We start from the raw sequence: 228,319 nt of genomic DNA on the forward strand, positions 1-228,319 counted from the left end.
TCCGGTTTTCCTCTGTCCAGGCCGCGTTCGCCTTCAGCAACGGCACCAGGTTCGAGGCGCGGCTCACGAATTCCTGCTCCGACGGTGTTTCCACAATGTACTCCTCGGACCGGTCGTCAAAGTACTTCGAGGTTCTCAGCAAGCGAGCGCCGCGGGCTCCTCTTCCCTTGCTGAATCGTCCAGCAGCGCGAGCAGCGCGGGCGGGTCCGCGATCCGCCTGGCGCGCAGCCGGATTTCGGGAACGCGGAGATCACTTTCGGGGCCGATCTGCACCTGCCCGGTGCCGCCGAGCAGATTTCCCCGCATGGAATGCGCCAGCACGTACCAGCTCCCCGCGGGAACACCGTCCAGCACATATTCCCCCGGCCGTTCCATGATGACGTGCCGGGCGGGAACCCCCTCGAAAACGCGGCCGGAGAACAGGCCGACGAAAGCCGGGAATGCCCCGTTCCACGCCAGGCTGCCGCGGACGACACCGCAGCCGCCGCCGCACCCGCCGACGAACGGCGGTGGGTCCATCCGGCGGTACCGTGACGGCGTGACCCCTACGCTGTAACGGAATCTGGTGCTGAACGAACCGACCCCGCTGAAGCCGACCTGGTTGGTCACGTCCGCTACACTCAGCGTGGTGGAGACCAGCAGCCGTTTCGCCTGCTCGATCCGGACCGCCGACAAATAGCGGCCGGGCGATATTCCAGTGACCCGCTGGAACATCCTCGAGAAATGAAACTTGCTGTACATCGCGCAGCGGGCAAGATCGTCGACGGTCAGCGGCGTCGAGTATTCTTCCCGCATCGTTCCGATAGCCCGCTCAACGGCGGTGACAGCCGAGAGATTCATGCCTTCGAGTATCGCCAGGTGCTGTCGGCCTCTTCCAGCGTGCGCTTCATGAAAACGCATATGCGTTTCGCATGCGCCGAGGGTGAGCACGCTCGGAGACGCGGGGCGCGGCGGCGCCGTCAAGACTTGCGCCATGCCTACACTTCCCGAGTTCCGGCTGGAGTCGTATTTCTCCACGTGGGAGTTCGTCGCGCGGTACCACCTCACCGCCTCGGACGCGCAGACGGTGACGAAGGCCGAACTGCTCGCGATGGCGAGTGACGAGGACCGCGCGCGCTGGGAGAACATGGACCTGGGCTACGGCGAGACCTACGGCCTGCCCGAGCTCCGCGCCGCGATCGCGGGCACGTACGACCACCTCGAAGCCGAGGACGTCATCTGCTTCGCCGGCGCCGAGGAAGCGCTCAACCTCGCGATGCACGTCCTGCTCGACGCGAGCGACCACGCGATCGTCATCACCCCGAACTACCAGGCGGCCGAAACGATCCCGCTGTCGATCTGCGAGGTCACCGGGATCGCGCTCGACCCGGACGGCGACTGGCGCCTCGACGTCGACGCCCTCGAGGCCGCGATCCGGCCCAACACCAAGGTCATCTCGGTCAACTTCCCCAACAACCCCACCGGCACCATTCCCGGCAAGGCCACCTGGGACCGGCTGGTGCGCCTGGCCGCCGACCGCGGGATCCGGCTGTTCAGCGACGAGGTCTACCGCGGCGTCGAGCTCGACCGCGAAGCCACGCTGACGCAGGCCGCCGACCTCTCGGACACCGCGCTGTCGCTCAACGTGCTTTCCAAGGCTTACGGGCTCGGCGGCCTGCGCATCGGCTGGATCGCGTGCCGTGACCGCGCGCTGCTTCAACGCCTCGAACGCGCCAAGCACTACGCGTCGATCTGCAACTCCACGCTGAGCGAAGTGCTCGGCCTGATCGCGCTGAACGCCAAAGAGCGGCTGTTGGAACGCAACCGCGAGATCATCGCCGAGAACGTGCCGCAGTTCGACGCCTTCTTCGCGAGCTACCCGGACCTGTTCGAGTGGCAGCCCCCGAAGGGCGGCTGTGTCACTTTCCCGCGCTATCTCGGCGAAGACGGCGTCGAAGCCATGTGCGCCGGCCTCGTCGCCGAGGCCGGCGTCCTGCTGCTGCCCGCCAGCCTGTACGTCTCAGAGCTGACCCCCGTGCCCACCGACCGCTTCCGGGTCGGCGTCGGGCGCAGTGACCCGAAAGCGGCTTTGGGGGCATGGGCGGACTGGATCGAACAGCGTCAATAACAGCGTCAACAACAGCACTGAATGGCGGCGTTCTTTCGGAAGACCATCGCCAAAGCCAGCAGCATCAGCACTCCCGCGTAGATCAGGCTGGTGCCGAAGAACGGCAGCATCGCCGCCGCGCCGATGGCGACGCCGATGTTGCACAGCCGGGCGGCGCGCCCGGTCAGCAGCCGGTGCGCGGCCACGAAGGTGACCAGGAAGATCAGCAAGAACGCCGCGGAGGTCGCGGTGATGAGCCGCTCCTCGCTGCTGCCGGTCAGCACGAGCAGGCCGACCGGCACGCCGTACCCGGCGATCAGCGAAAGCAGCGCGACGTAAGGGACGTTGCGGCGCGCGGACACCTTCGTCAGCGCCGCCGGGAGCAGGCCGCTCCTGGCCGACGAATAGACCATCCGCGAGGTGCCGAGCACCCAGGCGTTCGTCGCGAGCAGCAACAGCACCACCGCGACGATGCCGCCGACCCGCGCCAGCGTCTCCCCGCTCACGATCCGCAGCAGCGTCGTGAACGCGGTGATCTGACTGCCTTCCGCGGCGCCAGGCGGGACCACCAGCACGATCGTCGCGGCCATCGTCAGGTACAGGAACCCGATCACGAACACCGCCAGCGCGATGGCCTTCCGGAACGTCCGGCGCGGGTCCACCACCTCTTCGGCCACGGGCGCGGCGTTCTCCCAGCCGATGAACCCGAAGAAGCACACGATCAGCGCCGCGCCGACGCTCGACCAGCCATGTGGCGCGAACGGCGTCAGGTTCGCGCTGTCCGCGCTCGGCATGGCGATCGCCATCACCACGACCAGGAACGTGACGAGCGCGATCAGCACGGCGCCCTGCACGAAACTGCTCGTCTTGACCCCGAACAGGTTGAACAGGACCGAGCCGACCATGATCGCGAAGCCCAGCACGACCACCTTCAGGTCACTGGGATTGGGATCCCACATGTTCAGCAGATACCGCGACGCGGCCAGCCCGAGCACGGGGTTCGCGATGAGCAGCGACAGCACCAGGAACGCCCCGACCCAGCGGCCCGCCCGCGGCGCGATGCCGGTGCTGACGAAACAGGCGATACCGCTGGCGCTCGGATACTGGGCGGACAGCCGCGCGAAGGTGAGCGCGAGCGGGTACGAGTAGAGGATCAGCAGCGCCCACGCGAGCAACGACAGCGGCCCCGCCTCGGCGGCCGCGTGCCCCGGCAGGATGAGGATGCCCACCCCCACCACCGAGGTCACGTAGTGGATGACGAGCCCGGACACGCCCATCGACCGTTCCAGGGTGGTGGTCATCAGAGAATCCTCTCGATCTCGTGCAGGAGCGTTTCGATCAGCTTGCGGTTCGCGGAGGTGCCGACCAGCCCGACGCGGAAGGTCTCACCCGCGAACGGCTCGAGGCCGCCCGCGATCATCACGCCGGCGTCCAGCAGCCGGTCGCACAGCTCGTTCGCGCGCGGGTGCCGGGCGACGACCACCAGGTTCGCCGCGTGCTCGTCGGCGGCGACCACGTCGAAACCCAGGCGCCGCAAGCCATCGCGGCATTCCGTGCGCAGCTGCGCGCGCTGGGCGACCCAGTTCTCCCTGCCGACCGTGTGAATCCGGCGGAGGCTGCTCGCCAGCACCTGGATCAGGCTGGTCGGCATGGTGACCGGGGTGGGTTCCCAGTCGTCCTCGGTCGCCGCGTGCTCCCATCTCGCGAGATCGAGGTACCAGGTGGGCGGGCGCACCGACCGCGCGTCGACCCGCTGCTTGCCCGCGTCGGACAGCGCCACCACGGCGAGACCAGGCGCGGCGCCGAGTCCCTTCTGCGACGCGGAAACGAGCGCGTCGACCCCCATCGCGCGCATGTCGATGTGCTCACCGCCGGCGGCCGCGATGGCGTCGACGAGCAGCACCGCGCCGGACGCGTGCGCGAGCTTCGCCAGCTCCTCGATCGGATGCCGGACCGCGGTCGCCGTCTCCACGTGGGTGACCACCAGGCCGTCGCAGCCGCCGAGATCGATCCGCGCCGGGTCGACGGGCTCGCCCGGCACACACTCGACGACACGCACGTCGAGCCCGTGCGCCCGCGCGATGTCGACGAGCCTGCTGCCGAAGTAGCCCGAGTTCACCACGGCCACGCGCTGGCCGGGCTCGAACAGGTTGAACATCGCGGCGTCCAGCCCGGCCGAGCCGGACCCGGGCAGCAGATACGTGCGGTCCGCGCCCAGCAGCAGCGCGAGATCTTCGTGCACGGCGGCGAAATCGGCCATCCAGGCAGGGCCGTAATGCGGCTCGATCTGCCTGCCGAGCACCGCGAGTTCGCGCGGATGCAACCGGCAGGGGCCGGGGATCATCAAATGCCGGATCCCGCCGTGGCCGCCTTCGACCGCTGCCAGCGCGTTACTCATTTCGGCCTCTCAGGTCAGGCCGCCCTCGGCATCGCGAACCTGCGGGCGGCGATTTCGCGTAGTGCGCGCCACAGCCGTTCGACGTCGGCGCGCGTGGTGTGGATGTTGCCGATCGACACCCGGATCACGTATCCGTCGTCGATGACCGTGTGGGAGATGAAGGCCTCGCCCGAAGCGTTGACCTCTTCGACGATTTCGGCGTTGAGCCAGTCGTTGACCTCCCGGTCGCCGCTGGGCTCGAAACGCAGGCACACCAGCGGATAGATCGAGTCGACCGGCACGCGCCACAGCGGCTCCTCGGCGACCGCCTCGCGCAGCCAATTCGCCAGCTGGACGCTGTGCTCCAGCCGCTCCGCCAGCCCCGCCCTGCCGAACGTCCTGATCACCCACCACAGCTTCAGCGCGCGGAAACTCCGCCCCAGCTGCGGGGTCAGGTTCATGTAGTCGACGGTGTGCTCGTCCTGCGCGGACTTCAGGTACTCCGCGACCAGGCGGAACGTGTCCGCGAGCGCGCCGCGGTGCCTGCAGTACAGCGCCGACGCCTCCATCGGGATGTAGAGCGTCTTGTGCGGGTTGACCACCAGCGAGTCCGCCAGGCTCAGGTCCTCGACCTGATCGGCGAGCGACGGCGCCAGCCGCCAGAACCCGCCGAACGCGGCGTCCACGTGCAGCCAGACGCCGTTGCGCTCGCAGACGTCGGCGATCGCCGTGACCGGGTCGGCCGCGCCGACCGAGGTGGTGCCGACCGAGGCGACCACCGCCACCGGCTTGAACCCGTTGGCCAGATCCGCCGAGATCGCCGCTTCCAGCGCGTCGGGCCGCATCCGGTACTGGTCGTCCGACGGGATCTTGACCAGATTCGCCGTGCCGAAGCCCAGCGTGATCGCGGCCTTGTCGACCGAGCTGTGCGCCTGGTCGGAGGTGTAGAGCCGCAGCACCGGGAGATCGCGCCCGGCCAGGCCCTCGACCCGCACGCTCGGCCCGAGCGCGGCGTCCCGCGCGGCCGCGAGCGCGTACAGCGTGGCCAGCGAGGCGCCGTTGACCAGCACCGAGTCGGAGTCTTCGGGATACCCGACCATTTCCGAGATCCAGCCGAGCACGACGCGTTCCAGCGCCGACGCCGCGGGACCGCTCTTCCACAGCATGGCGTTGACGTTCAGCGCCGCGGTCATCGTCTCCGCGAGGACACCGGGAAAGCTCGCGCTGTTGGAGAAATACCCGTGGAACGACGGGTGATTCCAGTGCACGAGGTACGGCAGGACCAGCTCACGGGTGTCGGTCAGCACCCGCTCGAAGTCCACGCCCTGCTCGGGCAGCTCGGACAGCAGCGAAGCCGACAGGTCACCGGTGTCACTCGGGACGGTCACCGGGACCTGCCGGATCGACTCGAAATGCTCCCGGAGCACGGCAAGGAGTTCCCTGCCGTGCTCCTCGAACTGGGCCGGGGCCCAGTCGCCGGGTTCCTCAGACATTGGCTGCCTCTGCGAAGAGTTCGGTCACGTCCGCGTCGTGGTCGACCGGGCGGTCACCCCAGTCCCAGCCACCCGACACCGAAAGCGTCGCGCCGGAGATGTACCCGGCCCGGTCGGACACCAGGAACGCCACCGCGTCGGCGATGTCGCCGGAGGTGCCCAGCCGCCCGGCCGGCACCCGCTTCGCCATCCAGCCCGCCTGCTCCGGCGGGAGATGACCGTTGTCGATCAGGCCGGGCGCGACACAGTTCACCGTGATGCCGTGCCTGGCCTCCTCGGTGGCCAACGACCGGGTCAGCACCGCGATCCCGGTCTTTGCCACCGTGTACGCCGCGAGGTTCGGCGCGCCCCGCACGTCCAGCGCCGGCGCGAGCCCGATGGTGATCACCCTGCCGAAACCACGCGAGCGCATGCCGGGCAGCGCCGCCTTGGTCGCGTAGAACGCCGAGTTCAGGTTGCTGTCGATGATCGCCTTCCAGCGCAGCGCCGAGGTCTCCGCGACCGCGCCGAGCACGAACTCACCGACGTTGTTGACCAGGATCGAGACCTCGGAGCCGAACGCCTCGGCGGTCTGGCGCACGGCGCGCTCGGCCTGCTCCGGCTCGCACAGGTCGGCCTTGACCATGACCGCGCGCGCCCCTGACGCCCGCAACCGGTCCACGAGCGCCTGCGCGCTCGCGGCGTCGCTGCGGTAGTTGACCGCGACCATCGCGCCCTCTTCGGCGAGACGCTCGCACAGCGCGCTGCCGATCCCGCGCGCGCCGCCGGTGACCAGCGCGACCTGGTCGGTGCCAGCCAGCCGTGTCTCCATCAGTGGTCGTGGTCGTCGTCGTGGTCGTGCTCGTGCGGGACCTCGTTGAGGTAGCTGATCTCGCGCGGGCCGGTGCAGTAGGTGGCCTCGAAGTCGCCGAGCAGCGGGTGCTCGCCGCCGATCAGGTCCTCGGCTTCCTCACGGCTGCGCCACGGGTACATCACCCACACCTTGGTGGGCTGCGCCTCGTGCTGGTAGAAGGTGGCGTGGCCGAGGAAGGCCGGGTGCTCGTGCGCGCGCGGGCCGACCAGGTCGTCCATCTTCTGCATCAGCTCGGGCACGCGGTCGGCGAAGTCGTCCTTGATTTCCCAGGTTTCCAGAACGTGGATCATGACTCTGTCTCCTCATGCATCGTGGTTTGGCGGAAGTGCTCGGACAGCAGGGATTTCCCTTCCGGCACGAACTTTTCGCAGACGAAGATGTGGTGGCGCCGGTTGCGCGACTGCGCGGACCAGAGCTTGGTGGCGGCGGAGCGCACGCCCGGAGGCACGCGCCCGGCGCGATCCGCTGCCTTGAACCCCCGGCGCAGCGTGGTGAGCCTGGACAGCATCTGCTCGTGTTCGATGTTCAGCGTGCCGGAGAAACCCGGTGTCATGAACGGCGGCGCCATCGACGGGCGGATGACCCGCTCGTAGGTGTCCGCGCCGAAGTCCGCCGCGTAGCGCATGGTCGCGGTGGCGGCGTCGTAGAGGATGGTGAGCTTCCGGAAGGCCGCTTCCAGCTCCTGCCAGCGAGACCTGTCCAGCGCGGTGCTCGCTTGCACCAGCAGGCCGTTCATCGCCGCCAGGTTCAGGTGGAAGAGCTGGTGCCCCAGCTTCCACCTGAGCACGGCCTGCCCGGTGTCACTCACGCCGCTGCCTCCCCGAAATCGTCGTGCGCGTGCGCCACCCATTCGGCCAGCGTGCTGTGCAGCGTGACCACGCAGCCGGCCAGTATCGCGACTTTGTCCTCATCGGACAGTGAGCTGCGCTCGAGGTCGACCAGCACGTCACGCTGGACGTCCAAACAGGACTGTGTCCAGGTCGCCAGATCCGGCCGCTGCCGCACCAGCCGGAAGTAGGCGTCGTAATGCTCCTGACCCGCGATACTGGTGAGCGCGCCGGGAATCTTCCCGTCGCTCGGCAGCGAGATCGACTGGATCAGTCCTAGGTCGACTTCGTATTCGCCCTCACCGGCCATTTCGCCGCTCCATGAAGTACCGGCGCACGGTCTCGCTCGCGTTCTTGCCGGGAATGCCGAACACGCCACCGCCGGGCCGGGTTCCCGAACCGCAGAGGAAGAAGCCGGGCACCGGGGTCTGGTAGTCGGGGTAACCGGCCACCGGGCGTCCGGCGAACAGGTCCAGCGGAGACATCGCGCCGTGGTAAAGGTTTCCGCCGGGCAGGCCGATCTCGCGCTCGATGTCCGGCGGGGCGAACAGCTTGCGGTGCGTCACCGCGGCGGTGAGCCCCGGCAGGTACGGCTCGACGTAGGCCAGCAGGTTGTCCAAGAAGGACTCCCTGATCTCGTCCCAGGTCGTGCCGGCCGGCTGGTAGGGCAGGTACTGCAGGTACATGCTCATGACGTGCTTGCCGGGCGGCGCGACGTCGGGGTCGAGGATGCTCGGGATCGAGCACTCGACGTGCGGCTGCGTCGGCGGGATACCGGCCCGCATCTCGGCGTGCACGCGGTCGAGGTGATCCATGTCCGGCAGGATCTGCAGCGTCCCGTTGAAATGCTCGCCGTACCCCTCGAAACCGCGCACCTCGGGAAGCCGGTCGAGCGCGAGGTGGACCTTGCCCGCGACGCCCGCGTGCGGGCGGTTCGCCAGCGCGGCGCGATAGCTCGGCGGCACGATGTCGGCGTCGATCATCTTGTTGAAGGTGGTCGACGGGTCGGCGGCCGAGACGACGGCCTTCGCGGAGATGTGAGTGCCGTCCTCGAGTTCGACACCGCGGCAGGCGATGGCGCGCGGGCAGCTGCCGAGCAGGATCTGCTTGACCGCCCTGCCGGTGTAGATGTCCACTCCGAACTCTTCACAGGCGGCGGACAGCGCACGCGTGATGCTCCCCATCCCGCACTTGACCTGGCCCCACGACGGGCGCGCGTCCTCGGTCGTGCCCATCTGGTGGTAGAGCATCAGATACGCGGTGCCCGGCGTGGAGGGTCCGCCGTCGACGCCGACGGTGCCGTCGGTGGCCAGCGTGACCTTGAGCGGCTCGGACTCGAACCACTCGTCGAGCACCTCACGCGCGCTGCCGAACAGCGTGCCGACCAGCAGCCGCAGGTCCTTGTCGTCGAGCTCGGACGTCGCGCGCAGAATGGACTTCAGCGCCGGGATGTCCTCGAACAGCGGCGCCCTCGACGCGCCGGTCACGTACGGCTCGGCGAAGCGGGCGACCCGGCGCATCGCGGCGCCGTATTCGAAATACGCGTCCGCGTCACGCGGGGAGAACTTGCTGATCTCCGCGTGCATTTTCGCGGGATCGGTCCGGAAGCTGAGATGACGCCCGTCCGCGAGAAGCGCGGTGACCGACGGATCGCGCTCCATGACCCGCAGGCCATGCTTGGCGAGCTTGAGATCCTCGATGATCTCCTTTCGGAACAAGGTGGTCACCAGGCTGGCGGTACTGAACCGGTGCCCGGGGAATACCTCTTCGGTGATGCAGGCGCCACCCACGAAGTCGCGCCGTTCGACCACCGCGACGCGGTAGCCCGCCTGTCCCAGATAAGCCGCGCAGACCAGGCCGTTGTGCCCGGCCCCGACCACGATCACGTCATATGTGTCACTCACGGATTCATCGTGCGACGCCGCGACGCCCGCGTCATCTCTGAGGATGCTCTGCGATGGAGCACGTCCAGAGTTGCGGCGATTCCCGTGCCTTGGACATGCTCATTCAGGAAAACTTCACCAGGAGGCCGACCGTGTCATCTCATCTGATGGACTCGGCGTTACCCGCGGTGGCAGGCACGGATGTCCGGGTGCCGCTGGCTGACGGATCGTCGGTGCCCTATGCGAATTTCGACTACGCGGCGAGCGCGCCTTGCCTGCTCGCGGTCAAGGAAGCCTTGGATTTGGCGGTTCCCTTGTACGCCAGTGTGCATCGAGGCGCGGGCCGTCTTTCTCAGTTGACTACACGTGCTTACGAAGACGCCAGGCAGACGGTACGCCGGTTCGCGGGCGCACGGCGCGACGACGCGGTGATCTTCACCCGCAACACGACCGACTCGATGAACCTGCTCGCCTCCTGCGTGCCCCTCGACACCACGGTCGTGGTCTTCGAGTCTGAGCACCACGCCAACCTGCTTTCCTGGCTGCACCGGCATTTCGTGGTGCGGCTGCCGATGCCCGCGTCCGCGGAGGAAGCCGTCTCCGCGGCAGCGAGCGCGCTCTCCCCCGGTTCGCTGCTCGTGGTGACCGCGGCTTCGAACGTGACCGGCGAGCTGTGGCCCGTCGAGGAACTGGCCGCGGCCGCGCACGCGCGTGGCGCGCGCATCGCGGTGGACGCCGCGCAGCTCGCCCCGCACCGGCCGATGAAAATGTCCACTGTGGACTACGTGGCCTTCTCTGGGCACAAGCTCTACGCGCCGTTCGGCGCGGGCGTGCTGATCGGGCGCGGCGACTGGCTCGCCGCCGCGGACCCGTACCTGCGTGGCGGTGGCGCCAGCAAGCTGGTTGGCCCGGACACGGTCGTCTGGGCGGACGATCCCCAGGAGCGGCACGAAGCCGGCAGCCCGAATGTCCTTGGCGCGCTGGCGATTTCCGCCGCCTGCTCGGCGCTGGAGGCCGCGGGCTGGCCATCCCTCGTGGCGGCGGAAGAACGACTGCTCGCCCGGTTGCGTCTCGGCCTGTCCATGGTTCCCGGCCTGCGCGAGCTTTCCTTGTGGGGCCCGGAATCGCCGAGGGTGGGCATCGTCTCGTTCGTCGTCGACGGCTGGGAGGCGCGCGCGCTCGCCCAGACCTTGTCGGACCATTACGGCGTCGGCGTCCGCGACGGCAAGATGTGCGCCCACAATCTCGTACGCCATCTGCACGGCGGCTCCGACGGTTCGATCGTCCGCGCCAGCATCGGCCTCGGCACCACCCGCGCGCACGTCGACCGCCTGGTCACCGCGCTCGCCGACCTCACGGCCGCCCGCGCCGCCGCCTGAACCGGGCGCAGGAAATAGGAAGTGACGCCGTCTCCCGCACGGACAATGAATCGGGGACGACCATAGGTATGCGATCGCTTCGATGAGGAGACTTTTATGTCGGTCAGTGCCGAAGATAGGTTGACGGCTTACTACGGGCAGTTCACTTCCGAGCGTGAGAAGGAAGTGCTGAGTGTCCCGCTCCGCTTGGTGGGGGCGTGGGCGGAGAACAGCGCCGATGGCGTGGCCGAGGTGTTCACCGAGGACGGGATCCTGATCCTGCCGGGTGACGTGTACAAGGTCGGCCGTGAAGAGATCAGGGCGTTCATGAAGGCCGCCTACGCCGGCCCGTTCAAGGGCAGCGGCGTGACCGGCCAGCCGGTGGACCTGCGGTTCGCTTCGGACACGGTCGCACTGATCCGCACCCACGGCGGCATCCTGGCGCCGGGCGAGACGGAGATCGACCCCGAGCTGGCCGTGCGCTCGACGTGGATCACCGTGAAGAAGGACGACGGTCAGTGGTACCTGGCCGGCTACCAGAACAGCCCGCGTGGCGCCGGCGCCACCCTCCGCTGGTAACCCACTGACCCCAAGGAGAAAACCCATGCCAGGCAAGGCATCCGAACTGGTCGCAGGCGCCAAGAAGTGGGCGGCCAACTACGGCGACTTCCCCAACGGCGAAGAGGGCGCGGTGCTCACCGTGCCGCTGCGCATCCGCGGCGCGTGGGAACGCAACGACGCCGAGCTGTTCGCCGAGGTCTTCGCGGACAACGGCAGCATGCTCGTCGGCGACAAGCAGCTCCAGAGCCGCGAAGAAGTGCTCGAGTACATGAAGGAAGCCTTCAAGGGCACCTACAAGGGCGCCCGGCTCGAGGAGACCCCGGTGGTCATCCGCAAGCTGTCGGACACGGTCGCCTTCGCGGTCACCAAGGGCGGCATCCTGCTCGACGGCGAGACCGAGGTCGCCCCGGAGCGTGAAGTCCGCGCGACCTGGGTGATCGTCAAGGAAGACGGCGACTGGAAGCTGCTGAACCACCAGACCAGCCCCATTTCGGGCTGAGCAACCCCGTCCCCGCCGACAAAGCCCGCTTTACTCCCCGGAGCGAAGCGGGCTTTATCGCGTGAACCAAAGCCCGCTTTATCCCCGGGATAAAGCGGGCTTTATCCCGGTCCGCGCTGGTGCGGGCATGGCCGAGCCCCCGCGCGAGGGGCGGCGCGCGGGGGCTCGGCGGTGACGCGGATCAGCCGCGCAGTGCGGCGACCGCCTTTTTCCAGTTGGCCTGATCGCGGGCTTCGCGCGGCGAGACGATCTCGGCGAACCGCACGATTCCCTGAGTGTCGATGAGGAAGGTGCCTCGGTTGGCCATACCGCCGATGTCGTTGAAGACGCCGTAGGTCTTCGCGACCTCACCGTGCGGCCAGAAGTCCGACAGCAGCGGGAAAGTGAAGCCCTGCTGCTCCGCCCAGGCCTTGAGCGCGAACGGGGTGTCGACGGAAACACCGACCACCTGGACGTTCTCGTCGCTGTAGCCGGCGAGCTCGTCGCGGACCTGGCAGATCTCGCCTTGGCAGATCTGGCTGAACGCGAACGGATAGAACACGAGGAGCACGTTCTTCTCACGCCACAACGAGCTCAGCGTGACCTGCTCCCGGTTGAGGTCGCCGAGGGTGAAGTCCGGGGCCGCCGAACCTGTTTCCACCGCCATGAGCCGATTCCCTTTCCGTCATCCCCTGATGGGGCTGGTCTGGTGGGACAGCAGCTTCAGCGAGCCGCCGTCCTTGACGATCACCCAGGTGACCCGGACCTGCCGCTCCGGCGCGGTCTCCGTCTCGCCTTCCAGCAGGATCCCGCCCTGGCTGATCACCATCGCCGTGTCATCGCTGAGGAACTTGACCGCCAACGGGTAGCCACGCACCCGCGCGCCCTTGAAGAAGCCCTCGAAGCCCGCCTTCATGTACTCGCGGATCTGCTCGCGGCTGGTGAGCTGGTCGTCCTTCATCAGGAGGCTGCCGTTTTCGGCGAAGGTCTCGGCGAAGAAGTCGGCGTCGTTGCGCTCCCAGCCTTCCTGGATGCGCATCGCGACCGTGAGCACGGCCTTCTCGTCCTCGCCGGTGAACTCGCGGTAGTACGAAGTGTCCTCTTCGATGCCCGCGGCGGCGAGGATGGCCGACGCGTCACCCCACGGCGTGGTCGTTGCAGCCATGCTGTTTTCTCCCTGGTTATGGTCGCGCGCCGATCGGTCACGACAACCATCCCGCACAGGGCTGCTCCGGAAAGTCCTCTCCTTTGCGCAAAGAGAAAAGCTCGTGAGTGTTCCCGACGGTTAGAACCGTCGGGAACACTCACGACTCTTGAAGTGGGTTCAGGCCGTGGGGCCCGCGTAGTGGAGGATTTCCCGCACTTCGATGCCCAGCCCGCCGAATTCGACCTCCGGCATCATGGCGGCGATCTCTAACGCGCGGTCCCTGCTGTCGGCCTCGATCACGTAGTAGCCCGCCAGGAACTCCTTGGCCTCCAGGTACGGGCCGTCGGTGACCGTCCGCTTGCCACCACGCTGGCTGACCACCGCGCTCGCGCCGGGGTCGGCCAGCGCCCAGGTGCCCTCCATCTCCCCGGTCGCCCTGATCTTCGCCTGGAAGGCGTCATGGCCGTTCATGACCTTCTCCTGGGTCTCCGTGTCCAAACCGGCCCAGGTGTCGGGGTTCATGTGGATGATCAGCATGAACTTCACGGGTCCACACTCCTTTAGCTCGTCACGGCGCCCTGTTCGGCGCCTCTCGCGGGTTGGTCGGAGCGGATGGGCCGTTCTCTACATCGGTCGCACATCTTTTTCCGGCACCGGGCACCATAGTGCCGTGCAGACTGTCGATGAGCTGGTCAAAGACCTCGTGCCGCGCGTGCTCGGCACGCTGATGCGCAAGTACGGGCAGTTCGACCTCTGCGAAGACGCCGTGCAGGACGCGCTGCTCGAAGCGACCGTGAGCTGGCGCGAATCGGGCCTTCCCGACAATCCGGCGGCCTGGCTGGTGACGGCCGCGTCCCGGCGCCTGATCGACCGCGTGCGCAGCGAATCGGCACGTCGCCGTCGCGAGGAGACCGTGCACGCGCTGGAAGAGCCCACCGTCAGGGACGAGCCGCTGACGGACCGGGACGACTCGCTGATCCTGCTCTTCCTGTGCTGTCACCCCAGCCTGTCCGACGAATCCCAGCTCGCGCTGACGCTGCGCGCGGTCGGCGGCCTGACGACCGCGCAGATCGCCAAGGCGTTCCTGGTGCCCGAAGCCACCATGGGCCAGCGCATCAGCCGGGCCAAGCAGCGCATCAAGACCTCGGGCGGGCGGTTCGAGATGCCACCGGAGAGCGAGCGGGCCAAGCGCCTCGACGTCGTGCTCCACGTGCTGTACCTGATCTTCAACGAGGGCTACACCAGCACGTCCGGCCCCGAACTGCACCAGGTCGAGCTGACCGGTGAGGCCATCAGGCTCACCCGCGCGCTGCGCCGGATGCTGCCGGAGGACACCGAGATCGCCGGTCTGCTCGCGCTCATGCTGCTCACCGACGCGCGCAGTGCCGTCCGTACCGGCCCCGACGGCAGCCTGACGCCGCTCGCCGAGCAGGACCGCGGCCGCTGGGACGCCGAAGCGATCGCCGAGGGCATCGCGCTCACCACCGAAGCGCTGGCCAGCGGCCCGCTGGGCCCGTACCAGCTGCAGGCCGCGATCGCGGCCGTCCACGCGGAGGCCCCGAGCACCGAGGCGACCGACTGGGCGCAGATCGTGCTCCTGTACGAGCTGCTCGAACGCCTCGCGCCCAACCCGATGGTCACCCTCAACCACGCCATCGCCGCCGCCATGGCCGACGGCCCGCAGACCGGCCTCGACCTGCTCAAACCCCTCGACGACGACCCCCGCGTCGCTAAGGGCCACCGGCTGCCCGCCGTCCGCGCCCACCTGCTCGAAATGACCGGCGACCGGCCAGCGGCCCGCGCCTCCTACGAACTCGCCGCCTCCCGAACCGAAAGCATCCCCGAGCGGAACTACCTGCTCGCCAAGGCCGAGGCCCTCCCGGAACCGGGATAAAGCCCGCTTTACTCCGCGACGGGATAAAGCGGGCTTTATGTCGGAGCGGGATAAAGCCCGCTTTATCCCGGTTCGGTGGATCAGTGACCGTTAGTATTCCGGCGTGCGCCCACCGGTACCCGGAGTTCCCCTGCTCGAGCGCGAAGACGAGCGCGGGCGGATCGAGGCAGCACTCGACTCGGCCACACGCGGCGAAGGCCGCGTGGTGGTCATCGAAGGCCGCGCTGGCATCGGCAAGACCCGGCTCGTCCAGGACACCCGCGCGCTCGCGAAGGAGCGTGGCTTCGGCCGGCTGCAGGCGGTGGGCGACGCGCTCGAAGGCGCGATGGCGTGGGGTGTCGTCCGGCAGATGGTCGAGCGGTCCGTTTCGCGCTACAGCGGCGAGATCCGCGAGAAGATACTGGCCGGGCCGTCCGGCGCGGCACTGACCGCGCTCGACACCGCGGCCGCCGACCCGTCCGAGGCCGAACTGGGCCGCACGCTGCACGCGCTGTGGTGGGTGGCGGTCGACCTGTCGTCGACGCGCCCGCTGCTGATCACGGTCGACGACGCGCACTGGGCCGATCTGTCGTCGCTGCAGTTCCTCGTCTATCTGTCACGCCGCATCGCCGACCTGCCGATCGCGCTGGTCGTGGCCACCCGGCCGCCCGCGGAGAGCACCGGCCCGCTGGCCCAGCTCAGCGTCTCGCGCCAAGCCGAGCGAATGCTGCCGCGGCCCCTGACGCCCGACGCGCTGGGCGAGCTCATCGGGCCAGCCGACGAGACGGTGGTGACCGCCGTGCACGCGGCCAGTGGCGGAAACCCTTTTCTGGCAAGGGTTCTCGTCGACGAGCTCGCCGCGCTCGGGCTACCGCTGGACGCCGCCTCGACCGCCGACCGCGTCGGCAAGCTCGGGCCGAGCACCATCTTCCGCGCCGCGATGGGACGGCTGCCCGGCGAGGCCATCCACCTGGCACGCGCCGCCGCCGTGCTCGGCACCGGATGTGACCCGTGGCTCGCCGCCGCCATCGTCGGGCTGAACCCCGGCGGCCTCTCGGTCGCAGTGGAAGCGCTGGTGGCCGCGAACGTGCTGGCCGACGACGGCGATCACCTCGTCTTCATCCATCCCGTCGTCCGCGAGGCCGTGCTCGCCGAACTCGGTCCGGTCGGCCGGTCCACCCTGCACGCCCGCGCCGCGACCAGGCTCTGGACCGCGAAGGCGGCCGCCGACCGCGTCGCCGCGCACCTCGCGCAGGCGCCGCGCGGCACCCTGCCGAACGCGGCCGACGTGCTGCGCAAGGCCGCCGCGTCCCTGCTCGCCTCGGGCGACGCCCGCACCGCCGTCGCCCACCTGACCAGGGCCGTCGACGAGCGTCCCGACGACGCGGGCCTGCGCGCCGAGCTCGGCCGGGCGCTGCTGCGCGCCGGTGACGCCACCGAGGCCAGACGTCATCTCCGGGTCGCCGCCGCCGGGCTGCCCAACGCCGAACTCGTCGCGGCCGCCGCCTCGGCGACCGCCGTCGTCGACGGCCCGGCCGCGGCGATCGCCGAGCTCAACGCCGCCATCGGCGACTGGACGATCGGCGTCCGCGACAACGGCAGGCTGCACCTGGAGGCCAGGCTCGCGGTGATCCGGTCGTTCCTGGCCGATCAGCGCCATGCCGCGTCCGAGCACCTCAATCTGTTCGCCGACCTGCGCGGCCGCACCCCCGACGAGCGCACGCTGCTCGGCCTGCTCGCCCAGATGGGCCGGTACGAGGTCCGGCCGTCGAGCGAAGTGGCGGAGACGGCGTTGCGCGCGCTGTCCAACGGCGCCTACTTCGACGACGCGACCGGCAGCACCGACGCGATGGTCGCCTGGGTGGTCGCGCTGCTCGCGCTGATCTCCTCGGACGGCGTCGACGACGCCAGGCGGGAGATCGACCGGGCCAGGTCCCGTGTGCGGGCGCACGGTTCGCCGGTCGAGTTCGCGATGGTGGCCAACGCGGCGCTGTTCCTCAACTGGCGGCTCGGGAACGTCCGGTTCATGGAGGCCGAGTCCGAGGGCACGCTGGCCGCGATCCAGCATGAGGACCCGGTGCCTCAGGTCGTCGCGTTGCGGGCGACTTCGACGCATTTCGCGGCCTACGCGGCCATGGAACGCGGCGACTTCGAGTGCATGGCCGCGGTGCTCGCCAAGTTCGACGCCGAGCACGCCGACGCACCGCGCATGATGCCGATGATGTGGCTGCACGAGCCGCGCGCGCTGCTGGCACTCGCCACCGGCGACCCGATCAAGGCCAGGACCGAGGCGTTCCAGCAGCGTGACGCGATGCTCGCGGTCGGCGTCGACCCGCCGTCCATCCCCTGGCGGCTGCCCGCCGTGCGCGCGGCAATGCTGCTCGGCGACGAGGCCGAAGCGCTCACCCTCGCGGAAGAACAGCTCGCCATCGCCCGCAAATGGGGAGCCGCGACCGAGGTCGGCGCCGCGTTGCGCCTGCTCGCGCACGCGGACGCGGCGCGAAGACTCGACTTGCTCACCGAGTCCGTCGCCGTGCTGGAGACCTCTCCCGCGCGCCTGCAGCTCGCGCGCTCGCTGGTCGACCTCGGCGAGGCACTGCGCGTCGCACGCCGCCGCACCGACGCCCGCACGCCGCTGCACCGCGGCATCGACCTGGCGACCGAATGCGGCTCCGACGTGCTGCGCACCCGTGGCGTCGAGGCGCTCGAAGCGCTGGGCGACCGTCCGCGCAAGCCGATGTTCGCTGGCCGCGAGGCCCTGACGGCCAGCGAACGCCGCGTCGCCGACCTCGCCGCGCTCGGCCGAGCGAACCGCGAGATCGCCCAGGAACTGTTCGTCACCCCCAAGACGGTCGAGAACCACCTGGGCCGGATCTACACGAAGCTCGGCATCAACGGGCGCCGTGAGCTGGCGAAAGTCCTCACCTAGGTACCCCCAGGGACGAGTTGAGGGATCGTCCCTCATGCGTTTGGGGGATCCCGGCGAACAAGCTTCACCTACCGACAGGCACACACCGGAGGTAGGAAGCCATGATCCGCAAGACCGTCCTCGCCGCAGTCACCACCACCGCCCTCGCCGGCGCCGTCTACCCGGCGACCGCCTCGGCCGACCTCGGCACGCCGCCGCCTTGCGTGAAGGTCACCGACCTGACGGCACCCACCTTCGAGGTCAGGCAGTGCGGCGTGAGCGACGTCGACCAGTTCCGCGCCGGGCTGGAGAACAACGGGAACGCGTACTGCGGCCCCACCTCGCTCTACAACGTCATGCACTACTGGTCGCACGTCCAGAAGGCGCCGATCGGCTGGGTGACCACCCGCGTCGGGAACCTGGACCCGCAGCAGCAGTCCGACTACAACGTCATCACCAACTCACTCGGCCGGATCGGCGTCGACGCCAAGTACGACGGCGGCACCAAGATGGGCAACCTGCGGACAGCCTGGAACATCGCCACCAAGCCCGCCCGCGACGCGGGCTGGTCGACCGCCGACGGCAACCTCAGCACCACCCAGACCTCCGACTTCGCAGGCGACCTGGCGAAGCGGCTCGCCCAGGGCCCGCTCCAGCTCGTCTACGGCCGCTACAAGGACGGCCCGCAGGCCGGTTCGCTGCAGCGCAACGGCGGCCACATCGTCACCGTGGTCTCGGCGAAGGGCGCGTTCAACGACACCACCGTGGTGCTCAAGCTGGCCGACCCCGGCCGCGCGGGTGACCACGGCCAGGACGGCTACCTGACCACGCAGTCCGCCTACGAGTCGCTGGAGGTCTACCTGGCACGCAAGATCATCTGGGAGTACGTCCCGGTCGCCGACGACGAGAACACTCCCGAGGACGAGAGCGCGCAGCCCGGCACCTACCGCTACGTCGAGCGCTGGGAGCTCACTGGTCCGCGTTACACCGGCACCACCCGCCAATTCGTCGAGTCGTTCAACTGGTTCGCCATGGCCAAGCCGGTCGGCTGACCCCTGCTCGAGAGCCCCGCCGCCTCTGGTGGCGGGGCTTTCGAGTTTTTCCGAGAATGATGTCCGGAGTGGTCCGGCGGTTCCGACGTCCCTGACGGAAGACCCACCACGAGCAGGGAGAAGACCATGAAATACCTCATCATGATGTTCGGCTCGCAGCAGGACTACGACATGCTCGCCGGCGGCCCGGCCAAGGGCCCTGCCTGGACTCCGGAGGACTTCGCCCGGCTGGGCGAGTTCATGGAGAAGTGGAACGGCGCGCTCGTCGAATCCGGCGAGTTCGTCGACGCCCAGGGCATGACCGCGCCCGTCCACGCCCGCCGCGTCTCCTTGCGCGACGGCGTGCCGGTCGTCACGGACGGCCCGTACGCCGAAACCCAGGAAGTGCTCGCGGGCTACACCCTCGTCGAGTGCGCGAGCTTCGACCGCGCGACCGAGATAGCCGCCCAGCTCGCCGACACCCCGCATCCGGCGGGCACGGACCTCGGCCGCGACTGGTACGTCGACGTCCGCCCGATCGCGGATTCCCGGGATCATCTGGATGACTGAGGGCCTGGAGGACCTGCGGGCGCTCGCCCCGCGGGTCCTCGGCGCCCTCGTCCGCCGTTACGGCCACTTCGACCTCGCCGAAGACGCGGTCCAAGAAGCCCTGCTGGCGGCCGCCACCCAGTGGCCCGCCCAAGGTCACCCCGAAAAGCCACTCGCCTGGCTCATCACGGTGGCCTCGCGGCGCCTGACCGATCTCTTGCGCGGCGAACAGTCCCGCCACCGCCGCGAAAACGACGCCCGCCCGCTGCAGGCAGGCCCTGTCCCTGATTCCGACGACACATTGATCCTCCTCTTGATGTGCTGTCATCCCTCACTCTCGACAGCGTCTCAGATAGCACTGACACTTCGGGCCGTCGGCGGCCTCACCACGGCCGAGATCGCCCGCGCTTTCCTTGTGCCAGAAGGAACAATGACCCGGAGGATCACCCGATCGAAGGAAAGTATCAAGGCCAGCGGAATCCCCTTCGCCCTCCCGTCGGACCACGCGGATCGCCTGGCCGCGGTGCTCCATGTCCTCTACCTGATCTTCACCGAAGGCTATGCGTCGTTGCACCGCAACGACTTGTCCCAGGAAGCGATCCGCCTCACCCGCATGCTGGTCCGCCTGCTGCCCGATGACGGTGAAGCCGCGGGCCTGCTCGCCCTGGAATTGCTGACGGACGCCCGCCGCCCGGCCCGCCTGTCCCCCGACGGCTCACTCGTCCCCATGGAATCCCAAGACCGCGCGCTGTGGGACAAGGCGCTCATCGCCGAGGGCACGGCGCTCCTCACCAAGGTCCTTCCCCGGCGGAACCCCGGCCCCTACCAAATCCAGGCCGCCATCGCCGCGCTCCACGACGAGGCCCCTTCGGCCGCCGAAACGGACTGGCCGCAAATCCTGGCCCTGTACGAAATCCTGCTGCGTCTCTCCGACAACCCTGTTGTCGCGCTGAACCACGCGGTCGCCGTCACCATGGTCCGGGGGCCCGCCGACGGCCTGAAGTTGTTGCAGACATTGGAAAACGACTCGCGCCTCACGTCGGACCACCGCCTGCACGCGACCCGAGCTCACCTGCTCGAGATGTCAGGCGACACCGCGTCCGCCCGCGCCTGCTACGAAACGGCCGCGACCCTCTCAGCCAACCTCGCGCAGCAACGCTACCTCCGCATCCGAGCCGCCCGCCTTCCCTAGCTCAAGGGTCGTGAGTGTTGCGGCCGGTTCTGGCCGACCCGTATTTGGTCACCTACGGCGGAATTCGCGGCGCTGTGCCTGGAGCGAGGGGAAGGTTTGCTGCGTTAGATGCAGCAAACCTTCCCCTCGCACACCCGATCACACCTCACAAGCCGAAATACGCCCCACTATGTACCTTTTGCCGGTCTCGCTGGCGAAACAAGGGTCGCCCTTGTCACACTGGAGGTAACAAGGGCCGCCCTTGACACCTCCAGCACAAACTCCGGCAGCCCGGCCCTCGCCGTGCATGGTACGAACGGGGCTTTTGTCACCGTGAGCGCTACAAAAGCCCCGTTCGTGCGGATCCCGACGAGCACAACCCGCGTAGATCACCAAATATGGCCGGTTCTAACCGGCCGGAACACTCACGACCCCCGCTCTCGGCAAGCCCGCCCAACCACGCGCGCGACCCGGCTTGTGTGAGGGCCTCCCTCACCCACACCGCTAAGTGAGGGCCTCCTTCACCCAGATATCCGGGTGAAGGAGGCCCTGACCAACTTGGGTTGAGTGTTGAGTGAGGGAGGCCCTCACTCAGCTGCCCTAGGGCACGCCGGATTTGGCTTTCCCCTCAATAGAACCGGCCGCGACACTCACGAGGCTTAGGGGGCGATGTTGAGCTGGGTGGCCTTGACCGCGTTGGCGACCTGGGTGCAGTCGGCGGTGGTCGTGCCCGCGACCCCGGTCTTGGCGTTGGTGGTGCACGCCGAGTTCAGCGCGATGCCGAGGTCCTTGAAGGTGGAGTTCGGGCGGAGCAGGTTCTCCACCTTCCACCACAGCGCGATCGACTTGTTCTCACCGATGCCGCGGATGGTCTGACCGTTGAAGGTGGCGCCGTCGGTGATCAGGAAGTCGGCCTTGCCGACGACACCGGCGTTGGTGTGCGGGTCACCGTTCGGGCCGGTCCAGTACGCGCCGTTGACGCGGTCGGGGCCGGGGCCCTCGCCGGAGTTCGCCGGGGTCTTCATGTCCCGCACCTGGCCGAGCGAGGAGCCGACGCCGAGCAGCCAGCGGTTCGCGCCGGTGGCGTTGGGGTCGTTGGCCTTGATCGCGATGAACTTGCCGAACACGTCGGAGAGGCCCTCGTTGAGCTGGGCGGCGTAGCCACCGTCCAGGCCCGAGGTGTGCTGGGTGACGCCGTGGGTGAGCTCGTGGCCGGTGATGTCCATTGTGGTCACACCCTCGCCGAACGCCATCTGCTCACCGTCCCAGAAGGCGTTGGCCCATGGGCACTGCGTGTGGCGGAGGCCGTCGCTTTCGGTGCTGATCTCGCACATGCGCACGGTGCCGCGCAGTGCCTTGCCTCGGCCGTCACCGAAGTCGGCGCCGATCTTGGCGGTCAGGTCGTAGCCGGTGTACTGGCTGTAGAAGTCCTGCGCCGCACCGAAGTAGTCGTAGACCTTGTTGACGTCCTGCGTCGCGACGGCCGCCTGGCCTTCCTTGCGGGTGACGCCGAACGCGAGGCCGGTGCCGCAGCGGATGTCCGCCTCGGTCGCGACGTCGAGGTCGACGATCTTGCGCTTCGCGTCGCACACCACGCGGTTGGCCGCGTGCTTGGCCTCGCCCCAGACGGTCTGCACCTGGCCCGATTCCGCGCGGACCACGACCGTCCACTTGTCCTCGGGGTCGGCGCCGCGCACGGGCACGAAGTACGCCGGGACGGCGGCCGCGTCCTGCGCCTCACCGCCGAGACTCGCGTCGTACCAATAGGTCTGCGCCGCGCCGGCGCGCAAACCCTTTGCGGTGCTGTCCCGGTTGGCGACGGCGTCGAGCGCGGCCTTGCCCGCGAGTGCCTGGGCCGCGGCGGCGTCGGCGGGGAAGGCGCCGGTGGTGCGCTGGCTGGTCTTGCCGACCGCGGCGAGCAGCGCGCCGTTGCCGTCGAGGTCCTGCACGATCTGCGCACCGTAGACGGGAACGCCGTTGATCTTCTGCTGGAGCCTGGCGACGCTGCCGCCGGGCAACGAGGTCACGTCGCTCAGCGCCAATTCGCCTACGGTGACACGGAATTGCTTCGCCAGCTTCGGCGCGTGAGAGCGGGCGGCGGCCGACGAGTCCGTCGTGGCCCCGGTGGGAGCGGCGGCCGGAGCGGCCGGCTCGATCGCGATCACGTGCCCGGCGGCGTCGGTGCTCACCTGGTCGGTCTGGGCCGTCGCCGCCGCGCCGCCGACCACGAAGGAAGACGTCGCGAATGCGGCCGTGAAAACGGCCAAAATCTTCGAAGACATTTGAGAAAACCTTCCGCGCCAGGGCCAGCCGATGTGACCCGTGCGGAAAGTGTGGGGAAACTCAGGAAAACGCCAAAGAGCCGAAAGTAGGGAGTGATCTACTTACCCGCCGTTGGGCGGTATTCGGACTAATCGAATACGCGCTGCGAGGCCGTGCCCGCGTAATGGCAAGCCCCATAACCATCGGCTCGCTCGACGATCCGCCCAGTGGCGACCCGGACGGCGGTCTCCGTGGCATCGCTGATCGCCGGGACCCCGGCAGCGGCGGCGACGGCTCCGGTCTCATCGCAGATCACCCGCAGCCGAGGCCAAGCCGAGTGCGGGAAAGCCTGCCGCAGGCACGCGCGCAGGTCCGCGATCACGAGGCGCGCCAACGGCATCAGCTCACCCGGATCACCCGTCACGAGGACGGCCGTGATCTCCGTGTCCGGCGCCGCCGCGCGTACCGCCTCCTCGATCGCGGACACCCGATGCAGCCCGAGTAACGCCACGATTCCGTCTCCGGCAAGGGAAACCGGCTCCTCGCGAAGCGCGTCGACCGCTCCAGGCGGGTCCCACGGGACGTCGAGTGATCGAGTCTGGGGGATCATGCGCGACGGGAGCCACTCGTCGCCGAGGTCGACGTCCGCGAGGCGGGCACAGGTGCTCACCACGTTGAACGGCTCGGTGAAGCCGGGCGCGGCGGCCGCCAGCTGGCTCGCGCCGTGCAGGACCGTCAACGCCGACTCGGCGACACGGACCAGCCTGCCGGAACGCGGGCTCAGCCGTTCCAGCGAGAGGCCGAGCAGGAGCGCGTTGAGCTTCGTCAGCTGCGTGAAGGGAACCCAGATCCGCTCGTCCGCGATGATCTCGGGAAGCAGGTCCATCGCGAGGCGGGCCGAGGCGTGGCGTCCGTCGGTGACGAGCGGGAGCCTGCCGACCCAGGCGCGGGCGAAGACGCCGAGCGCCTCGGCGACCGTCAGGCCGGGCTCCAGCGCGGGCGGGCGGGGAGCGTATTCGGCCAGTACCGCGAAGTAGAGAGCGCGCTTGCCTGGGAAGTTGGAGTAGACCGCGCCGCGGGTGAGTTCGGCACGCTCGGCGATCGAGTCGATCTTGGCCTCACGAAAGCCGCGCTCGGTGAACTCGTCCTTGGCGGCGGCCAGGACCTTGGCGCGGTTGCGCTCCTGCGTCTCCGCCCTCGTGAGCCGGGCCATCGTTCTCCTTGCCTTGACGTCCAGGATCAAGATACCGTCACCATTGAGATGATGAGAACATCTGCTCTGAACATTTGGAGTTCCCCGTGGTCCCCGAGATCGATCTGACCGACATGCAGGTCCTGCGTGATCCCTTCACCGCGTACGGCCGTGCCCGCGAGCAGGCGCCACTGGCGCGGGTCGGGGCGCCGGGCTTCGGGCCGATGTGGGCCGTGACCAGGTACGACGACGCCAAGCGGCTGCTGGTCGACCCGCGCTTCGAGATCAACACCGACAGCTTCATGCGCCCCGACGTGGCCGCCGAATACCTGCCCTACCTGCGGACCATGAGCGAGATGGCGCCGAGCGAGCACCTTCGCCAGCGGCGGCTCGTGGCGCCCGCGTTCACGCCGCGGCGTGCCGCCGAGTTCCGGCCGAGGATCGAGCCGATCGTCGAGAGGCTGCTCGACGAGCTCACCGACGGGGATCTGCTGACCGGGCTGGCGCGGCGGCTGCCCATGGAGGTGATCTGCGAACTCGTCGGGATCGCCGAGCCGGACCGGCCACGGTGGCGGGAGTACGGCGCGGCCGTCGCGATGGGCGCCGGGCCGAAGTTCGCCGAAGCGATCCCCGGCATCCTCGACGGGGCCAAGGAGGCGGTCGCGCGGAAACGGGCCGAACCGGGCGACGACGTGATCTCGGACCTCATCCGCGCCCAGGACGAGGACGGCGACCGCCTCAGCGACGGCGAACTCGTCACGCTCGTCTGGCATCTGGTGCTCGCCGGGCAGACGCCGACGAACCTCATCGCCAACGCGGCCGAAGTCCTGCTGACCAGCCAGGGTGACCTCGCCGCGTTCCACGAAAACCCGGCGGGAGCCGTCGACGAGCTGATCCGGCTGCACGGGCCAGGGCTGCTGACGATTCCGCGCTACGCCAGGGAAGACGTCGAGCTGCACGGCACCAAGATCGCCCAGGGCGAGCCGGTGCTGACCGTGATCGCAGCCGCCAACCGCGATCCGCGGGCGTTCACCGATCCGGACCGGCTCGACGCCGGCCGGACAGCGGGCCACCTGGGGTTCGCGCACGGGCCGCACTTCTGCCTCGGCGCGTCGCTGGCGCGGGTCGAAACCGAGGTCGCGCTCACCGCTTTGCTGCGGCGGTTCCCCGATCTCGCGATCAAGGAGGCCGAGCGCGCGCCGGACCCGGGCACCTGGCGGCTGTCGTCGCTGGTCGTCAGCCGCTGACGTCGCCGAGCGACTCCAGCAGCTTGCGCAGCGTCCCGACCAGTTCGCCGAACTCGGCTTCGGTCAGCGCCGAGAGCAGGCGCGTCTCGGTCGCGAGGTGATCAGGCAGGGCCCGGTCGATCAGCGCCAGGCCTTCGGCGGTCAGCTCGACCTGCACGCCGCGGCCGTCCGACGCGCGCTCGGCGCGGCGGACGAGGCCGCGCGCCTCCAGCTTGTCGAGGCGCTGGGTGACCGCGCCCGAGGTGACCATCGACGCCTTCATCAGCTCGGTCGGGCTCAGCGGGGCTCCGCCACGGCGGAGCGTCGCGAGCACGTCGAACGAGGCGGAGTCGAGGTCGTGCTCCTTGAAGGTCTGGCGCAGTTCGGCGTCGACCAGCTGCCAGAGCCGCTTCAGCCGCCCGATCACGGCCATCGGCGAAACGTCCACGTCAGGACGCTGCGCTGCCCACTGCTGCACGATGAAGTCGACGTGGTCTGCCATGCGGATATCTTAGCGGTGAGGCAAATCACTGGCAGATAGCTTAGCGGTGAGATAGTTTGTCTTAGTGCTAAGCAACCGGATCGCCCTCATCGCCGTCACCGCGCTGGCGCCCGCCATCTGGGGCACCACCTACCTGGTCACCACCGAATTCCTGCCGCCGGACCGGCCGCTGTTCGCGGCGCTCGTCCGGGCACTGCCCGCCGGCCTCCTGCTGGTCGCGCTCACCCGCAGGCTGCCGCGCGGGCAGTGGTGGTGGCGTTCGCTGGTGCTGGGCACGCTCAACATCGGCGTGTTCCTGGCACTGCTGTTCGTCGCCGCCTACCGGCTGCCCGGCGGGGTCGCCGCGACCGTCGGCGCCATCCAGCCGCTGATCGTGGCGGTGCTCGCGAGCGGCCTGCTCGGTGAACGGCTCACGCCGCGCACCGCGATCGCGGGCATCGCGGGGGTGGCCGGTGTCAGCCTGCTGGTGCTGCGCGCCGGCGCCAAGCTGGACGTGCTCGGCGTCGCGGCGGCGCTCGGCGGCGCGGTCGTCATGGCCACCGGGGTCGTGCTCAGCAAGCGCTGGACCTCACCCGCGCCGCTGCTCGCGACCACCGGCTGGCAGCTCGTCGCGGGCGGCCTGGTGCTGCTGCCGGTCGCGCTGCTCGTCGAAGGACCGCCGCCGAGCGGGCTGACCGCCGGGAACATCCTCGGCTACGCCTACCTCGCGATTCCCGGCGCCGCCGTGGCGTACGCGTTGTGGTTCCGCGGGATTCGCGGCCTGTCGGCCACCAGCGTCACCTTCCTCAGCCTGCTCAGCCCGCTGGTCGCGACCACGGTCGGCTGGCTGGTGCTCGGCCAGCACCTGACGACCGCCCAGCTGCTGGGCGCCGTCATCGTCCTCGCCGCGCTCGTCGCGGCCCAAATTCCTCTCAAGAAGAAGGAGAACCATGCGGATCACAGTGTTCGGAGCGGCGGGCGGCGTCGGGAGCCGAGTGGTGACCGAAGCGCGATCGCGCGGCCATGAGGTCACACCCGTCGGACGACGGCCGAGCCCGGGGATGCGCACCGGCGACGCCACGAACGTCGAGGACGTGGCCGCGCTCAGCGCGGGCCAGGACGTGCTGATCAGCGCGACCCGCCCGGCTCCCGGCAGCGGACCCGAACTCGTCGCGGCCGCCAAAGCGTTGCTGGAGGGCGCGAAGTGCCGCCTCCTGCTCGTCGGCGGGGCCGCGAGCCTGCGGGTGCCGGGCGGCGGCATCTTGTCCGACACCCCGGACTTCCCCGCCGAGATCCGCGAGATCGCGTTGGCCTGCAACGAACAGCTCGCCGCCTGCCGGTCCGCGTCCGAAGTGGACTGGACGTACCTGAGCCCGCCCGCCTCGCTGGAACCCGGTGTCCGCACCGGAAACTACCGCGTCGGCGCGGACGACCTGCTCATCGACGCGAACGGTCTTTCGTCCATCTCCATGGAGGACTTCGCGGTCGCGCTCGTCGACGAGGTCGAGCGGCCCCGCCATCGCCGGACCCGGTTCACGGTCGGCTACTGACCCGCGCGTGTCCGTTTCGTTCAAGCCGTGAGGCCACGATCCGGGTCACGATGGCCGCATGAAAATCGATCTGGACCGAGCATCCGCGTTCATGGCCGGGCACGCCCGCCTGCTGGACCGCCGCCGTTTCGACCTGGTCACCGGTCAGGGCGACGCAAGCGGCGTGCTCGCCGCGGTCAGTGCGTACCGGAACACCGACGGCGGCTTCGGCTGGGGGCTGGAGCCCGACCTGCGTTCTCCCGAAAGCCAGATCGCGGGCGCGTTGCACGCGTTCGAGGTCTTCGAGGAGACCCAGGAGCCGGCGCCCGAGCTGTGCGACTGGCTCGACACCGTGACACTGCCGGACGGCGGCCTGCCGTTCGCGCTGCCGCTCACCCAGCCCGCCGGTTCGTCGCCGTGGTGGGCGGGCGCGGACTCGACGCGGTCGTCGTTGCAGCTGACGGCCGCGGTCGCGGGCGCCGCCCATCGGGCCGGGATGAGCGAACATCCCTGGCTGCGCAAGGCGACCGAGTACTGCCTCGCCCGGATCGCCGAACGCACCGGCACGGGCTTCGCCATCGAATTCCGCTTCGTGCTGTGGTTCCTCGACGCGATCGGCGCCGAAGCCGAACTCGAGCGCATGGTCGGCTTCCTGCCGGACGACTGGGTCGTCCCGGTCGAAGGCGGCGTCGACGGCGAAGCCCAGCGTCCGCTGGACTTCTCGCCATGGCACGAAGGACCGTTGCGTGCCCTCATGCCACGCGAGGTCCTCGAAGCCGATCTCGAGCGGCTGGCCTCGTTGCAGCAGGACGACGGCGGCTGGGTCGTCGACTTCGTCTCAGCCTCCCCCGCGGCGTCACTGGAATGGCGCGGTTACGCGACCGTCGACGCGGTGAAGATCCTCCTTCCCTATCTGTGAGTGGTGGCAGGGGACGCGAATCCCCTGCCACCACAACGTTTTACGGGGTCTGCCAGAGCTTCGTCACCAAAGCCGCGGCCTTGTTGTAGATCGCGACACCGGCGTCCCGGCCCATCCGGGTCTGGCAGCCGAGCGTCGACTCCCACACCCCGGCGTCCCACAACGCCTGCGGCATGAAGTAACCGAGGTAGTCGTTGGCGTAGCCGACCGGCGTGATCGTGCGGTTGTTGTTCGACAAGGCCTTGAGCTGCAAGCCGAACTCGACGAACGGCTCACCCGGCATGCCCATGAACGCGACGTTGCCGAACCGCAGGCCCTGCACCTCGGCGTCGATCGTCGCGGTGCCGCGGTCGATCGCCGCCAGGAGCTCCTCGTACTCCTGGGCGGCGTTGCGCAGCGAGACGATCTCCTCCTCGCTCGCGCCGTTGTTGATCGCGTCCTGCACCGCCTGGGTCCGCGCGTCGAACTCCGCCTGGTACGGAGCACGGTCCGGCAGCGGGCGCGACGCGACGTTGATCTTCTCGGAGTACGCCTTGACCGGGCCGGTGACGGCCTTGCCGGGCAGCCCGTTGGACAGATCGGCGACGGTCATCCCGAGCGCCAGCCCGATCCGCTCGTTGTGCGCGAACGAATCCCGGATGACGGCTAAATTCGGCATGTTCCGCTCGTCGAAGGCGGAGCGCTGGTCGTCCCACAGCGGGTCGTCGTCCGGGTTGATGTTGCCCGCCGCGCCCTGCAGGAACAGGCAGACGTCCAACCCGGGCACGTTACGCTCGACCCACGCCGAGGCGGCGCCCGGATAGTCGGCGGAGACGTACGGGTTGACCTGCATGATCACCGGGTGGCAGGCGAAGTTGACGACCACCGTCCGCCAGGTGCCCGCCGCGTTCTCCAGCGTGAGCACACCGATCTCCGTGTCGATCGGCGCGGCGCCCGGATAGAAGGAGGCGTCGCGGTTCTTGACGAAGCTGCCGGGCTCGATCTCGCCGCGCACGTGCTTGGCGGTGACGGTCTGCCGCGACGCGTACGCGCTCGCCGCGACCTGGGCGAGCTTGTCGCGCAGGCCTTCCAGCCAGGTGAGCTTGGCCGGGTCGGTGTAGAGATGGCGGACGTCGCCGGTCTCCGGAGTGGAGTGCGCGTGCGAGCTGGCCAGCATGATGTTGGCGGCGGGCACCCCCGTCGCCGTGGTGACCTGTGCGCGGACCTCCGCGGTGAAATCCCTTGTCGGGCCGAGGATGTCGTTGTTCAGGCCGAGCGCGTCCACCGTGATGATGATGATCGTCTTGTTCGGCGTGACGTCGGTGATCGCGACCGCGCGGGCGTACAGCTCGTCGTGCACTCCCTCGAACAGCGAGTGCCTCGGCAGCCCGCCGACGTACGGAATCGTCAGCGGCGGCGTGATATCGATTTTCGCGGAACCAGCGGAATAAGCCATTTTGTTTCCCCTCAGTCGTACTTGCGCCTGTATGACGTTCACCGGCCACGCCAGGTTGCCTTGTCCGCCACAGGTTCGAATCCGGCGAACCTGGGCAGGAGAAGGCCTTCCCCGCGCGTGAGCGAAGGCAGCCGCCGCTCGAACGCGACCACTCCGCTCGACGGGATCACCCCTTCGACAGTCGCATATTCCTCCTTGACGGTTACTTCACGAGCCTGCCCGCCGGCGTCGGACAGGCAAACCAGGACAGCACTGACGTTATCGGAGGGCACCGACAATTCGAAGGCGTCGATCGGCTCGTACACCCGCGTCCCCGCGTCTTCCAGCGCGAGTCCCAGCACGATCGGGGTGAGCGCGCGGAAGTCGCCCGCGGTCGTGATCGGACTGAAATAGCCGGTATGCGTCAACGTGACCACGCAGTCGAGCACCTCCCAGCCGTACAGTCCGCGCCGCAGGCTCGAGTGGACCGTCTCCTCGATCGCGGTGTGGAACGCGCGCGGCAGCGACCCGAGCTCGACCTCCAGCCGGTACCGCACGCCGGAGCCCGGCGCGCCGGGCTCGACGCGCAGACCTACTGTCGCGTAAGGATCGTCGCGCTCACGCAGCTCGATGAACCGGACCGCGGCGCCGGTCCCCTCGAGCCGTTCGACTCGCAGCGTCCGAGTCTCCTCGAAGACCACTGGCAGGCCGAACTCCTCGGCCAGCTGGAACTGCAGCACCTCTTTCTGCACCTCGCCGTACAGCCGGACGGAGATCTGCTCATCGTCACGGCGTGCCTGGATGAACGGGTCCTGTTCGGCCAGTGACGTCAGCGCCGCGTACAACGCGCCCGGATTTTCCGCGCGTACCACGGTTTCCAGCGTCGGCGGCCGGAACTGGGGCCGTTCTCCCACCGGCTCCGCGCTGCCCAGGCTGTCACCGATCCGGACGTCTTTGAGTCCCCACAGCTTGGCGATGTCCCCGGCGACGACCCGGCTTGGCTCGCTCGCGGTGACCTTCGCGGTGCCCACGCCGAGCCCGCCGCGATACGCCGTGACGTGGTCGCGCACCGAGATCGAGCCGCCGTACAGCCGCGCGTACGCGATCTTCTCGCCCGAGGTCCCGCGTTCGATCTTGAAGACGGTCGCGCGCAGGACGTCCTCTTCGGACCCGCTCGCGGCGGGCAGCAGCGTCCGGACGCCTTCGAGCAGCTCGGGAATCCCCTCGCCGGTCATGGCCGAGCCGAAGTAGACCGGATGCACCAGCGCCCGCCCGGTCTGCGCGGCGAGTTCAGCCAGCGTCTCCGCTCGGCCCACCCGGTCCTCCACATAGGACTCCAGGAAGGCGTCGTCGTTGCCCGCGAGCACTTCGGCCGCGCGCCCGAGATCCGGCCGGACCTGGGCGTCACGCGTGCCGATCCCGCTGACCGTGGCCATCGGGATCGCGGCGGGCGTGAGCTTGCGCGCGATCGTCGCGAGCAGGCTGTCGTACGCGGCGCCCATCCGGTCGATCTTGTTGACGAACAGCAGCGTCGGGATCTTCAGCCTGGCCAGCGTGCGCATGAGCACGCGGGTCTGCGTCTGGACGCCTTCGACGGCCGAGATCACCAGCACGACGCCGTCGAGCACGCGCAGGGACCGTTCCACCTCCGCGATGAAGTCGGAGTGGCCCGGCGTGTCGATCAGGTTGACCTTGAGGTCGCCGACGGTGAAGGAGACGACCGCGGCGCGGATGGTGATGCCGCGCCTGCGTTCCAGGTCGAGCGTGTCGGTCTGGGTGCTGCCACCGTCCACACTGCCCAGTTCGCGGATGACGCCTACATGGAAGAGGAGGCGTTCGGTGAGGCTGGTCTTCCCGGCGTCAACATGCGCGAGAATCCCGATGTTCGAGGTCTTCATGGAGTGCCCTTGCGAAGGTCGCGGAATAGGAGATGGGGCATTCCGTTCCCTGGCGCATTCGACACTCCTGTCCTCGGGTGACCAACCGGCCGAGGCTAACAACGCACCTGTCGAAGGGCATCCGATTTTCCCGGCGTACCCTTTCTTCGGTGTCGATGACCACCGCTGACGACGTCGAAAAGGCCGGAGCCCTGCTCGACGGCGTCGTGCTGCGCACCCCGCTCGAACGCAACGAACGGCTTTCCGCCCGCACCGGCGGCGAGGTCTGGATCAAGCGCGAGGACCTGCAGGCCGTCCGGTCGTACAAGCTGCGCGGCGCCTACAACCTGATGGCCCAGCTGGGCGTCTCCGCAGGCGGCGTCGTGTGCGCCAGCGCGGGCAACCACGCGCAGGGCGTCGCGTACGCGTGCTCGGCGCTGCGGATCCACGGCCGGGTATACCTGCCGCGCACGACGCCGAGGCAGAAGCGCGAGCGGATCGCGGCCATCGGCGGCAGCTGGGTCGAGGTGGTCGTCGAGGGCGACGCGTACGACGACGCGCAGGCCGCGGCGCTGGAGTTCGCGGCGAAGACCGGCGCCGAGGTGGTGCCGGCTTTCGACGACCCGCGCACGGTCGCCGGTCAGGGCACGGTGGCCTGCGAGATCATCGACCAGCTCGGCCGCGTGCCGGACCGCGTCGTGGTGCCGGTCGGCGGCGGCGGGCTGCTCGCCGGGATGGCGGCCTGGCTCGGTTCGCGCCACCCGGAGGTCTCGCTGGTCGGCGTCGAGCCGTCCGGCGCGGCGAGCATGACGGCGGCGCTGGCGGCCGGTGAGCCGGTCGCGCTGACCGAGCTGGATCCGTTCGTGGACGGAGCCGCGGTCCGCCAGGTCGGGTCAGTGACGTTCCCGCTGGTCCGTGACAGCGGCGCGCGGATCGTCACCGTCGAGGCCGGCGCGGTGTGCGTCGAGATGCTGGACCTGTACCAGCGCGACGGGATCATCGCGGAGCCCGCCGGCGCGCTGGCGACCACGGCCGTGCGGGAGCTGCCGTCGGACGCGCTGACCGTGTGCGTGCTGTCCGGCGGCAACAACGACGTCAGCCGCTACAGCGAGATCCTCGAACGATCCTTGGTCCACGAAGGACTGAAGCACTACTTCCTGGTCGACTTCCCGCAGGAACCGGGGATGCTGCGGCGGTTCCTCGACTACGTGCTCGGGCCCGACGACGACATCACGCTTTTCGAGTACGTGAAGCGCAACAACCGCGAGACCGGCCCCGCGCTGGTCGGCGTCGAGATCGGCGCCAGGGCCGACCTGGACGGCCTGCTCACGCGGATGGCGGCGAGCCCGTTGCACATCGAGACGGTCGATCCGGCGAGCGCGCTCTTCCGGTTCCTTCTTTAGGCGCCGGGGCGGTTGAGGTAGATCGACGCGAGCGCGAGTACGCAGCCGAGCCCCAGGAACAAGGTCACCAGGAACGGCCCGCCGATGATCAGGTTCCAGACCGCGATCCCGGCCGCGACCAGTGCCACGGCGGCGTTGCGAACCTGCAGCGTCGAGGGTTTAGCCATGGCCTGAGCTTCTCATACGCCCATTTTCGTCGGTCCCCTCGGTTATCCTCCGGAAGTGGACATCATCGGGGAAGGACCAGGCACGGCCGAGGAGATGATCGCGGAGGCCAAGAAGGCGCTCTGGATCATGGTCGGCTTCCTGGCGATCATCTGGACCGTGCAGATCTTCAACGCGCTGAACGGTTACGACCTCACGCGCGAGTACGGCATCGAGGCGCGTGAGCCGGGCTCGCTGCCGGAGATCTTCACCGCGCCGTTCATCCACGGCAGCTGGGCGCACATCGAGGGCAACTCGGGCCCGCTGTTCATCTTCGGCTTCCTCGCCGCGTACCGCGGGGTGAAGAAGTTCATCGCGGTGACCGTGCTGATCGCCATCGCGAGCGGCCTCGGCGTCTGGTTCTTCTCGCCGTCGATGACCGTCACGGCGGGCGCGAGCGGCATGGTGTTCGGCTACTTCGGGTACATCATCGTGCGCGGCCTGTTCGACCGGCACCGCATCGACATCGTCATCGGGCTGGTGATGGCGCTGTGCTTCGCCTACCAGTTCAGCTCGCTGCTGCCGGGCGAGGCCCAGGTCAGCTGGCAGGGCCACAGCTTCGGGTTCGTCGGCGGCATCATCGGCGGCTGGCTCTTCCGCGACCGCCGCCGCAAGCCCGCGGCCCCCGAGCCGGAGACCCCGACCTTCACCGACCCCACGACCACCCTCTTCCCCAAGGACGCCTAGGTCGTGAGTGTTTTGACCGGTTAGAACCGGCCATACCACTCACGACGCTCAGCGCTCGGGTGAGTCGCCGGGGCCTTGCTGCTCGGCGAGGAACCGCTCGAACTGGTTCCCCAGCTCCTCGGCGGTCGGCATGTGCTCGACGCTCTCCGCCAGCAGGCTGTTGCGGCTGGAGGCCTCGACGAAGGTGTCGTATTGGCGTTCCAGCGCGCGCACCACGTCGGCGACCTCGTCGGACTCGGCGACCTGGCGGTTGATCTCGGCGTCCGCGGTCGCGGCGGCCTCGCGCAGCGGCTCGCCGGGCAGGTTCAGCCCGGTGGCCTTGACCAGCGAGTCGAGCACGAGCACGGCGGCGGCCGGGTACGTGGCCTGCGCCAGGTAGTGCGGCACGTGCGCGGCGAAGCCCATCGCGTCGTGACCGGCCTCGCCGAGGCGGAACTCGATCAGCGCGGCCACGCTGCCGGGCACCTGCATCCGGTTCGGCAGCGGCTGGTGGTCGCCGACCAGGTCGACCCTGGTGGCGTGCGAGGTCACGCCGAGCGGGCGGGTGTGCGGCGCGCCCATCGGGATGCCGTGGAACCCGACGGTCAGCCGGACGCCCCAGCGCTCGATCAGCGACTGGATCGCCTTGGTGAAGCGCTCCCACTCGTGATCCGGCTCCGGGCCGGTGAGCAGCAGGAACGGCACCCCGTCCTCGTCGTGCAGCAGGTGGACGACCAGCTCGGGCGCGTCGTAGCTCTCCCAGTGGTCGATCGCGTACGTCATCGGCGGACGGCGTGACCGGTAGTCGATCAGGCTGTCGACGGCGAACCGCGCGATCACCCGGTGTTCCAGCTCGCTGAGCAGGTGCTCGGCAACCAGAGCACCGGCCGAACCCGCGTCCATGAAGCCGTCGAAGTGGTGGAGGAGCACGACGCCGTCCAGGTCGGGGACGTCGGAGTCCACCTCGTACAGCTCCTCTGGATCCAGCGCCACTACGTTCTCCTGCTCTTCCTCGATCACACTCGTACTAACGGGTCAACGTCGCGAAGGCCAGAATCAATCCCGGTAGTACGACATCACCGCGGGCTGCCCCGTGTAGTTCGGGCCGGCTTCGGCGTCGGCTCCCAGGTAAGTGTAGGGCGATCGGACCTGCTTGCGGCCGCTAAGCCCGACCCGGCGCCGCCGCCCGTCATACCCGAACCCCTCCGCCCGCAGCGCCGCGACCAGCCGCCGCCCGGCCGGACTCCCGTCCGCCCGCCGGATGGACGCGAGATCGAGATCGGCGGCGAACCGGCCGTCTTCGGTGAGCCAGGACGCGACCTTCGCCAAGACCCCCAGCTTGTCGCCGACGTAATGCAGCCCGTGCACGCACGTGATCAGGTCGAACGCATACGGTGGTTCCCACTCGGTCACCGAAGCCTCGACGAACTCCACGCCGTGGTGCGGCGGCGGCGTGAAGTAGCCGACCAAGTCGACTCCGATGATCCTCACGCCCGGCAGCAACCCCGCCGCCTGCAGCAACGCGTTGCCACTGCCGCAGCAGAGATCCAGCCAAGCCGCGCTCGGCCTTCCGGCGAGAAAGTCGACCGGGTTGAAGCCGAGCTCGCGCGTGTAACTGTTGGCGCCCGCGAGGCCGCGGAGGCGGTTCATCGCGTTGTTGGCGACCACAGAGGACAGTGCGAGCTCCGCGTCGGCGAGCAGCCGTTTTTCCTTCACTCGTCCAGTTTCCCAGCCCACGCGCGCAAAGTCTCGAAGTCCGCCGCACGTAATCCGAGCCGGGGATCGACCCAGTGCAGCAACGCTTCGCCGTGCTGGCGCATGACCCAGACGCGGTCGGTTTCGGTGAGTTCGTCGTCCACCCAGGCAAAAGGCCGCCCGGCCGCAAACTCAACGATCGCGCGTGTCTTCCAGTGCAAGCCGTCCGCACCCTGCCGTTGCTCGGGCCACGCGATCACGGGCAGAGCGGGCAGTCCGAGTTCGGGCCCGATTTTCTGGTTCGCCTCGTGTGTCCACGTCGTCGCCCAAACAAGCTCGTAGGGCAGCGCGAGAAGGTCCTCGCCATGCGATGGCTTCAGCCAGACCCGTAGCGGCTTTCGGCGGCCGGGCATCGGCGCAGGCGTGACCGAAGTCCATATGCGGTAAGTGAGATATCCGTCCGGCCGCTTGCTCGGCTTGGCCTGGAACGGGTTGAGCGGTCCATCGACGTCGAGGAACAGAAGCGGGCGCATCGCGTCTCCTTCCCCGAGCCCCGGCCCAGCCTGGCACGTGTATCCCCGGCGGCAGAAACGAATTACTCCACAGTGGAGGGTTCGGTCAGCGGGACACCGGGCGGCATCCGGGCTAGCGGGGTTGACGGGTAACGGCGCTCACTCGTAGCGTGACATTCGCCGTCCGACCGTAAACGTTCACGTCCGGTTACGAAGAAGTGAAAGGACGGCATCCATGCTTCGCCGCTCACTCTTGGCGCTGGTCGCGGGGGTCGCTTTGGCGACGGCCGTGGTCACGTCGCCGATGGCAGCAGCAGCCGGGTTGAACCCGAAGGGCGACCCGAATCCGTACGGTGACCCGAACCTCGTCTCGATGTTCGACGGCAAGACGCTCGACGGCTGGACCTCGTCGAAGGACGGCCTGTGGTCGGCCAAGGACGGCGTGATCCACGGCAACGGGACCGCGCGCGGCTGGCTGTACTACAACAAGAAGCAGGTCGACACCTTCCGCTGGATCTTCACGCTCAAGCAGGTCAAGGGCGACCACAAGCCGACCGTGCTGATCTGGGGCAAGACCACCCCGGTGCTGAACGGTCTCGACTCCATCCAGTTCCAGCCGCCGAACGGCGGGCACTGGGACTACCGGACCGGGCACAACAACGGCGGCGGGAAGCTGTTCACGCAGTATCCGCACACCTCGATCGACATCAAGAAATGGGCGCAGTGCGAGCTGATCGGCAACGCGAAGACCGGCATCGCGCGGATGGCCTGCTGCCCGCTGAAGGAACCGGCGGCCACCTGTAAGGGTGTCGAAGTGCTCAAGTTCGAGGACAAGACGGCGGGCCGGGTAGGACCACTGGCCATTCAGGTCCACAACTCCGGTATCCAGGACGAATACAAGAACCTGTTCTTCGAATCACCCGTGGTGCAGAGTCCGGACAAGTTCATCACGACCTGATCCGTGAATTCGGCGCTGGATTCCACCTGGTGGAATCCAGCGCCGAATTTGTCTCGGGGACAATCGACTTCGGTATTGACCAGCAGTTCGCACACTGTGCTAACTTATTTCTCTGTTGTGCTGGTAACCGTAGTTGCGCCGTTTCCCCGAGAGGTTAACAAATGACGCCAGCGGCACGCCCACCCCACGCCTCAGCGCCACCACGCAGAACGCCCGGCGCGAGCAGCTCCCGCAAGGTCTTGCAGCTGCTGCTGGCGTTCTCCGAGCGCAGGCCCGAAGCCAGTGTCGCGGAACTCGCCGCGACCATCGGCACCCCGGTCGCGACGACTTATCGTTATGTGGCGCTACTGAAGGAACTTCAGTTACTCGAAGAAGGCAAAGCCGGGCGTTATCACGTGACCTGCCAGGTGATGCCGCTGGCCCGCGCCGCGCAACTGTCGAATGACCTCGCGCGGCTCGCCAAGCCGACGATGGAAGAAGCTGCGCGCGAACTCGGCGAAACAGTGTTGCTATTCCAGCATTTCGGGGACACGGCGGTCTGTGCCGACCGGGTCGAATGTGATCGGGCGATGCGGTTCACCTTCCAGCCGGGCCATTCCGTTCCGCTGGGGGAAGGCGCGTCCGGCAAGATGATGCTCGCGCTGCTGCCCGAGGCCGACCGGGAACGGCGGCTGCCCGCGGTGATGCAGCGGCGGGGGCACGGCATCCGTGACGAGCTCAAGCGCGCGGTGCTCAACCGGTACGCGGTCAGCTGGGGCGAGCTCGAAGAAGGCGTGTGGGCGTGCTCGGTGCCGGTGCACGTGCCGGGACATCGGCCCGCCGTGCTCACCATGGCCGGTCCGGCCGCGCGGATCAGCGACGAGGCGAAGCGCGCGGCGATCACTTCGCTGCAGGCGTACGCGAACCGGATCCAGCGGGCGGTGTCGTCCTACTCCCTGTAGCCCCCGGAATTGTCGGTGCCCCTGGTTATGGTGCTGGCATGACCTACGAATTCCAGATCGTCGTCGATTCGGCGGATCCGCACACGCTCGCCGACTGGTGGGCGGACATGCTCGGCTGGGACGTCGAGCCCAGTAAGGAGGACTTCATCAGGGAGATGATCGCGGCGGGCCACGCCACGGATGCGGACACCAAGACGCACAAGGGCGTGCTCGTCTGGCGCGAAGGGCAGGCGATCCTGCATCCGGACGGCTCGGGCAGGCGGATCCTGTTCATGCTGGTGCCGGAGGAAAAGACCGTGAAGAACCGCGTCCATCTCGATCTGCGGATCGGTGAGGACAAGCGGGAGGCCGAGCTCGAGCGCCTGACGGCACTCGGCGCGAAAGAACTGCACCGAGGCCGCCAGGGCCCGCACTGGTGGATCACGATCGCGGATCCGGAGGGCAATGAACTCTGTCTCAGCTGAGCTCGAGCCGGTCCAGCGCGCGCGGGAAGGCGTTCCCGAGCAGGTCCAGCTCCGGTTCGTCGGCGATCAGCGGTGGTGAGATCGCGAACCCCTTGGCGAGCGGGCGCACGAGCACGCCCTCCTCGCGGCAGGCACGCTGCAACTTGCCCGAAGCACCCGGATCGGCTTCGAGCACGTCGTCGGTGAGGTCGACCGCGGCCAGGAAGCCGAGCCCGGCACGGACTTCGGCGACCAGCGGGTGCGAGATCAGCCCCGACAGCACGTCGGCGAGCGGCTTCTCCAGCTCACGTCCGCGCGCGATCAGGCCTTCACGCTCATAGATGTCGAGCGTGACGTTCGCGGCCGCGCAGGCGACGGGATGCCCGGCGTACGTCGGGCCGTGCCGCAGGATCGGGGCGCCCGGCTTGCCGGTGAAGAACGGCTCGGCCACGCGTGGCGCGGCGATCAGCGCGCCCAGCGGGATCGTGCCGCCGGTGATGCCCTTGGCCACGGTGATCATGTCCGGCTGGACCGGCCAGCGGTCGATGCCGAACCAGGTGCCGAGCCGCCCGAACCCGGCGATCACGCAGTCGGCGACGAACAGCACGTCATGCCGCTTGCAGATCTCGGCGACGGCCTCGATGTACCCGGGCGGCGGCAGCTGCACACCGCCGGCGCCGATCACCGGCTCGCAGAAGAACGCGGCCACGCGTTCGGCGCCGACTCGCTGGATCTCCGCTTCCAGTGCGGCGGCGTCGTCGAACGGGACGTGCGAAACGGGCTCCTGCAAGGGTTCGAAGCCGACCCGGTTGGGGGCGAGCCCGCCGATCGCCGTGCCGAAGCCGTGCGTGCCGTGATACCCGAGCCGCCTGCCGATGAAGTGCGTCTTCTCCGGGCGGCCGGTGTGGAAGAAGTGCGCGCGGGCGACCTTCGCCGCGGTGTCGACCACGTCGCCGCCGCCGGAGGCGAGGAACACCTTCGAGCCGGGTGTCGGCGCGAGCGCGGAAACGCGCTCGGCCAGCTTCAGCGCGGGCTCGTTGGCGTAGTAACCGAAGAGGTTGTACGAGTCGAGCTTGCGCAGCTGCGCGGCGACGGCATCGGCGATCTCTTCACGGCCATGCCCGAAATTGGCATACCAGAGCGAGGCGGTCGCGTCGAAATACCGCCGGTCCTGATCGTCCCAGACGTACGAGCCCGCGCCTCTGGTGATGATCATCCGGTCGCCGTCGACCGCGCCCATGTCCGCGAACGGATGCCAGAGCGGGTTGGTCGGTTGCATCGTCACTCCTCACCTCTTTGGGGCAGGAACTCCTGGATCTCCTCGGCCGTGTAGCCGAGCTCGGCCAGCACGTCCGCGGTGTGCTGCCCGAGTGCCGGCGGCGGTGAGACCGGCCTGGCAGGCGTGCCGGACGCCTTCACCGGGAATCCCGTGCCCGTGTACGAACCCATGCGTACCACCTGATCCCGCTCAGCGGTCCACGGGTCGGCGTAGATGTCGTCGATCGTGTTGATCGGGCCCGCCGGGATGCTCGCCTCCTCGAAGCGCTTGAGCCAGTCGTCGGCGGGGCGCGTGAGCAGGACTTCGCCGAGCAGGTCGTTGAGTTCTTCGCGGTGCGCGGCGCGGGCCGCGTTCGACACGAACCGGGGATCCTCGGCTATGTCCAGGCCGAGCACCGAGCAGAACACGCGCCAGAGCTTCTCGGAGCCGACCGCGATGACGATCCAGCTGTCGGCCACCTGATACGCCTGGTACGGGACGATACTCGGGTGCGCCGAGCCCATCCGGCGCGGCCGCTTGGCGTCGTAGAAGGTGGCTCCGGCGGCGTAGACGTGCCAGGCCAGCTGGGTGTCCAAAAGCGACACATCGAGGTACTGACCCCGGCCGGTCGTGTGCCTGGCGTGCAACGCCATCAGCACCGCGATGATGCCCCAGGTGCCCGCGTTGAGGTCGGCGACGGGGAGGCCGACCTTCGCGGGCGGGCCCTCGGCCTCGCCGGTGAGGTCCATGATCCCGCCCATCGCCTGCGCGACCAGGTCGTAGCCGGGCTTGTCGCGGTACGGGCCGGTCTGGCCGAAGCCGGTGATCGACAGGTGGATCAGGCGGGGGTTCAGCTCGGCCAGCGCGGCGTAGCCGAGGCCCCAGCGCTCCAGCGTGCCCGGGCGGAAGTTCTCGACCAGCACGTCGGCGTCCGCGACGAGCCTGCGGACGGCGTCCTGGCCGCGTTCGCTCTTGAGATCGAGCACGATCCCACGTTTGTTCCTGTTGGCCGCGAGGTAGTAGACCGCGTCGTCGCCGACGAACGGCGGGCCCCACATGCGGGTGTCGTCGCCATGGCCAGGCGGCTCGACCTTGATCACGTCGGCACCCATCTCACCGAGGTACTGCGTGCAGTAAGGCCCGGCCAGGATGCGCGACAGGTCGACGACCTTGATGCCGTCCAGTGGTCTGGTCAAGTTGTCACCCTTATTGATTTCTGCTCGCGGATATAGACGAACGGCCCATTGACGGCACCCCACTGGTGATGTTGATTGTTGGGTGAGTTTGTGCAGAGTTGCGCACTCCTGGAGGAACCATGCGTCGTCTTGTCGTGTTCGTCGCCGCCCTGGGGGCCGCGACGACCGTGGTGGCCGCACCCGCGGTCGCCGCCGAAACCCCGGAAAGACCCGCGGAAGCGCCCGCCGCCGCTCCGCCGATGGGCTGGAACAGCTGGAACAAGTTCGCCTGCAACATCAACGAGCAACTGATCCGCGAGACCGCGGACGCGCTCGTCTCGTCCGGCATGAAGGACGCCGGCTACCAGTACGTCAACATCGACGACTGCTGGGCCGAGCTGAACCGCAACGCCGAAGGCAAGCTCGAAAACCACAAGACCCGCTTCCCGAGCGGGATCAAGGCGCTCGCCGACTACATCCACGGCAAGGGCCTCAAGCTCGGCATCTACACCAGCGCGGGCACACTGACCTGCGCCAAGACCATGCCGGGCGCGCTCGACCACGAGGACGTCGACGCGCAAACGTTTGCGGACTGGGGCGTCGACTACCTCAAGTACGACAACTGCAACAACCAGGGCAGGCCCGCGCTGGAGCGCTACACGAAGATGGGCGAGGCGCTGAAGAAGACCGGCCGCCCGATCGTCTACGCGCTGTGCGAGTGGGGCCAGAACAAGCCGTGGACCTGGGGCAAGGACGCCGGGGCGCAGCTGTGGCGCACCACCGGCGACATCAAGGACAACTGGGGCAGCTGGACCGGCATCCTCGACAAGCAGGTCGGCCTGGAGGCTTACTCCGGCCCCGGCGCCTGGAACGACCCCGACATGCTCGAGGTCGGCAACGGCGGCATGACCAACGACGAGTACCAGGCGCACTTCGCGCTCTGGTCGCTGATGAACGCGCCGCTGCTCGCAGGCAACGACCTGCGCTCGCAGTCCGAGGCGACGAAGAAGATCCTGCAGAACAAGGACCTCATCGCGATCAACCAGGACTGGGGTGGCAAGCAGGGCCACAAGGTCCGCGATGACGGCGACAACGAGGTCTGGGCGAAGCCGATGTCCGACGGCTCGACGGCCGTCGTGCTGTTCAACCGCGGCACCAAGTCCTCGTCGATCTCGACGCTGCCCGCGGAGATCGGCGCGGCGACGGCGTCCGGCTACCGTGTCCGTGACCTGTGGACCGGCGCCGAGACCGAGACCACGGGCACGCTGCGCGCCGCGGTGCCGAGCCACGGCGCGGCCGCGTTCCGGATCTGGCCGTCGAAGTTCCCGAGTGCCGCGCCGCGCACCACGCTTTCGGTGCAGGCGGCCGACTTCACGCCCCGCGACAAGCCGTTCACCACGTCGGTCGAACTCACCAACGACGGCTCGACGCCCGCGTTCCTGGGCAAGGTCTCGCTGACCGCGCCGACCGGCTGGAAGGTCGACGGCCGCGCCGACGAGTTCGTTCTCGTTGTCCTGCCAGGGAAATCGTGGAAGCACACCTGGACGGTCAGCCCGGTCGCCCCGGCCGGTGACAAGGTTTCGGTGACCTCGCATACCGAATACTGGACGCTCTGGGGAAAGCAGGCACTCGACACCGACGGCACGACACCACTGGTGACCGCGCCCGCGGCGGGCACGACCGCGTTGTCCCAGGCCGCGTGGATCTCGGCGGAGAACGGCTTCGGCCCGGTCGAACGCGGCAAGAGCAACGGCGAGTCCAAGGCGGGCGACGGCAAGCCGATCACCATCGGCGGCGTCGTCTACCCCAACGGCCTCGGCGTGCACGCGCCCTCGAAGGTGCGCTTCTACCTGGGCGGCGGCTGCAAGTCGTTCAGCTCGATCGTCGGCCTCGACGACGAGAAGAAGATCGGCACGGTCGCCTTCGCGGTGCTCGGCGACGGCAAGACACTCGCGTCGACCGAGGTGCTGAAGACCGGCCAGTCCCAGCCCATCGACGTCACCCTCACCGGCGTCCAGGTCCTCGACCTGGTGGTCACCGACGGCGGCGACGGCAACAACTCCGACCACGCTGACTGGGCCAACGCCTCGATCACCTGCTGACCCACCCGGCGAAAAAAATCCCAATGTGGCTTTCGTCAGCTTCGAGCTGACGAAAGCCACATTGGCGGCCGGAAAACTGACCAATGCCACATTGGGATTTTTTTCCGCGGCGGGGGTCATGGGTCGGTGCGGGCGTGGGCGGCCAGGAGCTGGGTCTCGGCGTCGCGGAGGTAGGTGTCGAGGGCTTCGGCGGCGTCGGTGAAGCGGGCGCGCTCGAGTTGCTTGAGGATGCGGGCGTGGCGGTTGAGGTAGGGCTCGAAGAAGGCCCTGGTGTTCTCCGTGAAGACGAAGACCAGGCGGGTTTCGGCGAGGACCTGGCGCATGGTCTCGGTGACGCGGTGGCTGCCCGCGAGGTCGGCGAGCGCCTGGTGGAAGTGGATGCTCGCCGTGCCGACGGCTCGCCAGTCCGAGGTGGCCGCGGCGGACTGGCCGTCCGAAAGCGCCTGAGAGACCGGGGAAAGGTCCAGCGAGGGGCGTTCGGCCGCGCGACGCAGCGCGCCGCATTCGACGATGCGGCGGACCGCGTAGAGGTCGGCGATGTCCTCGGCCGTCAGCTCGCGGACGAACACGCCGCGGTTGAGCTGGTGCACCGCGAGACGTTCGTGCGCGAGCAGCTGGAACGACTCGCGCAGCGTGTTGCGGGAGACGCCGAGCGCGGCGCTGATGGCGGGCTCGGAGAGCCGGGTGCCCGGCGGGAAGTCGCCCTCGGTGATGCGCTGGCGCAGGATGGCCGCGACCCGCTCGGCCGTGCCGCTGCGCTCGAGCAGCTCACGGTCTTCCTGCAGCCTGGCAGCATCGAGGGAGCCCACTACTTCACCCCGAGATCGAAGTCCAGGCTGTAGCGGTTGTTCGGCATCGCGCCGGCGGCCTTGGCACCGTCGATCGGGAGCAGCACGCCGTTGATGAAACGCGATTCGTCCGACGCGAGGAACACCACGGCCTTCGCGACCTCCCACGCCTCGCCGATCCGCGCGGCCGGGGTGCTCGCGACGAGCGCGTGCTGCTTGGCCTCGAACTCCTCGGGCGAGGCGAGCGTGCCGCGCAGCATGTCGGTGTCGATCGCGCCGGGGTTGACCGTGTTGGCGCGGATGCCCTGATGCGCGTGCGCGACGGCGATCGACTTGGTCAGCCCGACCAGCGCGTGCTTGGTGGCGTTGTAGACCGGGTCGCCGGGACGGCCCATCACGCCGCCGTTGGACGAGGTCGTGATGATGCTGCCCGATTTGCGCTCGATCATGCCCGGCAGCACGGCCCGCGTGCCGAGGAACGCGGCGCGCACGTTCAGCGCGAAGATGGTGTTGAACTCGTCCAAAGTGGTCTCGGCAAGAGGCTTGCCCAGGTGGATGCCGACGTTGTTGAACAACACGTCGATACGGCCCGCGCGGGTCAGCACGTCCTGGACGAAGGTGTCGACGTCGTTCTCGTCCGTCGCGTCCACAATGGAGTGTGAGTAGTTCTCGTGGTCCAGCTTCTCCGCTGGCTCGCGGATGTCGCTGGCGTACACGGTGGCACCCTCGGCGAGGAACTCCTTCACCGTGGCGAGGCCGATGCCCCGCGCACCGCCGAAGACCACCGCGACCTTGTCGGCCAACCGGCCCATGTTCATCTCCTTAACCGCGAGGTCGATTCCTCGTCGACGACATAGTCTTCCGGCAACCGGACCAGCGCGTCCGGCTCGCCGATGTAGCGCACTTCGACGCCATAGTCCGCACGCGCCGATTCGATCGACACGTACCCGTCCACGACATCGGCGAGCACCGCGAGCGGGTCTCGCTCGAACGGCGCTCCGTAACCGCCGCCACCGGGCAGCACCACCGAGACGACCGCGTCCGGCGCCAGCGCGACCCGGCTCTTGCTCGGCAGATCCTCACCGGACACGAGCCCGAACACACCCGGAGCCCCGGCTCCGCCACCGTCCACACCGGACGCGGGACGCAGCGTCCGGTCGACGTTTCCGTTGACACTCCACGAGATCTCGCCGCGCGCGGCCATCGACGTGCTTTGCCCGAGCCCGCCGCGCTGACGGCCGACACCGCCGGAGTCCTGCCGCAGCACTCGCTCCAGCTGCACCAGCGGCGCCATCGTCTCGATGACCTCGGTCGGCGTCGAGCGCAGTCCACTCGGGAATCCCGTGGTGCTCAGGCCGTCCTTGCCAGCCCGCGCGCCGATGCCGCCGGTCTGGAACACGTTGAGCATGAACTCGCCATCCGCGCCGACGCCACGCCAGATCGTCATCCACAACGCGTCCGCGCTGTGCGCCAAAGCGTTGCCAGGCAACGCTTTGTGCAGCGCACTGATGAGCAGCGACGGCAGAAAATGCCCGATAAGATGCCGGGACGCGACCGGTGCCGGGCTCACGCAGTTGAGCACGGAACCCTCGGGCGCGGTCACGTGCACCGGCCGGAACGAGCCCGCGTTGTGCGGCACCTCGGGTGAGATCGCGGCTTTCACCGCGAACGACGCGTACGCGCGGGTGTAGTTGAGCACCACGTTGATCCCGCGTTTGCTCTGCGGCGACGACCCGGCGAAGTCGAGATGGATGTCCTCGCCCGCGATGGTCACGGTCGTCTTGAGCGTGATGTCTTCGTCGTCGAACCCGTCCGTGCGCATCTCGCTGGTGTAGACGCCGTCCGGCATCTTCGCGAGCGCGTCGCGCAGCGCCCGCTCGGAGCGGTTCATGATCTCGGCCGCGACCTCGTCGATCGACTCCAGGCCGAACTCGTCGAGCAGCCGGACCAGGCTCGCCGCCCCGACCTCGTTGCCGGTGACCTGCGCGTACAGGTCCCCGATGGTCTCCTCGGGCGTGCGGACGTTGACGCGGATCAGCAGTTCCAGGTCGGCGTTGACCACCCCGGCGCGCAGGAATTTCATGATCGGCAGCCGCAGGCCCTCTTCGAAGACCTCGTTGGCCTCGGCCGAGACGAGCCTGCCACCGATGTCCGGCGCGTGGCAGCACGACGCGAACCACGCGACCAGCCGCCCGCGCAGGAACACCGGCGTGGCCACGGTGATGTCGTTGATCTGCCCCGCGGTCTGCCAGGGGTCGTTGGTGAGCAGCACGTCGCCGGGTTCGAGCGTCTCCGGCGGGTACGCGGCGACGAAGTGGTGCATCCCGGTCGCCATCGCGTTGATGTGACCGGGGGTGCCGCCGACGGACTGGCCGATCATCTCGCCGCGTGAGTCGAACACCGCGCACGCGAGGTCGAGCGACTCGCGGACCACCGCCGAAAAAGCGGTGTTGACCAGCGCGTTCTGCTGCTCGGCGAGAATCGAGTGGAGCCGGTTGCCGATCACGCCCACCAGGATCGGGTCGACGCTCATACGGTCACCACCAGGCTCGCGTCCTCGCGGACCGCGCAGGTCGCGCCGGGTGGAACGACCACTGTGGACTCACGCTCCTCCACGATCGCCGGGCCTTCGACCTCGTCGCCAGGCACCAGACGGTACCGATCGAACACCGCCGTATCGACAAATCCACCCGCTTGGGGGAAATATGCGGGCCGCGAGCCCTTACGCGCGTCTCCGCTGCCCACACCCGTCCGAAGCCGCAGTGTCACGTCCGGCGCTGGTCCACTTGAGACGACCCGCCAGTTGAGCACCTCGACCGAGACGTCCGGGCCGGTGCGCTGATAGAGGTTCCGGTACGTGGACACGAACTCGTCGATCAGCTCGCCCGGCCAGTTCGACCCGTCGCCGGTCACCGGCACGCGGATCTCGTAGCCCTGCCCGGCGTAGCGCATCTCGGCGATCCGCGAGTGCGTCACGCCGGATTCGCCGAGCAACGCCGCGCCCTCGGCTTCCATCTCGGCGAACAGCGCGTCGACCTGTTCCCAGGTCAGCTCGTGCACGCCCGCGCGTGAGGACCGCACGAAGTCGAAGGCCAGCGGCGCGGTCAAGAACCCGACCGCGCTCATCACGCCCGCCGCCGGTGGCGCGACCACCTGCGGCGCGCCGAGCGCCCGCGCGACGCCGACGCCGTGCACCGGCCCGGCGCCCCCGAAGGTGAACATCGGCAGTTTCGCCGGGTCCTTGCCCCGCTCGACGGCGTGCACGCGCGCGGCGTTGGCCATGTCCTCGTTGACGCTCGAATGGATGCCGTACGCGGCCTCTTCGACGCTGACGCCGAGCGGCTCGGCGATGCGCTTCCGGATCGCCTCGCGCGCCCCGGATGCGTCCAAAGTCATTCCCCCGCCAAGGAAATAGCCAGGGTCGAGATAGCCGAGCACGAGGTCCGCGTCGGTCACGGTCGGCTCGGTGCCGCCCCGGCCGTAGCAGACCGGGCCCGGCTCGGAACCCGCCGAATCGGGGCCGACGGTCAGCAGCCCGAGCGCGTCGATCCGGGCGATCGACCCGCCGCCGACGCCGATCTCGATCATGTCGGTGACCGGCACCTTCACCGGCAGCCCCGACCCCGGCAGCAGCCGGTACTTACGGTCCACTTCGAACTCGTGCGTGACCAGCGGCGTGCCGCCGGAGATCATGCACAGCTTCGCCGTGGTGCCGCCCATGTCGAACGCCAGCAGGTCCGTCTCCCCCGCCGCCGCGCCGAAAGCGGACGCCGCGAGCGCGCCGCCCGCCGGCCCCGACTCGAGGATGCGGATGGGATACCGGGCGGCCGTGTCGACGGTCGCGATGCCGCCGTTGGACAGCATGATGTGCGGCGACGGCCCGACACCGGCCGCGTGCAGGCGGCGTTCGAGGTCACGCAGATACCGCTCGGTCAGGTCCTGGACGTAGACGTTCGCGACCGTGGTCGACGCCCGCTCGAACTCCCGGATCTCCGGCACGACCTCGGACGACAGCGCGACCCGCAGCCCCGGCGCGACCTCGCGCAGTATCTCGGCGGCCCGCTGCTCGTGCGCGGGATTGGTGAACGCGTGCAGGAAGCAGATCGCGACGGCGTCGATCCCGCGCGCGGCGAGTTCCTTGCCCAGCCGGGAAACGTAGTCCTCGTCAAGTCCCTTGTGGACGGACCCGTCGGCGAGGATCCGCTCCGGGACGTCGAAGCGAAGATGCCGGGGAACCAGCGGCGTCGGCAGCTCGATGAGCAGGTCGTACAGCTCGTACCGATGCTCGCGCCGCATCTCCAGTACGTCCGAAAACCCTGCCGTGGCAAGCAAAGCGGTCCGCGAGCCCTTGCGCTCGATCAGCGCGTTGGTCACCAGCGTCGTGCCGTGCACGAACTGCTCGACATCGGAAGCGAGTAGCCCGGCCTTGGCGAGCGTCTCCGCGAGACCGGCTTCGACGGCACGCGCGGGCTCGTCGTGCGTGGTCAGCACCTTGCCGACGGCCACGATCCCGGTCTCGTCGAGCACGCAGAGATCGGTGAACGTGCCGCCGATGTCGACACCCACGCGCAGCTTCATCGGCGATACCACCGGGGCGAGGTGTTCAGCGGCGGCCGGAGCCGGGCGCGCACGACCAGCACGTTCGGCTCGTCGGCCTCCACCATCTCCGACAGCAGGCGCCGGAACGCCCGCCCGAAGCCGGAAACGCGCTCGGCGTGCACCCCGAACGACCTGGCCAGGCCCACGAAATCGGGGCTGTCCCAGTTGACCCCGCGCTGCGGCAGTCCTTCGCGCTCCTGGTCGAACCGCAGCATGCCGTAGCCGCCGTCGTCGACGATGATGATCGTGGCGGGCATCCGCTCCTCGGCCAGCGTCGCAAGCTCGCCACACGCGAACAGGAACCCGCCGTCCCCGCTGACGCAGATGGCCCGCCCGGTGCCCGCCGCCGCGGCGCCGAGCGAGGCCGGGAACCCGAAGCCGAGCGTTCCCCAGCCCATCGGATACGCGAACTTGCGCGGCGCGGGGATGCGGTGGAAGCCGCCCGCCCAGTACCCGGCGACGCACATGTCGGCGACGAGCACGGCGTCCCGCGGCAGCACTTCTTCCAGCGTGGCAAGGAAATCCGCGGCCTGCGGCTCCTCTTCGCGAATACGGTGGCGCACCTTCGCCGCGATCCGCTTGAGCCCGACGGTCAGCTCGGTCAGGCCGGACCGCTGCGGCACGTCGAGCGCTTCGGTGATCGCGCGCGCGTCGCCGGTGAGCATGACGTCGACCGGGTAGTTCTTGCCCGCGTCCTCGGGGTCGACGTTGATCGCGATCAGCTTCGGTGGCCGGGGCATGGCCCAGTTCTGGGTCATCAGGCCGTCGAAGTCGGTGCCGATGGCGAGCACCACGTCGGCCTCGTCCCACAGCGCGCCGACCTCGGGCGCGTGCACGGGGTTCGGCGCGAGGCACGGGTGGTCGAGCGGCAGCAGGCCGCGCGCGGCGAACGTGGTGATCACCGGCGCGGCGATCCGCTCGGCGAGCGCGCCGATGGCGGGCCCGGCACCGGAGCGCAGCGCGCCGCCGCCTGCCCAGATCAGCGGCTTCTTGGCCTTGCCGAGCAGCCGCTCCGCCTTGCCGAGGTCGGGCGTGCTCAGTGCCGCGAACACCTCGGTCGGCGGGTCGAAGTCGCGGGCCACGTTCTTGAGGAAGTCGGTCGGGATGCCCAGGTAGACCGGCCCGCTCTGCGGTTCGAGCGCCTTGCGCGCCGACTGGTGCACGGCGGAGGCGATCTCGTCCGCGCTGCTCACCGTGTACGTCGCCTTGGTCACCGGCGCGAACATCGCGGCCTGGTCCGAGGTCTCGTGCAGCACGCCGCGGGTGACGCCGGGGCGGCGCAGCGTCGACGGGATGTCGGTGGCGATGACCAGCACGGGCGAGGCGGACGCGTGCGCCTCGCCGACCGCGCCGAGCGTGTTCGCCGCGCCGGGCCCGGTGGTCACGATGGCGACGCCGAGCTTGCCGGTGGCGCGGGCGTACCCGTCGGCCGCGTAGCCGGCGGTCTGCTCGTGGCGGACGCCGATCAGCTTGATCTCGGTGTGGGCCAGCGCTTCCCAGATCGGCAGGTTGTGCACTCCGGGAAGGCCGAAAACTACTTCGACGTCGAGAGCCGTCAAGGCTTCTGCCAGGCGCCTGGCGCCGGTGATCGTCGTGGGCACGGCGGCCATGGTGCCAGATCGTTCAACGATCCGGCAATGGCTCGACGTCATTTCGATCGTCGCCGCCTCGGGCCGCGGCTTCCTAAGGTGTGAGCCATGGCCGGCTCCCCGAACCCGATCGCGCTCTCCGAACGCGGATGGCGGATCACGGCCGCGTTGTTCTGCGTCTTCCTGCTGCCCGTGCTGGTGGAGATGTATCAGCAGCGGCAGTGGATCGCCCCGCTGTTCGGGGCCGCGCTGCTCTACTCGGTCAGCTACGTGTTCGGCCTCTGGCCGGTGCGGCGCCGGTCGCTGCCGTGGCGGCTGGGTTTCCTGCTCTGGATGTTCGGGCTCTACCTGGCGATCGAGAGCGGCACGCACGGCAGCCAGTACCCCATGCTCTCGTTCGTGCTGGTCACGATCATGGGCGTGCTCCGGCCGCCCGCCGCGATACCCGGCGGGCTGGCGCTGGTGGTCGGCGTCGGCCTCTTCGTCGAGGTGCACGTGGTCGACATCGTCGTGCTGGTCGCCAGCACGGTCGCCATGCTGGGCATGTTCACGCTGGTCGTGACCAATCAGAAGCTCAGCGAGGCACGCAACGAGGTCGCCAACGCGGCGGTCGAACGCGAGCGCGCGCGGTTCGCGCGGGATCTGCACGACGTGCTCGGGCACAGCCTGACCACGATCACCGTCAAGCTCTCGCTGATGCGGCGGCTGCTCGAAGACGGTGACCCCGAAGCGGCGTTGCGCGAGGTCGCGGACCTGGAGGAGCTGAGCAGGCAGGCGCTGGCCGATATCCGGTCGACGGTCGCGTCACGGCGGCAGGTGTCGCTGGCGACCGAGCTGGCGAGCGTGCGCGAGCTGCTGCGGTCGGCCTCGATCAAGGCGACGCTGCCGTCGGCGGTCGACGACGTGCCCCCGGCGCTGCGTGAGCCGTTCGGGCATGTGCTCAGGGAAGGCATCACCAACGTGGTGCGGCACAGCGGGGCGACCCGATGCGAGGTGACGCTGACGGCGAACTCGCTGGAGATCATCGACGACGGCACCGGGAAGGCGGTGCTGATGGGGAACGGGCTGAGCGGGCTGACCGAGCGGATGGCCGCGCTCGGCGGCGCGCTCGAGGCCGGGCCGGTGCCCGGGGGCGGCTTCCGGCTCCGGGTGTTCGTGCCGGGGCCGCGATGATCAGGGTGCTGCTGGCCGACGACCAGGCCGTGCTGCGCGGAGCGCTGGCGCGGATGCTGGACATGGAGTCCGACATCGAGGTGGTCGCGCAGGTCGGCCGCGGCGACGAGGTGGTGGCCGCCGCCCGGCTGGCGATCCCGGACGTCGCGCTGCTCGACGTGCAGATGCCCGGCCTGGACGGGGTGGCCGCCGCGTCCGCGCTGACCGCGGCGCTGCCTGGGTGCAAGATCGTGCTGCTGACCACCTTCGGCCTACCCGGGTACCTGAGCCGGGGCATCGCGGCGGGCGCCGTCGGTTTCGTGGTCAAGGACGCGCCGCCGGAACGGCTGGCCGAGTCCGTGCGGCAGGTGCATTCGGGGCTGCGCGTGATCGACCCCGACCTGGACTGGCTTTAACCGTAGAGCTTCTCGGCGTACCCGGGGCCGTAGTACGCCTCCAGCTCTTCGAGCGAATCTTCTTTGCGCTCATAGGTTTTCGCGATGTGTGCCCGGCTCGGGAGGTCTTCGGGGCGCCAGGTTTCCGGCTTCCACAGCTGGGACCGGAGGAACGCCTTCGAGCAGTGATAGAAGACTTCTTCGATCTCGACGAGCAGCGCGAGCATCGGGCGGTTGCCCTTGACGATCATCTCGTCGAAGAACGGCGCGTCCTTGAGCACCTTGGCGCGGCCGTTGATGCGCAAGGTGTCGCCGCGCCCGCCGAGCAGGTAGATCAGCCCGACATGCGGGTTGGAGAGCACGTTGAGGAAGCCGTCGACGCGGCGATTGCCCGGCCGCTCGGGGACCACGATCGTGGTGTCGTCGAGCACGTGGGTGAAACCGGCCGGGTCGCCTTTGGGGGAAACGTCGCACCTGCCGTCGGCGTCCGATGTCCCGACCAGACAGAAAGCCGAGGAGGCCAGCCACTGCCGGTCGAGTTCGCCCAGCCTCGGCCTGACCTTGGTCGCGGTGCGCCACAACGGGTCGCCGACGTACTCGCGCAACTCGGCCTGCGAAGTGATCTCCGATATTTCCCCAGCGTCCGTCATATGGACAGCCTAGTTTCGCTTTTTGACCCGCCGCCAGTGTGCGTACACTCGGGCGTCCGCGCGGAAGGTGGTTCGTCTATGCCGTTGATGCCCGTGACCGACTCGATGTTCCTGCTGGTGGAGTCCAGGGAACACCCCATGCACGTCGGCGGGCTCCAGCTGTTCCAGAAACCCGAGGGCGCCGGCCCCGACTATCTGCACGAACTCCGGCGGGATCTCCTCGCGGATTCGAACATCCGCAACCTGTTTCGGCGGCGGCCCGCGCGCCCGGTCAACCCGCTCGGGCACATCGCCTGGTCGACGGACACCGACCTCGAGCTGGACTACCACTTCCGGCATTCCGCGCTGCCGCAACCTGGCCGCGTCAGGGAACTGCTGGAACTGACGTCACGCTGGCACAGCACACTGCTCGACCGGCATCGCCCGCTGTGGGAGATCCACCTTGTCGAGGGCCTGCACGATGGCCGTTTCGCGATCTACAGCAAGATCCACCACGCGATGATGGACGGCGTCTCCGCGCTCCGGCATCTGCAGGGCACCCTGTCGGACAGCCCGGATGACCGGGATTGCCCGCCGCCGTGGGGTTCGCGCAAGCCCCAGCCGACGGTCCGGCGCAACCGCCAGCTCGCGGGCTCGATCTTCGAAGGCGCGGGCAAGACGCTGGCGCAGCTGCGCGGCATGGCGCCCGCCGCGTTCAAGGTGGCCAACGAGGCGTTCCGCGAGCGGACGCTGACGTTGCCGATGCAGGCGCCGAAGACCATGTTCAACGTGCCGATCGGCGGCGCGCGGCGGTTCGCGGCGCAGTCCTGGTCGCTCGACCGGGTGCGCGGGGTCGCCACGGCGGCCGGGGTGTCCCGCAACGACGTGGTGCTCGCGATGTGCTCGGGCGCGCTGCGCGATTACCTGATCGAGCAGAGCGCGCTGCCGGACGCGCCGATGATCGCGATGGTGCCGGTCTCGTTGCGGCGCCGGAACGATCCGGGTGAGGCGTCGGGCAACCACATCGGCGCGATGCTCTGCAATCTCGCGACCGACCAGAAGGATCCGGCGGTCCGGCTCGCGACGATCCACCAGTCGATGCGCAACGGGAAACGGCTCTTCTCGGAGCTGACGCCGTTGCAGACGCTGCTGCTGTCGGCGATCAACGTGGCGCCGCTGGGGATTTCGCCGGTGCCGGGGTTCGTGAACAACACGCCGCCCGCGTTCAACCTGATCATCTCGAACGTGCCGGGGCCGCGGAAGCAGATGTACTGGAACGGGGCGAAACTCGACGGCATCTACCCGGCGTCGGCGCTGCTCGACGGGCAGGCGCTGAACATCACGCTGACGAGCAACGCGGACCGGCTCGACTTCGGGATCACCGGATGCCGCCGCAGTGTCCCGCACCTGCAACGGATCCTGACCCACCTCGACACCGCGCTGGCGGAACTCGAGGCGGCCACGGCTTAAGGACTCGTGAGTGTTCCCGACGGTTCTAACCGTCGGGAACACTCACGACCATTTCAGCTGCCGTCGGCGTTGTAGATGCCGCCCGGGGTGACGACCCAGAGCTGGCCGTCGGGGCCGGCGACCTCGTCACGGGTGCGGCCGAGGTTGGTGTAGATCTTGCCGCCCGCGCCACTGGTGTTCAGCTTGTAGGTGCCGCCCTTGAGCGCGGACATGTACAGGCTGCCCTTGTAGAACGCGATGCCGCTGGGCGTGGCCGAGGAGGTCGGCCAGGTCTTGACCGGGTTGGTCATGCCCGCCTGGTTGCAGCTGCCCTCGCACTTGGGCCAGCCGTAGTTCTTGCCCGGCTCGATCTTGTTCAGCTCGTCGACCGTGCTCTCGCCGATCTCGGAGCTGTACAGGGTGCCGCCCGCCCAGGTCAGGCCCTGGACGTTGCGGTGGCCGTAGGAGTAGACGGGGCTGTTGAAGGGGTTGCCCGGCGCGGCCTTGCCGTCGGTGGTGATGCGCAGGATCTTCCCGCCGAGCGAGTCCTTGTTCTGCGCGTTGTTGCCGTTCTTGGCGTCACCGGTGCCCGCGTAGAGGAAGCCGTCGGGGCCGAACTTGATCCGGCCGCCCTGGTGGAACTGGGCGCCACGCGGGATCCCGGTCAGGATCGGGGTCGGCGCCTTGGTCTCGCCCAGCTTGAACTTGGCGATCCGGTTGTCGGAGCCGGTGGTGAAGTAGATGAACACGGTCTTGTCGACCGCGAACTTCGGGGAGACGGCGAGGCCGAGCAGGCCTGCTTCCTTGGTCACGCTGACGCCGGGGACGTCGAGGACCTTGGTGACCTTGCCCGACTTGTCGAGCGTGCTGACGGTCTTGGCGTCCTTCTGCGTGAAGATCGCCGTGCCGTCGGGCAGGAAGTCCACCGCCCAGGCCTCGTCGAGACCCTTCGCGACCTGCTTGATCGACTGGATTGAGACATCGGCGGGCACTGCCATGGCGGTGCCCGCCATGACGAGGGCCGCTGTGGCGGACGCGATCGCGGCGGTGAGATAGCGACGCTTGGACAAGGTAACGCCTCCTTGGGGTACTTCGGACGGCGGAACCGGACGTTCGGAACATCCAGCGATGTTGGATATAAACACACCGACTAGCCGAAGGGAACCACCAGACGAAGGTGCGAAAGCGCTTACATCCGATGTTAGGGAGCACGCTACGTGATCTTCCCTGGGTAACGATACGACATAGGTAGGAAGCTTTACGAATACTCCGCCTAGTTTGGCTCAATGTCTTCCATTCGGCGCCCTGACGCTTCTAGGGTGGCCGTGCTCGGTCCGAGCTCTCCACTGATCGTCCAACGCCGGGCGACTAGAGATCCGAGGAGTCAACAATGATCGAAACCACTGAGGTTTGGACGACGCCCGACTTCGTCGAGTACGAGACCCCGATGGAGGTCACCGCGTACGCGGCCCGCATGGAGGACTGATCTCCCTGTGAACGGCGGGGCCGGGTTCACCCGGTCCCGCCCCCGCCGTCGCGCGGAAGTGTCCCACTGACCGGTCGATCGGGAGGCCGTAGATGTCCACCGAACCCTTGAGCTCTGCCGACTTCGTGACCGCGTTGCGTGACCTTTCGCATCGCTACTGGGGCACACATCCGTTCCATCACCGCATGCACGCGGGCGAGCTGAGCGAGCACGAGCTGCGCGTGTGGGCCGCGAACCGCTGGTACTACCAGTGCATGCTGCCGCAGAAGGACGCGGCGATCATCAGCAACTGCCCGCTGCCGGAGATCCGGCGCGAGTGGCTCGACCGCATCGTCTACCACGACGGCGCGCGGGCGGGCGACGGCGGGATCGAGCGGTGGCTGCGGCTGTGCACCGCGGTCGGCCTCGACCGCGAAGAGGTGATCGACCAGCGCCACGTCGTGCCGGGCGTGCGGTTCGCGGTCGACGCCTACGTGACGTTCGCGCGGACCAAGCCGTGGGTGGAGGCGATCGCGTCCGGGCTGACCGAGATGTTCGCCGGGCACCTCATGCAGCGCCGGGTCGCCGACATGCTCGCCAACTACTCGTGGATCGCACGCGAGGACCTCGCCTACTTCACGAACCGAATCGACAAGGTTTCCGGTGAAGGCAAGGGAACGCTGGACATCGTCGTGCGCCACGCGGTCACGCGCGAGCAGCAGGAGCGCTCCATCGAGGCGCTCAAGTTCAAGACCGACGTGCTGTGGTCGATGCTCGACGCCATCGAGCGCGCGGGGGCGAAACAATGACCACCATCGGCGCGGATTCGGTGCCTCGGCTTCGCCGGGGTGTCCGGCTCACCTATGACAAGGTGCGCTCGACGCACGTTCTGCTGTTCCCCGAAGGCGTGCTGGTGCCCAATCCGACGGCCGCCGCCGTGCTCGAACTCTGTGACGGCGAAGCCACTATTTCGGTCATTACCCAGCGACTGGGTAAAAAGTATTCCGGTGTCCGGGAATCCGACGTGCTCGACGTGCTCGCCAGGCTCGGAGACAGGAGGGTCGTCGAATGGACGTGATCCCGGTTGCCGCGGAGCCACCACTCGGCATGCTCGCCGAGCTGACGCACCGCTGCCCGCTGCATTGCTCGTACTGCTCGAACCCGATCGAGCTGATCGCCCGCGAAGGCGAAATGAGCACCGAGCAGTGGAAGTCCGTCATCACCCAGGCCCGCGAGCTGGGCGTGCTGCAGGTGCACATGTCCGGCGGCGAGCCGCTGGCGAGGCCCGATCTGCCCGAGCTGGTCCAGCACGCGAGCGAACTCGGGTGCTACGTCAACCTCGTGACCTCCGGGCTCGGCCTCACCGCCGAGCGGCTCGATGACCTGATCGAGCGCGGTATGGCGCATGTCCAGCTGTCCGTGCAGGCGGCGGACGCGCAGCGCTCGGACCTGCTGGCGGGCGCGAAGGCGTTCGACCGCAAGATCGTCGCGGCGGAGCTGATCAAGAAGTCCGGGCTGCCGCTTTCGGTGAATGTGGTGCTGCACCGGCAGAACCACGATCAGCTGGCCGGCATCATCAAGCTCGCCGAGCGGATGGGCGCGGACCGCCTCGAGCTGGCCAACACCCAGTACTACGGCTGGGCGCTGAAGAACCGCGACGCGCTGATGCCGACCCCGGAGCAGCTCGCCGAGGCCGAACCGCTGGTCCGCGCGGAGACCAAGCGTCTCGCGGGCACGATGCAGATCATCTACGTGGTGGCCGACTACTACGAGCCGTACCCGAAGCCGTGCATGTACGGCTGGGGCGCGCGCCAGCTGACCGTCGCGCCCAACGGAAACGTGCTGCCGTGCCCGGCGGCGACGGCGATCGAGACGCTCGAACTGTCCAATGTGCTGCACACCTCGCTGGCCGACATCTGGTACAAATCCAGCTCCTTCAACGCTTATCGCGGCGAAGACTGGATGAGCGACACCTGCCGTAGCTGTGACCGGCGAGGCCAAGACTACGGCGGTTGCCGTTGCCAGGCGTTCCTGCTCACCGGTGACGCGGCCGCGACGGACCCCGTGTGCAGCAAGTCCCCCCAGCGCGACATCGTCGATCTGATTTTGGCGGCGCCACGCACCTCACCGGCCCTCGTGATGCGGAAGCCGACGGTGACACGGTGAGGGTGCTCCTGCTCGGCACGGCGGCGGGCGGCGGTTTCCCGCAATGGAACTGCGCCTGCGCGCTCTGCAAGTCCGGCGCGACGCCGCGGACCCAGGACTGTGTCGCGGTCAGCGCGGACGGCGTCGGCTGGTACCTCATCAACGCCTCCCCGGACATCCGCGCCCAGATCCTTGCCAACCCGGCCTTGCACGCCGGGCCGGGCCCGCGCGAGATCCCGATCCGCGGCGTCCTGCTCACCGACGCGGAACTGGACCACTCACTGGGACTGCTGATGCTGCGCGAAGCGGGCGGTCTGCCCGTGTGGGCGCCACCCGCTGTCCTGCACGCGCTGCGCGACTGTTTCCCGGTGCGCGACGTGATCGACGGCTACGGCGGCTGGGAATGGCTGCCCGCCGGTTCGTCACTGGGCAGTTTGCGGGTCAGCGTGCTCCCGGTGAGCGACAAGCGCCCCAAGTACGCGCGGTCGTCCACAGTGGAGGGACCGTGGGTGGTGGCGTACCGGATCGAGGACCCGGCGACCGGCGGCGTCTTCGTCTACGCGCCCTGCCTGAAGACCTGGCCGGACGGCTTCGACGAGTTCGTCGCCGACGCGGGCCTGGTCCTGCTCGACGGCACCTTCTACTCGCCGGGCGAGATGTCCGGCGCGACCGCGTCCGGGGTGAGCGACGACGCCCAGCACGTGATGGGCCACATCCCGATCGCGGGCGAGCACGGCAGCCTGCGCCGCATCGCCGCACACCGCGAGGCCGGCTCCACGACGCATTGGGCGTACACGCACCTCAACAACACCAACCCGGTGCTGGACCCGGGCGCCCCTGAACACTCGGCCGTCCGCCTGGCCGGCGCCGAACTCCCCCTGGACGGCACCGAATACAAGCTCTGAGGCCCTATAAAAAGCCCCCACCCTCCCGGGGGCTCCCCTGCAGCCATCATATCGCGGCCAGGTGGGGAAACCGGGGCTCAAGATCAACTTCGGGTGAGTTGTCCACATCGGGCAAGCCCTGTGGATAAGTCGACTTGAGTTGCTTCTTAAGGCTTGTTAAGCGGCGAAGACGACTACCCGCCACGCGGGGACCTCGGTCGGCCGCGCGAAACCCGAGTTTGAGCCACTCAATGGCCCAAACTCGGGTTTCGCGAAGATCAACTCCGCACTCCGACCTCCGAAGCGTCTACAAAGGACGCAGGGGGCGAGCCCGATACTCGGTTGACGGCCACGGACGACCCCGCACAGACTCAGCCGTATGCCTGGGGATGGCGCGCTGACCGCGCCGCTGCGTCATCGTGACTTCCGCCTGCTGACCACGGGGCGCACGTTCGCCGAGTTCGGGAACGCCGTCGCGCCGGTCGCGCTGGCGTTCGCCGTGCTCGACCTGACCGGGTCAGCGGTGCAGCTAGGGCTGGTCGTTGGGGCTCGGTCGCTGGCCAACGTCGTGCTCGTGCTCTTCGGCGGTGTGCTCGCCGACCGGCTACCGAGGTCGGTGATCCTGCAAGGCACCGAGACGGCCGCAGCGGTCACCCAGGCCGCCATCGCGGTGAGCGTGCTCGGCGGGTTCGCCTCGGTTCCGCTGCTGATCGGGCTCAGCGTCGCGAACGGCGCGGTGAGCGCGGTCGCGCTGCCCGCGTCTTCGTCGATCCTGCCGCAGACCGTGCCGTCGGCCTTGCTGACCCAGGCCAACGCGCTGGGGCGGATGCTCGCCAACATGGGGCGGTTCGGCGGCGCCGCGGCGGGCGGGGTGCTGGCTGCCGCGCTCGGGTCGGGCTGGGCCATCGCCGCGAACGCCGTGTTGTTCCTGGTCGCCGCGGTCGCGTATCGGGGGCTGCGGCTGGCGCGGTTCGAGCGCACCGGCCCGGCCAGGCCGCTCGCCGACCTCGCCGAGGGATGGCGTGAGTTCCGGTCGCGCGCGTGGGTGTGGATCGTCGTGCTGCAGTTCATGATCGTCAACGCCGTCGCGGCCGGCGGGCTGCTGGTGCTCGGACCGGCCATCGCCGACGACACCTTCGGGCGCGCGGGCTGGGGTTTCGTGCTCGCCGCGCAGACCGCCGGGTTCGTGCTCGGCGGGCTGGTGGTCGCGCACTGGCGGCCGCGCAGGCTGCTGGCGATCGGGGTGGCGGCGGTCCTCGTCGACGCGCTGCCGCTGACGATGCTCGCGCGGGCGCCGGGCCTGATGACCATGATCGCGGCCATGGTGGTCGCGGGCGCGGCCATCGAACTGTTCGCGGTCGCCTGGGACGTGTCACTGCAGGAGAACGTGCCGCAGGACAGGCTCGCCAGGGTGTACGCCTACGACGTGCTCGGCTCGATCATCGCGATGCCGGTCGGTGAGGTGATCGCCGGTCCGCTCGCCGAGCACTTCGGCCGCGAGCGGACCCTGCTCTGGGGTGCGGTGCTGGTCGTCGTCGCGACCCTGCTCGCGTTGTGCAGCAAGCAGGTCCGCGGGCTGCGACGGCTCACGCCAGCGCCGACTCCAGTGTCCTAGCGACGGCGAGCACGACGTCGTCCGCGTGCCGGGGGCCGACGATCTGCAGGCCGACCGGCAGCCCGGCCCCGGTGACGCCGACCGGGATGCTGATCGCGGGCTGCTGGGTCATGTTGAACGGGTAGGTGAACGGGGTCCACTGCGGCCACCCGGTGAGCGCGCTGCCCGGCGGGATGTCGTGGCCCGCCTCGAAGGCCGGGATCGGCACGGTCGGCGTGACCAGCACGTCGAAGCGGCTGTGGAACTCGCCCATCAGGATGCCGAGCGCAGCGCGGATCGCGGTCGCCTCCAGGTAGTCGGCGGCGGAATGGGTCAGGCCCTTGCGCCACATGCCGAGCAGTCCCGGGTCGACGAGCACGTCCGAACCGGCGGGGAACGTCTCGAGCCATTGCGCCGCCCCCGTCGACCACAGCACCTCGAACGCGTCGAGCGGGTCGGTGAAGCCGGGATCGGATCGGGTGACGTTAAGCCCGAGCTTTTCCAGCACCGCCACGGCCTCCGCGACGATCGCGGCGACCTCGGGGTCGACGTTGACGTACCCGAGATCCGGTGAGAACGCGACGCGCAAGCCGGTCACGTCGCGCTCCGAGGCGTCGAGGTAAATGCCTTGGTACGGCGGGAGCGCGGCCGGGTCGCGGTGGTCCGGGCGCGAGAGGATGTCGAGCATCAGCGCGGTGTCGGCGACCGAGAGCGTCATCGGGCCGGCGTGCGAGAGCGGGCCGAACGGGCTCGCCGGGAAGAGCGGGATCCGCCCGTGCGTCGGCTTGAAGCCGACGATTCCGCAGAACGAGGCCGGGATCCGCACCGAGCCGCCGCCATCGGTGCCGACCGAGAGCACCCCCATGCCCGCCGCCACCGCGGCCGCGCTGCCCCCGCTCGAACCGCCGGTGGTCTTCGACGGGTCCACCGGGTTGCGGGTGATGCCGGTCAACGGGCTGTCCGTGACGGCCTTCCACGCCAGCTCCGGCGTGGTCGTCTTGCCGAGCAGCACCGCGCCGCTTTCGCGCAGGCGCGCGGTGACCGGGCTGTCGACGTCCCACGGCAGGTTCGGGTCGATGCATTTCGAACCACGCAGCGTCGGCCAGCCCTCGGTGAGGAACATGTCCTTGATCGAGGTGGGCACCCCGTCGAGCGGGCTGAGCGGACCACCTTCACGCCAGCGGGTTTCGGACGCTTTCGCCTGCCGCAGCGCCGATTCCGCGTCGACGAGGCAGTAGGCGTTGAGCTCGCCGTCCTTGGCCTTGATCGCGTCGAGCGCGTCCTGGGTGGCCTCCACAGGCGAGGACTCGCCGCTCGCGTAGGCCTTGATCAGCTCTGTCGCGGTGGTGCTCATACGGCTCCCGGTACGTAGCCCAGCTTCTTGTCGACGACGTTCAGCAGCGGTTCCCCGGCCAGCCAGCGCCGGAAGTTCTCGGCGAACACCTCGCCCAGCGTGTCCCGCCAGCCGAGGTAGTCACCGGACATGTGCGGGGACACCAGCACGTTCTCCATGGTCCACAACGGATTCTCGGGCGGCAGCGGCTCGGTCTCGAACACGTCGAGCGCGGCGCCCGCGATCCGCTCGGTCTTCAGCGCGGTGATCAGGTCGGCGGTGACCACCAGCTCGCCGCGGCCGACGTTGATGAACCGCGCCGACGGCTTCATCGCGGCGAACGCCCGCGCGTCGAACAGCCCCTTGGTCTTCTCGGTCAGCGGCGCGACCGCCACGACGTAGTCCGCCCACGGCAAATGCCGCGGCAGCTCGCCGGAGGCGTGCACGGTGCCGAAATCCGGGTCGCCGGTCCTCGCCCGGCGCCCCGCGCCCGTCACCCGCATCCCCGCCGCGCGCAGCAGGCGCGCGATGGCCCGCCCGATCGGCCCGGTGCCGACGACCAGCACGTCCTTGCCCGCGATCCGCTCGCTTTCCCTGTGTTGCCAACGGGATTCCCGCTGCAGGTCGAGCGAGCGCGCGAAGTCCTTGGCGAAGGTGAGCACCACACCCAGCACGTACTCGGCGATCGCATCGTCGAACACGCCCCGCGAGTTGGTGAGCACGACGTCGCTTTCGCGCAACGCCGGGAAGAGCACCGGGTCGACCCCGGCGCTGGCGATGTGCAGCCAGCGCACCCGGTCGGCCGCGTGCCAGGCACCCGGCACAGCGGTGGACAGGAAGTCGTAGACGAACAACGCGTCCGCGCCCCGCAAGGCCTCGGCCAGGCCCGCCTCGCCGGTATACCGCACCTCGGCGGCCGCCTCGACGTCCCGCATCCCGGGCGGCTTGAGATCACCACACAGTACGGTCAGGGTCGTCACGGGCCCCACGGTAGGAGTGGGCTCGTATGATTGTCAACAATCCTCCCGCGACCCGCGCGAGTCGTCTTGACGGGTCCGCCTAGGATTGTCGACAATCTGCGGTCGCTGGAACACGGAGGTCAGGTAGTGCCCACGATCGGCTTCATCCACCCCGGCACGCTGGCCGAGGAGGACTACCTGCTCGCCGAGCAGCTGCTCGGCGACGACGTCAAGCTGTCGCCCGAGCGGTTCTCCGGCACCGACCCGCACACCGCGCCCGACCTCTTCGCAGGCTCGTCGCCGGACGCCGTGGTCTGGGCGTGCACCCGGAGCAGTTTCGCGGGCGGCTGGGAAACCGCCCAGGACCGGCTGGCGAAACTCACCGCCTCGGTGGGTGTCCCCGTTTCGAGTACCTCCTTCGCATTCACCGACGCCGCACGCGTGCTCGGCCTGCGCCGGGTCGCGGTGGCGTCGCGGTATCCGGCCGAGGTCGCGGCGGAGTTCGCCGCGTTTCTCGGCATGGCGGGCCTGGACGTCATCGGCGCGCCCGGCGCGGGCACCACCGACGACGCCGTCGCGCTCGCGCTCGGCGCCGACCACCCGGCCGCGCAGGCCGTGCTGGTGCCCGACACCACGCTGCGCACGCTGGCCGCGGTCAACGAGATCGAGGAGCGCACCGGGAAGCCGGTGCTCACCGCGAACCAGGTGACCATCTGGGCCGGGCTCCGTCTCATCGGCGAGCGGCGGCTCGCCCGCTCGCTCGGCGCGCTGTTCCGTCAGAGAGGAGCCTGAGCCGATGGCGTTGACCAATATCGAGCCGGTCAGCCGCGAGTCGACCGCGGGCATCATCGCCCGCCAGCTGCGCGCCGCGATCATGAGCGGCGCGCTGGCGCCGGGCACCCAGCTCGGTGAGAGCGAGCTCGCCGCCCGGTTCCAGGTGTCACGCGGCCCGCTGCGCGAAGCCATGCAGCGCCTCGTTTCCGAAGGGCTGCTGCGCAGCGAACGCCACCGCGGGCTGTTCGTGATCGACCTCGAACCCAGCGACGTGCTCGACATCTACACCGCGCGCACCGCCATCGAACGCGCCGCCGTGCTTCTCATCCTGCGCGGCGACATCGCGGCGGCCGCCGACCGTCTCGACGCGACCGTGCGCGAGATGGCCAGCGCCGCGCACGACGACGACCCGGCCGCGCTGTCCACGGCGGACCTGCGGTTCCACGAGGCGCTGATCGAGGCCTCCGGCAGCAAACGCCTGGTGCGCATGGCCAGCACGCTGCTCATCGAGACCCGGATGTGCCTCACCGCGCTGCAGGACACCTACAACGACGTCGAAGAACGCGTCGGCGAGCACACCCAGATCATCGAAGCGCTGCGTGCCGGCGACGAGCGTGCCGTGCTGGCGCTGCTCGACGCCCACATGGAGGACGCCGTGCGGCGCCTGGCACCCGGCTCCAGCCTGCACCACTGAGGCACCGTCAAGCACCACCGAGGCAGCTCTGAGGAAGCACTGAGGCGCGCTAGTCAGCTCGCATGCCCAGCACCGGCTGCCCTCCTCTCCCACCGCGGAACGCGGGGTTCCACGGCCAGCGCCCGCGCTCGTCGGCGTGCACGATCTGCAGCGCGCGCAGCTCGTGCTCGTAGAACTCCCACGCCTTGAACAGATGCGCCGACGGCTGCTCCAGCTCGACGAACTCGATCAGCGGCCCGTCACGCAGCCGCACTTGCTCTCCCGGTCTCGACGGCTCCGCGTGCACGAAATGCGCGGCGACCGAGTTGAGCAGCAGGACCGACTGCGGCGCGTCCATCCCGGTGACGACCAGCTCGGGCCGCCCCAGCTCGGTGAGCCCGACGGTGTAGGCCCACGGCGGGTAGAGGCGGTCGCCGTCGATACCGACCACGACCCAGCCGTTGTCCTTGATCTGTTCGCGCAGGAACCGTTCGTGGTCCTCGCGGGCGTCCGGATGATCGCAATGGCGGCACATGATGTCTCCCTCCGATGGAGCGGCTTAGTACACTGACCACTATGCACCGGAGCACCGACAAAACTGGATCGTCGCAGTTCAGAGGCTCTGTCAGGCGGCTAGACAGGCTGATGCCGCGCAGGCGGGCAGGGGCGATCGAGCGCCTAGGGGCGTCAACGCGCGCCAGCCGGGCGAAGGGCTCGTGGGCGCTTGCGAGAGTGGCCGAGACGCTCCACCCGGCCTGTATGAAGGCAAGCCTCCGGGGCACGCGGCGACCTGGGGTCGTGAGTGTTTTGGCCGGTTAGAACCGGCGATACCACTCACGACCCCCAGGTCTTGGTCGCGGGATAAAGCCCGCTTTATCCCGGGCTCGAGGGTGAGCGGGCGGGGGTCGTGAGCGTTGCGGGCGGTTCTAACCGTCCGCAACGCTCACGACCCCAGCCACGGAGTGCCTCGCCGCGTGGACTCCCGCCGCGCGTGTGTGGGACACGGGGTATCTGAGCGTTCGACACGAGGTGCGCGAGTGCGGGTCGCGGGGTGCGCGGGTGTGGGACACGGGGTGCGCGAGGGGTGCCGCGCTTGGGGGTGTCGCGGGGCGGGGTGGGGGTCGTGAGTGTTTTGGCCGGTTAGAACCGGCCGGAACACTCACGACCCCGGCGTCTAGGTGAGGCAGTCGGCGATGGCCGAGCCCAGCTCGGAGGTCGTCGCGGTCCCGCCGAGGTCGGGCGTGAGCACGGCGCCGTCGGACAGCACCTTCTCGACCGCCGCCTCGACCGAGGCCGCGGCGGCCGTTTCGCCCAGGTGTGACAGGAGCATCGCGCCCGCGAGGATCTGGGCGACCGGGTTCGCGATGCCCTGGCCCGCGATGTCCGGGGCCGATCCGTGCACCGCCTCGAACATCGACGGGTGCGAGCCGGACGGGTTGATGTTGCCAGAGGGGGCCATCCCGAGCCCGCCGGTGACGGCGGCCGCGAGGTCGCTCAGTATGTCGCCGAACAGGTTCGACGCCACGATCACGTCGAGCCGGTCCGGCGCCTGGACCATCCTGGCGGCGAGCGCGTCGATATGGCATTGCTCCGCGACGACGTCCGGGTACTCGACGGCGATGGCCGCGAAGATCTCGTCCCAGAACGGCATCGAGTGGATCAGCCCGTTCGACTTCGTCGCCGAACACAGCCTGCCCGCGCGCGTGCGGGCCAGCTCGAACGCGTACCGGATGATCCGCTCGACACCGACGCGCGTGAACACCGACTCCTGCAGCACGAATTCGCCCGGCTCGCCAGCCCCGTGCCGCCCGCCGAGCGTCGAATACTCGCCCTCGGAGTTCTCGCGGACGATGACCATCTCCAGCTCCGGCGCCGACCGCCCGGCCAGCACCGAAGACGTCCCCGGCAGCAGCCGCACCGGGCGCAGGTTGACGTACTGCGAGAACGCGCGCCGGACCGGGATCAGCAAGCCCCACAACGAAATGTGGTCGGGGACGCCAGGGAAACCCACCGCTCCCAGCAGGATGCCGTCGAACGAGGACAACGCCGCGAGCCCGTCGTCCGGCATCATCGAGCCGGTCGACAGGTAGCGCTCGCAGCTCCAGTCGAACTCCGTCCACTCCAGACCGAACCCCGACGCCGCGCGGTCCAGCACCTTGCGGGCCTCGAGCGTCACGTCGACGCCGATGCCGTCGCCGGGGATGCTCGCGATCCGGTAAACCTTCATAGGCTCACCGCGATGTACTTGATCTCCAGGAACTCTTCGATCCCCACGGAACCGCCTTCGCGGCCGAGACCGGACGCCTTGATCCCGCCGAACGGGGCCGCCGGGTTCGACACGATGCCCTGGTTGAGCCCGATCATGCCGGCCTCGAGCCGTTCCGCGACACGCAGAGCGCGCTTCACGTCGCTCGTGTACAGGTACGAGACGAGCCCGAACTCGGTGTCGTTGGCCGCGGCGACGACCTCGTCCTCGGTGTCGAACGTCAGGATCGGCGCGACCGGGCCGAAGATCTCCTCGCGCGTCAACCTGGCGTCGACGGGGACATCGGTGAGCACGGTCGGCTGGTAGAAGTTGCCCGGTCCGTCCACTGTGGAGCCTCCGGTGCGCACGCGCGCGCCGCGGGAGACCGCGTCCTGCACCAGCTCGGTCACCTTCGAGACGGCGGCCTCGTCGATGAGCGGCCCGACCACCACGCCGTCCTCGGTGCCGCGGCCGATCGGCAGCGCGGCCATGCGCTCGGTAAGCCGCTGAGAGAACTCCTCCACCAGCCCACGCTGCACGTAGATGCGGTTGGCGGCCGTGCACGCCTCGCCGATGTTGCGCATCTTGGCCTGCATCGCGCCTTCGATGGCCGCGTCGAGGTCGGCGTCCTCGAAGACCACGAACGGCGCGTTGCCGCCGAGCTCCATCGAGGTGCGCAACACCTTGTCGGCGCACTGTTCCAGCAGCTTGCGGCCGACCGCGGTCGAGCCGGTGAACGACAGCTTGCGGGCACGCCCGTCACGGATCAGCGGCTCCATCACGCCGCCGGAGTCCGAGGTGGTGAGCACGTTGAGCACGCCTTCCGGCAACCCTGCCTCGGCCATGATCCCGGCCAGCGCCAGCATCGACAGCGGGGTCTGCGCGGCGGGCTTGATCACCATCGTGCAGCCTGCCGCAACGGCGGGCCCGATCTTGCGGGTGCCCATGGCCATCGGGAAGTTCCACGGCGTGATCAGCAGCGCGGGCCCGACCGGCTGGCGGGTGACCAGGAACCGGCCGGTCCCGTTCGGCGCGACCGCGTAGTCGCCGTGCACGCGCACGGCCTCTTCGGCGAACCAGCGGAAGAACTCGGCGGCGTAGGTGATCTCGCCGCGTGACTCGGCGAGCGGCTTGCCCATCTCCAGCGTCATGAGCAGCGCGAGTTCCTCGTTGCGCTCGGTCAGCAGCTGATACGCCCGCCGCAGGATCTCCCCGCGCTCGCGCGGCGCGACGGCCGCCCAGCTCGCCTGCGCGGCGACGGCGGCGTCCAGCGCGGCGACGCCGTCCGCCGGGGAGGCGTCCGCGACTTCGCAGAGCACGTCGCCGGTCGACGGATCGTGGACGGGCAGCGTCCTGCCGCCCGAAGCCGGAACCCATTTCCCGCCGATGAACAGGTCCTTCTCGACGGCGTTGACTACGCCGGATTCGCTGACCATCTCAGATCGCTCCTCTTTTGCCGTGGGCCACCAGCCATGCTATGGATATTGTCAACAATCGACAACCCGCAAGCGGACCTAAGGAGCCACGCTGCCATGGCCCAGCTATCCCCGCTTCTCAAGCAGGCCACGCCCGTCGTCGTCGACCACGGTGAAGGCGTGTACCTCTACGACGTCGACGGTAAACGCCACCTCGACTTCACCGCCGGGATCGGCGTGACCAGCACCGGCCACTGCCATCCCCGTGTCGTCGAAGCGGCCCGCGAGCAGGTCGGGAAGCTCATCCACGGCCAGTACACGACCGTCATGCACAAGCCGCTGCTCGAACTCACCGAGAAGCTCGGCGACGTGCTCCCGCCCGGGCTCGACTCCCTGTTCTTCTCGAACTCGGGCAGCGAGGCGGTCGAAGCCGCGCTGCGGCTGAGCAGGCAGGCGACCGGCAGGCCGAACATCATCGTGTTCCAGGGCGGATTCCACGGCCGCACGGTCGCGGCGGCGACGATGACCACCTCCGGCACCCGGTTCAGCGCGGGCTTCTCGCCGCTGATGGCCGGCGTGCACGTCGCGCCGTTCCCCTACGCCTTCCACTACGGCTGGGACGAGGAGACGGCGACGAAGTTCGCGCTCAGGGAGCTGGACTATCTCTTCGCGACGGTCAGCTCGCCCGCCGAGACCGCGGCCTTCTTCGTCGAGCCGATCCTCGGCGAGGGCGGCTACGTCCCGGCGAACACCGCCTTCCTGCGAGGACTTCGCGAGCGCGCGGACCGCCACGGGATCGTGCTGGTGCTCGACGAGGTCCAGGCCGGATTCGGCCGCACCGGCAAGTTCTGGGGTCACGACCACTTCGACGTCCGGCCCGACGTCGTGCTCATCGCGAAGGGCCTCGCGAGCGGCTTCCCACTCTCGGGCATCGCGGCTTCTCAAGAACTCATGTCCAAAGCATGGCCCGGCTCGCAGGGCGGAACCTACGGCGGCAACGCGGTTTCCTGCGCCGCCGCGATCGCCACGCTCGACGTGATCCGTGACGAGGGCCTGGTCGAGAACGCCGCCGAACGCGGCCGCCAGCTGCTCGAAGGCGCGCGCCTGATCGCGGGCAAGACGACCGGCATCGGCGATGTGCGCGGACTCGGCCTGCTGGTCGGCTCGGAATTCGTGACCGCCGACGGCGAGCCGGACACCGCGGCGGCCGCCGCCGCGCAGAAGGCGGCCGGTGAGCGCGGCTTGTTGCTGCTGACGTGCGGCGCGTACTCGAACGTGGTGCGCATGATCCCGCCGCTCATCGTCACGGCCGAGCAGATCGACGAAGCACTCAAGATTTGGGCCGACGCCGTGTGACCAAAACGTGAAACTTATTCCGAAACCCGCACTCGCCCGGCCCGGCCGCACCCGATAACGTCCGGTGTCATCCACCAGGTTGGGAGAGTGCGCATGGACGCGGACGTGATCGTGGTAGGTGCCGGACTGGCCGGATTGGTCGCGGCGACCACATTGGCCGACGCGGGCAAGCGCGTGATCGTCGTGGAACAGGAGCCCGCCGCCTCGCTCGGCGGGCAGTCGTTCTGGTCGCTCGGCGGGCTCTTCCTGGTCGACAGCCCCGAGCAGCGCAGGCTGGGCGTCAAGGACTCCTTCGACCTGGCCTGGGAGGACTGGCAGGACGCCGCCGGTTTCGACCGCGAAGAGGACAACTGGCCTCGTAAGTGGGCTCGCGCTTACGTCGAGTTCGCGGCCGGAGAGAAGCGCTCCTGGCTTTACGAAAAAGGCGTGCGGTTCTTCCCGTTCATCGGCTGGGCCGAGCGCGGATTCAACTCCGTGCCCCGCTTCCACATCACCTGGGGCACCGGCCCCGGCGTGCTGGAACCGTTCGCCGACAAGGCCAAGGCGTCGAGCAACATCGACCTGCGCTTCCGCCACCGAGTCGACGAGCTGACTGTCACCGATGGCGCGGTCGACGGCATCCGCGGCGCCGTGCTGGAGCCGAGCCAGGTCGGTCGCGGCGAGGAGAGCACGCGCGTGGTGACCGGCGAGTTCGAGCTCAAGGCGCGGGCCGTGATCGTCGCATCCGGCGGCATCGGCGCGAACCACGAGCTGATCCGCAAGAACTGGCCGGAGCGGCTCGGTTCGGCGCCGAAGAAGATGCTCACCGGCGTGCCCGCGCACGTCGACGGCCGGATGCTCGCGATCAGCGAGACGGCGGGCGCGAACCTGATCAACCGCGACCGGATGTGGCACTACGTCGAGGGCGTCGCCAACCACGACCCGATCTGGCCAGGCCATGGCATCCGCATCCTGCCCGGCCCGTCCTCGCTGTGGCTGGACGCGCTCGGCAACCGCCTGCCGACCCCGCTCTACCCCGGGTTCGACACCATGGGCACGCTCGAGCATCTGCGCAAGACCGGCCACGACCACTCGTGGTTCATCCTCACGCAGAAGATCATCGAGAAGGAGTTCGCGCTCTCCGGTTCCGAGCAGAACCCGGACTTCACCGGCAAGGACGTCAAGCTGACGCTCAAGCGCGCGCTGCCGGGCCCGACCGCGCCGGTCGCCGCGTTCATGGAGCGCGGCGAGGACTTCGTGGTCTCGCGCGACCTCGACGAGCTCATCGCCGGGATGAACCGGCTCACCGACGAGCCGCTGCTCGACCCGGCGAAGATCCGCGAGCAGGTGATCTCCCGTGACCGCCAGCTGGCCAACGAGTTCGGCAAGGACCTGCAGCTCACCGCTATCCGCGGCGCGCGGAAGTTCTTGGGCGACAAGCTGATCCGCGTGGCGCCGCCACACCGGCTGCTCGACCCGAAGGCCGGTCCGCTCATCGCCGTGCGGCTCAACGTGATCAGCCGCAAGACGCTCGGCGGGCTGGAGACGAACCTGTCCAGCCAGGTGCTGCGCGCGGACGGCGAGCCGTTGCCCGGCCTCTACGCGGTCGGCGAGGCGGCGGGCTTCGGCGGCGGTGGCGTGCACGGGTACCGCGCGCTCGAAGGCACCTTCCTCGGCGGCTGCCTGTTCTCGGGCAAGCAGGCCGGCGAAGCGCTCGCGAAGTCGCTGTGACCCCGTTCCGCTTCGCGACACAGGCCAGGACGGCGGCGGACGCCAGGCAGTGGCGTGAGAAAGCGCGCAAAGCGGAGGACCTGGGCTACTCGTCGCTCCTGGTCCCCGACCATTTGAACGACCACTGGGCGCCGCTGGTCTCGCTGACGATCGCCGCGGAGGCGACCAGCACGCTCAAGGTCGGCTCGCTGATGTTCAACAACGACTACCGGCACCCGCTGCAGCTCGCGCGGGAGATCGCGGTGCTGGAGAACGCCTCCGGGGGCCGCGTCGAGTTCGGCATCGGCGCGGGCTGGAAGGACGAGGACTTCACCCACCTCGGGCTGCCGTTCGACGCGCCGGGCGTCCGGATCGGGCGGCTGGCCGAAAGCGTCCGGATCCTCAAGCAGTTCTGGGCGGACGGCGAGGTCGACTTCGCCGGGGAGCACTACACCGTGCGTGCCGCGCCGGGGCGGCCGTACGCGAAGGTCCCGCTGATGCTCGGCGGCGGTGGCCGCCGGATGCTGACGCTCGCGGCCCGCGAGGCGGACATCGTCGGCTTCAACGCGACCGCCGCGTCCGGCACGGTCGACGCGGACATGATCCGCTCGATGACGGCCGCGGCCTATGCCGAGCGTGTCGGCTGGGTCCGTGAAGCCGCAGGTGAGCGGTTCGCGGAGCTGGAACTGCAGTGCCTCACGCCGATCTGCCAGCTGGTGCCCGACCGGGCGGAGACCATCGAGAACATCGCGAAGTACTCGGCGCTCACGCCGGACGAGATCGCGGAGTCGCCCGCGTTCCTGATCGGCTCGGCCGAGGAAATTGGCGCGGATCTGGAAGAACGAAGGGAGAAGTTCGGTTTCTCCTACTGGGTGCTGCCCGAAGCGGAGATGGAGCGGTTCGCGCCGATCGTCGAACGGCTCACAGGGCGCTGAGCAAACCGGCGGGCCGGATCCCCGAGAGGATCCGGCACCCCGGCTTACCCCCAGTAGAGGCGATGGACTGTCAGTCCAGTACCCCTGGAACGAGACACTATGGCAGTTCCCCGCCGCCGTCACGAGTGCGCGAAAGATCCACCCGATCGGCCCAATGGTCATCGCCGGGACGGGCCCCGGATCCGGGCCCGCCTTCTATACTCGGCTCATGCATGGGGGCACCGACGATGGTGACGTCGCGACCGACGCCATCCTCGCGCTGGCGGGCAAACCTCCCGAAGAACTCACCTTCGGCGAGCGGCTCAACCTGCTCTGGGCCGCCGTGAGACCCCGCCGCGACGAAGACCCGCAGGCCTGGAACAAGGTCGAGGTCGCGAAGAAGAACGGCAAATCGGCCGACGTCGACGCGCAGGGCCGCCCGCAATACACGAACACCTGGGTCGCGCAACAGCTGGCCGAGCAGTTCGGCGTCAGCATCACGCCCAGCTACCTCGGCAAGCTCCGGCACTCGGACAAGATCAACCCCGGCCTGCCGGTGCTGACCGCGCTGGCCCAGTTCTTCAACGTCGACACCAGCTTCCTGCTGCCGGTCACCACCAAGTCCGACCTGGCGAAGGTCGCCGGGGTCAAGGAGAACCTGCTCACCTGGATCACCAGCGCCCGCCCGGTCGGCGCGGGCGGCCAGGGCGGCATCGCCATCGAGCTGCGCATTCCCGGCGCCACCACGCCGGACGAGGCCCAGCGCCAGGTCGCACTCGCGCTCGCCCAGTGGCTGGAAGACCAGCGGAACGACCGGTCATGAAGCGGCGACGGTGGCTGCCACTCGGTCAACGCCGTCACGCCGAATCCGTGGCTGACCGGTTGGCCGACAGAATGGTCATCCCGCAGCCGTTCAGCCATGAGGCCTACCAAGAGGTGCTGAGCGAGGCGATCGGCATCCCGATCCGGCTGGTGCCGCTGTCGGGCGCGGTCCCGGACGCCAGCTCCGTGCTGACCGGCATGACCGTGCGGCTGTTCGGGATCTCGTACCTGTTCTATCCGGCCGACACCAGCCCGGTGCACCAGCTGCACGTGATCCACCACGAGCTGTTCCACGTGATCGACGAGCACGCCGGCATCGAGCTGGAGGACCCGATGATCAAGAGCGCGCTGGTCAGCCTGCTGCGCCCGGAGCTGCCGCACCTGTCCGGCGACCTGATCGACCGGCTGGTCGGCCGCAACTGCCCGACCGGGCACGCCGAGGACAAGCAGGAGCGCGACGCGGAGAAGTTCGCGATGACCATGGCGCGCCGGATGGGCGTGACGTCGCCGTCCGCGGGCCCCAGCTCCGATGAGCCGGAAGCCGACCAGCTCGACCGGTGGCTTTCGGACGGGCGCTCATGAGCTGGGTCTGGGTACTGGTCGTCGTGGTCGGCATGGCCGCCGCGGTGGTCTTCTGGCGGCGGCTGCTGTGGTCGCGGCGGGCCAACCCGTCGGCGATCCTCTGGCTCGCGCTCGTCTCGCTGCTGCTGGCCGTCTGCTTGCAGGTGCCGGCCGTGTACCGGGTGTTCGCGCACGAACTCGGCTTCAACCTGTTCTGGCCCTTGCAATGGGCGCTCGCGATGGCGTGCAACGTGCTGCTGCACGTGTTCTCGAACCGGGTGTCCACCGCCACCAAGCTGGAGCTGGAACGCCCGGCCCGGCGCCGGGTGACTGTGCTGGCGGCAATCAACGCGCTCGCCTTCGTGACGGCGACGGCGTTGTTCACGACCAACCCGAACGACCCGGATTTCTTCCTGGGCCCGGAAAGCAGGCTCGAGGTGCCCGGCCGCGTCGACTTCGCCGTCGGCCTCGCGTGGATCATCATCATGTGCACGATCGCGGTGTCGCTGGTCGGCCACGTGATGGGCGCGCACCGCTGGGCGAACAAGGCCAAGAACGCCGGCCGCAGCTGGCTGCGCGCCGGCATGCGGGTGTTCACGCTCGGGCTGTTCCTGTGCATGGCCTACTGCGCGCACAGCGCGCTGTACCAGGCGGCGGAGATCATCGGCTGGATCCCGGGCTGGCGGCAGGCGGCCGTGACGGATCCGCTGATCAGCGTCGGCCCGGCGCTGGTGTTCATCGGCATGGTGCTGCCCGCGGTCGGTTCGTGGAAACGGGAGCACGACAACGGGTCCGCGCTGTTGCGGCGGCTCGCGCCGGTGCAGCGGCTCCTGGCCAGGCGTTCCGGGCCGGTCAAGCCGACGCTGCGCACGACGTGGCTTCGCTTGTGGCGGCCGACCGAGCTCGTCTACCAGGCGATCATCGACCTCGAGGACACGTACCTGCGGATCAGGGGCCACCTGCCGACCGGCCCCGAACGCTTCGACGGCGAAACCCAGCGCGCGGTCGTGCTCGCCGCGGGCCTGGCCACCCTCGCGCGCGGCATCGAGCCGCCGGGCAAGGAGTTCGCCGAGGAGACCGAGCGGACCATGAACACGCTCGCCGACCTCGTCGCCGAGCACCACCCGCTGCCGGAAAGCGTGCGGCACACCAAGGTCTACCTGAACACCGACATCGACCGCTGGCTGCGTGCCGCGGCCATCATCGAGGGGTACCCCGGGATCGTGAGTGTTCCCAGCGGCTCACGACCCTTGAGCGACCAGAAAGCCGAGCATCCCGCGTAGGACCGTCGCGGGCCGCCGGACGGGGGCGCCTTCCTTGCGCAGGCCGGGGAATCGCTTGACGAGCGTGGCGAGCGCGACCTCGCCTTCGAGGCGCGCGAGCGGCGCGCCGACGCAGTAGTGGTGCCCGCCCGCGAAGCCGAGATGCTCACCCGCGTCGGGACGGTGGATGTCGAACCGGCCGGGGTTCGCGAAGACCCCGGGGTCGCGGCTGGCACCGGCCAGCCCGACGATCAGCTGCTCCCCCGGCGCCAGCACCTGGCCGGCCAGCTGGATCGGCTCGCGCGCGATGCGCTGGGTGACCTGGACCGGCGGATCGAACCGCAGCGTCTCCTCGACGACCGCGCACGCCAGTCCCGGGTCTTCGGCGAGCGCTGCCCACTGCTCAGGGTGGTCGAGGAGCGCGGCGACGGCGTTCGCGATGAGGTTGGTCGTGGTCTCGAACCCCGCGATGAGCAGCTGCAGGCACAGCGCCACGATCTCCTGCCCGGTCAGCTCCGAGTCGACGAGCTCGCTGATCAGGTCCTCGCGCGGCGCCCGCTCACGCCGCTCGACCAGATCGGCGAGCAACGCCTTCAGCTCGTCGACGGCCGCGCGGATCTCGGCGGCCTGCCGCAGCGAGCGGACGCCGTCGAGCATGCCCGCCAGCGCCTGGCCGTAGCCCGCGAACCGCGCCGCGTCGGCGTCCGGGATGCCGAGCAGCTCGGAGATGATCGCGACCGGCAGCGGTGTCGCGTACGCGCGCACCAGGTCGAAGCGGTCGCCGGCGCCGTCGAGCAGCTCACCGGCGATCTTCTCGACCACCGGGCGCCAGCGCTCGATCTTCGCCCGGCCGAAGGCGGGCGCGACCAGGCGCCGCAGCCTCGTGTGGTCGGGCGGTTCGAAGTCGACCAGGCTGTCGTCGAGCCCGGGGCTCAGCGCGGCGAGGCCGTCGCCGAGCCGGTCGGAGTTGTTGCGCACCCGCATCCGCCGGTCGCGCACGGCCACTGTGGCCAGCTCGTGCGAGCAGGTCACCCACAAACCGGTGCGGCTGCGGGAAAGCGGGCCCAGCCGCCGGATCCGCTCGTAGACGGGATACGGATCGAGCTGCCCGCGCCGCTGGGTGAGCGCGGCCAGCGGGTCGCCGAGCGTCGCGAGCGCCCACGCCCCGGCACGCTGCGCACGCAGCCGCCCGGCGAGACGGAGCGTGGTCAGCGAACTCTCCCCAGTGAAGTCCATCGCCCATTCTCTTCACAGAGCGAGCCCGAACGCTAGGTTGAGCCGATGAACGGCGCGCAGTCACTGCTCCGCACCCTCGTCGACGCGGGCGTCGAGGTGTGCTTTTCCAATCCGGGCACCTCGGAGATGCACTTCGTCGCGGCGCTGGACAGCGTGCCGGAGATGCGGGGCGTGCTGGCCCTGTTCGAGGGCGCGGTGACCGGCGCGGCGGACGGGTACGCCCGGATCGCGGGCAAACCGGCGGCGACGCTGCTGCACCTCGGCCCCGGCCTCGCCAACGGCATGGCGAACCTGCACAACGCGCGCCGCGCGCACACCCCGGTGGTCAACGTCGTCGGCGACCACGCGACGTATCACAAGCAGTACGACGCCCCGCTCGAATCGGACATCGAAGGTCTCGCCAGGACACTCAACGGCTGGTACCGCGAATCGGCGAAGACCGCGGAGGTCGGCGCGGACGCCGCGGACGCTGTCGCGGCGTCGCAGGACGCGCCCGGCCGGATCGCGACCTTGGTGCTGCCCGCGGACGTGTCGTGGGGCGAAGGCGGCGTCGCGGCCGCTCCCGTCGCGCCGCGGGCGCCGAAAACCGTTGCGGCGTCGACGATCGACGCCATCGCCGAGGTGGTGCGGTCCGGTGAGCCCGTCGCTTTCCTGATCGGCGGCAAGGGCTGTCATGAAGCGGGATTGCTTGCCGTGAGCCGGATTTCGGCGGCCACGGGCGCGAAGGCGTTCATCGAGACGTTCCCGGCACGCTTGGAGCGCGGCGCCGGGCTGCCGTCGATCGATCGACTCGGCTACCTCGCCGAGCAGGCCATGTACCAGCTCGACGGCATCAAACATTTGGTCCTCGCGGGCGCGAAGCCGCCGGTGTCCTTCTTCGCCTACCCCGGAAAGCCGAGCGAGCTCACCCCGGCCGACGCGAAGGTCCACGTGCTCGCCGCCATCGACGAAGACATCCCCGCCGCGCTCGAAGCGCTGGCCTCGGCGGTCGCCGCGGACACGGAACCCGTTCTCCAGCAAGCGAACCGCCCGGCTTTGCCGAGCGGTCCGCTCACCCCCCAGAACTGGGTCGAGGTGATCGGCGCGCTCCTCCCCGAGCACGCGATCATCGCCGACGAATCCAACACCTCCGGCCTGCTCCTGCCCGCCGCGACCGCGGGCGCGCCCCGCCACGACCACCTGACGCTGACCGGCGGCGCGATCGGCTACGGCATCCCGGTGGCCACCGGCGCGGCCGTAGCGGCGCCCGGCCGTCCGGTGATCAGCCTGCAGGCCGACGGGAGCGCGCTGTACACGATCTCCGCGTTGTGGACGCAGGCAAGGGAAAACCTCGACGTCACCACGGTCATCCTGAACAACCGCGCGTACGCGATCCTCAAGATGGAGCTGCAGCGGGTCGGCGCGGAGGGCGCGGGACCCAGGGCGCTCGAACTGCTCGACCTGTCCCGTCCGGACCTGGACTTCGTGAAGATCGCGGAAGGCATGGGTGTCCCCGCCACCCGTGCCACCACCGCAGAAGAACTGGCCGAACAGTTCGAGCGCGCGCTGCGTGAACCAGGCCCCCACCTGATCGACGCCTGGGTCCCGCCGCTGTTCTAGCCGTCTTTAGCTGTCGCCGAAGAGGGTGCAGTCGAACGTCTCACCCGAGCTGACCTCGACGCCGAGCTGCGTGACCTTGGCGTCGTCGCGGTAGGTGCCGTCCTCGTTGAAGCTGTCCTCGATCCAGATTTCGTACTGCCGGTCGCCGTAGCCCGGCACCGGCGCGATCAGTCCGCGGCGGTACTCCCAGACGCCGTCGTAGGTCTCCTTGACCTCGGCGACCGTCGACCCCACGCCGATGCCCTCGTACGTGCGGACGTTCTCGGGAACGCGGACGCGGACGACCCCGTTCGCGTGCGAAATCGCGACGCGCCACTCGTCGTCGGGCCGGTCGACGGTCGCGTAGCGGTTGCACGCGCCGTCGTCCCAGCCGTCGCCCGAAAGGTAGCCGGAACGCAAGGCCTTCGCCTCCGACTGGCCGAGCTTCACGCGGTGGTACCCCTCGGGCGTGAGCACGTCACCGGACGCCGAAGCGGGCGTCAGGCCGCCGATGAGCAGCGCGGTGCCGACGACGATTCCCATTGCGGCAAAAGACTTCTTGAACATTTTCGATCCCCAGATTCCCCAGAAGCGACCCCCTGCCGCTTTCACACTGGAGAAGACGCCAAGGCGGGCACGGGGTTGCTCGGGGTTCGATCTTTTCTCGGAATGATCGCGGTGAGCACCAGCCCGGCCACCGCGGCGGCCGCGCCGACGAGGAAGGTCGCGCGGAACCCGGCGAGCGAAGGCACGGTCAGCGCGCCGACGGTGATCGTCATATGCGCGAGCATCGTCGCCATCACCGCGCTCGACGCCGAGGTGCCGAACGCGCGCATGAGCGAGTTGACGCCGTTGGCGGAAGCGGTCTCGGAGATGGGCACCGCGCCCATGATCAACGCGGGCATCGCCGAATACGCGATCCCGACGCCCGCCCCGATGATCACGGTCGCCGCGACGATCTCGACGACGTTGTCCATCAGCACGGTCGCGAAGAGATAGCCGGCCGCGATCACGACCGCCCCGGCCATGAGCGTCAGCCGCGCGCCGAACCGCCGGGCCAGCCGGGCCGACACGGGCGAGAGCACCATCATCACCAGCCCGTTCGGCGCGAGCAGCAGCCCGGTCTGGACCATGCTCTGCCCGAGCCCGTACCCGGTCGACGACGGCGCCTGCAGCAGCTGCGGGAACGACAGCGCCGACGCGTACATCGCGAACCCGACCAGCACGGACGCGAGGTTGGTGAACAGCACCGGCCGCCGTGCGGACACCCGCAGGTCGACCAGCGGGTCCCGCGTGCGCAGCTGGTAGAGGCCCCAGCCGAGGAAGATCAGTACGGACGCGCCGCCGAGCCCCAGCGTCAGCGGGCTGGTCCAGCCCCACTCGGTCCCTTTGACGATCGGCAGCAGCAAACACAGCAACCCGGCGGAAAGCCCGACGGTCCCGAGGTAGTCGAACGGCGCGGGCGTGCGGACCGGCGATTCCGGCACGAGCTTGAGAATGAGCAGCCCGCAGAGTGCGGCCAGCGCGGCCGCGCCCCAGAACAGGACATGCCAGTCGGCGTTCTCCGCGACCACGGCCGCCACCGGCAGCCCGATCGCCCCGCCGACCCCGAGCGTCGCGCTCATCAACGCGATCGCGGCGCCGATCCGTTCGGGCGGCAGCTCGTCGCGCATGATGCTGATGCCCAGCGGGATGACGCCCATGGCGCATCCCTGCAGCCCGCGCCCGGCGATCATCAGGCCGAGTTGGCTGGTCAGCGCGGACAGGACGGACCCGGCGATCAGCAAGCCCAGGCTCACCAGCAGGATCCGCCGCTTGCCGTAGAGGTCACCCAGCCGCCCGCTGACGGGCGTCACCACGGCCGCCGCCAGCAGCGTCACGGTGACCACCCAGGACGCGTCGGTCGCCGAAGCGTTCAGCAGCCGGGGAAACGCCGGGATCAGCGGCACGACCAGCGTCTGCATGAACGACGCCACCAGCCCGCACGACGCCAGCACGACCACGATCAACCTCGGCGAAGCACCCTTCGCACCCTCGCCAGCCATAGTTAGCAATGCTACCTAATTGCCGGTCGTGAGTGTTTAGGCCGGTTAGAACCGGCCGGAACACTCACGACCCCGAGCCGGGTTAGAGCCAGGTCGCGACGCCGCCATGCCCCGAGCAGGTGCCCCGGCGGTTCTGGCTGTAGGAGTAAGTGCCGTCCTTGCATTTGGCCGTAGCGCCGGACGGACTGCTACCGGGGCGGTGGACGCAGTTCCCGTCGACGTTGCGGTAGTAGTCGGCGCCGCATTCGGCGGCGACCGTTTTCTTGGTCGTCGTCGTTTTCGGTGTGGGCACGGCCGGGACGAACGGCTGCACGGCCGTCGTGCTCGCGGCGGTGGACGTGGGCGTTGCCGCCGACGTGCTGGTGGGCAGCGCCTGCAGCGGGTAGGTCGTCGACGGAGGCGTCGTCGTGGTGAGCACGGTGCCCGGTGTCGCGACAGCGCCGCAGCCGGTCAGCACGGCGAAACCGAGCGCCACTCCAGTGGCGGCCTTCAAGAATGCGTGCCGCACGGGAACCTCCCTCATGTTCAGGTTCCCGGCAAGTCGCGTCGAGCCGATCTCCTGTTACAGAAGGAATTTCGTCATCTTTTGACGGTGGGTGGCGTTACGCTGGCGAGGTGACGATCCGGTATCCGGCCGAAATCGCGGTCACCGTCGCGGTGCTCGCCGGTTCCGTGATGGCGGTGGTCAACGATCCCGAAACACCCAGGCTCGCCGCGCTCGGCTGGGTGCTGACCGTGGCCGCGTGCGCCGCGCTGTTCGCCAGGCACCGGTTCCCCGTCGCGGTCACCGCGTTCACGCTCGCCTGCTGCGCCGTGTACTACCCGCTCACCGACCCCGACGGCATCGTCATCCTGACGTTCGCGTTCGCGCTGTACAGCTCGGCCGCCGCCGGGCGCGTCGCGGCTGCCGCCGGGCTGGCGGCCGCCTCGATGCTCGGGGTGACCGCGGGCGAGCTCACCTCGACGAGCGGTCGACATGTCGACAACTTCGCGTTCTTCCTGATGACCGGGTGGTTCATCGCCGTCGTCGCGGTCGGCGCCGTGACGCACTACCGGCGCGAGGCCGAACGGTCCAAAGAGGACGAAGCGAGGCGCAGGGCGACCGAGGAACGCCTGCGCATCGCGCGCGAGCTGCACGACGTGCTCGGGCACCACCTCGCGCTCATCAACGTCCAAGCGGGCGCGGCGTTGCACAGCAAGGACCCCGATCAGGCGCAGGACGCGCTCGGCACGATCAAGCGCACCAGCAAGGAAGCGCTCCAAGAACTCCGCGCGACGCTCGGCATGCTGCGCCAGGCCGACGCCCCGAGCGTGTCGCGGATCAGCGAACTCGCCGAGGCCGTGCGCGCGAGCGGGCTCACCGTGCGGACGGAAATCGACGTGACCACGCTGCCGCCCGAAGTCGACCTGGCCGCGTTCCGGATCGTGCAGGAGGCGCTCACCAACGTCACCCGCCACGCCGCGGCCAGCACCGTCACCATCCGGATCCGGGAGACCGGCCATGATGTGTCCGTGCAGATCGAAGACGACGGCCGCGGCGGGACGGCGAATCCCGGCAACGGGATCCGCGGCATGACCGAGCGGGCCGAGGCGCTCGGCGGTGAGCTCACGGCTTCCGCGTCGGAGACCGGGTTCCGGGTGCTGGCGAGGCTGCCTCGATGATCCGCGTGCTGCTGGTCGACGACCAGAACCTCGTGCGCGCCGGGTTCAAGTCCATATTGGACGGTGAAGCCGACATCCAGGTGGTCGCCGAGGCGGCCGACGGCAAGCAGGCGCTCGCGCAGGCACACGAGCACCAGCCGGACGTCGTGCTGATGGACATCCGGATGCCGGGCATGGACGGGCTCACCGCCACCCGCCATCTGCTCGCCGACCCCAAGCTGACCGGCACCAAGGTCGTCATCCTCACCACCTTCGACCTCGACGACGAGGTCTACGGCGCGCTGCGGGCCGGCGCGAGCGGTTTCCTCGTCAAGGACACCGAGCCGATGGAACTGATCCACGGCGTCCGCGTGGTCGCAAGGGGCGACGCGCTGCTCGCGCCGTCGATCACGCGGCGGCTGATCTCCGAGTTCGCGGGCCGCTCCGCGCGACCGGCGCCGTCGCCGCGGCTGGCCGCGCTGACCGAACGCGAGCGCGAGGTCATGACGCTGGTCGCGACCGGACTGTCCAATGACGAGATCGCCGCCGAGCTCGTGCTCAGCCCGGCCACGGCGAAGACCCATGTCAGCCGCATCATGACCAAGCTCGGCGTCCGCGATCGTGCGCAAGTGGTCGTGCTGGCCTACGAATCGGCCATGATCACCCCGAAATGGCTTTCCGCCGATTGACCGATCCCGGGCGACGGCAAGGACCTCGAGATCATGATGCGCGAGACCCAGCGGGCGAGCTGTGGCTTCGGCGGGCTGCCCGCCGACGAAATCGGTTAGCGCGCGCCCGATAGAATCGGCCGCGTAAGCAGCACAAACCCGTCCCGAAGGACCGAGCACGTGAAGATCGACAACAGTCCCGCCCGTGGCACCCGCGACCTGCTACCAGGGGTTGTCGCGCATCGGGACCACGTGCTCGCCACGATCTCCGAGGTCTACCGGCGCTACGGCTACGAGCGCATCGAGACCCCGGCGCTGGAGGCCATCACCCGGCTCACCGGCGGTGAGGGCGGCGAGAACGCCAAGCTCGTCTACCAGGTGCTCAAGCGCGGCCTGCCCGAGCAGGTCGAGGCCGAGACGCCGCTGAACGACCTGATCGACCTGGGCCTGCGGTTCGACCTCACGGTCCCGCTCACCCGGTTCTACGGCAACAACCAGGCGAACCTGCCGCTGCCGTTCCGGTCGTTCCAGGTCGGCCCGGTCTGGCGCGCCGAGCGGCCGCAGAAGGGCCGCTACCGGCAGTTCTACCAGTGCGACATCGACCTGATCGGCGAGGAGTCCGTGCTCGCCGAGGCCGAGCTGATCGAGGCCACCACCGAGGCGCTCGCCGCGGTCGGCCTCACCGACAGCACGGTCCGGCTCTCCGACCGGCGGTTCCTCTCGGCGCTCGCGCAGCACGCCGGGTTCGCCGAAGAGGACTGGATGCCGTTCTTCATCACGCTCGACAAGCTCGACAAGATCGGCTGGGACGGCGTGCGCGCCGAGCTGATCGAGAAGCGCGGGCTGCCGGAGAGCGCGGTCAAGACGGCGCTGGACGGCATCGAGCGGCTGCGTGACCTGCCCGCGTCGAAGGTGGCCGAAAGCCTCACCGACGTCGTGCCGAACCTCGACGAGCAGGTCGTCAGCGACCTGGCGACGACGGCCGCGAGCCTGGAGCGGCTCGACGGCATCGAGTGGGCGTTCGACCCGACGCTCGTGCGCGGCATGGGCTACTACACCGGCCAGATCTTCGAGGTCAGCCACCCGTCGACGACGTCGTCACTGGCGGGTGGCGGCCGCTACGACAAGCTCGTCGGCCGTTCGCTGGGCAAGGACGTGCCCGCCTGCGGTTTCTCGATCGGCTTCGAGCGGATCGTGGACCTGCTGGAGCAGAAGCTCGACCGGCCGAAGACCGCGGTGCTCTACGAAAGCGACGTCCCGGTGCCGGACGCGCTCGCGGCGGCGCGGCGGCTGCGCGCGGAGCACGGCGAGGTGTCGGCGATCAAACGCAGCGGCAAGTTCCCGGCCCAGCTGAAGCGGCTCGAGGAGTGGGGCTTCACCGCGTTCGCGCACTTGCGCGCCGACGGTGAGTCCGAGGTGCGCCAACTCCGGTAGTACGGGGAAGTCCCTAAGGGACGACCGCGGGAGTACGCGAAGTGCCCGCTGGAGTACGACGCTTCAGCGGGCACTTCTGCCGGAGTCTTTCCGGCATGGAAACCATGACTCACACCGAAGGCCGGCTGGGGCGGCTCGCCGGGTGGTCGCAACGGAATCGCTGGCTCGCCGTCGTGCTCTGGGTGCTCACCCTCGCGGCCATTACCGTCGCGTCCAACTCGGCTGGCAGCTCGTACCACAACGACACCTCCTTGCCCGGCACCGAATCCCAGCAGGTCCGCGACAAGTTCCCCGAGAACGGCGCGACCATCCAGATCGTCTTCCCCGGCACCGCTTCCGTGGACGCGATGCTCGCCGAAGTCCGCACGCTCCCGCATGTCAAAGCGGTCGCCAAACCGGTGCTGTCCGCGAACGGCAAAACCGGCTACGCGACCGTCGCGCTCGACGGCGGCACGTCCGGCGACGACGTCCGCAAGATCATCGACACGGCGACCAAAGTGGACGGTGTCGCGCTCGGCGGCGACGCCGTCAGGGCCGCGCAGAAGAGCGGCGGCGGGGCGTCGGAAGGCATCGGGCTGCTCGCCGCGCTGGTGATCCTCGTCTTCCTGTTCCGCTCGCTGCTCGCGGCCGGTCTGCCGGTGATCACCGCGGTGTTCGCGGTCGGCAGCACGCTCGGCGTGATCGTGCTGGTCAGCCACCTCGTCGACATCGCGAACTACACCGCGCCGCTGATGATGCTGGTCGGGCTGGGCGTCGGCGTCGACTACGCGCTGCTGATCTTTTCCCGCTACCGCAACGAAATCCTCGACGGCCACGATCGCGAGACGGCGGCACGGCGCGCGCTCGACACCGCGGGCCGATCGGTGCTCTTCGCGGGCTGCACGGTGATGATCGCGCTGCTGGGCCTGCTCGCGCTCGGCCTCGGCTCGCTGCGCGGGGTGGCGCTGGCGGTCGCGTTGACCGTGCTGGTCACCATGATCGCCTCGATCACGCTGCTGCCCGCCTTGCTGTCGCTGTTCGGCAAGCGCATCGAGAAGAACATCCAGCGCCGGAAAGTCAAGCACGGCAACGCTTGGCGCAAGCTGGGCGAGGCGGTGCAGCGCCGTCCGTGGGCGCCGCTCGCGGTCGGGCTCGTCGCGTTGATCGGGCTTTCCCTGCCCGCGCTGGGGATGCGGCTCGGGTTCGCCGACCCGGGCACGGACCCGGCGGAGTCGACCACGCGCCAGGCCTACGACATGCTCGCCGACGGTTTCGGCCCCGGCTTCAACGGGCCGCTGATCGTCGTCGCCGAGAACGCGGATCCCGTTGCGGTGCAGCGGAAACTGACCGCTACGCCGGGCGTCGACCACATCCGGCCGCAGGGTCCGATCGTGCTCGTCTACCCGTCCACGGCTCCGCAGGACGCGGCGACCGCCGATCTGGTCAAGAAGCTGAGGACCGAGGTTTTGCCTTCACTACAAGGGAAATTCCTCGTCGGCGGCTCAGTGGCGGCCGCCGCGGACTTCGCCTCGGCCGTGACCGACCGGTTGCCGCTGTTCATCCTGGTCGTCGTCGGGCTGTCCGCGCTGCTGCTGATGGTGGTGTTCCGGTCGATCCTGATCCCGGTCAAGGCCGCGCTGCTCAACCTGCTGAGCATCGGCGCCTCGCTGGGCGTGATCACCCTGGTGTTCTCGCCGACCGGGCCGATCGAGGCGTTCGTGCCGGTGATGATCTTCGCGATCGTCTTCGGGCTTTCGATGGACTACGAGGTGTTCCTCGTCTCGCGCATGCACGAGGAGTACAAGCGCACCGGCGACGCGCGGCACGCCGTCACCGAGGGGCTCGCGGCGACCGGCGGGGTCATCACGGCGGCCGCGGCGATCATGATCGTGGTGTTCGGCGCGTTCCTGCTGGACCCGTCGCGCATGCTCCAGCAGTTCGGCATGGGGCTCGCGGTCGCCGTCCTGCTGGACGCGCTGGTCATCCGCTGCCTGATCGTGCCCGCCGTCATGCGCCTGCTGGGCGACCGCGCGTGGTGGCTGCCCAAAAGCATGCGCAGGCTGCCTACGGTGGCCCTGGAGCCCTAAAAGCCTCGTGAGTGTTGCGGCCGGTTAGAACCGGCCGCAACACTCACGACCCCTAGTCAGCAGTTCGTCACGGTGTCACCTGGGTCGAAGCTGCAGATGTTGCCGGTCAGCACGCCGTCGATGACGTCGTTGCCGCCGATGCCGTCGGCGCCGACGATGAAGTCGGCGCTCTGGCCGCCGCGCAGGTTGTTCGCGAGCGCGTTGCCCACGATGAAGTTCCGGCCGACGCCGCCCTTGACGTTCTCCACGTCGCCGCCGAGCGTGTCGCCTTCACCTGGCTCGCCGTCGTTGCCGAAGACGCCGTCCAGGCTCAGGCTGAGGATCGTGCCGGTCGCGAGGTTGTTCCGCGCGCTGTAGTCCGCGGTGTCGACGCCGGCGCCACCGAAGAAGCCGTCCGCGCCGTCCCGCTTGATCGTGGCGATGAAGATGTCGTCACCGTCGCCGCCGGAGATGTCGTCGTCGCCGAGCCCGCCCGCGATCTGGTCGTTGCCCGCTTCCCCGAAAATGGAGTCGGCGCCGGTCCCGCCGATGAGCACATCGTCACCGTTGCCACCGAAGATCACGTCACCGCCATTGCCGCCGATGATCGTGTCGTCGCCGTTGTCGCCGGTGAGGTTCGACCGGAGCCCGCCGTTCGTGATCCGGTCGTTCCCGTCATTGCCCTTCGCGAGCGCGCTGCCGGAGCCGGCGGGAATGGTGAGCGTGTCGTCGCCGGGGCCGCCGAAGAGGCTGAAGTGGCCGGTGATCTTGTCATTGCCCGGGCCACCGCTGAGCGCGTGCTGGCCGACGGGCGAGTCGGTGAGCGTGTCATTGCCCGACCCGCCGATGACGGCGTTGACGTCGCTGATGTTGTCGCCCTCGCCGGGCGTGCCGTCGTTCGCCACCCCGTCAGGGCTGAGCGTGACCGCGGTGGTGCGAGCGGCGTAGGTGACGGTGTCCTCGAAGCTGTCCGTCCTGGCGACGATCGTGTCGCGCCCGTCCGGCCTGGCCTCGGCGACGAAGGTGTCGCGGCCGGGTCCGCTGTCGAACCGGTCGTCGCCGGTGCCGCCGCACACCGTGTCGTCACCCTCGAGCCCGAAGATCACGTCGTTGCCCGCGCCAGCGGCGATGACGTCGTTGCCCGCGGTGCCCACGATCGTGTCGTTGCCGCTGGTGCCGGTGATCGTGACCGGCAGCCCGTTACAGGTCCCGGCCGCCAGCGCGGGCACCGGAACGGCCAGCGCCGCCACGGTCGCGCAGGCGGCCAGCGCCGTCATCCATCGTCTTCGCATGCTCGTCCCCTTGTGGTTTCGGAAAGTCCTCCACCACTAGAGGCGTTCCATCGGCGTTCCATCGCTGTTCCACGCCAGACGGGATTTAGCGGGCTTTATCCCGGGAAAAGCACCCGGGATAAAGCCCGCTAAATCGCACTATTCGTAGATCTCGCCCTTTTCGGCCTTCTCGACCAGCGAAGCGGGCGGCAGGAAGTGGTCGCCGTAGCGCTCGGCCAGCTCACGCGAGCGGGCGACGAACCCGGCCAGGCCACCCTCGTACTGGTTGATGTACTGGATGACACCACCCGTCCACGCCGGGAACCCGATGCCGAAGATCGAGCCGATGTTGGCGTCGGCGACCGACGTGAGCACGCCCTCGTCGAAGCACTTCACCGTCTCCAGCGCCTCGGCGAAGAGCATGCGCTCCTTGAGGTCCTCGAACGGCACGTCCGCGCTGCCCGAGTTGAACGCCTCACGCAGGCCGGGCCAGAGGCCGGTCCGCTTGCCGGACTCGTCGTAGTCGTAGAAGCCGGCGCCGGTGGAGCGGCCCTTGCGGTCGAACTCCTCCACCATGCGGTCGATGACGCCCTCGGACGCGTGCGCGTTCCAGGTGCCGCCGGCGGCCTCGATCGCCTCGCGGGTCTCCTTGCGGATCTTGCGGGGCAGCGTCAGCGTCAGCTCGTCCATCAGCTGCAGCGGCGGCGCGGGGTAGCCCGCCTGCGCACCGGCCTGCTCGATCGACGACGGCGAGACGCCCTCGCCCAGCGCGGCCACGGCCTCGTTGAGGAAGGTGCCGATGACGCGCGAGGTGAAGAAGCCACGGCTGTCGTTGACGACGATCGGGGTCTTCTTGATCTGCAGGGTGTAGTCGAAGACCTTGGCCAGCGTGGCCGGGGAGGTCTTCTCCCCGCAGATGATCTCGACCAGCGGCATCTTGTCGACCGGCGAGAAGAAGTGGATCCCGATGAAGTCCTCGGTCCGCTGCACGCCCTCGGCGAGCGTGGTGATCGGCAGGGTCGAGGTGTTGGAGCCCAGCACCGCGTCGGGGTTGACGATGCCCTCGATCTCGGCGAAGACCTTGTGCTTGAGCTCGACGCTCTCGAACACGGCCTCGATCACGAAGTCGACGCCCGCGAAGTCGGCCGCGTCCGCGGTCGGCTTGATCTTGGCCAGCAGCGCGTCGGACTTCTCCTGCGTGGTCTTGCCGCGTGAGAGCGCCTTCTCCTCGAGCTTGACCGCGTAGCCCTTGCCCTTTTCGGCGCCTTCGAGCGTGACGTCCTTGAGCACGACGTCGATGCCGGCCTTGGCGGAGACGTACGCGATGGCCGCGCCCATCATCCCGGCGCCGACCACACCGACCTTCTTGGCCTGGAACTTCTCGAAGCCGTCCGGCCGCGAACCACCGGAGTTGATGGTCTGCAGGTCGAAGAAGAACGCCTTGGTCATGTTCTTCGAGACCTGGCCGGTCGCGAGGCTCACGAAGTAGCGGGTCTCGATCTTGATGGCGGTGTCGAAGTCGACCTGCGCGCCCTCGATCGCCGCGGCGAGGATCGCGCGCGGGGCGGGCATGTTCGCGCCCTTGATCTGCTTGCGCAGGTTCGCCGGGAACGCGGGCAGGTTCGCCGCGAAGCTCGGATTGGACGGGGTGCCGCCGGGGATCTTGTAGCCCTTGACGTCCCACGGCTGGACCGAGGCCTCGGGGTTGGCCTTGATCCACGCCTTGGCGGCGGGCACGAGTTCTTCAACGCTGCCAACGAGTTCGTCGACGAGACCGAGTTCCAGCGCCTTGCTCGCGCGGTGACGCTGGCCCTGCAGCAGCACGTTCAGCAGCGCGCTCTGGATGCCGAGCTTGCGCACGGTGCGGACCACGCCACCGCCGCCGGGCAGCAGGCCGAGGGTGACCTCGGGCAGGCCGATCTGCACGCCCTTGACGTCGGCCACGATGCGGTGGTGCGTCGCGAGCGCGAGCTCCAGGCCGCCGCCGAGCGCGGCGCCGTTGATGGCGGCGACGACCGGCTTGCCCAGCTGCTCCAGGCGGCGCATCTGGCCCTTCATCTCCGCGCCGCCCGCGGTGATCTCGGCGGCCTGCTCCGGCTGCGCCTGGATCAGGTCGTTGAGGTCGCCACCGGCGAAGAAGGTCTTCTTCGCCGAGGTCAGCACGACACCGGTGATGGAGTCCTTCTCGGCCTCGAGCCGGTCCACGACCACGCCCAGCGACTCGCGGAAGTCGGCGTTCATCGTGTTGGCGGACTGCTTGGGGTCGTCCAGGGTCAGCACGACGATGCCGTCGGCATCCTGCTCCCAGCGGATGGTCTTCGCTTCAGTCATTGTCTCTTCCTCAGACCCGCTCGATGATGGTCGCGACGCCCATGCCGCCGCCGATGCAGAGGGTGACCAGCGCGCGGCGCGCCTGGCGGCGTTCCAGCTCGTCGACCACGGTGCCGACCAGCATCGCGCCGGTGGCGCCGAGCGGGTGACCCATGGCGATCGCGCCGCCGTTGACGTTGACCTTCTCGGGGTCGAGCTTCAGGTCCTTGATCCACTTGAGCACGACGGACGCGAACGCCTCGTTGAGCTCCCACAGGTCGATGTCGTCCGGGGTGAGCCCGGCGGTGGCGAGCACCTTCTCGGTGGCCGGGGTCGGGCCGGTGAGCATGATGGTCGGTTCGGAGCCGGTGACCGCGGTGGCCACGATGCGGGCGCGCGGGGTCAGGCCGAAGTCCTTGCCGACCTGCTCGCCGCCGAGCAGCACGATGGCCGCGCCGTCGACGATGCCCGAGGAGTTGCCGCCGGTGTGCACGTGGTCGATGCGCTCGACCGAGTGGTACTTCTGCAGCGCGACGGCGTCGAAGCCGCCCATCTCGCCGATGCCCGCGAAGGCCGGCTTGAGCTTGCCGAGGCCCTCGGCGGTGGTGCCGGGGCGGCGGTGCTCGTCGTGGTCGAGGATCGTCACGCCGTTGATGTCCTTGACCGGCACCACGGACTTGGCGAAGTAGCCGCCGGACCAGGCCGCTTCGGCCTTCTCCTGCGAGCGGACGGCGAACTCGTCGACGTCGTCGCGGGTGAAGCCCTCGATCGTCGCGATCAGGTCGGCGCCGATGCCCTGCGGCACGATGTAGTTGTCGTAGTTCGTGGTCGGGTCGAGGAACAGCGCGCCGCCGTCGGAGCCCATGGGCACGCGCGACATCGACTCGACACCGCCGCCGATGACCAGGCGGTCCCAGCCGGAGCGGACCTTCTGCGCGCTCAGGTTGACGGCCTCGAGGCCGGAGGCGCAGAAGCGGTTGAGCTGCACACCGGCGACGTTCTGCGGCAGGCCCGCGACCAGCGCGGCGGTGCGGGCGATGTCACCGCCCTGCTCGCCGACCGGGGATACCACGCCGAGCACGATGTCGTCGATCACGGCCGGGTCGAGGTTCGGGTGCCGGACCTGGAGTTCGTTGATCAGGCCCGCGACCAGGTCGACGGGCTTGGTGCCGTGGAGCGCACCACCCTTGTTCTTGCCGCGAGGCGTACGGAGCGCCTCGTAGATGTACGCCTCACTGCTCACTGAAACTCCCTCGTGCACGACGTCTTCGGGTGCTAATCGCCATTAACATATGCCTACAGAACCCCATGGTGTCAATGGGTTGCGACCGAGTCAACTCGGCTACAGTATGTTCACCTATGGATCACCCACCCGCGCGCCGCCCGCGCGACCGCAAGGCCACGCTGGCCGCGGTCGCCGCGGAGTTGTTCCGCGCCCGCGGCTACCACGGCGTCGGCATCAACGACATCGCCGCGGCTGGCGGCGTCACCGGCCCGGCGCTCTACCGGCACTTCGCGGACAAGCAGGCGATCCTCGCGTACGTGGTGCTCTCCGGCATCGACGACATGGAGTCGGCCACCGCCGAGACACTGACGGACGGCAGCCCGGAGCAGATCTCGACCTTGCTCACCACACTCGCAGGCCAGGCCGTCGAGCGTCGCGAGGTCGCCGCGCTCTGGCGCTGGGAGGGCAAGCACCTGCCGCGTGAGGACCAGCGCGAGATCCGCCGCCGGTCGGCCGCGGTCCTCTCCGCCTGGACGAAGGCGCTGCTCATCCACCGTCCGGAGTTGACTCCTGACGATGCGGAGTTGCTGTGCTGGGCAGGACTGAGCGTGTTCGGGAGCGTCTCCGTGCACCACACGACCATCGCAAAGAAGCGCTTCTCCCAGCTACTGGTCGACCTCGCACACCGTGTCCTGCACGCGATGATTCCGGCCCAGTCCGTCAAGTCCACTGTTATCGAACCGCTCACCGTCGGCACCCCGGCCCGCCGCGAGCAGCTCTTGGCGGCGGCGACCGCGCTCTTCGGCGAGCGCGGCTTCCACGCGGTCAGCATGGAGGACATCGGCGCGGCCGCGGGCATCACCGGCCCGAGCGTCTACCGCCATTTCCCGTCGAAGGCCTCACTCATGGTCGCCATCGGCCACCGCGCGGCCGACCGCCTGGCCGTCGGCGCCGACCAGGCGATGCGCTGCGCGGACGAGAGCGAGGCGCTGCGCAGGCTCGCGGCGTCCTATGTGGACACCTTGCGCAACACGCCGGAGCTGTCGGTCTCCTTCTCGGGCGATCCGGTCATGCTGCCGGAGCGGGACAAAGCGGACCTGCGCCGCGTGCAAAAGGACTACGTCGCCCGCTGGACGGCCCTGCTGTCGACGATCCGTCCGGAGCTCAACGAGCGCGAGTCGAAGATCATCGTCCACGCGGCACTGACCATCGCGAACGACCTGACCCGGACGCGCCGGGTGAACACCCGCCCCAACCTGGAAGCGGAACTCGTCGCACTGATGACCGCGGTGCTCGGCCTGGCCTGAAAAGCCCGAAAGCCACTTTCGTCAGATGCGACCTGACAAAAGTGGCTTTCGGGCTTTCGCGAGCCCCTACTTGGCGCAGAGCGCGGCGTCGAGCGTGGCCTGCATGTTCGCGTGGATCTCCGGGGTCACCGGGTCGCGGTTGGCTTCGACCGTGACCGCCCGGCCGTCCGGGGCCGCCAGCGCGAGCGTCGCGAACCCGGGGATGTCACCGCCGTGGCCCCAGAAGTCCTTGCCACAGGACATGGTCAGCCGTCCCAGCCCGAGTCCGTACTCCGCTCCCTCCCAGGACGGCACCGTGCGCTTCATCTCGGCCAGCTCCGCGGGCCGCAGCAACCGACCGGCGAGCAGCGCGGTGAAGAACCGGTTGAGATCCTCTCCCGAGGTCACCAGCCCGCCGGCGGCCCAGGCGATCGTGGCGTCGAACTCGGTGAAGTCCACCAGCGAGCCCTTCGCGGGCAGGTAGCCGCGCGGATGCGGCGCGGGCAGCCGCTCATCACCACGCACCGGCAGGTACGTGTCGCGCAGGCCGAGCGGCCGGAGGATGCGAGCGGACATCTCGGCCTGGACCTTCCGGCCGGTCACCCGCTCGATCAGCATTCCGGCGAGTACGTAGTTGGTGTTGGAGTACGACCACTTCGCGCCCGGCGGGAACAGCGGCGGGTGCTTCATCGCGAGCGCCAGCAGCTCGGCGGGCTCGGCGCCGCGATGACGGACCGTCTCCAGGTCGACGTCGCGGAACTCGTCGAGGTAATCGGGCAGCCCGCTGGTGTGCTGCAGGATCTGGCGGACGGTGACCGCGCCGGTGTTCGCCTCCGGCAGGTAGCGGGTGACCGGCGCGTCCAGCGCGACCTTGCTTTCACCGACCAGTTGCAGCACCAGAACCGCGACGAACGGCTTGGTGACACTGCCCGCGCGGAAGTGGCTGTGCCACGGCATCGGCGCGCCGGTGTTCACATCACCGACGCCACTGCGCAGCGAGTAGCCGCGTGTGGTGACCTGTGCGCCGGGCGTGCCGGCGGCGACGACCGAGTCGAGCGCGCGCTGGACCGGCCGGTGCCCGGTGGCGGCCGCCGGACCGGCCATGGTCGCCGCGAGCAGCGCGACGATGCCTGCCGACGCGGCGATTCGCTTGCAGGGCAAGGACATTCGCATGAGACCCCCTCGTTGTCGATTAACCGGAAACGAGCCTAGGAGGCCAAGCGGCCGCCAACGATCCCGCGAACCCGAGTATCGGCACGGGGGTCAGCCCCACCATGTTCGCCATCGGGCGAAACCACGCGCTTCGGCGCGCGTTCGCGGTCATACTGTCGCGCGTGCCCACGACTAGCCGCCTGCACCTCGTCACGGCAGACGAGGATCACCGCGTCTCCACCCTCGAGTTGTTCTTCGACCTCGTCTTCGTCTACGCGATCACGCAGACCACCCAGCTGATGGCCGATCACCTGTCGCCGCTCGGCATCGGCCAGGGCATGGCGATGCTCACCGTGCTGTGGTGGTGCTGGAGCGGATACGTGTGGCTCGGCAACACCATCCACGTCGACCAGGGGATCGCCAGGCTCGCGCTGTTCGGCGCGATGGCCGTGTCGTTCCTGGTCTCGCTGACGATCCCGGAGGCGTTCACCGACCTGCCCGGCGGGCTGGACGCGCCACTGCTGTTCGTCGGCTGCTATCTCGCCGTGCGGCTGCTGCATCTCGTCGCGTACCTCGGCGCCGCGCGGCACGATCCGGGCCTGCGCAAGGTGCTGCTGCGGATGTTCCCCGGCGTGCTGCCGAGCGTCGCGCTCCTCACCGTCGCGACGTTCTTCAGCGGCTGGCCCCAGTTCGGGCTGTGGGCGGTCGCGATGCTGTGGGATTACGGGAACGTCTTCTTCACCAGGGCCTCGGAGTGGCGGGTGAACCAGCCTGGGCATTTCGCGGAACGGTATGGGCTGATCGTGATCATCGCGCTCGGCGAATCCATCGTGGCCATCGGCATCGGCATCTCGGCGCTGCCGATGTCGTGGCTCGTGGTCGGCGCGGCGACCGGCGGGCTCGCGCTGGCGGCCGGCATGTGGTGGACGTACTTCGACGTGGTCGCGCACGTGTCCGAGCACAAGCTGACGAAGGCGGAAGGCGCCGAGCGCGTCAAGATCGCCACGGATTCGTACACGTTCATGCACCTGCCCCTGATCGCCGGGATCGTGCTGGTCGCCCTCGGGCTTAAGAAGGCTCTGCTCTACGTCGCCGACACTGAGCACCACAGCGCCTCAGAAGCACTGCACGGTGTCCCGATCTGGGCGTTGACCGGCGGCCTGGCGCTCTACCTGTTCACTCTCTCCGCACTGCGCAGGCGCAACCTCGGCTCGTGGAACCACCAGCGCCTGATCCTCGCCGTCCTCCTGCTGGCGGCGACCCCACTCCTGGAGCACGTACCCGCCGCGGCGCTGGTCGCGATCGTCTCGGTGACGGTGTTGGCCCTTATAGCGTTCGAACGAAACCGCAGGTCAAAGGTCATGAGTGGGATCGCCGGTTAGAACCGGCCGCATCACTCACGACCCCAGAGCTGGCGAAACCGTCGAACCCCAGCTAACCTACTCGTGAGTAGGTAACGCGAGGGAGAGGCGACCCATGGCTGCCCCGAAGAAACGAGACGCGATGGGCATCGGCCTGTCCGCGCTCACCCGGCTGGCCGGGAGCAAGGCGATCGACAAGGCGGGGCTGCGCAAACCGCTGCAGGGCCTGGTCACCGCTGGCACCCGCAACGGCTTCCGGGTCGCGGGCGCGGCAGGCCGGACGTTCAAGGCGGTCCAGAAGCGCAACGCGCCGGAACGGCTGGCACCCGCCGCCGATACCGGCCTGTTCGACCTCACGCCGAGCGAGGATCAGCAGCTCATCGTCGAGACGGTCACCGAGTTCGCGGCCGAGCAGCTGCGGCCCGCGGCGGCCGACGCCGACGCGAAGCTCGAAGCGCCGGAAGGCCTGCTGAGCCGCGCCGCCGAGCTGGGCATCACGCTCGTCGGCATCCCCGAGGAGCTCGGCGGGGTCGGCGCGGAACGCTCGGTCGTCACCGGCGCGCTGGTGGCCGAGGCGCTCGCGCACGGCGACCTCGGGCTCGCGCTCGCGGTGCTCGCGCCGTCCGCGGTCAGCACGGCGCTGGTGCTGTGGGGCGACGAGCAGCAGCAGGCCGACTACCTGCCCGCGTTCGTCGGCGAGAACGTCCCCGCCGCCGCGTTCGCGCTGCAGGAGCGCACGCCGCTGTTCGACCCGTTCAAGCCGTCGGTCAAGGCCAAGCGCACGCCGAAGGGCTACCAGCTCAACGGCGTGAAGTCGCTGGTCCCGCGTGCCGCGCAGGCTGAACTTTTCGTTGTCTCCGCCGATCTCGAAGGACGCGGACCGGCGCTGTTCATCATCGAGTCGTCGACCGCGGGCGTGTCGATCGAGTCCGAGCCCGCGATGGGCTTGCGCGGCGCGGCGACCGGAAAGCTCCACCTGGACAAGGTTTCCCTGCCTGCGGGCGCGTTGCTCGGTGGCGGCAAGCCCGAGGTGTTCACGGAGGCCGTCCGCCTTTCGCGGCTCGGCTGGGCCGCGCTCGCGGCGGGCACCGCCAAGGCCGTCCTCGACTACGTGGTGCCGTACGTCAACGAGCGGCAGGCGTTCGGCGAGCCGGTCAGCCACCGTCAGGCGGTCGCGTTCTCGATCGCCGACATCGCGATCGAACTCGAAGGCCTGCGCCTGGTCACCCTGCGCGCGGCGGCCCGCGCGGAGCAGGGCAAGCCGTACGCCCGCGAGGTCGCGCTGGCCCGCAAGCTGGCCACGGACAAGGGAATGCAGATCGGGAACGCCGGCGTGCAGCTGCTCGGCGGGCACGGCTTCATCAAGGAGCACCCGGTCGAGCGCTGGTACCGCGATCTGCGTGCCATCGGTGTCATGGAAGGCGGAATTCTGCTGTGATCAACCTCGAAGCCCCCAGGAAGGCCGGCGCGCTGATCAACCAGGCGTACCAGGCCGCGGCCGAGGTCTTCCGGCCGATCTCCCGCAAGTACGACCGCGCCGAGCACACCTACCCGGCCGAGCTGGACATGTTCGCCGCGCTGCTGGACGGCCTCAACTCCTCCGGCGAGGGCGGCGCGGGCGCGGCGGGCGTCCGCCGCAACGAGAAGGAAGCCGAGAAGGGCAACCGCAACGGCGCCAACCTCAACGTCGTGCTCGGCACGATCGAGATGTGCTGGGGCGACGTCGGTCTCTTGCTGACGATGCCGCGCCAGGGCCTCGGCAACGCGGCCATCGCGTCGGTCGCGAACGAGGAGCAGCTCAAGCGCTTCTCCGGCATCTGGGCCGCGATGGCCATCACCGAGCCCGGCTGCGGCTCGGACTCGGCCGCGATCACCGCGACCGCCCGCCTCGACGGCGACGAGTACGTCCTCAACGGCGAGAAGATCTTCGTCACCTCCGGCGAGCGCGCCGACGCCGTGGTCGTCTGGGCGACGCTCGACAAGACCAAGGGCCGCGCGGCCATCAAGTCCTTCGTGGTCGAAAAGGGCACCCCCGGCTTCGAGGTCGTCCGCGTCGAGCACAAACTCGGCATCCGGGCGTCCGACACGGCCGTCCTCCGCTTCGAGAACTGCCGCGTCCCCAAGGACAATCTCCTCGGCACCCCCGAGATCGACACCAAAAAGGGCTTCGCGGGGGTCATGCAGACCTTCGACAACACCCGCCCACTGGTCGCCGCCATGGGCGTCGGCGTCGCCCGCGCGGCCTTGGAGGAGACCGCCCGCATCCTCGCCGACGCGGGCGTGGTCGTCGACTACGACAAGCCCGCCAACACCCAGCACGCGGCCGCGGCGGCCTACCTCCAGCTCGAGGCGGACTACGAGTCGGCCTACCTGCTGACGCTCGAGTCCGCGTGGATGGCCGACAACCGCAAGCCGAACTCACTCCAGGCCTCGATGGCCAAGGCGAAGGCAGGCCGCTCGGTCGTCGACATCACGCTCAAGTGTGTCGAACTGGCCGGAATCGTGGGCTACACCGAGGAATCCTTGCTGGAGAAGTGGGCGCGCGACGCGAAGATCCTGGACATCTTCGAAGGCACCCAGCAGATCCAGCAGCTGATCGTGGCTCGCCGGATCCTCGGCAAGACCTCGACCGAGCTCAAGTAGGAGCCGAAGCCCGAAAGTGACTTTCGTCAGATCGCATCTGACGAAAGTGGCTTTCGGGCTATCGCATCTGACGAGAGTCACTTTCGGGGTGTGCGACGCCCCGAAGTGACTCTCGGGCGCTGGGCCCAAGCCGGGGTAGGCTTTCGGATCCATGGTGCGCGATCCGGAGCGGTCTATGAGCCGAACAGGCCCCCAGTTCGGCCGCACAACGCCGTGGGCTGTCTTGGTCTTGGCCGTCGCGGCGGCCTACCTCATCGGCGCCAGGGTCGGCTTCCAGCTCGCCATGATCGACTTGAAGATCACCCCGCTCTGGCCGCCGACCGGCATCGCGCTCGCGGCGCTGCTGCTGTTCGGCCCGCGGGTCTGGCCGGGGATCAGCCTCGGCGCGCTGGCGGCGAACGCGATCGTCGGGGGCGAGCCCATCGTGGCGTTCCTCGGGATCACCATCGGCAACACGCTGGCGCCGCTGACCGCCTATTACCTGCTGAAACGGCTCGGGTTCCGGCGCGAGCTCGACCGGCTCAAAGACGCGCTGCTCCTGGTGTTCGCCGGTGCGCTGGGTGCGATGCTCGTCAGCGCGACCATCGGCTCGGCGGTGCTGGCCGCGTCCGGCACGGTCAGCTACTTCTGGACTGGGTGGACCGTGTGGTGGACCGGTGACGCGATGGGCGTGCTCACGGTCGCGCCGCTGCTGCTCATCGCGCCCCGCTTCCGGTGGCCGCGCGAGGTCCCGCTCGGCCGCTGGGTCGAGGCGATCGCGCTCGCCACGGGCATGATCGGCACGGCGGTCGTCGCGACGACCACGCCTGCGACCTTGCTGTTCACCGTGTTCCCGTGGCTGATCTGGGCCGCGCTCCGCTTCGAGCAGGCCGGCGCGCTGTGCGGCGCGCTCGCCGTCTGCACGATCGCGATACTGGCCGCCGCGCATGGCTGGGGGCCGTTCTCCTTGATGACACTGCCGCTGCGCATGATCACGCTGCAGGCGCTGGACGGCTCGGTCGCGCTGACCGCGCTACTGCTCGCGACCGTCACCGTGCAGCGCAACCGCGCGGAAGCCGAGGTCGCCATGGCCTGCGTCCAGCTCAACGAGATGGTCGCGCGCATCGCGCCGGCTCAGTCACTGCGCGGGGCGGTTCTCGACATCATCCAGAACATCTCGAACCGCCCGCCCCGCGATCCCTAGACCACCTGTTCGGCCAGGAACTCGTCCAGGTAGCGCCACGTCGAGTTACGCGCCTTGCGGCCGGTGAGCACGCCGAGGTGACCACCCGGCGCCGTCTCGAACCGCACCGACGGCGCGTTCTCCAGCAGCCCGACCACCCGCTCGACCGAGGGCCGCGGCGCGATCGTGTCGTTCTCGCCCGCGACGATCAGGGTCGGCACCTTCACGTCCGCCAGCGAGATGACGCGGCCGTTCAGGTCGACCGTCCCTTCGGCCAGGTCATTCGTCCTGAACAGCCGGTGGTACAGCTGGCCGAACGTCCGGCCCGGGTACGCGATCATGTTGTCCATGAAGTGGTCGACGGCCTCGATCTGCGCGAGGTAGTCCCGGTCGTCGAGATTCTTCAAGATCGCGATCGGCTTGGTGATCTCCTTGCTGATGCCGGTCGCGCGGAAGACCTTGCTGACCAAATAGGACGGTGCGCCGCCGAACGCGCGGTAGATCGGGGTGAGCAGGTGCCCGTTGGTCAGGTCCACCAGCGGGCGGAACGGCGCCATGATCGGGATCGCGGTGAAGTCGACCGGCGAGCCGATCGCGGTGATCGACTCGATCGGCAGCTCGGGCTGGTCGGCCGAGACGAGCATCGAGAAGATGCCGCCGAGCGACCACGAGACCAGGTGCACGCCCTGACCGCCCGCGTCGGCGGAGACCTTGCGGATCGCGCGCGGGAGCACCTCGTCGATCCAGTGCTCGATGCCGAGACGGCGGTCGGAGAACGCGACGTTGCCGTAGTCGACCAGGTAGGTGCTGCGGCCGTCTTCGACGAGGTGCTCGATGAGGCTGCAGCCGCGGCGCAGGTCGAAGCAGAGCGCCGGCGCGGCCAGCGGGGGCACGAGCAGGATCGGCGGGCCGGACGCGGGCGCGGCGCCGGTGGTCATCCGGTAGACCGAGCGGTTCGGGCCCTGGTCGATCAGCACCCTCGGCATCGGGCGCAGATCCGCGACGCCGCCATGCAGCACCTTCCCGACCACGTTCGACGCGGCGGCGGCCAAGCGGGCCGGTGCGGAAACCATTCATGCCTCCAAGAAGGTTCGAGGAAGCAATCTTGCCGGGTAACCGGGGCACGACTCAACCACCACTCTGACGGCCATCCCACCCAGCGGTCCACTTCGGACGGTGCGGTTAGTCCGTCCGAGTTAAGAATCGCCGTCCGCGCCGACCGAAGGCGCGCTTTCGGCGGCCCGCGCTTCATAGCCCGAACGCGCGCTGGAATGGGCCGCTGAAGCCAAAAGCTGGTCTCCACCGAGCGCACGCGCGATCCATTCACCGGCCGCCCTCGGCAGCAGCCGTGTGATTCTTCCCATCGCGTCCAATGATTTCGGGACGAAGACGTCGAAATGTGGCCTGCGTAACGCGTCGACGATCGCGTCGGCCACGTCTTCCGGCCGCAATGACTTGAAGAACTTCGCCTCGCCGAGCCCGCTCGCCAGCTCCGTGCGGACGATCGCCGGCATCACGCACGACACCTCGACGCCGCTGCCGCGCAGTTCGAGCCGGACGGCTTCGGACAAACCGACCACCGCGTGCTTCGTCGCGCAGTAGGTCGCCGCGCCGGGGAAACCGGCCTTGCCCGCCATCGACGCGACGTTCACGATGTGGCCCGACGCCCGCGGCCGCATCCGCAGCATCGCCTCGCGCGTGCCGTGGATGACCGCGTGCAGGTTGATCTCCAGCTGCCGCCGGGTCGACGCGTCGTCCTCCTCGTCTAGCGGCGACAGCGGCATGATCCCGGCGTTGTTGATCAACACGTCGATCGGCCCGAGCCGCCGCTCGACCTCGTCGAGGAACGCGGTGAACCCGCGGATGTCGGTGACGTCGAGCGACAATCCGAGCGCGTCCAGCTCCGCCGCGGTCTTCTCGACTTCGACCTGATCGAGGTCGCCGAGCGCCAGTTTCGCGCCCTGATCACGCAGCGCGGCGGCCGTTTTCGCGCCGATGCCCCGCGCGCCCCCGGTGATGACGATGACCTTGCCCCGCAAAGAACGTCGCTTGCCCATTTCGCCTCCTTATTGGCAGCATGCCAATCCGGTGCGGCTAGGGCAACCGCCGGTCGAATACCTGACCGATCCAGCCCTGGTGGTCGAACTGGAACGTCGGCGTGAAGCCCTGCCCCTCGTAGTAGCGCACGAGATCGCCGTCGCCGCCCGCCCAGCAGTCCACCCGGAGCAGGCCGACGCCGAGCCGCTCGGCCTCGGCGAGCGAATGCCGGATCAGGTGCCCGCCGACGTCGTTGCCGGTGTGCTTACGCGACGTGATCAGCAGCCGGATGTAGAGCTCCGGCTCGTCGACGGGAGTCACCATGTCCGGGCACTGCTGGGAGACGATGAGCGCCCCGGCGGGCTCACCGTCGATTTCGGCGATGAACACGCCAGGGCCCGCGACCATCTCGCGCAGCCACTCGACGCGCTTGGGGATGCCCGACCAAGGCTTGGAGCCCCATTGGCCTTCGCTGCCGCGCTCGGTCAGCCAGACAACGGCGTCGTCGAAGAACTGGATCACGGCCTGGAAGTCGTCAGGACCGCCTTTCCGAATAGTTACCATGCCTAAGTTCTACTCGACGGTGAGCACCCAGGGGCCGTTTTCCGTGACCGCGACGGTGTGTTCGACATGCGCGGCGCGACTGCCGTCCAGGGTGTGCAGCGTCCAGCCGTCCGCCGCGTGCCGGTAGCCGTCGGAGCCACCTCGGATGAACATCGGCTCGATCGCGAACGCCATGCCCGCCTTGAGTTTCAGCCCCCGGCCGGGCCGCGCCTCGTTCGGCACGCTCGGGTCCTCGTGCATCGCCCGGCCGATGCCGTGGCCGCCGTGATCGTCGAGCAGCCCGTACCCGGCAGGCCTGCCGACACCCGCGACGGCATGCCCGACGTCACCCAGCCTGTTGCCCACCACCAGCGCGTCGATCCCTGCCTGGAGTGCGCGCTCGGTGGTCGCGATGAGCTCCAGGTCGGCCGGATCCGCGGCGCCGACCACGAAGCTGATCGCGGCGTCACCGTGCCAGCCGTCGATGTACGCGCCGCCGTCGATGCTGACCAGGTCGCCGTCGCGGAGCCGGTAGTCCGACGGGATCCCGTGCACGACCGCGTCGTTGACGCTCGCGCAGATCACGGCCGGGAACGGCGTCGGCGCCGACCTGGGCTGATAGTGCAGGAACGACGGCTTGGCCCCGTTTTCCGCGATGACCTGCGCCGCGACCTCGTCCAGCTCGCGCAGGCTCACCCCGATCGCCGACGCCTCCTTGACCGCGCGCAGCGTCCGCGCGACGACCCGCCCGGCCTCGCGCATGACGTCCAGCTCACCCTGAGTCTTGATCTCAACCATGCCGATAACTATACCGGTATAGTTATCGCTCGTCGAGCAGGCCGCCCCATCGCGCAGACCTGTTCCGGCACGCACAACCCCCACCGGCCGGTGGCGTCTCCCTGGACGACCAACCACTCCACGGACCATTGGGGATTCACGGATGTCTTCAACCACAACAGGAATAGTCGCGGGCTGCCTGCTGCTCATCGGCGGCCTCACCCCGGCCGCGGCGGCGGACGAGGTGCTCACGCCCCAGGGCTGTCACCGGCTCAAGCTCGGCCATTCACCGTTGCAGGCACTGGCCACCGGCTACCTGGTGGGCCCGCCATGGGACGACGGTTTCTGCAACCGCTACGCCACGGTCGACCGTCGCCGACGTCAAAGCGACCTACGGCGACGCGTTCGAGTACCGCCGCGGCTTCACCGCGATGGCACCGGGCTACGACGACCGCGGCTACGAGATGTGGATCGAGGACCACTACGACGAGAACGGCCACTACACCGAAGACGCGAAGGTGACGCAGATCGGGATCGAGTGGATCCCGGGCTTCGACTGCTTGTCCTTCGGCGACGGCTGAACGCTCGCGAGTGGTATCGCCGGTTCTATTGAGCGGAAGGTCGAAGGTGGCGCGTCTCGCTTGCTCGGTCACGACCGGGGTGGCTGTGGTGGAAATGCGTCGTTGAACGCCTCGAAACCCACACAGTCAACCTGATTGACCAGTGGCTGAGGTCCGTTTGGGGCGAGGTGAGTGCGGTTTGCGGCGTTGAACGACGCAAACGGCACTCACCCAGGCACTAGGCCCTGGTATGACAGGCACTAGGCCCAGGTATGAGAGGCCTTCATCCACGCTCGGCGTGAGTGAGGGCCTCCCTCACCCGAACCGAGCGAGTCAGGGCCTCCCTCACCCGCATATACGGTCGAACTAGGCCCTCACCCCACGGATCCGAGCGAAGTAGGCCCTCACCCACGCCCGACCACACCCTCGGACACGGGCGAGGCAGCCGAGAAGGGGTCGTGAGTGTTTTCGCCGGTTAGAACCGGCGAAAACACTCACGACCCCCCGAGGGCTAGGCGACGCCGAGGTGGCGGGCGATGAGCATGCGCTGGACCTCGGAGGTGCCTTCGCCGATCTCGAGGATCTTGGCGTCGCGGTAGAAACGGCCGACCGGGAACTCGTTCATGAAGCCGTAGCCGCCGAAGATCTGGGTCGCGTCGCGGGAGTTGTCCATCGCGGCATTGGAGGCGACGAGCTTGGCGATCGCGGCCTCCTTCTTGAACGGCTCGCCGCGCAGCATCTTCGACGCGGCCTGGTAGTACGCGAGCCGCGCGGTGTGCGCGCGGATCTCCATGTCGGCGATCTTGAACTGGATCGCCTGGTATTCGCCGATCTTCTTGCCGAACGCCTCGCGCTCCTTGACGTACTTCAGGCACTCGTCGACACAGCCCTGCGAAAGACCGACCGACAGCGCCGCGATCGCGATGCGGCCTTCGTCCAAAATGGACAGGAACTGGGCGTAGCCGCGGCCGCGGTCGCCGACCAGGTTCTCCGCCGGGACACGGCAGTCCTCGAAGGCGAGTTCGTGCGTGTCCGAGCAGTTCCAGCCGACCTTGGAGTACTTCGGCGCGACCGTGAAACCGGGCGTGTCCGACGGCAGGATGATCGCGGAGATCTCCTTACGGCCGTTCTCCTTGACGTCGGTGACCGCGGTGACCGTGACCAGCTTGGTGATGTCGGTGCCCGAGTTCGTGATGAACGACTTGCTGCCGTTGATCACCCAGCTGTCGCCGTCGAGCTTGGCCCGCGTGCGTGTCGCGCCCGCGTCCGAACCGCCGCCGGGTTCGGTCAACCCGAACGCACCGAGCGCCTCACCCGAGGTCAGCTGCGGAAGCCAGGTCTCCTTCTGCTCCTGGGTGCCGAACCGGTAAATCGGCATCGCGCCCAGCGAAACCCCGGCTTCCAGGGTGATCGCGACCGACGAGTCGACGCGCGCGAGTTCCTCGAGCGTCAGGCACAGCGCGAAGTAGTCGCCGCCCATGCCGCCGAACTCCTCGGGGAACGGCAGGCCGAACAGGCCCATCTCCCCCATTTTCGCGACGATCTCGTAAGGGAATTCCTCGCGCTCGTAAAGCCCGCCGATCACGGGAGCTACCTCGGACCGCGCGAAATCCTCGACGGTCTTGCGCAGCGCCTCGTACTCTTCGTCCAACCGGAAGTCGATCACGCCGTCTCCTCTTGTGGGGTCACCACAGCTAGGGCCTCGTCCAGCGCGACCTGTTGGCCTGCCTGGACATGCAGTTCGGTGACCACGCCGTCGACCGGCGCGGTGATCGTGTGTTCCATCTTCATCGCCTCGACGACCATCAGCGGCGTTCCCGCGCTGACCGCGTCACCCTTGCCGACCTTGACCACCAGCACGGTGCCGGGCATCGGACTCTTGACCGGCCCGCCGCCTGCGGATTCCCCTTGCCCGGCAAGGATGTCCGCGCGCTCTTCGACCGCGACGCAGTGCCCGTCACGGGCCAGCCAAACGCTGCGGCCCTTACCGGCGACGTGCCGGTAGCGGCGGAATCCGCCAGGGTGGCGAACCTCCAGGACACCGTTGTCCCAGCGCGCCGAGATGCGCTCCGGCTCGAGATCGTCGACGGTGACGAGCGCGTTCGCGGGCGTGCCCTCGATGCGCACCGAGGCTTCGGCGTCGCCGATCCGCAGGCCGAAGTTCATCCCGCCGGCGCCGCCGAGACGCCAGCCGTCCGGGATGTCCCACGGGTCCACAATGGAACCCGACGGCTGTAAGGCCAGCAGCTTGTCCATCGCCGCCGCCACGAAGAAGTCACGCGGAACCTCCGAGGTGACCACAGTGGACAGACGGCGCTCGACGAGTTCGGTGTCCAGCCGCCCGGCCCTGACCTCCTCGTCGTTCAGGAGTCCGCGCAGGAAGGCGATGTTGGTGCCGACGCCCAGCAGCGCCGTGTCCGCCAACGCCAGATCCAGCCGGTGCAGCGCGGCCGCGCGGTCGGGGCCCCAGGCGATGACCTTGGCCAGCATCGGGTCGTAGTTCGAGCCGATGACCGTGCCCTCGGTCATCCAGGAGTCCACCCGCACACCGTCGCCGGACGGCTCGTGCACGGCGAGCACCGTGCCACCGGTCGGGATGAACCCGCGCGCGGGATCCTCGGCGTAGACACGGGCTTCCACCGCGTGTCCATTGAGGACGACGTCGGACTGCGCGACCGAAAGCACCTCACCCGCAGCGACGCGGACCTGCCACTCGACCAGGTCCAGTCCGGTCACCAGCTCGGTCACCGGGTGCTCGACCTGAAGCCGCGTGTTCATCTCCATGAAGAAGTACTCGTCGGGCGTCTTGGCCGACATGATGAACTCGACCGTGCCCGCGCCGACATAGCCGACGGACCGCGCGGCCTCGACGGCCGAAGCACCCATCTTGGCGCGGGTTTCCTCATCCAGCAGCACCGAAGGCGCCTCTTCGATGATCTTCTGGTGCCGCCGCTGGAGGCTGCACTCACGCTCACCGAGGTGGATCACGTTGCCGTGCGTGTCCGCGAGCACCTGGATCTCGATGTGCCGCGGCGTGGTGACGAACCGTTCCATCAGCAGCGTGTCGTCGCCGAACGAGCCCTTCGCCTCGCGGCGCGCGGACTCGACGGCCGCGTCCAGCTCGCCGGGAGCCGTGACCAGCCGCATGCCCTTGCCGCCGCCACCGGCGGAAGGCTTGAGCAGCAACGGGAACCCGACCTTGGCGGCCGCTTCCGCGAAGCCGCCCTCCGGGATGTCCACATCGGACGCTCCGGGCACGACAGGGACACCGGCCGACGAAACCGTCGCCTTGGCCCGGATCTTGTCTCCCATGGCGTCGATCGCGCTCACCGGCGGCCCGATGAACACGAGCCCGGCGGCCTCGCAAGCCCGCGCGAACTCCGCGTTCTCCGCCAGGAAGCCATAACCGGGGTGCACCGCCTGCGCGCCCGAGTCGACCGCCGCCTGAACGATGGCCGGAATCGAAAGGTAGCTCTTGGCTGCCTCCGCCGGTCCTATTCGGACAGCGGTGTGCGCCTCGCGCACGTGCTTGGCGTCGGCGTCCGCGTCGCTGTACACCGCGACCGAACGAATGCCCATGTCCCGCAGGGTCCGGATGACCCGAACGGCGATCTCGCCACGATTGGCGACCAGAACCGCGTCGAACACTGCCGTCACATCCTGAATACGCCGTAGTTGACCGGTTCCAGCGGCGCGTTCGCCGCAGCGCCCAGCGCGAGCCCGACCACCGTGCGGGTGTCCGCCGGGTCGATCACGCCGTCGTCCCACAGCCGCGCCGTCGAGTAGTACGGGCTGCCCTGGGCTTCGTACTGCTGGCGGATCGGGTCCTTGAAGGTCTCTTCGTCCTCAGTGGACCATTCACCGCCACGCGCCTCGATGGCGTCGCGGCGCACCGTCGACAGCACCGAAGCGGCCTGCTCGCCACCCATCACGGAAATCCGCGCGTTGGGCCACATCCACAGGAAGCGCGGCGAATACGCCCGCCCGCACATGGAGTAGTTGCCCGCGCCGAACGACCCGCCGATGATCACGGTCAGCTTCGGCACCCGCGCGCACGCGACCGCGGTGACCATCTTCGCGCCGTGCTTGGCGATGCCGCCCGCCTCGTACGCGCGCCCGACCATGAACCCGGTGATGTTCTGCAGGAACAGCAAGGGAATCGAGCGCTTGTCGCACAGCTCGATGAAGTGCGCGCCCTTCATCGCGGACTCGGCGAACAGCACGCCGTTGTTCGCGATGATGCCGACCGGGTGCCCGTGGATGTGCGCGAACCCGGTGACCAGCGTCGAGCCGTATTCCTTCTTGAATTCGGCGAACCGGCTGCCATCGACGATCCGCGCGATCACCTCGCGCACGTCGTACGGGGTACGCGGGTCGGTAGGGACCACACCGTAGAGATCGGGGTCGACGGCCGGTTCCTCGGTCGGCAGCACGTCCCACGGCCGCGGCGTGCGCGGGCCGAGCGTCGAGACGATCGAGCGGACCATCTTCAGCGCGTGCGCGTCGTTCTCGGCCAGGTGATCGGTCACGCCGGACTGCCGGGCGTGTACGTCGCCGCCGCCGAGCTCCTCGGCCGTGACGACCTCGCCGGTCGCGGCCTTCACCAGCGGCGGGCCGCCGAGGAAGATCGTGCCCTGGTTCCGCACGATGACCGCTTCGTCGCTCATCGCGGGCACGTAGGCGCCACCGGCGGTGCACGAGCCGAGCACGGCCGCCACCTGCGGGATCCCGCGCGCGGACATGGTCGCCTGGTTGTAGAAGATGCGCCCGAAGTGCTCACGGTCGGGGAAGACGTCGTCCTGCTTGGGCAGGAACGCGCCGCCGGAGTCGACCAGGTAGACGCACGGAAGATTGTTGTGCAGCGCGACTTCCTGCGCGCGCAGGTGCTTCTTGACGGTCATCGGGTAGTAGGTGCCACCCTTGACCGTGGCGTCGTTCGCGACGATCACGCACTCGCGGCCGGACACCCGGCCGATGCCGGTGATGATGCCGGCGGCGGGCGCCTCGTCGTCGTAGAGCCCGGTCGCCGCGAGCGGCGAGAGCTCCAGGAACGGCGAACCGGGGTCGAGCAGGGTGTCGACGCGGTCGCGCGGGAGCAGCTTGCCGCGCTCCACATGCCGCGCGCGCGACTTCTCGGGACCGCCGAGGCGGGCCACGGACAGCCGCTTGCGCAGGTCCTCGACCAGTTCGGCGTGAGCGGTGACGTTGCGCGAATACTCGTCGCTCCGCGGATCCGCGGAACTGGTCAGCACGGGCCTGTCCATGGCTCCTCGATGTTAGCCGTCGTTAACACCGCGATGTTAACAACCGCTAACCAAGGTGTCCAGGCGAGGTGACGGACTACCCGTCGGTAACCATGGCGAGTGCCCTGAAGTAGCCGAACTGCCCCGCTTTCGTGGGATGGAACGACTCCTCCAGTGGCGAAGCGATGCCGTGCAGATACTGAGAGCCAGCGGCGCAGACGTTGTGCCCGGTGAACGCGGCGCGTACGTCCACGAAGGTCACTCCGGCCGCCGACGCCCGCTCCGCCTCGACGGCCGCCATCGTGTCGGCGCCCGCGTTGATCGCCTTGCGCATCCCGATGCTGAAGCCGCACGAGCCGTCGTCGGCGAACAGGTGCGGGTAGCCCAGCAGGAAGACCCGGGCGTTCGGAGCCGCGGCCTTGATCTTCGCGAGCACCGCGTCGAGGCGGCCCGGGAGCGTTTCGGTGATGAACTTCCGCGCGACGTCGACGCGTTTCGCGCACGCCTGCTCGGAGTTGAGCACGCAGGTGACCATGACGTCGGAGAAACCGGCGTCGGTGCCGCCGACGGACAGCGTGACCAGGGTGGCGTCCGGGGTGATCGACCCGGCTTGGGTCAGCACGTCGGCCGTGGTCGCGCCCGAGCAGGCGAGGAAGGTGAGCTTGGTCCCGGCGTGCTCGTTCACCCAGAGCTGCGGGTACGCGTTGACGCTGCGCTTGCACTTGCCGGAAGTGCCGTACTTCCCGGCGCCGAGGCCGGACGAATACGAGTCACCGAGCGCGAAGTAGGCGTCGGCGGCGGCCGCGGGCGCCGCGAGCCCGATGATCAGCAAGAACGCCGCGATGAGGGTACGGATGGCCACAGGTCACTCCTTCGAGTCAGGGGGACCGAGGCCGCATCCCAGTTTACGGGGGTCGTGAGTGGCGTGACCGGTTAGAACCGGCCGTACCACTCACGACCCCGAGGAGCGGGCCTAGCCGGTGACGGCGGCCAGCGGCGGGTAGTAGCCCTTGGCCTGGCCCGCGACGGTCGGGTGATACGACTCGTCGACCGGGAACGTCAGGCTGTTCAGGTACGACTCGCCAGAGGCGCAGATGTTGTGCCCGGTGAACGACCCGCGCACGTCCACGAAGGTCGCGCCCGCGGCCTGCGCGCGCTGCGACAGCACGCCGGTCGCCACGTCGATACCCCCGTTGATCGCGGACCGCTTGGCGTCGCTCAGCCCGGTGCCACAGGACCCTGGCACCGCGTAGAACCGCGGATACCCGACCACGATCAGCCGCGCGTTCGGCGCTTTCGACTTGATCTTGTTGTACACAGTGGTCAGCAGGCCGGGAAGGGTGTTCGTGGCGTAGTCCTTGGCGGTGTTCACCCGGTTGACGCAGTCCTGGTCCGAGCCGAGTGTGCACTTGGTGATCACGTCGACGAACCCGGCGTCGTTGCCGCCGACCGAAACGGTGACCAGCGTGGCCGCCGAGGTGATCGAGTTCGCCTGGTTCAGCACGTCACCCGTGCGCGCGCCTGAACACGCGAGAAAAGTGAAGTTCGTGCCGGCGTGCTTGTTCGCCCATAGCTGCGGATAAGCGTTGGCGCTGCGTTTGCAGCTTCCGGAATTGCCGTAACTCCCGGCGCCCACGCCGGACGAGTAGGAATCGCCGAGCGCGAAGTAGGTGGCCGCCTTGACGGCGAGCGCCGGTGTCGCGAGACCCAGTAACGCGAGCACGGTGAGCGCGCTCAGCCAGCGGAAGCTTCTGACGACGGTGTCAGGCACAGGTCGGCTCCTTCGGGAATGGGGTGACGGGGTGCGAAAACGAATACCATCCCAAAACCGGTAAACGTGATTAAGCAACCCGTTCAGCTCAGCGCGACCTGGAGAAGTAGCGCCGAGCTGACAATTCATGAATCGGAATGATCGATGAATAGGAAAAGCCGGGCCGTCGCGGAGACGGCCCGGCTTCATCTTCGAACCAGTGTCACCCGGTGACCGAGGCCAGCGGCGGGTAGTAGCCGTTGGACTGCCCGAGCGCGGTCGGGTGGTAGGACTCGTCCACCGGCCAGGTCAGGCTGTTCAGGTAGGAGGTGCCGCCCGAGCAGATGTTGTGTCCCGTGAACGAGCCTCGCACGTCCACGAAGGTCGCGCCCGCGGCGGAAGCCCGGCCCGAGGTCACCGACGCGATGGTGTCCGCGCCCGAGTTGATCGCGGACCGCTTGGTGTCACTCAGCCCGACGCTGCACGACCCGGGCACCGTGTAGAAGCGCGGGTAGCCGAGCACGATCAGGCGTGCGTTGGGCGCCTTCGACTTGATCTTGTTGTAGACGCCGTCCAGCAACCCCGGGAGCGTGCCGGTGGCGTACGCCTTGGCGGTGTTCACCCGGTTGACGCAGTCCTGGTCGGAACCCAGGGTGCACTTGGTGATCACGTCGGTGAATCCGGCGTCGTTGCCGCCGATCGAGATGGTCACCAGCGTGGCGGCCGAGGTGATCGAGTCGGCCTGGTTGAGCGCGTCGCCGGTGCGCGCGCCCGAGCAGGCGACGAAGGTGAACGTGGTGCCGGCGTGCTTGTTCGCCCACAGCTGCGGGTAGGAGTTGGCGCTGCGCTTGCAGCCACCGGAACTGCCGTAACTCCCGGCGCCCACGCCGGAAGAGTAGGAGTCGCCGAGCGCGACGTAGTTGGTCGCCTGGATGGCGTTGGCGGGGCTCACGACACCGAGCATCGCGAGCGCTGCGACCCCCAGGGCCGCGCTCATCCGAATCAGTGAGAGTTTTCGGGCAGGGACGGCCATGGGTCACTCCTTTGTGACGTAGCAACGTGACAGATCAATACCAGGTGTCTCATCGACATGAGAAGAGGTGTTTCCCCAGGTAACCCGCTTGGCCCAAGCAGGAAGTAGTACTGCCTACTGTGTTAGCGCCCGCTAACACAGCGACTTAAGATAAGGCCATGCCGGCCAACACCACCCCACTCGTGAACGGCGAGAAGGCGAACAGGCGCGAACAGATCATGACCGCCGCGGCCGAGCTCTTCGCCCACCACGGCTTCCACGGCGTCGGCATCGACGACATCGGCGCGGCCGTCGGCATCTCCGGGCCCGCGCTGTACCGGCACTTCCGCAGCAAGGACGCCATCCTCGGCGAGATGCTCAACTCGATCAGCCAGTTCCTGCTCGACGGCGGCACCGCGCGGGTGGCGCACGACGGCGGCCCCGACGAGGTGCTCGCCGCGCTCGTGGCGTTCCACGTCGACTTCGCGCTCGCGCATCCGGCGCTGATCACCGTGCAGGAGCGCAACCTCGGCAATCTCACCGACCACGACCGCAAGCAGGTGCGCGGGCTGCAACGCCGCTACGTCGAGGTCTGGGTGCGCGCGATTTCCGAGGCCGTGCCCGGCGTCGGCGAGCGCCAGGCGCGCTCGGCGGCACACGCGGTGTTCGGGCTGATCAATTCGACCCCGTACAACCGCCATCTCGGTGACGAAGAGCTGGCTGAGCTGCTGGGCAGGCTCGCGCTGGGAGCACTGCACGCCGCGAGGTGATCACCCCTCGCTCGCACGGACTACCCCAAACCTTGGCAAGCTGGTGTTTGATGGGACACGTGCAGCCGGACAGGAGCGAGGACGAGCAGCGGCTCGTCGAAAAGGCGCAACGCGCCCTCGTCGCGATCAGCCTGGGTGAGGACGCCGAGGCACTCGACGAGGTGGCGCCGTCAGCGGCCGAGCCCGAGGCGCAGTCGGCCGAGACCAGGGCATTGATGATGCTGCTCTTCGGTGAGTGCAGCGCGATGGTGTCCACGCTGGGCGACGGTGGCAGTGCGCCGGTCAAGGTGCAGGTGTTCGACGAGGACGGCGAAGAGGTCTCGATCGACCAGGCCGACCCGCCCGTGCGTACGGCCGTGCGCACGTTGCTGGCGGAGGTGCACGGCAACACCGAGGCCGCCGAGGAGCAGGTCGAGATCGCGCTGGCCAACGCGGCGCCCGACGAGGTCGACAGCCTCGTCCTGCAGGCGCTGCGCTGGACGATCCGGCTCTCGGCCGAATGCCTGGAGCGCGACCTGCCCGTCGCCACCTGGATCGCGGACGCGGTGACGGGATAAAGCGGGCTTTATGCCGGCCCGGGATAAAGCCCGCTTTATCCCGGGCCTCAACCCAGAAGTGCCTTGACCAGCGCGGCGATCTGATCGGTCTCGATCAGGAACGAGTCGTGCCCGTAAGGCGAGGTCACCACGGCCACTTCGCCGCCGAGCCCCTCGGCGAGCGCGCGGGACTGCGCGAGCGGGTACAGCCGGTCGCTGTCGACGCCCGCGACGATCGTGCGCGCGGTGACCCGGCTCAGCGCGGCCGCGACCCCGCCGCGGTCACGGCCGACGTCATGGGCGTTCATCGACTCGGTGAGCACCACGTAGCTGCCCGCGTCGAAGCGCCGCACCAGCTTGTCGGCGTGATGGTCCAAATAGGACTCCACGGCGAATCGGCCGTCGGCTTGGCTCTGCCGCCCGAAGCGCTCGGCCAGCTCAGGTTCGCTGCGGTAGGTCACATGCGCGATCCGCCGCGCGATCCCGAGCCCGCGATGCGGCCCTTCCCGCGCGTCGTAGAAATCGCCACCGTGCCAGCCGGGGTCCGAACGGATGGCGTGCAGCTGCGGGGACGCCCAGGCGATCTGTTCGGCCGACGCCTGCGCGGTCGACGCGAGCACGAGCAGCGCGCCGACCCGCGGCGGCCAGGTCACCGCCCATTCCAGCGCCCGCATGCCGCCCATCGAGCCGCCGAGCACCGCGGCCCAGCGCTCGATCCCGAGCGTGTCGGCGAGCAGCGTCTCGGCGGTGACCAGGTCGCGTGTGGTCAGCGAGGGAAACCTGCTGCCCCAAGGCCTTCCGTCCGCGTCGGGTGAAGACGGGCCGGTCGAGCCCTGGCAGCCGCCGAGCACGTTCGGCACCACGACGAAGTACTCGCCGGTGTCCAGCGCCTTGCCGGGCCCGATCAGGCCGTCCCACCAGCCGGGCGTGACATGGCCGGGCCCGGCCGGCCCGGCCGCGTGGCTGTCGCCGGTCAAGGCGTGCTCGACCAGCACGGCGTTCGAGGCGTCGGAGTTCAGCGTGCCCCACGTCTCGTACGCGAGGGAGAAGGCGGGCAGCACGCCGCCCGCCTCCGTCCGTATCGGCCCGCCCGTGACCCATTGCCTGCGGCCAGGGTGATCCGAGGTCCGCCACGCGCCCGTGACGGGCACGGTCACAGCGCCGCCTTGGCCGCCCGGAATCCCGCCTCCAGGTCGGCCTTGAGGTCCTCGATGCCTTCCAGCCCGACGGCGAGGCGCACCAGGCCCGGCGTGACGCCGCTGGCGAGCTGCTCCTCCGGCGAAAGCTGGCTGTGCGTGGTCGAAGCCGGGTGCACGATCAGGCTGCGCACGTCGCCGATGTTGACCAGCTGGCTGTGCAGCTCGGTGCCGTCGACGAACGCGCGGCCCGCCTCGACGCCGCCACGCAGGTCGAACGAGAGCACCGCTCCCGCGCCGCCCGGCAGGTACTTCTGAGCCGCGTTGTAATACGGGCTCGACGGCAGGCTGGCGTAGTAGACCTTCTCGACTTCGTCGCGCTGCTCAAGCCATTCGGCGAGCGCCTTGGCGTTGGACACGTGCCGCTCGATGCGCAGCGACAGCGTCTCGATGCCTTGCAGGATAAGGAAACTGTTGAACGGCGCGATGGCGGCGCCGGTGTCACGCAGCAGCTGCACGCGCGCCTTGGCCGCGAACGCGCCGTGGCCGAGCGCCTCCCAGTACTTCAGGCCGTGGTAGCTGGGGTCGGGCTCGTTGAAGCCGGGGAACTTCTCCGGGTTCGCGCCGAAGTCGAAGGTGCCGCCGTCGACGAGCAGACCGGCGACCGTGGTGCCGTGCCCGCCGAGGTACTTGGTGGCGGAGTGGATCACGATGTCGGCGCCGTGCTCGATCGGGCGCAGCAGCACCGGCGTCGGGACGGTGTTGTCGACCACCAGCGGCACCCCTGCCTCGTGCGCGACGTCGGCGACCGCGCGGATGTCGAGCACGTTGCTGCCGGGGTTGGCGAGCGTCTCGCCGAAGAAGAGCTTGGTGTTCGGGCGGACCGCGGCGCGCCACTGCTCCAGGTCGTCCTGGTCGTCGATGAAGGTGACCTCGATGCCCAGTTTCGGGAGTGTGTAATGGAAAAGGTTGTACGTGCCGCCGTAGAGCGAGGGGCTGGAGACGAAGTGGTCGCCCGCGTTGGCCAGGTTGAGGATCGCCGCCGTGGTCGCCGCCGAGCCGGACGCGAACGCGAGCGCCGCGACGCCGCCTTCGAGCGCGGCCACCCGCTGCTCGAGCACGTCCTGCGTCGGGTTGTTGATGCGGGTGTAGATGTGGCCCGGCTCGGCGAGGCTGAACAGATCGGCGCCGTGCTGGCTGTCGCGGAAGACGTAGGACGTGGTCTGGTAGATCGGCGTCGCGCGGGCGCCGGTCGCCGGGTCCGGAGCGGCGCCCGCGTGGATCTGCTTCGTCTCGAATGACCAGGCGCTCATGAATACTCCTTGTGGCTCAACGGCTTTGCGCCGACGCTAACGCCGCGCACGCGGGCGGCCAATGTCTCTCACGACGTGGGAGCGCCACGTACTCTTTCGGGCGTACGAGGAACTGACGTCCGGTGCCGGACGACGCGACACGGGCCGCGCCGCGATCCTCTTCGGCATGGACTGGAGAATGCGGCCCGCCACCCGCAAGTGGTGGCTCTACGTTCACATCGTCGCGTCGGTCGCCTGGATCGGCGTCGAGGTGTGCATCCTCGCGCTGGGCGTGATGGGTGATCAGAGCGCGCACATCGTCGCGGGCAGGCTCGGCGACATCTTCTACTTCCCGGCGAGCGTGCTGACCTTCGTCAGCGGCGTCGTGCTGTCGCTGGGCACCAAGTGGGGGCTGATCAAGCACTACTGGGTGATCCTCAAGCTGGCGGCCAACATCGCGCTGCTGCTGGGCGGGAACCTCGGGGTCGTCCCGGCGTTCTCGCGGGCGTCCGAGCTCGCGGCGCGCGGTGAGCCGATCGGGAAGACGGCGATCATGCTGGTCACCGCGATGTCGGCCGGGCTGATGCTGCTGCTGTTCGCGACGCAGGTCTCGGTGTTCAAGCCCTGGAAGAAGACGCGCTGGGCGTTGACTCCTCTTAGTTCGTGAGATATCTTCGTTGCTAAGATATTTGGCAACGGAGGGGAATCATGGTTGACGTACTGGTCGTGGGGGCGGGCTACGGGGGCCTCTCGGCGACGATGTTCTTGGCACAGCACGGGGTGGACGTGCTCACGGTCGACCGGCACGCGAGCACGTCGATCCATCCGCGCGCGGCCGGGCAGAGCTGGCGCACGATGGAGCTGTTCCGCTTCGCCGGCATCGACGAAGAGGTGCTCGACGCGAGCCCGCGCGCACGGGGCGGTTTGCGGATCACCGTCGCCGCGAGCCTGGGCGGGCAGGTGTTCCACCGGCTCTATGACGACGTCGGCGCGGTCGACGTCAGCGCGGCGACCGCGATGCCGCACGGCATGGCCGGTCAGGACCTGGTCGAGCCGATCATGCTGCGGCGCGCGGAGAAGTTCGGCGCGACCGTGCGTTTCAACACCGAGCTCGTCTCGTTCACGCAGGACGAGGACGGGGTCACCGCGGTGCTGCGCTCGTCCGGCGAAGAGACCACGGTCCGGGCGCGCTACCTGATCGCGGCCGACGGTGGCCGCAGCCGGATCCGCTCGGCGCTGGGCATCGAGACCGACGGGCCCGGCTCGCTCTCCCACTGCCTCGGCGTGCTCTTCGAGGCGAACCTCGGCGACCGGGTCCGCACCGACGTCACCGATCTGTTCTACCTGCAGAACCCGCATTTCACGGCCGGGTTCTGCAGCACCGACACCCCGGACCACTACGGGTTCGCGCCGGACTACCACCCGTCGAAAGGCGAGTCGCCGGAGGACTTCACGCCGGAGCGGCTGGTCGAGATGATCCGGATCGCGACGGACGAGCCGGACCTCGAACCGGTACTCCACTGGACCGCGCCCTGGGAGATCGCGGCCCGCCTCGCGCGGCGGTTCCGGTCCGGCCGGGTGTTCCTGGTCGGCGACGCGGCGAAGGTGACCCCGCCGACCGGCGGCATGGGCGGCAACACGGCCATCGGCGACGGCCACGACCTCGCCTGGAAACTGGCGGCGGTCCTGCGCGGGGAGGCGTCCGACGCGCTGCTCGACACCTACGAGGCCGAGCGCAGGCCGTACGCGCGGATGGTCATCGACACCTCGCTGCACAACATGAAGCAGCGCATGCACCCCGACCTGGACGTCACCGGCCTGACCCCGGCGGAGGAGCCGATGGCACTCTGCCTCGGTTTCCGCTACCGCTCCACGGCCGTCCTCGCCGAGGATGACGACCCCGCCCGCACCGAGAACCCCTTCGAACCGACCGGCCGCCCGGGCTTCCGCGCCCCCAACGTGGCGCTGGGGACCGGCCAGTCCACAGTGGACGTACTCGGCCTGGGCTGGGCCCTGTTCTCGGACGGCACCTGGGCACCCGCCGCCTCGGCCGTCTCCGCCGAGACCGGCCTCCGCATCGACCACCACGTGACCCCGCCGGGCACCTTCGGCCTCACCCCCGGCGGCGCCTCCCTGGTCCGCCCCGACGGCATGGTCGCCTGGCGCTCACCCGCCACCCCCAACCCCCCAGCCGCCCTGTCCACCGCGCTCACCCAGCTCCTCGGCCGGTAAAAAAATCCCAATGTGGCTTTCGTCAGCTTTGGTCTGACGAAAGCCACATTGGCGGCCTGAAACCTGACCAATGCCACATTGGGATTTTTTTCGCTAGTCCCGGGGCTGGAGGGCGAAGCGGTTGCCCTCGCTGTCGGCGAACATGGACCACCAGCCCCAGGGTTGTTTTTCGGGCGGGGCCGGGAAGTCGACGCCTCGGGCGGTCAGCTCGGCGTAGGTCTTCTCGAGGTCGTCGGCGTAGAAGAAGAAGTTCGACGTCGGCAGCTCGTCGCGCACGGCGGGGCGGGCGTCGACGGGGTCGGCGCTGAGTATCAACGCGACCGCGCCGTCGGCCGAGGTCACCTCGATCCACCGGTTGCCCTTGTCGTCGTACGGGACGTCCGTGGTGACCGTGAACCCGATGGTCTCGGTCCAGAACCGGACCGCCCGCGCCTGGTCGGTCACCGGGACGACGATCTTGTGCACTCCGCGAATCATGCGAGCTCCCCACTATATCCACCATGGATACAACGAGCGTGGAGTGTATGCTCCGGGCATGGCCGAAAGCAACCCGCTTACCCCGGCAGGGTTCCAAGTCCTGCTCGCGCTCGCGGGCGGCAAGGCGCATGGTTACGGGATCATGGGTTTCATCAGCGAGGTCACCGGCGGGTCCGTCCAATTGGGACCGGGCACGCTCTACCGCACGCTGGCCAGGCTCGCCGCGGACGGCCTGCTCGAAGAGGTCCCCGACGCCCGCGAGGACGAGCCACACGACGCGCGCCGCCGCTACTACCGGCTCACCCCGCAAGGCCGCGAACGAGCCGCGCAGGAAGCCGCGCTGCTCAGCAGGCTGGTCGCGGCCGCCGGCCAGGCCGGGTTGCTCGACCAGACGGGCGCCGCATGAACCACGCACGCGCGCTCGGCCTCGTCCCGCACCTGTTCGTCAAGGACGTGCAAGCCGCGCTTTCCTTCTACCGCAAGGCATTCGGCGCGGTCGAGCTGTTCCGCAACGTGCTGCCCGACGGCACCGTCCTCTTCCTCGAACTCGCGATCGGTGACGCCAGGCTCCTGCTCAGCGAGGAAATCCCGCAGCTCGACGCGCTCGCGCCCGGCACGATCGGCGGCACCCCGATGCTGCTCACGCTCGAGACCACCGACCCCGACGACCTCGCCCGGCGCGCGGTGTTCGCGGGCGCGAGCATCGAGGCGCCGATCCAGGAGATGTTCTTCGGCGAGCGTTACGGCCGCATCGTCGACCCCGACGGCCACCGCTGGGCGCTCACCACGAAACGCGAGCAGTTCACCCCGGCCGACATCGACGACCGCACCCCACCGGAGGTCTGAGCCGTGATCTCCGTGCGCACGGTCGTCGACCGGGTCGGCCCGACCCTGATGCATGCCTTGCTGCTGCCCGAAAACGGCCCGACGGTCGCCGACGTGGTGATCGCCGAGCCCGGCGGCCACGCGACCACCGGCGGGCCGGGCGACCTCGTGCTCGCGGTGTCCACACAGGACGCGGCGGACGCGGTCGCGCTCGTGCGCACCTGCGGCGCGAACGGCGCCGCCGCCGTGGTGTTCAAGCCGCCGCTGGCCGGCAAGGCCGCGGTCAAGCGCGCCGCCAAGACCGCGGGCATCGCGTTGATCGAGGTCCGCGCGGCGACCTCGTGGGCCCAGCTCGTCTGGCTGCTCAGGACCGTGCTCGACGCGATCGCCGACGAGGCCGAGCTGGAAAGCCCCGGCTCCGCCGATCTCTTCCGGCTCGCCGACGCCGTCGCGTCCGTTGTGGACGCTCCGGTGACCATTGAGGACACCAACTCCCGCGTGCTCGCCTACTCGGCGCGCCAGGACCTCACCGACTCCGCGCGCGTTTCCACGATCATGGGCCGCCGCATCCCCGACGACGTGCTCGCGAAGTTCCGCTCACGCGGCGTCTTCCGCGAACTTTCCCGCGGCCGCCAGACGATCTTCGTGCCCGCACAGCGCGACGGCACGCTGCCGCGCCTGATCGTCCCGATCCGCATGGGCGGCGAGCTGCTCGGCTCGATGTGGGCGGTCGTCGCGGGCCCGGTCTCCGACGAGCGCGCCGCCGCGTTCGCCGACGCCGCACCGGTCGTCGCGCTGCATCTGCTGCGCCGCCGCGCGCACGCCGACGCCCAGCGCCGCGCCTCGGCCGAACTGCTGCGCGCGGTGCTCGAAGGCAAGGTCGGGCCCCGGCGCGTCATCGCCGACCTCGATCTCGCCGACGCGCCGCACCGCGTGGTCGTCATCGAGATACCCGGCGACCACAGCCCGGACGCCGAGGGCCGCAGGCTCGCGCTGCTGGAGCAGATCTCCCGCGGCATCGGCCGCCGCCCGGCCGCGACCGAACTCGACGGCCTGCTCTACGCGGTCGTGCCCGACGAGGACGGCTGGTCCGACGTGCTCGCCGACGCACCCGGTCGCATCGCGGCCGGAAGTGCTTGCGAGATCAGCGAATTGGCTGTTTCACGCACCCAGGCCGACGAGGCGCTCGGACTGCTGCGCGCGGGACTGGTGCCCGGCCGGTTCGTCACCTTCGACGAGGCGTGGACCGCGCTCGTCCTGCACCGCGGCGCGACCGCGGCCGGCGGCGCGCGCGTCGCCGAGCTCGGCCCGCTCGGCCTGCTGCGCGCCCACGACGACGCCAACGAAAGCGGCTACGTCGACACGCTGTACGAGTGGCTGCGGCATCCCGGCGACCCGCGCGCGGCCGCGCGCGAACTCCGGATCCACCCGAACACCTTGCGCTATCGGATGCGCCGCCTGCTGGAGCTCGTGCCGCTCGACCTGGAGGACCCGGACGTCCGGCTCGCGCTGCTCACCCAGCTCGTCACGTTACGGTGGAGTTAACCCATACGGCCGAATGGCCTATGCGTTAGCCCGCATGGATCGCGCCGAACGACCCGTTCACCGAAAACTGTCGAAAAAGGACACTTAAGTAGGTGAATTCCTCGCTTACTTTCCCCTCGCCCACTCAGGGTCATTGAGCGTAACCGAGGAGTTGCCCATGAGGTCTCATCTCGTCAAGCTGACCGCGCTGTCCGCGCTGACGCTGGCCTGCCTCGCCGTGCCGAGCACCGCGACCGGCGCGAGCACGGTCGCCGCGGCGCCCGGCCAGGAGTGCTACACGCCCGAGCACTCGGCCGCCCGGTCCAAAGACGGTGACGTCCACTCGCTCACGCCAGGCCAGGCCGCGTCGATCGAGAGCAAGATGGCGTCGAAGCTCGCCTCGAAGCGGCAGCTGAGCACCAACTCGCTGGCCGCGGTCAGCATCCCGACCTACGTGCACGTGATCCACTCGGGCAGCACCGGCAAGCTGAGCTCGTCGACGATCTCCAAGCAGATCTCGGTTCTCAACAGCGCGTACTCCAAGGCGGGCTACAGCTTCTCGCTGCAGAGCACGGACTACACCGACAAGGCCGCTTGGTACAACGGCATCACCGACGGCTCGTCCGCCGAGTCGCAGATGAAGAACGCGCTGCACAAGGGCGGCTCCAACGCGCTCAACATCTACACCGCGTCACTCGGCGACGACCTGCTCGGCTGGGCGACCTGGCCGTGGGACTACAGCGGCTCGCCCGCGATGGACGGTGTGGTCATCCTCGACACCTCGTTCCCTGGCGGCTCGGCCACCAACTACAACGAGGGTGACACCGCCACCCACGAGGTCGGCCACTGGATGGGGCTCTACCACACCTTCCAGGGCGGCTGCTCCGGTTCGGGCGACTACGTCTCCGACACCCCGGCCGAGGCGAGCCCCGCCTCCGGCTGCCCGACCGGCCGCAACACCTGCAGCTCCACCGGTGTCGACCCGATCCACAACTTCATGGACTACTCGTACGACAGCTGCATGTACGAGTTCACCACCGGCCAGAACACCCGCATGACCAGCGCCTGGAACGCCTACCGCGGCTAGCCGAGATAAAGCGGGCTTTATCCCACTCCGGGATAAAGCCCGCTTTATCCCGTTCTCAGGGCACCAGCAGGGTCTTGCCGACCGTGCCGCGTGACTCGATCGCCGCGTGCGCGTCGGCGGCCTTCTCCAGCGGGAAACGTTGCCCGATCACCGGCCGCAGCACCCCACTGGCCACAGTGGACAGCGCACTGCCGATCAGCTCGCGCAGTTCCGCCGCGCCAGGCCTCCCCATCGTCACGACCTTCACACCCCGCGCTTCCGCGTCGGACGTGTCGGTCCAGCTGCCACTGGCGAGCCCGAAGCTGACCATCCGGCCGCCCTTCCCCAGCAGCTCGAACGCCTGCCGCCCGATCGTCCCGCCGACCCCGTCGAAGACGGCGTCCACCCGGAACGTGGCGTCGTAGACCCGATCCGGCCAGTCGTCGAGCCGGTAGTCGATCGCGAAATGCGCGCCAAGGCCCCGCGCCAGCTCGACCTTCTCCGGCCCGCCCGCCAGCGCGATGACGGTCGCGCCTTCGGCCAGCGCCAGCTGGACCAGCGCGCCGCCGACCCCGCCGGCCGCGGCCTCGACCAGCACGGTGTCCCACCGCCGCAGCCCGGCCGCGCGGATCAGCATGGTCGCCGTGCGCCCGTCGGCCAGCACCGCGACGGCGTCGGCCATCGCCACCCCATCGGGTACTTCCACCAGGTTCGGAACCGGCGCGACCGCCAGCTCCGCGTACCCGCCCGAGCCGCGCAGCGACGAGACCACGCGCCTGCCGACCCACTCCGGCGGTCCCTCGCGGACCACCCCGCCGACCCCGTTGCCAGGGATCATCGGCAGCTCGACCGGGAACGGCCCGGTCCCGGCCCGCACCTGCGTCTCGACGAACGTCGTGTTGACGTACTCGACCGCGATCAGCGCCTCGCCGGGACCCGCCACCGGATCGGGTGCCTCGCCCGCGACCAGCACCCCGGGTCCGCCGAACTCCTTCAACCACACGGCTCTCATGCCTCCAGAGCCTGGTACCTCCACTTATCTGGAGGTCAACGGCTTGTCGCCGCGCGACCATGAAAGTGCGGCAATACTGTTCCGGTGGCACGATGACACCGCCGTCCGGGTGGCTCACCGTGGTCGGTAACACCCCACCCCGGATTCCGCCGCCAGGAGGCAGAAAGTGCGTATCGCCGTCCCCCGTGAGATCAAGAAGCACGAATACCGGGTCGCGCTGACCCCGGCGGGCGTGCACGAACTGGTCGGGCGCGGTCACGACGTCTTCGTGGAAACGGACGCCGGGCTGGGTTCCGCGATCACCGACGAGGAGTACATCGCCGCCGGCGCGAAGATCCTCGCGACCGCCGAGGAGACCTGGGCCGAGGGCGAGCTCGTGCTCAAGGTCAAGGAGCCGATCGCCGAGGAGTACCCGCGCCTGCGCAAGGACCAGGTGCTGTTCACCTACCTGCACATCGCCGCCGACCGCCCGCTGACCGACGCGCTGCTCGCGTCCGGCACCACCGCGATCGCCTACGAGACCGTGCAGACGCCCAACGGCGCGCTCCCGCTGCTCGCCCCGATGTCCGAAGTGGCCGGTCGCCTCGCCCCGCAGGTCGGCGCCTTCTCCCTGATGAAGCCGAGCGGCGGCCGCGGCGTGCTGCCCGGCGGCATCCCCGGCGTGCACCCGGCCCGCGTGGTCGTCATCGGCGGCGGTGTCGCGGGCATCAACGCCGCCAGGGTCGCGCTCGGCCTCGGCTCGGACGTCGAGATCCTCGACACCAACGTCGACCGCCTCCGCCAGATCGACAACGACTTCGGTCCGCGCATCCGCACGATCACGTCCAACCGGCTCAGCGTCGAAGAGGCCGTGCTCGAGGCCGACCTGGTCATCGGCGCCGTGCTGGTGCCCGGTGCGAAGGCGCCCAAGCTGGTCTCGAACGAGCTGGTCTCGCGCATGAAGGCGGGCAGCGTGCTCGTCGACATCGCGATCGACCAGGGCGGCTGCTTCGCCGACTCGCGCCCGACCACGCACGACGAGCCGACCTACACGGTGCACAACTCGGTCTTCTACTGCGTGGCGAACATGCCGGGCGCGGTGCCGAGGACGTCCACCTACGGCCTCACCAACGTCACGCTGCCCTACGCGGTGCAGCTGGCCGACCACGGCTGGAAGGCGGCGCTGTCGGCCAACGGCAGCCTCGCCAAGGGCCTCAACACCCACGACGGCAAGCTCACCAACGAGCCGGTCGCCGTCGCGCACGGCCTGCCCTACAGCTCGGTGGCATCCGCACTGGTCTGATCCGGGTAACGAAGAAGCCCCCGCCGGTCGAACCGGCGGGGGCTTCTGTCTTACGTAAGGGGCGACCCGCTCAACCAGCCTGGGGGTCACTGGGAGCGGGCCGCCACCTCCTAGCTTAGGCAACTTCTCCTGACTTCGCTGCACGGGGTCTCGAAGTTGCCCTAAATACTTGTTAACGGAGAACCCGCGCAGCTGGTTACCTGGTCGAATACGGCCGCGAAACCGGACATCCGACGGGCAATCGCCCCCGTTCGCGTCAGGTCCCGGTGAAGTGCGCGCCGAACCGATCGTGACGAAGCTCGCTTTGGCTCCCGCTCGGCGGTTCCGCACGCGCGGCGTGTCCGACTTTGACAGGATGGCGCCGGATCAACGTCGGGGAACAACAAGGAGCGGTATGCACGACGGCAGCGGCCGCATCGCGGTGCAGGACCTGACCAAGGATTTCGGGCCGGTCAGAGCGGTACAGAACCTCAGCTTCACCGTGGAACCCGGCTCGGTGACCGGCTTCCTCGGCCCGAACGGCGCCGGGAAGACCACCACGTTGCGCATGCTGCTCGGCCTGGTGACGCCCACCTCGGGCTCGGCGACCATCAACGGCCGCCCGCACGACCAGCTCGTCCACCCGGCCCGCGTGGTCGGCTCGGTGCTGGAGAACGAGGGCTTCCACCCCAAGCGGACCGCGCGCAACCACCTGCTCGTCTACGCCGCCGCGATCGGCATGCCGGACCAGCGCGCCGACGAGGTGCTCGGCCTCGTCGGGCTGAGCACCGCCGCGGACCGCAAGGCGGGCGGGTTCTCGCTCGGCATGCGGCAGCGGCTCGCGCTCGCGACGGCGCTGCTGGGCAACCCGCAGGTGCTGGTGCTCGACGAGCCCGCGAACGGCCTCGACCCCGAAGGCATCCTGTGGCTGCGGAACTTCCTGCGCTCCTACGCGCGTGAGGGCCGCACCGTGCTGGTGTCGAGCCACCTGCTGAACGAGGTCGAGCAGACGATCGACAACGTGGTCATCATCAGCCAGGGCGTGACCCGCTACTACGGCTCGCTCGAGCAGCTCCGCAAGAGCCAGCGCTCGCGTGTGCTCGTGCAGCCCGCGGACGCGCCCGCGCTCGTGAAGGCGTTGCAGGAAGGCGGTCTCACCGAGCTGGCGCCGAACCCGGACGGCCGCGTGGCCGTCTCCGGCGCGACCGTGCAGCAGATCGGTGACCTCGCCGCGAAGGCGGGCGTCGCGATCTACGGCATGCAGGAGGACCACGCGGACCTGGAGAAGCTGTTCTTCCAGCTCACCCAGCCGCAGTTCGCCGCGGCGCCGCCCGGCTATCCGCAGCAGGGCCCGCCGCAAGGGCCTCCGCCCGGCGGCTTCCCGCCGCCACCGCAGTATCAGCAGCAGTACCAACAACAACAGACCCCGCCACCTGGTTTCCAGCAGCAGGGACCGCACCAGGGCTGGGGAGGCCAGGGCTGATGGGCAACCTGATCAAAGCCGAGTTCCGCAAGACGCTCACCCTCAACACCTGGTGGGTGCTGCTGATCCCGCTGGTCATCACCGCGTTCGGGTTCTCCTGGGTGGTCGGCCGGACGGCGAACGACGTCGTGAAGTTCCTCGGCAGCGGCGATGCCGCCCTCATCGCCTCCGCCATCGGCGTGGAACCGGACGCGCTGCCGGTCGGTCTGCTGTCGATGGCGCACGGCGTCAACATCGCGCAGATCATCCCGGCGCTGTTCGGCGTGTTCGCGCTGGCCGGCGAGTACCGCAGCAAGACGATCACCACGACCTTTCTCACCGCGCCGAACCGGATTTCCGCACTCAGCGCCAAGATGATCACCTACGTGGTCTGGGGCGTCCTCTATGGACTTGTCGCGTTCGGCGTCTCGGCGTTGGGCACGCTGCTCAGCGTCGATTCCGTGCGCATGCCGAGCGGAGGGCAGTGGCTCGCGGCGCTCGGCGCGACCGTGCTGTCGTTCGTGCTGGTGACGCTGTTCGGCATCGGGCTCGGCGCGGTGCTGAACAAAGTCACACTCGCGGTCGTGCTCCTGCTCGTGTGGTTCCTGGTGCTGGAGTTCGTGATCGTGCTGGCCACGTGGAACTGGACCACTCTGCTGGGCACCATCCTGCCGAACGGCGCCGCGAACGGGATCGTCGGCGGCATCGCGTCAGAGGCCTTCAAGATCAATTCGCTCGACTTCGGGGTGGACGACGACCGGTGGGGCCAGTGGTTCCTGCAGTTGAGCGCAGGCTCGCCAGGGGTGATCTCGTGGTGGGCGTCCGCGCTCATCTTCGCGGGCTGGACCGCACTGTTCTTCGGATTCGGCTGGGCGTCGAACCAGAAGCGGGACATCACCTAGATAGCCCACGGCGGGAAAGCCGCATTTCTCCCTAAGCTGGACATGAATTGATCATGAACAGAGGGGGGACCTGTGCGCGGACGTGCCGTCTCGCTGACGCTGGCCGGACTGCTCTTCACCGGAGTGCCCGCGCTGGCGGCGCCGCCGGGCGCGGTCCTGTTGGCCGACACGAACAGAAACGGTTCGGTCGACGGGGCCGACCTGGCGGGCAAGGGCCGGTGGACGCCCCAGCGCGGGGCGATCTTCCTGCCGAACCTCGACGATGACGCGAAACGCTGCAAGGTCACCGAAGACGACCTCAAGGACTATTCGATCGAGGTCGACCTCCGCCTCGCGGCGTGCAACGACGCGCAGGACGACGTCGTCAACGGGCCGCTGGACCTGGCGGACCTCGCGCCGTTGCGGACGTTGCCGCGCAAGGCGAGCCAGGACGGCACGGTGTCGCTCGGTGCGGGTGAGGGCAGGTACGCCCGCCTCTGGATCGAGCGCGGCGGCTCGTGGACGTCGCTCGGCGAAGGCGGGACGCTCACCGCCAAGGAGCTGACCGACGGCGCCAAGCTCGCACTCGAAGGCCGCGATGTCATCCGGGACAAGAGTGCCTGGAACGGCGTGGTCACCGTGACGCTCAAGGTCTCTGGCAGCGCGGACTCGGTCCAGCTGCGGGTGGCGCCGTTGATCATGCAGAGCGATTTGAAGGCGCCGCGCACGGTGGTGACCTCGAAGCCGCCGGTCGAGACCGAGCGCGGGTATCCCGAATTCCTCGGTGACCTCAAGAAGGCAATGACGGCGGCGAAGCTGCCGGAGTCCGCGCTGACCAGGGTCACCGACTACGACGAGTGGTTCCAGGACATCTTCGAACCCACCACGGCGAGCATGCCGGGCCCCGGTGGGCAGCCTCAGGTGCTGCACGTCCTGCTGCGCAGCGCGAACCTGCGCACCTCCGATTTCTCCAGCGGTGGCGGCGGTTCCTCACTGCGCGCGGCCGGGCGACTGGTGTTCACCACGTTGCGCGGGCCGGGCGTCGGTGTCGTCCAGCAGTTCACCGGCGAGCGCGACGAGACGGTCGACGACAGTCTCAACTCGACCGGCAACTACGAGAGCCTGCCGCCCTATCGCGGCCATCCGCTGGGAAGGCCGCTCTACGGCAGCGTCGCGAGCCGCAAGCCGGATCCCTCGTTCACCAGGCTGATCGACTCGCAGTACGCGGACCCGGTCGTGATCGACACCTCGTGGCTCATCGTCGGTCACTCCGACGAGACCACGCACGTGATCCCGGCGCGCACCGCGCGCGGCTGGACGCTGATGATCGCCGACCCGCGGCTCGCCATCGAGGTCATGCGCAAGGCCACAAAGGACGGACACGGCGACGCGGTGCTGTTCGACGGCACCAGTGAGAAGAAGAAGCCGACGATCGACGAGGCGCTCGCCGATCCGGTGTTCCTGGAGCAGAACGAGACCGCGGCCCAGCACATCGACACCCAGATCGCCGTGCTGACCAGGGAAACCGGGCTCACCGAGCGCGAGCTGGTCCGGGTGCCGGTGCTGTTCGAGGAGGTCCACCTGGCCCAGATCGACGAACTCGTCGCGTCGGGCCGGATTCCCCCGCAGACGAAGGCGGGCCTGCAAAAGCGCACCGTGCCTGAGCGGGTCTTCGGCGCGCACACCGCGGGCATCCCGAACGGCATCTCGCTCGGCGGCGGCGTGTTCGGCGCACCCGATCCGCACGGCCCGCGTGTCGGCGGCGTCGACCTGTTCAAACGCGAGACCGAGCGGGCGCTCACGGGCATTCCGCTGAAGGTGTCGTGGGTCGAAGACTGGGATTTCGCTCACAAGTGGCTGGGCGAGGTCCACTGCATCACCAACGCGTTGCGCGAGCCCACCAAGGCCGATTGGTGGCGTGCGTGATCGAACTTGTCGGTGGGCACGCTTAGTCTGGCGGAGTGACAACAGCACCGACGCGTTCCCGTCAAGGGCTCCCGGATAGCGAGACAGCGCCCGCCGTCAAGAACGGCTGGATCCGCCGTCTCGCCGCCGCCTGCTGGCGCCACCCCAGGCTCGTGGTGCTCGCGCTGCTCGCGGCCATGTTCGGGGTGGGGCTGCAGGCGGCGAGCCCGCTGCTGGTCAGGACCGCGGTCGACGACGCGGTCGCGGGCCACACCGGGCAGCTCACCTGGCTCGCGGTGGCGCTGATCGGGTTGCAGGTGCTGGCCTTCGGCACCGCGTTCGTCCGCCGGTACGTCGGCGGCAGGCTGGCGCTGGACGTCCAGCACGACCTGCGGCAGCGGGTGTTCTCCGCGGTCTCGCGGCTGGACGGCGGCAAGCAGGACTCGATGAAGACCGGCCAGGTCGCGTCGCGCGCGATCACCGACCTGCAGCTGGTCACCACGGTCGTCATGCAGGTCCCGCTGTCGGCGGGCTCGGTGATCTTCGCGGTGCTGTCACTCGGCGCGATGGTCTGGATGTCGCCCGCGCTCACGCTGATCGCGCTCGTCGTCACGCCGGGGGTGGCGATCATCCTGGCCAAGAGCCGCAAGCGGCTGTTCCCGGCCACCTGGTCCGCGCAGCAGCGGGCCGCGGACGTCGCGCAGCATGTCGAGGAGACCGTCACCGGCGTGCGCGTGGTGAAGGGCTTCGGGCAGGAGGCGCGCGAGGTCGCGAAGCTGGAGCGCACGGCGAAGACGTTGTACGCGGAGCGCCTGCGCGCGGCCAGGCTGTCCGCGCTGCCGACGGCGACCACGGCGGCGCTGCCCGCCGCGGGGCAGGTCGCGGTGCTCGGCGTCGGCGGCGTGATGGCGTTGCACGGCACCGTCAGCCTGGGCACCTTCCTGGCGTTCGCGACGTACGTGTCCGCGCTGATCGGGCCCGCCAGGATGCTGTCGGCGCTGATCGTGCAGGCCCAGCTGACCAGGGCGGGCGCCGAGCGTGTCAACGAACTGATCGACGCGCAGCCCGAGGTGGTCGAGCGGCCGGACCCGGTCCCGCTGCCCGAAGGCCCGCTGGAGATCCGCCTCGACGACGTCAGTTTCGGGTACACCCGAACGGATCCGGTGCTCAACGGGCTTTCGCTGCAGGCACGCCCCGGCGAGACGCTGGCGCTGGTCGGCACCGCCGGCTCGGGCAAGTCCACGATTTCCTTGCTGCTGCCCAGGTTCTACGACGTGCACACCGGATCGGTGTCGCTCGGCGGCGTCGACATCAGGGATCTCAAGCTCTCCGAGCTGCGCCAGGCGATCGGCGTGGTCTTCGAAGAGGCGTTCCTGTTCTCGTCCTCGATCAAGGAGAACATCGCGTACGGGCGCCCGGACGCGAGTGACGAGGAGATCTTCGCGGCGGCCCGCGCGGCCGAGGCCGACGAGTTCATCCGCAGGCTTCCGAACGGCTACGAGACGCTGGTCGGCGAGCGCGGGCTGACTCTGTCCGGCGGCCAGCGGCAGCGTCTCGGCCTCGCCAGGGCCCTGATCACCGACCCGCGCGTGCTGCTGCTCGACGACGCGACCTCGGCCGTCGACACCGTCACCGAGGCCGCCATCCACGACACGCTGCGCTCGGTCACCGCCTCCCGCACCACGCTGCTGATCGCGCACCGCCGGTCCACCTTGTCACTGGCCGACCGCATCGCCGTGCTCGACGCCGGGCGCGTCGTCGACGTCGGCACCGCGGCCGAGCTGCAGGAGCGGTGCGCGTTGTTCCGCGAGCTGCTCGGCGGCGAAGGCGAAGGCGTCGAGGAGGTCCATCGCTGCGACGGCCTCGAATGCGGCCCGGCGGGCATCACCCCAAGCCTGTGGCCGGACACCGGCGAGCACGACGCGGCCGACGAACTCGCGGACGCGGCCAAGCAGCGCACCACGTCGTCGCCGGCCGGTGGCCCGCCCGGATCGGCGGCCTTGGAACTGCCACCGACCGAAGAGCTGATCGAAGGCGTGCGCCGCCTGCCGCCCGCCACCGACGTCCCGCGCCTGACCGGCGTCGACGTCACCGCGCCCGACCCCGAGTTCCGCCTGCGCGGCCTGCTGCGCCCGGTGCGCTGGCTCCTGGCGGCGGCGATCGGCCTGGTCGCGGCGGACGCTCTCGCCGCGATCGCGCTGCCCGCGCTCTATCAGCACGGCGTCGACCAGGGTGTCCGCGCCGGTCTCGAGTCGGGCATCTGGACGGCGGCCGCGATCGGCGCGGTGATCATCGTCGCCGACTGGTTCGTGATCAAGGCCCGCACCAAGCTCACCGCCCGCGTCGGCGAGACCGTGCTGTACGCGCTGCGCGTCCGCAGTTACGCGCACCTGCAGCGGCTCGGCCTCGACTACTTCGAGCGCGAGCTGTCCGGCAAGATCATGACCAGGATGACCACGGACGTCGACGCGCTGTCGACCTTCCTCCAGACCGGTCTGTCCACCGCCGTGGTCAGCGCGCTGACCCTGCTCGGCATCTCGGCGGCCCTGCTGCTCACCGACGTCTCGCTGGCGCTGTACGCGCTGGCCGTGCTCCCGATACTCGGCGTGGCGACCGTCATCTTCCGCCGCTCGGCCTCGGCCGCGTACACCGAGGCCCGCGAGCGCGTCAGTGTGGTCAACGCGGACATGCAGGAGAACGTCTCCGGCGTCCGCGTCGCCCAGGCGTACAGCCGCGAGGAGCGTTCGGCCGAGGACTTCGCCTCCCGCAGCGACGCCTACCGCAGGTCCCGCCTGCGCGCCCAGCGCTACATCGCGACCTACTTCCCTTTCGTCTCAATGCTTTCCGGAGTCGCCGAAGCCGTCGTACTGGTCGCGGGCGCCCACCGCGTCGCCGCGGGCAGCCTGTCGGCCGGCGTCCTGCTCGCGTTCCTGCTCTACCTGAAGCTCTACTTCACCCCGATCGAGGAGCTCTCCTCGGTCTTCGACGGCTACCAGCAAGCCCGCGTCGGCCTCTCCCGCATCGGCGACCTCCTCCGCACCCCCACCTCGGTCCCGCCCGCCGCCGACCCGGTCCCGGTCCCCGCCAAGCTCCACGGCGAAGTCGCGCTGGAATCCGTCAATTTCTCCTACGCCGGAACCGAAACCCTCGCTTTGGCCGACATCACCATGCACGTGTCCCCCGGCGAGACCGTGGCATTGGTAGGCGCCACCGGCGCGGGCAAGTCGACCGCAGTCAAACTGGTCGCCCGCTTCTACGACGCCACCTCGGGCACGGTCCGCATCGACGGCGTCGACATCCGCGACTACGACCTCACCGCGTTGCGCGGCCGCCTCGGCGTAGTCCCCCAAGAAGCCCACCTCTTCTCGGGCACGGTCGCCGACAACGTCCGCTACGGCAAACCCTCCGCCACAGACGCCGAAGTCGAAGCGGCCGTCCGCGCGGTAGGCGCCCTCGACGGCGTCGCCTCCCTCCCCGCGGGCTTCCACCAGCCCGTAGGCGAACGCGGCCGCTCCCTCTCAGCAGGCCAACGCCAGCTCATCGCCTTGGCCCGCGCCGAACTCGTCGACCCCGACATCCTCCTGCTCGACGAAGCCACCGCCGCCCTGGACCCCGCAACCGAGGCAGCGGTCCTCCGCGCCACCGAACACCTCACCCGCCGCCGCACCACCTTCGTGGTCGCCCACCGCCTGGCCACGGCCGCCAAAGCCGACCGCATCTTCGTCCTCGCCAACGGCCGCATAGCCGAGTCCGGCCCCCACCCCACCCTCCTGGCCGCCAACGGCCCCTACGCCCACCTCTGGTCCCTAGACACCCACGCCTAACCCCCCACCCCAAGCCCGCCCGCCAACTCCCCAAGCCCGCGCGTCATCCATCCAGGTACGCGTGCCGACTCCCCGTGCTCGCCCGCCAACTCCCAAGGCACGCGTCCCGCCTCTTCGCGCCCGCGTGTCGTCCATCTGTGCACGCGCGTCGTCCATCTGTGCACGCGCGTCGTCCGCCTGTGCACGCGCGTCGTCCGCCTGTGCACGCGCGTCGTCCATCCGCGTACGCATGCCGTCCATCCAGGTACGCGCGTCGTCCATCCGCGTACGCGTGTCGTCCATCTGTGCACGCGCGTCGTCCGTCCAGGCACGCGCACTGAGTCTTTGCTGCTCCCGCACGCGACTTTGCCTGTCGTGCACGCGACTTTGCCTGTCCGGTACGCGAGTTTGCCCCTCCCAGGCAACGAGCCACTGCCGCCGCCGGCGGGCGCATTGTCATACCGACCGGTTGGTACTACGTTGGCCGAATGATCGAGACGGCACGCAAGACCTGGCGAATCATCGAGCCATACCACGGCATGATCTACTTCGCCCCCGAAGCAACGGCCGCCTACAAGGAACTCGGCCTAGCCTCCCGCGCGGGCTACTTCGCCTCCAGGTCAGCCGCACTCGGCCCAGTCCCGCCGTCCGTCGTCGTCGCGACCTTCTACAACTTCAACCCCGCCACGGTCCACGCCTCCCTCGCCGACGCCTGGACCATCACCACCCCGGCCGCGGTACTCGAAGCCCGCCACACCGCGGCCGACCAAGTCCTCCGCCGCATCCTCGGCGACACGGTCACTTCCCCCGAAATGATCCGCGCGGCCCAGCTCATCCACGCGGCTGCCGAAACCATCACCGCCGACGTGACCGGCCGCCCCCTCTTCGCCGCGCACGCCGCCCTGCCCTGGCCATCCGAACCCCACATGATCCTCTGGCACGCCCAGACCCTGCTCCGCGAATACCGCGGCGACGCCCACATCGCGGCCCTGCTCACGGCAGGCCTCAGCGGCATCGAAGCCCTCATCACCCACGCCGCGGCCGGCGACGTCCCCGCCGAAACCCTCCGCAACTCCCGCACCTGGGCCATCGAAGACTGGCAAGCCGCGATCGCCGCCCTCCGCAAACGCGACTGGCTCACCGACGACGAAGCCCCCACCTTCACCCCCACCGGCGCCGCCCGCCGAGCCGAGATCGAGCGCGCCACCGACGAGAACAGCGTCACCCCCTACGCCCACCTCGGCGAAGAAGCCTGCGCCGAACTCCAAACCCTCGTAAAACCCTTCAGCCGGGCACTCGCCGCGGAACTCATGCCCTGGTTCCTCCCCAAGCAGGCGTAGATTTGACCGTCCCAGGCCGTGGCTATCCGACCTCAGCGGCGTGCGCGCCGGCGATAAGGCCGTCGGCCAAGGACGACATCTGTTCCTTGAAGGCACCCGTCCGAATGTGAAACGCCTCCTCGGAAGCCACAATCCGCGGCGCCAGCACCAGCGCGGCATGCACGACGTGAAGTTCCACATCGGACAGTGCGATCGTCATCCGGCGAGCCCGCGGCGCCTCGTCATACTCACGCACCGCCTGCCGCAGCCGTCCCCACAACCCACGGACAACAGCGACCTCGACACCGACCCGCACTATCGAAACCAGCGGAACATCCGTTTCCACAAGCGCCAGCGCTTCGACAGCCAACCTGACCTGTCGCCGCGTGAGTTCGACGGAATTCGGCTCCCCGCGCTCCACCGTGACCAGGTCGGTCATGTCCTGTCCGCACCTTTCCGCTATCCAGCTCGAGGACGACGTGCACTTAGCCCACTCGCCGATCGTCGAGCAACGTCAAACGGTCCGCACCGTCAAACTCGGCCAGATGCGTGATCGCGGGAATGAGCTCACCGGCGACCTTGTCAGCGCCAATGAGGTAGCCAGGACCACCGAGGAGCTCATCGTAGTTTTCGACAGCATCGTCCAACGACGCCAGGATTGGAGCCTTTCGAGCACTCACAAGAGCGATCACCCACTCATGCCGTCCGAGCGGGGCCGACCGGATCGCGGCCTCGACCTCTTCTTCGGATCGCGTCGCCAAGTCAACGGTTACGTGATCGAGCTGAGCCCAGTCGAGCTCCGTGCGCGAAGCTGCCCACTGCAGCTTCACCGGTTAACAGCTCGGGATCGTGCCGATTACCCACCACGGCGAGCCAGATCCGTGACATACGCGTCGAAGTCAGCGACCGACGGCACAAGGTCTTCCTTGGCCGCATCATCCGGTGGCAGCTTCGAAAGCTCCTTGTCCACAAAAGCATGCGTTGCCCTGGACAAGGCTCGGAGCGACTCCAGCTTGGGCGAACTGTCGATCCGACGTCCTTCCGACTCGATCACAATCGAGTCGTTCTCCTCACGGAAGTCGAGAATGAAAGATGAATCCGCTCCGACGAACTCATACGGATGGCCGGGCTTCAGCTTCCGCCGCAGCCCGTCGAGCAACTCGACCAACGCTACGAAGATCATCATGCCCTGATCGGGAGCGCGGCCTCGCGAGGAGACTGATCCCACGTTGCCGACAATCTCCATGTCACCGAGGTCAAAGCCACTCGGCGGCTCGATGTGATCGAGGTCCTCACGTCGACTGAACTCGAACCTGACCATGTCACACACTCTTTCCCACCGGGTGGAAGGTGATGACCCGGTTTCCATCATGGGAATCTACCGTCACCCTGAACCTGGCGTGCATACCGTTCACGGTTCCACGACGTTCATACACTTGGATTCTCTTGCTGGGATCGGATATCCGTTCCCCTCGGCGAACCAGATCCGTCGCCGCCCGGTGAACCTGCTCTCGCGTGGTTCCAGGTGGCATGAGATCGCCATGACCGCTGGGATGATTCCCTGAAATATGGCGTGCATCGATGTGCTGCCAACCTTCTTTGAGGTTACCGTCCTCGATGCGCGGACGTTGCCTGCAGGGCGCGAGACCGAACGGGTCGATCCAGTGCATCGGGTTGTCCACATAGGATCGCGGGTTCGGCCCCGCCGCGAGTCCCAGTGGATCGGTGCTGATGTAGCGGCCCGTCTCGGGATCATAGTGACGGAAGTAGTTGTAGCAGAGGCCGCTTTCCTCGTCGTAATACTGGCCGGGGAACCTCAGTGCGGTCGTCGGGCCTGCCGCCAGGCCGGCGACCATCTGGCCCCATAGCGTGGTGTGCGCTTCCCAGACCAGGTTGCCGGACACGTCGACCATCTCGGCCGGGCTTCCGATCAGATCGGTGATGATCGAGTAGAACCGGCGATCCGCCTCATCCTGAGTCAGTTCGATCTGAGCGAGCGGTCGCAAACCATCCGTACCCCATTCCCAGGCGGTCGTTCGACCGGCAGAGTCGATTTGTTCCGCGAGAACCCCGCCATCCCAGACGAAATCGACCCGCCCGGCGACCACGTCGTCCTCGCCGAGCAAGAGTTTGGCCATACGCCGTCCGAGCGGATCGTAGACATATTTCCATCGCGCTCCGTCAGGAGTCACCACACCGACCAACCGGTCTTCGGAATCCCAATCATAATGCCAGGTTGCGGGCTTGGCAGAGAGCCGCTTCTTGCTACGTTGAACCAATCGCCCTTGAGCGTCATGCCGAAGTAGCGTGGCACCCGCACGCTCCAGCAAATTCCCTCGATACTCACGAGGACCTTGCGCCGCGGTGTCGTGCCCCGGCCACGAACCCCCGGTGACGTTGCCCATCGCGTCATACGCGTACTGCTCAGCCCAGTCTGCTCCCCGAACCGCGGTGACCCTGCCGATCAGGTCCAGCGAATAATCCCGCCTGCCACGGTTCTGGTCGTCGACGCTTCGGACGAAACCATCCTGCCGATAGTGGTAGCGGCGGCTTTGCAAGACTTTCGCGCGGGCACCGGATTCAGGGAACTGACCACGCACCGTTGACACGGTTTGCGATACGAGCCGATGGTTACTATCCCAGCCTTGCGCGACAATCGTTCCGGTGTCAAGAAGACGCTCAGTCTCCCTGCCTGCGAGGTCGTAGCCGAACGTAAAGGTTCGCCCCGCGGTACGCAAAGCGGACGGGCGCAATTGTCCTTCGTAGACCCATTCGGCGTCGACTCCGGACGGAGTGCGCCTGTGCGTGCGCCTACCCAGCAGGTCGTAGGCCGACTCCAACCGCCTGCCATTGACCACCTCGGCACGAATCCGCCCCAGCGCGTCCCGCTCGAACTCGACCACGGCGTCGGCGTTCGACGCCCCCACCATGCGGCCGGCCCTGTCGAACACGAAGGTGGACACGCCTTCCCGTGAGCGGCGGGCGATCAGGTTACCCATGCCGTCGTAGTCGAATTCGGCCACATCACCGGCGCCGTTGACCACCTCGATCAGCTGCCCGGCCGCGTCATGGGCATAGGTCGTTCGGCGGCCGTCAAAGTCGATCTCTTCAACCCGACGACCCGTCGCGTCGTAGCGGTAGCGCCAGACCTGCCCGGCGGCATTCGTCACCGCGGTCAGGTTCAAGTTCGCGTCGTACTCGAAGTCAAGACGAGAACCGTCCGCACGTGTCTCAGCGCGCACCAGATCGAAGAAGGTGAATTCGCTGACCGTGCGGTTGCCCAGCGCATCGATGTGCTCTGTCCGATTCCCTTCACCGTCATACCGCCAATGCTCGACCTCACCGCCCGGCAGTACCCTTGAGGCGAGATTTCCCTCAACCGTCCACACGAACCTCGTTTCACCGCCGACCGCGTCGACGATCAAAGTCGGCCTGCCGAACTGGTCACGGTGGTACCGCGTGATGGCGCCATGCGCATCGGTCACAGAGCTGGTCAGTCCCAACGAGTCCGCCTCGAGCACGAGCACGTGCCCGAGCGCGTCGATGATCTCCACGACCCCACCGTGGTCGTCATACCGGTAGCGAGTGGTCGCTCCCAGGGGATCCTCTACCAAGACCAGGTTGCCACGTTCGTCATACTCCTGGCGCCAAGTCGCACCATCGGGATCGATCACAGTAACGGGGAGGCCTAAGTCTCCGTACGAAATACTCTTCGAGGATCCGTCGGGGTGAATCAACTCGACCACGCGACCATCGTCGTCATACCGGAATCGGGTGGTGCGGCCTAGTTCGTCCGTACGCGAGAGCAATCTGTCATAACGATCCCACTCGCGCAGAACAATTTCACCGTCCGGCGCGATCTCTTTGACTATCTGATTGCGCTCGTTGCAGTGAAATGTGCTCCGGTTCCCCAGCGAGTCGACGAATCCGGTAACGCGACTTCGTTGATCGTAGGTGAAGGTCCCACTCAGGAAACCACCTTCACCTTCATTGGCCACACAACGCCCTTCACCGTCATACAGATACCGGTACCACCGACCATTGCGGTCAACCCAGCGAACGATCCGCCCCGCGTCGTCATAGTCGAATTCGATCGGCAAACCAGAAGAATTCCGCACCGCGACCAGGCGATTCTTGGCATTGTACCGGTAGCCGGCCAGTGGAATCTCGGTGTCGCCATCCGATTTGAGCACGAGCTCCACGACCAACCCGGCCCGGGTTCCGACATGTATGCGGTAACCTCCGGAGTGACGGACTCCCGTAATGGTGTCACCGACGTAGTCGAACCGTATCGAATTGCCGTTTCGATCGATGATCGCGGCCATCTTGGCGACTCCGGCACCAGCGGTCGCGAAGTGCAGAGTGCGCCCGAGCTCGGGTTGCTCGATTCGATACTCGCCGTCGGATGCCCGCACAAGCGGCCAACGCTTACCCTCGGCCGCCAGCACCGGCCGTTCATCGGCGACCGGGTGCGGATAAACCAGGATCACCCCGTCGGGTGCGACATAGCAAACGCCCAATTCGTCGATCTCCAGCCGTTGATCCAGCGTGGAGGCCCAAGACGGACCGAACAACCGCCCGGCTCGATACGACGAAACGTGCGTCCGCTCCAGCACGAGCGGCAGCAATCCCGGCAGGTCCACATCAGTCTGCCCGAGCACCATCTCGCCGGTAGCGACGTCGATCGGATCGTTCTTGCAGAAGCGCCCATCGAGCGGCGTCGCGGTATCCCGCGGGTTCGCGGCCTGGTCCCGCGCCGAGCCCGGTCGAGCCGACCGATCGGGCGTGCCGAAACCATCGCCACGAGAAGCCTGCGTCCCACCGGCCGGATCATCCGTTTTGGACGAAGATGGCGTTGTGTCGGCGGTGTCGTGCGTCTTGGCCGACGAAGGCGATGTGCCGTCGGTGTCGTGCGTGCTCGACGGGCTCGTGGGCTCCTTCGGAGCGTCCACATCGGTCTTGCCTGCCTTGCGTGCGGCAGAGGGCGAAGTCGCGCCATCCGCCTTGCGCCCAAGCTTCTTCGCCAGCTTCGAGAGCTTCTCGATGATCTCGCCGAGCTTGTCGACGATCTTGCGAACCTTGGGCCCCACGTTGCTGATCGTCTTGACCAGCTTCCGAATCACCTGCGAGACCTTCGAGATGGTCGACGTGATCGCCGCCGTCGCCTGCGCTGCCACCAGCGGCGTCGCGAACCCGAGCGTGCACGCCTCCTCCAGCGCCCAGGTGATCAGCTTGCCCACCAGCTCGGCGATCAGGTCGCGGACGGTCTCGCGGACCGCCGCCACGACCTGGCCCATGACCATCACGCCGGTCGAGATGCCGTCGCACAGCGACGCCGCGCCCGCGACCGCGTCGACCTGCTCGGCGACCTCGCCACGGTAGGCGTCACCGGCCGCGCCGGACCAGCCGGCGGTCCCGCCCTTGGCCTCATTGGACAGATCACCCGCGATCGCGGTGACTTCGCGAGCCACGTTCGCCCAGGTGTCCGAAAAGGACTGGATCACCGGCGGATTCCCCGCCAGCCAATCCAGACAGTCCTTGAGCGGCTTGACGTGCTCGATCAGCCACGAGACCCCGTACTGCGCGAGTGTCCCGATCGGATCGATGGCCAGCGACAGCACCTCGAGGCCGACGCCGACCGCGCCGAGGCCGCCTTCGACCCACGAACCGTCCTTCACGCCCGAAGCCAGGTCGTTGGCCGACTCCAGGATCCCGATCCCCGTCACTCCGGTCGTCTGCGACTGCGCCTGCGCGACGAGCGGATTCCCCTCCGGCATTCAAAGCCCCCTCAGTACACCGGCCCGGCCTTCTTGATCGCGTCGGCCGTGGCGTCTTCCTGCTTCTCGTACGCGGACACGGCGTCGCGGACCTTGGCCGCGGTGCCGTTGATCGACTCGGACGCGGTCTGGAGCGCGCGCACGCCCATTTGCTCGAACGGGTCGAGCATCATGGCGAACGGCTGGCAGATGACGCCGTACGCGCTGTTGTCCATCGTGACCTGCTGGGCGGCCTCGACCGCCGTCTTCATGCGGTCGGCCAGGCCGTCGACCTTGCCCGCGTGTCCGCCGAGCTCGTCGCCGAGTACGCGGTATCCACCGTCTGGCATGTTCAATCCCTTCGCAGGAACGACTGGTCGCCGAAGTCGTCGTCATCCGGCGGCGCGGGGCGGGTCGGGCGCGGGGGCGCGGGCGGCGCCTTGGGAGCGGGTGGCTCCTCCTCCGCGGCCTCGAAGAGCTGGCGGCGCGGCGGCTCGGGCGTAGACGGCTCATCCTCGGGCGGGGCGGGCGGGAAGTTGTCGACCGCCGTGGCCACGATGTGGCGGGACGTGTCGTCTTCCCCGACCGTCTCCGCGACGATCTGGGCCATGCGTTCCGGATACTTGGACTGGGCCTTCTGGATCGCCTTCATGACGTTGGCGGCGATCTCGTCGGGCGCCATGGCGCGGACGCCTTCGGTCATCTTGATCGCGGTCGGCAACCCGTTGTGACCCACCGTCACGGCCACCGCGCCGTTCGCCACTGATTCGGTGATCGAGATCTGCTGGACCTGCGCCTGCATCGCCTCGTACCGCTGTGACTTCGCGACCGCGTCGCGCTCCCAGTCGTCGACCATGCGCTCGACGTCAGACAAGTCGGACACCACTCCCCCTCTCGGCCGGAACCTGGGACGTACCTGGTGATCCGGCGGTTCCCTTGCAGGCTGCATCATCACGCGATGTGACGTCCATCCCCCATCTGGATCGACCCAGTGACTCAGGTCTTAGTGCGCCACGCCTCACACATGCCAGTTCCGTAACACGCTCGTAGCGGAGGGGGTTAGCCTGGTAGGCGCATCAACGGACTTCAAGATCGAGACGGATAGAGGCGAGCCCAAGCCGTGTCCAGCAGCAGCCCTGCGTCACAGTTCGGCCCCAATGAGTGGCTGGTCGAGGAAATGTACGACCAGTTCCTGGCCGACCCCTCCTCAGTAGATGCCGCGTGGCATGACTTCTTCGCGGATTTCACGCCGACGCAGGCAGCGGGCACGGGGAACGGCCAGGCCGCCGCGCCCGCCGCACCAGCGGCGGAGAAGCCGGCGGCCAAGCCCGCCACCCCGGCGCCCGCCAAGGCCGCCGCCCCGGCACCCGCGCCCGCCAAGGCCGCGGCACCCGCCAAGGCACCGGCGCCCGCGCCTGCCCAGGCGCCCGCGCCCAAGGCCGAGCCGAAGCCGGCGGCCGCGAAGGCCGCCCCCGCGGCCAAGGAAGAGCCGGAGTCGAAGCAGCTCCGCGGCGCCGCCGCCGCGATCGCGAAGAACATGGACGCCTCGCTGTCCGTGCCCACCGCGACCAGCGTGCGGGCGGTCCCGGCCAAGCTGATGGCCGACAACCGCATCGTCATCAACAACCACCTCAAGCGCACCCGCGGCGGGAAGATCTCCTTCACGCACCTCATCGGGTACGCGATGGTGCGCGCGCTGCGTGACTTCCCGAACATGAACCGGCACTACCAGGTGATCGACGGCAAGCCGTTCGCCATCACGCCGGAGCACGTGAACTTCGGTCTCGCGATCGACATGAAGGGCAAGGAAGGCGCCCGCACGCTCGTCGTGGCCTCGATCAAGGCCACCGAGAACATGAGCTTCATGCAGTTCTGGCAGGCCTACGAGGACATCGTCAAGAAGGCCCGCAACAACAAGCTCACCGCGGACGACTTCTCGGGCACCACGATCTCGCTGACCAACCCCGGGGGCATCGGCACCAACCACTCCGTGCCGCGCCTGCAGGCGGGCCAGGGCGCGATCATCGGCGTCGGCGCCATGCAGTACCCGGCCGCGTTCGAGGGCACCAGCGAGAAGACGCTGGTCGACCTCGCTGTGAGCAAGATCATGACGCTCACCTCGACCTACGACCACCGCATCATCCAGGGCGCGGAGTCCGGCGAGTTCCTCAAGCGCATCCACCAGCTGCTGCTCGGCGAGGACGGCTTCTACGACGACGTCTTCACCTCGCTGCGCCTGCCGTACGAGCCGATCCGCTGGGTCGCCGACCTGCCGGACGGCCCGGTCGACAAGACCGCCCGCGTGATCGAGCTGATCGACGCGTTCCGGATGCGCGGTCACCTGATGGCCGACACCGACCCGCTGAACTACCGCCAGCGCAGCCACGCCGACCTCGACGTGCTCAGCCACGGCCTCACCCTGTGGGACCTCGACCGCGAGTTCCCGGTCGGCGGCTTCGCAGGCCAGGAGCGCATGAAGCTGCGCGACATCCTCGGCGTGCTGCGCAACTCGTACTGCCGCACGGTCGGCATCGAGTACACGCACATCCTCGACCCCGAGGAGCGGCGCTGGATCCAGAACCGCGTCGAAGTGCCGCACGAGAAGCCGGACCCCGCCGTCCAGAAGTACGTGCTGTCGAAGCTCAACGCCGCCGAGGCGTTCGAGACCTTCCTGCAGACCAAGTACGTCGGCCAGAAGCGGTTCTCGCTCGAAGGCGGCGAGACGGCGATCCCGCTGCTCGACACCATCCTCGACAAGGCCGCCGAGCACGAGCTCGACGAGGTCGTCATCGGCATGCCGCACCGCGGCCGCCTGAACGTGCTGGCCAACATCGTCGGCAAGCCGATCGCGCAGATCTTCCAGGAGTTCGAGGGCAACCTCGACCCTGGCCAGGCGCACGGCTCCGGCGACGTGAAGTACCACCTCGGCGCCGAGGGCAAGTACTTCCGGATGTTCGGCGACGGCGAGACCAAGGTGTCGCTGACCGCGAACCCGTCGCACCTCGAGACGGTCGACCCGGTGCTCGAGGGCATCGTCCGCGCCAAGCAGGACCTGCTGGACAAGGGTGGCTCCGGCTTCACCGTGCTGCCGGTCCTGATGCACGGCGACGCGGCCTTCGCGGGCCAGGGCGTCGTCGCCGAGACGCTGAACCTCGCGCTCCTGCGCGGGTACCGCACCGGCGGCACCGTGCACGTGATCGTCAACAACCAGGTCGGCTTCACCACCGCCCCGGAGCACTCCCGGTCGAGCCAGTACGCGACCGACGTGGCGAAGATGATCGGCTCGCCGATCTTCCACGTCAACGGCGACGACCCCGAGGCCGCGCATTGGGTGGCCAAGCTGGCCGTCGACTACCGCCAGGCGTTCCACAAGGACGTCGTGATCGACATGATCTGCTACCGCCGCCGCGGCCACAACGAGGGCGACGACCCCTCGATGACCCAGCCGGCGATGTACGACATCATCGACACGAAGCGCTCGGTGCGGAAGACCTACACCGAGTCGCTGATCGGCCGCGGCGACATCTCCGTCGAGGAGGCCGAGGCCGCGCTGCGTGACTTCTCCAGCCAGCTGGAGCACGTGTTCAACGAGGTCCGCGAGCTCGAGAAGCACCCGGCCAAGGCGAGCCCGTCGGTCGAGGAGGAGCAGCAGGTCCCCGCGAAGGTGCCGACGGCGATCACCAACGAGACCGTCGAGCGCATCGGCGACGCGTTCGTCAACGTGCCGGACGGCTTCACCCCGCACCCGCGCGTCAAGCCGGTCATGGAGCGCCGCCACAAGATGTCCCGCGAAGGCGGCATCGACTGGGCGTTCGGCGAGCTGCTGGCGTTCGGCTCGCTGGCGATGGAGAACCGCCTGGTGCGGCTGTCCGGCCAGGACTCGCGCCGTGGCACGTTCACCCAGCGCCACTCGGTGCTCATCGACCGCAAGACCGGCCAGGAGTACTCGCCGCTGCAGAACCTGGCCGACGGCCAGGGCCGCGTGATGATCTACGACTCGGCGCTGTCCGAGTACGCGGCGGTCGGCTTCGAGTACGGCTACTCGGTGGCCAACTCCGAGGCGCTGGTCATGTGGGAAGCGCAGTTCGGTGACTTCGTCAACGGCGCGCAGACCGTGATCGACGAGTACATCTCGTCCGGCGAGGCCAAGTGGGGCCAGCGCTCCGACGTCGTGCTGCTGCTGCCGCACGGCCACGAGGGCCAGGGCCCCGACCACACCTCCGGCCGCATCGAGCGCTTCCTCCAGCTGTGCGCGGAGGGCTCGATGACGGTGGCGGTCCCGTCGACCCCGGCGAACTACTTCCACCTCCTGCGCCGCCACGCGCTGGACGGCGTGAACCGGCCGCTGGTGGTCTTCACCCCCAAGTCGATGCTGCGCAACAAGGCCGCCACCTCGGCGGTCGACGACTTCACCGGCGCGACGAAGTTCATGTCGGTCATCGACGACGTGGAGGTCGCACCGGAGAAGGCCCGCAAGGTGCTCCTGACCTCGGGCAAGCTCTACTGGGAGCTCGTCGCCGAGCGCGCCAGGCGTGAGGCGGACGACGTCGCGATCGTGCGCATCGAGCAGTACTACCCGCTGCCCAAGAAGAAGCTGCTGGCCGCGCTCGAGCGCTACACCGGCGCGACCGAGATCGCCTGGGTCCAGGAGGAGCCGGAGAACCAGGGCGCGTGGCCGTTCTTCGGCCTCAACCTGCCCCGCAAGTTCCCGGAGGTCCTCTCGGGCCTGCAGGTCATCTCGCGCCGTCCGATGGCGGCGCCGTCGGCCGGGTCGTCGAAGGTGCACGAGGTCGAGCAGAAGGCCATCCTCGCGAAGGCCTTCGAGTAACCAGTCACCTCACAGAAAACGCCCCGGCCGGGTTTTCCCGGCCGGGGCGTTTTTTCACGCGATGGCCTAGCCCAGCGCCTCCGATGTCGCGACGGCCAGTGCCTTGACCTGCTCCCGGCATTTCTCCTGATCGGCCGAGTCGGGCCCCTTGGGCAGCGTGACGATGGCCTGAGCGCTGGCATTGCCTTGGTAGAAGCGGATAGCGCAGCGCGAAATGTAGTGCGGGTCGCTGACCCAGGCGGCCTTGGTGGCTCCAGCGAGCGCGTCGATCGCGACCGCGTTCTCCTTGGTGTTGACCTCGAACGCGCCCTTCGCCGAGGCTTCGCCGCGTCCGCTGCCCGGCACGTTCGACCTGGTCAGGTAGAGCGTGACCGAACTCGAAGCCACGCCGGTGGCCGACCAGGCACACGAGACCACGGTCGTCGTGCTCTCCGGATCGGCCGTGCCCGACGGCCGGTCCGAGCTTTCGGTCAGCTTCGGCAAGGCGGTCCGCTTCGCGATGTCCGGGCACAGCGGCAGTGCCGGATACCGGTCGGGCACCACCGCCTGCGTGGCCACGGTGTCACCTTGGGCGGGCTCGTCCACGAACAGCAGGTAACCACCGACGCCGAGCCCCGCCAGTACCACGAGCGCGCCGCTCACTGTCGCTACTTTGCCGATCCCCCAGTGCATGCGAACACTGTATGTCCGTTGAGGACGCCGGCCCAACCGAATTGGCCTAGCCCAGGACCTCGCTGGTCGCCTCGGCCAGCTTCTTGGCGTTGGCGCGGCACTTGCCCACGTCGATGGGGTTGCCGTCCGCGCTGCTGACCATCACGCTGCCGGACACGTTGCCCTGGTAGAACCGGATCGAGCACGCTCCCGGATAGTTGGGATGGCTCACGTAGGCGGCCTTGGCACCCGTCGAGAGGGTGGGAACCAGCTCGGAGTTCTCCTGCGTGTAGTGCTCGAACTCGGCCTTCGCCGACTCCTCGCCGTCACCGGAACCGTTGCGCTTGGACGTCGCCATGTAGAGGGAGAGCGACCCCGACGACTTGCCGGGCTCGCGCCACTCACAGGCGAGCGACATCAACGAGATGTCCGTGTCCGAGGTGCCCGCCGGCTTCAGCTCTTGCACGTCCAGTTTGGGCATGCCGGACATCTTGGCCTCGATCGACGTGCAGGGCGGCAGCGTCGTGTACTTGTCGGGCGGCCCGGTCTTCACGGTCGACGTCGGGCTCGCCGAGCTGCTGGACGACTTGCCGTCGATCAGGAAGAACGCGCCGACACCCAGACCGGACACCACGATCAGCGCGCCGACGATGATCAGCGCGATCGTCACGCCGCTCATCCCCTTCTTGGGCGGCGGGTAACCCGGGTAGCCGGGCTGCGGATAACCCTGCTGCGGGTAACCGGGCTGGCCCCCATAAGGGTTCTGCTGATACGGCGGTCCTGGCTGCATGCACAGCACCTTAAGTCCTTTGAGGACTCCACGTGCGCCGAACGGCCTAGTTCAATGCCTCAGTGACCGCCACGGCGAGCTTCTTGACGGCCGCCCGGCAGGTCGCCTTGTCCGGGTCACCGTTCACGTACAGCTGCGCGTAGACATTGCCTTGATAGAGCTTGATCCAGCACTGCTCGGGATAGCCCTGCTCGTCGTAGAAGGCCGCGGCCGTGGCAAGGCCGGGAATCGGCTCGACGTTCTCGCCCGGGGCCAGCGCGAAATTGGTCTTGGCCGTGCTCTCGCCCGCGCCGCTTCCCGGAACGAGCGAATTCGACAGGTAGAGGTAGACCGTGTTGGCTGGCTTGCCGTACTCGTACCAAGAGCACGAAGTGACCACTCGCGTGCTGGCCGGATCAGGCGCCTGCGCGACCGCCTCCGCGCGCGTGATCAGCGGAGGCAGCGCGGGCATCCTCGCCGCGATCGACGCGCACGTGGGCGATTCCGCGTACCGATCCGGCGGCCAAGTCGGCGGTGGTGACTCGGGGCTGGGCCGATCGCCCATGCTGTACAGGCCGAAAGCGCTCAAGCCCAGGAAGGCCACCACGGCCAGCACCGCGATGCCCACCGCGCCGATTGCCTCTCCCGCTTCCCGCCGCATGCCGTGAGTGTTGCCGACGGGGAGAACCGTCGGCAACACTCACGAGCCTTTTAGACGGTGATCGACCAGGTGTCGATCTTGCCGACGTCCACGCGGTAGACGTCCTGGACCTTCAGCGTCCACACCCCGTTGGCGGCCTTCGCGGAGGCGTTCACGTTGTACGAGGCGTTGAGGTTGTCGCTCGAGTCGTTGCTCGAGTTCTTCAGGCGGTAGGCCGTGCCGTCCGGCGCGATCAGGTCGATGACCAGGTCACCGATGTAGGTGTGCGGGATGGTCACGTCGACCTTGGTGGTCGCCGAGGCGTTGCGCGCGCAGCCGGAGACGGTGATCGCGCTGGTCACGGCCGCGCCGGCGTCCGGGATGGCGACGTCGGTGTCGTTGGTGACCTTGGCGCACGGGGTCGGCTCGGGGCCACCGCCACCGGTGCCGGTGTAGAGCAGCACGTTCGGCGAACCCGCGCCGGGGTCGGTGACCTTGCCGGGCGTGCCGCCGTTGACCAGCGCGTCACGCACGGCCTGCGGGGTCGCGGTCGGGTGGTCGGCGAGGTACAGCGCCGCCGCGCCGACGACGTGCGGGGTCGCCATCGAGGTGCCGCTGATGGTGTTGGTGCCGTTGTTCAGCCACGCCGAGGTGATGTTGCTGCCGGGCGCCCAGATGTCGAGGCAGGTGCCGATGTTGGAGAAGTTGGACCGCGCGTCGGTGTTCGTGGTCGACCCGACGGTGATCGCCTCCGGGGTGCGGGCCGGCGAGGTGTTGCAGGCGTTGCCGCCGTAGTCGTTGCCGGCGGCGAGGCCGTAGACGACACCCGAGGCGATCGAGCGCTGCACCGCGGCGTCCACAGTGGCCGATGCGCCGCCGCCGAGGCTCATGTTGGCGACCGCGGGCTTCACGGCGTTGGCGGTCACCCAGTCGATGCCGGCGATGACCTGTTCGTAGGTGCCGGAGCCGGAGCAGTTGAGCACCCGGACGCCGACGAGCTTGACGCCCTTGGCGAGGCCGTAGGTGCTGCCGCCGACCGTGCCGGACACGTGCGTGCCGTGGCCCTGGCAGTCGGTCGCGTCGTTGTCGTTGTCGATGAAGTCGCGCCCGGACACCGCACGGCCGCCGAAGTCGGGGTGGCCCAGCGTGATGCCGGTGTCGATGATGTACGCGGTCACGTTCGACGCGGTCGTCGAGTACGAGTACTTCTGGTTCAGCGGAAGGTCACGCTGGTCGACGCGGTCGAGTCCCCAGGACGGCGGGTTCAGCTGGTCGGTGCTGATGTGCACGGTCCGGTTCTGCTCGACCGAGGCCACGGCCGGGTCCGCGGCGATGCGCTTCGCCTGCTTTTCGCTCAGCTGACCGGCGAACCCGTGCAGGGCCGAGTTGTAGGTGCGGCTCACCGTGCCGCCGTGGCGCGCGGTCACGTCCTGGGCCGTGCCGCTCTTGAGCGTCACGATGTAGCTGCCCTGGACGGCGTCCGCCGCGCCCGCGTTGAGAATCGCGCCTTCTTGCGCGACGGCCGGTGCGGTCAGGCTCAGCGACGTGAGCGCGGCGACGGCGGTGGCCACACCGAAACCGGCGAGGGATCTCTTGTTTCCCAAGGATTTTCGCAAGATTCAATCCTCCTAGGCAGGGTCGACCGGGGACCGGTCGCTAGGGGTTGGCACGTTCACCTCGAACGTTGGGCTGAGAGTAGGGCCGAGTTTCCGGCGAAGGAAGATCTTGTCTTTACAGCGTTCACACAGTAGGGATTGTCATTTCCCAACAGGTCAGGGCCGTTCAGTCCCGTCCATAAGTCGACCGTTGCGCCGGACGGCCGATCAGGGACCGGGGTTTTCGCACGCATGGTGACCGGTTTGGCCTGGCAGGACCGGATTGTCACCGGCCAAGAACACCCGAACGGACCGCTACGAAAGTAGGGCGCGGAAAACGATTTCCGTGAACCGTTCACCGTGCGGAATGATTGCACGATGTTCCTCCGCCGTGAAACGACCGCCGACGCCCCGGCACTGCACGCTGTCCACAGTGCCGCGTTCAACGGGACTGTCGAACCGAACCTCGTCGACGAGCTGCGTGCCGAAGGTGATCTGCTGAACCCGCTTTCACTGGTCGCGGTGATCGACGGTGAGATCGTCGGCCACGTCGCGGGCAGCAGGGCGACTCTCAACGGGGACAAGGGAATCGCGGTCGGCGTCGGCCCGCTCGGCGTGCTGCCCTCGGCACAGCGCGAGGGCGTCGGCTCGGCGCTGATGCACGCGTTCAACGCCGCCGCCGACGCGCTGGGGTACGGCGTCGCCGTGCTGCTCGGTGACCCGAAGTACTACTCGCGCTTCGGGTACGTACTGAGTTCCGTCCACGGAATCGTCCCACCACAGGCCGAATGGGCACAGCACTTCCAGGTGCGCACGCTGGCCGGGTACAACTCGGACATGCGCGGGAACTTTCGCTACGCACCCGCGTTCGAGCGGCTCTAGGACTTCAGACCGCTTTCACGGAGGAACTCGTCGGCGATGTCGATCGCGTTCCGCTTTTCCTCGGTGTACTGGACGTTGAGCTTGACGAGCTTCTCGGTCGTCAAAGCGGCCGACGCCCGGTTCAGCGCCCGCACCTCGGCATCGGACAACGTGCCTTTCGCGACCAGCGGAACGATGTTCTGCGCCGGGAACATGTTCTTGTCATCTTGCAATGCGACGAAGCCGTTGGCCTCGATGGTCGACGAGGTGCTGAACAGGTCGACCACCTGCACGTCACCGGACTTCAGCGCGGCCACGGTCACCGGGCCGCCCGTGTCGGTCGTGCGGATCTCCTTGAACTCGCAGCCATAGAGCGACTTGATCTTTTCCTTCCAGCGGGTGCTCCACTGGCCTGGCCCGCCGAACACGAGATCCTTGCAGCGCGGGCCGAGTTCGGAGAACGTCTTGATCCCGAGTTCCGGGCGCACGACGAGCAGGTCCTTGTCCTCGGCCGGCGCCTGCTCCAGCACCTCGAACCGGGCCGGGATCTTCTGCTTCAGCTCGGCGTAGACCGCTTGCGGCGTGGTCGCCTGGGTGTTCTTGTCGAAGTACCGCAACAGGTTTCCGCTGTAGTCCGGGACCACCGAGAGCGATTTGTCTTGCAGCGCCTTGACGACGACCTCGCGGCTGCCGACCGGCGGCCGCACCTTCACGTTCTCGGCACCCGCGTTGCGCAGCGCCCCCGCGTAGATTTGGGCCAGCAGAAGGCTTTCACCGACATCGGACGCGCCGATGATGATGTCACCGGTCGCCCCGCCCTCGGCGCCGCCTTCGAACGGGTTGCCACAGGACGTCGCCAGCAAGGCGAGAGCGGCGATCAGCACGCGCGCTTTCATACGGTCACCTTCTTGCCGGTCGCGGCGGCCGCCGCGAGCCGGACTCCCTTGGGCACCAGTGCGCGTTGCACCGCCGACAGCACGAGGTCGAGCGCGACCGCGAGCAGCGTGGTCAGCACCGCGCCCCCGATCACCTGCGGGTAGTCGAACACGGCCAGGCCGTCGAGCAGGAACCGGCCGAGCCCGCCGAGCCCGACGTACGAGGCGACGGCCGCGGTCGCGACCAGCTGCAGCACGGCGTTGCGGATTCCGCCCAGCACCAGTGGAAGCGAGATCGGGACCTCGACCTGCCACAGCCGTTGCCAGCCGGTCATGCCGACGCCCTGCGCCGCGTCGACCACGCCCTTGTCGGTCGCCTGCAGGCCCGCGTAGGTGCCCGCGAGGATCGGCGGGATCGCGAGCACGACGAGCCCGATGATCGTCGCCGTCTCGCTTTCGGTGAACAGCAAGAAAAGAAACGTCACCAGGCCGAGCGTCGGCAGTGCGCGGATGGCGTTGCCGACACTGACCAGCACGACACCGCCACGTCCGGTGTGCCCGACGAACAAGCCCAGCGGCACGGCGACGGCCAGTGCGATCACCAGCGAAAGCCCGACGTAGCCAAGGTGTTGCCCGAGCCGCACCGGAATGCCTTCGGGGCCTTGCCAATGCGCGGAATCGGTGAACCAGTCCCAGATCATTCGGCCGCCACCTTCTTCGCGCGGTCCCAGGGCGCCAGCACGTTGCGCAGCAGCACCAGCAGGAGGTCGACGATCAATGCCAGCAGCATGGTCAACACGATGCCGACCACGATCGGCGAGAAGTACTCACGCTGGAACCCGTCGGTGAACAGCACGCCGAGCCCGCCGGTGCCGATCAGCGCGCCGACGCTCACCAGGCTGATGTTGCTCACGCTCGCCACCCGGACCCCGGCGGCGAGCACCGGCACGGACAACGGCAGTTCGACGCCGAAGAAGCGGCGCACCGGCTTGTAGCCGACGGCGGTCGCCGCGGCGATGATGTGCTGCGGCACCGCGCCGAGCGCGTCGAGCACCGGGTGCACCAGCAGCGCGGCGGTGTAGATGGTCAGCGCGACGATCACGTTGACGCTGTCGAGGATCTTCGACCCGATGAGACCGGGGATCACCACGAACAGCGCGAGCGAAGGGATCGTGTACAGCAGGTTCGACGCGACCAGCACCACACTGCGCGCGGCCTTGTAGCGCATGCCCAGCCAGCCGGCGGCGATCGCGATCACCAGTCCCAGCACCAAAGGCAGCAGTGCCAGGTAAATGTGCTCCAGCAGGTCGCCCAGAATCTCCGCGCGATTGTTGGCGCTGCTGAGGTACCGCCCCAGCTCGTCGAAGAACATCAGGAATCCACGCTCTGCGGGGTTCCCTCGATCACGTCCAGAACTTGTCTCGCGGTGACGACACCGATCACCTTGTGGTCGTCGTCGACCACCACACCGAGGCTGGCGGGCGACGACAGCGCCGCGTCGAGCGCGCCGCGGATCGGCGTCCCCTGCACGTAAAGCGAACCACCCGCGACGAGATCGGACTCGGCCAGCTCACCGTCCACAGTGGAGTTCGGCGGCAGCCAGCCACGCGGCTGCCCGTCAGCGTTGACCGCGATACGCCAGATCTCGGAACCGGCCACAGTGGACCCGATCTCGATCTTGGCCACGTCCTTGACTTCCACACCGTTCGCGGACAAAAAGGACAGTCCGCGGTAGCCGCGGTCCTTGCCGACGAAGGACGCCACGAAGTCGTCCACCGGGTGCCGCAGCACGTCCGACGGGGTGCCGTACTGCGCGAGCTTGCCGCCGACGCGCATCACCGCGACCTTGTCGCCGAGCCGCACGGCCTCGTCGATGTCGTGGGTGACGAACACGATCGTCTTGCCGAGCTGGGTCTGCAGCCGCAGCAGCTCGTCCTGCAGTTCCTCGCGCACGATCGGGTCGACCGCGGAGAATGGCTCGTCCATCAGCAGCACGGGCGAATCGGCCGCGAGCGCACGCGCGACGCCGACGCGCTGCTGCTGGCCGCCGGACAACTGCGCGGGGTACCGCTTGCCCATCGACGCGGGCAGCCCGACCGTCTCCAGCAGCTCGGCAGCGCGCTTGCGGGCCTTGGCCTTGTCCCAGCCGGTCAGCAGCGGCACGGTGGCGACGTTGTCGAGCACCGTGCGGTGCGGGAACAGGCCAGCGTGCTGGATGACGTAGCCGATGCCGCGGCGCAGCAGCGCCGGGTCGGAGTCACAGACGTCCTTGCCGTCGAGCAGCACCTTGCCGCCGGTCGGCTCGACCATCCGGTTGATCATCCGCAGCGAGGTGGTCTTCCCGCAGCCCGACGGCCCGACGAACACGGTGATCGTGCCGTCCTCGACCGTGAGACTGAGGTCGTCGACGGCGACCGTCCCATCGGGATACCTCTTGGTCACGCCCTGGAACTCGATTGCCACGCGTCACTCCCCATGTAGGTGGCGAAAACCGTAGCGGAGATCCCCGGGATCGGCACGGCGTTCCAAGTTCTAGGCTCTTACCGTGCCTTCACTCGAAGACCTATTGGTTGCCCATGGCAGGCCGCTCCACCAGGCGATTGTCTTGCTCCGAGAAGGCTGGCAGGAATTCGACGACTTGATCAGGGTCACCGCCGCGCCACGCCGGAGCATCGAGGAACTCCAGGCCGTGCTCGGCGACGACCTCGAACGCGACGGCAAGCTCTCGCGCATCAAGCCAGGCGCCGACTACACCGGCTACGGGCTGCCCGAGTTCACCGAGCCGGGTGGCGACGCGCTGGTCAAGCTGGAAAAGCTCATCAAGGACGTCCCACCGCCGCTCGCGGCGCTCGACCACGTCCAGGCGACCCCGGAAACCGTCCTGAAGCGCGCGCTGTGGCTGCGTTCGCGCTACGACCTCGGCAAGGCCCGGCTGCTCTGCCTGGGCGACCACGACCTGACATCGCTCGCCGTGCACCTGACGGATCCGGACGCGGATATCACCGTCGTCGACCTCGACGAGCGCGTCCTCGACTACATCGACACGGCCAGCGGCGGCCGCGTGCGCACCCTGCACGCGGATCTGCGCTTCGGCCTGCCGCCCGCGGTGAGCGGCGCGATGGACCTCGTCTTCAGCGACCCGCCGTACACCCCGGAGGGCATCGGCCTGTTCGCCGCACGCGGCGTCCAGGCGCTGCGCGAGCCCAGCGACGGCCGCCTGCTGCTGGCGTACGGCTACAGCCCGCGCCATCCCGCGCTCGGCGCGCAGGTGCAGCGTGAGCTGGCGATCCTCGGCCTGACGTTCGAGGCGATCCTCCCGGACTTCAACCGCTACTTCGGCGCACAGGCGATCGGCAGCGCGGCGGACCTCTACGTCTGCCAGCCGACCGCCAAGGCCAAGAAGGCACGCGCGGGCAAGGGAAAAGCGGCGATCTACACGCACGGGCCGCAGTCCGTCGAAGCCGGGACGACCAAGCCCGCGCTGCTGGACCGGCTGCTGGAGATCGCGGGCGAAACCGGGCTCTCGATCGAGTCACGCCGGGTCGATTGGTCGGTCTCCGGTCCCGAGGGCGACGCCGTCGCCATGGATCTCTCCGCCGACCCGGGCCCGTGGCTGCTGCGCACGCTGCTCGGGACGAACGCTCAGCGGCTCGCGCTGCTGCTCCCGAATTCGCACCCCGACCTGGGCGATGCGGCCTCTCAGGCCGCGCTGTCGTCTTTGGTCGCGGGGAAGTACACGCTGCGGCTGCTGCGCAGCACGCCTGACAACAAGCACGCGGTGGTCGTCGCGGACGCAGTGTCAGGCCAGAACGAGCTGCTCAGCCGCGCGCACGCGCGCCTCGCGAACGTGCCCCAGGACATCCCGGCCGAGCTGCACGCGTACCGGCTTATCGACCTGCCGCGCCACCGCATCGCGGCGCTACTGGCCACGTGAAAGGGCTCGTGCGCGTTGCGGGCGGTTAGAACCGCCCGCAACGCGCACGAGCCCTTGTCAGCAGGGTCTTAGCCGCAGACGCCGTCGGCCACGGCGGCCTTCGCCACGGCGTCGGCCACGGCGGGCGCGACGCGCGGGTCCAGCGCGCTGGGAACGATGCGGTCGGCCGCGAGGTCGTCCGAGGCCACGGCCACGATCGCGTCGGCGGCCGCCAGCTTCATGTTCTCGGTGATCGACCGCGCGCCCGCGTCCAGCGCGCCGCGGAAGACGCCGGGGAACGCCAGCACGTTGTTGATCTGGTTGGGGAAGTCGGAACGACCGGTCGCGACGATCGAGGCGTACCGCGCCGCCACCTCCGGGTGAACCTCCGGATCCGGGTTCGACAGCGCGAACACGATCGAGTCATCCGCCATCCCGGCGAGCAGCGACTCGTCGATCAGCGCGCCGGAAAGCCCGAGGAACACGTCCGCGCCTTCGAGCGCCTCGCGCAGGCCACCCTGCAGCCCGGCCTTGTTCGTCGTGAGCGCCAGCTGCTCCTTGATCGGGTTCAGCCCGGCGCGGCCCTGCGAGACGATGCCCTTGGAGTCCAGCACGGTCACGTCCCCGACACCGGCCGCCTGCAGGATCTTCGCGCACGCCACCCCGGCGGCGCCCGCGCCAGAGACCACCACGCGCTCGGCGGCGATGTCGCGCCCGAGCACCAGGTTCGCCCCGCGCAGCGCGGCCAGCGCCACGATCGCGGTGCCGTGCTGGTCGTCGTGCATGACCGGGCAGTCGAGCGCTTCCTTGAGCTTGTCCTCGATCTCGAAGCAGCGCGGCGCCGAGATGTCCTCGAGGTTCACCGCGCCGTACGACGGCCGGAGCCGGATGAGTGTCTCGACGATCTCGTCGACGTCCGTGGTGTCGAGCACCAGCGGGATCGAGTCGAGGCCGCCGAAGGTCTTGAACAGGACCGACTTGCCCTCCATGACCGGCAGCGAGGCGCTCGCGCCGATGTCACCGAGGCCCAGCACCGCGGTCCCGTCACTCACCACGACGACGAGCCGGTCCGCCCAGGTGTACTGCTTCGCCTTGGCGGCGTCCTGTGCGATCGCCCTGCTGACCTTGGCCACACCCGGGGTGTACGCGACGGAAAGGTCGCGCGCGTCCGAAATCGGGCGGGTGGCCGCGACCGAGAGCTTGCCGCCCTCGTGGCCACGGAAGATCTCCGCGTCGGTCACCGGGGCGGTGTCCTCGCGGATCTGGTCGTTCATCGTGATTCCTGTCATTGTCAAAACTTCTCCTGGGACTGCAGGCAGGGAAATGTGCGACGGTCTCCTGCACGGCAGCCCAGCGCGGTAGCGCCGGCCTGTCGGCTAGTGCGCCGGACCGGGCATCGGTGCCGGGGTGAGGCGATGCCCGCCGACGCGGCGGTAAGACCCATTGTGGCAGGCGCGAAACCGGATGTGACCCCGCGGTGCGGTTCATGTCACAGGAGTTAGGGGTGCAGGGGTTCTATAGCAAGACGTCTGTCCGGCTTATTTATCCCTCGATAGGGTAAGCGCCATGCAGGCGCGCGAATTGACCGTGCGGGACGCCTTCGAGTTCACCCCGCGAACCTTTCCCGACAACCGGGGCCTTTTCGTGGCCCCATTTCAGGAACCGGCGTTCCTCGAAGCGGTCGGCCATCCGCTTCGGCTGGCACAGACCAACCACAGCATTTCCCGGCGCGGCACCATCCGCGGAATCCACTTCTCCGATACCCCGCCCGGCCAGGCGAAGTACGTCTATTGCCCGCGGGGCGCGCTGCTCGACGTGGTCGTCGACCTCCGCGTCGGCTCGCCGACGTTCGGCCAGTGGGACGCGGTGCGGCTCGACACGGTCGATTTCCGCGCGGTGTACGTCGCGGAAGGCATCGGCCACGGCTTCGTCGCGCTGGAGGAGGACACCGCGATGAGCTACCTGTGCTCCGAGGGGTACCGGCCGGGCGCCGAGCACGGGATCACCCCATTGGACGAGACTCTCGGGCTTCCGTGGCCCTCGGACATCGAGCCGATCCTGTCCGAGAAGGACCGCACGGCTCCGACCCTCGCGCAGGCCCTGGACCAGGGCATCTTGCCGAACTACGAAGACTGCGTCACCCACTACAAGAGCCTGCGAGGTTAGGCGATCCGGTCCTCGGCGATCACCCGCTCGATGTTCCGTTCAGCGAGCGCGGTGATCGTCACGAACGGGTTCACCCCGGTGCTGCCGGGGATCAGCGAGCCGTCGGTGACGTAGAGGTTTTCATAGCCGCGCACGCGGCCGTACGCGTCGGTGGCCTTGCCCAGCACCAGTCCCCCGAGCGGGTGATAGGTGAACCGGTTTTCGAACGCGCGCGTGTCGCCGAACAGATCGTGCCGGTAGACCGTCAGATTCGCGCGGTTGATCCGGTCGAAAAGCGACTTCGCGACGTCGATCGAACGCTGCCCTTGCGCGCCCGACCAGTGCAGTTTCGCGGAGTCGGTCGCCGCGTCGTAGCTGAAATGGCCGCGTTCCGGGTTCTTCGTGATGGCCAAATACAGGCTCGCCCAGGTTTCGATCCCGGCGGGCACCGGCGCGATTTCCGCGAAGACCGGGTTTTCTGGATCGCTCCAGTTGTCGATCCCCAGTACTGGCATCGCCGACTGAAGCGATCCAGTCGGGTCCCAGAGGTGATTCGCCCTGCCGAGCATCACATTGCCATTCGTGCCCCAGCCGCGGCCGACTTCGTCGTTCAACCCGGGCAGCCTGCCGGTCTCCCGCGCGCGCACGAGCAATTCGGTCGAGCCGATACTGCCCGCGCCCAGGAACAGGTACCGGGTGCTGACGTGTTTCGTCCCGAGCACCGTGCCGAGTTCGTCGATCTCGCGCACCACCAGCGTGTAGAGGCCATCCGGCTGCCGGATGATCTCGCGCACCTCGTGCAGCGTCTGGATGGTGACGTTGCCGGTGCCGAGCGCGGCGGCGAGATACGTCTTGTCCAGCGTGCGCTTGCCGTGATTGTTGCCGTAGATGACCTCGGAGCCCAGCGCCGAGCGCGCGGCCGTGCCCTCTTCTTCCCGCTTGAGGTACTCGAAGTCGTAGACGCTCGGGATGAACGTGGTGCCCAGTCCCACCTTTGCCGCCGCTTTGCGCGAAACCCGCGCGTACGCGTAGGACTTGCAGGTCTCGAACCACTGGCGGTCGACGTGGTTGACGCCCAGCGCCGCGTTGGCGCGCGGGAAGTACTTGCCGTACATCTCGTCGGCGTCGACCGCGGGCAGGATCTCTTCGAAGTAGTCGCGGCGCGGTGTCACCGCCATCGCGCCGTTGACCAGCGAGCCGCCGCCGACCCCGCGTCCCAGGTAGACGGACATGTCTCCGAAGTGGACACGATCGAGCACGCCGGCGTAGCGCGGGATGTCGCGGTTCGCGATGTCGAGCCACAGGAACGAGGCGAGCGGCGCCTCGGTGCGCTCCTTGAACCACATCGACCGGCGGTCGGGCGCGAGCATGCCGCTGAAGACCTTGCCGTCGGCGGCGGGCTCGTTCCAGAGACGGCCCATCTCCAGCATCAGCGTGGACACGCCGGCTTCACCCAGCCGCAATGCGGTCGCCGCCGCGCCGTACCCGGTGCCGATCACCACGGCGGGCACGAAATCCGGCAGCGCCGCGCCCGCCCGCCTCGCCGAGATCGTGGTCAGCCCGAACGCGGCCGCCGTGCCGAGCGCGGCGGTGCCGAGGAACCGCCTGCGGGTCAGTGAGTTAACACCGTTTATCCGAGCCACCCGCAGACTGTATCCAGGGTCCCCCTTGGGGACCTTCCCTGATGTGGCGCACGTCACCGGCGGGCCAGGCTGTCGGCATGAAACTCGCCGCGCTCGCCGCCGCCACCCTGTCCGCGCTCGCGCTCGCCACCGGAACCGCCGCCGCCGACCCGTTGCCGACCTTCGACTTCTCCGATTGCCCGGCGCTGCCATCCGGGGCGAACCCGGCCGAGTGGCGCTGTGAAACCTTTATCTCCCAAGGAACTTTGTCTTTCGGGAAGGTGAACAGACTCTCGCTCGGAGAGATCCGGATGACCTTCGCCGAAGGCAAGCTCGACGGGAAGTTCGCCCAGGTCTTCAGCACACTCAAGCACGCGCCCGCACCCGTGCCCCAGCTGCCAGGGACCACGATCCAGCTGCACTACGGCGGCTACTCCGACTTCGAGTCCACTGAGGAACGCAAAGGCGAGCTGGACCTGTACGCGACGCTGCGCGGACCGCTCGTGCCGGGCGGCGCGACCGTGGGCAGCCTCGAGCACCCGATCCACTCGGTCGTCCAGCAGGTCGGGAAAACCGAAGTGCTGTCGGCGAATCCGCTCGTGGTGAAGTTCAGCGTCATCGACGAGACGATGGCGTTGCCCGCCGCACGCGGCCCGTTCCCGTGGCTGGCGAACCACGCGCTCGGCCTGCCGTCGAAGGCCGTGTTCGAGCAGACCAGCTACGTGGGATTCAAGCCTTACGCGTGACCCAGATGGTGATCGTGGCGGTGACGACGGGCTTGCCCGCGGTGTCGGTGATGGTGACGGGAACGGGAAGCTCGAAGCCCTCGTCACCGAAGTCCGGAATGGACGGAAGCTCAGCCACCGCGCGCAGGCTCGTCTCCGCCTTCGCCACGTAGTTGACGGTCATTCCCTTGGGCAGCCAGCGATGCGTCGGCGGCAGCGTGGCCTCGGCGAGCATGCCCATCGCGATCTCGGCCAGATTGCAGGCGGCGATCGCGTGATAAGTGCCGATGTGGTTGTAGACACCCCACCACTTGGGTGAAGTGACCTCACAGCGGCCTGGCTTGATCTCCTTGACCGAGGGCACGATCGTCCGGAAATAGGGCACTCGCAGGCACATCGCGGCCGAGAACAGCTGCTTGCCGCCCGGCTTGGCCGCGAGCTTGGTCCACAACGCGTAGGTCGAAGTCATCGCGCCTCCCTTGTTACTCACGAGTAGCTAAGCAGACGGGCGGCTATATTCGCAAACGTGGGTCATCGACTTTTCCTTCTCAGGCACGGCCAGACCGAGTGGTCGGCCACGGGCAGGCACACCGGCCGCACCGACATCCCGCTCACCCAGGCGGGCGAAGACCAGGCACGCGCCGTCCGGCTCACCGAAAAGCCGCCGCTCGTCTGGTCGAGCCCGCGCCGCCGCGCGCTGCGCACGGCCGAGCTCGCCGGTCTCACGGTGACCGAAACCACCGAGGACCTCGCCGAGTGGGACTACGGCGACTACGAGGGCGTCACCACCGACGAGATCCGCGAAACCGTCCCCGGCTGGACCGTGTGGACCCACCCGATCCCCGGCGGCGAGTCGGCCACCGACGTCGCCGCCCGCGCCGACGCGGTGATCGCCCGCTTCCGCGCCGCCGGCAGCGACGTGATCGCGGTCGGCCACGGCCACTTCAGCCGCGTCCTCGTGACACGCTGGATCGGGCTCCCCGCCGTGTCCGGCGTCCATTTCGCGGTGGACCCGGCCTCGATCACCATCCTCGGCGACGAGCGCGGCGTGCCCCAGATCGACCACCTCAACCTCCCGCCCAGCTAGGAGTTCTCTTTGCCCGACAACAGGATCCGCCGCATCCAAGAGTCCGATGTGGACGCGGTGGTACGGCTCTGCCACGAGCTCGCCGACTACGAGAAGGCCCCGCAGGACTGCCACCTCACGCCGGCCCAGCTCCACCAGGCCCTCTTCGCCGACGCACCCGCGCTCTTCGGCCACGTCGCCGAACTCGACGGCGAGGTCGTCGGCTGCGCGCTCTGGTTCCTCAACTTCTCGACCTGGCGCGGCGTCCACGGCATCTACCTCGAAGACCTCTACGTCAGCGAGTCCCACCGCGGCTCCGGCCTCGGCAAGGCCCTCCTCGCGGCGCTGGCCGAGGAATGCGTCGCCCGCGGCCTCGAGCGCCTCGAATGGTCGGTCCTCGACTGGAACCCCGCCACGGAGTTCTACAAAGCACTCGGCGCGACCCCGATGGACGAGTGGACCGTCTACCGCCTAGCCGACGCCCCTCTCCAAGCCCTAGCCCACCCCTGACCCACCCCGGGCCCCAAAGTCACTTCCGGGGCATCCCAAGCCCCGAAAGTGACTTTCGGGCCATGCCAAACCCCGAAAGCCACTTTCGTCAGGTCTCAAAGCCCGAAAGCCACTTTCGTCAGATGAGACCTGACGAAAGCCACTTTCGGGCTTCAGTCGTCGTCGCGGTCGCGGCGGGCGGCGCGGCCGGCGGCACCGTCGCGTTCGGCCGCCTCTTCCTCGGTCTCGCCCTCGCGCAGGCCGAGCACCCAGGCCCGCGAAGGCCGGCGGAACAGCAGCACCAGCACGGCCACGCCGAGCAGGCCGACCGGGACGCCGGGCGCGGGCTGGCCGGACGGGCCCGCGAGGTACCAGCCGACGCCGATCATGATCAGCGCGACGACCACCGACGGAGAGCGCGCCCAGGTCCGGCCGAGCAGCAGGCCGACGCCGCAGGCGACCGTGCCGGCGCCGAGCACCGCGTAGTAGCCGACCTCGGCCAGCAGGTTGTTTCCCACGCTCTCGCCGGACTTGACCAGCAGAAGCACCGCCAGCACGACCATCGCGAGGCCGGGCAGCGCGGTGATCACGCCCGCGATGCGGACCTCGCGCGGCGCCGGGGAGAACTTGTCCGTAAACGGCACGGGTGCGTCGCCTTCCCAACTGCTTACCTTGCGCACGGGGGCCTCACCTGGGCGGGTGACCGTGCGTGAGCGCAACTGATCGTAAGCCACCCGGTCGGCCGTTTTCGCGCGGCTGTTCGCGAGTCAGTATTCAGGGTGTCGTCTGATGAGCGGGCGGTCGGCCCGGGTGCACTTGTCACGACAGCGGATGTCACCGACAGATGGAGGACTGCCCGCCACAGGGTCGTTATCGCGCATCCAGTGTGACTTGAGGACTTCGTCACCATGGGCGTCGGACAGTCCCCCGCTCGTGGCCGCGTCACTTACTCTCGGGTAGTGCGCGCAGTCCTCATCGTCAATCCCCAGGCCACCTCGACCACCGCCGGTGGCCGTGACGTGCTTGCCCATGCGCTCGCGAGCCAGGTCAAGCTCGAGGTCGTGGAGACGGCTTATCGCGGCCACGGGATGGCGGTGGCCAGGTCCGCGGCTCGTGACGGCCTCGATCTGGTGGTGGCCCACGGTGGCGACGGCACGGTCAACGAGGTCGTCAACGGCCTGCTCGCCGACGCGGACGGCGACCCCGCCGAGATAGGCCACCTGCCGATGCTCGGCGTCGTGCCGGGCGGTTCGGCCAACGTGTTCGCCCGCGCGCTCGGTATCTCCCCCGACCCCGTCGAAGCCACCCACCAGCTGCTGCGCGCCATCGAGGACGACACCAGCCGCCAGGTCGGGCTCGGGCTGGCCGACGGGCACTGGTTCACCTTCAACGCGGGCATGGGCTGGGACGCCGACGTCGTCGCCCGCGTCGCGAAGAAGCGCGGCAAGCAGACCACCTCGGGGCTGTACATGCGCGCCGCCATCGCCTCCCACTTCCGGCCGCCGCTGGGCAGGCCGAAGCTGACCGTGCGCGTACCAGGTGAAGACCCGCAAGAGGTGGTCACCGCGTTCGTGTCGAACACCGATCCGTGGAGTTACCTCGGTGAGCGTCCGGTGCACCTGAACAAGGAGTGCTCGTTCGACGGCGGGCTCGGCCTGTTCGCGTTGAACGGTCTCGGTGTGCCCACCGTGTTCAAGGCCTTACGGCGTGCGCTCAGCGCCAAGGGGAACCAGAAAGGCAAGCGCGTCGTGCGTCACGATGACCTGCCGATCATCCGCATAGACGCAGCTGAACCGGTAAACTTCCAAGTAGACGGGGACCTGGTGGGCCAGCGGACCCGGGTGGAGTTCATCAGCGTGCCGAACGCCGTGACAGTCAGGGTCTGACGGTCACTCGGGACGGCCGGTCGCTGATCGTCTGCGGCAAAGTGTTACAGCCGCTCGTCGACACAAAAGCTCCGTTCACCGCATCGGCCTTCCCCTCTGAACGCAGTTTCAGGACGAAACCGCAGGTCAGAGAGGTAACTCGGCCGGGTGAGCTGACTCACCGATCTCCAGAAAACCCTTGTCGAAAGCGGTGTCTCGTGAAAGCATTCACAAGCACCCCAAAAAACGACCGCCATGACGATCTATGGCGCGGCCTCTCCCGCGCTGTTGTTAGGAGCTCAGAAACATGGACTGGCGCCACGACGCGGCCTGCCGAGACGAGGACCCCGAGCTGTTCTTCCCCGTGGGGACCAGTGGGCCCGCTCTGTCGCAGGTAGCTCAGGCGAAGACCGTGTGCCACCGCTGCACCGTCGCCTCCGACTGTCTCTCCTGGGCATTGGCCAGTGGACAGGACGCCGGCGTGTGGGGCGGGATGAGCGAAGACGAGCGACGCGCTCTCAAGCGCCGCCGTACGCACATCGGCACCCGTAGCATCGCCTGACTCGCACTCGCACCACCCAAGCCGAAGTTGGTCAATTCGGTGGAGTGACCTTGCGCTCACCCCACCTGAGCTGATACCTACCCGGCTTGAGCTTAACAAGAGGCTCACAACCGCCTGATAGCGGCCCAGTGAAGCCACCCGGGACTTGCCAAAGTCCTCCCGCGGAACCGTTCTCTAGGCCCGGCACCTCTTCTCTTCGGTGCCGGGCCTTAAACGTGCGATAAAGCGGGCTTTACTCCGTGAGCGCGCCAGCGCGATCCGGAGTAAAGCCCGCTTTATCCCGGTCTGGACCCCAAACCCCGCTCGACCAGCCTAAACGCGGCGCGACAGCGGGATCCGCAGCGCCGCCTCGGTACCCCCGGAACGCGGGCCGCGCAGCGACAGCGAGCCCCGCAGCTCCGACTCGACCAGCGTCCGGACGATCTGCAGACCTAGGCCGTCGCTTCGTTCGAGTGAAAAACCCGAGGGAAGCCCGCGGCCGTTGTCGCGGATGATCACGTCGAGCCAGCGCGCCGAGCGTTCGACGACCAAGTCGACCTTGCCGGGCCGCCCGTCCGGGAACGCGTGGCCGATCGCGTTCTGCACCAGCTCGGCCAGCACCATCACCAGCGGCGTCGCGATCTCGGCGACGACCACGCCGAACGAGCCCGTACGTGACAGACTCACCCGCGATTCGGCGGTCGCCACCTCGCCGACCATCGGCAGCACGTTGTCGAGCAGCGAATCGAGGTCGACCCGCTCGTCGACGGAGATCGACAGCGCCTCGTGCACCATCGCGATCGACGTCACCCGGCGCACCGACTCCGCCAGCGCGAGCCGCGCCTCCTCGCTGGACGTCCGGCGCGACTGCAGGCGCAGCAGCGCCGCCACCGTCTGCAAGTTGTTCTTCACCCGGTGGTGGATTTCGCGGATCGTGGCGTCCTTGGACAGCAACGCGCGGTCACGGCGCTTGACTTCGGTGACGTCACGCACGAGCACCAGCGCGCCCGCGGGCTGGCCGGACGGACGCAGTGGCAGCGCGCGGAACAGGACCACGGCGCCGCGCCGCGAGTCGGCCTCCGTGCGACTGCTCGGCTTGCCGTCGAGTGCCTCGATGATGCGGTGGGACACCTCGGTCGCGTCGAACGGGTCGCGGATCAGCGAGCGCGTCAGCGGCGCCAGCCGCGTGCCCACGAGGTCGCTCTCGTGCCCCATCCGGTGATACGCCGACAGCCCGTTCGGGCTGGCGAACACGACCGTGCCCGCCGCGTCGAGCCTGATCAGGCCGTCGCCGACGCGCGGGCTGGTGTGCGTGTCCGTCTGGTTGTCGCGGCTCGGGAACGTCCCGTCGACGATCATCTGGCACAGGTCACCGGCGCTGCCCAGGTACGCGATCTCGAGCGGCGACGGCACCCGTGGCTGCGCGAGGTTCGTCTCGCGGCTGAGCACGGCGATCACCTTGCCGCCGAACGTCACCGGCACGGCTTCGCGGCGCATCGGCAGGTCGCGGTACCAGTGCGGGTCCTCTTCGCGGCAGATCCGGCCCTCGCGCATGGCCTTGGCCAGCTGCGGGTGTTCCTCGACGGTGAACCGGGTGCCGACGACGTCCTCGGGATGCGCGGTCGGCGCGGTCGTCGGGCGCGCGTGCGAGACGCACACGAAGTCGCCGCCCCCGGCGTGCAGCTCCTCGGTGACGGACACCCAGAGCAGGAAGTCCGCGAACGAGAGGTCCGCGAGCAGCTGCCACTCGGCGACCACCGTCTGCAGGTGGTCGGCGGCCTCGCCGGACAGTCGCGTGTTCTCCGCCAGCAGCTCGGCCAGTGTGGACATACGGTTATTCGACCTCGATCTTGGCTAGAACGGCACCTTCTTGGACGTGGTCGCCCGCGCCGACGCTCAGTTCGACCACCGTGCCCGCGTACTCGGTGAGCACCGGGATCTCCATCTTCATCGACTCGAGGATCACCACCATCGCGCCCTCGGCGAGCACGTCACCCGGCTTCGCCACGACCTTGATCACGGTGCCGACCATCTCGGCGGGGATGTCCCTGAGCATCACCCGATCCAACCACCCGAAAGGCACCTGTCACACTGGTGGGGTTGACCAGAGCACCAAGGAGTGAGCATGTCGAAGCGTGCCCGCAAGCGTCGCGACCGTAAGAAGAACGGCGCGAACCACGGCAAGAAGCCCAACGCCTGAGTCCCGGCGTTGCGAAAAGGCCCCCACACCATCGCTGGTGAGGGGGCCTTTTCAAGTTCCGGCGGTTACTCGCGTTCGATGCTGATCTCGGTGCGCTCGATGGTCAGCCCGCCGCGCGATTCGACCGTCTTGCGGATCGACGCCCTGAGCCGCTCCTTGAGGTCCTCCGGCGCGTGCTCGCCGCCGCACTTGCGGTGCAGCAACTGCTTGAGCTGCTCGTCGATGCCGTACTCCTCGAGGCAGGGCGGGCACCGGTCGAGGTGCTTGCGCAGCTCCGCCTCGTGAGCGGCGGAGCACTCCTTGTCGAGCAGCAGGTAGATCTCCGCGAGCGCCTCGTCGCAGTTGACCTTGTCCTCAGGGTCGTTGGAGCCGCAGACGTCGGTCATCGCCCGGCCACCTCCTCGTGCTTGCCCGAACGGATGAAACCACGTTCGCGGGCCACGTCGGCGAGCAGCTCGCGCAGCTGCGCCCGACCGCGGTGGAGGCGGGACATCACGGTCCCGATGGGGGTGTCCATGATCTCGGCGATTTCCTTGTAGGCGAAGCCCTCGACGTCGGCGAGGTACACGGCGAGCCGGAACTCCTCCGGCAGCTTCTGCAGCGCGGCCTTGACATCGGCGTCCGGCAGGTTGTCCATGGCCTCGACCTCGGCCGAGCGGAGCCCGCTCGACGTGTGGCTCTCGGCCTTGGCGATCTGCCAGTCGGTGATCTCCTCGGTCGGCTGCTGGATCGGCTGCCGCTGACGTTTGCGGTAGCCGTTGATGTAGGTGTTCGTGAGGATGCGGTACATCCACGCCTTGAGGTTGGTGCCCTCCTTGAAGGACGCGAAAGCCGCGTACGCCTTCAAGTAGGTTTCCTGGACCAGGTCCTCGGCGTCGGCCGGGTTGCGGGTCATCCGCATGGCCGCCGAATAGAGCTGGTCGAGCAGCGGCATCGCGTCCCTTTCGAAACGCTCGGCGCGCTGCTTGTCCCCCGAATCGGGCACCGCGGGGTCCTGCGTGCTCGGCAAAACTTTCCCTTCCCAAGGCGCGTCGATGCGCGGACGCGCATGCGACTGCGTCGAGGATACGCGGTACGACTTCACGCGGCTTGGCTTAGCGAGGGTTGTCTGCACGGTCGGTTCAACATCCGTGCCCTCCGAGGCATTCCCGGCCGAAAGTAAGCTTCCGCACATGGCTGGCAAGGGCACCCCCGCGACCGCGTTGCTGACGAAGCAGAAGGTCGCACACACCCTGCACGCGTACGACCACGATCCCCGCCACGAGTCGTACGGCACGGAGGCGGCCGAGGTGCTCGGCATCGACGCGGCGAGGGTCTACAAGACACTGGTCGCCGAGGTCGACGGCAAGCTCACCGTGGGTGTCGTCCCGGTCACCGGTCAGCTCGACCTGAAGGCGCTCGCGGCGGCCGCCGGCGGCAAGAAGGCCAAAATGGCCGATCCGGCCGCGGCCCAGCGCGCGACCGGCTACGTGCTCGGCGGCATCTCGCCGCTCGGGCACCGCAGCAGGCTGGCCGTGGTGATCGACGCGTCCGCCGAGGCGCACGCCACTGTGTACTGCTCGGCGGGGCGCCGCGGCCTGGAGGTCGAACTCGCGCCCGCCGATCTCGTGCGGCTGACCAACGCCGTCGTCGCGCCCATCGCCGGGTGACTCACTCCCCGGGGTGAGCCGATCGGTCCTCCAGCGGGAGGATCGCGCGCTTCGCGTGCGGAATTCTCTTTTCCATGAAGCAAGTACCACGCTGGGCCACCTGGTGCGCGCACGCCACGTTGCTGACGACACTGCCTTCGGGGCTTTGGCGGATCGCCATGGGCCTGCAGATCCCGGTGGGGTTCACCGAAAAAGGACTCGCCGAGTTCGCGATTCCCGGCTGGGGAACGGCTTATGTGTTCGGGCTGAGCGTTTTCGCCGAAACACTCGCTTTCCTGACACTCGGACTGGTGCGGCCATGGGGCGAGGTCTGGCCGCGCTGGATCCCTTTCCTTGGGGGTAAAGGGATCCATCCGGTCACCGCGATCGTGCCTGCGGCCTCGGGCGCGATCGCGGTGACCGTGCTCACGACCTGGTCGGCGTTCCGCTGGGACCAGGCGGGGGTGACGATGGCCGAGGGCAGCTTCGAGTCCGGTGGCGGCTACGACGTGGTGATGGCGTGCTGTTACGCGCCTTTGCTGCTCTGGGGACCGCTGCTTGCCGTCGTGACGGCCCAGTACGCCTGGCGCAGGCTAGGCCAGCGGTCGCAGGACGCGCTCCAGCCACTCGGCGGCGGCGCGTGAGACGCCTTCGAGGTCGGCCTTGAGGTTGTGGTCGCCCGCGAGCACGACGAGCTCGTGGTGCGGCCGCGGCTTTGGCCTGCCGAACGGGTCGTTTTCGCCTTGCACCACCAGCACCGGCACCTCGACGCCGTCGAGCTCGTCCTGGCGGCTCTTCTCCGGCTTGCCGGGCGGGTGCTCGGGGAACGCGAGGCACAGCACGGCCACCGCCTGCCCCTCCGTAGCCGTCCGGCACGCCACGCGCGCGCCGGAGGAGCGGCCGCCGAACACCAGCGGCAGCCCGTCGAAGCGGGTGGTGATCTCGTCGACGACGGTCAGCCAGGACTCGTCCAGCTGCCGGGCCGGCGCGGGGGCGCGGCGCCCGGCGACGCGGTACGGCTGTTCCACCAGCACCACGTGGACGCCGACGGTCTGCGCCGCCCTGGTCACCGCCACCAGGTCCGGCGCCGACGGGCCACCGCCCGCGCCGTGGCCGAGCATCAGCACCGCGATGCCCTCCTCGGCGCAGTGCAGCTCGGCCCGCGCGGGGCCGAACGAGGTCTCGATCTCGATGCGGGTCATTTCGGCTGCTCGAACAGCGCGCCCTGGTCGAGCGGCTGCGGATTTTCGACCCGCTCGATGAGTTCCGGGCCGTTGTTGCGGACGCTGTTCACCCGGTTGGAGACGGGCCGCAGCTCCAGCGTGTCGACGAACGACAGCGGGGTCGGGCTGAGCAGCTCGGCGACGTCCGCGCGGTCCGGGTCGAGCCACGCGCCCCAGTTCTCGGCGGGCATCAGCAGCGGCATCCGGTGGTGCACGTCGGTGAGCTGCCCGACCGAGTCCGTGGTCAGCACCGAGAAGGTGATGAGCGGCGGGTCGTCGGTGCCCGGCTTGCGCCAGCTCTCCCAGATCCCGGCGAACGCGAGCGACGCGTCACCGGGCCCGGTCATGTAGAAGGCTTCCTTCTCCTTGCCGTCGCGCTTCCACTCGTACCAGCCGTCGGCGGGCACCAGGCAGCGCCTGCTCGACAGCGCTTTGCGGAACGCGGGCTTCTCGGTGGCCGTCTCGGCGCGGGTGTTGATCATCTTGTTGCCGACGGCCGGGTCCTTGGCCCAGAACGGCACCAGTCCCCAGCGCATCAACCGCAGCTGGCGCACGGCGGGCTCGTCTTCGAGCACCTGGCCGTCGGCGTCGCGTGGGTGGCGTTGCACCACCGTGGGGACGGTTTTTGTGGGCGCGACGTTGTAATCAGCGGACGGCCCTTCGCCGCCCGTCAGGTCCGCTGCCTCGAATTCCGCGGTCAATGTCGCCGGGTCCTTCGAGGCCGCATAGCGGCCACACATCGCCTGAACCTCCTCGTCGCACCGCCCTCTGGTGCGTCATCGTTACACGGTTCGCGCGGCGATGGCGAGCGCCGTGGGATCATCTGGGGAGGTGAACGCGGAAAGGGCGTGCTTGGTTTGGGTGGCAGTGACTGGCGCAGGCTGGACGAGAGCGACGTCCGGGTGCGTCCCGGGAAGAGCACCCGTCCGCGCAGCAAGCGCCGCCCGGAGCACGCCGACGCCTCCACCGCGCTGGTGGTCACCAAGGACCGCGGCCGCTGGACCTGCGCGCTCGACGGTGACCCCGATCGGGTGGTCACCGCGATGCGCGCGCGGGAGCTCGGGCGTACCCCGATCGTGGTCGGCGACTCGGTGGGCATCGTCGGCGACGTCAGCGGCAAGCCGGACACGCTGGCCAGGATCATCCGGGTGGACGAGCGCACGAGCGTGCTGCGGCGCACGGCCGACGACACCGACCCGTTCGAGCGGGTGGTCGTCGCGAACGCCGAGCAGCTGCTGATCGTCACCGCGCTCGCCGATCCACCGCCGCGCCCCGGTTTCATCGACCGCTGCCTGGTCGCCTGTTACGCGGGCGGGCTGGAACCGGTGCTGTGCCTGACCAAGTCCGACCTGGCCAGCCCCGACGAGCTGCTCGCCGGTTACGCGGGCCTGGACCTCCAGGTGATAGTCAGCAGGCACGACAGGCACCCTGAAGACCTCGACGAGCGTTTGAAGGACAAGGTGACGGCGCTGGTGGGGCATTCCGGCGTCGGTAAGTCCACTTTGGTCAATCGGCTGGTGCCGGACGCCTCGCTGCCCATCGGGGTGGTCAGCGCGGTCGGGAAGGGTAAACACACTTCTGTGACGGCGGTCGCGCTACCACTGCCCGGGGGCGGGTGGGTGATCGACACGCCGGGCGTACGATCTTTCGGGTTGGCGCATGTCACCGGTGACGACATCGTCAACGCGTTCGAAGAGTTCGCGGCGGCGGCTGAGGAATGCCCGTCCGGCTGCGGACACCTGGGGTCGCCCGAAGACCCGGATTGTGCTCTCGACGACGTGGTCGGCGAGAATCCGGCACGAGCGGACAGGCTGGCGTCGTTGCGACGGCTGCTGGCTTCTCGGGCTGGGATGGAAACTTGACGATGAGGGGTTTGTGAATGCGTAAGGCAGCATTGGTGGCTGGGGGCGCCGCCCTCGTTCTGGCGCTGACCGCCTGTGGCGGAAAGACCGACGGCAACGGGTCCGCGGCTCCCGCGCCCGGCGGAGAGCAGAAGGACGCCATCAGCGCCCTGTTCAGCGACCCGATCCAGCTCGCCGACGCGGCGAAGGCCGGTACCGAGAAGTCGAAGTCGGCGAAGTTCACCATGGAGACCGCTGTCGGCGGGATGACCATGAAGGGCAGCGGCCAGGCCTCGTACGAAAACGGCGACCCGAAGATGTCCATGACCATGGACATGATGGGCGCGCAGGTCGAAATGCGTGTCGTCGACAAGATCATCTACATGAAGCTGCCGGAAAGCCTGCGCGCCAAGCAGGGCATCACCACGGAGTGGACCAAGGTCTCGGTCGCCGATGCCGCCAAGACCAAGGCGTTCGGCGGGACCGACCCCAACGAGCTGCTGAAGCAGAACGACCCGTCGAAGTTCATCGAGCAGCTCAAGACCGCGGGCACGATCAAGAAGTCAGAGAAGACCACGCTCGACGGCCAGCCCGCCAACCACTACTCGGTGGACCTCGACTTCGCGAAGATGAAGGACCTCATGCCTTCCGGCATCCCGGCCGAGGCGACGGAGCAGCTCAACGGCAAGAACTTCATCCTCCCGATGGAGCTGTTCGTCAACTCCGACAACCTGCCCATCAAGATCGAGATGGACATGGGCCCGATGATGAAGGAGCTCCTGGCAGGCTCTCCGCAGGCCCAGCAGATGGGCGAGATGAAGATGATCGCGAAGTACACCGACTGGGGCGCCCCGGTCGACGTGCAGGCGCCTCCCGCTGACAAGGTCAGCGAAATGCCGAAGAAGTAGTTTCGCTCTTTCTGATGGCACCCCTCGGATTTCCCCGAGGGGCGCCATCGTGTTTTCCGGGGGTCGTGCGACGCTGTGGTGATGCGCAGAACGGCCTTGCTGGCGATGGCTTTCCTGCTGGTGGCGTGTGACAGCGAGCCGGAGCGGCCCGCGCTGTTCGGCGACGCGGCGCAGCTGACGCAGGCGGTCTCGGCTGCTCTCACGCAGGGTAAGACGGCCAAGTTCGACACCGACCTCGCGATCGGCGGCGTACGGACGACCGGGCGCGGGCAGTTGCGGTTCGACGCCGCGGGCACCGCGCTCGCGATGTCGATGGACCTGTCCGGCGAGCCGCTGGAACTGCGCCTGGTCGACAAGCTGTTGTACGTCAAGGTGCCGGGCGCCGACGCGGCCAAGCCGTGGGCGAAGCTGAGCGCGGACGGCCAGGACCCGTTCTCGCAGGCGATGGGCGCGAGCCTGGACCAGGTGGCCAAGCAGAGCGACCCGGCCCGCACGGTCTCGCAGCTGCGCCGCGCGGGCACGCTGGTGCGCGGCGAGCACGGCGACGGCGTCGACCACTACTGGTTCGACGTCGACCTCGCCCGGCTGGGCCCGGACCTGCCTGCCGGGCTCTCGCCGGAGGCGGTCAAGGAGATCCAGGGCAAGGCCGACCGGTTCCCGGTGGAGCTGTGGGTGGACGCGCAGCGGCGGCCGGTCGAGGTGTCGATGGACCTGTCGGCGCTGCTGAAGGCCGCCGGCGCGCCGGACGGCTCCCCAGCGAAGATCACCGCAAAGTACAGCGAGTGGGGTGCCCAGGCGGACGTGCAAGCTCCGCCCGCGGACCAGATCCGCCCCTTGCCAGGCTCGTGAGTGCTGCGGGCACGTGACAAGGGCCGCCCTTGCAACGCTCTGGGTGACAAGGGCCGCCCGTGTCACCCAGGCCGCGGCCTCCCGGGCCAAACCTTTGGGCGAGGGGTTCCCCCGCTGCGCCCAACGCAGCGGGGCAGCCCCTCACCCAAGCGCGAGTGGTAACGCTGCTCCGTTAGATGCAGCGGAGGTACCACTCGCGCACCCGCCCGAGCCTGGTCGCCCACATCGACCCACCTTTGGCTCCTCACTAATCGCCCGCAACGCTCACGAGCGATGTCACGTTCGGGCGGGCTGTCTCGTCTAGGTGGGGACGAAAGGGGACGCGTGATGAAGGTGCTGGTCATCGGGGCGACCGGAATGCTCGGCAGGCCCGCGGTCCACCGGCTGCTGGCCGACGGGCACGAAGTGAGCGGGTTCGCCCGCGCGGGCAGGGAGAGCGCGGTCCGCGCGACGGGCGCGTCGCCGGTCACCGGGGACCTGTTCGATGTCGAGTCGCTGGCTTCGGCACTGCGCGGGCACGAGGCCGTGCTCAACCTGGCGACCCGGATTCCTCAGGCCTCGGCGGCGGTTCGCCGCTCTGGCTGGGTCGAGAACGACCGACTCCGGCTCGACGGAACCCGGACGCTGGCCGCCGCTGTGTCCCTTGTGGACTCGGTGAAAACCGTTGTCCAGGAAGGCATTTCGTTCGTCTACGCGGACGGCGGTGACACTCCGCTCGACGAAGACGCCCCGCTGGAGCCAGTGGGTGTCACCGCCTCGTCACCGCGGGGGCACGAGAACATCGCCGCACTGGAGTCGACCGGCCGGACGGCGATCCGCCTGCGCATCGGCGTGCTCGTCGGTGACGACGCGATGACCAAGACCCAGCTCGCCGCGGCCCGCTATGGCTCGCTGCTGATCATCGGGCGCCGGGACGACTGGACCTGCGCGATCCACCCGTCCGACGCGGCGGCGGCCGCGGTCGCCGCGCTGCGCGCGCCCAGCGGGGTCTACAACGTGGGCGCCGCGCCGGTGCGCAAGCAGGTGCTGGGTGAGGCGATGGCGGCGGCCGCGGGCGTCCGGAAACCGCATGCGCTGCCCCGCTGGCTCGCCGAGCGGATCCCGATGATGGCGGTGCTGGCGCGTTCACACCGCGTCGTCTCGGACCGCCTGATGGACGCCACGGGCTGGAAACCCGAGCTCCCCACCCCCGGCCCCGCCTGGTTCGAACCCGCGCACCCGTAAGCAACCATCCCCCGCCACTCCCTGGGGGGCCGCCCCACGTCCAGCTTACCGGGCACCCCGGCCGGCCACGGCGGGAAAGGCGGGTTGTCCACAGGGAGCAGAGATTGTGGACAACCCGGGAAAGCCCAGGTCAGGGCCTAGAAAATCAGAGCAGTTCCAGCAGGAAGGGCAGCTCCTGTGCGGCGTACCAAGCAAGCTCGTGGTCCTCGGCCTCGCCCAGGATGAACTCGGCGTCGGGGTCGCCGAGGTCGGCGGCGTCGATCGCGCGGGCCGCGTCGAGTACCGCGGGCTCGGCCTCGGAGGCGTCGACGTGGATTGCCGCGATCTGGGCCAGCGAAACGGGGCCGTTCAGGCGGACGACCGCGTAGTCGAGGTCGGGGCGCAGGGTGGCGTCGTCGACGTCGGCGGAGATGACCACGCGGCGCGGCGGGAGGTCCTCGGGCTTCTCGGTGGCGCTGATCAGGCGCAGCGAGGCGCGGGCGGCGTCGAGCAGCGCCGCGTATTCGAGCTCCTCGTCGGAGCCGCTCGCGTAGGACTCGCGTAGCGCGGGCGTCAGCGCGAAGCCGGTGCCGCTGCGCGCGCGGAACTCGCCGGAGGTGTTCAGGTCGCGGAGCATGTCGATCGTCGCGGGCAGGTAGACCCTCACCAGTGCGCTCCTTTTAACTCTTCCAAGGATTCCTCGATCATCCCGGCGAGAATGTCCACATCGGACACTGCCTTGCGGTCGCCGTTCAGTCCGAAGTAGACACCGCCGTGGTACGACGTGACGCCGATGGCGAGTGCCTGGTTGCGGACGAGCGGCATGACCGGGAACATCTCGACCATTCTCGCCTGCCCCGCGTACAGCGGCACCTGCGGGCCCGGCGAGTTGGTGATCATCAGGTTGAAGATGCGGCTCGAGAACGTCCCGGCGGCCCGCGCGCCGAGCGAATGCAGGGTCGCGGGCGCGAAGCCGCCGACGGTCAGCAGCGCCCGCGCGGCGACCGAGCGGCCCGAGTTCAGGTGATCGGCCATCGCGTGGCCGATGTGCTGCAGCCGCAGCACCGGATTGGGCTCGCCGACCGGCAGGTCGACCAAATAGGCCGCCACCTGGTTGCCGACGAGGCCGGGCGTCGAGTACTCGGCGGTCTCCGCGTCCCGCACGGCGAGCGGCACCAGGGCGCGGATGGTGGTCGACGAGGTCAGCGCTGACCCGCGGGAGAGCAGCCACTCGCGCAGCGCGCCGGTGATGCACGCGAGCACGACATCGTTGACCGTGCCGCCCTGTTCGGCGCGGATCTTGCGGAAGTCCTCCAGCCGCGTCCGCACCACGGCGAACATCCGCCCGCCGGAAACACGCACGTTCAGCGGCCCGGCGGGCGCGGGGCGCACCACCGTCCGCACGGCCGACGCGACCCCGCCCAGCGCCTCCACGACCTTCTCGGCGGTCGCGGCGGCGTCGTTGGCGGCGGAGCGGACGTTCTCGACCAGCTCACCCGGCCGCTGCACGGTCTCGCTGATCGCGTCGAGCACCAGCTGCGTGCGGTTCGGCTGGCGGCGCGGGGTCCAGGTGTCGTCGAGCGGCTCGGGGTCCTGCGGGGTGGCGTCGAGGATCAGCTGCCCGAGCTCGATCGTGCCGACCCCGTCGACCACCGACTGGTGCGTCTTGGTCACCAGCGCGACCTTGTCGCCCGCCAGCCCCTCGACGAAATATGCCTCCCACAACGGCCGCTCAGGGTCGAGGCGCCGCGACATCAGCCGCGCGACCAGGTCGAACAGCTGCTCGTCCGTGCCTGGCTCGGGCAGCGCGGAGCGCCGCACGTGGTAGTTGAGGTCGAAGTCGACGTCGTCGACCCAGACCGGCCTCGCCAGATGCCCCGGCACCTCCAGCACGCGCTGCCGGTAGCGCGGCAGGTACGCCAGCCGCTGGCCGATCAGCGTGAGCAGCTGTTCGTAGTCGAAGCCGCTGCTCGGCCGTTCGAAAACCGCGACCCCGCCGACGTGCATGGGGGTCGCGTGGTCCTCCACGTACAGGAAGGAGGCGTCCAGCGCGGAAAGGCGGTCGGGCATGACGTGATCCTGACACAGTGCGACACTGCGCGGCGTGGGTGTTGAGCATGAGATATCGCCGAAAGACCGGTTCTTGACCGTGTATGGCAGAAAGCCGGTTCTCGAGGCGCTCGGCGACGCGTCGCTCGTGGTGGACAAGGTGATCCTCGCCGACACCGCGCGCGGCCAGGCGGCCGCCGAGATCCTGCAGGCCGCCAAGGCCGCGGGCGTCGCGGTCCAGCGCGCGAGCGCGCACCGCGTGAAGGTGCTCGCCGGCAACGGCAAGCAGGACCAGGGCGTGCTCGCGGACGTCGTCGCGCCCCGCATGTCGACGCTGGCCGCCGCGCTCGCCGGCAAGCGCCCGCCGTCACGCGTGCTGCTGCTCGACGGCATCACCACCCCGGCCAACGTCGGCATGATCCTGCGGACGGCCACCGCGGCGGGCCTCGACGGCGTCATCGTGCCGAGGCGCGGGGTCGCCGCGCTGGACCCGATGGTCGTCAAGGCTTCGGCGGGCGTCGCGTTCCGAGCGCCGGTGCTGCGCTGCGGAACCGCGCGGGAAGCCGCCGAGATGCTGGTCGAGGCGGGCTATGGGCTGTTCGCGCTGGGCGCGTCGGCGCGAAGCTCGGTGTTCGACATCGAGCTGCCACAGCGTGCCGCGTTCGTGCTCGGCGCCGAAACAGCCGGTGTCGGCGACGAGGTCGGCGAGCTGGTCACCGAGTGGGTGTCCATCCCCATGCCCGGCGACGTCGAGTCGCTCAACGTCTCCGCGGCGGCCGCGGTGCTTTCGTTCGAGCTGGTCAGGCGGGGAACAGCGCGCTGAGCTCGGTGAGCGTGCCCGCCACCGACGTGTGGTGCACGCCTGCCATGCCCGCGGCGACGGCGCCGTGCACGTTGCGCGCGGAGTCGTCGACGAAGACGCACTGCTCGGCGGGCAGGCTGAGCAGACCGGCCGTGAGCAGGTAGACCTCGCGCGACGGCTTCGCGACGCCCACCTCACCGGAGAACACGAGCGCGTCGAAGAACGGGTCCAGCGAGCGCTTGGCCGACGGCGACGCGCCCGGCGCGTTGGACAGCAGCGCGGTGCGGATTCCCCGTTCCCGCAACGCTTTCAGCTCCACGTAGAGCTCCTCCGCGTCCGGATCGGTGAGCACACCCGCGTAATCGACGACCAAACCGCGCATGACCCCACCCTAGTTGGCCACACGTTCGGGTGAGGTGTGCATGGATTCCGGGGCTCGCCCGCACTAACAGGGTGGAGGCGGCCGGCCGGGCCGCCGAAGAGGGGGGACCTGAAGATGACCGCCGTGTGGTTGAGACCGCTCGCGCCCTTCGAACCGACCGGCCGCGCCGCGGCCAAGCCGCCTCGCGTCCGGCACCGGTTCGAGGATCCGGACGGCCAGCTCTCGCTCGACCTGGAGCTTTCGAGCGGGCGCAGGCGCCGGACGCTGACCAGCGCGCACGAACTGCCGCCCGACAACCAGAAGCTCGGCCGGATGATCCGCATGATCCTGGAGACCTGCGACGGCAGGCGCCCGCCCGGCCAGGTGCGGCCGCTGGTCAGCCTGGCGCTGTACGAGCGCCTCGTCGACCGCAGGCGCGCGCTGGGCGCCAGCTACACGATGCGGACGATCCACACCTGCTACCCGGCGGACGGCGCGATCGAGGCCTGCGCGACCGTCGAGGCCGGGCCACGGGTGTTCGCCGCCGCCGCGCGCTTCGAACGCAACGCGGCGGGCTGGCGCTGCTGCCGCTTCGAGGTGCTCGAGACCAAGGAACGCGGCCAGCGGAAATCTGCGTAAAAGCTTGTTCCGACAGGATTTAGCGGGCTTTATCCCGGGAAAAGCACCCGGGATAAAGCCCGCTAAATCTCACGAGCCGTCAGCGGCGGGGGCCGCGCTTGCCCTTCTTGGCCTGCTCGCGCTGGGCGGCACGGCGCTCGCGGCGGGTGCCGCTCGCGTCGGAGTCGCCAGCCGAGTCGGCGTGCGACTCGACTTCACCGTCTTCGGCGGGGCCGGAGAAGGTCAGGCCGGACTGCGGGTTGCCGTTCTCGAGGCCCTTGCCACGCAGTGCCGACGGGACGGACTTGGTGTCCGTGGTCGGCGGCTGCGGCGGCGCGGGACGCGAGTGGCGGCCTTCGGGCGCGTGCCCGTTGCCGTTGGGCGAAAGGCCGGCGGGCAGCGCGGTGGCGTCCTCGGCGGCGGGCTCCGGCTCGGCGACCTCGACCTGGAGGTTGAACAGGAAGCCGACGGCCTCCTCCTTCAGTGACTCCAGCATCGCGTTGAACATGTCGTAGCCTTCGCGCTGGTACTCGATCAGCGGATCCCGCTGCGCGAGCGCGCGCATGCCGATGCCCTCCTTGAGATAGTCCATCTCGTAAAGGTGCTCACGCCACTTGCGGTCCAGCACGGACAGCATCACGCGGCGCTCCAGCTCCCGCATGGTGCCTTCGCCCGCCTTGGCCTCGATGTCGTGCTCGCGGGCCGTGTAGGCGTCGAGGATGTCGGAACGCAGCGCCTCACGCAGGCGCTCGGCGTCCAGATCCTCGTCCTCGACCAGCTCGTCCCAGGTCACCTTGACCGGGTAGAGGGCCTTCAGCGCGGTCCACAGCTTCTCGTGGTCCCAGTCCTCCGCGTAGCCGTCGGCCGTCGCGGCGGTGACGTACTCGTCGACGACACCGGTGAGCATGTGCACGACCTGCTCGGACAGGTCCTCGCCCTCCAGTACCCGCAGGCGCTCCTTGTAGATCACCTTGCGCTGGAGGTTCATGACCTCGTCGTACTTCAGGACGTTCTTGCGGATCTCGCCGTTCTGCTGCTCGACCTGCGTCTGCGCGCTCTTGATGGCCTTGGAGACCATCTTGTGCTCGATCGGCATGTCGTCCGGCAGGCGCATGGTGGTCATGACGCGCTCGACCATCGAGGCGTTGAAGCGCTTCATCAGGTCATCGCCGAGCGACAGGTAGAACCGGGACTCGCCCGGGTCACCCTGACGGCCGGACCGGCCGCGGAGCTGGTTGTCGATGCGGCGCGAGTCGTGGCGCTCGGTGCCGAGCACGTAGAGGCCACCGGCCTCCTTGACCTCGGCGGCCTCGGCCTCGGCCTGCTCCTTGACCTCCTCGAGCACCTTCGGCCACTCGGCCTCGTACTCCTCGGAGTGCTCGATCGGGTCGAGGCCGCGCTCACGCAGCACCTCGTCGGCGATGATGTCGGGGTTGCCGCCGAGCACGATGTCGGTACCACGGCCGGCCATGTTCGTGGCGACCGTGACCGCGCCCTTGCGCCCGGCGCGCGCGACGATCAGCGCTTCCCGGTCGTGGTGCTTCGCGTTCAGCACCTCGTGCGGGACGCCCATCTTGAGCAGCAGCTTCGACAGGTGCTCGGACTTCTCGACGCTCGTGGTGCCGACGAGGACCGGCTGGCCCTTCTCGTGCCGCTCGGCGATGTCCTCGGCGACCGCCTCGAACTTGGCCTGCTCGGTCTTGTAGATCAGGTCCGGCTGGTCCTGGCGGATCATCGGCTTGTTCGTCGGGATCGGCACCACACCCAGCTTGTAGGTCTGGTGGAACTCGGCGGCCTCGGTCTCGGCCGTACCGGTCATGCCGGCCAGCTTGTCGTAGAGGCGGAAGTAGTTCTGCAGCGTGATCGTGGCGAGCGTCTGGTTCTCGGCCTTGATCTCGACGCCTTCCTTGGCCTCGATCGCCTGGTGCATGCCCTCGTTGTAGCGGCGGCCCGCCAGGATGCGGCCGGTGAACTCGTCGACGATCAGGACCTCGCCGTTGCGGACGATGTAGTCCTTGTCGCGCTTGTAGAGCTCCTTGACCTTCAGCGCGTTGTTCAGGTACCCGACGAGCGGGGTGTTCGCCGCCTCGTACAGGTTGTCGATGCCGAGCTGGTCCTCGACGAACGCGACACCCTTCTCGGTGACACCGACCGTGCGCTTGCGGATGTCCACCTCGTAGTGGATCTCCGGCTTCATCAGCGGGGTCAGCCTGGCGAACTCGGTGTACCAGCGCGAGGACTGGTCGGCGGGGCCCGAGATGATCAGCGGGGTGCGCGCCTCGTCGATGAGGATCGAGTCGACCTCGTCGACGATGGCGAAGTTGTGGCCGCGCTGCACGCAGTCGGCGAGGTCCCACGCCATGTTGTCGCGCAGGTAGTCGAAGCCGAACTCGTTGTTCGTGCCGTGCGTGATGTCGGCGGCGTACTGCTGGCGGCGGACCTCGGGGCTCTGCTCGGCCAGGATCACGCCGACCTCGAGGCCGAGGAAGCGGTGGATGCGGCCCATCCACTCCGCGTCACGCTTGGCCAGGTAGTCGTTGACCGTGATGACGTGCACGCCCTTGCCGGAGATGGCGTTGAGGTACGCGGGCGCCACCTCGGTGAGGGTCTTGCCTTCACCGGTCTTCATTTCGGAGACCTGGCCGAGGTGCAGCGCCGCGCCGCCCATCAGCTGGACGTCGTAGGGCCGCTGGCCGAGCACGCGCCACGCGGCCTCGCGGACGACGGCGAAGGCGTCGGGCAGGATGTCGTCGAGATCCTCGCCCTCGGCGTAGCGCTGCTTGAACTCGTCGGTCTTGGCCCGCAGCTCGGCGTCCGTCAGGTCCTTGACGTCGTCTTCGAGGGTGTTGATGTGGTCGGCGATGTGGCGCAGCCGCTTGACCATCTTGCCCTCGCCCACGCGGAGCAGGCGATTCAGAACCATCCCGGTCGACCTCACTAGCCAGTAGATTTGCTCGGACCCGGGCCGCCCCCGGGCACTATGACCTGCGCATCCGGGTCGGGCCCGCACGCGCAGTTGACCCCCATCGTAGGGAACGTTACTGCCAACGTGCAGTCGCGTGCGCAAGTTCCATGCGAAGGGCCCGCACGCGCGTCGCGTGCGGGCCCTTCGTGGACGTTTTCGGGCGGCTTACTTGGCCAGCCGGATCACGCCGTAATCGAAGCCTCGCCTTCGGTAAACGACACTCGGGCAGCCAGCCGCGGAGTCGTTGAACAGATAGAAGTCGTGTCCGACCAGTTCCATCTCGTAGAGAGCCTGGTCGACGGTCATGGGTTCGGCCGTGTGTTCTTTTTCGCGGACGATCCGGCCGGGTTCGTGCTCGGCCACTCCGTCGTCCCAGCGCTGCTCGGGGAGGTCTACTTCCTCCGGGCTCATGGCCCCGAATCCGGCAGCGGCAGCGGCGGGCGCCTCAAGCACCGCCGTGCTCGTCATGGGTTGTGCACTGTCCATCGGGGCGGAATCGCCACCGGCAATCATCGAGGTCGCCGCGGAGACTGACTCCGGCACTCGGCGCCCGTAGTGCACCCTTCGTCGATCGTGCGACTTGCGCAGTCGGTTTTCGAGTTTTGTCACCGCCAGGTCGAGAGCGGCATAGAAATCCCCGGCACAGGCTTCCGCGCGGACCGCGGGCCCCTTGCCCTTTCCGGTGATTTCGACACGCTGGCAGTTCTTCGACTGCCTGCGGTTGGGCTCGTGGAAGAGCTCCACGTCGTAACGGATGACCTTCTTGTCATAGCGCTCTAGACGGGTCAGCTTTTCGCCGACGAGTGCCCGATAGTGCTCAGGCACCTCTACGTTACGACCCTTCACGACGATGTCCATACACGACCTCCCTCGCTGAATTGACTGCGAGCCTTTTGTGTTCACTAGGGCGCCGGTAAAGCGGGGACGTATGCCCTCAAAGGGCGGTGAGAGAACTCAGTGACGGTTCACGACGTCTCGTGCCGTACCACCGAGCGCGGACTCAGCGCACCAGCGGCGCCAGGGACATGGGCTGCTCACCTCCCTGTCTGGCCGGGATAGCTGATAGCGGAGCACGTTAGCTTCATCAAGCGCGTTACAACAGCCCCCGAGCCGGGGGATGTCATCTTGTGAGAACTCGTCACTGCGCGCAGCGAAACACTGGTGAAACGCTGGGTTACCCGGCCCGTTCGACGTATGGGATGAGTGGGATTTTCACACTGACGGCGCAACCGAAATGTGCCGCCTGTCCCGAGGGTGATCGTCTTCCAGGTTTCAGCCGCCACCGGAGTGGAGTCACCCGGCGCCGGTGTGTATCTGGCGATCATCCTCATATCCCGACAACGGCTGCCCGCCCGCTCGCGTTCCCGGCCCAGATCACTCATGTAGGTGATAAGCCGTTCACCCGGCTGCGGTGAGTGTCAACACGGCCGCAACATGCATTCCGCCTAATGCGAGCGCACGGACACAAGCGGCCGCCGTCGCACCACTCGTGATGACGTCATCCAGCAAAATCACCCCGCTACCCGGCGGCGCCTGGCCTCGTTCCCGCAGCCGCACTTTCCCCGCCAAATTGGCCGCCCGCTCCCGGCCCCCGAGGCCCACGGCATCCCGCACTCTGGGATCGAGCCGCAGCGCGGGCGCGACGGCGGCCCGCCACCCGCGCTCCCCGAGCTCCCGCGCGCACCACCGCGCCAGCCGTCCCATGTGGGCCCCGCCCCGCATCCGCGAAACGGACGCCTTGGACGGAACCGGCACCAGCCAGGCGGCCCCGTCGGAGGTCCCGGGCAGCGACGGCACCGCCCGGGCGAGCGCGGCTCCCAACGCGGGCGCCAGGTCTCGCCTGCCCCGCTCCTTGTAGGCGAGCACCAGCCGCCGGGCGACCCCGCGATAGGCGGCGAGCGCGTACACCGGCGCCAACCCGGTGGTCGGCCCGCGTGCGACTTCGGTGAGCGAATCCCACACCGCGGCACACTCGGCGCAACAAGGCTCGCCCACGACGCCGCAACCAGCGCATCGAGTGGGAACCAGCAGGTCAAAAGCTCTCGTCTTCATGCCCCAGAGTGTCCACCCGACCACCGACAGTTCTGGCCGCCGAGGCGCCGCCCCACATTTTTGGCCCACCCAAGCGCCGGGGTCGTGAGTGTTTAGGCCGGTTAGAACCGGCCATATTTGGTGATCTACGCGGGTCGTGCTCGTCGGGATCCGCACGAACGGGGCTTTTGTCGCGCTCACGGTGACAAAAGCCCCGTTCGTACCATGCACGGCGAGGACCGGGCTGCCGGAGTTTGCGCTGGAGGTGACAAGGGCGGCCCTTGTCACCTCCAGCGTGACAAGGGCCACCCTTGTCACGCCAGCGCACCAGGCAGCGCCGCGGATTCCGCCGTAGGTGACCAAATACGGGCCGGTTAGAACCGGCCGCAACACTCACGACCCCGGCCCGGCGGAAGGCGTGAACGCCACGTTCACAACCTTGAGCGTTGTGAACGCCTCGTTCACAACGTTCGCGAAGCCCAGGCGAAGCCCAGGCGACCCCCGTGGCGCGGGGTCAGCCGGGGTAGAAGGGGCGGGCGTCCTTGGCCGTGCGGGCGTGTGGCCGCCACACCTCGCCCAGTTCGCTCGCCACCCAGAGCCCGTTGGAGTCGGCCACGATCGTCGGCTTGTTCGGCGACGCGGTCACCCCGCGCACGGGCGCGGTCAGGTTGGAGCTGTTGAAGCCGTCGATCCGCCGCCCGTCCACCGGCACCTTCACCACCGGCTGCGAGGTCGAGCTGGTCACCGCGACCAGCGTGTCCTGGCTCGCCCAGTCCACGTCGGTCACGTTCGTCAGATCGGCGTTGCGCAAACTCCGGGGCGCGGTCAACCGCACTCCCTCGGGGGTTCGCACGACCGCGGCGACCATCAGCTTGTCCGCCACCACCGCGGCGACCCTGGCGCCGTCGCGGGACAGCCTGAGCGCGGTGATCTTGCCCAGGTCCACCAGGTCGGTGGCGTTGACGCCCTGCGCCTTCCACTTGCCGTCGCCGGTCAGGACCGCGCGCAGGACCGTGGTGCCGTCGACCGCCGTCCACACCTCGGCGCCGCCGGTGGCGGCCCGCCAGGTCGGTCTCGTCAGGAACTCGCCTTGCGGCGCTGAGACGACTTCCTCCTGGTGGTCGAGGCCGCCGATGCGCAGGACCATGCGGTCCCCGGAGAGCTTCTCGACCGTGGCCAGGCGCTTGCCGTCCAGGGACTGGGCGGCGCTGACCACGTCGTGGTAGGCGTTGCCCTGCAGCGGCCTGCCGTCGAACAGCGAGAAGATCCCGCCGTCGGCCGTGTACATCCCGTTGAGCTCCGGCGGGGCGCCGACCGGGTAGCTCGCCAGGTCGTTGACGCGCCAGGCGTCCTTGTCCGGCAGGATCGGCTTGCCGTCGGAGAGCACCTTGATGCGGCTGGTCGTGACGTTCTGCAGTGACAACACGATCTGCGCCACTATCAGGCGTCTCTTCTCGATCGGTGGATCGCCGAGTCCCGTCAGCGGGACCACGAGCGAGCCGTCGTCGACGCCCTTCACGTTCTGTTCGAGCCGGGCGTCCGGGCCGAGCAGGTTGATGACGGCGCCCTTGAGCGCCTCGGACGGGCCGTCGACCACGAGGTCCATCACGCGGTTGGGCAGGCCCGACTGGGGCTTCGCGAAGACATAGCGCAGGTCGGGCACGAAAACGCCGGAGTCCTGCGAGAAGAAGTTGACCGCGACCTTGAAGTAGTTGGCCGAGAAGTCGCGCTCGGTGATCACCAGGTTGTTCGACAGCGGCCCGGTGATCCGCCACTGGTTGTCGGCCTGCAGCCGCACGTGGACCGGCAGGATGTAGTCGCCGCTGGCGGGCACGGCCGGGATGAACGCGCTGTCCTGGCCGAGCGTGCCGACCATGAACCCGCGGACCAGCACGACCTTCTCGTTCGGGTCCGCGGTCTGCTCCGGCTCAGGCGCGTAGACCGTGCCGAAGGTGTCTTCGATGACTGTGAGGCCCTTGACCGGCGCCCAAGACTTACGAGTCTCTTCGTCGAGGTAGACGCTGGCTGTCGGCGAGGCGTTTCCGCTCGCTGTCAGCGCGCTGGCCTTGATGAAGTCTCGGACGACCGTAAGCGCGTCCAAGCCCTTCTCAGGCTCTTGCGGCGTCTGGACGGCCTGAGCCGGCCGCTCGCCCGAGAGCACCACGGGCTGCATCTCGGCCGGGATGTTGGCGCAGCCGCTCGCCAGCAGCATGACCGCGAGCGCGATGAGCTTGACCGCGGTCTTCACCGGCCTACCTCCTCATGGTCGGCCAGGATGGCTTCCTGCGCCGGTTGGACCTCGAGCAGCCCGACGTGGCCGTTCAGCGGCTCGACCGGGGTGAAGTCCTCCGGCGGCAACGGCAGCGGGCTGCTGGTGAACGGGGTGTCCTGGCGCAGCGGCAGGGTCAGCCGGAAGCAGGCGCCCGCGCCGGGTTCGCCCCACGCGTCGAGCTCGCCGCCGTGCAGCCGGGCGTCCTCCTGGCTGATCGCCAGGCCCAGCCCGGTGCCGCCGGTGCGGCGGTTGCGGGACGGGTCCGCGCGCCAGAAGCGGTTGAACACCAGGTCGGCCTCGCCCGCCCGCAGGCCGACGCCGTGGTCGCGCACCGCTATGGCGACCGCGTCCTCGCCCGCGACGACGCGCATCTTCACCGGGCGGCCCTCGCTGTGGTCGACCGCGTTGGCCAGCAGGTTCCGCAGGATGCGCTCGACCCGGCGCGCGTCGATCTCGACCGGCGTCTCGTCGTCGGGCAGCTCCATCTCGATGACGCTGCCCGCGTTGCTGGCGATGCCGCGCACCTGCTCGGCGGCGCGGCGCGCGATCGGGCGGATGTCGATGACCTCGGCGGCCAGCTCCTCCACGCCCGCGTCGAGACGGCTGATCTCCAGCAGGTCGCCGAGCAGCGCCTCGAACCGGTCGAGCTCGTCGACCAGCAGCTCGGTGGACCGCGCGAGACCGGCCGGGAACTGCTCGCGCGAAGCGTGCAGCACGTCGGCGGCCATCCGGACGGTGGTCAGCGGGGTGCGCAGCTCGTGCGAGACGTCCGAGGTGAACCGGCGCTGCAAGCCGCCGAAGTCCTCGAGCTGGCGGATCTGGCGCTGGATGCTCGCGGCCATCTCGTTGTAGGAGACAGCGAGTTTCGAGAGGTCGTCCTCGCCGACGACGGCGAGGCGTTGTTCCAGGTCACCGCCCGCGAACTGCTCCGCGGCGGCCGCCGCCTGGCGGACCGGCCTGACCACCTGGCGGGTGACGAGGTTGGTGATCGCGGCGAGCAGGAGCAGCAGCACGAGCCCGCCGACGAACAACGTGTTCTGCACGGTCGAGACGGTGTTCTGCTCGGCGGTGAGCGGGAAGAGGAGATACAGCTGCAACGGCGTCAGCCCGCTGGTCACGGGCGCGCCGACGATCATGTACGTGGTGCGGGTGCCGTCGTTCTCGACGGTGTGGATCTGCAGGCTGAGCTGGTTGGACTCGACGAACTGCCGCAGCCGGACCGGCACCTTGTCGTAGTTGCCCGCGAACACGGCGTCGGCCGCCGCGTTGCGCCCGCCGGTGGCGAGCACCGGCTCGAAGGTGCCCGCGGCCGAAACCGGGCCGTCCTTCGCTCCCGCCGAGCTGCTGGCCAGGCCTTTCAGCGCGTTGGACAGCCGCTCGCGCATCGTGTCGGCGGGCTCGGCGCCGATCCCGACCAGCTCGGTCGCGGCCGCCTCGGCCACCGCCTGCGTCTGCGCCACCGCGGCGTTCTGCTTGGTGGTGATCAGCCGCTCGGTGATCTGGTTCTGCAGGACCATGCCCAGCACGAAGACCACCGCTGACGACAAGGCCAGGGTGGACACGGTGACGCGGAACTGCAGCGAATGGCGCCACAACTCGCCGAACGCGACCGAACGGCGGCGGCCGAAGACCGACACCCGTCGGATCAGCTGAGCCGCCGCGGCCGCGAACGCACGGAACCGCTGTCTCATTCCCCGATTATGGCGGGCCCGCCTTGTACCCGACCCCGCGGACCGTCAAGACGACCTCGGGATGTTCCGGATCCTTCTCCACCTTGGACCGCAAGCGCTGCACGTGGACGTTGACGAGCCGGGTGTCCGCGGCGTGGCGGTAGCCCCACACCTGCTCCAGCAGCACCTCGCGGGTGAACACCTGCCTCGGCTTGCGGGCGAGCGCGACCAGCAGGTCGAACTCGAGCGGCGTCAGCGGGATCGCCTTGCCCTCGCGGGTCACCTCATGGCCGGGCACGTCGATCGCGAGATCGCCGATGGTGAGCGATTCCGCGGGCTCGGCCTCGGTCCGGCGCATCCGCGCTCGCACGCGGGCGACGAGTTCCTTGGGCTTGAACGGTTTGACGACATAGTCGTCGGCGCCGGATTCGAGGCCCAGCACGATGTCCACGGTGTCGCTCTTGGCCGTGAGCATCACGATCGGCACCCCGGACTCGGCGCGGATCGCCTTGCAGACGTCGATGCCGTTCATGCCGGGGAGCATGAGGTCGAGCAGCACCAGGTCGGGTTTCAGCTCACGCAGCGCGGGCAGCGCTCGCGAGCCGTCCGCGACGACGGCGGTGTCGAACCCCTCCCCTCGCAGCACGATCGTGAGCATCTCCGCGAGTGCCGGGTCGTCGTCGACCACCAGTACACGTGCCTTCATGAGGACATATTCGCACTGAAGTGTCTCAACGCGTGCACGACCCGGCGCTTGACCACCAGAAAGATCAAGATTCCCTGTTCGTGCTGCTCCGAACGGGTGCCTCAGGCAAGCAGAAGGCAAGACGTTTTTGTCGACATATGAAGAAACACCGTGTCGGATCATCCACGGGTGGGATGTCAGGCGGCCACTCAGGCGACGCCGGTCTGCACCCCAGTGTCCACATAGATCACTCCGTCGGACACCACGACCGGGTAGGTGCGGACGGGATCGTTCGCGGGCAGGCAGAGCGCCTTGCCGCTGCGCAGGTCGAAGGTCGCCGCGTGCAGCGGGCACTCGACGACGCAGCCCTCGACCCAGCCGTCGGCGAGCGACGCGTCCTGATGGGTGCAGGTGTCGTCGATGGCGAAGAACTCACCTTCGCTGTGGAACACGGAGATGGGGACGTGCGCGACAATACGAATCGCCTCACCGTCCGGGAGGTCGGAGACGTCGCACGCTCTGATCATCAGGGCCTCCCACAATGTTGCGCAGGACGAGACGCGTTCTGTCTTCCGCAACGATCGGCCCGCACCCCCGGCCACGTCAAGGGTGTCCCCCGGTCAGATCAGCGGAGTTTCGCAAAACGCCATACTGTTGCGCTATGCGGAACTCCGAGGGTCCCTCTCAGGTGCAATCGGTCGACCGGGCGATCAGCGTGCTCGAAATACTCGCGCGCGAGGGCGAAGCGGGCATCACCGAGATCTCGGTCGAGCTGGGCGTGCACAAGTCGACCGTCTCGCGGCTGGTGAGCGTGCTCGAGGCACGCGGGCTGGTCGAGCAGCTCGGCGAGCGCGGCAAATACGCCATCGGCTTCGGCATGGTGCGCCTCGCCGGCGCCGCCACCGGGCGGATGGACCTGGCGAAACTCGGCAGGCACAGCTGCCAGGCGCTGGCCGAGTCGCTCGGCGAGACGGTCAACATCGCGGTCGCCGACGACGGGGTCGCGATCAACATCAGCCAGGCGCGCGGCACCGCCGCGATCAGCACGCAGAACTGGACCGGCCAGCGCACGCCGCTGCACGCCACCTCCAGCGGCAAGGTGCTGCTGGCGAACATGGACGAGGCCGAACGGCGCAAGCTGCTGCGCCGCAAGCTCGAGCAGTACACGCCGCGCACCACGGTCGAGCCAGCCGAGCTGACGCTGGAGCTGGACCGGGTGCTCGAAGAGGGCTACGCCGCCTGCTTCGAGGAGCTGGAACTCGGGCTGCACGCGGTGGCCGTGCCGATACTCGGGCCGGGCGGCGAGGTGATCGCCGCGATGAGCGCGTCGGGGCCTTCGTACCGGCTGTCGAAACAGCGCGTACGGCAAATCGTGCGGCCCATGACCCAAGCGGCGGAAGAACTTTCGTCCCAGCTGGGGTACTTCAAGAGCTGACAGTCGCGAGCCCTCTTGGCCTATTGACAGCAGCGTCTCGCATAACGCACCTTGTTGCAGAAGACGGAACACCTCCGCCTGCATCTTGGTCCTTTGTGGACGACTGACCAGGAGGTTCTCGCATGGCCGTCACCCCTCGCGTCGTGCTGATCGGGGCAGGCATCGTCGGCTGCGCGCTCGCCGACGAGCTGACCGCACGGGGCTGGACCGACGTCACCGTCCTGGAGCAGGGCGACCTGTTCACCACCGGCGGTTCCAGCTCGCACGCGCCCGGCCTGGTCTTCCAGACCAACGGCTGCCGGACCATGACCGAGTTCGCGAAGTACACCGTCACGAAGTACTCGGAGCTCACCCTCGACGGCGGGTGGTGCTTCCGGCAGGTCGGCGGCCTCGAGGTCGCGACCACGCCCGAACGGCTGCACGATCTCAAGCGAAGACATGGCTGGGCGACCGCGTCCGGCGTCGAAAGCGCACTGGTCGGGCCCGAGGAATGCGCCACGCTGCACCCGCTGGTCGACCCGGCGAAGGTGCTCGGCGGGTTCCACGTCCCGTCCGACGGGCTCGCCAAGCCGCTGCGCGCCGCCGAGGCACAGGCCCAGCTCGCGATCGGGCGTGGCGCCCGCTTCCTCGCGCGGCAGAAGGTGACCGCGATCGAGCGGTCCGCGGGCCGCGTCACCGGAGTCACCACCGAGACCGGCACCTTCCGCGCGGACATCGTCGTCTCGTGCGCGGGCATGTGGGGCCCGCTGATCGGGGGGCTCGTCGACCTCACCGTCCCGCTGGTGCCGATGGCGCACCAGTACGCGCGCACCACCGCGTTGCCGCAGCTCGCGGGGCACAACACCGAGCTGGGCGAGGCGAGCAAGCCGATCCTGCGGCACCAGGACGCCGACCTCTACTTCCGCGAGCATGTCGACCGGATCGGCGTCGGCGCGTACGGGCACCGGCCGATGCCGCTCGACGCGGCCGAGATCGCCGATCCGCGCACATCAGCGGGTATGCCGTCCGAGCTGGCCTTCACCCCTGCCGACTTCGACGAGTCGTGGGCCGCCGCGGTCGACCTGCTGCCCTCGCTGGGCGACGCCAAGGTCGAGGAGGGCATCAACGGCCTGTTCTCGTTCACCCCCGACGGCATGCCGCTGCTCGGCGAGCACCCGGAGCTGGACGGCTTCTGGCTGGCCGAAGCCGTCTGGATCACGCATTCCGCCGGCGTCGCGCGCTCGATGGCCGAATGGCTCATCGACGGGCAGCCGCGCCTCGATCTGCACTCGTGCGATCTCGCGCGGTTCGAAAAGGTCCACCTGGCGCCGGATTACGTGCGTGCGCGCAGCTGCCAGAGCTTCGTCGAGGTGTACGACGTGCTGCATCCCTTGCAGCCCATGGAAGACCCGCGGCCGTTGCGGACCAGCCCGTTCTATGAGCGGCAGGCCGAACTCGGGGCGTACTTCCTCGAAGCGAACGGCTGGGAGCGCCCGCACTGGTACGAGGCGAACGCGAACCTGCCCGAGGTGGAGCGAGTCCCGGCGCGCAACGACTGGGCCGCGCGCTACTGGTCGCCGATCGCGGGCGCCGAGGCGCTGGTGGCTCGCGAACGCGTGGCCATGTTCGACATGACCGCGTTGAAACGGCTGGAGATCAGCGGTCCCGGCGCGTTGCCGTTCCTGCAGACGCTGACCACGAACCAGCTCGACAAGAAGCCGGGCGCGGTGACGTACACCCTGCTGCTCGGCGAGGACGGTGGCGTGCGCAGCGACCTGACCGTCGCGCGGCTGGGCGACCGGCGGTTCCAGGTCGGCGTGAACGGGAACCTCGATGTCGACTGGTTCTCGCGGCATCTGCCCGGCGACGGCACCGTCCAGATCCAGGAGACGACACCCGGCACCTGCTGCATCGGGCTGTGGGGACCGCGTGCGCGCGACCTCTTGCAGCCACTGTCCACAACGGACTTCTCGCACAAGGCGCTCGGGTATTTCAAGGCCTGCCAGGCTTATATCCGCGAAGTGCCGGTGACTGCGATGCGACTGTCCTATGTGGGCGAACTCGGCTGGGAGTTGTACACCACGGCCGACATGGGCCGGAAGCTGTGGGACATCCTCTGGGAGGCCGGGCAGGAGCACGGCGTCATCGCGGCGGGGCGCGACGCGTTCAACTCGATGCGGCTGGAGAAGGGCTACCGGTCGTGGGGCACCGACATGACCACCGAGCACGACCCGTACGAGGCCGGGATCGGCTTCGCCGTGCGGATGGACAAGGGCTACTTCATCGGCCGTGACGCCATCGAGGGCCGGTCCGAGGCGACCGTCTCACGCAAGCTGACCTGCCTGACCTGGGAAGACGCGTATTCGGTCGTGCTGGGCAAGGAGCCGGTGTTCGTGGACGGGCGGCCGAGCGGCTACGTCACGAGCGCGGCGTACGGATACACGATCGGCAAGAACATCGCGTACGCCTGGCTGCCCTCGTCCATCGACGGGCCGGTGGAGATCGAGTACTTCGGGACGCGCATCCCGGTGCGGGTCGCGGAAGAACCACTGTTCGACCCCAAGATGACCCGGCTGAGGAGCTGACCTTGGACACGATCGTCATCGGCCTGGGCGGGATGGGCAGCGCGGCCGCGTACCGGCTCGCGCAGCGCGGCCACAGCGTGCTCGGTATCGAGCAGTTCTCCCCCGTGCACAACCTCGGATCCAGCCACGGCGGCTCGCGGATCACGCGGCAGGCGTACTTCGAAGACCCGGCCTACGTGCCGTTGCTGCTGCACGCGCACGAGCTGTGGGAGGGCATCGAGCGGGACTCCGGGATCGACGTGTTCCACCGCTGCGGCGGGATCATGATCGGCGAGCCGGACTCGCGCACGGTCGCGGGAAGCCTGCTCAGCGCCCAGAAATGGGACCTGCCGCACGAGCTGCTCGACGCGGCCGAGATCCGCGCCCGCTTCCCGACCATGCGCCCGGCCGACGGTGACATCGGCCTGTACGAGGCGGGCGCCGGCTTCGTCGTGCCCGAGTCGAGCGTCGCCGCGCACCTGAAACTGGCCGAGCGCGCGGGCGCCGAGCTGCACTTCGAAGAGAAGGTGCTGCGCTGGTCGACGTCCTCGTCCGGCGTGCGCGTCGAGACGTCTCACGGGACGTACGAGGCCGCGCAGCTGGTGATCTGCCCGGGGGCGTGGGCGCCCGAACTGCTGGCCGAGCTGGGCATCGAGTTCACCATCGAGCGGCAGGTGCAGTACTGGTTCGCGCCGTCGGACGTGAGCGCGTTCCAGCGACATCCGATCTATATCTGGGAAGGCGACGCCGGCAGGCAGTTCTACGGCTTCCCCGCGGTCGACGGGAGCGTGAAGGTCGCGTTCTTCCGCGGCGGCCAGACCTGCACGCCCGAGACGATCGACCGCACGGTGCACGCCGAGGAGATCGCCGCGATGACCGAGTTCGTGCGGGCGCGGATGCCTTCGCTGCCAGTGGAATTCCAGCGCGCGGCAACGTGCATGTACACCAACACGGCGGACGAGCATTTCGTCATCGCGCGGCATCCGTCGCGGGACCGCGTGGTCGTCGCCTGTGGTTTTTCGGGACATGGCTTCAAGTTCGTGCCCGTGGTGGGTGAGATCCTGGCCGACCTCGTCGAAGGCGGCACCGCACACCCGATCGCCCTGTTCGACCCCGCTCGTTTGACAGGAGCAAGATGACGGCGCTCCCGCCCAGCCTGCTGGCCACGCTGCCCGGCCGTTACTACACCTCGCCGGAGATCTTCACCGAAGAGCAGGCCTCGATCTTCGAGAACATGTGGTTCTGCGCGGTCCGCGGCGCGGATCTTCCCGGGGCGGGCGACTTCCGCACCATCCAAGTAGGACGCGAAAGCATCCTGGTCAGCCGAGGACGTGACGGCGCGCTGCGCGCGTTCCTGAACGTCTGCCGCCATCGCGGCGCGCGGGTGTGCACGGAGGAGTCCGGGACGGTACGCCGTGCGTTCCAATGTCCTTACCACGCCTGGACTTACGGCCTCGACGGCAAGCTGATCGCGGCGCCGAACCTGGCCAGCACCCCGGACATCGACCGTGTCCACTATGGACTCGCCGGGGTTCACCTGCGTGAATGGCTCGGCTACGCGTGGGTGTGCCTGGCGCCGGATCCGCCCTCGTTCGAGGACGACGTGATCGGCGCGGCCACCACGCGCCTCGGCGACGCAGACGCGATCAAGCACTACGAGATCGACGAGCTGGAGGTCGGCCGCCGCATCACCTACGACGTGCGCGCCAACTGGAAACTGATCATCGAGAACTTCATGGAGTGCTACCACTGCGCGACGATCCACCCCGAGCTGACCGAGGTGCTGCCCGAGTTCGCGGGCGGCTACGCGGCGCAGTACTACGTCGGGCACGGCGCGGAGTTCGGCGCCGGGATCGACGGCTTCACGATCGACGGCTCACCCGGCTTCGGCAAGCTCGCGGGGGTGGTCCCGGAGCAGGACCGGCGCTACTACGCGATCACCGTGCGGCCGCAGGTGTTCATCAACCTGGTGCCGGACCATGTGATCTTCCACCGGATGTATCCGCTGGCGGCCGACCGGACGGTGGTCGAGTGCGACTGGCTGTATTCGAAAGACGTTGTGGCTTCAGGCAAAGACGTGTCGCGGTCGGTGGAGTTGTTCGACCGGGTGAACGTCCAGGACTTCGACGCTTGTGAACGGTGCCAGCCCGCGATGTCTTCACGGGCTTACGCGGAAGGCGGGGTCCTGATGCCTTCCGAGCACCACATCGCCGAGTTCCACGACTGGGTGCGGGACCGGGTGAAGCGGTAGTCGGTCAGGCGAGCAGGGTCGCGGCCAGTGCGGCGGGGTCCGCGCCCGCGACGTCGTGCCAGGGCGCCAGCCAGTCCCGGGCGGCCAGCTCGTCGTACACGCCCGCGCACCGCTGCTGCAAGGCGTCATCCGACTCGAAGGCGTCCTTCGGGCGGTCCGCCTCCGTGCGGGCCCGGTGTTCCGCGCGCGCGGCCGCGACCTCGGGCGAGACCCGCAGCAGCAGGTGCGCGTCGGGCACCGGCAGGCCGAAACGGTCGACCTCCAGCTCGCGCACCCAAGCGACGAACGGGCCCGAAGCGTCCTGGTGCAGGCGAGCCGCGCCGTACGCGGCGTTCGAGGCCACGTAGCGGTCGAGTAGCACCACGTCGTGGCTGGCGCGCAGGACGCGGATCTCGTCGGCGGCGCCCGAGCGGTCGAGCGCGTAGAGCATGGCCATGCCGTAGACGGAGTCGGCGAGGTCGCCGTGGCCGCGGTGGAGTGCCTCCTTGACCAGGTCGGCGTGCACGCTCTTGCCGTAGCGGGGGAAGGCGAGCGCGGCGACACTGGCGCCCGCTGCGGTCAGCGCCTCCGTCAACCCGTTCGCGAGGGTGCGCTTGCCCGCGCCGTCCAGTCCTTCGATGACTACCAATCGGCCCACGGGGCAACCCTACGAGGTGGTTGACCGGCAGGCTCGGCGGGTGCAGGGGGTCCTCGCCGAACCTGCCGGTACGGCTAGGCGGGCCGCCGCCGCGCGTAAAGGCAGTAGCCGGCGCCGACCAGGAGGGCGATGCCGCCGAAGACGCCGAACGGCGCCCAGTCGAATTCGCGCTCCGACGGGGGCGGGCCGGTCTCCCCGCGTGGCATGACCTGGAGTGCGATGCTGTCGTGGTGGGTGGGCACCGTGGTCGTGGCTCCGGCGGAAACTCCGGTCACCAGCAATCCGGTGATGATCAGCAAGGCAAGCGTGAGCGCCTTCATTTCGCGATCCCGGTGAGTGTGTGGGTCCAGGAGAAGCTGCGATTGCTCGAGTAGTACGCGTAGGTCGAGAGGTTGTAGCGGCTGTTCGTCGGCCACGGATCGCCCCAGTAGACGCGCTGCTGGACGCTGTCGTAGCCGTAGACGACGTGGATGTGGCCACCGCCCGCGGTCCAGCCGATCCGGGTCTGGATGGGCCTGCCCGCTTCGATCTGGGCCTTGATGTCGTCGTAGCCGACGCGGTCGGCGAGGTAGGTCCCCGGCGAGGAGAAGCCGAGTGAGGCGAACGCGTGCTGGGCGTCGCCGAGCGTGCCCGCCTTGTTCGCGCAGGCGTCACCTGACTCACCGTGCGCGAGCTGACAGAAGCGGGTCTGGGTGATCGTGGCGCCGTGAAAGGCGGCGATACTGTTGCCGGAGCCCGCCCAGCACCACTGGGTCTGCTCCTGGGCCTGCATGACGAGGTCGAGTGCGCGGGTGGCGGCCTGGGCGTGGACAGGCGTGACGAGCCAGAGCGTCAAGCACGCGGCTCCGATGACGCGTGCCTTCGAGTAGACCGGCACCCATGGCCTCCCGTCCGAACCCCCGCCGAACTTCGGTTCGTGACAAATCTGGTCCGCGACAATCACCCTGAGCAAGAAGGTCACCCATCCGAACGGATCGTTCCGCGTCAACCCCGGAACGCGGAACGGTCACCCTGGCGTGGCCAACACCCCTAAAGAGCGGTCGGAAATGACGGTCGGCGCTGCTACCGTGAACGTTCCGCGGTGTTCACGCCCAGCGCACACTCGTTAGTGAAGGGGCAGTTGGTGACACGAGAGGGTGACGCCCACACTGTCGTCGAGAACGGCCGACGCCCCGCAGAGCCGTTGCCGCGCGAGCTGGCCGACGCGCTGCGTTCCGGCGAGTTCCACCACGCGCTGCGGTTGGCGATCGCCCACCGCGGCCTGTCCTTGGCCCGGCTGCGCGCGCATCTCGGCCGCCGGGGTGTCCACGTTGGACAGTCGACGCTGAGTTACTGGCAGCGCGGGCTCCGTCAGCCGGAAGTACCCAAGGCGCTGCCGGCCGTGCGCGCTCTGGAGTCGGTGCTGCAGCTGCCGCCGGACGCGCTCGTCGTGCTGATCGGCCCGCGCACCTCGCGCGCCAAGGCGCACCAGCTCGCGGTTTCGTTCTCCGACCTGCGTTCCGGCGACATGGGCTCGATCGTCGACCAGCTGCTCACCGAGCTCGGCGCGTACCCGTCGTCGCGGTACAACGCCGACCTGGAACTGCTCTGGGTGCACGACACCATCACCTTCGACGCCGAGCACCGCCAGCGCAGCCTGCACACCCGGCTCGTCGCCCGCGCCCGCCGCCAGGGCCCGGACCGCTACATCACCGTCTACAACGGCGACGAGGGCTGCGACATCGAAGGCGTCGAGCTGGTGACCGCCGAGGGCTGCCGGATCGGCCGCATGCGCAGGCATCCCGGCAGCGACACGCTCGCCACCGAGCTGCTCTTCGACCGCAAGCTCGCCGAGGGCGAGATCCACGTCTTCTGCTTCGAGGTCCGCGACGACTCCGGCTCCGCCTCACCCGGCTACTACCGGATGCTGCGCGACCAATGCGCCAGCTACCTGGTGCAGCTGCGCTTCAACCGGCGCGCGCTGCCCGCCCGCTGTGTCCGGCAGGTCCGCACCCGCGACGACGCGATCCCGGTCGAGTCCGAAGAGCTGCCCTGCGTGATGGGCGGGGTGACCAGCGCGTACTTCCGCGACGCCGGACCGGGGTTGGCCGGCGTCGCGGTCGAGTGGTCGTAGCGCCACCTGTCGGCAGATGGCGCCATTAACGCCCGCGATGCTTGGCACGCGCCTTGTCGCGGGCGAGCGCGCGGCGGCGGGCGCCTTCTTCGGCTTCGCGGCGTTTGCGGGCGGCCTTGTTCTCGCCGACGCGCTCGGCGACGGACTCACGCAGCGCACGCTGCGCGGCCGTGCCGACTCCTGCTGATTCCTGCGCTTTCTTCGCCTGTTTCGCGAGCCTTTTCGCAGAAACGCGCGTGCTTTTCTTGATCTCCATCGGCACGGCGGGCGCGCGCTCGGCTTCGCGGGCCAAGGCCGTGAAACCCGGGCCAGCCGCGAAGTGCAGCAGCTCGGCGTTGGTCGGCTCGGCGCCGAAGATATGGCGGGCCGCTCGGACCAGCCCGTCCTCGCGGAACTCGTAGACGCCGATCCAGAACCGGCCGTCGTGGAACACGGTGAACTCACCGTTCATCGGTCAACCTCCAGGCATGACGAATCAGCCTGGCCGTACTGGTTTCCCGAAACGAGGGACAACGAACGCCGAAGCGCCGCCCGGACTACCTACCGGGCCGTGAGTTTCGTCCAGCCAAGAACCCCACCAGGATAGCTCGTGAGTGTTCCCGCCGGTTAGAACCGGCGGGAACACTCACGACCTGATCAGTAGCGGTAGTGCTCCGGCTTGAACGGGCCTTCGACGTCCACGTCGATGTACTCGGCCTGCTCCTTGGTGAGCTTGGTCAGCTCGCCGCCGAGCGCGTCGAGGTGGATCTTCGCGACCTTCTCGTCCAGCTTCTTCGGCAGGCGGAAGACCTCGTTGTCGTACTCCTCGTGCTTGGTGAACAGCTCGACCTGGGCGATGACCTGGTTCGAGAAGCTGTTCGACATCACGAACGACGGGTGCCCGGTCGCGTTGCCGAGGTTGAGCAGACGGCCCTCGGACAGGACGATGATCGTCTTGCCGTTCGGGAAGACCCACTCGTCGACCTGCGGCTTGATGTTGATCCGGCGGATGCCCGGGTACCGCTGCAGGCCGGCCATGTCGAGCTCGTTGTCGAAGTGGCCGATGTTGCCCAGGATGGCCTGGTGCTTCATCTGCGCCATGTGCTCGGCGAGCACCACGTCCTTGTTGCCGGTCGTGGTGATGATGATGTCGGCCTCGGGCAGCACGGACTCGAGCTTGCGGACCGCGTAGCCGTCCATCGCCGCCTGCAGCGCGCAGATCGGGTCGATCTCGGTGACGATCACGCGGGCGCCCTGGCCGCGCAGTGACTCGGCCGCGCCCTTACCGACGTCGCCGTAGCCGCAGACGACCGCGACCTTGCCGCCGATGAGCACGTCGGTGCCGCGGTTGATGCCGTCGATCAGGGAGTGGCGGATGCCGTAGCGGTTGTCGAACTTCGACTTGGTGACCGCGTCGTTGACGTTGATCGCCGGGAACAGCAGCTCACCGGCCGCCGCCAGCTGGTACAGCCGCAGCACGCCGGTGGTGGTCTCCTCGGTGACGCCGCGGACGCCCTCGCCGATCGCGGTCCACTTGCCGGGCGACGCGGCCAGCGACGCGCGCAGCAGGTCCAGGAACACGGCGAACTCTTCCGAGTCGTTCTCGTCGGTCGGCGGGACGACGCCCGCCTTCTCGAAGGTGGTGCCCTTGTGGACGAGCATGGTGGCGTCGCCACCGTCGTCGAGGATCATGTTGGGACCCTCGCCGTCCCAGGTGAGCATCCGCTCGGTGCACCACCAGTACTCCTCCAGCGACTCACCCTTCCAGGCGAACACCGGGACGCCCTTCGGCTCCTCGACGGTGCCGTGCGGGCCGACGACGACCGCGGCGGCCGCGTGGTCCTGGGTGGAGAAGATGTTGCACGACGCCCAGCGCACCTCGGCGCCCAGCGAAACCAGCGTCTCGATCAGCACCGCCGTCTGGACGGTCATGTGCAGCGAGCCGGAGATCCGCGCGCCACGCAGCGGGTAGACCTCCGCGTATTCGCGACGCAAAGCCATCAGACCGGGCATCTCGTGCTCGGCGAGGCGGATCTCCTTGCGGCCGAACTCGGCGGCCTCGAGATCGGCGACGGCGAACTCGATGCCGTTGCGGTTGTCGTGCCGCTTGGCAACGCTTTCGGGGGTCATAGCTCGTTTCCTCCAAGGGTGGATTACAACAGAACAGTACCGTTGTCCGCTCAACGATCACTGGGCTATCAGGAGGCTCTCACCTTGTCTTTCCCCGGACCCGACACCCGGGTCGTCGAACTGCGGGTGCCAGGCCTCATCGGCACGAGCGGGGAGGCGCTGCTCGACGCGGTTTCCACGGTCGACGTGGCGGGTGACGGGTTCGGCAGAGTGATCCGCCCCTCAGACCGGCTGCGGCGGCCGGCGCCGGGCCCCATGCTGCGCGCGCTCGGCCGGGCCGTGCCGCGCACGCTCGAGGGCTACCTCTGGAGCCGGATGACCTCCGGCGGCGCGTCGAAGGCCACCTGGGCGCTGCTCTTCCCGTTCTCGCTGGCGAACGTCGCGTACTGGATGCTGCCGCCGGTCCCCCAGGACAAACGCGGCGCACGGATGCTCGGCGCGCTGTGCCGGGGCCTGCTGCGGGTCGCGGCCGTGCTGCTGACCATGCTGCTGGTGAGCCAGGTGGCGGTGATCAGCCTCGACCTGCTCGCCACGCAATGCCTCGGCACCGGCTGCGTGAAGTGGGCGCCGTCGTGGCTGCGGACGTCGACCCAGCTCAGGGCGGTCGTCGGGATCGCGCCGCTGCTGGTGATGATCTACATCCTGCACCGGATCTCGTCGACGAACTGGCGCGTGCACGCCGAGGACACCGGCGGCGACGGCGCGTTCCCCGGCACGGTGCTGCGCGCCGACCCGGACACCCCCGGCCTGCTCTGCCTGCACACGGTCGTCGCGCTGGCGTGCGTCGCGCTGCTGCCGCTCGGCGGGCCGTTCCACCTTCCCGATGACGTGGCGGGCATCGTGCTGTGGCTGCTGTCGATCGCGTTGATCTTCGCGAGCCTCATCGCGTCGGCGATGGGCCGGGGCGCCGGACGGCCGGGCCGCTGGGCGCGGCGCACGCTGTACGCGTTCGGCACCGTGCTGGTGCTGGTGGCCGGGCTGCGAAGCCCGGCGTTGCGCGGCACCGGGCTGGCGGGCGCCGACGGCATGGTCGAGGGCATCGGCGCGGCGCTGGTCGTGATCTCGGTGCTGTTCGCCGTGCTGCTGTGGCCCGCGGCGAGGTACGCGAAGCCCGCGTGGCGTGAACTGCCGATGCGGCTGCGGCCGTGGGCGGGCGGCTGGGCGGCCGCGCCGGTGCTCATCCTCGCCGGGCTGCTCGGCGGCGGGTTCGGCGCCGGGATGACGTTGTCCGTGCGCAAGATCCTCGGCGCGGAGCTGCGCCTGCCGGACACGTACCTGCTGATCACCGTGCTGTGGGGCGCCGGGCTCACGGTCGGTGTGCTGCTGGCGGCGATCGGGCTGGCGATCGCGGTGCCGTTGCGCAGGCGGCGGCGCGGGATCCCGGAGATCGTCAAGCTGATGGAAATCGGGGCCAAGCAAGAGAAAGAGGCCGCCGCCGCGTGGGCACGCTCGGCTTGGGAACGACGGCATCTGCACCATCTGGCGCTGTCGGTCTCGCTGCTCATGGCGGCGGGCGCGGTCGCGTTGCTGATCGTCCGATTCGGGCTGCACGCGGTGCCCTCGTGGTTCGAACCGGTTGCGGGCATCGGCGTCTTCGCGCTCGGCGCGCTGGCCGCCGGTCTGCTGCGCGTCGTCTACACGGCTGCGAAAAGCCCGCTGCGCAGCCGTCACCTCGGCGCGCTCGCCGACCTCGTCTGCTTCTGGCCGCGCGCCGCGCATCCGACCGTTCCCCCTTGCTACGCCTTGAAAGTCATCCCCGAGCTGGCGGGCCGCGCGAAGGAACACCTCGCCGAACCGAACACGCGGGTCGTGCTGTCCGGCTACAACCTCGGCAGTCTCTTGACGATCATGACCGCCGCCCGCCTCGCGGCCGAGCTGACGCCGGAGGAGTTCGAACGCGTCGGCGTGCTGACCGTCGGCTCGCCGCTGCAATGGGGTTATCAGCGCGCGTTCCCCGGCGTCCTGCCGCACGCCTCGCTGTGCAAGCTGTACACGAAGCTCGACGGCCGCTGGCGTGCGCTGTGCCGGGGCACGGACATCTTCGGCGGTGGCGTCACGACGTGGCGGCACCAGGTCGTCGACGGCGCGCTGCTCGGCGACGGCTATCTGACCACCGGCGGGGTCGGGCCGCTCAGCTCGGTCGCCGAGCCCGAGTCGGGCGTGCTCATCATCGGCGGCGACCACTGGCTGCCCGACCCGATGCGCAACCCGACCGGCCGCCACCGCTGGTCGCCCGGCGTCCTCAAACACGCCGACTACCTGGCGGACGCCGAGTGGGACAACGCCGTCGCCAGGGCCGCCGGCCTGCGATAAAGCGGGCTTTATGCCACTCCGGGATAAAGCGGGCTTTATCCCGTTGCGGAGTAAAGCCCGCTTTATCCCGTTCTTGGCTTAGCCCTTGCGGCGGACCTTGGTGGCGGTGACCAGGCCGACGCCGCCGAGCAGGAGCGCGCCGCCGACCCAGAGCAGCCAGCCCTTGTCGAAGCCGGTGTCGGCGAGACCGCCGTTGTTGCCGCCCGAGCTGCCGCCGACCGGGGGCGCCGGCGTGCTGCTGGTGGTCTCCGGCGTCGAGGTCTTGGTCGACGTCGGCGGCTTGCTCGTGGCCGTCGTGGTCTTGGTCGGCTCGCTCGGCTTCGTGGTCGTCTTCGTCGGCTCACTCGGCTTGGTGGTCGGGGTCTTCACCGAACCGCAAAGGAACCAGTGGCTGATCGTGGCCTGCTGACCACCGCCGTTGAGCGGCGAGCGCAGCTTCTCCCACGGCGGGTTCTCGGGCAGGCCGCGCTTGCCCGGCTCGTAGGTGTTGTAGCCGTCGCCGCCCTTGACCACGATCGCGGTGACGGTGACGCCCTCACCCAGCGCCGTGATGTTCAGGTACTTGTCCTGCTGGGTGCCGCCGGTGAAGGTGATGTCCGACGGCTTGAGGTCGGTGCCGGGCAGCTTGGCCTTGGCACAGGTGGTCACGTTGCCCTCGGTGGGGACCGCGCGGTTGTCGTCCGTGTGGCAGGCGAGCGCGACACCGGCCGTGCCGAGCAGCAGGCCGGCGGTCGCGAACGTCAAAAGGGCAGCACGAACTGGACGTTGGAACGTCGATTTCATTCGGAGAGCTCCTGGATAACGCGGGGAAACCCACCCGCCATTCGGGGGAACCAGTGGCTGGGAACCTACCCGAAAGGGCGAATTAAGCCACCCTGCGCATCCAACCGAGACCTTCCGGAAACACTCCAGAGACCATTCGTGCGTAGTGACTACTCGTCTGGGGTATTTCCGGTCGGATCGGCGCCCGCGACCGGCAGCGGCGACGCGCTCGCGCCGCGCTTGCCGAGCAGCGAATGACGGCGGCTGTAGGCGAAGTAGATCACCACGCCGACGACCATCCAGACGAAGAACCGCAGCCAGGTCAGCACGCTCAGGTTCAGCATCAGCCACAGGCAGGCGAGGATCGCCAGTATCGGGATCACCGGCACACCCGGCACCTTGAACGCGCGCGGCAGGTCAGGGCGGGTCTTGCGCAGCACCAGCACACCGGCCGAGACGAGCACGAACGCGAACAGCGTGCCGACGTTGACCATCTCCTCCAGCTTGTCGGCCGGGAAGAAGGTCGCCGCGACGGCCACCATGCCGCTGACGATGATGGTCGCGGTCTTCGGCGTGCCGTGCGAGCCGGTCTTCGCGAGCTTGCGCGGCAGCAGGCCGTCACGCGACATGGCGTAGATGACCCGGACCTGGCCGAGCAGCAGCACCATGACCACGGTCGTCAGGCCGGCGAGCGCGCCGACCGAGATGATGCCGGCGGCCCAGTCGACCCCGTTCTGCGCGAACGCGGTCGCGAGCGTCTTCTTGCCGCCGTCGCCAGCGGAGGTGGCGAGGTCCTTGTACGAGACCATGCCGACCACGACCAGCGAGACGGCCACGTACAGCACGGTCACGATGGCCAGCGAGCCGAAGATGCCGCGCGGCACGGACTTCTGCGGGTTGCGGGTCTCCTCGGCCGTGGTGGCGACGATGTCGAACCCGATGAACGCGAAGAACACCAGCGACGCGCCGGCCAGCAGGCCGAAGACGCCGAACGAGCTACCCTGCCCGCCGGCGATGAGCGAGAACACCGACTGCTCGACACCGCTGTGGCTCGACCCACCGGGCTGGGCAGGCGGCACGAACGGCGTGTAGTTCTCGGCCTTGATGTAGAAGAAGCCGAGCACGATCACGAACAGCACGACCGCGACCTTGATCCCGGTGATCACCATCGAGAACCGCGACGAGAGCTTGGTGCCGATCGTCAGCAGCGTCGCGAGCAGCGCGACCAGGAACAGCGCGCCCCAGTCGAAGGCGAGTCCCCCGCCGATGTCGAAGCTGGTCTTGGTGCCCTTGCCGAGGATGTAGTCGAGCACCGTCTGCAGGTACGCCGACCAGCCCTTGGCGACGGCGGCCGCGCCGACCGCCAGCTCCAGCACCAGGTCCCAGCCGATGATCCACGCGATGAACTCGCCGAAGGTGGCGTACGAGAACGTGTACGCGCTGCCCGCGACCGGGACGGTCGAGGCGAATTCGGCGTAGCAGAGCGCGGCCAGCGCACAGGCGATCGCGGCGAACACGAACGCGAGCGAGGTCGACGGGCCCGCGAAGTCACCGGCCGTGCGCGCGGTCAGCGTGAAGATGCCCGCGCCGATCACGACGGCGACGCCGAAGACGGTGAGGTCCCACGCGCTCAGATTCCGCCTGAGCTTGGTATCCGGCTCATCGGTGTCGGCGATCGACTGCTCGATCGATTTCGTCCGCCATAGACCCGTCCCGGGCACCATTGACCTCCTGGGTGACTTGATCGTGAATCGTCACCCTAACGCGTGAGGTCCATGGTCACTACTTCGCTGACCGGTCCAGGTCAGGTTCGAGGTAGATGAGCGAAGAGACGGGCATCTTCGCGCGCACACGCGCCTCGGCGTCGTCGATCGCGGTGGCCACCTGACCGGTGTCGAGGCCCGGCACGAGCGCCAGTTTCGCGGCGATCAGCAGCTCGTCGGGACCCAGGTACTGGGTGCGGATGTGGATCACCCGCTCGACCTTGCCCGCGGCCAGCTCGTCGGTGATGGTGGCCAGCAGCTTGTCGCTGACGCCCTCGCCGATCAGCAGGCTCTTCATCTCGATGATCAGGATGATCGCGATGGCGCCCAGCAGCAGCCCGATCAGCGCGGTGCCGATGCCGTCCCAGACCGGGTTCCCGGTGATGGTCGACAGCCCGACACCGAGCAGCGCGAGCACGAGGCCGATCAGCGCGCCCGCGTCCTCCAGCAGCACGACCGGGAGTTCGGGCTCCTTGGACTGGCGGATGAACTGCCACCAGGTGACCTTGCCCTTGATCTTCTTGGACTCGGTGATCGCGGTGAAGAAGCTGTAGCCCTCGAGTCCGATGGCGATCACCAGGATGATCACCGCGACGATCGGCGAGTCCAGCTCCGACGGCTCCAGGATCTTGTGGATGCCTTCGTAAAGCGCGAAGACCGAGCCGAGTGTGAAAAGCATCAGCGCGACGACGAACGAATAGAAGTACCGCTCGCGCCCGTAGCCGAACGGGTGGATCTTGGTCGCTTCGCGCTGGGACTTCTTCTGCCCGAGCAGCAGCAGGCCCTGGTTCGACGTGTCCGCCAGCGAGTGCACCGACTCGGCGAGCATCGACGACGACCCGGTGACGAGGAAGCCCGCGAACTTGGCGACCGCGATGCCCGCGTTCGCCGCGAGCGCGGCGATGATCGCCTTGGTTCCGCCGCCTGCTGACACCTGTACCCCCTGAAGCCGGTGGAAATGTCCGGCTGCAGCCTAAAGGGACCGGTATGGCCACCGGCAGCGGGCCGACCCGTTCCGGCCAGCGGTCACCCCTCGGCCCTAATCACGTAAACGGCCACGAACTGTCGTACCTCGTGGCTAGGGTGGCCGGTCTCATGGCGAACTTCGGCGTCCTCGGACCGCTGACCGTCCAGCGCGCGACCGGCGAGTGGGTCACCCTGCGGGGTGACCGGCAGCGGTCGCTGCTGGCCGTTCTGCTGTTCCACGCGAACCAGCACGTGCCGGTGGGCAGGCTGGTGGAGGCGCTGTGGCCCGACCTTCCACCAAAGTCGTACCTCTCTAATCTGCAGACGTATGTCTCGCGGCTGCGCGAGCGCCTCGGCGACGTGACGATCGAGCACGCCGCGCACGGATACCGGCTGCTCGTCGGCTCCGAGGAGCTAGACCTGCTCGCGTTCCGAGAGACGGCCGCGGCGGGCAGGCGGGCGACCGATCCCGCCGAGCGGGCCACGTGGCTGCGGCAGGCGCTCGGGTGGTGGCGCGATCACGCGCTCGCCGAGCTGGACGTCCCGGTGCTCGACGCCGAGCTGGCCAAGCTGGCTGCCGAGCGGCTCGCCGTGTTCGGCGACTGCGTGGACGCCGAGCTCGCGATCGGACGGCACAGCGAGCTGATCGGCGAACTCACGGCGACACTCGCCGAGCATCCGCTGGCCGAGCGCACGGCCGCGCAGCTCATGCTCGCGCTGCGGCTGGCCGGGCGGCAGACCGACGCGCTGGAGGTCTACCAGCGCGTGCGCACGACACTGGTCGGCGAACTCGGCATCGAGCCCGGCGCCGAGCTGAGGCAGGCGCACGCGGCGATCCTGCAAGGCGACGGCGACTGGCCGCTCTGCCAGCTCCCGCCGGACCTGCCCGATTTCGCGGGCCGTGACGCCGAGGTCACCGAGCTGACCACGGTGCTCGGCAAGTCCCATGACACCGTGCCGGTGGTCGTGGTCAGCGGCGAGCCCGGCGTCGGCAAGAGCGCGCTCGCCGTCCGCGCCGCGCACCGGCTGCGCGACGCCTACCCCGATGGCCAGCTGTACGTCTCGCTGTCGGGCGCGCGGGACATCGCCGAAGTGCTCGCCGACCTGCTGCGCGGCATCGGGGTGACCGGCCCGGCCATCCCCGACGATCCGGCGGCGCGCGCGGCCGCGTTCCGGGGCAGGCTCACCGGGCGGCGGGTGCTGGTCGTGCTCGACGACGCCACCGAGCCGACCCAGGTGCGGGCGCTGATCCCGGGCACGCCGGGGTGCGCGGTGCTGGTCACCAGCAGGCGCAGGCTGAGCGGGCTCGCGGGCGCGCGCCGGGTCGCGCTCGGCCCGTTCGACGGCGTGGAAGCCCGAGAGCTGCTGGGACGGCTGGCAGGCAGCCGGGTGCACGACGAAAGCCCTGCCGCCGCGCGGATCGCGGACGCCTGCGGGAACCTGCCACTCGCGCTGCGGATCGCGGGCACCCGGCTGGCGCTGCGCCCGCATCTGCGGCTGAGCGCGCTGGCCGAGCGGCTGGAGGACGAGGTGCGGCGGCTGGACGAGCTGGCCGTCAGCGATCTGCAGGTGCGCGGCAGCATCGCGCTCAGCTTCGAAGCGCTGCGGCCGGTCACGCGTGCCGCGTTCTGCGCGATCGGTCAGGTCCGCGACCGGGACCTGCCCGGCTGGGCGCTCGGCATCCTCATCGACGATCCGGACGCCGACGCGGTGCTCGAAGAACTCGTCGAGGCCAGTCTGCTGGAGCCGGTCGGCGCCGACCGGACCGGCGAGCCGCGCTACCGCATGCACGACCTGATCCGGGTTTTCGCCGCCGAGCACGCGACCGGCCGGTCCTCCGCGCTGTCGATCGTCCACGCGACGATCGCGCTGGCGGACACGGCCGCGCGGCGGTTGCCCCGCAGTGTGCCGATGCCGTTGCCGGACAAGGAAATCCCGCCGCAGCCACTCGGCGCGGAGGTCGTCGCCCGGCTGACCGCCGACCCGCGCGCGTGGTTCGAAGCCGCCAGGCCGAACATCGTGCACTCGGTGCGGGCGCTGTGCGAACACGGCTGGCGCTCGGAAGCGTTGGCGTTGCTGGGAAGGCTCAGCATTCATCTGTGGCCGCACGGGTACTACGCGGACATGCGCACCGGGTACGAGGCGCTGCGCGAGTCGGCGCTGGCCGACGGTGACAAGCGGGTGCTGGCGCTCGCCGACGCGAACCTGGCGCTGCTTTCCCACGCGCGCGGACGTTACGAAGAGGCGGCAATGGAATACCGTCGCTGCGCGGCGGAATTGGCCAGGCTGGGCGATGTGGCCGCGCAGTCCTGGACGCTGATCAATCTGGCCGATTGCCTGATCGGGCTCGGCGCGCCCGCGGAATCACTGGCACTCATCGACGAGGCCACCGAGCTGGGGATCACCGATCCCTACGCGGAATTCGTCGCACTGCGCACGAAATCGAGTGCGCTCGCCCGGCTGGGGCGGCCGTACGAATCGGCCGCGCTGGACGCCGATTCCGTCGCACGGGCAAGGGAAACCGGTGAACCGCGTCAGCTCGCGCTGGCGTTGCAGGGTTTCTCGTGGTCGCTGGCGCTCGACGGGAAACTCGACCGGGCTCGCGAGCTGAGCGAAGAGTCGGTTCTCCTGCTCCGCGAAGGAGAAGGTGGTTCGGCGCTGGCCAAGTCGTTGCGCACGCTGGGCGCGATCCACGCGGGACTCGGCCAGCGACGCCAGTCCGTCGCCGCCTACGAAGAGGCACGGAACCTGGCCCGCGAACTGAACGAACGGCCACGCGAGCTTTCCTGCGCTCGCGCGATCGCCGCGAGCTGGATCGGCGAAGGCCGCACGGCCGAGGCGATTCCCTTGCTGCGCGGCTGTTTACGGGAATTCCAGGAGATGCGCAGCCTGCCGTCGGCCGCGATCACCTCGCGCATACTGGCGAAAGCCTATGAGAAAACCGGAAACGCCGCCGACGCCCGCGTCGCTCGAGACGACGCTGATCGGCTCGGACACCCCCTCGACGCGAACGCGGCGACGTTGACCGGCTTGCTGCTGAAACTGACCGACCAGGCCTAGGCCTTGGCCGCCTTGGCATAGCGGTGATTCGCGGGCAGCCAGGTGAGCACGAGCGTGACTGCCGAGACCACGATCGCGGCCCACGCCAGCCCGATCATCGCGCCGGAGCCGACATCGGTCGCCACCCGCAGCGCGACGAGCGCGTTGACCAGCGCGAACAGCGTGACGAGAATGCGCGCCCACAGCGCCGCTTTCCGCATGAGCGCACCGAAAAGCAGCAGCAGCGCGCCGACGGCGATCACCATGATCGCGCGGGCCTGCAAGGTCTTCGTGGCCTCCTCGACCGCGATCTCGAGCAGCGAACCGGCGCTCTGCTTGACCACGTCGGCGGATTCGCCGGTCACGTCGGCGACCGCCTGCGCGGCCAGGTCGAGCGCCAGGTCCCGGCCACCGGCCAGGATGATCGCGCCGTCGATGACGGCGGCGAGCCCGGCCACGATCGCGGCGATGACCGCCGCGAGCACGGTGCCGGGACGGGAAACCGGCGCCGCCGGGGCCTGGCCGGGCTGAGCTCCGTAAGCGGCCTGCTGTCCGTAAGCGGGCTGGGCATCGGGGTAGGAAGTCACTGTGGGTCTATCTCCTTGACTGTGGGCAGAACGGATGGCAACACCAAAGCCACCCATTCGGGAGATAGTGCCGAACCCCGCCACACGGAACGCACACAAAAGCAGGGGTCGTGAGTGTTCCGGCCGGTTCTAACCGGCCGGAACACTCACGACCCCTTTAGCTGCAAGTTCCCGCGGTCGCGCGGAAGACCTGGATCGGGGTGTCGCCGAGCGGCTTCAGCCGGACGGCCGGGTCGGAGGCGGGCAGCCACACCGACTGGCCGCGGCCGAGCTCGACCTGCTCGCCGTCGTCCGCGATCACCCGCAGCGCGCCCGCCGTGCAGAGCAGGATCTGCGGACCGGTGCAGTGCACCAGCAGCTCGTCGCGCTCGTCGGCGGCCCACTCGATGCGTGAGAGCTCGAACTCGGGCGCGTCCGTGTGGTAGACCGCCAGCCTGCCGTCGGGCGTGCCGTCCTGGACGGGCATCTCGCCGCAGCCGAAGTCGACGACGCGCAGCAGCTCCGGCACGTCCACGTGCTTGGGCGTGAGGCCGCAGCGCAGGATGTTGTCGGAGTTCGCGAGAATCTCGACGGCCGTGCCGTGCAGGTACAGGTGCAGGTTGCCGGCGGGCAGGTAGATCGCCTCGCCCGCACGCAGGGTCAGGCGGTTGAGCAGCAGCGCGCAGAGCACGCCCGCGTCACGCGGGTGTGCCTCGCCGAGCTCGAGGATCGTGCGGCATTCGGCCGCGAACTCGCCGTGGTCGCGCACGTGCTGGACGCAGGCCTCCAGCACCTCGGGCAGCAGCTCGTCGAGCGAAGCCTGCGGCAGCGTGATCCAGGTGGTGAAGAGCGCGCGCAGGCCGTCGGAGTCCGGCTGCTCTTCCAGCAGCACGGTGAACCGGGCGAGCCCGGGTGTCTCGATGGCCTTGAGCAGCGCGACCGTGCGGTTCGGCTCGCGGAAACCGGCGAGCGCGTGGAACTCGGTGAGCGCGCAGACCAGCTCGGGCTTGGCCGTCGGGTCCGGGTAGTTGCGGTTCGGCGCGTCACGCGGGATGCCTGCCTGCTCCTCGCGGGCGTGGCCCTCGGCGGCCTGCTCGGCCGACGGGTGCGCCTGCATGGACAGCGGCTCTTCGGCGGCGAGGATCTTGAGCAGGAACGGCAGCCTGCCGCCCCAGCGCTCGGCGCACTGCTCGCCGAGCTGACCGACCGGGTCGGCTTCGACGAGGTCGAGCAGGCTCCGTTCGATCCCGTCGGGGCCCTCGATCCGGGACGGGTCGCCAGGGTGCGCGCCCATCCACAGCTCGGCCTCCGGGTGCGGCGCCGGTACCGGACGTCCCAGCAGCTCGGGGATCGTCGTACGCGATCCCCACGCATAGGGCCGCACGGCATTGCGCAGCAGCTCCACTGTCACCTCAACTCCTCGCCGGGCACCTTCTGCCAGGCCCCATGTCCTCGAAAAGCAGTCTCAGGCCGAAACCGGCGAAAACTGCCCGGCACCGCCGATACTGCCCGCCGCCAGCCCGAGGTAAACGGCGGCCAGCTCGAACCGGAGCGCGAGCACTCCAGCCCGAATCGGTTCGTCCGCTTCGATCTCCTCCGCGGGCGCGATCCGGTCGACCCCGGGGAGCATCTCCTCGGCCTGATAACGAGCGGCCTCCGCCGCGGCTCCGGTGCGGATCGCGAGCAGCACGACCCTCGGGCGCAGGCCTGAGGGCTCGTCGTCCGGGTCCGCGAACAGGTCACGCTCACTGTTGCCCATGAGCGCGGCCCGGCGCAGCGCCGGCCTGGCCAGCGCTTGACGATAGTCCTCGACGTCGCAGACGGTCGCGGCGTGTGCGGCGAAGGCGTGTGCCGCGTGCTCACCGACAGCGACGGCGACGGGGTCCAAACCCCACAGCAGCGGCAGCCGATCGGCCACCCGCAAGGCCAGCGCCTTGGCGGGGTTCGCGAACGAATCCCGAGCTAGATAGTCCTTTTCGGCCTCGGCGTCCAGCTGGTCCGCCAGCTTCTCCACATCGCAGACGAGCAGGCCGAGCGCGTTCGCGGTGAGTAACCCCGCGGCGAGGCCACGGGGGAACGCCATCTCCGGCGGAACCGGCACACGTGGCGCGATTAACAATCCTTTACCCGCGACGGAGGCCGCGACCGGCCCGTCGGTCGGCGCGGAGAGCACCACGGTCGCGCCGAACCGGGCGGCGCGTTCCAGCGAGGCGGCGAGCTCACGGTCGCCGGGGTCGTCGGTGTGCGCGAACACCACGTCGAGCGCGCCGATCCAGCTCGGCACCACCTCGGCGATAACGACCGGCACCGGGCACTGCGGGGTGAGCAGCGCCGCGAGCATGCGGGTCAGCGAGCGGCTCACACCGGGCCGGTCGATCAGCACGAGCGCGCGCGGGCGCCCGAGGTCGAGCCGGTCGCTCAGCCCGACCTCGGCCGCCGCTTCGGCGGTCGCCCGCACCTGGGCGCCCGCCATCGCGGCGGCACGCAGGAGCCCCGCGCTGTCGGCCGCTGCCAACCGCGCGGGATCGTCGAGCAGGGAGTCGTCAAGCACCGTCGGCACTGGACGTTTCCGAAGCATCGGGAGTGGTGGCCTCGTCGAGCAGCAGCACCGGGATGCCGTCGCGGACCGGGTACACCCGCCCGCACTCGGTGCAGGTGAGCGCGTCGGCCTCGGGATCGCCCGGCGAACCGGCCCGCAGCGGGGCGTGATCCGGCGACGGGCAGGCGAGGATCTCGAGCAGCTGTGCGTCAAGCGTGACGGCCATGTTTCCTCCATACCACGTAGCGAGCATGAGTGTGCGTTCCGTGGCACTCATGAAACTCAAGTGACAGGTCGGCTGTGTTACGCACGAACGATCGCCAGTACTTCGTCGGTCAGAGCGCGCACGGCGTTAACGTCGGCGGCTTCCACGTTCAGGCGAAGCAGCGGCTCGGTGTTGGACGGGCGCAGGTTGAACCAGCCGCCGTCAGGCAGCTGCACGGTGAGACCGTCGAGCTCGTCGACCGTGACGCCGTCGCGGCCCGCGTAGGCGTCCTTGACCGCGAGCAGGCGCGCGACCTGGTCGGTCACCGTCGAGTTGATCTCACCGGAAGCGGCGTAGCGCGAGTAGTCCGCGGTGAGCGCGGACAGCGTCCCGTCCTGCTCGCCGAGCGCGGCGAGCACGTGCATCGCGGCCAGCATGCCGGTGTCGGCGCGCCAGAAGTCGCGGAAGTAGTAGTGCGCCGAGTGCTCGCCGCCGAAGATGGCGCCGGTCCTGGCCATCTCGGCCTTGATGAACGAGTGCCCGACACGGGTGCGCACCGGCTTGCCGCCGTGCTCGGCGACGATCTCGGGCACGCCCTTCGAGGTGATCAGGTTGTGGATGATCGTGCCGCCGGGGTCCTTGGCCAGCTCGCGCACGGCCACCAGCGCGGTGATCGCGCTCGGCGAGACCGGCTCGCCGCGCTCGTCGACGACGAAGCAGCGGTCGGCGTCGCCGTCGAAGGCGAGCCCCGCGTCGGCGCCGACCTCGCGGACCTTGGCCTGCAGGTCGACGATGTTCTTCGGGTCGAGCGGGTTGGCCTCGTGGTTCGGGAAGTTGCCGTCGAGCTCGAAGTACATCGGGACGATGTCCAGCGGAAGCCCCTCGAAGACCGTGGGGACGGTGTGCCCGCCCATGCCGTTGCCTGCGTCGACGACGATCTTCAGCGGGCGGCTGCCGCTCAGGTCGACCAGTTTGCGCAGGTAGGCGGCATAGTCGGCGAGCACGTCCTGGTGGGTGACGGTCCCGGGCTGGCCCTCGAACGCGGGCACGCCCTGCTCGACCGTGTCGCGGATCTCGGCGAGCCCGGTGTCCTGCCCGACCGGGGCGGCGCCCGCGCGGCAGAGCTTGATCCCGTTGTATTGCGCCGGGTTGTGGCTCGCGGTGAACATCGCGCCCGGCAGGTTGAGCGAGCCGGACGCGAAGTACAGCTGGTCGGTGCTGGCGAGGCCGATCGACACCACGTCGAGGCCCTGCGAGGTCACGCCGTCGGCGAACGCCTCGGCCAGGCCCGGCGAGGAGTCGCGCATGTCGTGACCGATCACGACGGTGGGCGACTCGGGCTTGATGAGCAGGGCGAAGGCGGCGCCGAACTCCCGGATCAGGGCGGCGTCGAGCTGCTCACCGACCACGCCCCGGATGTCGTAGGCCTTCACGATGCCGGAAAGATCTGCCACGCCGTCCACTCCCGAAGTCCGCTTGCCGTTCGCCGCCGGAAGCCTACCGGGCGGCGGTGAACGCTAGGCGCGACCGGGCAGCACCCTCAGATGACCTCGACGCCCGGACGGACCCTCGTCGTCGGGGTTGGCGGCGGGCTTGTCCGACCGGCCAGCCTCGCGCACGGCCTCGGCCAGCGCGGTCAGCTCGTCGTTGGACGGGTCGGGGTGGGCGAACTCACCCTCGTGCCGGACGACCTCCCACCCCTTGGGGACCGTGAGGCGCAGCGCGTGGGCTTCGCACAGGTCATAGGAGTGGGGTTCCGAGGCCGTGGCCAACGGGCCGACGACGGCGGTCGAGTCACTGTAGGCGTAGGTCAGCGTCGCCACAGCCGGCTCTAGACAGCCTGTCCGCGAACACTTTCGTACGCTCCGCACAGTCGTAAACGATAGCGCGTCCGAGCGACGTCTTACCGGCGACACGCGCTGTGTCGTCCCCAGCGCGTACCCTTCTTGCGTGGCAACCGCGCGTGACTACCGACTGCAGCAGCGTTTGCGCCGGGACAGGCACGGGCGCGGGCTCCGCGGCGCGCTCTACCCGGCGACCCTCCCGGCCGCCTCGAGCCGCGCCGAGAAGTTCGACGCGCTGGTGCTCGACGCGCTCGAGCCCATCGAGGCCCGCTGGCGCCACGAGCTGACGAAACTCGACGTCGCCGTCGACGACGTCCCCGAAGTCCACCGCGACGGCGACCCGGTCGCCGCCGAGGGCGTGCTCCACGACGGCGCCGTCCCGCTGTCCCGCCTGGTCCCCGCGGGCGTCGACCGCTCCGGCCTGCCGACGCGCGCGCGGATCGTGCTGTACCGGCGTCCCCTCGAAGCTCGCGCCAAGGACCCGAGCGAGCTGGCCGAGCTGGTCCACGACGTACTGGTCGAGCAGGTCGCGGGCTACCTGGGCCTGGAGCCCGACGTCATCGAAGGCGAGTAGCCGTAGCCCGAAAGCCACTTCCGTCAGGTGTGAAAGCCCGAAAGCCACTTCCGTCAGGTGTGAAAGCCCGAAAGCCACTTTCGTCAGATCGCATCTGACGAAAGTCACTTTCGGGCTTTTACGAGGTCCTCCGGCGGCTGGGGATGGCCGTGAGCAGGGCGAACAGGACCGCCGCGATCTGGGCCAGCAGCAGGAGGTTGCGCACGCCCGCCGAGTGGTCGACCACGACCTCCGAGGACTTCGCGGGCACCGAGACCGCCACCTGGTGACCCCACGCGGGGACGATCGGCACCGCCTTGCCGTTCACGGTCGCGTGCCAGCCCGCTTCGACCTCGGCCGCGAGCACGAGCAGCCGGCCTTCGGGGCCGTCGGAGACGCGGACGTGCACGTCCGGCAGCGTCGCCTGCACCGGCGCGACGCCGGGGGAAGCGCCAGGCGCGCCCTGGCCGGTCACGGCCTTCTTCGCCAGCTCGGGCGAGATCAGCGCGACCTGGCCGCCCGGCGGCAGGAGCCGCAGTACCGGCCTTCCGTCGGAGGTCGGGGCCGCGCCGCCCACCAGGTCCTTGCCGATCGAGATGAAGGCGTCGCGGTTCGCGCCGGCGGGGAGCACGACGTAGAGGACGCCGGACGCCTCGGCCGCCGCGAGTGCCTGCTTGACGTCTTCGGGTGAGCCTTGGGCGAGTGCCTGCCGCCAGGAGGCGAGCCGCTCGGGACTGCCCGGGGCCGGGGCGAGGTCGTCGTCGCCGTAGTGGGCGAGCCTGCCGCCGATCTGGCGGGCGGGCTCGCCACTGGAGACGACGAGCACCGAACGGCCGGTCGCGGCCAGCTCGGCGGCCACCGGGGCCGCGAGTTCCATGCCGCGGCCCGCGCGCAGCGGGCCTTCGCGGCCCGCGATGACCGCTCCGGTCACGAGGATGAGCAGCACGACCACACCGCACGCGGCCGCCAGCTTCGGCAGCCAGGTGACGTCGCGCTCCGGAACGATCTCGCGGCGGCAGGCGATGAGCACGATCCACAGCAGGGCGATGCCGATCACCAGCAGCGGCACACCCGCGAAACCGGGCGCGGCCGGACCGCCGCGCAACGGGGTCACCGGCACCATCCGGACGAGCGCCAGTCCCGCGCCGCCGAGCACGAGCAGCGCGAACGGACCGGCCATCCGCTTGGACGGCCGCGCGACGAGCGCGACCACGGCGGCCACCACGACCGCGAACCCGGTCGGCCAGGCGCCCGCGTCGCCGGGGTCGAGGCCGGCGAGTTCGGTCGCGGCGGTGAGCCGCCCCGGCCCGCCGAGCCCGTGCACGAGCAGTTCCGGATGCTTCAGCAGCACGGTCGGCCACGGCAGCAGCAAGGCCAGCGGCAGCACGACCACGATGCCGACGGCCGCGATCCGCCGGGCGAGCCCGGTCGGTGACGGCAGCACGACGAACGCGCCGACCAGCCCGACGACGGCCAGCGCGTGCGCGAGCGGTGAGAAGGCGCCGAGCAGCGCGACGCCGAGCGCGCTCAGCACCGAGACGTGCAGCCAGCGCGCGTCGGCGCGCACCAGCAGCCCGGTGATGCCCGCGACCACCAGCGGCGCCACGATGTGCACGACGACGACGTCGAGCCTGCCCTGCGCGACCGCGGCGGTCGCGACGGGAAGTACCGCGTAGGCAACGGAAATCGCGGCGCGGACCCAGCGGCGCACCCGAATCCGCCGGGTGGCCGCGTAGGCGGTGAGCGCCGCCAGCGGCGCGTCACCGATCAGCAGGATCGCGACGATCGCGCTCGGCCCGCCCAGCACGCCGAAAACACCGAGCGCGGGAAGCGACGCGGGCGCCGCGCTCGCGGTGCCACCCGAGACGGGGTGCCACGAAGCCAGGTACGTCGACCACACCTCGCCAAGCGAACCGACCGGCAGCAGATGCCCGCCGGAGAGGTCGAAGCCGAGCCGGCCGCTGTTGATCACCAAGCCGAGCGCGGTCAGCACCACCAGCATCACCACCGGCGGCGCGAACACGGTCGCCGCCAGCACGCGGCGCCGGTTCACCTCCACGAAGACGATTTCGGGCTCCGGCTCGGCGTCCCGGCGGAACGGCGACGGCTTCGGCCCGGCGGGCTTTTCTTCCTGCTCCGGCAACGCGACCGCGACCACCGCGGCGGGCCGCCGCAAGCCGGAGCCCCGCGAACCGGTGCCGCGCAAGGCGCCGGCGGGCAACGCGTCCGGCCCGACCGGCCGCTGCGCCTTGGCCCGCATCGCCTCGGGCGTGATCCACGCCGTCTCCTCGGAAACCTGCTCGGGCACCCGCCCCAGCGCGGCTTCGCTCGCGACCCGGCGGCGCACCAGGTCGACGACGCCGGCGCGCACGGCGTTGCGCAACCGCGTGAAGCGGCCCATCACGAGCCCGCGCGCCGAGCCGCCGCCGCGCTTGGCCCGCGCGGCGCGCAACCCCGCGCGCCCGCCGAGCAGATAACCGATCGCGGCGAACTCCGCGCGCGCCTCGGTGGTCCGGCGCAACAGCAGGAACGCGAGCGCGCGCAGACTCAGCAAGACCGGCAGGCGCACCAAGCCGAACAGGAACGAAAGCGGTGAGGTGTTCACGAGGAACGCGCGCAGGCCGTGCGCGCGGTTCGCGGCGGCCACCGTGGAACCGAGCGCGTCCGCCCGGCGCTGCCCGGTGGTCACCGCCCGCGCGTGCCGCAATCGGGCCAGTGGCACGGAAAGCACGAGCCCGCCCGCCGCGTTGGCGCGCCAGCCGAAGTCGACATCCTCGCGCAGCAACGGGAATCCGGTGTCGAACCCGCCGAGCTCGTCCCACAGCCCGCGGTCGATCAGCGAGCCCGCGCTGGGCACCGCGAGGACTTCCGTGCTTTGTTCACCCGATGCGGTGACCTGTTGCCGGTGCCCCGACGCGTCGGTGGACAGCCCGGCTTCGACGATCAGCCGGGGATCCGACCATTCGAGCGCCAGCGGGCCGAGCACCTTCGCCGACGGCGACGCCTCCGCGGCGCGCAGCAAGGTGTCCAGGCAGTCGGGCTCCGGCGCGCAATCGTCGTGCAGCAGCCAAATCCACGCGCCGGGATCACCCCAGCGCTCGACCGCGTTCGCCACGGCCTCGTTGACGGCGGCGGCGAAACCGGTTTCATTCGAAAGAGTGATGATGCCGTCGAGCACGGGCTGCGCGTCGAACCCGGCCGGATCCGCCGCCTCCGCGAGCAGCTGAGGCGTGCGGTCCGTCGAACCGGTGTCGATCGCGAGCACGTGCCTCGGCCGGATCGAACTGCGCCGCAGCGCGGAAAGCGCCAGCGGCAACCAGCTTTCCCCGTTGTGGCAGACCAGAATCGCCAAGACGGGGGCGGTGCGAAGCATCGGTGGCGCGGGGCGCAAGAGTCACTCCGGTACGGGCGGGCGGCGGGTCGACCGCCACCCTAAACGCACACGCACTCACCGACAGCCGCGACTCCCACGCTGTGAGAGCGTCAAACCGCGCGTTTCTTCAGCTTCCGCCGCTCGCGCTCGGACAACCCGCCCCAGATGCCGAAGCGCTCGTCGTGCGCCAAGGCGTATTCGAGACAGTCGTCCTTGACCTCGCAGCCCAAGCAGATCCGCTTGGCCTCACGGGTCGAGCCGCCCTTCTCGGGGAAGAACGCCTCCGGATCCGTTTGCGCGCAAAGGGCGCGCTCCTGCCACTCCTGCTCTTCGGTGGCATCGTCGAACAGCTCGGTCAGATCACCCAGAGACTGCTCCGGGAACTCTGCCCAACCCACGACGTGCCCCCATTCCCTTCCTTCGGCGTCCACCTTCACGTCCGCCTCCTCGCTTCCACGCACTCCCCAGGCTGGCGGTTGAAATCCCACCCGTGGCTCCCCCTGGAGCCGCGAATGACATCAATGTGATTACACCCGTGTAATGCGGTCAGGTCAAGCGGAGTAGCGAGTTTGGGGGACACCTGAGACGTAACGCGCAAGGGGACACGCCGTGAAACTTCACACGAGGCATACGGAAGACTGGAGGGGTGCAGAGATCAGCAGTGCGACCGAGCCCCGTGTTCCTCGGCATACTCGCCGTCACCATCGCGGCCGGAATCCTTGCCGCAGTAAGGGATCCCTTCGACGCGGAGAACGTGCGAGACCCGATCGGCACCATCGGCGTCTTCGTGCTCGTGATCGGCGGGTGGATCCTCTCGCTCACCTTGCACGAGTTCGGGCACGCGCTCGTGGCGTTCAAGGGCGGTGATTACAGCATCGCCCACAAGGGTTACCTGACGATGGACGTCCGCAAGTACACCGACCCCGTCCTTTCGATCATCCTGCCGCTGATTTTCCTTGCGATCGGCGGCATCCCGCTGCCCGGTGGCGCGGTCTGGATCAACCACGCCGCGCTGCGCAACCGGGCGACCGCGTCCTGGGTGTCGCTGGCCGGCCCGCTGAGCAACCTGGTGATCGGCGTGGTGCTGTGCCTGGTCGTCGCGTTGGTGCCGACGCTGCCGGTCGGCCTGCTGGTGGGCTTGTCGTACCTGGCGCTGCTCCAGATCGTGACCTTCGTGCTCAACATCCTGCCGGTGCCAGGGCTCGACGGGTACGGCGCGATCGAGCCCTATCTCCCGCCGAACGCGCGTGAGATGGGCGCGAAGGCGCGGCCGTGGGCGCCGCTCGTCCTCTTCGCCCTGCTTTTCGCGGTGCCGCAGGTGAACAACCTGCTCTGGAAGGCGTCCTTCGCGCTGTTCGACGGGGTCGGCGGGAGCAGCCTCGCGGCGTTGACAGGCCTGCAGACGTTCATGTTCTGGAAGTACAACTAGCGTTTGCCCGCGAACCAGGCGTCGGCTCTCTTGGCGACGCGCTTCAACCCGGAGCGCTCGCCGAGATAGTCGCCCGCCATGCCCACGACGGGCAACATGCCGATCGCACGATGATAGAAGCGGCCCCGCGGCCGCTTTTCGAGTTCTTCGACAATGCCCAACAGGGAACGTCCGAGACGCCATAAGGTTCCCAATGACGCCTTGATCGTGACCTTTCCGTGTTTTTTCTTGGACTCGTCGAGTTCCTCGGTCAGCTGCTCGGTCGAAGCGTCCTCTTCGGACACATCGTGCCCCGCGTGCTTGCCGGCCGCGACGACCGGATCGACGTCCCGGTCGAACAGCACCCAGGCGATCAGCCGGACGCGGTCGCCGACGTCGAGCACCCCGTGCTCGCCCGCGATCGCGCACAGCAGCAGTCCCTGTGCGGCCGCGCCGAGCGTGTCCTGGATCGGCAGCCGGTCCGCGAGCGCGCCGCCGAGACCCGGCACGGAGGTCACCAGCGCGGTGAACCGGCCGACGCGGTGGATCCACCAGTGCGTGCGCTCCTCGACGGTCATCGAGGCCCACGCGGCGGTGCCGGGCACCTTGACCGAGGTGAGGCCGTCGAGCAGCTTGTCGCGCAGCGACGGCTCGACGTCGTCCAGTTCGCTCTTGCCGCGCTCGCGCAGCCCGAACGGGTCCGACTCGCGCAGCGCGTCGAGCATCGGGCCGCAGCCGCGGACGAACGGCCGCAGCACCGCCACCACCTGGCGGTCCGAAATGGCCTCAGCCACGCTTGCCTCCCAGTTTCCCGCCCAGCACGAAAGCGCCGGGCAGCGCGCCCGCCGCGACGAGGACAAGGGCACGCCAATCCTGGATCAGCACGAAATCGCCGCCAGGACCGGCCAGTCCCACGAACAACGTCACGACTACCCAGACGAGCAGCGGCACAAACGACAACGACGGCTTCGCGAGCTTCGCGGCGGCGATCACCAGCAGCGGGGTGGTGACCGCGGCGACCACGGCCGAGACCGGGAACGGGATGTCCCCCAGTCTCGGCAGTATCACCCCGTCGAGGCGCAGCGGGAGGAAGAACAGCTCCAGCACGGCGAGCAGCGCCGCGTCCACGCCCAGCAGCACGAGCGGCCAGGCGCTCCGGGTGGTCACGGCGTCAGTCCCCCGAACAGGTCCGACTCGGCGCCCTCCGGCTGGCCGGACGCGAGCACGAAGTACTCGTGCGGCGGGATCGGCTGCGCGATGTCGTTGGACAGCGCGAAGCAGCCGTCGTGCACGACCGTGAGCTGGGTCTCATGCGCGCGCAGCGCGGCGCGCTTGGCGGGCAGGTACTTCTCGACGTCCAGCTCGGTGGTGATGCGCTCGTCCGAGACGGTCGGCAGCTCCCCGTCGGCGGGCACGCGGAACGGGGCGACACCGTCCTCGCGCAAGGCGGCGAGGCCCTCGGCGGTCGCCTGTTGTGAAGACACCGTATGGAAAACGCGTTGTACCGAAGGAGCGTTCTCACAAGCCGCCATGGTGATTTCATGCGCCCTGATGTGGTCGGGGTGCCCATACCCGCCGAAAGCGTCATAAGTGACGACGACCTGGGGCCGCACTTCTTCGAGGATTTCCATCAGCTGGGCGGCCTGTTCCGCGGCCGATCCGCCGGTGAACGCGCGGCGGTGCGCGGCGGAGGCGGTGCCCGCCATCCCGGAATCGCGCCAGCGGCCCAGCCCGCCCAGATAACGATGCGATCCCAGTCCCAGCTCCGCGCAGGCGCGGTCCAGCTCGCCGGACCGGTAGCCGCCCAGCTGGTCGGCGGCCCACGAGCCGAGCTGGGCCAGCTCGATGGGGACGATCTCGCCTTCTTCCCCCAGCGTGCAGGTCACGAGGGTCACCTCAGTACCCTCGGCGCAGTAGCGTGCGATGGTGCCACCGGTGGTGATGCTCTCGTCGTCGGGATGTGCGTGGACGAGGAGCAGCTTGCGCGGCGAAGCAGAGGTCACGGGTTCAGATTAATTCTCGTGCTCCGACCTTCGTCGGGCACACCTCGGTTATCCTCGCGCGGGTCATTCCTTAACGGCGGATGACTATCTGTACCCCCACGAAGGGCGTCTAGTGAGCACAGAAGCAACATCGGCGAACCCCGGCATGTCCGGAGCCGTCCTGTCCATCTCGGATCTGACGATCTCCTTCCCGACCGAGGACGGCGTCGTCGACGCGGTCAAGGGCATCGGGTTCGACGTGAAGCCGGGCGAGATCGTCGCGGTCGTCGGCGAGTCGGGTTCCGGCAAGTCGGTCACCTCGATGTCGGTGCTGGGTCTGCTGCCCAAGACCAGCCGGATCAACGGCGCGCGCAAGCTCGGTGAGCAGGACCTCTCCAATCTGAAGGAGAAGGAGATCCGGAAGGTCCGCGGCAACGAGATCGCGATGATCTTCCAGGAGCCGATGACCGCGCTGAACCCGGTCTACACGGTCGGCTGGCAGATCCGCGAGGCGCTGCGCTCGCACCAGGACATCGCGAAGGACGCCGCCGACAAGCGTGCCATCGAGCTGCTCGAGATGGTCGGCATCCCGAACCCGCCCGAGCGTTTCAAGCAGTACCCGCACCAGCTCTCCGGCGGCCTGCGCCAGCGCGTCGTGATCGCGATGGCCATCGCGTGCGACCCGAAGGTGATCATCGCCGACGAGCCGACCACGGCGCTCGACGTGACCGTGCAGGCGGAGATCCTCGGCCTGCTGCGCAAGCTGCGTGACACCCTGAACACCGCGATCGTGCTGATCACCCACGACATGGGTGTCGTCGCCGACCTCGCGGACCGCGTGGTCGTGATGTACCAGGGCGAGATCGTCGAAGAGGCGCCGGTGCGCGAGCTCTTCGCCTCGCCCAAGGAGGAGTACACCCGCAAGCTGCTCGCCGCCGTGCCGGTGCTCGGCCAGCGCCCCGAGGGCCGCAGGCTGTTCGAGTCGGTCATCACCGACGAGTCCGACGCCGCCGCGATCGCCGAGGACATCCGCCTCGAGGACAGCGAGCTCGCGGCCGTGATCGAGGAGGCCGCGCCCGCGCTGGAGATCAAGGATCTCGTGCTCGAGTTCCCCGGCCGCCGCGGCCAGGCGAAGAACCGCGCGGTGGACGGCGTCTCGCTGCACATCAACAAGGGCGAGATCCTCGGCCTGGTCGGCGAGTCCGGCTCGGGCAAGTCGACCGTCGGCCGCTGCGCGATCCGGCTGCTGAACCCGACCTCGGGCTCGGTGTCCATCGCCGGTCAGGACATCACCACGATGTCCAACAAGGAACTGCGCCCGCTGCGCCGGTTCTTCTCGATCGTCTTCCAGGACCCGGCGTCCACTTTGGACCCGAAGATGACGATCGGCGAGTCCGTCGGCGAGCCGCTCGTGCTGCACAAGGTGCTGGCGGGCAAGGAGCTCAACAAGCGCGTCGCGACGCTGCTCGACAAGGTCGAGCTGGGCGGGCACTACCTCAACCGGTACCCGCACGAGCTCTCCGGCGGCCAGCGCCAGCGTGTCGCCATCGCGCGTGCGCTCGCGCTCGACCCGCAGCTGCTGATCGCCGACGAGCCGACCTCCGCGCTCGACGTCTCGGTGCAGGCCCGTGTCCTGGACCTGTTCCTCGACCTGCAGAAGTCGCTGCAGTTCGCGTGCCTGTTCATCTCGCACGACCTGGCGGTCGTCGACCTGCTGGCCGACCGCGTCGCGGTGATGCAGCGCGGCAAGCTGATCGAGGTCGGCACCCGTGACCAGGTGCTGCACTCGCCGCAGCAGGACTACACCCGCCGTCTGCTCTCGGCGGCCCCGGTGGCCGACCCGATCCTGCAGGCCGAGCGGCGCGCGGCCTGGGAAGCGGGCAAGCTCGCCCCCGTGGCCGACTGACCCTCCGGCTCGTAAAACCCCGAAAGTGGCTTTCGTCAGATAACACCTGACGAAAGCCACTTTCGCGTAATGGGACCTGACGAAAGCCACTTTCGGGGTATGCCATGCCCCCAAAGTCACTTTCGGGGCAAAAAGTCGCTTGAACCTGGCGGGTGGGTGGCTGGGTAGTACCGGGCGTGAGCATCACTCTGGGGCGGCCGGTCGGGATCGAGGACCGGCCTAGGTCCGGCGGGCGCCGGGCGGTGTGGCTGGCGGCGGGCGTCGTCGTTTTCTGCGTTGTGCTGGTGGGGCGGGTCGGGCGGTTCGGGTTCAACCCGACCGACCAGGGGTTCGTGCTGGCGCAGAGCTGGCGGCTGCTGCACGGGGAACTGCCGCACGCCGATTTCACGTCGCCGAGGCCGCTGGGGTCGGCCGTGCTGCACCTGGTCGATTTCGCCGTGCCCGCCCCGCTTTTCGTCAGCTCGAGCTTCGTGATGATGGTCGAGCTGACGGTCGCGACCATCGCGATGGCGGCGCTGCTCACCAGGACCGGCCCGGCGGCGTGGGGGCCGTCGCGGCTGGGGCTGGTGGCCGCCGCAGCCATGGTCAACCTGCACACCTATCCGCTGATGGCCTGGCACACGGTCGACGGGGTCTTCCTGGTCGCGACCGGGTTGTGGGCCGTCGACTCCGGCAAGCGCCGCACCGGGTTCTTCCTGCTCGGGTTCGCGGTGATCGTCAAGCAGAGCTTCGCGCCGGCGCTCGTGCTCGGCCTGCTGCTGGTCGTCCTGCACCCGGCGAGACGGCAGTGGCAGCGGATCGGCGTCGACCTGCTGTTCCTCGTCGCGGCGCCGCTGAGCTACTACGTGCTCATCGGGGGCGGCTTCCCGGCGGCGAAGGAGCAGCTCACCGCCGCGACCGGCACCTGGGGTGAACGGCTGCTCGAGATCGCCGACACGACGGCGATCGTGCAGGCCGGGGTCGTGCTGGCGGTGCTCGCCGTCGTCTGGCTCGCCCGCGAGCGGCTCGGCACACCGGGCCAGTGGCTGCGGATCGCCTTGGGCGTGGCGGTCGCGGCGATCACGGTGTCGGTGGTGGTGCGCGGGCAGCTGGCGCACGCGGGCGACTGGTCGATCACGCTGCTGTGGATCTTCATGGCCGCGGCGGCTGCCGACGCGGTGATCCAGCGGCGCTTCCCCTGGCAATACCTCAGCGTGGCCGGGCTGGCCTGGATGTCGAGCCTGTCCTGGGGTTACCCGTATCCAGGCCTGGTCGCGGGCAGCATGGCGCTCGGCACGCTGGAGGTGCTCGCCCGCACGATCGACCTCAGGGCCCGCTGGGCGGAGGCGCTGGGCGGAGGCGCTGGGCCCGATCGCGGCCGTGCTGGTCGCGCTGCAGCTGGTCAACGCCCACGACGCCGCGCCGTACGCGGACCGCCCGCAGGCCAGGCTCACCCACGACCTCGGCGACATCGCGCCGTCGCTGCTCTGGGTCCGCACCAACCCGAGCGTGCACGCCTACCTCGCCCAGCTGCGCGACTGCGTCGCCCAGTACCCGGCAGCCAAGGTCGCGATCATGCCGGACAACGCGTTCGCCTATCCGGCGCTGGACCTGCGCAACCCGTTCCCGATGGACTGGGTGCTGCCGCTGGAGGTCGTCGGCGACACCGAGCAGCGCATGCTCGACACCATCGGCGAGCTCAACCGCGACGGCGACTACCTGGTGCTGTTCCAGACCGTCACCGCACTGGCGCTGGCCGCGGGTGAACCGGTGCCCGCGAGTGTGCCGCCCGAGACCCGACCTGCGTATCACACGGGATTGGAGGAACGGATACTCGACCGCCTGACCGGCCGGCGGATCACCTGCGGGAACTTCGTCGGTGTCTATTCGGCGAAGAGTTGAACCTCCTGACCCATCCGGTGAGTAGAAAGGGCACTGGGGTGGATTCTGGGGGTGACCGGGGTGACCGAGCAGGAAGATTTTTCTGCTTACTTCACGATGCGGGTCCAGCGGTTCAGACGGCTGGCGTACGCGATGTGCGGGGACTGGCATGGCGCCGAGGACCTGGTGCAGGCCATGTTCGTGCGGCTGTACCGCAACTGGCGGAAGGTGCGGCCCGCCACGGTCGACGCCTACGCCCGCAAGATCCTGCTCAACGTGTATCTCAGCGGCAAGCACCGAGCCGACCGCGAAATCGTCGTGGATCCGCCCGACCACCCGGCACCGGAAGGCCGCGACAGTGACGCGCGGCTCGACCTCGAGCGGATGCTGACCGGGCTAACGCCCCGGCAGCGCGCGATGGTCGTGCTCCGGTTCCTCGAAGACCTCCCGGTCGCCGAGGTCGCCGACCTGCTGGGCGTCGCGCACGGCACCGTCAAGAGCCAGACCGCACGCGCCGTCGAGGCGCTGCGGGTGGTACTCCCCCAGGCGAGCATGGAGTGAACGCGATGGAAGAGAACGACCTCCGCGCCGCGCTGCGGGCCTACGTGACCACGGACGAGCCGCCGATCGGACTGGCCGAGAGCACCGTGGTGCGAGCCGGGAAACGCGCCAAGCGGCGGCATGCTTTCGCGGCCATCGGCAGCGCCGTGGTGCTGATCGTGGCGATGGTGACCGGGGGTGCCATCGTGCTGCCCAAGCTGCATTCGACGGTGCCGGTGGCGGAGCATCCCATCGAGCTGGCGACGAAGGCGCCCTGCCCCGAGAACCGCGCGGACGAAACGGATGAGGAAGGCCGTGTCCGGTTGACCTGCGTGCTGAGTTTCCTGCTGCGCCAATTCTTTCCCAGCAACGTCCGGCTCGAACGGGAATGGGAAGGCCAGACCTGGCCGCCCGGCGACGATCCACTGGCGTTGAACGTCGGGAACCTCGGCTTCGGCGCGTCCTACGCGCTGCACCTGAACATCATCGACGAGCAGGGGCTGGCCTCGATCATCGTTGAGATCAGGCAAGGCAATCCGCACCGAGGGGGCCTGCCTGGATGGTGCTCCTTGGGCCAGGGCATCGATCCCGAGTGCGAAGAACGTGTGGGGCCGAGAAACGGCAATCTGGTGTTCACCAGGTCGAGGTCTGGGCAGGACGCCTTGTACCTTCGCGCGACCTTCGAGACCGACGACACCTACGTCTCCATGACCAGCGGCAACGCCAAGGAATCCAACTTCCTGCACTCCAACCTGCCACCGAGCCGAGTCATGCCGTACTTCGACCACCGGCAGATGGAGGCCATCATCACCGCCCCCGACCTCGTCTACTGAAACCGGGAACCCATGAAAGGCAAAGACGACTTCTCCGAGTTCTTCGCCGCGCGTGCGCAGCGCTACCGCAGGCTCGCCTACGCCCTGACCGGCGACTGGCCCGCCGCCGACACGCTCGTCGAGACCATGTTCGTCCGCCTGCACAGCCGGTGGCGCAAGGTCCGCCCGGCCACCGCCGACGAGCACGCCCGCAAGCTGCTGCTCGACGCCTACTTCTCGAAGCGGCACCAGGCGAAGCCGCCGGACCAGGCCGCGCCCGGCATGGACCGGGTGCTCGCCGGACTCGCGCCCCGGCAGCGGGCCATGGTCGTACTCCACTTCCTGGAGGACCTGCCCGTACCCGAGGTGGCCGCGCTCGCGGGTGTGCCCGTGCGCACGGCCGAGACCCAGATCGCGGACGCCGTCGCGGCGCTGCGTGATTCCGTTCAGCCGAGCAAGGAGTGATCCCGTTGAAGGACATCGATTTCCGGAGCGCGTTGCAGGATTACGTCGTCCACGACGAACCCCCGCTCACGCTGGCCGAGCACACCGTCGTGTCGGCTTCGAAGCACGAGCGGCGCCTGCGCACGTATGCCACCCTCGGCACCGTGACGGCGGTCGTCGCGGCGGTGACCACCGGGATAAGCCTGCTGCCCGACCGGAACGCGCCGCCCCAGCTCGACAAGGCCGCGCCGGTCTCCTGTCCGGCGAAGGTGCCGTCCGAGACCGACGCTCAGCTCAAGGCGCGCCTGGAATGCGTGCTGGGCAACGCCATCCGGGCGGAGCTGGAACCGGGTGCCCGGATCGAAACCCAGCTGTTCCACAACGGCAGCCTCGCCGCAGCACGGTCAACGGGCGATACGTTGGCGCTCGTCGGCGGGCGGGACATAGGCAGGTTCACCCTGAGTTTCAAGGTGATCGACAGCCAGGGCACCGGTTCCGCGCAAATCGAGCTGGTCCTCTATGACAAGAGCCGCGACCCCAAGGGCGCGCTCGGCGACTGCGCCCGGTACCTGCGGGAAACGAACTCCATCGCCTGCCGGGACGAACCGGGACCCCGCGATGGAGTGCTGACCCTGCGGACCGAGGGCGTGAACGGCGCCGAGGACAACAGCGCCGAGTTCAACACCCCCGACTCACGCATCACCGTCGAAGGCTTCAACTACGTGAAGATCGGTCCGCCGCAGGTCCTCGTCGAAGCTCCTACCGCGAGCCGCACCCGGCCGCTCTTCGACTGGGCCCAGCTGGCGAAGATCGCGACCGACCCGGGGTTGGCCACGTAAGGGGTCGTGAGTGTTGCGGCCGGTTCTAACCGGCCGCAACACTCACGACTAGCCGACGCGGATACGGGGATCGAGCACGCCGTAGACCAGGTCGGCCAATAGGTTCGCCACGACGACGCTGATCGCGATCACGACGAGCCAGCCCATCAGGACGTTGGGGTCGTTGTGGTCGACCGCGTCGACCAGCAGGGTGCCCATGCCGTTCCAGTTGAACACGCGCTCGGTGATGATCGCGCCGGTCAGCACCGCGCCGAAGTTCACCGAGAACAGCGTGGTGACCGGGATCAGCGCGTTGCGGAACGCGTGCCGCCAGATCACCCGTGAGGACGTGAGGCCCTTCGCGCGGGCGGTGCGGACGTAGTCGGCGTTCAGTTCGTCCAACATGGACGCTCGCTGGAACCGGCTGTACGCCGCGAAACTGATGGCCATGATCGACAGTGTCGGCAGCAGATACGCGCCGACCACCTTGACCAGGAAGTCGCCGAAACCGTCCGACTGCAGGTTTTCCGGGCTCGAAGTCTTGAGCCACGGGTTGCCGAGCCATTCGGTCAGCCCGAGGTCGCGGACCCAGCCGTTGACCTCGATGGCGTACTGCTTCAGCACGATCGCGATGCAGAAGATCGGCATCGAGAAGAGGATGAACGCGAGCGTCGTCGCGATGTAGTCGACGATCGAGTACTGGCGCACGGCCGCGATCACGCCGACCAGCACGCCGAGGACGAGCGCGAACACCGAGGCGCCGAGCACCAGGTTGATGGTCACGCCGAGCGCGCTCATCACCTTGGGGTACACGGGTTCCTGCGCCGCGCCCTGCGCGACGGAGACGCCCCAGTCGCCGGTGACGAAGTTGCCGAGCCAGCTGAAGTACCGGACGATCAGCGGCTTGTCGAGTCCCAGCCGCTCGCCGAGGCGGTTGATGGCCTCGATGTTGGCGCCGGGACGGCCACGGGCCTCGGCCAGCGGGTCGCCGGCGCCCGCCACCATGACGAAGCACAGGAAGGTGCCGACGAGCAGCACCGGGATGGAGATCGCCACCCGGCGGAGCACGTACCACAGCAGATTCATCGAACGTCTCCTCGAAAGAGCCCGACATAAATGCGGCGGTGCGTGCTCCCGCCGGTGTGAAGCGGTGTTACGCCTTCATGCGGCGCTGGCGGGGGTCGAACGCGTCCCGCAGCCCGTCACCGATGAAGTTGATCGACAGCGAGATCAGCACCAGCACGACGAACGGCCCGAAGAACAGCATGGGGTTCACCGAAAGCTGGGTGTAGTTCTCGAAGATGATCCGGCCGAGCGAGGTGTCCGGCAGCTGCACACCGAGGCCGATGAACGACAGCGCGGCCTCCGCGAGCACGGCCTGCGCGACGGCGAGCGTCGCGTTGACCGTGATGCTGCCGACCATGTTCGGCACCAGGTGCTTGAAGATGATCCGGCCGGTGCCCGCGCCCGAAGCACGCGCGGACTCCACGAACTCGCGCTGGGACAACGACATCGCCTCGGCGCGGGTGATACGGGCGACCTGCATCCAGCCGAACGCCGCGAGCACCAGTGCCACGATGTACCAGGAGCCGCCGCCGAAGACCTTGGCGAGGATCGCCGCGGCCGCGACCTGCGGCACGATCAGGAACAGGTCGGTGACCCGCGAGATCGCCGAGTCGGAGAACCCGCGCAGGTAGCCGGCCACCGCGCCGAAGATGACCCCGATCGCGGTCGACAGGATCGACACGGTCAGCGCGATCAGCAGCGAGTACTGGGTACCGCGCAGCACCTGCGAGACCATGTCCTTGCCGACCTGCGTCGTGCCCAGCGGGAACTCGCCGCTCGGCTTCGCGAAGGACGGGAAGCTCGAGTCCTCGTAGCTGTGCGGCCAGAACAGCGGCATGATGATCGCGAACAGCACGATCAGCAGCAGCAGGCCGGTGCTGAACATCGCGAGCTTGTGCCGCAGGAACTTCCGCAGCACCAGCTTGCCCTGGCTGCGCGGCTCGGGCAGTGCCTCCGGCGGCAAGGTGCCGTCGGCGGTGGTGGCCGCTTCGTTGGACGCCAGCAGTGAATTGAGGTCAGCCAACGCGAATCCTCGGGTCCAGGATGCCGTACACCAGGTCGGCGATCAGATTGGCCACCACGACGGTCGTGGCGATGACGACGAGCCAGCCCATCAGCACGTTCGGGTCGTTGCGGTCGACCGCGTCGACCAGCACCGTGCCCATGCCGTTCCAAGCGAACACGCGCTCGGTGATGATCGCGCCGGTGAGCACCTGCGCGAAGTTGACCGAGAACAGCGTGGTCACCGGGATCAGCGCGTTGCGGAAGGCGTGCTTGAAGATGACCCGCGAGCCGGGGATGCCCTTGGCGCGCGCGGTGCGCACGTAGTCGGCGTTCAGCGTCTCCAGCATCGAAGCGCGCTGGAACCGGCTGTACGCGGCGAAGCTGATCGCCATGATCGACAGCGTCGGCAGCAGGTAGGCGCCGACGTATCTCACCAGGAAATCACCGAAGCCGTCGGCTTGGAGATTCTCCGGGCTGGTCGTGCGGATCCACGGATTGCCGAGCCATTCGCTCAGCCCGAGGTCCTTGACCACGATGTTGAAGTCGATCGCGTACTGCTTCAGCACGATCGCGATGCAGAAGATCGGCATCGAGAACAGCAGGAAGGCCAGCGTGGTCGCGATGTAGTCGACGATCGAGTACTGCTTGACCGCGGCGATGACGCCGACGCTGACACCCACGATCAACGCGAGGATCTCGGCGCCGACCACCAGGCTGAACGTGACGCCGAAGGCGTTCATGATCTTCGGGAAGACGAGCTCCTGAGCCGCGCCCTGCGCGACAGAGCGGCCCCAGTCTCCCTGGACGAAGTGGATCAGCCAGTCCCAGTACCTGGCGATAATTGGCTTGTCGAGTCCGAGCTCGGCCGCGATACTGGCGATCGACTCGGGGCTGATGCCGGGTCTGCCGCGGAGTTCCGCGAGCGGGTCACCCGTGGCGGCGACCATCACGAAACACAGAAAGGTCCCGACCAGCAGGATCGGGATCGAAATCGCCAAACGGCGAAGTACGTAGATAACCAGGTTCAACGAAAGTGCTCCTCGTCCGGGCCCGCCTGGCGAAGTATGCAGCCATGCCCGGTTGTCACCGTAGTGGGGGTCGTCCCACGGTCAACAGCTACTTCCGGAGGGGCCCGGGGGCAGGCTCGTGACCTGCCCCCGGACCCGCCAGATAGCCGGTCGATCGGGATGAATCAGCGCGGAACTACTTGTTCTTCGCCCATTCGCCGACGTTCCACATCGCACCGAAGTACGACTGCATCCAGACCCGGTCGATACCGCGGAAGGCCCACATCGACGGCACCGCGAACAGCGGCAGCGACGCGTGCTGGTCGGCGATCGCCTTGTCCGCGTCCTGGTACGCCTTGGTCGCGGCCGACTCCTCGGTCGCCGAGACGGCGCGCTGCAGCGCCTCGTCGATCTTCGGGTCGCTCAGGCCCTGCCAGTTCTGCTCGCCACCCTTGTCGGCGGTGATGTAGATGGTCGAGGCCTCGGCCTTGAACGGAGCGGCCGACCACGCGAACAGCGCGACGTCGTAACCACCGTCGGAGACACGGCCCTTGAGGAACGCGGGGTCGGTCTCGTCCTTGACCTCGATACCCGCGGCCTTGGCCTGGCTCTGGATGATCTCGACGGTCTGGCTGCGGCGGGCGTTGGTGTTGTGCGTGATCGTCACCGAGAAGCGCTTGCCGTCCTTGGCGAAGATGCCGTCGGCGCCCTTGGCCCAACCGGCGGCGGTCAGGATCTGGGCGGCCTTGTCGGCGCCGAGACCCGCCTTGTCGCTGTACAGGTCGACGTAGCCGGCCTCGTTCGGGTAGAACTGCAGGCTGTTCAGCGGCTTCGCGTCGGCCTGGACCGGCTTGACGAGCTTCTCCACGATCGCGTTGCGGTCGATGGCGGCCATGAACGCCTTGCGCGCCGACTCGTCGGCGAAGATGCGCTTGTAGTTCAGGTCGAGGTGCTCGAACGACAGCTGCGAGGCCGAGCCGTAGACGACACCCTGCGAGGCGAGGCCCTTGAGGGTGTTGGCGGCGGTGGCGTCCGGCTGGGTCGACGCCGCGACGTCGATCTCACCGTTCTGCAGCGCGGCGGCCATCGCGTTGCGGTCCTTGATCGCACGCACGAGGATCTTCTTCGGGCCACCCTTGGCACCGGCCCAGGAGGGGTTCTTCTCCAGGGTGACGGTTTCCTTGGACTTGTCGACCGCGGTGATCTTGTACGGGCCCGAAGCAGGCGAGATCTCCGGCTTGAAGTCCGAAGCCCAGCCCTTGTTCCAGAACTCGGCGACCTTGGTGACGTCCGCGACGTCGGTCGGCTTGATCTTGCTGATGTCCGCGACGCCGGTCTGCTTCTCGACGATGTGGCCCGGCATCATCCACGCGGTGGTGAACAGGCCCTTGTAGTCGAGGTACGGCTTCTCGAACGTGGCCACGAAGGTGGTCTCGTCCTTGCAGGTCGCGTCCGTGATCAGGCTGTAGCCCGAGGTGGAGGCGGGGTCGAAGACGGGCTTGCCGTCGGCGCCCTTCGGCTTGCCGCTCTGGGCCAGCCAAGCGAGGTAGAAGTCCTTGCAGCCCCAGGTCGCGCCGTCCGACCACTTGATGTTCGGCTTGACCTTCCAGGTCACCACCTGCGGGTTCTGGGTGACGGTGACCGAGTCCATCACGTCCTGGTTCAGCAGGACCTTGTTGTCACCGTCGAGCACGTACGGCGTCGCCAGCGTCGTGATCAGCACGTAGCTGTTGTACGACGTGTTCGCGTCGGGCGTGTTCTGGTTGTACGCCGTGAACGAGTCATCGATGCCGACCGTGACCTGGTCGCTTTCCGGAGCGTTGGCCAACTTGTAGTTGTCGCCGCTCTCGGCCTTGCCGGTTTTCATGGTGTTGACGTCGGTGCTGTTGTTCTGGCCGTTCGCACCGCTATCGCCGCTTCCACCACCGCTGCAGGCGCTCAGAACGAGCGCGGCTGCCGCCACCATGGACCAGGCGGAGACTGCTTTTCTCCTCATGAAGTGTGCCCTCCTAGCACTGGGCCCTCGTAGGGGAACTGGGGCCCACACCGCTCCGGATAGATGGCCGGAGCCTATGACACGCCAAGCGACACTCAATTGGCGCACTGCGGGTGCACGCTAGAAAGGAAATGTACGAACAGTCACCAGTTCCGGGGCGATCGTGACCAAAGGGTGACTTGTAGTTGACCGCCAGAAATATGGCGGTTACCTGCTGGAATCGACTGACCACCCGAACGTACGGTCAGGTCACACGGACGCGCCGGAAGTATTGGTCCACCTGGCCCAACGGTTACTTGGTGCCGCGCGTCCAGTTCACCGCCGAACCGAATGGCCCGACCATCGGAGGACCAGGCGTAACACCCGAAATACCAGCGCCGATAGCTAACGTGTCAGCGAGCTGGAACAACGGGATCACAACATTTTTACGCCACAATTCGGGCTCGATCTGCGAAAGCGCGTCGTCGATCGGCTTGGTGCCCTGCAGCGCGGCGTCGATCGTCGGCTGAAGGGACGGGTCGCACAGCCCGGCGGCGTTCGCGGGCACGGCGGGCTTGCTCTTGTCCGCCTCCGCCTGACCAGGCCTGCACCCGAAAGTGGAGGCGAGCACGGTCGCCACGTCACCGTCGACCGGCTGCGGCACGACGGCGATGTCCACGCCGACGGCGCCCGCCGCGTCCGGGGTGGCCTGCTGTTGGCCATTCACCACCGGCATCGCCAGCTGGAGCGAGAAAAGCTCCCTCGGCGGCGGCGCGACGGCGTTGACCTCGATCCCGGCCGCGACGAGCTGGTCCTTGAGACTCTTGGCGATCAGCGCGTACGGATCCTGCTTGCCTGGCGAGGCGACGACCACGGAAAGAGCTTTGCCCGACTTGCGCCAGATTCCGGCTTCCTTGGCGTATCCGGCGGACTTGAGCAGTTCCTCGGCGTGCGCGGCGTCGGGTGTCGCGGGCGGGCCGGGCTGCAGCGTGGCCGCGTAGCCCGGCACCGAGGGCGCGCGCACCTGGGCGTCGGCCTGCTTGGCGGGACCGCCCGCGACGCCGGCGGAGATCAGCTTGTTGCGGTCGAGCAGCGCGGCGACGCCGGCGCGGACCTTGTCGTCGGAGAGCACGCCGACCGGCCGCAGCAGCACGTCGGCGACGAGCGGCCTGGGCAGCGTGGTCAGCTGCACGGCGGGGCCGAGCGAGCTGAGCCTGCCGACCCCGGTCGAGTCAGCCATGGTGAGGGCGAACTGGTCGTTGCCGCTGGCCAGCGCGTTCGCGAGGCCCTGCTGATCGGCGCGGCGCAGCACCAGCCTGTCGATGGCGGCGGGCTTCTCCCAGTAGCGGTCGTTGCGCTCCAGGATGATCTCGCCGCGCGCGATGTCGATGCCCTTGAGCGAGAACGGGCCGCCGTACGCGGGGAAACTGCTCGCGAGCGCGCCCTTCCAGCTGCCGGGCGCGTCCTTGAGCAGATGCGCGGGCAGCAGGTCGCCGAACAGCGTCTGCCAGCCGGGGTACGGCTTCGTGAAGGTGACTTCGACGCGCTTGCCGCCCTCGCGCGACTGGACGTCCTGGATGAGCCGGTAGCCGGCGGGCGCGATCACGCCGGGCTCGTCCCTCATCGCGTCACGGAGGAACGCGAAGTCCTCGGCGGCGATGGGGGCCCCGTCGGACCAGGACGCGTCCGGACGGATCTCGTAGGCCACCGTGAACGGCGCCTCCGAGATGACCTGGGCCGACTTCATGAGGTTCGTGTCGAGCGTGCGGGTGCCGTCGTCCTTGGTACGGAACACCGAAGGCAGCAGCAGCTGCGCGAGCGCGGTGGTGACCGTGGAGACGTCGGCGAGGTTGTGCGGGTTGTACCCGCCGACCACGTCGTCGACGCCGATGACGATCTGCGACGGGGTCTTGGTCTGCGCGACCGTCGACGGGTTCGCGGTGGACGAGACGACCGGCGGCGGAGGCGTCGACGAGCACGCGCTCAGCATCAGCGCAACGAGTCCCAGTCCCGCTGCCCTGCTCATCCGCACGCCGCTTACCTCCTGCAAATCGCGAATCGGGTTTGAGCCGCCATGCTGTCACGGCCGGGCTCCGCGTACACCCGAGATTCCCACATTGCCGGTGAACACCTGTTAAGGCATATGGGAAAGGGCTCGTGAGTGGTATGGCCGGTTAGAACCGGCTTTCCCACTCACGAGCCCTGACCTGGGGTTTTATCAGTCCTTGTCGCGGTTCTTGTTGCGGTTGCGCTCCTTGGCGCGCTGGTTGACGTCCAGCGTGACCTTGCGGATGCGGACCACATCCGGCGCGACCTCGACGCATTCGTCGACCGAGCAGAACTCCAGCGCCTCTTCGAGGCCCATCTTGCGCGGGCGGGCCAGCGTCTCCATCACGTCGGCGGAGGACTGACGCATGTTCGTCAGCTTCTTCTCCTTGGTGATGTTGATGTCGAGGTCCTCGGCGCGCGGGTTCTCGCCCACGACCATGCCTTCGTAGACCTCGGCGCCCGGCTCGACGAAGAAGGTGCCGCGGTCGGCGAGCTGGATCATCGCGTACGAGGTGATCGGGCCCGAGCGGTCGGCGACCAAGGAGCCGCTGTGGCGGGTGCGGATCTCGCCTGCCCACGGGAAGTAGCCCTCGAACACGTGGTTCGCGATGCCGGTGCCGCGGGTCTCGGTGAGGAAGTCGGTGCGGAAGCCGATCAGGCCACGCGCCGGGAGCACGTAGTCGAGCTTGATGCGGCCGGTGCCGTGCCCGCCCATGTGCTCCATGCGGCCCTTGCGCGCCGCCAGCAGCTGGGTGATGCCGCCGAGG

The 228,319-nt window shown here is 68.9% G+C and carries 211 protein-coding genes and 1 pseudogene (2 of these 212 cut by a window edge); 95 read left to right on the forward strand and 117 right to left on the reverse strand.

Annotated elements, in window-relative coordinates:
* Both BLV57_RS16300 and BLV57_RS16305 read right to left on the reverse strand, forming a co-directional pair.
* A protein-coding gene (locus BLV57_RS16300; RefSeq protein WP_218134834.1) for an acyl-CoA dehydrogenase family protein crosses the window boundary here: on the reverse strand, positions 1-97 show its beginning. It extends 1,082 nt beyond the left edge of the window; 97 of the gene's 1,179 nt are visible here — the first part of the coding sequence; it begins with the start codon at positions 95-97; the stop codon falls past the left edge of the window.
* Positions 98-135: 38 nt separating this feature from the next.
* Positions 136-975 (reverse strand): helix-turn-helix transcriptional regulator, encoded by an 840-nt coding sequence (locus tag BLV57_RS16305; RefSeq protein WP_245757345.1) that lies wholly within the window; start codon positions 973-975, stop codon positions 136-138.
* Between BLV57_RS16305 and BLV57_RS16310 the strand changes: the two genes are divergently transcribed.
* On the forward strand, positions 974-2,107 hold the full coding sequence (locus BLV57_RS16310) for an aminotransferase class I/II-fold pyridoxal phosphate-dependent enzyme (protein ID WP_091290406.1): 1,134 nt from the start codon (positions 974-976) through the stop codon (positions 2,105-2,107). The two genes, BLV57_RS16305 and BLV57_RS16310, sit on opposite strands and share 2 nt — an antisense overlap.
* 5 nt (positions 2,108-2,112) lie before the next feature.
* On the opposite strand, the gene BLV57_RS16315 is transcribed toward BLV57_RS16310, so the two are convergent.
* From BLV57_RS16315 to BLV57_RS16350, 8 genes are read right to left on the reverse strand one after another with little or no spacing between them, the layout of a single operon-like run.
* Entirely contained in the window at positions 2,113-3,387 is a 1,275-nt protein-coding gene (locus tag BLV57_RS16315) for an APC family permease (RefSeq protein ID WP_091289590.1), read from the reverse strand.
* A complete protein-coding gene (locus tag BLV57_RS16320) occupies positions 3,387-4,484 on the reverse strand; it encodes a pyridoxal-phosphate-dependent aminotransferase family protein (RefSeq protein WP_091289591.1) in 1,098 nt (365 codons plus the stop codon). Before BLV57_RS16320 ends, BLV57_RS16315 begins: the two co-directional genes overlap by 1 nt.
* Before the next feature lie 14 nt (positions 4,485-4,498).
* Positions 4,499-5,956 (reverse strand): pyridoxal phosphate-dependent decarboxylase family protein, encoded by a 1,458-nt coding sequence (locus BLV57_RS16325; protein WP_091289592.1) that lies wholly within the window; start codon positions 5,954-5,956, stop codon positions 4,499-4,501.
* Positions 5,949-6,767: an SDR family NAD(P)-dependent oxidoreductase gene (locus BLV57_RS16330; protein ID WP_091289593.1), complete on the reverse strand. Its 819-nt coding sequence runs from the start codon at positions 6,765-6,767 to the stop codon at positions 5,949-5,951. Before BLV57_RS16330 ends, BLV57_RS16325 begins: the two co-directional genes overlap by 8 nt.
* Positions 6,767-7,099: a hypothetical protein gene (locus BLV57_RS16335; RefSeq protein ID WP_218134824.1), complete on the reverse strand. Its 333-nt coding sequence runs from the start codon at positions 7,097-7,099 to the stop codon at positions 6,767-6,769. Before BLV57_RS16335 ends, BLV57_RS16330 begins: the two co-directional genes overlap by 1 nt.
* On the reverse strand, positions 7,096-7,617 hold the full coding sequence (locus BLV57_RS16340; protein ID WP_091289594.1) for a hypothetical protein: 522 nt from the start codon (positions 7,615-7,617) through the stop codon (positions 7,096-7,098). The genes BLV57_RS16335 and BLV57_RS16340 overlap by 4 nt, the downstream gene beginning before the upstream one ends.
* On the reverse strand, positions 7,614-7,946 hold the full coding sequence (locus BLV57_RS16345) for a hypothetical protein (protein WP_091289595.1): 333 nt from the start codon (positions 7,944-7,946) through the stop codon (positions 7,614-7,616). The genes BLV57_RS16340 and BLV57_RS16345 overlap by 4 nt, the downstream gene beginning before the upstream one ends.
* On the reverse strand, positions 7,936-9,540 hold the full coding sequence (locus BLV57_RS16350; RefSeq protein WP_176968643.1) for a phytoene desaturase family protein: 1,605 nt from the start codon (positions 9,538-9,540) through the stop codon (positions 7,936-7,938). Before BLV57_RS16350 ends, BLV57_RS16345 begins: the two co-directional genes overlap by 11 nt.
* A 131-nt stretch (positions 9,541-9,671) precedes the next feature.
* Here BLV57_RS16350 and BLV57_RS16355 point away from each other — a divergent pair, with 131 nt between their 5' ends.
* The 3 genes from BLV57_RS16355 to BLV57_RS16365 all read left to right on the forward strand — a co-directional run bounded on the left by BLV57_RS16355 (position 9,672) and on the right by BLV57_RS16365 (position 11,937).
* On the forward strand, positions 9,672-10,898 hold the full coding sequence (locus tag BLV57_RS16355; protein ID WP_245757346.1) for an aminotransferase class V-fold PLP-dependent enzyme: 1,227 nt from the start codon (positions 9,672-9,674) through the stop codon (positions 10,896-10,898).
* 120 nt (positions 10,899-11,018) lie between these two features.
* Positions 11,019-11,456: an SgcJ/EcaC family oxidoreductase gene (locus BLV57_RS16360; RefSeq protein ID WP_245757347.1), complete on the forward strand. Its 438-nt coding sequence runs from the start codon at positions 11,019-11,021 to the stop codon at positions 11,454-11,456.
* A 25-nt stretch (positions 11,457-11,481) separates the two neighbouring features.
* Positions 11,482-11,937 carry an SgcJ/EcaC family oxidoreductase gene (locus BLV57_RS16365; protein ID WP_091289598.1) on the forward strand — a complete coding sequence of 152 codons (456 nt, stop codon included), beginning with the start codon at positions 11,482-11,484 and terminating at the stop codon, positions 11,935-11,937.
* Between the two features lie 181 nt (positions 11,938-12,118).
* Here BLV57_RS16365 and BLV57_RS16370 read toward each other — a convergent pair whose 3' ends face one another.
* The 3 genes from BLV57_RS16370 to BLV57_RS16380 all read right to left on the reverse strand — a co-directional run bounded on the left by BLV57_RS16370 (position 12,119) and on the right by BLV57_RS16380 (position 13,600).
* The gene (locus BLV57_RS16370; RefSeq protein ID WP_091289599.1) at positions 12,119-12,583 is read right to left on the reverse strand and encodes a peroxiredoxin; all 465 of its coding nucleotides are present in this window, start codon (positions 12,581-12,583) and stop codon (positions 12,119-12,121) included.
* An 18-nt stretch (positions 12,584-12,601) separates the two neighbouring features.
* Positions 12,602-13,081 carry an SgcJ/EcaC family oxidoreductase gene (locus tag BLV57_RS16375; RefSeq protein ID WP_091289600.1) on the reverse strand — a complete coding sequence of 160 codons (480 nt, stop codon included), beginning with the start codon at positions 13,079-13,081 and terminating at the stop codon, positions 12,602-12,604.
* A 159-nt stretch (positions 13,082-13,240) separates the two neighbouring features.
* Positions 13,241-13,600 carry a YciI family protein gene (locus tag BLV57_RS16380; protein WP_245757391.1) on the reverse strand — a complete coding sequence of 120 codons (360 nt, stop codon included), beginning with the start codon at positions 13,598-13,600 and terminating at the stop codon, positions 13,241-13,243.
* A 133-nt stretch (positions 13,601-13,733) separates the two neighbouring features.
* Between BLV57_RS16380 and BLV57_RS16385 the strand changes: the two genes are divergently transcribed.
* From BLV57_RS16385 to BLV57_RS16405, 5 genes are all read left to right on the forward strand, one after another.
* Complete coding sequence (locus BLV57_RS16385; protein WP_281244417.1) at positions 13,734-14,957, forward strand: RNA polymerase sigma factor; 1,224 nt, start codon at positions 13,734-13,736, stop codon at positions 14,955-14,957.
* 103 nt (positions 14,958-15,060) lie between these two features.
* The gene (locus BLV57_RS16390) at positions 15,061-17,865 is read left to right on the forward strand and encodes a helix-turn-helix transcriptional regulator (protein WP_091289603.1); all 2,805 of its coding nucleotides are present in this window, start codon (positions 15,061-15,063) and stop codon (positions 17,863-17,865) included.
* Between the two features lie 101 nt (positions 17,866-17,966).
* Positions 17,967-18,896, forward strand: a complete 930-nt coding sequence (locus BLV57_RS16395; protein WP_091289604.1) for a hypothetical protein — start codon at positions 17,967-17,969, stop codon at positions 18,894-18,896.
* 126 nt (positions 18,897-19,022) lie between these two features.
* A complete protein-coding gene (locus BLV57_RS16400; protein WP_091289605.1) occupies positions 19,023-19,445 on the forward strand; it encodes a YciI family protein in 423 nt (140 codons plus the stop codon).
* Complete coding sequence (locus tag BLV57_RS16405) at positions 19,438-20,616, forward strand: RNA polymerase sigma factor (RefSeq protein WP_091289606.1); 1,179 nt, start codon at positions 19,438-19,440, stop codon at positions 20,614-20,616. Before BLV57_RS16400 ends, BLV57_RS16405 begins: the two co-directional genes overlap by 8 nt.
* Positions 20,617-21,254: 638 nt before the next feature.
* Here BLV57_RS16405 and BLV57_RS16410 read toward each other — a convergent pair.
* Both BLV57_RS16410 and BLV57_RS16415 read right to left on the reverse strand, forming a co-directional pair.
* Positions 21,255-22,877, reverse strand: coding sequence for a M4 family metallopeptidase (locus tag BLV57_RS16410; RefSeq protein WP_091289607.1), 1,623 nt, complete (start codon positions 22,875-22,877; stop codon positions 21,255-21,257).
* Positions 22,878-23,005: 128 nt separating this feature from the next.
* On the reverse strand, positions 23,006-24,070 hold the full coding sequence (locus BLV57_RS16415) for a TetR/AcrR family transcriptional regulator (RefSeq protein ID WP_091289608.1): 1,065 nt from the start codon (positions 24,068-24,070) through the stop codon (positions 23,006-23,008).
* Positions 24,071-24,156: 86 nt separating this feature from the next.
* On the opposite strand from BLV57_RS16415, the gene BLV57_RS16420 reads away from it, so the two are divergent.
* Positions 24,157-25,296: a cytochrome P450 gene (locus tag BLV57_RS16420; RefSeq protein ID WP_091290411.1), complete on the forward strand. Its 1,140-nt coding sequence runs from the start codon at positions 24,157-24,159 to the stop codon at positions 25,294-25,296.
* Here the strand turns inward: BLV57_RS16420 and BLV57_RS16425 are convergent.
* On the reverse strand, positions 25,286-25,777 hold the full coding sequence (locus BLV57_RS16425) for a MarR family winged helix-turn-helix transcriptional regulator (protein WP_091289609.1): 492 nt from the start codon (positions 25,775-25,777) through the stop codon (positions 25,286-25,288). The two genes, BLV57_RS16420 and BLV57_RS16425, sit on opposite strands and share 11 nt — an antisense overlap.
* Before the next feature lie 64 nt (positions 25,778-25,841).
* On the opposite strand from BLV57_RS16425, the gene BLV57_RS16430 reads away from it, so the two are divergent.
* The 3 genes from BLV57_RS16430 to BLV57_RS16440 are packed head-to-tail and all read left to right on the forward strand — an operon-like array spanning position 25,842 to position 28,204.
* A complete protein-coding gene (locus BLV57_RS16430; RefSeq protein WP_176968644.1) occupies positions 25,842-26,783 on the forward strand; it encodes an EamA family transporter in 942 nt (313 codons plus the stop codon).
* Positions 26,755-27,306, forward strand: a complete 552-nt coding sequence (locus BLV57_RS16435) for an NAD(P)-dependent oxidoreductase (RefSeq protein WP_245757348.1) — start codon at positions 26,755-26,757, stop codon at positions 27,304-27,306. Before BLV57_RS16430 ends, BLV57_RS16435 begins: the two co-directional genes overlap by 29 nt.
* 58 nt (positions 27,307-27,364) lie before the next feature.
* On the forward strand, positions 27,365-28,204 hold the full coding sequence (locus tag BLV57_RS16440; RefSeq protein ID WP_091289610.1) for a hypothetical protein: 840 nt from the start codon (positions 27,365-27,367) through the stop codon (positions 28,202-28,204).
* Between the two features lie 40 nt (positions 28,205-28,244).
* On the opposite strand, the gene BLV57_RS16445 is transcribed toward BLV57_RS16440, so the two are convergent.
* A complete protein-coding gene (locus tag BLV57_RS16445; protein ID WP_091289611.1) occupies positions 28,245-29,639 on the reverse strand; it encodes a neutral/alkaline non-lysosomal ceramidase N-terminal domain-containing protein in 1,395 nt (464 codons plus the stop codon).
* A 38-nt stretch (positions 29,640-29,677) separates the two neighbouring features.
* Positions 29,678-31,516: an elongation factor G gene (locus BLV57_RS16450; protein WP_091289612.1), complete on the reverse strand. Its 1,839-nt coding sequence runs from the start codon at positions 31,514-31,516 to the stop codon at positions 29,678-29,680.
* A gap of 155 nt (positions 31,517-31,671) precedes the next feature.
* On the opposite strand from BLV57_RS16450, the gene ilvA reads away from it, so the two are divergent.
* Positions 31,672-32,898, forward strand: coding sequence for a threonine ammonia-lyase IlvA (gene ilvA, locus BLV57_RS16455; protein WP_091290416.1), 1,227 nt, complete (start codon positions 31,672-31,674; stop codon positions 32,896-32,898).
* On the opposite strand, the gene BLV57_RS43275 is transcribed toward ilvA, so the two are convergent.
* Positions 32,895-33,065 (reverse strand): hypothetical protein, encoded by a 171-nt coding sequence (locus tag BLV57_RS43275; protein WP_176968645.1) that lies wholly within the window; start codon positions 33,063-33,065, stop codon positions 32,895-32,897. The genes ilvA and BLV57_RS43275 overlap by 4 nt on opposite strands.
* A gap of 64 nt (positions 33,066-33,129) precedes the next feature.
* On the opposite strand from BLV57_RS43275, the gene BLV57_RS16460 reads away from it, so the two are divergent.
* Positions 33,130-33,789 (forward strand): rhomboid family intramembrane serine protease, encoded by a 660-nt coding sequence (locus tag BLV57_RS16460; protein ID WP_425426007.1) that lies wholly within the window; start codon positions 33,130-33,132, stop codon positions 33,787-33,789.
* A gap of 48 nt (positions 33,790-33,837) precedes the next feature.
* Here the strand turns inward: BLV57_RS16460 and BLV57_RS16465 are convergent, their stop codons facing one another.
* The 3 genes from BLV57_RS16465 to BLV57_RS16475 form a co-directional block, all read right to left on the reverse strand.
* Positions 33,838-34,761 (reverse strand): PAC2 family protein, encoded by a 924-nt coding sequence (locus BLV57_RS16465; RefSeq protein ID WP_091289613.1) that lies wholly within the window; start codon positions 34,759-34,761, stop codon positions 33,838-33,840.
* A 63-nt stretch (positions 34,762-34,824) separates the two neighbouring features.
* Positions 34,825-35,484, reverse strand: a complete 660-nt coding sequence (locus tag BLV57_RS16470) for a class I SAM-dependent methyltransferase (RefSeq protein ID WP_245757349.1) — start codon at positions 35,482-35,484, stop codon at positions 34,825-34,827.
* Positions 35,481-35,996, reverse strand: a complete 516-nt coding sequence (locus BLV57_RS16475; protein ID WP_091289614.1) for an HAD domain-containing protein — start codon at positions 35,994-35,996, stop codon at positions 35,481-35,483. Before BLV57_RS16475 ends, BLV57_RS16470 begins: the two co-directional genes overlap by 4 nt.
* A 214-nt stretch (positions 35,997-36,210) precedes the next feature.
* Between BLV57_RS16475 and BLV57_RS16480 the strand changes: the two genes are divergently transcribed.
* The 3 genes from BLV57_RS16480 (at position 36,211) to BLV57_RS16490 (ending at position 38,338) form a co-directional block, all read left to right on the forward strand.
* The gene (locus tag BLV57_RS16480) at positions 36,211-36,933 is read left to right on the forward strand and encodes a 3-keto-alpha-glucoside-1,2-lyase-like domain-containing protein (RefSeq protein WP_091289615.1); all 723 of its coding nucleotides are present in this window, start codon (positions 36,211-36,213) and stop codon (positions 36,931-36,933) included.
* A gap of 161 nt (positions 36,934-37,094) precedes the next feature.
* Positions 37,095-37,874, forward strand: a complete 780-nt coding sequence (locus BLV57_RS16485) for an IclR family transcriptional regulator (protein ID WP_091289616.1) — start codon at positions 37,095-37,097, stop codon at positions 37,872-37,874.
* Between the two features lie 38 nt (positions 37,875-37,912).
* Positions 37,913-38,338, forward strand: a complete 426-nt coding sequence (locus tag BLV57_RS16490) for a VOC family protein (RefSeq protein WP_091289617.1) — start codon at positions 37,913-37,915, stop codon at positions 38,336-38,338.
* Here BLV57_RS16490 and BLV57_RS16495 read toward each other — a convergent pair.
* Together BLV57_RS16495 and BLV57_RS16500 are read right to left on the reverse strand one after the other, a co-directional pair.
* Positions 38,331-39,596 carry an aminotransferase family protein gene (locus tag BLV57_RS16495; protein WP_091289618.1) on the reverse strand — a complete coding sequence of 422 codons (1,266 nt, stop codon included), beginning with the start codon at positions 39,594-39,596 and terminating at the stop codon, positions 38,331-38,333. The two genes, BLV57_RS16490 and BLV57_RS16495, sit on opposite strands and share 8 nt — an antisense overlap.
* A gap of 2 nt (positions 39,597-39,598) precedes the next feature.
* Positions 39,599-40,771, reverse strand: coding sequence for a CaiB/BaiF CoA transferase family protein (locus BLV57_RS16500; protein WP_091289619.1), 1,173 nt, complete (start codon positions 40,769-40,771; stop codon positions 39,599-39,601).
* A gap of 119 nt (positions 40,772-40,890) precedes the next feature.
* Here BLV57_RS16500 and BLV57_RS16505 point away from each other — a divergent pair, with 119 nt between their 5' ends.
* Positions 40,891-42,852, forward strand: coding sequence for an NPCBM/NEW2 domain-containing protein (locus tag BLV57_RS16505; RefSeq protein WP_091289620.1), 1,962 nt, complete (start codon positions 40,891-40,893; stop codon positions 42,850-42,852).
* A 116-nt stretch (positions 42,853-42,968) separates the two neighbouring features.
* On the opposite strand, the gene BLV57_RS16510 is transcribed toward BLV57_RS16505, so the two are convergent.
* Genes BLV57_RS16510 through BLV57_RS16530 form a run of 5 tightly spaced genes read right to left on the reverse strand, consistent with a single transcriptional unit; the run spans position 42,969 to position 49,849 of the window.
* Complete coding sequence (locus BLV57_RS16510; protein WP_091289621.1) at positions 42,969-43,661, reverse strand: GntR family transcriptional regulator; 693 nt, start codon at positions 43,659-43,661, stop codon at positions 42,969-42,971.
* Positions 43,661-44,452 (reverse strand): SDR family NAD(P)-dependent oxidoreductase, encoded by a 792-nt coding sequence (locus tag BLV57_RS16515; RefSeq protein ID WP_176968646.1) that lies wholly within the window; start codon positions 44,450-44,452, stop codon positions 43,661-43,663. The genes BLV57_RS16510 and BLV57_RS16515 overlap by 1 nt, the downstream gene beginning before the upstream one ends.
* A 2-nt stretch (positions 44,453-44,454) precedes the next feature.
* Positions 44,455-46,173 (reverse strand): hydantoinase B/oxoprolinase family protein, encoded by a 1,719-nt coding sequence (locus BLV57_RS16520; RefSeq protein WP_091289623.1) that lies wholly within the window; start codon positions 46,171-46,173, stop codon positions 44,455-44,457.
* Positions 46,170-48,218 carry a hydantoinase/oxoprolinase family protein gene (locus BLV57_RS16525; protein WP_176968647.1) on the reverse strand — a complete coding sequence of 683 codons (2,049 nt, stop codon included), beginning with the start codon at positions 48,216-48,218 and terminating at the stop codon, positions 46,170-46,172. The genes BLV57_RS16520 and BLV57_RS16525 overlap by 4 nt, the downstream gene beginning before the upstream one ends.
* The gene (locus tag BLV57_RS16530; RefSeq protein ID WP_245757350.1) at positions 48,215-49,849 is read right to left on the reverse strand and encodes a thiamine pyrophosphate-binding protein; all 1,635 of its coding nucleotides are present in this window, start codon (positions 49,847-49,849) and stop codon (positions 48,215-48,217) included. The genes BLV57_RS16525 and BLV57_RS16530 overlap by 4 nt, the downstream gene beginning before the upstream one ends.
* An 87-nt stretch (positions 49,850-49,936) precedes the next feature.
* Here BLV57_RS16530 and BLV57_RS16535 point away from each other — a divergent pair, with 87 nt between their 5' ends.
* Both BLV57_RS16535 and BLV57_RS16540 read left to right on the forward strand, forming a co-directional pair.
* Positions 49,937-51,001 carry a sensor histidine kinase gene (locus tag BLV57_RS16535; protein WP_091289625.1) on the forward strand — a complete coding sequence of 355 codons (1,065 nt, stop codon included), beginning with the start codon at positions 49,937-49,939 and terminating at the stop codon, positions 50,999-51,001.
* Positions 50,998-51,384 (forward strand): annotated as a pseudogene (locus tag BLV57_RS16540) (response regulator); the annotation flags it as partial. The gene BLV57_RS16535 and the pseudogene BLV57_RS16540, both read left to right, overlap by 4 nt.
* A gap of 8 nt (positions 51,385-51,392) precedes the next feature.
* On the opposite strand, the gene BLV57_RS16545 reads toward BLV57_RS16540, so the two are convergent.
* Positions 51,393-52,025, reverse strand: a complete 633-nt coding sequence (locus BLV57_RS16545; RefSeq protein WP_091289627.1) for a pyridoxamine 5'-phosphate oxidase family protein — start codon at positions 52,023-52,025, stop codon at positions 51,393-51,395.
* 78 nt (positions 52,026-52,103) lie between these two features.
* Between BLV57_RS16545 and BLV57_RS16550 the strand changes: the two genes are divergently transcribed.
* On the forward strand, positions 52,104-53,474 hold the full coding sequence (locus BLV57_RS16550) for a WS/DGAT/MGAT family O-acyltransferase (RefSeq protein ID WP_091289628.1): 1,371 nt from the start codon (positions 52,104-52,106) through the stop codon (positions 53,472-53,474).
* Between the two features lie 53 nt (positions 53,475-53,527).
* Here BLV57_RS16550 and BLV57_RS16555 read toward each other — a convergent pair whose 3' ends face one another.
* Positions 53,528-54,523 (reverse strand): PQQ-dependent sugar dehydrogenase, encoded by a 996-nt coding sequence (locus tag BLV57_RS16555; protein WP_245757351.1) that lies wholly within the window; start codon positions 54,521-54,523, stop codon positions 53,528-53,530.
* A gap of 320 nt (positions 54,524-54,843) precedes the next feature.
* Here BLV57_RS16555 and pqqA point away from each other — a divergent pair, with 320 nt between their 5' ends.
* From pqqA to BLV57_RS16585, 6 genes are all read left to right on the forward strand, one after another.
* Positions 54,844-54,939, forward strand: coding sequence for a pyrroloquinoline quinone precursor peptide PqqA (gene pqqA / locus BLV57_RS16560; protein ID WP_091289629.1), 96 nt, complete (start codon positions 54,844-54,846; stop codon positions 54,937-54,939).
* A 92-nt stretch (positions 54,940-55,031) separates the two neighbouring features.
* The gene (pqqC, locus tag BLV57_RS16565; protein ID WP_091289630.1) at positions 55,032-55,727 is read left to right on the forward strand and encodes a pyrroloquinoline-quinone synthase PqqC; all 696 of its coding nucleotides are present in this window, start codon (positions 55,032-55,034) and stop codon (positions 55,725-55,727) included.
* Complete coding sequence (pqqD, locus tag BLV57_RS16570) at positions 55,724-55,996, forward strand: pyrroloquinoline quinone biosynthesis peptide chaperone PqqD (protein WP_091289631.1); 273 nt, start codon at positions 55,724-55,726, stop codon at positions 55,994-55,996. Before pqqC ends, pqqD begins: the two co-directional genes overlap by 4 nt.
* A complete protein-coding gene (gene pqqE, locus BLV57_RS16575; RefSeq protein ID WP_091289632.1) occupies positions 55,987-57,084 on the forward strand; it encodes a pyrroloquinoline quinone biosynthesis protein PqqE in 1,098 nt (365 codons plus the stop codon). The genes pqqD and pqqE overlap by 10 nt, the downstream gene beginning before the upstream one ends.
* Positions 57,081-57,968, forward strand: coding sequence for a pyrroloquinoline quinone biosynthesis protein PqqB (gene pqqB, locus BLV57_RS16580; RefSeq protein WP_091289633.1), 888 nt, complete (start codon positions 57,081-57,083; stop codon positions 57,966-57,968). Before pqqE ends, pqqB begins: the two co-directional genes overlap by 4 nt.
* Positions 57,969-58,326: 358 nt before the next feature.
* Entirely contained in the window at positions 58,327-59,562 is a 1,236-nt protein-coding gene (locus tag BLV57_RS16585; protein ID WP_091289634.1) for an MFS transporter, read from the forward strand.
* Here the strand turns inward: BLV57_RS16585 and BLV57_RS16590 are convergent.
* Both BLV57_RS16590 and BLV57_RS16595 read right to left on the reverse strand, forming a co-directional pair.
* Positions 59,534-60,895, reverse strand: a complete 1,362-nt coding sequence (locus BLV57_RS16590; protein WP_091289635.1) for an amidase — start codon at positions 60,893-60,895, stop codon at positions 59,534-59,536. The genes BLV57_RS16585 and BLV57_RS16590 overlap by 29 nt on opposite strands.
* Entirely contained in the window at positions 60,892-61,809 is a 918-nt protein-coding gene (locus tag BLV57_RS16595) for a D-2-hydroxyacid dehydrogenase (RefSeq protein ID WP_091290424.1), read from the reverse strand. Before BLV57_RS16595 ends, BLV57_RS16590 begins: the two co-directional genes overlap by 4 nt.
* A gap of 171 nt (positions 61,810-61,980) precedes the next feature.
* On the opposite strand from BLV57_RS16595, the gene BLV57_RS16600 reads away from it, so the two are divergent.
* Together BLV57_RS16600 and BLV57_RS16605 are read left to right on the forward strand one after the other, a co-directional pair.
* Positions 61,981-62,625 carry a maleate cis-trans isomerase family protein gene (locus BLV57_RS16600; protein WP_091289636.1) on the forward strand — a complete coding sequence of 215 codons (645 nt, stop codon included), beginning with the start codon at positions 61,981-61,983 and terminating at the stop codon, positions 62,623-62,625.
* A 4-nt stretch (positions 62,626-62,629) separates the two neighbouring features.
* Positions 62,630-63,301, forward strand: coding sequence for a GntR family transcriptional regulator (locus BLV57_RS16605; protein WP_091289637.1), 672 nt, complete (start codon positions 62,630-62,632; stop codon positions 63,299-63,301).
* Positions 63,302-63,350: 49 nt separating this feature from the next.
* Here the strand turns inward: BLV57_RS16605 and BLV57_RS16610 are convergent, their stop codons facing one another.
* The 3 genes from BLV57_RS16610 to BLV57_RS16620 form a co-directional block, all read right to left on the reverse strand.
* Positions 63,351-63,815, reverse strand: coding sequence for a DUF4262 domain-containing protein (locus tag BLV57_RS16610; RefSeq protein WP_091289638.1), 465 nt, complete (start codon positions 63,813-63,815; stop codon positions 63,351-63,353).
* Positions 63,816-64,454: 639 nt separating this feature from the next.
* Positions 64,455-65,507, reverse strand: a complete 1,053-nt coding sequence (locus BLV57_RS16615) for a tartrate dehydrogenase (RefSeq protein ID WP_091289639.1) — start codon at positions 65,505-65,507, stop codon at positions 64,455-64,457.
* Positions 65,504-66,961 (reverse strand): NAD-dependent succinate-semialdehyde dehydrogenase, encoded by a 1,458-nt coding sequence (locus BLV57_RS16620; RefSeq protein ID WP_091289640.1) that lies wholly within the window; start codon positions 66,959-66,961, stop codon positions 65,504-65,506. The genes BLV57_RS16615 and BLV57_RS16620 overlap by 4 nt, the downstream gene beginning before the upstream one ends.
* Positions 66,962-67,057: 96 nt before the next feature.
* Here BLV57_RS16620 and BLV57_RS16625 point away from each other — a divergent pair, with 96 nt between their 5' ends.
* The 6 genes from BLV57_RS16625 to BLV57_RS16650 all read left to right on the forward strand — a co-directional run bounded on the left by BLV57_RS16625 (position 67,058) and on the right by BLV57_RS16650 (position 73,565).
* Positions 67,058-68,296: an aspartate aminotransferase family protein gene (locus BLV57_RS16625; RefSeq protein ID WP_091289641.1), complete on the forward strand. Its 1,239-nt coding sequence runs from the start codon at positions 67,058-67,060 to the stop codon at positions 68,294-68,296.
* Between the two features lie 93 nt (positions 68,297-68,389).
* A complete protein-coding gene (locus BLV57_RS16630) occupies positions 68,390-70,006 on the forward strand; it encodes an FAD-binding dehydrogenase (RefSeq protein WP_091289642.1) in 1,617 nt (538 codons plus the stop codon).
* A complete protein-coding gene (locus tag BLV57_RS16635) occupies positions 70,003-70,920 on the forward strand; it encodes a TIGR03621 family F420-dependent LLM class oxidoreductase (RefSeq protein ID WP_176968648.1) in 918 nt (305 codons plus the stop codon). The genes BLV57_RS16630 and BLV57_RS16635 overlap by 4 nt, the downstream gene beginning before the upstream one ends.
* Before the next feature lie 208 nt (positions 70,921-71,128).
* Positions 71,129-71,722 carry a helix-turn-helix domain-containing protein gene (locus BLV57_RS16640; RefSeq protein WP_091289644.1) on the forward strand — a complete coding sequence of 198 codons (594 nt, stop codon included), beginning with the start codon at positions 71,129-71,131 and terminating at the stop codon, positions 71,720-71,722.
* A 47-nt stretch (positions 71,723-71,769) separates the two neighbouring features.
* Positions 71,770-72,303, forward strand: a complete 534-nt coding sequence (locus BLV57_RS16645) for a hypothetical protein (protein ID WP_143047073.1) — start codon at positions 71,770-71,772, stop codon at positions 72,301-72,303.
* Positions 72,300-73,565: a hypothetical protein gene (locus BLV57_RS16650; RefSeq protein WP_143047074.1), complete on the forward strand. Its 1,266-nt coding sequence runs from the start codon at positions 72,300-72,302 to the stop codon at positions 73,563-73,565. The genes BLV57_RS16645 and BLV57_RS16650 overlap by 4 nt, the downstream gene beginning before the upstream one ends.
* On the opposite strand, the gene BLV57_RS16655 is transcribed toward BLV57_RS16650, so the two are convergent.
* Complete coding sequence (locus BLV57_RS16655) at positions 73,524-74,780, reverse strand: cytochrome P450 (protein ID WP_091289647.1); 1,257 nt, start codon at positions 74,778-74,780, stop codon at positions 73,524-73,526. The genes BLV57_RS16650 and BLV57_RS16655 overlap by 42 nt on opposite strands.
* A gap of 45 nt (positions 74,781-74,825) precedes the next feature.
* Between BLV57_RS16655 and BLV57_RS16660 the strand changes: the two genes are divergently transcribed.
* Positions 74,826-76,379 (forward strand): acetolactate synthase large subunit, encoded by a 1,554-nt coding sequence (locus BLV57_RS16660; protein WP_091289648.1) that lies wholly within the window; start codon positions 74,826-74,828, stop codon positions 76,377-76,379.
* Between the two features lie 6 nt (positions 76,380-76,385).
* Here BLV57_RS16660 and BLV57_RS16665 read toward each other — a convergent pair whose 3' ends face one another.
* The 3 genes from BLV57_RS16665 to BLV57_RS16675 all read right to left on the reverse strand — a co-directional run bounded on the left by BLV57_RS16665 (position 76,386) and on the right by BLV57_RS16675 (position 78,911).
* Positions 76,386-76,901 (reverse strand): hypothetical protein, encoded by a 516-nt coding sequence (locus BLV57_RS16665; protein ID WP_091289649.1) that lies wholly within the window; start codon positions 76,899-76,901, stop codon positions 76,386-76,388.
* Positions 76,902-76,966: 65 nt separating this feature from the next.
* Complete coding sequence (locus BLV57_RS16670; RefSeq protein ID WP_091289650.1) at positions 76,967-78,403, reverse strand: MFS transporter; 1,437 nt, start codon at positions 78,401-78,403, stop codon at positions 76,967-76,969.
* Positions 78,404-78,485: 82 nt separating this feature from the next.
* The gene (locus tag BLV57_RS16675; protein WP_245757352.1) at positions 78,486-78,911 is read right to left on the reverse strand and encodes a DUF3761 domain-containing protein; all 426 of its coding nucleotides are present in this window, start codon (positions 78,909-78,911) and stop codon (positions 78,486-78,488) included.
* Positions 78,912-79,018: 107 nt separating this feature from the next.
* On the opposite strand from BLV57_RS16675, the gene BLV57_RS16680 reads away from it, so the two are divergent.
* The 4 genes from BLV57_RS16680 to BLV57_RS16695 all read left to right on the forward strand — a co-directional run bounded on the left by BLV57_RS16680 (position 79,019) and on the right by BLV57_RS16695 (position 84,212).
* Complete coding sequence (locus tag BLV57_RS16680) at positions 79,019-80,065, forward strand: sensor histidine kinase (protein ID WP_245757353.1); 1,047 nt, start codon at positions 79,019-79,021, stop codon at positions 80,063-80,065.
* Positions 80,062-80,733: a response regulator gene (locus tag BLV57_RS16685; protein WP_091289652.1), complete on the forward strand. Its 672-nt coding sequence runs from the start codon at positions 80,062-80,064 to the stop codon at positions 80,731-80,733. Before BLV57_RS16680 ends, BLV57_RS16685 begins: the two co-directional genes overlap by 4 nt.
* Before the next feature lie 159 nt (positions 80,734-80,892).
* Positions 80,893-82,146, forward strand: a complete 1,254-nt coding sequence (gene hisS / locus BLV57_RS16690) for a histidine--tRNA ligase (protein WP_091289653.1) — start codon at positions 80,893-80,895, stop codon at positions 82,144-82,146.
* A gap of 95 nt (positions 82,147-82,241) precedes the next feature.
* Complete coding sequence (locus BLV57_RS16695; protein WP_091289654.1) at positions 82,242-84,212, forward strand: MMPL family transporter; 1,971 nt, start codon at positions 82,242-82,244, stop codon at positions 84,210-84,212.
* Positions 84,213-84,268: 56 nt separating this feature from the next.
* Here the strand turns inward: BLV57_RS16695 and BLV57_RS16700 are convergent, their stop codons facing one another.
* The 3 genes from BLV57_RS16700 to BLV57_RS16710 form a co-directional block, all read right to left on the reverse strand.
* Positions 84,269-85,483, reverse strand: coding sequence for a calcium-binding protein (locus BLV57_RS16700; RefSeq protein ID WP_091289655.1), 1,215 nt, complete (start codon positions 85,481-85,483; stop codon positions 84,269-84,271).
* A gap of 138 nt (positions 85,484-85,621) precedes the next feature.
* Positions 85,622-87,793, reverse strand: coding sequence for a 3-hydroxyacyl-CoA dehydrogenase NAD-binding domain-containing protein (locus BLV57_RS16705; RefSeq protein ID WP_091289656.1), 2,172 nt, complete (start codon positions 87,791-87,793; stop codon positions 85,622-85,624).
* Positions 87,794-87,803: 10 nt separating this feature from the next.
* Entirely contained in the window at positions 87,804-89,015 is a 1,212-nt protein-coding gene (locus BLV57_RS16710; protein WP_091289657.1) for an acetyl-CoA C-acetyltransferase, read from the reverse strand.
* A 116-nt stretch (positions 89,016-89,131) separates the two neighbouring features.
* Here BLV57_RS16710 and BLV57_RS16715 point away from each other — a divergent pair, with 116 nt between their 5' ends.
* On the forward strand, positions 89,132-90,304 hold the full coding sequence (locus BLV57_RS16715) for a TetR/AcrR family transcriptional regulator (protein WP_091289658.1): 1,173 nt from the start codon (positions 89,132-89,134) through the stop codon (positions 90,302-90,304).
* Between the two features lie 66 nt (positions 90,305-90,370).
* On the opposite strand, the gene BLV57_RS16720 is transcribed toward BLV57_RS16715, so the two are convergent.
* Positions 90,371-91,456, reverse strand: a complete 1,086-nt coding sequence (locus BLV57_RS16720; RefSeq protein WP_091289659.1) for a serine hydrolase domain-containing protein — start codon at positions 91,454-91,456, stop codon at positions 90,371-90,373.
* A gap of 161 nt (positions 91,457-91,617) precedes the next feature.
* Between BLV57_RS16720 and BLV57_RS16725 the strand changes: the two genes are divergently transcribed.
* The 4 genes from BLV57_RS16725 (at position 91,618) to BLV57_RS16740 (ending at position 96,622) form a co-directional block, all read left to right on the forward strand.
* Positions 91,618-92,817, forward strand: coding sequence for a low temperature requirement protein A (locus tag BLV57_RS16725; protein WP_091290427.1), 1,200 nt, complete (start codon positions 91,618-91,620; stop codon positions 92,815-92,817).
* 121 nt (positions 92,818-92,938) lie between these two features.
* Entirely contained in the window at positions 92,939-94,234 is a 1,296-nt protein-coding gene (locus BLV57_RS16730) for an acyl-CoA dehydrogenase family protein (RefSeq protein ID WP_091289660.1), read from the forward strand.
* Positions 94,231-95,439: an acyl-CoA dehydrogenase family protein gene (locus tag BLV57_RS16735; RefSeq protein WP_091289661.1), complete on the forward strand. Its 1,209-nt coding sequence runs from the start codon at positions 94,231-94,233 to the stop codon at positions 95,437-95,439. The genes BLV57_RS16730 and BLV57_RS16735 overlap by 4 nt, the downstream gene beginning before the upstream one ends.
* A 175-nt stretch (positions 95,440-95,614) precedes the next feature.
* Positions 95,615-96,622 carry an MASE1 domain-containing protein gene (locus BLV57_RS16740; protein ID WP_091289662.1) on the forward strand — a complete coding sequence of 336 codons (1,008 nt, stop codon included), beginning with the start codon at positions 95,615-95,617 and terminating at the stop codon, positions 96,620-96,622.
* On the opposite strand, the gene BLV57_RS16745 is transcribed toward BLV57_RS16740, so the two are convergent.
* From BLV57_RS16745 to map, 4 genes are all read right to left on the reverse strand, one after another.
* The gene (locus BLV57_RS16745; protein WP_091289663.1) at positions 96,619-97,674 is read right to left on the reverse strand and encodes an alpha/beta fold hydrolase; all 1,056 of its coding nucleotides are present in this window, start codon (positions 97,672-97,674) and stop codon (positions 96,619-96,621) included. The genes BLV57_RS16740 and BLV57_RS16745 overlap by 4 nt on opposite strands.
* A 123-nt stretch (positions 97,675-97,797) precedes the next feature.
* Positions 97,798-98,658, reverse strand: coding sequence for an SDR family oxidoreductase (locus BLV57_RS16750; RefSeq protein WP_091289664.1), 861 nt, complete (start codon positions 98,656-98,658; stop codon positions 97,798-97,800).
* 37 nt (positions 98,659-98,695) lie between these two features.
* On the reverse strand, positions 98,696-99,202 hold the full coding sequence (locus BLV57_RS16755; protein WP_091289665.1) for a GNAT family N-acetyltransferase: 507 nt from the start codon (positions 99,200-99,202) through the stop codon (positions 98,696-98,698).
* 9 nt (positions 99,203-99,211) lie between these two features.
* Positions 99,212-99,979 carry a type I methionyl aminopeptidase gene (gene map, locus BLV57_RS16760; protein ID WP_091289666.1) on the reverse strand — a complete coding sequence of 256 codons (768 nt, stop codon included), beginning with the start codon at positions 99,977-99,979 and terminating at the stop codon, positions 99,212-99,214.
* A 410-nt stretch (positions 99,980-100,389) separates the two neighbouring features.
* On the opposite strand from map, the gene BLV57_RS43280 reads away from it, so the two are divergent.
* Entirely contained in the window at positions 100,390-100,539 is a 150-nt protein-coding gene (locus BLV57_RS43280; protein ID WP_176968650.1) for a hypothetical protein, read from the forward strand.
* Positions 100,540-101,029: 490 nt separating this feature from the next.
* Here BLV57_RS43280 and BLV57_RS16765 read toward each other — a convergent pair whose 3' ends face one another.
* The 6 genes from BLV57_RS16765 to BLV57_RS16790 form a co-directional block, all read right to left on the reverse strand.
* Entirely contained in the window at positions 101,030-102,184 is a 1,155-nt protein-coding gene (locus tag BLV57_RS16765) for an acyl-CoA dehydrogenase family protein (protein ID WP_091289667.1), read from the reverse strand.
* A complete protein-coding gene (locus BLV57_RS16770; protein ID WP_091289668.1) occupies positions 102,181-104,166 on the reverse strand; it encodes an acetyl/propionyl/methylcrotonyl-CoA carboxylase subunit alpha in 1,986 nt (661 codons plus the stop codon). The genes BLV57_RS16765 and BLV57_RS16770 overlap by 4 nt, the downstream gene beginning before the upstream one ends.
* A 5-nt stretch (positions 104,167-104,171) precedes the next feature.
* On the reverse strand, positions 104,172-105,782 hold the full coding sequence (locus BLV57_RS16775) for a carboxyl transferase domain-containing protein (protein ID WP_091289669.1): 1,611 nt from the start codon (positions 105,780-105,782) through the stop codon (positions 104,172-104,174).
* Between the two features lie 76 nt (positions 105,783-105,858).
* Complete coding sequence (locus BLV57_RS16780) at positions 105,859-106,623, reverse strand: SGNH/GDSL hydrolase family protein (RefSeq protein ID WP_245757354.1); 765 nt, start codon at positions 106,621-106,623, stop codon at positions 105,859-105,861.
* 111 nt (positions 106,624-106,734) lie between these two features.
* A complete protein-coding gene (locus tag BLV57_RS16785; RefSeq protein ID WP_425426008.1) occupies positions 106,735-107,499 on the reverse strand; it encodes an SGNH/GDSL hydrolase family protein in 765 nt (254 codons plus the stop codon).
* A gap of 235 nt (positions 107,500-107,734) precedes the next feature.
* Positions 107,735-108,508, reverse strand: coding sequence for an SGNH/GDSL hydrolase family protein (locus tag BLV57_RS16790; RefSeq protein WP_091289671.1), 774 nt, complete (start codon positions 108,506-108,508; stop codon positions 107,735-107,737).
* 194 nt (positions 108,509-108,702) lie between these two features.
* On the opposite strand from BLV57_RS16790, the gene BLV57_RS16795 reads away from it, so the two are divergent.
* The gene (locus BLV57_RS16795; RefSeq protein WP_176968651.1) at positions 108,703-109,293 is read left to right on the forward strand and encodes an SACE_7040 family transcriptional regulator; all 591 of its coding nucleotides are present in this window, start codon (positions 108,703-108,705) and stop codon (positions 109,291-109,293) included.
* 50 nt (positions 109,294-109,343) lie between these two features.
* The gene (locus BLV57_RS16800) at positions 109,344-109,850 is read left to right on the forward strand and encodes a hypothetical protein (protein WP_091289672.1); all 507 of its coding nucleotides are present in this window, start codon (positions 109,344-109,346) and stop codon (positions 109,848-109,850) included.
* 47 nt (positions 109,851-109,897) lie between these two features.
* On the opposite strand, the gene metX is transcribed toward BLV57_RS16800, so the two are convergent.
* The gene (gene metX, locus BLV57_RS16805; RefSeq protein WP_176968689.1) at positions 109,898-110,980 is read right to left on the reverse strand and encodes a homoserine O-acetyltransferase MetX; all 1,083 of its coding nucleotides are present in this window, start codon (positions 110,978-110,980) and stop codon (positions 109,898-109,900) included.
* 2 nt (positions 110,981-110,982) lie between these two features.
* Positions 110,983-112,278 carry a bifunctional o-acetylhomoserine/o-acetylserine sulfhydrylase gene (locus BLV57_RS16810; RefSeq protein ID WP_091289674.1) on the reverse strand — a complete coding sequence of 432 codons (1,296 nt, stop codon included), beginning with the start codon at positions 112,276-112,278 and terminating at the stop codon, positions 110,983-110,985.
* Between the two features lie 166 nt (positions 112,279-112,444).
* Here BLV57_RS16810 and BLV57_RS16815 point away from each other — a divergent pair, with 166 nt between their 5' ends.
* Both BLV57_RS16815 and rdmE read left to right on the forward strand, forming a co-directional pair.
* Positions 112,445-112,924 carry a hypothetical protein gene (locus BLV57_RS16815; protein ID WP_091290432.1) on the forward strand — a complete coding sequence of 160 codons (480 nt, stop codon included), beginning with the start codon at positions 112,445-112,447 and terminating at the stop codon, positions 112,922-112,924.
* A 41-nt stretch (positions 112,925-112,965) separates the two neighbouring features.
* Complete coding sequence (rdmE, locus tag BLV57_RS16820; RefSeq protein ID WP_091289675.1) at positions 112,966-114,489, forward strand: aklavinone 12-hydroxylase RdmE; 1,524 nt, start codon at positions 112,966-112,968, stop codon at positions 114,487-114,489.
* A gap of 93 nt (positions 114,490-114,582) precedes the next feature.
* Here the strand turns inward: rdmE and BLV57_RS16825 are convergent, their stop codons facing one another.
* A complete protein-coding gene (locus BLV57_RS16825) occupies positions 114,583-114,966 on the reverse strand; it encodes a VOC family protein (protein WP_091289676.1) in 384 nt (127 codons plus the stop codon).
* Positions 114,967-115,024: 58 nt separating this feature from the next.
* Between BLV57_RS16825 and BLV57_RS16830 the strand changes: the two genes are divergently transcribed.
* The 4 genes from BLV57_RS16830 (at position 115,025) to BLV57_RS16845 (ending at position 118,402) form a co-directional block, all read left to right on the forward strand.
* Positions 115,025-115,372: a PadR family transcriptional regulator gene (locus BLV57_RS16830; RefSeq protein WP_091289677.1), complete on the forward strand. Its 348-nt coding sequence runs from the start codon at positions 115,025-115,027 to the stop codon at positions 115,370-115,372.
* Positions 115,369-115,812 carry a VOC family protein gene (locus tag BLV57_RS16835; protein ID WP_091289678.1) on the forward strand — a complete coding sequence of 148 codons (444 nt, stop codon included), beginning with the start codon at positions 115,369-115,371 and terminating at the stop codon, positions 115,810-115,812. The genes BLV57_RS16830 and BLV57_RS16835 overlap by 4 nt, the downstream gene beginning before the upstream one ends.
* Before the next feature lie 3 nt (positions 115,813-115,815).
* Positions 115,816-117,336: a PucR family transcriptional regulator gene (locus tag BLV57_RS16840; protein ID WP_091289679.1), complete on the forward strand. Its 1,521-nt coding sequence runs from the start codon at positions 115,816-115,818 to the stop codon at positions 117,334-117,336.
* Between the two features lie 157 nt (positions 117,337-117,493).
* Positions 117,494-118,402: a zinc metalloprotease gene (locus BLV57_RS16845; RefSeq protein ID WP_091289680.1), complete on the forward strand. Its 909-nt coding sequence runs from the start codon at positions 117,494-117,496 to the stop codon at positions 118,400-118,402.
* 55 nt (positions 118,403-118,457) lie between these two features.
* Here BLV57_RS16845 and BLV57_RS16850 read toward each other — a convergent pair whose 3' ends face one another.
* Entirely contained in the window at positions 118,458-119,393 is a 936-nt protein-coding gene (locus tag BLV57_RS16850; RefSeq protein ID WP_091289681.1) for a zinc-binding dehydrogenase, read from the reverse strand.
* Between the two features lie 166 nt (positions 119,394-119,559).
* Between BLV57_RS16850 and ald the strand changes: the two genes are divergently transcribed.
* From ald to BLV57_RS16880, 6 genes are all read left to right on the forward strand, one after another.
* Positions 119,560-120,675: an alanine dehydrogenase gene (gene ald, locus BLV57_RS16855; RefSeq protein ID WP_091289682.1), complete on the forward strand. Its 1,116-nt coding sequence runs from the start codon at positions 119,560-119,562 to the stop codon at positions 120,673-120,675.
* Positions 120,676-121,069: 394 nt separating this feature from the next.
* A complete protein-coding gene (locus tag BLV57_RS16860; RefSeq protein ID WP_091289683.1) occupies positions 121,070-122,137 on the forward strand; it encodes an ABC transporter ATP-binding protein in 1,068 nt (355 codons plus the stop codon).
* The gene (locus BLV57_RS16865; protein WP_091289684.1) at positions 122,137-123,018 is read left to right on the forward strand and encodes an ABC transporter permease subunit; all 882 of its coding nucleotides are present in this window, start codon (positions 122,137-122,139) and stop codon (positions 123,016-123,018) included. Before BLV57_RS16860 ends, BLV57_RS16865 begins: the two co-directional genes overlap by 1 nt.
* A 72-nt stretch (positions 123,019-123,090) precedes the next feature.
* Entirely contained in the window at positions 123,091-124,923 is a 1,833-nt protein-coding gene (locus tag BLV57_RS16870) for a protein-arginine deiminase family protein (protein ID WP_091289685.1), read from the forward strand.
* Positions 124,924-124,958: 35 nt separating this feature from the next.
* Positions 124,959-128,726: an ABC transporter ATP-binding protein gene (locus BLV57_RS16875; protein WP_091289686.1), complete on the forward strand. Its 3,768-nt coding sequence runs from the start codon at positions 124,959-124,961 to the stop codon at positions 128,724-128,726.
* A gap of 467 nt (positions 128,727-129,193) precedes the next feature.
* Entirely contained in the window at positions 129,194-130,045 is an 852-nt protein-coding gene (locus tag BLV57_RS16880) for an SCO6745 family protein (RefSeq protein WP_091289687.1), read from the forward strand.
* A gap of 22 nt (positions 130,046-130,067) precedes the next feature.
* Here the strand turns inward: BLV57_RS16880 and BLV57_RS16885 are convergent, their stop codons facing one another.
* From BLV57_RS16885 to BLV57_RS16910, 6 genes are read right to left on the reverse strand one after another with little or no spacing between them, the layout of a single operon-like run.
* Positions 130,068-130,463 (reverse strand): hypothetical protein, encoded by a 396-nt coding sequence (locus BLV57_RS16885; protein ID WP_091289688.1) that lies wholly within the window; start codon positions 130,461-130,463, stop codon positions 130,068-130,070.
* A gap of 46 nt (positions 130,464-130,509) precedes the next feature.
* The gene (locus BLV57_RS16890; RefSeq protein WP_091289689.1) at positions 130,510-130,854 is read right to left on the reverse strand and encodes a hypothetical protein; all 345 of its coding nucleotides are present in this window, start codon (positions 130,852-130,854) and stop codon (positions 130,510-130,512) included.
* A gap of 26 nt (positions 130,855-130,880) precedes the next feature.
* A complete protein-coding gene (locus tag BLV57_RS16895) occupies positions 130,881-131,345 on the reverse strand; it encodes a hypothetical protein (protein WP_091289690.1) in 465 nt (154 codons plus the stop codon).
* Between the two features lies 1 nt (position 131,346).
* Entirely contained in the window at positions 131,347-135,801 is a 4,455-nt protein-coding gene (locus BLV57_RS16900) for a DUF6531 domain-containing protein (protein ID WP_091289691.1), read from the reverse strand.
* An 11-nt stretch (positions 135,802-135,812) separates the two neighbouring features.
* Positions 135,813-136,130, reverse strand: coding sequence for a type VII secretion target (locus tag BLV57_RS16905; RefSeq protein ID WP_091289692.1), 318 nt, complete (start codon positions 136,128-136,130; stop codon positions 135,813-135,815).
* A 2-nt stretch (positions 136,131-136,132) separates the two neighbouring features.
* Positions 136,133-136,663, reverse strand: a complete 531-nt coding sequence (locus BLV57_RS16910) for a YbaB/EbfC family nucleoid-associated protein (protein WP_091290434.1) — start codon at positions 136,661-136,663, stop codon at positions 136,133-136,135.
* A 237-nt stretch (positions 136,664-136,900) separates the two neighbouring features.
* Between BLV57_RS16910 and BLV57_RS16915 the strand changes: the two genes are divergently transcribed.
* Entirely contained in the window at positions 136,901-140,608 is a 3,708-nt protein-coding gene (locus tag BLV57_RS16915; RefSeq protein ID WP_091289693.1) for a multifunctional oxoglutarate decarboxylase/oxoglutarate dehydrogenase thiamine pyrophosphate-binding subunit/dihydrolipoyllysine-residue succinyltransferase subunit, read from the forward strand.
* A 66-nt stretch (positions 140,609-140,674) separates the two neighbouring features.
* Here the strand turns inward: BLV57_RS16915 and BLV57_RS16920 are convergent, their stop codons facing one another.
* The 4 genes from BLV57_RS16920 to BLV57_RS16935 are packed head-to-tail and all read right to left on the reverse strand — an operon-like array spanning position 140,675 to position 144,284.
* Complete coding sequence (locus BLV57_RS16920; protein ID WP_143047075.1) at positions 140,675-141,280, reverse strand: hypothetical protein; 606 nt, start codon at positions 141,278-141,280, stop codon at positions 140,675-140,677.
* Between the two features lie 46 nt (positions 141,281-141,326).
* Positions 141,327-142,049, reverse strand: a complete 723-nt coding sequence (locus BLV57_RS16925) for a hypothetical protein (RefSeq protein ID WP_091289695.1) — start codon at positions 142,047-142,049, stop codon at positions 141,327-141,329.
* A gap of 46 nt (positions 142,050-142,095) precedes the next feature.
* The gene (locus BLV57_RS16930; protein WP_143047076.1) at positions 142,096-142,689 is read right to left on the reverse strand and encodes a hypothetical protein; all 594 of its coding nucleotides are present in this window, start codon (positions 142,687-142,689) and stop codon (positions 142,096-142,098) included.
* A 50-nt stretch (positions 142,690-142,739) separates the two neighbouring features.
* Positions 142,740-144,284 carry a S8 family peptidase gene (locus BLV57_RS16935; protein WP_091289697.1) on the reverse strand — a complete coding sequence of 515 codons (1,545 nt, stop codon included), beginning with the start codon at positions 144,282-144,284 and terminating at the stop codon, positions 142,740-142,742.
* A gap of 357 nt (positions 144,285-144,641) precedes the next feature.
* Between BLV57_RS16935 and BLV57_RS16940 the strand changes: the two genes are divergently transcribed.
* Positions 144,642-145,145 (forward strand): GNAT family N-acetyltransferase, encoded by a 504-nt coding sequence (locus BLV57_RS16940; protein ID WP_091289698.1) that lies wholly within the window; start codon positions 144,642-144,644, stop codon positions 145,143-145,145.
* Here the strand turns inward: BLV57_RS16940 and BLV57_RS16945 are convergent.
* Genes BLV57_RS16945 through BLV57_RS16960 form a run of 4 tightly spaced genes read right to left on the reverse strand, consistent with a single transcriptional unit; the run spans position 145,142 to position 148,462 of the window.
* On the reverse strand, positions 145,142-146,020 hold the full coding sequence (locus BLV57_RS16945; RefSeq protein WP_091289699.1) for an ABC transporter substrate-binding protein: 879 nt from the start codon (positions 146,018-146,020) through the stop codon (positions 145,142-145,144). The genes BLV57_RS16940 and BLV57_RS16945 overlap by 4 nt on opposite strands.
* Entirely contained in the window at positions 146,017-146,700 is a 684-nt protein-coding gene (locus tag BLV57_RS16950; protein WP_091289700.1) for an ABC transporter permease, read from the reverse strand. The genes BLV57_RS16945 and BLV57_RS16950 overlap by 4 nt, the downstream gene beginning before the upstream one ends.
* Positions 146,697-147,371, reverse strand: a complete 675-nt coding sequence (locus BLV57_RS16955; RefSeq protein ID WP_091289701.1) for an ABC transporter permease — start codon at positions 147,369-147,371, stop codon at positions 146,697-146,699. The genes BLV57_RS16950 and BLV57_RS16955 overlap by 4 nt, the downstream gene beginning before the upstream one ends.
* A complete protein-coding gene (locus tag BLV57_RS16960) occupies positions 147,371-148,462 on the reverse strand; it encodes an ABC transporter ATP-binding protein (RefSeq protein WP_091289702.1) in 1,092 nt (363 codons plus the stop codon). Before BLV57_RS16960 ends, BLV57_RS16955 begins: the two co-directional genes overlap by 1 nt.
* Positions 148,463-148,544: 82 nt before the next feature.
* On the opposite strand from BLV57_RS16960, the gene BLV57_RS16965 reads away from it, so the two are divergent.
* The gene (locus BLV57_RS16965; RefSeq protein ID WP_091289703.1) at positions 148,545-149,933 is read left to right on the forward strand and encodes a bis-aminopropyl spermidine synthase family protein; all 1,389 of its coding nucleotides are present in this window, start codon (positions 148,545-148,547) and stop codon (positions 149,931-149,933) included.
* A 68-nt stretch (positions 149,934-150,001) separates the two neighbouring features.
* Here the strand turns inward: BLV57_RS16965 and BLV57_RS16970 are convergent, their stop codons facing one another.
* Positions 150,002-151,201, reverse strand: a complete 1,200-nt coding sequence (locus BLV57_RS16970; protein ID WP_245757355.1) for an NAD(P)-dependent malic enzyme — start codon at positions 151,199-151,201, stop codon at positions 150,002-150,004.
* Positions 151,202-151,478: 277 nt separating this feature from the next.
* Here BLV57_RS16970 and BLV57_RS16975 point away from each other — a divergent pair, with 277 nt between their 5' ends.
* A complete protein-coding gene (locus BLV57_RS16975) occupies positions 151,479-152,078 on the forward strand; it encodes a dTDP-4-dehydrorhamnose 3,5-epimerase family protein (RefSeq protein ID WP_091289705.1) in 600 nt (199 codons plus the stop codon).
* Here BLV57_RS16975 and BLV57_RS16980 read toward each other — a convergent pair.
* Positions 152,075-153,700, reverse strand: coding sequence for a GMC oxidoreductase (locus BLV57_RS16980; protein ID WP_245757356.1), 1,626 nt, complete (start codon positions 153,698-153,700; stop codon positions 152,075-152,077). The two genes, BLV57_RS16975 and BLV57_RS16980, sit on opposite strands and share 4 nt — an antisense overlap.
* A 77-nt stretch (positions 153,701-153,777) precedes the next feature.
* Between BLV57_RS16980 and BLV57_RS16985 the strand changes: the two genes are divergently transcribed.
* On the forward strand, positions 153,778-154,425 hold the full coding sequence (locus BLV57_RS16985; RefSeq protein ID WP_091290438.1) for a hypothetical protein: 648 nt from the start codon (positions 153,778-153,780) through the stop codon (positions 154,423-154,425).
* Here BLV57_RS16985 and BLV57_RS16990 read toward each other — a convergent pair.
* A complete protein-coding gene (locus BLV57_RS16990) occupies positions 154,409-154,873 on the reverse strand; it encodes a hotdog fold domain-containing protein (protein ID WP_091289706.1) in 465 nt (154 codons plus the stop codon). The two genes, BLV57_RS16985 and BLV57_RS16990, sit on opposite strands and share 17 nt — an antisense overlap.
* A gap of 57 nt (positions 154,874-154,930) precedes the next feature.
* Between BLV57_RS16990 and BLV57_RS16995 the strand changes: the two genes are divergently transcribed.
* Together BLV57_RS16995 and BLV57_RS17000 are read left to right on the forward strand one after the other, a co-directional pair.
* Positions 154,931-155,491, forward strand: coding sequence for an acid phosphatase (locus BLV57_RS16995; RefSeq protein ID WP_091289707.1), 561 nt, complete (start codon positions 154,931-154,933; stop codon positions 155,489-155,491).
* 9 nt (positions 155,492-155,500) lie between these two features.
* Positions 155,501-155,980 (forward strand): GNAT family N-acetyltransferase, encoded by a 480-nt coding sequence (locus BLV57_RS17000; protein ID WP_091289708.1) that lies wholly within the window; start codon positions 155,501-155,503, stop codon positions 155,978-155,980.
* 152 nt (positions 155,981-156,132) lie between these two features.
* Here BLV57_RS17000 and BLV57_RS17005 read toward each other — a convergent pair whose 3' ends face one another.
* Positions 156,133-156,603, reverse strand: a complete 471-nt coding sequence (locus tag BLV57_RS17005; RefSeq protein ID WP_091289710.1) for a hypothetical protein — start codon at positions 156,601-156,603, stop codon at positions 156,133-156,135.
* Between the two features lie 315 nt (positions 156,604-156,918).
* Between BLV57_RS17005 and BLV57_RS17010 the strand changes: the two genes are divergently transcribed.
* On the forward strand, positions 156,919-157,845 hold the full coding sequence (locus BLV57_RS17010; RefSeq protein ID WP_091289712.1) for a diacylglycerol/lipid kinase family protein: 927 nt from the start codon (positions 156,919-156,921) through the stop codon (positions 157,843-157,845).
* Between the two features lie 286 nt (positions 157,846-158,131).
* Positions 158,132-158,386, forward strand: a complete 255-nt coding sequence (locus BLV57_RS17015; RefSeq protein ID WP_091289714.1) for a WhiB family transcriptional regulator — start codon at positions 158,132-158,134, stop codon at positions 158,384-158,386.
* Between the two features lie 312 nt (positions 158,387-158,698).
* Here BLV57_RS17015 and BLV57_RS17020 read toward each other — a convergent pair whose 3' ends face one another.
* Positions 158,699-160,195, reverse strand: coding sequence for a sensor histidine kinase (locus BLV57_RS17020; RefSeq protein ID WP_091289715.1), 1,497 nt, complete (start codon positions 160,193-160,195; stop codon positions 158,699-158,701).
* A gap of 4 nt (positions 160,196-160,199) precedes the next feature.
* Positions 160,200-160,421, reverse strand: coding sequence for a biotin/lipoyl-binding carrier protein (locus BLV57_RS17025; RefSeq protein ID WP_091289717.1), 222 nt, complete (start codon positions 160,419-160,421; stop codon positions 160,200-160,202).
* Between the two features lie 69 nt (positions 160,422-160,490).
* Between BLV57_RS17025 and BLV57_RS44395 the strand changes: the two genes are divergently transcribed.
* Positions 160,491-160,565, forward strand: coding sequence for a 50S ribosomal protein bL37 (locus tag BLV57_RS44395; RefSeq protein WP_098515123.1), 75 nt, complete (start codon positions 160,491-160,493; stop codon positions 160,563-160,565).
* Positions 160,566-160,630: 65 nt separating this feature from the next.
* Here BLV57_RS44395 and rsrA read toward each other — a convergent pair whose 3' ends face one another.
* Together rsrA and BLV57_RS17035 are read right to left on the reverse strand one after the other, a co-directional pair.
* On the reverse strand, positions 160,631-160,951 hold the full coding sequence (gene rsrA / locus BLV57_RS17030) for a mycothiol system anti-sigma-R factor (protein ID WP_091289719.1): 321 nt from the start codon (positions 160,949-160,951) through the stop codon (positions 160,631-160,633).
* A complete protein-coding gene (locus BLV57_RS17035; RefSeq protein ID WP_091289720.1) occupies positions 160,948-161,574 on the reverse strand; it encodes a sigma-70 family RNA polymerase sigma factor in 627 nt (208 codons plus the stop codon). The genes rsrA and BLV57_RS17035 overlap by 4 nt, the downstream gene beginning before the upstream one ends.
* Before the next feature lie 163 nt (positions 161,575-161,737).
* Between BLV57_RS17035 and ybaK the strand changes: the two genes are divergently transcribed.
* On the forward strand, positions 161,738-162,214 hold the full coding sequence (ybaK, locus tag BLV57_RS17040; RefSeq protein ID WP_091289722.1) for a Cys-tRNA(Pro) deacylase: 477 nt from the start codon (positions 161,738-161,740) through the stop codon (positions 162,212-162,214).
* A 74-nt stretch (positions 162,215-162,288) separates the two neighbouring features.
* A complete protein-coding gene (locus BLV57_RS17045) occupies positions 162,289-162,837 on the forward strand; it encodes a hypothetical protein (RefSeq protein ID WP_245757357.1) in 549 nt (182 codons plus the stop codon).
* Here BLV57_RS17045 and BLV57_RS17050 read toward each other — a convergent pair.
* Both BLV57_RS17050 and BLV57_RS17055 read right to left on the reverse strand, forming a co-directional pair.
* Complete coding sequence (locus BLV57_RS17050) at positions 162,787-163,395, reverse strand: alpha/beta hydrolase family protein (RefSeq protein WP_091289725.1); 609 nt, start codon at positions 163,393-163,395, stop codon at positions 162,787-162,789. The genes BLV57_RS17045 and BLV57_RS17050 overlap by 51 nt on opposite strands.
* Positions 163,392-164,156, reverse strand: a complete 765-nt coding sequence (locus BLV57_RS17055; protein ID WP_091289726.1) for an SOS response-associated peptidase — start codon at positions 164,154-164,156, stop codon at positions 163,392-163,394. Before BLV57_RS17055 ends, BLV57_RS17050 begins: the two co-directional genes overlap by 4 nt.
* Before the next feature lie 117 nt (positions 164,157-164,273).
* Here BLV57_RS17055 and rsgA point away from each other — a divergent pair, with 117 nt between their 5' ends.
* The 4 genes from rsgA to BLV57_RS17075 all read left to right on the forward strand — a co-directional run bounded on the left by rsgA (position 164,274) and on the right by BLV57_RS17075 (position 168,238).
* Positions 164,274-165,278, forward strand: a complete 1,005-nt coding sequence (gene rsgA, locus BLV57_RS17060) for a ribosome small subunit-dependent GTPase A (protein ID WP_091289728.1) — start codon at positions 164,274-164,276, stop codon at positions 165,276-165,278.
* 17 nt (positions 165,279-165,295) lie between these two features.
* The gene (locus tag BLV57_RS17065) at positions 165,296-166,165 is read left to right on the forward strand and encodes an SCO4651 family lipoprotein (protein ID WP_143047077.1); all 870 of its coding nucleotides are present in this window, start codon (positions 165,296-165,298) and stop codon (positions 166,163-166,165) included.
* Between the two features lie 81 nt (positions 166,166-166,246).
* The gene (locus BLV57_RS17070) at positions 166,247-167,014 is read left to right on the forward strand and encodes an SCO4651 family lipoprotein (protein ID WP_091290439.1); all 768 of its coding nucleotides are present in this window, start codon (positions 166,247-166,249) and stop codon (positions 167,012-167,014) included.
* A gap of 327 nt (positions 167,015-167,341) precedes the next feature.
* Positions 167,342-168,238, forward strand: coding sequence for an NAD-dependent epimerase/dehydratase family protein (locus tag BLV57_RS17075; protein WP_091289731.1), 897 nt, complete (start codon positions 167,342-167,344; stop codon positions 168,236-168,238).
* 145 nt (positions 168,239-168,383) lie between these two features.
* Here the strand turns inward: BLV57_RS17075 and BLV57_RS17080 are convergent, their stop codons facing one another.
* Positions 168,384-168,884 carry a DUF6912 family protein gene (locus BLV57_RS17080; protein WP_091289733.1) on the reverse strand — a complete coding sequence of 167 codons (501 nt, stop codon included), beginning with the start codon at positions 168,882-168,884 and terminating at the stop codon, positions 168,384-168,386.
* Positions 168,881-170,287, reverse strand: a complete 1,407-nt coding sequence (locus tag BLV57_RS17085) for a WS/DGAT/MGAT family O-acyltransferase (RefSeq protein WP_091289735.1) — start codon at positions 170,285-170,287, stop codon at positions 168,881-168,883. The genes BLV57_RS17080 and BLV57_RS17085 overlap by 4 nt, the downstream gene beginning before the upstream one ends.
* A 34-nt stretch (positions 170,288-170,321) precedes the next feature.
* Here BLV57_RS17085 and BLV57_RS17090 point away from each other — a divergent pair, with 34 nt between their 5' ends.
* Positions 170,322-171,089, forward strand: a complete 768-nt coding sequence (locus BLV57_RS17090; RefSeq protein ID WP_091289737.1) for a TrmH family RNA methyltransferase — start codon at positions 170,322-170,324, stop codon at positions 171,087-171,089.
* Here the strand turns inward: BLV57_RS17090 and BLV57_RS17095 are convergent.
* Positions 171,067-171,450: an HAD-IA family hydrolase gene (locus BLV57_RS17095; RefSeq protein WP_091289739.1), complete on the reverse strand. Its 384-nt coding sequence runs from the start codon at positions 171,448-171,450 to the stop codon at positions 171,067-171,069. The two genes, BLV57_RS17090 and BLV57_RS17095, sit on opposite strands and share 23 nt — an antisense overlap.
* A 114-nt stretch (positions 171,451-171,564) precedes the next feature.
* Here BLV57_RS17095 and BLV57_RS17100 point away from each other — a divergent pair, with 114 nt between their 5' ends.
* On the forward strand, positions 171,565-172,068 hold the full coding sequence (locus BLV57_RS17100; RefSeq protein ID WP_091289741.1) for an Rv3235 family protein: 504 nt from the start codon (positions 171,565-171,567) through the stop codon (positions 172,066-172,068).
* A 79-nt stretch (positions 172,069-172,147) separates the two neighbouring features.
* On the opposite strand, the gene secA is transcribed toward BLV57_RS17100, so the two are convergent.
* From secA to BLV57_RS17135, 7 genes are all read right to left on the reverse strand, one after another.
* Positions 172,148-174,970: a preprotein translocase subunit SecA gene (gene secA, locus BLV57_RS17105; RefSeq protein WP_091289743.1), complete on the reverse strand. Its 2,823-nt coding sequence runs from the start codon at positions 174,968-174,970 to the stop codon at positions 172,148-172,150.
* 207 nt (positions 174,971-175,177) lie between these two features.
* On the reverse strand, positions 175,178-175,870 hold the full coding sequence (gene hpf / locus BLV57_RS17110; RefSeq protein ID WP_091289745.1) for a ribosome hibernation-promoting factor, HPF/YfiA family: 693 nt from the start codon (positions 175,868-175,870) through the stop codon (positions 175,178-175,180).
* Positions 175,871-176,410: 540 nt separating this feature from the next.
* The gene (locus BLV57_RS17115; RefSeq protein ID WP_342741192.1) at positions 176,411-176,974 is read right to left on the reverse strand and encodes a ComF family protein; all 564 of its coding nucleotides are present in this window, start codon (positions 176,972-176,974) and stop codon (positions 176,411-176,413) included.
* Between the two features lie 583 nt (positions 176,975-177,557).
* Positions 177,558-179,291: an LpqB family beta-propeller domain-containing protein gene (locus BLV57_RS17120; protein ID WP_342741193.1), complete on the reverse strand. Its 1,734-nt coding sequence runs from the start codon at positions 179,289-179,291 to the stop codon at positions 177,558-177,560.
* On the reverse strand, positions 179,288-181,006 hold the full coding sequence (gene mtrB / locus BLV57_RS17125; RefSeq protein ID WP_091289746.1) for an MtrAB system histidine kinase MtrB: 1,719 nt from the start codon (positions 181,004-181,006) through the stop codon (positions 179,288-179,290). The genes BLV57_RS17120 and mtrB overlap by 4 nt, the downstream gene beginning before the upstream one ends.
* Before the next feature lie 7 nt (positions 181,007-181,013).
* Positions 181,014-181,691, reverse strand: a complete 678-nt coding sequence (gene mtrA / locus BLV57_RS17130) for an MtrAB system response regulator MtrA (RefSeq protein WP_005150760.1) — start codon at positions 181,689-181,691, stop codon at positions 181,014-181,016.
* 188 nt (positions 181,692-181,879) lie between these two features.
* The gene (locus tag BLV57_RS17135; RefSeq protein WP_091289748.1) at positions 181,880-182,197 is read right to left on the reverse strand and encodes a bifunctional 3-phenylpropionate/cinnamic acid dioxygenase ferredoxin subunit; all 318 of its coding nucleotides are present in this window, start codon (positions 182,195-182,197) and stop codon (positions 181,880-181,882) included.
* 134 nt (positions 182,198-182,331) lie between these two features.
* Here BLV57_RS17135 and BLV57_RS17140 point away from each other — a divergent pair, with 134 nt between their 5' ends.
* The 4 genes from BLV57_RS17140 to BLV57_RS17155 all read left to right on the forward strand — a co-directional run bounded on the left by BLV57_RS17140 (position 182,332) and on the right by BLV57_RS17155 (position 187,899).
* Positions 182,332-183,105: an IclR family transcriptional regulator gene (locus tag BLV57_RS17140; RefSeq protein WP_091289750.1), complete on the forward strand. Its 774-nt coding sequence runs from the start codon at positions 182,332-182,334 to the stop codon at positions 183,103-183,105.
* 122 nt (positions 183,106-183,227) lie between these two features.
* Positions 183,228-185,669, forward strand: a complete 2,442-nt coding sequence (locus tag BLV57_RS17145) for a GcvT family protein (protein ID WP_091289752.1) — start codon at positions 183,228-183,230, stop codon at positions 185,667-185,669.
* Between the two features lie 2 nt (positions 185,670-185,671).
* Positions 185,672-186,787 carry an N-methyl-L-tryptophan oxidase gene (solA, locus tag BLV57_RS17150; protein ID WP_425426002.1) on the forward strand — a complete coding sequence of 372 codons (1,116 nt, stop codon included), beginning with the start codon at positions 185,672-185,674 and terminating at the stop codon, positions 186,785-186,787.
* Positions 186,784-187,899 (forward strand): aromatic ring-hydroxylating oxygenase subunit alpha, encoded by a 1,116-nt coding sequence (locus BLV57_RS17155; RefSeq protein WP_091289755.1) that lies wholly within the window; start codon positions 186,784-186,786, stop codon positions 187,897-187,899. The genes solA and BLV57_RS17155 overlap by 4 nt, the downstream gene beginning before the upstream one ends.
* A gap of 4 nt (positions 187,900-187,903) precedes the next feature.
* Here BLV57_RS17155 and BLV57_RS17160 read toward each other — a convergent pair whose 3' ends face one another.
* The 3 genes from BLV57_RS17160 to BLV57_RS17170 all read right to left on the reverse strand — a co-directional run bounded on the left by BLV57_RS17160 (position 187,904) and on the right by BLV57_RS17170 (position 189,413).
* Positions 187,904-188,536, reverse strand: coding sequence for a dTMP kinase (locus BLV57_RS17160; RefSeq protein ID WP_091289757.1), 633 nt, complete (start codon positions 188,534-188,536; stop codon positions 187,904-187,906).
* 74 nt (positions 188,537-188,610) lie between these two features.
* Entirely contained in the window at positions 188,611-188,856 is a 246-nt protein-coding gene (locus BLV57_RS17165; protein ID WP_091289759.1) for a hypothetical protein, read from the reverse strand.
* Positions 188,853-189,413, reverse strand: a complete 561-nt coding sequence (locus BLV57_RS17170) for a papain-like cysteine protease family protein (RefSeq protein ID WP_245757358.1) — start codon at positions 189,411-189,413, stop codon at positions 188,853-188,855. The genes BLV57_RS17165 and BLV57_RS17170 overlap by 4 nt, the downstream gene beginning before the upstream one ends.
* A gap of 246 nt (positions 189,414-189,659) precedes the next feature.
* On the opposite strand from BLV57_RS17170, the gene BLV57_RS17175 reads away from it, so the two are divergent.
* Complete coding sequence (locus BLV57_RS17175; protein WP_176968652.1) at positions 189,660-190,649, forward strand: hypothetical protein; 990 nt, start codon at positions 189,660-189,662, stop codon at positions 190,647-190,649.
* Between the two features lie 25 nt (positions 190,650-190,674).
* Here the strand turns inward: BLV57_RS17175 and BLV57_RS17180 are convergent, their stop codons facing one another.
* The gene (locus BLV57_RS17180) at positions 190,675-191,100 is read right to left on the reverse strand and encodes a YjdF family protein (RefSeq protein WP_091289762.1); all 426 of its coding nucleotides are present in this window, start codon (positions 191,098-191,100) and stop codon (positions 190,675-190,677) included.
* A gap of 185 nt (positions 191,101-191,285) precedes the next feature.
* Entirely contained in the window at positions 191,286-192,758 is a 1,473-nt protein-coding gene (gene ahcY, locus BLV57_RS17185; RefSeq protein ID WP_091289763.1) for an adenosylhomocysteinase, read from the reverse strand.
* A gap of 138 nt (positions 192,759-192,896) precedes the next feature.
* Between ahcY and BLV57_RS17190 the strand changes: the two genes are divergently transcribed.
* Entirely contained in the window at positions 192,897-195,071 is a 2,175-nt protein-coding gene (locus BLV57_RS17190) for a hypothetical protein (RefSeq protein ID WP_245757394.1), read from the forward strand.
* A 78-nt stretch (positions 195,072-195,149) separates the two neighbouring features.
* Here the strand turns inward: BLV57_RS17190 and BLV57_RS17195 are convergent, their stop codons facing one another.
* From BLV57_RS17195 to BLV57_RS17205, 3 genes are all read right to left on the reverse strand, one after another.
* Complete coding sequence (locus BLV57_RS17195; protein ID WP_342741195.1) at positions 195,150-195,815, reverse strand: hypothetical protein; 666 nt, start codon at positions 195,813-195,815, stop codon at positions 195,150-195,152.
* Positions 195,816-196,003: 188 nt separating this feature from the next.
* Positions 196,004-197,554, reverse strand: coding sequence for an amino acid permease (locus tag BLV57_RS17200; RefSeq protein WP_091290446.1), 1,551 nt, complete (start codon positions 197,552-197,554; stop codon positions 196,004-196,006).
* A 61-nt stretch (positions 197,555-197,615) separates the two neighbouring features.
* Positions 197,616-198,530 (reverse strand): cation diffusion facilitator family transporter, encoded by a 915-nt coding sequence (locus BLV57_RS17205; protein ID WP_091289769.1) that lies wholly within the window; start codon positions 198,528-198,530, stop codon positions 197,616-197,618.
* A 161-nt stretch (positions 198,531-198,691) separates the two neighbouring features.
* On the opposite strand from BLV57_RS17205, the gene BLV57_RS17210 reads away from it, so the two are divergent.
* On the forward strand, positions 198,692-201,622 hold the full coding sequence (locus BLV57_RS17210; protein ID WP_091289771.1) for an AfsR/SARP family transcriptional regulator: 2,931 nt from the start codon (positions 198,692-198,694) through the stop codon (positions 201,620-201,622).
* Here BLV57_RS17210 and BLV57_RS17215 read toward each other — a convergent pair.
* From BLV57_RS17215 to BLV57_RS17240, 6 genes are all read right to left on the reverse strand, one after another.
* Entirely contained in the window at positions 201,619-202,188 is a 570-nt protein-coding gene (locus BLV57_RS17215; RefSeq protein WP_091289772.1) for a hypothetical protein, read from the reverse strand. The two genes, BLV57_RS17210 and BLV57_RS17215, sit on opposite strands and share 4 nt — an antisense overlap.
* Positions 202,189-202,345: 157 nt before the next feature.
* A complete protein-coding gene (manA, locus tag BLV57_RS17220; protein ID WP_091289774.1) occupies positions 202,346-203,572 on the reverse strand; it encodes a mannose-6-phosphate isomerase, class I in 1,227 nt (408 codons plus the stop codon).
* 60 nt (positions 203,573-203,632) lie between these two features.
* Positions 203,633-204,745: an SIS domain-containing protein gene (locus BLV57_RS17225; protein WP_176968653.1), complete on the reverse strand. Its 1,113-nt coding sequence runs from the start codon at positions 204,743-204,745 to the stop codon at positions 203,633-203,635.
* Entirely contained in the window at positions 204,711-204,932 is a 222-nt protein-coding gene (locus BLV57_RS17230) for a Trm112 family protein (protein WP_091289776.1), read from the reverse strand. Before BLV57_RS17230 ends, BLV57_RS17225 begins: the two co-directional genes overlap by 35 nt.
* Before the next feature lie 77 nt (positions 204,933-205,009).
* A complete protein-coding gene (locus BLV57_RS17235) occupies positions 205,010-206,365 on the reverse strand; it encodes a phosphomannomutase/phosphoglucomutase (RefSeq protein ID WP_091290449.1) in 1,356 nt (451 codons plus the stop codon).
* A 63-nt stretch (positions 206,366-206,428) separates the two neighbouring features.
* Positions 206,429-206,782, reverse strand: a complete 354-nt coding sequence (locus tag BLV57_RS17240) for a DUF3499 domain-containing protein (protein WP_091289778.1) — start codon at positions 206,780-206,782, stop codon at positions 206,429-206,431.
* A gap of 79 nt (positions 206,783-206,861) precedes the next feature.
* On the opposite strand from BLV57_RS17240, the gene BLV57_RS17245 reads away from it, so the two are divergent.
* Positions 206,862-207,329, forward strand: coding sequence for a metallopeptidase family protein (locus BLV57_RS17245; RefSeq protein ID WP_091289780.1), 468 nt, complete (start codon positions 206,862-206,864; stop codon positions 207,327-207,329).
* Positions 207,330-207,447: 118 nt separating this feature from the next.
* On the opposite strand, the gene BLV57_RS17250 is transcribed toward BLV57_RS17245, so the two are convergent.
* Positions 207,448-210,681 (reverse strand): glycosyltransferase family 2 protein, encoded by a 3,234-nt coding sequence (locus BLV57_RS17250; protein WP_091289782.1) that lies wholly within the window; start codon positions 210,679-210,681, stop codon positions 207,448-207,450.
* Positions 210,682-210,791: 110 nt separating this feature from the next.
* The gene (locus BLV57_RS17255) at positions 210,792-211,049 is read right to left on the reverse strand and encodes a WhiB family transcriptional regulator (protein WP_425426009.1); all 258 of its coding nucleotides are present in this window, start codon (positions 211,047-211,049) and stop codon (positions 210,792-210,794) included.
* A 293-nt stretch (positions 211,050-211,342) separates the two neighbouring features.
* On the opposite strand from BLV57_RS17255, the gene BLV57_RS17260 reads away from it, so the two are divergent.
* Positions 211,343-212,110, forward strand: a complete 768-nt coding sequence (locus tag BLV57_RS17260) for a site-2 protease family protein (protein ID WP_091289785.1) — start codon at positions 211,343-211,345, stop codon at positions 212,108-212,110.
* On the opposite strand, the gene BLV57_RS17265 is transcribed toward BLV57_RS17260, so the two are convergent.
* Genes BLV57_RS17265 through mshB form a run of 3 tightly spaced genes read right to left on the reverse strand, consistent with a single transcriptional unit; the run spans position 212,107 to position 214,092 of the window.
* Positions 212,107-212,883, reverse strand: coding sequence for a hypothetical protein (locus BLV57_RS17265; protein ID WP_091289787.1), 777 nt, complete (start codon positions 212,881-212,883; stop codon positions 212,107-212,109). The two genes, BLV57_RS17260 and BLV57_RS17265, sit on opposite strands and share 4 nt — an antisense overlap.
* The gene (locus BLV57_RS17270) at positions 212,876-213,256 is read right to left on the reverse strand and encodes a hypothetical protein (RefSeq protein WP_091289789.1); all 381 of its coding nucleotides are present in this window, start codon (positions 213,254-213,256) and stop codon (positions 212,876-212,878) included. The genes BLV57_RS17265 and BLV57_RS17270 overlap by 8 nt, the downstream gene beginning before the upstream one ends.
* Positions 213,253-214,092: an N-acetyl-1-D-myo-inositol-2-amino-2-deoxy-alpha-D-glucopyranoside deacetylase gene (mshB, locus tag BLV57_RS17275; RefSeq protein ID WP_091289791.1), complete on the reverse strand. Its 840-nt coding sequence runs from the start codon at positions 214,090-214,092 to the stop codon at positions 213,253-213,255. The genes BLV57_RS17270 and mshB overlap by 4 nt, the downstream gene beginning before the upstream one ends.
* 145 nt (positions 214,093-214,237) lie before the next feature.
* Between mshB and BLV57_RS17280 the strand changes: the two genes are divergently transcribed.
* The 7 genes from BLV57_RS17280 (at position 214,238) to BLV57_RS17310 (ending at position 220,472) form a co-directional block, all read left to right on the forward strand.
* Positions 214,238-215,977: an ABC transporter ATP-binding protein gene (locus tag BLV57_RS17280; protein ID WP_091289793.1), complete on the forward strand. Its 1,740-nt coding sequence runs from the start codon at positions 214,238-214,240 to the stop codon at positions 215,975-215,977.
* A 176-nt stretch (positions 215,978-216,153) separates the two neighbouring features.
* The gene (locus BLV57_RS42850; protein WP_143047078.1) at positions 216,154-217,722 is read left to right on the forward strand and encodes a hypothetical protein; all 1,569 of its coding nucleotides are present in this window, start codon (positions 216,154-216,156) and stop codon (positions 217,720-217,722) included.
* Entirely contained in the window at positions 217,634-217,858 is a 225-nt protein-coding gene (locus BLV57_RS42855) for a hypothetical protein (RefSeq protein WP_143047079.1), read from the forward strand. Before BLV57_RS42850 ends, BLV57_RS42855 begins: the two co-directional genes overlap by 89 nt.
* Positions 217,859-217,918: 60 nt before the next feature.
* Positions 217,919-218,398: a SigE family RNA polymerase sigma factor gene (locus BLV57_RS17295; protein ID WP_143047080.1), complete on the forward strand. Its 480-nt coding sequence runs from the start codon at positions 217,919-217,921 to the stop codon at positions 218,396-218,398.
* A gap of 5 nt (positions 218,399-218,403) precedes the next feature.
* Entirely contained in the window at positions 218,404-219,210 is an 807-nt protein-coding gene (locus BLV57_RS17300; protein WP_091289798.1) for a hypothetical protein, read from the forward strand.
* Between the two features lie 12 nt (positions 219,211-219,222).
* Complete coding sequence (locus tag BLV57_RS17305; protein WP_091289800.1) at positions 219,223-219,654, forward strand: sigma factor-like helix-turn-helix DNA-binding protein; 432 nt, start codon at positions 219,223-219,225, stop codon at positions 219,652-219,654.
* 5 nt (positions 219,655-219,659) lie between these two features.
* Positions 219,660-220,472 (forward strand): hypothetical protein, encoded by an 813-nt coding sequence (locus tag BLV57_RS17310; RefSeq protein ID WP_143047081.1) that lies wholly within the window; start codon positions 219,660-219,662, stop codon positions 220,470-220,472.
* A gap of 48 nt (positions 220,473-220,520) precedes the next feature.
* Here BLV57_RS17310 and BLV57_RS17315 read toward each other — a convergent pair whose 3' ends face one another.
* The 6 genes from BLV57_RS17315 to typA form a co-directional block, all read right to left on the reverse strand.
* Positions 220,521-221,537 (reverse strand): ABC transporter permease, encoded by a 1,017-nt coding sequence (locus BLV57_RS17315; RefSeq protein WP_091289804.1) that lies wholly within the window; start codon positions 221,535-221,537, stop codon positions 220,521-220,523.
* A 67-nt stretch (positions 221,538-221,604) separates the two neighbouring features.
* Positions 221,605-222,540 carry an ABC transporter permease gene (locus tag BLV57_RS17320; RefSeq protein ID WP_091289806.1) on the reverse strand — a complete coding sequence of 312 codons (936 nt, stop codon included), beginning with the start codon at positions 222,538-222,540 and terminating at the stop codon, positions 221,605-221,607.
* On the reverse strand, positions 222,533-223,549 hold the full coding sequence (locus BLV57_RS17325) for an ABC transporter permease (RefSeq protein ID WP_176968654.1): 1,017 nt from the start codon (positions 223,547-223,549) through the stop codon (positions 222,533-222,535). Before BLV57_RS17325 ends, BLV57_RS17320 begins: the two co-directional genes overlap by 8 nt.
* 175 nt (positions 223,550-223,724) lie before the next feature.
* Positions 223,725-225,524, reverse strand: a complete 1,800-nt coding sequence (locus tag BLV57_RS17330) for an ABC transporter family substrate-binding protein (protein ID WP_091289808.1) — start codon at positions 225,522-225,524, stop codon at positions 223,725-223,727.
* A gap of 292 nt (positions 225,525-225,816) precedes the next feature.
* Entirely contained in the window at positions 225,817-227,529 is a 1,713-nt protein-coding gene (locus BLV57_RS17335) for an ABC transporter substrate-binding protein (RefSeq protein ID WP_091289810.1), read from the reverse strand.
* A 192-nt stretch (positions 227,530-227,721) separates the two neighbouring features.
* Positions 227,722-228,319, reverse strand: the final stretch of a protein-coding gene (gene typA, locus BLV57_RS17340; RefSeq protein WP_091289812.1) for a translational GTPase TypA. It continues 1,334 nt past the right edge of the window; the window shows 598 of its 1,932 coding nt (coding positions 1,335-1,932); its start codon lies off the right edge, out of view; the stop codon is at positions 227,722-227,724.

The sequence above is a fragment of the Amycolatopsis xylanica genome (genome assembly GCF_900107045.1).
Taxonomy (GTDB): domain Bacteria; phylum Actinomycetota; class Actinomycetes; order Mycobacteriales; family Pseudonocardiaceae; genus Amycolatopsis; species Amycolatopsis xylanica.

Excerpts from the sequence above, each read along its gene's own strand:
- BLV57_RS16425 (WP_091289609.1), bottom strand. The coding sequence starts at position 25,777 with ATGGCAGACCACGTCGACTTCATCGTGCAGCAGTGGGCAGCGCAGCGT.
- BLV57_RS16320 (WP_091289591.1), bottom strand. The coding sequence starts at position 4,484 with ATGAGTAACGCGCTGGCAGCGGTCGAAGGCGGCCACGGCGGGATCCGG.
- BLV57_RS17045 (WP_245757357.1), top strand. The coding sequence starts at position 162,289 with ATGAAGCAAGTACCACGCTGGGCCACCTGGTGCGCGCACGCCACGTTG.
- BLV57_RS16815 (WP_091290432.1), top strand. The coding sequence starts at position 112,445 with ATGGACTGGAGAATGCGGCCCGCCACCCGCAAGTGGTGGCTCTACGTT.
- BLV57_RS17135 (WP_091289748.1), bottom strand. The coding sequence starts at position 182,197 with ATGATCAGAGCGTGCGACGTCTCCGACCTCCCGGACGGTGAGGCGATT.
- BLV57_RS16410 (WP_091289607.1), bottom strand. The coding sequence starts at position 22,877 with ATGTCTTCGAAGATTTTGGCCGTTTTCACGGCCGCATTCGCGACGTCT.
- BLV57_RS16830 (WP_091289677.1), top strand. The coding sequence starts at position 115,025 with ATGGCCGAAAGCAACCCGCTTACCCCGGCAGGGTTCCAAGTCCTGCTC.
- BLV57_RS16940 (WP_091289698.1), top strand. The coding sequence starts at position 144,642 with ATGTTCCTCCGCCGTGAAACGACCGCCGACGCCCCGGCACTGCACGCT.
- BLV57_RS17155 (WP_091289755.1), top strand. The coding sequence starts at position 186,784 with ATGACGGCGCTCCCGCCCAGCCTGCTGGCCACGCTGCCCGGCCGTTAC.
- BLV57_RS16720 (WP_091289659.1), bottom strand. The coding sequence starts at position 91,456 with ATGCGAATGTCCTTGCCCTGCAAGCGAATCGCCGCGTCGGCAGGCATC.
- BLV57_RS16920 (WP_143047075.1), bottom strand. The coding sequence starts at position 141,280 with ATGCACTGGGGGATCGGCAAAGTAGCGACAGTGAGCGGCGCGCTCGTG.
- BLV57_RS16475 (WP_091289614.1), bottom strand. The coding sequence starts at position 35,996 with ATGCGCCCGCTTCTGTTCCTCGACGTCGATGGACCGCTCAACCCGTTC.
- pqqD (WP_091289631.1), top strand. The coding sequence starts at position 55,724 with ATGACCACCATCGGCGCGGATTCGGTGCCTCGGCTTCGCCGGGGTGTC.
- BLV57_RS16905 (WP_091289692.1), bottom strand. The coding sequence starts at position 136,130 with ATGCCAGACGGTGGATACCGCGTACTCGGCGACGAGCTCGGCGGACAC.
- BLV57_RS16845 (WP_091289680.1), top strand. The coding sequence starts at position 117,494 with ATGAGGTCTCATCTCGTCAAGCTGACCGCGCTGTCCGCGCTGACGCTG.
- pqqE (WP_091289632.1), top strand. The coding sequence starts at position 55,987 with ATGGACGTGATCCCGGTTGCCGCGGAGCCACCACTCGGCATGCTCGCC.
- BLV57_RS42855 (WP_143047079.1), top strand. The coding sequence starts at position 217,634 with ATGCTCGACACCATCGGCGAGCTCAACCGCGACGGCGACTACCTGGTG.
- BLV57_RS16445 (WP_091289611.1), bottom strand. The coding sequence starts at position 29,639 with ATGGCTTATTCCGCTGGTTCCGCGAAAATCGATATCACGCCGCCGCTG.
- BLV57_RS16895 (WP_091289690.1), bottom strand. The coding sequence starts at position 131,345 with ATGGTCAGGTTCGAGTTCAGTCGACGTGAGGACCTCGATCACATCGAG.
- BLV57_RS17180 (WP_091289762.1), bottom strand. The coding sequence starts at position 191,100 with ATGAACGGTGAGTTCACCGTGTTCCACGACGGCCGGTTCTGGATCGGC.
- BLV57_RS16330 (WP_091289593.1), bottom strand. The coding sequence starts at position 6,767 with ATGGAGACACGGCTGGCTGGCACCGACCAGGTCGCGCTGGTCACCGGC.
- BLV57_RS16310 (WP_091290406.1), top strand. The coding sequence starts at position 974 with ATGCCTACACTTCCCGAGTTCCGGCTGGAGTCGTATTTCTCCACGTGG.
- BLV57_RS16985 (WP_091290438.1), top strand. The coding sequence starts at position 153,778 with ATGAAACTCGCCGCGCTCGCCGCCGCCACCCTGTCCGCGCTCGCGCTC.
- BLV57_RS16485 (WP_091289616.1), top strand. The coding sequence starts at position 37,095 with ATGACGCCAGCGGCACGCCCACCCCACGCCTCAGCGCCACCACGCAGA.
- BLV57_RS16835 (WP_091289678.1), top strand. The coding sequence starts at position 115,369 with ATGAACCACGCACGCGCGCTCGGCCTCGTCCCGCACCTGTTCGTCAAG.
- BLV57_RS17050 (WP_091289725.1), bottom strand. The coding sequence starts at position 163,395 with ATGACCCGCATCGAGATCGAGACCTCGTTCGGCCCCGCGCGGGCCGAG.
- BLV57_RS17055 (WP_091289726.1), bottom strand. The coding sequence starts at position 164,156 with ATGTGTGGCCGCTATGCGGCCTCGAAGGACCCGGCGACATTGACCGCG.
- BLV57_RS16630 (WP_091289642.1), top strand. The coding sequence starts at position 68,390 with ATGGACGCGGACGTGATCGTGGTAGGTGCCGGACTGGCCGGATTGGTC.
- BLV57_RS17210 (WP_091289771.1), top strand. The coding sequence starts at position 198,692 with ATGGCGAACTTCGGCGTCCTCGGACCGCTGACCGTCCAGCGCGCGACC.
- BLV57_RS17225 (WP_176968653.1), bottom strand. The coding sequence starts at position 204,745 with ATGCTTCGGAAACGTCCAGTGCCGACGGTGCTTGACGACTCCCTGCTC.
- BLV57_RS16685 (WP_091289652.1), top strand. The coding sequence starts at position 80,062 with ATGATCCGCGTGCTGCTGGTCGACGACCAGAACCTCGTGCGCGCCGGG.
- BLV57_RS16615 (WP_091289639.1), bottom strand. The coding sequence starts at position 65,507 with ATGAAGGTTTACCGGATCGCGAGCATCCCCGGCGACGGCATCGGCGTC.
- BLV57_RS16945 (WP_091289699.1), bottom strand. The coding sequence starts at position 146,020 with ATGAAAGCGCGCGTGCTGATCGCCGCTCTCGCCTTGCTGGCGACGTCC.
- BLV57_RS16605 (WP_091289637.1), top strand. The coding sequence starts at position 62,630 with ATGGCGTTGACCAATATCGAGCCGGTCAGCCGCGAGTCGACCGCGGGC.
- BLV57_RS16715 (WP_091289658.1), top strand. The coding sequence starts at position 89,132 with ATGGATCACCCACCCGCGCGCCGCCCGCGCGACCGCAAGGCCACGCTG.
- BLV57_RS16655 (WP_091289647.1), bottom strand. The coding sequence starts at position 74,780 with ATGGACTTCACTGGGGAGAGTTCGCTGACCACGCTCCGTCTCGCCGGG.
- mtrB (WP_091289746.1), bottom strand. The coding sequence starts at position 181,006 with ATGAGACAGCGGTTCCGTGCGTTCGCGGCCGCGGCGGCTCAGCTGATC.
- BLV57_RS17065 (WP_143047077.1), top strand. The coding sequence starts at position 165,296 with ATGCGTAAGGCAGCATTGGTGGCTGGGGGCGCCGCCCTCGTTCTGGCG.
- BLV57_RS16450 (WP_091289612.1), bottom strand. The coding sequence starts at position 31,516 with ATGAAGACCTCGAACATCGGGATTCTCGCGCATGTTGACGCCGGGAAG.
- BLV57_RS16740 (WP_091289662.1), top strand. The coding sequence starts at position 95,615 with ATGAGCCGAACAGGCCCCCAGTTCGGCCGCACAACGCCGTGGGCTGTC.
- BLV57_RS16860 (WP_091289683.1), top strand. The coding sequence starts at position 121,070 with ATGCACGACGGCAGCGGCCGCATCGCGGTGCAGGACCTGACCAAGGAT.
- BLV57_RS16595 (WP_091290424.1), bottom strand. The coding sequence starts at position 61,809 with ATGCGGGACGTCGAGGCGGCCGCCGAGGTGCGGTATACCGGCGAGGCG.
- BLV57_RS16325 (WP_091289592.1), bottom strand. The coding sequence starts at position 5,956 with ATGTCTGAGGAACCCGGCGACTGGGCCCCGGCCCAGTTCGAGGAGCAC.
- BLV57_RS16880 (WP_091289687.1), top strand. The coding sequence starts at position 129,194 with ATGATCGAGACGGCACGCAAGACCTGGCGAATCATCGAGCCATACCAC.
- BLV57_RS16745 (WP_091289663.1), bottom strand. The coding sequence starts at position 97,674 with ATGGTTTCCGCACCGGCCCGCTTGGCCGCCGCCGCGTCGAACGTGGTC.
- BLV57_RS16440 (WP_091289610.1), top strand. The coding sequence starts at position 27,365 with ATGAAAATCGATCTGGACCGAGCATCCGCGTTCATGGCCGGGCACGCC.
- pqqC (WP_091289630.1), top strand. The coding sequence starts at position 55,032 with ATGTCCACCGAACCCTTGAGCTCTGCCGACTTCGTGACCGCGTTGCGT.
- BLV57_RS16395 (WP_091289604.1), top strand. The coding sequence starts at position 17,967 with ATGATCCGCAAGACCGTCCTCGCCGCAGTCACCACCACCGCCCTCGCC.
- BLV57_RS16755 (WP_091289665.1), bottom strand. The coding sequence starts at position 99,202 with ATGGTAACTATTCGGAAAGGCGGTCCTGACGACTTCCAGGCCGTGATC.
- BLV57_RS16950 (WP_091289700.1), bottom strand. The coding sequence starts at position 146,700 with ATGATCTGGGACTGGTTCACCGATTCCGCGCATTGGCAAGGCCCCGAA.
- BLV57_RS16705 (WP_091289656.1), bottom strand. The coding sequence starts at position 87,793 with ATGACTGAAGCGAAGACCATCCGCTGGGAGCAGGATGCCGACGGCATC.
- BLV57_RS16990 (WP_091289706.1), bottom strand. The coding sequence starts at position 154,873 with ATGACTTCGACCTACGCGTTGTGGACCAAGCTCGCGGCCAAGCCGGGC.
- BLV57_RS17015 (WP_091289714.1), top strand. The coding sequence starts at position 158,132 with ATGGACTGGCGCCACGACGCGGCCTGCCGAGACGAGGACCCCGAGCTG.
- BLV57_RS17145 (WP_091289752.1), top strand. The coding sequence starts at position 183,228 with ATGGCCGTCACCCCTCGCGTCGTGCTGATCGGGGCAGGCATCGTCGGC.
- BLV57_RS16955 (WP_091289701.1), bottom strand. The coding sequence starts at position 147,371 with ATGTTCTTCGACGAGCTGGGGCGGTACCTCAGCAGCGCCAACAATCGC.
- BLV57_RS16930 (WP_143047076.1), bottom strand. The coding sequence starts at position 142,689 with ATGCGGCGGGAAGCGGGAGAGGCAATCGGCGCGGTGGGCATCGCGGTG.
- BLV57_RS16970 (WP_245757355.1), bottom strand. The coding sequence starts at position 151,201 with ATGACAGGAATCACGATGAACGACCAGATCCGCGAGGACACCGCCCCG.
- BLV57_RS16525 (WP_176968647.1), bottom strand. The coding sequence starts at position 48,218 with ATGAAGCTGCGCGTGGGTGTCGACATCGGCGGCACGTTCACCGATCTC.
- BLV57_RS17140 (WP_091289750.1), top strand. The coding sequence starts at position 182,332 with ATGCGGAACTCCGAGGGTCCCTCTCAGGTGCAATCGGTCGACCGGGCG.
- BLV57_RS16505 (WP_091289620.1), top strand. The coding sequence starts at position 40,891 with ATGCGTCGTCTTGTCGTGTTCGTCGCCGCCCTGGGGGCCGCGACGACC.
- BLV57_RS16345 (WP_091289595.1), bottom strand. The coding sequence starts at position 7,946 with ATGGCCGGTGAGGGCGAATACGAAGTCGACCTAGGACTGATCCAGTCG.
- BLV57_RS16885 (WP_091289688.1), bottom strand. The coding sequence starts at position 130,463 with ATGACCGACCTGGTCACGGTGGAGCGCGGGGAGCCGAATTCCGTCGAA.
- BLV57_RS16925 (WP_091289695.1), bottom strand. The coding sequence starts at position 142,049 with ATGCAGCCAGGACCGCCGTATCAGCAGAACCCTTATGGGGGCCAGCCC.
- BLV57_RS43275 (WP_176968645.1), bottom strand. The coding sequence starts at position 33,065 with ATGGCTAAACCCTCGACGCTGCAGGTTCGCAACGCCGCCGTGGCACTG.
- BLV57_RS16660 (WP_091289648.1), top strand. The coding sequence starts at position 74,826 with ATGAACGGCGCGCAGTCACTGCTCCGCACCCTCGTCGACGCGGGCGTC.
- BLV57_RS16640 (WP_091289644.1), top strand. The coding sequence starts at position 71,129 with ATGCATGGGGGCACCGACGATGGTGACGTCGCGACCGACGCCATCCTC.
- BLV57_RS16480 (WP_091289615.1), top strand. The coding sequence starts at position 36,211 with ATGCTTCGCCGCTCACTCTTGGCGCTGGTCGCGGGGGTCGCTTTGGCG.
- BLV57_RS16650 (WP_143047074.1), top strand. The coding sequence starts at position 72,300 with ATGAGCTGGGTCTGGGTACTGGTCGTCGTGGTCGGCATGGCCGCCGCG.
- BLV57_RS16865 (WP_091289684.1), top strand. The coding sequence starts at position 122,137 with ATGGGCAACCTGATCAAAGCCGAGTTCCGCAAGACGCTCACCCTCAAC.
- BLV57_RS16695 (WP_091289654.1), top strand. The coding sequence starts at position 82,242 with ATGGAAACCATGACTCACACCGAAGGCCGGCTGGGGCGGCTCGCCGGG.
- BLV57_RS17250 (WP_091289782.1), bottom strand. The coding sequence starts at position 210,681 with ATGCTTCGCACCGCCCCCGTCTTGGCGATTCTGGTCTGCCACAACGGG.
- BLV57_RS17085 (WP_091289735.1), bottom strand. The coding sequence starts at position 170,287 with ATGCCCGACCGCCTTTCCGCGCTGGACGCCTCCTTCCTGTACGTGGAG.
- BLV57_RS16495 (WP_091289618.1), bottom strand. The coding sequence starts at position 39,596 with ATGCAACCGACCAACCCGCTCTGGCATCCGTTCGCGGACATGGGCGCG.
- map (WP_091289666.1), bottom strand. The coding sequence starts at position 99,979 with ATGGTTGAGATCAAGACTCAGGGTGAGCTGGACGTCATGCGCGAGGCC.
- BLV57_RS16550 (WP_091289628.1), top strand. The coding sequence starts at position 52,104 with ATGCCGTTGATGCCCGTGACCGACTCGATGTTCCTGCTGGTGGAGTCC.
- BLV57_RS16405 (WP_091289606.1), top strand. The coding sequence starts at position 19,438 with ATGACTGAGGGCCTGGAGGACCTGCGGGCGCTCGCCCCGCGGGTCCTC.
- BLV57_RS17335 (WP_091289810.1), bottom strand. The coding sequence starts at position 227,529 with ATGAGCAGGGCAGCGGGACTGGGACTCGTTGCGCTGATGCTGAGCGCG.
- ahcY (WP_091289763.1), bottom strand. The coding sequence starts at position 192,758 with ATGACCCCCGAAAGCGTTGCCAAGCGGCACGACAACCGCAACGGCATC.
- BLV57_RS17315 (WP_091289804.1), bottom strand. The coding sequence starts at position 221,537 with ATGAATCTGCTGTGGTACGTGCTCCGCCGGGTGGCGATCTCCATCCCG.
- BLV57_RS16375 (WP_091289600.1), bottom strand. The coding sequence starts at position 13,081 with ATGGCTGCAACGACCACGCCGTGGGGTGACGCGTCGGCCATCCTCGCC.
- BLV57_RS16370 (WP_091289599.1), bottom strand. The coding sequence starts at position 12,583 with ATGGCGGTGGAAACAGGTTCGGCGGCCCCGGACTTCACCCTCGGCGAC.
- BLV57_RS16400 (WP_091289605.1), top strand. The coding sequence starts at position 19,023 with ATGAAATACCTCATCATGATGTTCGGCTCGCAGCAGGACTACGACATG.
- BLV57_RS16305 (WP_245757345.1), bottom strand. The coding sequence starts at position 975 with ATGGCGCAAGTCTTGACGGCGCCGCCGCGCCCCGCGTCTCCGAGCGTG.
- BLV57_RS16795 (WP_176968651.1), top strand. The coding sequence starts at position 108,703 with ATGCCGGCCAACACCACCCCACTCGTGAACGGCGAGAAGGCGAACAGG.
- hpf (WP_091289745.1), bottom strand. The coding sequence starts at position 175,870 with ATGGACATCGTCGTGAAGGGTCGTAACGTAGAGGTGCCTGAGCACTAT.
- BLV57_RS16610 (WP_091289638.1), bottom strand. The coding sequence starts at position 63,815 with ATGTGCCGCCATTGCGATCATCCGGACGCCCGCGAGGACCACGAACGG.
- BLV57_RS16520 (WP_091289623.1), bottom strand. The coding sequence starts at position 46,173 with ATGAGCGTCGACCCGATCCTGGTGGGCGTGATCGGCAACCGGCTCCAC.
- BLV57_RS17305 (WP_091289800.1), top strand. The coding sequence starts at position 219,223 with ATGAAAGGCAAAGACGACTTCTCCGAGTTCTTCGCCGCGCGTGCGCAG.
- BLV57_RS16730 (WP_091289660.1), top strand. The coding sequence starts at position 92,939 with ATGGGCATCGGCCTGTCCGCGCTCACCCGGCTGGCCGGGAGCAAGGCG.
- BLV57_RS17280 (WP_091289793.1), top strand. The coding sequence starts at position 214,238 with ATGTCCGGAGCCGTCCTGTCCATCTCGGATCTGACGATCTCCTTCCCG.
- BLV57_RS16975 (WP_091289705.1), top strand. The coding sequence starts at position 151,479 with ATGCAGGCGCGCGAATTGACCGTGCGGGACGCCTTCGAGTTCACCCCG.
- rsrA (WP_091289719.1), bottom strand. The coding sequence starts at position 160,951 with ATGACCGACGTCTGCGGCTCCAACGACCCTGAGGACAAGGTCAACTGC.
- BLV57_RS16825 (WP_091289676.1), bottom strand. The coding sequence starts at position 114,966 with ATGATTCGCGGAGTGCACAAGATCGTCGTCCCGGTGACCGACCAGGCG.
- BLV57_RS16900 (WP_091289691.1), bottom strand. The coding sequence starts at position 135,801 with ATGCCGGAGGGGAATCCGCTCGTCGCGCAGGCGCAGTCGCAGACGACC.
- BLV57_RS16490 (WP_091289617.1), top strand. The coding sequence starts at position 37,913 with ATGACCTACGAATTCCAGATCGTCGTCGATTCGGCGGATCCGCACACG.
- BLV57_RS17075 (WP_091289731.1), top strand. The coding sequence starts at position 167,342 with ATGAAGGTGCTGGTCATCGGGGCGACCGGAATGCTCGGCAGGCCCGCG.
- BLV57_RS16775 (WP_091289669.1), bottom strand. The coding sequence starts at position 105,782 with ATGGACAGGCCCGTGCTGACCAGTTCCGCGGATCCGCGGAGCGACGAG.
- BLV57_RS16585 (WP_091289634.1), top strand. The coding sequence starts at position 58,327 with ATGCCTGGGGATGGCGCGCTGACCGCGCCGCTGCGTCATCGTGACTTC.
- BLV57_RS17230 (WP_091289776.1), bottom strand. The coding sequence starts at position 204,932 with ATGGCCGTCACGCTTGACGCACAGCTGCTCGAGATCCTCGCCTGCCCG.
- BLV57_RS17020 (WP_091289715.1), bottom strand. The coding sequence starts at position 160,195 with ATGTCCACACTGGCCGAGCTGCTGGCGGAGAACACGCGACTGTCCGGC.
- BLV57_RS16800 (WP_091289672.1), top strand. The coding sequence starts at position 109,344 with ATGGGACACGTGCAGCCGGACAGGAGCGAGGACGAGCAGCGGCTCGTC.
- BLV57_RS16545 (WP_091289627.1), bottom strand. The coding sequence starts at position 52,025 with ATGACGGACGCTGGGGAAATATCGGAGATCACTTCGCAGGCCGAGTTG.
- BLV57_RS16850 (WP_091289681.1), bottom strand. The coding sequence starts at position 119,393 with ATGAGAGCCGTGTGGTTGAAGGAGTTCGGCGGACCCGGGGTGCTGGTC.
- BLV57_RS16670 (WP_091289650.1), bottom strand. The coding sequence starts at position 78,403 with ATGGCTGGCGAGGGTGCGAAGGGTGCTTCGCCGAGGTTGATCGTGGTC.
- BLV57_RS16335 (WP_218134824.1), bottom strand. The coding sequence starts at position 7,099 with ATGATCCACGTTCTGGAAACCTGGGAAATCAAGGACGACTTCGCCGAC.
- mtrA (WP_005150760.1), bottom strand. The coding sequence starts at position 181,691 with ATGAAGGCACGTGTACTGGTGGTCGACGACGACCCGGCACTCGCGGAG.
- BLV57_RS17070 (WP_091290439.1), top strand. The coding sequence starts at position 166,247 with ATGCGCAGAACGGCCTTGCTGGCGATGGCTTTCCTGCTGGTGGCGTGT.
- BLV57_RS16790 (WP_091289671.1), bottom strand. The coding sequence starts at position 108,508 with ATGAGCGCGGCCCTGGGGGTCGCAGCGCTCGCGATGCTCGGTGTCGTG.
- BLV57_RS16365 (WP_091289598.1), top strand. The coding sequence starts at position 11,482 with ATGCCAGGCAAGGCATCCGAACTGGTCGCAGGCGCCAAGAAGTGGGCG.
- BLV57_RS17025 (WP_091289717.1), bottom strand. The coding sequence starts at position 160,421 with ATGCTCAGGGACATCCCCGCCGAGATGGTCGGCACCGTGATCAAGGTC.
- BLV57_RS16700 (WP_091289655.1), bottom strand. The coding sequence starts at position 85,483 with ATGCGAAGACGATGGATGACGGCGCTGGCCGCCTGCGCGACCGTGGCG.
- BLV57_RS43280 (WP_176968650.1), top strand. The coding sequence starts at position 100,390 with ATGGCACCGGGCTACGACGACCGCGGCTACGAGATGTGGATCGAGGAC.
- BLV57_RS16380 (WP_245757391.1), bottom strand. The coding sequence starts at position 13,600 with ATGCTGATCATCCACATGAACCCCGACACCTGGGCCGGTTTGGACACG.
- BLV57_RS17330 (WP_091289808.1), bottom strand. The coding sequence starts at position 225,524 with ATGAGGAGAAAAGCAGTCTCCGCCTGGTCCATGGTGGCGGCAGCCGCG.
- BLV57_RS16620 (WP_091289640.1), bottom strand. The coding sequence starts at position 66,961 with ATGGTCAGCGAATCCGGCGTAGTCAACGCCGTCGAGAAGGACCTGTTC.
- BLV57_RS16665 (WP_091289649.1), bottom strand. The coding sequence starts at position 76,901 with ATGGGAATCGTCGTCGGCACCGCGCTGCTCATCGGCGGCCTGACGCCC.
- BLV57_RS17300 (WP_091289798.1), top strand. The coding sequence starts at position 218,404 with ATGGAAGAGAACGACCTCCGCGCCGCGCTGCGGGCCTACGTGACCACG.
- BLV57_RS16535 (WP_091289625.1), top strand. The coding sequence starts at position 49,937 with ATGGCCGGCTCCCCGAACCCGATCGCGCTCTCCGAACGCGGATGGCGG.
- BLV57_RS16315 (WP_091289590.1), bottom strand. The coding sequence starts at position 3,387 with ATGACCACCACCCTGGAACGGTCGATGGGCGTGTCCGGGCTCGTCATC.
- ilvA (WP_091290416.1), top strand. The coding sequence starts at position 31,672 with ATGACCACCGCTGACGACGTCGAAAAGGCCGGAGCCCTGCTCGACGGC.
- BLV57_RS16750 (WP_091289664.1), bottom strand. The coding sequence starts at position 98,658 with ATGGGCAAGCGACGTTCTTTGCGGGGCAAGGTCATCGTCATCACCGGG.
- BLV57_RS16415 (WP_091289608.1), bottom strand. The coding sequence starts at position 24,070 with ATGGCCCGGCTCACGAGGGCGGAGACGCAGGAGCGCAACCGCGCCAAG.
- ybaK (WP_091289722.1), top strand. The coding sequence starts at position 161,738 with ATGGCTGGCAAGGGCACCCCCGCGACCGCGTTGCTGACGAAGCAGAAG.
- BLV57_RS17095 (WP_091289739.1), bottom strand. The coding sequence starts at position 171,450 with ATGCGCGGTTTGGTCGTCGATTACGCGGGTGTGCTCACCGATCCGGAC.
- BLV57_RS16590 (WP_091289635.1), bottom strand. The coding sequence starts at position 60,895 with ATGAGCACCACCGCGACAGAGCTGATCAAGGCCTACGCGAGCGGCGAG.
- BLV57_RS16625 (WP_091289641.1), top strand. The coding sequence starts at position 67,058 with ATGGCCCAGCTATCCCCGCTTCTCAAGCAGGCCACGCCCGTCGTCGTC.
- BLV57_RS17100 (WP_091289741.1), top strand. The coding sequence starts at position 171,565 with ATGACCGCCGTGTGGTTGAGACCGCTCGCGCCCTTCGAACCGACCGGC.
- rdmE (WP_091289675.1), top strand. The coding sequence starts at position 112,966 with ATGGTTGACGTACTGGTCGTGGGGGCGGGCTACGGGGGCCTCTCGGCG.
- BLV57_RS16530 (WP_245757350.1), bottom strand. The coding sequence starts at position 49,849 with ATGGCCGCCGTGCCCACGACGATCACCGGCGCCAGGCGCCTGGCAGAA.
- secA (WP_091289743.1), bottom strand. The coding sequence starts at position 174,970 with ATGGTTCTGAATCGCCTGCTCCGCGTGGGCGAGGGCAAGATGGTCAAG.
- BLV57_RS16810 (WP_091289674.1), bottom strand. The coding sequence starts at position 112,278 with ATGAGCGCCTGGTCATTCGAGACGAAGCAGATCCACGCGGGCGCCGCT.
- BLV57_RS16515 (WP_176968646.1), bottom strand. The coding sequence starts at position 44,452 with ATGGGCCGGTTGGCCGACAAGGTCGCGGTGGTCTTCGGCGGTGCGCGG.
- pqqA (WP_091289629.1), top strand. The coding sequence starts at position 54,844 with ATGATCGAAACCACTGAGGTTTGGACGACGCCCGACTTCGTCGAGTAC.
- BLV57_RS17165 (WP_091289759.1), bottom strand. The coding sequence starts at position 188,856 with ATGAAGGCGCTCACGCTTGCCTTGCTGATCATCACCGGATTGCTGGTG.